This window comes from Arthrobacter sp. TJ-265 (assembly GCF_058269135.1).
Window position 1 is genome coordinate 1405463 of record NZ_JBZCND010000001.1, and the last position, 230686, is coordinate 1636148.

General features: G+C 69.3%; 202 protein-coding genes, 1 tRNA gene and 1 riboswitch (1 of these 204 only partly in view). Of the genes, 66 read left to right on the top strand and 137 right to left on the bottom strand.

Features of this window, described 5'->3' with window-relative positions; genetic code table 11:
* Nucleotides 1-210 precede the first annotated feature (210 nt).
* The 3 genes from AC4D2E_RS06765 to AC4D2E_RS06775 form a co-directional block, all read right to left on the bottom strand.
* Nucleotides 211-618 (bottom strand): RidA family protein, encoded by a 408-nt coding sequence (locus AC4D2E_RS06765; RefSeq protein ID WP_104164914.1) that lies wholly within the window; start codon nt 616-618, stop codon nt 211-213.
* A 434-nt stretch (nt 619-1052) separates the two neighbouring features.
* On the bottom strand, nt 1053-1805 hold the full coding sequence (locus tag AC4D2E_RS06770; protein WP_490952048.1) for a DUF72 domain-containing protein: 753 nt from the start codon (nt 1803-1805) through the stop codon (nt 1053-1055).
* Between the two features lie 694 nt (nt 1806-2499).
* The gene (locus AC4D2E_RS06775) at nt 2500-2700 is read right to left on the bottom strand and encodes a hypothetical protein (protein WP_490952049.1); all 201 of its coding nucleotides are present in this window, start codon (nt 2698-2700) and stop codon (nt 2500-2502) included.
* Between the two features lie 412 nt (nt 2701-3112).
* Between AC4D2E_RS06775 and AC4D2E_RS06780 the strand changes: the two genes are divergently transcribed.
* The 4 genes from AC4D2E_RS06780 (at nt 3113) to AC4D2E_RS06795 (ending at nt 6175) form a co-directional block, all read left to right on the top strand.
* Nucleotides 3113-3388: a hypothetical protein gene (locus tag AC4D2E_RS06780; protein WP_490952050.1), complete on the top strand. Its 276-nt coding sequence runs from the start codon at nt 3113-3115 to the stop codon at nt 3386-3388.
* Between the two features lie 155 nt (nt 3389-3543).
* The gene (locus AC4D2E_RS06785; protein WP_104164910.1) at nt 3544-3789 is read left to right on the top strand and encodes a hypothetical protein; all 246 of its coding nucleotides are present in this window, start codon (nt 3544-3546) and stop codon (nt 3787-3789) included.
* Complete coding sequence (locus tag AC4D2E_RS06790) at nt 3786-4832, top strand: SRPBCC family protein (RefSeq protein WP_490952051.1); 1047 nt, start codon at nt 3786-3788, stop codon at nt 4830-4832. The genes AC4D2E_RS06785 and AC4D2E_RS06790 overlap by 4 nt, the downstream gene beginning before the upstream one ends.
* 428 nt (nt 4833-5260) lie before the next feature.
* The gene (locus AC4D2E_RS06795) at nt 5261-6175 is read left to right on the top strand and encodes a DUF1963 domain-containing protein (RefSeq protein ID WP_490952052.1); all 915 of its coding nucleotides are present in this window, start codon (nt 5261-5263) and stop codon (nt 6173-6175) included.
* Between the two features lie 652 nt (nt 6176-6827).
* Here AC4D2E_RS06795 and AC4D2E_RS06800 read toward each other — a convergent pair.
* Nucleotides 6828-8144, bottom strand: coding sequence for an ATP-grasp domain-containing protein (locus tag AC4D2E_RS06800; RefSeq protein WP_490952053.1), 1317 nt, complete (start codon nt 8142-8144; stop codon nt 6828-6830).
* A gap of 372 nt (nt 8145-8516) precedes the next feature.
* Between AC4D2E_RS06800 and AC4D2E_RS06805 the strand changes: the two genes are divergently transcribed.
* A complete protein-coding gene (locus AC4D2E_RS06805; protein ID WP_490952054.1) occupies nt 8517-8783 on the top strand; it encodes a hypothetical protein in 267 nt (88 codons plus the stop codon).
* Between the two features lie 396 nt (nt 8784-9179).
* Here AC4D2E_RS06805 and AC4D2E_RS06810 read toward each other — a convergent pair whose 3' ends face one another.
* Together AC4D2E_RS06810 and AC4D2E_RS06815 are read right to left on the bottom strand one after the other, a co-directional pair.
* On the bottom strand, nt 9180-10568 hold the full coding sequence (locus AC4D2E_RS06810; protein WP_490952055.1) for a M20/M25/M40 family metallo-hydrolase: 1389 nt from the start codon (nt 10566-10568) through the stop codon (nt 9180-9182).
* Between the two features lie 16 nt (nt 10569-10584).
* Nucleotides 10585-11775: a carboxylate-amine ligase gene (locus tag AC4D2E_RS06815; protein WP_490952056.1), complete on the bottom strand. Its 1191-nt coding sequence runs from the start codon at nt 11773-11775 to the stop codon at nt 10585-10587.
* Between the two features lie 998 nt (nt 11776-12773).
* On the opposite strand from AC4D2E_RS06815, the gene AC4D2E_RS06820 reads away from it, so the two are divergent.
* The 4 genes from AC4D2E_RS06820 (at nt 12774) to AC4D2E_RS06835 (ending at nt 15259) form a co-directional block, all read left to right on the top strand.
* Nucleotides 12774-13604: a GAF and ANTAR domain-containing protein gene (locus AC4D2E_RS06820; protein ID WP_490952057.1), complete on the top strand. Its 831-nt coding sequence runs from the start codon at nt 12774-12776 to the stop codon at nt 13602-13604.
* Between the two features lie 73 nt (nt 13605-13677).
* On the top strand, nt 13678-13857 hold the full coding sequence (locus AC4D2E_RS06825; protein ID WP_490909299.1) for a hypothetical protein: 180 nt from the start codon (nt 13678-13680) through the stop codon (nt 13855-13857).
* Between the two features lie 519 nt (nt 13858-14376).
* Nucleotides 14377-14805 (top strand): hypothetical protein, encoded by a 429-nt coding sequence (locus AC4D2E_RS06830; RefSeq protein ID WP_490952058.1) that lies wholly within the window; start codon nt 14377-14379, stop codon nt 14803-14805.
* Nucleotides 14806-14983: 178 nt separating this feature from the next.
* Nucleotides 14984-15259 (top strand): hypothetical protein, encoded by a 276-nt coding sequence (locus tag AC4D2E_RS06835; protein ID WP_490909297.1) that lies wholly within the window; start codon nt 14984-14986, stop codon nt 15257-15259.
* 195 nt (nt 15260-15454) lie between these two features.
* On the opposite strand, the gene AC4D2E_RS06840 is transcribed toward AC4D2E_RS06835, so the two are convergent.
* A complete protein-coding gene (locus AC4D2E_RS06840) occupies nt 15455-15736 on the bottom strand; it encodes a hypothetical protein (protein WP_490952059.1) in 282 nt (93 codons plus the stop codon).
* Between the two features lie 555 nt (nt 15737-16291).
* On the opposite strand from AC4D2E_RS06840, the gene AC4D2E_RS06845 reads away from it, so the two are divergent.
* Entirely contained in the window at nt 16292-16903 is a 612-nt protein-coding gene (locus AC4D2E_RS06845) for a hypothetical protein (protein ID WP_490952060.1), read from the top strand.
* Between the two features lie 524 nt (nt 16904-17427).
* Here the strand turns inward: AC4D2E_RS06845 and glgA are convergent.
* Nucleotides 17428-18621, bottom strand: a complete 1194-nt coding sequence (gene glgA / locus AC4D2E_RS06850) for a glycogen synthase (RefSeq protein ID WP_490952061.1) — start codon at nt 18619-18621, stop codon at nt 17428-17430.
* Between the two features lie 134 nt (nt 18622-18755).
* Between glgA and glgC the strand changes: the two genes are divergently transcribed.
* Nucleotides 18756-20000: a glucose-1-phosphate adenylyltransferase gene (gene glgC, locus AC4D2E_RS06855; protein WP_104164889.1), complete on the top strand. Its 1245-nt coding sequence runs from the start codon at nt 18756-18758 to the stop codon at nt 19998-20000.
* 137 nt (nt 20001-20137) lie between these two features.
* The gene (pepN, locus tag AC4D2E_RS06860; RefSeq protein WP_490952062.1) at nt 20138-22750 is read left to right on the top strand and encodes an aminopeptidase N; all 2613 of its coding nucleotides are present in this window, start codon (nt 20138-20140) and stop codon (nt 22748-22750) included.
* Here pepN and lplAB read toward each other — a convergent pair.
* The 4 genes from lplAB to AC4D2E_RS06880 form a co-directional block, all read right to left on the bottom strand.
* The gene (gene lplAB, locus AC4D2E_RS06865; RefSeq protein ID WP_490952063.1) at nt 22735-23823 is read right to left on the bottom strand and encodes a lipoate-protein ligase LplAB; all 1089 of its coding nucleotides are present in this window, start codon (nt 23821-23823) and stop codon (nt 22735-22737) included. The two genes, pepN and lplAB, sit on opposite strands and share 16 nt — an antisense overlap.
* Nucleotides 23824-23918: 95 nt before the next feature.
* Entirely contained in the window at nt 23919-24176 is a 258-nt protein-coding gene (locus tag AC4D2E_RS06870; protein ID WP_104164883.1) for a type B 50S ribosomal protein L31, read from the bottom strand.
* Nucleotides 24177-24277: 101 nt separating this feature from the next.
* Complete coding sequence (locus AC4D2E_RS06875; RefSeq protein WP_490952064.1) at nt 24278-25108, bottom strand: TrmH family RNA methyltransferase; 831 nt, start codon at nt 25106-25108, stop codon at nt 24278-24280.
* Between the two features lie 37 nt (nt 25109-25145).
* Nucleotides 25146-25931 carry an ABC transporter ATP-binding protein gene (locus AC4D2E_RS06880; RefSeq protein ID WP_490909290.1) on the bottom strand — a complete coding sequence of 262 codons (786 nt, stop codon included), beginning with the start codon at nt 25929-25931 and terminating at the stop codon, nt 25146-25148.
* A 190-nt stretch (nt 25932-26121) separates the two neighbouring features.
* Here AC4D2E_RS06880 and serB point away from each other — a divergent pair, with 190 nt between their 5' ends.
* Nucleotides 26122-27006 carry a phosphoserine phosphatase SerB gene (serB, locus tag AC4D2E_RS06885; protein ID WP_490952065.1) on the top strand — a complete coding sequence of 295 codons (885 nt, stop codon included), beginning with the start codon at nt 26122-26124 and terminating at the stop codon, nt 27004-27006.
* 25 nt (nt 27007-27031) lie between these two features.
* On the opposite strand, the gene AC4D2E_RS06890 is transcribed toward serB, so the two are convergent.
* Nucleotides 27032-27781, bottom strand: coding sequence for an SDR family oxidoreductase (locus tag AC4D2E_RS06890; RefSeq protein ID WP_490952066.1), 750 nt, complete (start codon nt 27779-27781; stop codon nt 27032-27034).
* 42 nt (nt 27782-27823) lie between these two features.
* Nucleotides 27824-28561: a beta-ketoacyl-ACP reductase gene (locus tag AC4D2E_RS06895; protein WP_490952067.1), complete on the bottom strand. Its 738-nt coding sequence runs from the start codon at nt 28559-28561 to the stop codon at nt 27824-27826.
* Nucleotides 28562-28767: 206 nt separating this feature from the next.
* On the opposite strand from AC4D2E_RS06895, the gene AC4D2E_RS06900 reads away from it, so the two are divergent.
* The 4 genes from AC4D2E_RS06900 to AC4D2E_RS06915 all read left to right on the top strand — a co-directional run bounded on the left by AC4D2E_RS06900 (nt 28768) and on the right by AC4D2E_RS06915 (nt 31635).
* On the top strand, nt 28768-29193 hold the full coding sequence (locus AC4D2E_RS06900) for a DUF3099 domain-containing protein (protein ID WP_490952068.1): 426 nt from the start codon (nt 28768-28770) through the stop codon (nt 29191-29193).
* 52 nt (nt 29194-29245) lie between these two features.
* Nucleotides 29246-29485: a hypothetical protein gene (locus AC4D2E_RS06905; protein ID WP_490952335.1), complete on the top strand. Its 240-nt coding sequence runs from the start codon at nt 29246-29248 to the stop codon at nt 29483-29485.
* Nucleotides 29486-30313, top strand: coding sequence for an SURF1 family cytochrome oxidase biogenesis protein (locus tag AC4D2E_RS06910; RefSeq protein ID WP_490952069.1), 828 nt, complete (start codon nt 29486-29488; stop codon nt 30311-30313).
* A 308-nt stretch (nt 30314-30621) separates the two neighbouring features.
* Nucleotides 30622-31635, top strand: a complete 1014-nt coding sequence (locus tag AC4D2E_RS06915; RefSeq protein ID WP_490952070.1) for an NAD-dependent epimerase/dehydratase family protein — start codon at nt 30622-30624, stop codon at nt 31633-31635.
* Between the two features lie 78 nt (nt 31636-31713).
* Here AC4D2E_RS06915 and AC4D2E_RS06920 read toward each other — a convergent pair whose 3' ends face one another.
* From AC4D2E_RS06920 to AC4D2E_RS06945, 6 genes are all read right to left on the bottom strand, one after another.
* The gene (locus AC4D2E_RS06920) at nt 31714-33309 is read right to left on the bottom strand and encodes an endo-1,4-beta-xylanase (protein WP_490952071.1); all 1596 of its coding nucleotides are present in this window, start codon (nt 33307-33309) and stop codon (nt 31714-31716) included.
* Nucleotides 33310-33404: 95 nt separating this feature from the next.
* Nucleotides 33405-35198: a polysaccharide deacetylase family protein gene (locus tag AC4D2E_RS06925; protein WP_490952072.1), complete on the bottom strand. Its 1794-nt coding sequence runs from the start codon at nt 35196-35198 to the stop codon at nt 33405-33407.
* A gap of 53 nt (nt 35199-35251) precedes the next feature.
* Nucleotides 35252-37126: a polysaccharide deacetylase family protein gene (locus tag AC4D2E_RS06930; protein ID WP_490952073.1), complete on the bottom strand. Its 1875-nt coding sequence runs from the start codon at nt 37124-37126 to the stop codon at nt 35252-35254.
* Nucleotides 37116-38456, bottom strand: coding sequence for a glycosyltransferase family 2 protein (locus AC4D2E_RS06935; protein WP_104164859.1), 1341 nt, complete (start codon nt 38454-38456; stop codon nt 37116-37118). Before AC4D2E_RS06935 ends, AC4D2E_RS06930 begins: the two co-directional genes overlap by 11 nt.
* A gap of 2 nt (nt 38457-38458) precedes the next feature.
* The gene (locus tag AC4D2E_RS06940) at nt 38459-39001 is read right to left on the bottom strand and encodes a hypothetical protein (protein WP_490952074.1); all 543 of its coding nucleotides are present in this window, start codon (nt 38999-39001) and stop codon (nt 38459-38461) included.
* 766 nt (nt 39002-39767) lie between these two features.
* A complete protein-coding gene (locus AC4D2E_RS06945) occupies nt 39768-41366 on the bottom strand; it encodes an ABC-F family ATP-binding cassette domain-containing protein (protein ID WP_104164855.1) in 1599 nt (532 codons plus the stop codon).
* A 167-nt stretch (nt 41367-41533) separates the two neighbouring features.
* On the opposite strand from AC4D2E_RS06945, the gene AC4D2E_RS06950 reads away from it, so the two are divergent.
* The 3 genes from AC4D2E_RS06950 to AC4D2E_RS06960 are packed head-to-tail and all read left to right on the top strand — an operon-like array spanning nt 41534 to nt 43552.
* A complete protein-coding gene (locus AC4D2E_RS06950; protein WP_490909279.1) occupies nt 41534-42175 on the top strand; it encodes a biotin transporter BioY in 642 nt (213 codons plus the stop codon).
* A complete protein-coding gene (locus tag AC4D2E_RS06955; protein ID WP_490952075.1) occupies nt 42168-42860 on the top strand; it encodes an energy-coupling factor ABC transporter ATP-binding protein in 693 nt (230 codons plus the stop codon). The genes AC4D2E_RS06950 and AC4D2E_RS06955 overlap by 8 nt, the downstream gene beginning before the upstream one ends.
* The gene (locus AC4D2E_RS06960) at nt 42857-43552 is read left to right on the top strand and encodes an energy-coupling factor transporter transmembrane component T family protein (protein WP_490952076.1); all 696 of its coding nucleotides are present in this window, start codon (nt 42857-42859) and stop codon (nt 43550-43552) included. The genes AC4D2E_RS06955 and AC4D2E_RS06960 overlap by 4 nt, the downstream gene beginning before the upstream one ends.
* 160 nt (nt 43553-43712) lie before the next feature.
* On the opposite strand, the gene AC4D2E_RS06965 is transcribed toward AC4D2E_RS06960, so the two are convergent.
* The 6 genes from AC4D2E_RS06965 to AC4D2E_RS06990 all read right to left on the bottom strand — a co-directional run bounded on the left by AC4D2E_RS06965 (nt 43713) and on the right by AC4D2E_RS06990 (nt 49007).
* Nucleotides 43713-44042 carry a metal-sulfur cluster assembly factor gene (locus tag AC4D2E_RS06965; protein ID WP_104120512.1) on the bottom strand — a complete coding sequence of 110 codons (330 nt, stop codon included), beginning with the start codon at nt 44040-44042 and terminating at the stop codon, nt 43713-43715.
* A gap of 67 nt (nt 44043-44109) precedes the next feature.
* Nucleotides 44110-44871, bottom strand: a complete 762-nt coding sequence (gene sufC / locus AC4D2E_RS06970) for a Fe-S cluster assembly ATPase SufC (RefSeq protein WP_104164847.1) — start codon at nt 44869-44871, stop codon at nt 44110-44112.
* Between the two features lie 68 nt (nt 44872-44939).
* Nucleotides 44940-45299, bottom strand: a complete 360-nt coding sequence (locus tag AC4D2E_RS06975) for a non-heme iron oxygenase ferredoxin subunit (protein ID WP_104164845.1) — start codon at nt 45297-45299, stop codon at nt 44940-44942.
* The gene (gene sufD, locus AC4D2E_RS06980; protein WP_490952077.1) at nt 45299-46636 is read right to left on the bottom strand and encodes a Fe-S cluster assembly protein SufD; all 1338 of its coding nucleotides are present in this window, start codon (nt 46634-46636) and stop codon (nt 45299-45301) included. Before sufD ends, AC4D2E_RS06975 begins: the two co-directional genes overlap by 1 nt.
* 2 nt (nt 46637-46638) lie before the next feature.
* Complete coding sequence (gene sufB / locus AC4D2E_RS06985; RefSeq protein WP_104164841.1) at nt 46639-48111, bottom strand: Fe-S cluster assembly protein SufB; 1473 nt, start codon at nt 48109-48111, stop codon at nt 46639-46641.
* Nucleotides 48111-49007, bottom strand: a complete 897-nt coding sequence (locus tag AC4D2E_RS06990) for a helix-turn-helix transcriptional regulator (RefSeq protein WP_490952078.1) — start codon at nt 49005-49007, stop codon at nt 48111-48113. The genes sufB and AC4D2E_RS06990 overlap by 1 nt, the downstream gene beginning before the upstream one ends.
* A 128-nt stretch (nt 49008-49135) precedes the next feature.
* Between AC4D2E_RS06990 and AC4D2E_RS06995 the strand changes: the two genes are divergently transcribed.
* From AC4D2E_RS06995 to AC4D2E_RS07005, 3 genes are read left to right on the top strand one after another with little or no spacing between them, the layout of a single operon-like run.
* On the top strand, nt 49136-50080 hold the full coding sequence (locus tag AC4D2E_RS06995; protein WP_258069659.1) for an ABC transporter ATP-binding protein: 945 nt from the start codon (nt 49136-49138) through the stop codon (nt 50078-50080).
* Nucleotides 50077-50862: an ABC transporter permease gene (locus tag AC4D2E_RS07000; protein ID WP_490952079.1), complete on the top strand. Its 786-nt coding sequence runs from the start codon at nt 50077-50079 to the stop codon at nt 50860-50862. The genes AC4D2E_RS06995 and AC4D2E_RS07000 overlap by 4 nt, the downstream gene beginning before the upstream one ends.
* Nucleotides 50863-50866: 4 nt before the next feature.
* Entirely contained in the window at nt 50867-51838 is a 972-nt protein-coding gene (locus AC4D2E_RS07005) for a COX15/CtaA family protein (RefSeq protein WP_490952080.1), read from the top strand.
* 26 nt (nt 51839-51864) lie between these two features.
* Here AC4D2E_RS07005 and AC4D2E_RS07010 read toward each other — a convergent pair whose 3' ends face one another.
* Together AC4D2E_RS07010 and AC4D2E_RS07015 are read right to left on the bottom strand one after the other, a co-directional pair.
* The gene (locus AC4D2E_RS07010; RefSeq protein WP_490952081.1) at nt 51865-52764 is read right to left on the bottom strand and encodes a dihydrodipicolinate synthase family protein; all 900 of its coding nucleotides are present in this window, start codon (nt 52762-52764) and stop codon (nt 51865-51867) included.
* A gap of 92 nt (nt 52765-52856) precedes the next feature.
* Nucleotides 52857-53801, bottom strand: a complete 945-nt coding sequence (locus AC4D2E_RS07015; protein WP_104164833.1) for a heme o synthase — start codon at nt 53799-53801, stop codon at nt 52857-52859.
* 342 nt (nt 53802-54143) lie between these two features.
* On the opposite strand from AC4D2E_RS07015, the gene tkt reads away from it, so the two are divergent.
* The 6 genes from tkt to pgl all read left to right on the top strand — a co-directional run bounded on the left by tkt (nt 54144) and on the right by pgl (nt 62455).
* Nucleotides 54144-56330, top strand: coding sequence for a transketolase (gene tkt, locus AC4D2E_RS07020; protein ID WP_490952082.1), 2187 nt, complete (start codon nt 54144-54146; stop codon nt 56328-56330).
* A gap of 64 nt (nt 56331-56394) precedes the next feature.
* Nucleotides 56395-57504 carry a transaldolase gene (gene tal / locus AC4D2E_RS07025; protein ID WP_490952083.1) on the top strand — a complete coding sequence of 370 codons (1110 nt, stop codon included), beginning with the start codon at nt 56395-56397 and terminating at the stop codon, nt 57502-57504.
* Nucleotides 57505-57509: 5 nt separating this feature from the next.
* Entirely contained in the window at nt 57510-59159 is a 1650-nt protein-coding gene (locus AC4D2E_RS07030) for a phosphoglucose isomerase-related protein (RefSeq protein WP_490952084.1), read from the top strand.
* 2 nt (nt 59160-59161) lie between these two features.
* Nucleotides 59162-60706, top strand: a complete 1545-nt coding sequence (gene zwf / locus AC4D2E_RS07035) for a glucose-6-phosphate dehydrogenase (RefSeq protein WP_490909267.1) — start codon at nt 59162-59164, stop codon at nt 60704-60706.
* Entirely contained in the window at nt 60703-61647 is a 945-nt protein-coding gene (locus tag AC4D2E_RS07040; protein ID WP_104164822.1) for a glucose-6-phosphate dehydrogenase assembly protein OpcA, read from the top strand. Before zwf ends, AC4D2E_RS07040 begins: the two co-directional genes overlap by 4 nt.
* The gene (gene pgl, locus AC4D2E_RS07045) at nt 61637-62455 is read left to right on the top strand and encodes a 6-phosphogluconolactonase (RefSeq protein WP_490952085.1); all 819 of its coding nucleotides are present in this window, start codon (nt 61637-61639) and stop codon (nt 62453-62455) included. The genes AC4D2E_RS07040 and pgl overlap by 11 nt, the downstream gene beginning before the upstream one ends.
* A gap of 92 nt (nt 62456-62547) precedes the next feature.
* On the opposite strand, the gene secG is transcribed toward pgl, so the two are convergent.
* From secG to AC4D2E_RS07110, 13 genes are all read right to left on the bottom strand, one after another.
* Nucleotides 62548-62799, bottom strand: a complete 252-nt coding sequence (gene secG / locus AC4D2E_RS07050) for a preprotein translocase subunit SecG (protein ID WP_043445180.1) — start codon at nt 62797-62799, stop codon at nt 62548-62550.
* A gap of 53 nt (nt 62800-62852) precedes the next feature.
* The gene (gene tpiA / locus AC4D2E_RS07055) at nt 62853-63668 is read right to left on the bottom strand and encodes a triose-phosphate isomerase (protein ID WP_490952086.1); all 816 of its coding nucleotides are present in this window, start codon (nt 63666-63668) and stop codon (nt 62853-62855) included.
* A 132-nt stretch (nt 63669-63800) separates the two neighbouring features.
* Complete coding sequence (locus AC4D2E_RS07060; protein ID WP_490952087.1) at nt 63801-65051, bottom strand: phosphoglycerate kinase; 1251 nt, start codon at nt 65049-65051, stop codon at nt 63801-63803.
* Nucleotides 65052-65063: 12 nt separating this feature from the next.
* The gene (gap, locus tag AC4D2E_RS07065) at nt 65064-66074 is read right to left on the bottom strand and encodes a type I glyceraldehyde-3-phosphate dehydrogenase (protein ID WP_104164813.1); all 1011 of its coding nucleotides are present in this window, start codon (nt 66072-66074) and stop codon (nt 65064-65066) included.
* Nucleotides 66075-66347: 273 nt separating this feature from the next.
* Complete coding sequence (locus AC4D2E_RS07070; protein ID WP_490952088.1) at nt 66348-66977, bottom strand: superoxide dismutase; 630 nt, start codon at nt 66975-66977, stop codon at nt 66348-66350.
* Nucleotides 66978-67091: 114 nt separating this feature from the next.
* Nucleotides 67092-68072, bottom strand: coding sequence for a DNA-binding protein WhiA (gene whiA, locus AC4D2E_RS07075; protein WP_104164811.1), 981 nt, complete (start codon nt 68070-68072; stop codon nt 67092-67094).
* Between the two features lie 10 nt (nt 68073-68082).
* Entirely contained in the window at nt 68083-69108 is a 1026-nt protein-coding gene (locus AC4D2E_RS07080) for a gluconeogenesis factor YvcK family protein (protein WP_490952089.1), read from the bottom strand.
* Nucleotides 69108-70007, bottom strand: a complete 900-nt coding sequence (gene rapZ / locus AC4D2E_RS07085; protein ID WP_104164807.1) for an RNase adapter RapZ — start codon at nt 70005-70007, stop codon at nt 69108-69110. The genes AC4D2E_RS07080 and rapZ overlap by 1 nt, the downstream gene beginning before the upstream one ends.
* Before the next feature lie 108 nt (nt 70008-70115).
* The gene (gene uvrC / locus AC4D2E_RS07090) at nt 70116-72152 is read right to left on the bottom strand and encodes an excinuclease ABC subunit UvrC (protein ID WP_490952090.1); all 2037 of its coding nucleotides are present in this window, start codon (nt 72150-72152) and stop codon (nt 70116-70118) included.
* A gap of 93 nt (nt 72153-72245) precedes the next feature.
* Nucleotides 72246-72914: a lysophospholipid acyltransferase family protein gene (locus tag AC4D2E_RS07095; protein ID WP_490952091.1), complete on the bottom strand. Its 669-nt coding sequence runs from the start codon at nt 72912-72914 to the stop codon at nt 72246-72248.
* Complete coding sequence (locus tag AC4D2E_RS07100) at nt 72901-73575, bottom strand: HAD hydrolase-like protein (RefSeq protein WP_490952092.1); 675 nt, start codon at nt 73573-73575, stop codon at nt 72901-72903. Before AC4D2E_RS07100 ends, AC4D2E_RS07095 begins: the two co-directional genes overlap by 14 nt.
* Before the next feature lie 75 nt (nt 73576-73650).
* Entirely contained in the window at nt 73651-76563 is a 2913-nt protein-coding gene (gene uvrA, locus AC4D2E_RS07105) for an excinuclease ABC subunit UvrA (protein WP_104164803.1), read from the bottom strand.
* An 85-nt stretch (nt 76564-76648) separates the two neighbouring features.
* Complete coding sequence (locus AC4D2E_RS07110) at nt 76649-77026, bottom strand: GntR family transcriptional regulator (protein ID WP_490909260.1); 378 nt, start codon at nt 77024-77026, stop codon at nt 76649-76651.
* A 127-nt stretch (nt 77027-77153) separates the two neighbouring features.
* Between AC4D2E_RS07110 and AC4D2E_RS07115 the strand changes: the two genes are divergently transcribed.
* A complete protein-coding gene (locus tag AC4D2E_RS07115; protein ID WP_490952093.1) occupies nt 77154-77804 on the top strand; it encodes an MBL fold metallo-hydrolase in 651 nt (216 codons plus the stop codon).
* Between the two features lie 13 nt (nt 77805-77817).
* Here the strand turns inward: AC4D2E_RS07115 and AC4D2E_RS07120 are convergent, their stop codons facing one another.
* The gene (locus AC4D2E_RS07120; protein WP_490952094.1) at nt 77818-78591 is read right to left on the bottom strand and encodes a trans-aconitate 2-methyltransferase; all 774 of its coding nucleotides are present in this window, start codon (nt 78589-78591) and stop codon (nt 77818-77820) included.
* A 49-nt stretch (nt 78592-78640) separates the two neighbouring features.
* Between AC4D2E_RS07120 and AC4D2E_RS07125 the strand changes: the two genes are divergently transcribed.
* The 3 genes from AC4D2E_RS07125 to AC4D2E_RS07135 all read left to right on the top strand — a co-directional run bounded on the left by AC4D2E_RS07125 (nt 78641) and on the right by AC4D2E_RS07135 (nt 83067).
* Complete coding sequence (locus AC4D2E_RS07125; protein WP_490952095.1) at nt 78641-81184, top strand: DEAD/DEAH box helicase; 2544 nt, start codon at nt 78641-78643, stop codon at nt 81182-81184.
* Between the two features lie 57 nt (nt 81185-81241).
* Nucleotides 81242-81718, top strand: coding sequence for a GNAT family N-acetyltransferase (locus AC4D2E_RS07130; RefSeq protein WP_490952096.1), 477 nt, complete (start codon nt 81242-81244; stop codon nt 81716-81718).
* A gap of 83 nt (nt 81719-81801) precedes the next feature.
* Nucleotides 81802-83067 carry an alpha/beta fold hydrolase gene (locus AC4D2E_RS07135; RefSeq protein WP_490952097.1) on the top strand — a complete coding sequence of 422 codons (1266 nt, stop codon included), beginning with the start codon at nt 81802-81804 and terminating at the stop codon, nt 83065-83067.
* Nucleotides 83068-83146: 79 nt separating this feature from the next.
* Here AC4D2E_RS07135 and AC4D2E_RS07140 read toward each other — a convergent pair whose 3' ends face one another.
* From AC4D2E_RS07140 to coaE, 5 genes are all read right to left on the bottom strand, one after another.
* Nucleotides 83147-83701 carry a potassium channel family protein gene (locus AC4D2E_RS07140; protein ID WP_490952098.1) on the bottom strand — a complete coding sequence of 185 codons (555 nt, stop codon included), beginning with the start codon at nt 83699-83701 and terminating at the stop codon, nt 83147-83149.
* A 27-nt stretch (nt 83702-83728) separates the two neighbouring features.
* Nucleotides 83729-84622 carry a YhjD/YihY/BrkB family envelope integrity protein gene (locus tag AC4D2E_RS07145; RefSeq protein WP_490952099.1) on the bottom strand — a complete coding sequence of 298 codons (894 nt, stop codon included), beginning with the start codon at nt 84620-84622 and terminating at the stop codon, nt 83729-83731.
* Between the two features lie 372 nt (nt 84623-84994).
* Nucleotides 84995-86083, bottom strand: coding sequence for a TerC family protein (locus AC4D2E_RS07150; protein ID WP_490952100.1), 1089 nt, complete (start codon nt 86081-86083; stop codon nt 84995-84997).
* A gap of 257 nt (nt 86084-86340) precedes the next feature.
* A complete protein-coding gene (uvrB, locus tag AC4D2E_RS07155) occupies nt 86341-88416 on the bottom strand; it encodes an excinuclease ABC subunit UvrB (RefSeq protein WP_490952101.1) in 2076 nt (691 codons plus the stop codon).
* Nucleotides 88417-88498: 82 nt separating this feature from the next.
* A complete protein-coding gene (coaE, locus tag AC4D2E_RS07160; protein ID WP_490952102.1) occupies nt 88499-89485 on the bottom strand; it encodes a dephospho-CoA kinase in 987 nt (328 codons plus the stop codon).
* Between the two features lie 123 nt (nt 89486-89608).
* On the opposite strand from coaE, the gene AC4D2E_RS07165 reads away from it, so the two are divergent.
* Both AC4D2E_RS07165 and AC4D2E_RS07170 read left to right on the top strand, forming a co-directional pair.
* Nucleotides 89609-91276, top strand: coding sequence for a RecQ family ATP-dependent DNA helicase (locus tag AC4D2E_RS07165; RefSeq protein WP_490952103.1), 1668 nt, complete (start codon nt 89609-89611; stop codon nt 91274-91276).
* 73 nt (nt 91277-91349) lie between these two features.
* Nucleotides 91350-92495: a class I SAM-dependent methyltransferase gene (locus tag AC4D2E_RS07170; RefSeq protein WP_490952104.1), complete on the top strand. Its 1146-nt coding sequence runs from the start codon at nt 91350-91352 to the stop codon at nt 92493-92495.
* A gap of 178 nt (nt 92496-92673) precedes the next feature.
* Here the strand turns inward: AC4D2E_RS07170 and rpsA are convergent, their stop codons facing one another.
* The 3 genes from rpsA to polA all read right to left on the bottom strand — a co-directional run bounded on the left by rpsA (nt 92674) and on the right by polA (nt 98490).
* Nucleotides 92674-94152, bottom strand: a complete 1479-nt coding sequence (rpsA, locus tag AC4D2E_RS07175; RefSeq protein ID WP_104164781.1) for a 30S ribosomal protein S1 — start codon at nt 94150-94152, stop codon at nt 92674-92676.
* Between the two features lie 286 nt (nt 94153-94438).
* A complete protein-coding gene (locus AC4D2E_RS07180; protein ID WP_490952105.1) occupies nt 94439-95755 on the bottom strand; it encodes a GNAT family N-acetyltransferase in 1317 nt (438 codons plus the stop codon).
* 86 nt (nt 95756-95841) lie between these two features.
* Nucleotides 95842-98490 (bottom strand): DNA polymerase I, encoded by a 2649-nt coding sequence (polA, locus tag AC4D2E_RS07185; RefSeq protein ID WP_490952336.1) that lies wholly within the window; start codon nt 98488-98490, stop codon nt 95842-95844.
* 181 nt (nt 98491-98671) lie between these two features.
* On the opposite strand from polA, the gene AC4D2E_RS07190 reads away from it, so the two are divergent.
* Both AC4D2E_RS07190 and AC4D2E_RS07195 read left to right on the top strand, forming a co-directional pair.
* Nucleotides 98672-99160, top strand: coding sequence for a hotdog fold thioesterase (locus AC4D2E_RS07190; protein ID WP_490952106.1), 489 nt, complete (start codon nt 98672-98674; stop codon nt 99158-99160).
* 248 nt (nt 99161-99408) lie between these two features.
* Complete coding sequence (locus AC4D2E_RS07195) at nt 99409-99897, top strand: hypothetical protein (RefSeq protein WP_490952107.1); 489 nt, start codon at nt 99409-99411, stop codon at nt 99895-99897.
* Between the two features lie 16 nt (nt 99898-99913).
* On the opposite strand, the gene AC4D2E_RS07200 is transcribed toward AC4D2E_RS07195, so the two are convergent.
* The 4 genes from AC4D2E_RS07200 to AC4D2E_RS07215 form a co-directional block, all read right to left on the bottom strand.
* Nucleotides 99914-100297 carry a response regulator transcription factor gene (locus AC4D2E_RS07200; protein WP_104164774.1) on the bottom strand — a complete coding sequence of 128 codons (384 nt, stop codon included), beginning with the start codon at nt 100295-100297 and terminating at the stop codon, nt 99914-99916.
* Nucleotides 100298-100382: 85 nt separating this feature from the next.
* Entirely contained in the window at nt 100383-101405 is a 1023-nt protein-coding gene (gene ligD / locus AC4D2E_RS07205) for a non-homologous end-joining DNA ligase (protein WP_104164772.1), read from the bottom strand.
* Between the two features lie 1204 nt (nt 101406-102609).
* Complete coding sequence (locus AC4D2E_RS07210) at nt 102610-102744, bottom strand: hypothetical protein (RefSeq protein ID WP_490952108.1); 135 nt, start codon at nt 102742-102744, stop codon at nt 102610-102612.
* Nucleotides 102745-102753: 9 nt separating this feature from the next.
* Entirely contained in the window at nt 102754-102876 is a 123-nt protein-coding gene (locus tag AC4D2E_RS07215; protein ID WP_490952109.1) for a hypothetical protein, read from the bottom strand.
* 956 nt (nt 102877-103832) lie between these two features.
* On the opposite strand from AC4D2E_RS07215, the gene AC4D2E_RS07220 reads away from it, so the two are divergent.
* Nucleotides 103833-104600: an AfsR/SARP family transcriptional regulator gene (locus AC4D2E_RS07220; protein ID WP_490952110.1), complete on the top strand. Its 768-nt coding sequence runs from the start codon at nt 103833-103835 to the stop codon at nt 104598-104600.
* Nucleotides 104601-104853: 253 nt separating this feature from the next.
* Here the strand turns inward: AC4D2E_RS07220 and AC4D2E_RS07225 are convergent, their stop codons facing one another.
* The 20 genes from AC4D2E_RS07225 to AC4D2E_RS07320 all read right to left on the bottom strand — a co-directional run bounded on the left by AC4D2E_RS07225 (nt 104854) and on the right by AC4D2E_RS07320 (nt 134367).
* Nucleotides 104854-108501, bottom strand: coding sequence for an eCIS core domain-containing protein (locus AC4D2E_RS07225; protein WP_490952111.1), 3648 nt, complete (start codon nt 108499-108501; stop codon nt 104854-104856).
* Nucleotides 108502-108508: 7 nt separating this feature from the next.
* On the bottom strand, nt 108509-109543 hold the full coding sequence (locus tag AC4D2E_RS07230; protein WP_490952112.1) for a hypothetical protein: 1035 nt from the start codon (nt 109541-109543) through the stop codon (nt 108509-108511).
* 28 nt (nt 109544-109571) lie between these two features.
* On the bottom strand, nt 109572-113027 hold the full coding sequence (locus tag AC4D2E_RS07235) for a hypothetical protein (RefSeq protein ID WP_490952113.1): 3456 nt from the start codon (nt 113025-113027) through the stop codon (nt 109572-109574).
* 10 nt (nt 113028-113037) lie between these two features.
* Nucleotides 113038-115281, bottom strand: coding sequence for a hypothetical protein (locus tag AC4D2E_RS07240; RefSeq protein ID WP_490952114.1), 2244 nt, complete (start codon nt 115279-115281; stop codon nt 113038-113040).
* A gap of 1 nt (nt 115282) precedes the next feature.
* On the bottom strand, nt 115283-117607 hold the full coding sequence (locus tag AC4D2E_RS07245; RefSeq protein WP_490952115.1) for a baseplate J/gp47 family protein: 2325 nt from the start codon (nt 117605-117607) through the stop codon (nt 115283-115285).
* Between the two features lie 55 nt (nt 117608-117662).
* Nucleotides 117663-120224: a baseplate J/gp47 family protein gene (locus AC4D2E_RS07250; protein WP_490952116.1), complete on the bottom strand. Its 2562-nt coding sequence runs from the start codon at nt 120222-120224 to the stop codon at nt 117663-117665.
* Nucleotides 120224-120601 carry a GPW/gp25 family protein gene (locus AC4D2E_RS07255; RefSeq protein ID WP_490952117.1) on the bottom strand — a complete coding sequence of 126 codons (378 nt, stop codon included), beginning with the start codon at nt 120599-120601 and terminating at the stop codon, nt 120224-120226. Before AC4D2E_RS07255 ends, AC4D2E_RS07250 begins: the two co-directional genes overlap by 1 nt.
* A 2-nt stretch (nt 120602-120603) precedes the next feature.
* Nucleotides 120604-120900: a hypothetical protein gene (locus tag AC4D2E_RS07260; RefSeq protein ID WP_490952118.1), complete on the bottom strand. Its 297-nt coding sequence runs from the start codon at nt 120898-120900 to the stop codon at nt 120604-120606.
* Nucleotides 120901-120912: 12 nt separating this feature from the next.
* Nucleotides 120913-121443 (bottom strand): phage baseplate assembly protein V, encoded by a 531-nt coding sequence (locus AC4D2E_RS07265; protein ID WP_490952119.1) that lies wholly within the window; start codon nt 121441-121443, stop codon nt 120913-120915.
* Nucleotides 121440-122606 (bottom strand): hypothetical protein, encoded by a 1167-nt coding sequence (locus AC4D2E_RS07270; protein ID WP_490952120.1) that lies wholly within the window; start codon nt 122604-122606, stop codon nt 121440-121442. Before AC4D2E_RS07270 ends, AC4D2E_RS07265 begins: the two co-directional genes overlap by 4 nt.
* Nucleotides 122606-122890 (bottom strand): hypothetical protein, encoded by a 285-nt coding sequence (locus AC4D2E_RS07275; protein ID WP_490952121.1) that lies wholly within the window; start codon nt 122888-122890, stop codon nt 122606-122608. The genes AC4D2E_RS07270 and AC4D2E_RS07275 overlap by 1 nt, the downstream gene beginning before the upstream one ends.
* Before the next feature lie 25 nt (nt 122891-122915).
* On the bottom strand, nt 122916-123614 hold the full coding sequence (locus AC4D2E_RS07280; RefSeq protein ID WP_490952122.1) for a hypothetical protein: 699 nt from the start codon (nt 123612-123614) through the stop codon (nt 122916-122918).
* Complete coding sequence (locus tag AC4D2E_RS07285) at nt 123607-125520, bottom strand: ATP-binding protein (protein ID WP_490952123.1); 1914 nt, start codon at nt 125518-125520, stop codon at nt 123607-123609. Before AC4D2E_RS07285 ends, AC4D2E_RS07280 begins: the two co-directional genes overlap by 8 nt.
* Before the next feature lies 1 nt (nt 125521).
* Entirely contained in the window at nt 125522-126889 is a 1368-nt protein-coding gene (locus AC4D2E_RS07290) for a Pvc16 family protein (RefSeq protein ID WP_490952124.1), read from the bottom strand.
* A 4-nt stretch (nt 126890-126893) separates the two neighbouring features.
* The gene (locus AC4D2E_RS07295) at nt 126894-127838 is read right to left on the bottom strand and encodes a hypothetical protein (protein WP_490952125.1); all 945 of its coding nucleotides are present in this window, start codon (nt 127836-127838) and stop codon (nt 126894-126896) included.
* Nucleotides 127835-128599: a hypothetical protein gene (locus AC4D2E_RS07300; RefSeq protein ID WP_490952126.1), complete on the bottom strand. Its 765-nt coding sequence runs from the start codon at nt 128597-128599 to the stop codon at nt 127835-127837. The genes AC4D2E_RS07295 and AC4D2E_RS07300 overlap by 4 nt, the downstream gene beginning before the upstream one ends.
* 10 nt (nt 128600-128609) lie before the next feature.
* Nucleotides 128610-129110 (bottom strand): phage tail protein, encoded by a 501-nt coding sequence (locus tag AC4D2E_RS07305; protein ID WP_490952127.1) that lies wholly within the window; start codon nt 129108-129110, stop codon nt 128610-128612.
* 20 nt (nt 129111-129130) lie between these two features.
* Nucleotides 129131-131563: a phage tail sheath family protein gene (locus AC4D2E_RS07310; protein ID WP_490952128.1), complete on the bottom strand. Its 2433-nt coding sequence runs from the start codon at nt 131561-131563 to the stop codon at nt 129131-129133.
* Nucleotides 131564-131760: 197 nt separating this feature from the next.
* Entirely contained in the window at nt 131761-132006 is a 246-nt protein-coding gene (locus AC4D2E_RS07315) for a hypothetical protein (RefSeq protein ID WP_490952129.1), read from the bottom strand.
* A gap of 465 nt (nt 132007-132471) precedes the next feature.
* Nucleotides 132472-134367, bottom strand: a complete 1896-nt coding sequence (locus AC4D2E_RS07320; protein ID WP_490952130.1) for a hypothetical protein — start codon at nt 134365-134367, stop codon at nt 132472-132474.
* 448 nt (nt 134368-134815) lie between these two features.
* On the opposite strand from AC4D2E_RS07320, the gene AC4D2E_RS07325 reads away from it, so the two are divergent.
* A complete protein-coding gene (locus AC4D2E_RS07325; RefSeq protein WP_490952131.1) occupies nt 134816-135607 on the top strand; it encodes an AfsR/SARP family transcriptional regulator in 792 nt (263 codons plus the stop codon).
* 522 nt (nt 135608-136129) lie between these two features.
* Here AC4D2E_RS07325 and AC4D2E_RS07330 read toward each other — a convergent pair.
* From AC4D2E_RS07330 to AC4D2E_RS07340, 3 genes are all read right to left on the bottom strand, one after another.
* A complete protein-coding gene (locus AC4D2E_RS07330; RefSeq protein WP_490952132.1) occupies nt 136130-136252 on the bottom strand; it encodes a hypothetical protein in 123 nt (40 codons plus the stop codon).
* Nucleotides 136253-136474: 222 nt separating this feature from the next.
* Nucleotides 136475-136918 carry a hypothetical protein gene (locus AC4D2E_RS07335; RefSeq protein ID WP_490909245.1) on the bottom strand — a complete coding sequence of 148 codons (444 nt, stop codon included), beginning with the start codon at nt 136916-136918 and terminating at the stop codon, nt 136475-136477.
* A gap of 306 nt (nt 136919-137224) precedes the next feature.
* Nucleotides 137225-137306 (bottom strand) — tRNA-Leu (locus AC4D2E_RS07340).
* Between the two features lie 141 nt (nt 137307-137447).
* Here AC4D2E_RS07340 and AC4D2E_RS07345 point away from each other — a divergent pair.
* Nucleotides 137448-138050 carry an ANTAR domain-containing response regulator gene (locus tag AC4D2E_RS07345; RefSeq protein WP_043445123.1) on the top strand — a complete coding sequence of 201 codons (603 nt, stop codon included), beginning with the start codon at nt 137448-137450 and terminating at the stop codon, nt 138048-138050.
* Nucleotides 138051-138129: 79 nt separating this feature from the next.
* Here the strand turns inward: AC4D2E_RS07345 and pyk are convergent, their stop codons facing one another.
* The 11 genes from pyk to hisI all read right to left on the bottom strand — a co-directional run bounded on the left by pyk (nt 138130) and on the right by hisI (nt 153600).
* Nucleotides 138130-139620 carry a pyruvate kinase gene (gene pyk, locus AC4D2E_RS07350; RefSeq protein WP_104164636.1) on the bottom strand — a complete coding sequence of 497 codons (1491 nt, stop codon included), beginning with the start codon at nt 139618-139620 and terminating at the stop codon, nt 138130-138132.
* A 47-nt stretch (nt 139621-139667) separates the two neighbouring features.
* Nucleotides 139668-141125: a glutamate synthase subunit beta gene (locus AC4D2E_RS07355; RefSeq protein ID WP_490952133.1), complete on the bottom strand. Its 1458-nt coding sequence runs from the start codon at nt 141123-141125 to the stop codon at nt 139668-139670.
* Nucleotides 141118-145752 carry a glutamate synthase large subunit gene (gltB, locus tag AC4D2E_RS07360; protein WP_490952134.1) on the bottom strand — a complete coding sequence of 1545 codons (4635 nt, stop codon included), beginning with the start codon at nt 145750-145752 and terminating at the stop codon, nt 141118-141120. The genes AC4D2E_RS07355 and gltB overlap by 8 nt, the downstream gene beginning before the upstream one ends.
* Nucleotides 145753-146086: 334 nt before the next feature.
* A complete protein-coding gene (gene lgt, locus AC4D2E_RS07365) occupies nt 146087-147193 on the bottom strand; it encodes a prolipoprotein diacylglyceryl transferase (protein WP_490952135.1) in 1107 nt (368 codons plus the stop codon).
* Nucleotides 147190-148026 (bottom strand): tryptophan synthase subunit alpha, encoded by an 837-nt coding sequence (trpA, locus tag AC4D2E_RS07370; protein WP_490952136.1) that lies wholly within the window; start codon nt 148024-148026, stop codon nt 147190-147192. The genes lgt and trpA overlap by 4 nt, the downstream gene beginning before the upstream one ends.
* Nucleotides 148023-149378, bottom strand: a complete 1356-nt coding sequence (trpB, locus tag AC4D2E_RS07375; RefSeq protein ID WP_104166600.1) for a tryptophan synthase subunit beta — start codon at nt 149376-149378, stop codon at nt 148023-148025. Before trpB ends, trpA begins: the two co-directional genes overlap by 4 nt.
* Before the next feature lie 129 nt (nt 149379-149507).
* On the bottom strand, nt 149508-150335 hold the full coding sequence (gene trpC / locus AC4D2E_RS07380) for an indole-3-glycerol phosphate synthase TrpC (RefSeq protein WP_490909240.1): 828 nt from the start codon (nt 150333-150335) through the stop codon (nt 149508-149510).
* Complete coding sequence (locus AC4D2E_RS07385; protein WP_490910502.1) at nt 150336-150584, bottom strand: HGxxPAAW family protein; 249 nt, start codon at nt 150582-150584, stop codon at nt 150336-150338. It abuts the gene before it with no gap.
* Nucleotides 150585-150748: 164 nt separating this feature from the next.
* Nucleotides 150749-151606: a Trp biosynthesis-associated membrane protein gene (locus AC4D2E_RS07390; protein ID WP_490952137.1), complete on the bottom strand. Its 858-nt coding sequence runs from the start codon at nt 151604-151606 to the stop codon at nt 150749-150751.
* The gene (locus tag AC4D2E_RS07395; RefSeq protein ID WP_490952138.1) at nt 151603-153156 is read right to left on the bottom strand and encodes an anthranilate synthase component I; all 1554 of its coding nucleotides are present in this window, start codon (nt 153154-153156) and stop codon (nt 151603-151605) included. The genes AC4D2E_RS07390 and AC4D2E_RS07395 overlap by 4 nt, the downstream gene beginning before the upstream one ends.
* 3 nt (nt 153157-153159) lie before the next feature.
* Nucleotides 153160-153600, bottom strand: a complete 441-nt coding sequence (hisI, locus tag AC4D2E_RS07400) for a phosphoribosyl-AMP cyclohydrolase (RefSeq protein WP_490952139.1) — start codon at nt 153598-153600, stop codon at nt 153160-153162.
* Between the two features lie 83 nt (nt 153601-153683).
* On the opposite strand from hisI, the gene AC4D2E_RS07405 reads away from it, so the two are divergent.
* On the top strand, nt 153684-154325 hold the full coding sequence (locus tag AC4D2E_RS07405; protein ID WP_490909236.1) for a TIGR03085 family metal-binding protein: 642 nt from the start codon (nt 153684-153686) through the stop codon (nt 154323-154325).
* 46 nt (nt 154326-154371) lie between these two features.
* Here AC4D2E_RS07405 and hisF read toward each other — a convergent pair whose 3' ends face one another.
* The 9 genes from hisF to aspS all read right to left on the bottom strand — a co-directional run bounded on the left by hisF (nt 154372) and on the right by aspS (nt 162227).
* A complete protein-coding gene (gene hisF / locus AC4D2E_RS07410; protein WP_104164615.1) occupies nt 154372-155142 on the bottom strand; it encodes an imidazole glycerol phosphate synthase subunit HisF in 771 nt (256 codons plus the stop codon).
* Between the two features lie 13 nt (nt 155143-155155).
* Nucleotides 155156-156001 carry an ATP phosphoribosyltransferase gene (hisG, locus tag AC4D2E_RS07415; RefSeq protein ID WP_490909235.1) on the bottom strand — a complete coding sequence of 282 codons (846 nt, stop codon included), beginning with the start codon at nt 155999-156001 and terminating at the stop codon, nt 155156-155158.
* 75 nt (nt 156002-156076) lie between these two features.
* Nucleotides 156077-156340: a phosphoribosyl-ATP diphosphatase gene (locus AC4D2E_RS07420; RefSeq protein ID WP_104164611.1), complete on the bottom strand. Its 264-nt coding sequence runs from the start codon at nt 156338-156340 to the stop codon at nt 156077-156079.
* A gap of 71 nt (nt 156341-156411) precedes the next feature.
* Nucleotides 156412-156897: a 6,7-dimethyl-8-ribityllumazine synthase gene (gene ribH / locus AC4D2E_RS07425; protein WP_490952140.1), complete on the bottom strand. Its 486-nt coding sequence runs from the start codon at nt 156895-156897 to the stop codon at nt 156412-156414.
* 84 nt (nt 156898-156981) lie between these two features.
* A complete protein-coding gene (gene ribB / locus AC4D2E_RS07430; protein ID WP_490909233.1) occupies nt 156982-157629 on the bottom strand; it encodes a 3,4-dihydroxy-2-butanone-4-phosphate synthase in 648 nt (215 codons plus the stop codon).
* Entirely contained in the window at nt 157626-158279 is a 654-nt protein-coding gene (locus tag AC4D2E_RS07435; RefSeq protein ID WP_490952141.1) for a riboflavin synthase, read from the bottom strand. The genes ribB and AC4D2E_RS07435 overlap by 4 nt, the downstream gene beginning before the upstream one ends.
* A 34-nt stretch (nt 158280-158313) precedes the next feature.
* The gene (gene ribD / locus AC4D2E_RS07440; protein ID WP_490952142.1) at nt 158314-159399 is read right to left on the bottom strand and encodes a bifunctional diaminohydroxyphosphoribosylaminopyrimidine deaminase/5-amino-6-(5-phosphoribosylamino)uracil reductase RibD; all 1086 of its coding nucleotides are present in this window, start codon (nt 159397-159399) and stop codon (nt 158314-158316) included.
* On the bottom strand, nt 159396-160079 hold the full coding sequence (gene pnuC, locus AC4D2E_RS07445; protein WP_490952143.1) for a nicotinamide riboside transporter PnuC: 684 nt from the start codon (nt 160077-160079) through the stop codon (nt 159396-159398). The genes ribD and pnuC overlap by 4 nt, the downstream gene beginning before the upstream one ends.
* A 120-nt stretch (nt 160080-160199) precedes the next feature.
* Nucleotides 160200-160341: riboswitch (FMN riboswitch) on the bottom strand.
* Nucleotides 160342-160454: 113 nt separating this feature from the next.
* Nucleotides 160455-162227 carry an aspartate--tRNA ligase gene (gene aspS, locus AC4D2E_RS07450; RefSeq protein WP_490952144.1) on the bottom strand — a complete coding sequence of 591 codons (1773 nt, stop codon included), beginning with the start codon at nt 162225-162227 and terminating at the stop codon, nt 160455-160457.
* A 183-nt stretch (nt 162228-162410) separates the two neighbouring features.
* Here aspS and AC4D2E_RS07455 point away from each other — a divergent pair, with 183 nt between their 5' ends.
* On the top strand, nt 162411-163676 hold the full coding sequence (locus AC4D2E_RS07455; protein WP_490952145.1) for an APC family permease: 1266 nt from the start codon (nt 162411-162413) through the stop codon (nt 163674-163676).
* An 81-nt stretch (nt 163677-163757) separates the two neighbouring features.
* Here AC4D2E_RS07455 and hisS read toward each other — a convergent pair whose 3' ends face one another.
* Nucleotides 163758-165086 (bottom strand): histidine--tRNA ligase, encoded by a 1329-nt coding sequence (hisS, locus tag AC4D2E_RS07460; protein ID WP_490909228.1) that lies wholly within the window; start codon nt 165084-165086, stop codon nt 163758-163760.
* Nucleotides 165087-165441: 355 nt separating this feature from the next.
* Between hisS and AC4D2E_RS07465 the strand changes: the two genes are divergently transcribed.
* Together AC4D2E_RS07465 and AC4D2E_RS07470 are read left to right on the top strand one after the other, a co-directional pair.
* Complete coding sequence (locus AC4D2E_RS07465) at nt 165442-167178, top strand: DUF349 domain-containing protein (protein ID WP_490952146.1); 1737 nt, start codon at nt 165442-165444, stop codon at nt 167176-167178.
* Nucleotides 167179-167403: 225 nt separating this feature from the next.
* Nucleotides 167404-167922 (top strand): type IV toxin-antitoxin system AbiEi family antitoxin, encoded by a 519-nt coding sequence (locus AC4D2E_RS07470; protein ID WP_490952147.1) that lies wholly within the window; start codon nt 167404-167406, stop codon nt 167920-167922.
* Between the two features lie 77 nt (nt 167923-167999).
* On the opposite strand, the gene AC4D2E_RS07475 is transcribed toward AC4D2E_RS07470, so the two are convergent.
* The 7 genes from AC4D2E_RS07475 to AC4D2E_RS07505 all read right to left on the bottom strand — a co-directional run bounded on the left by AC4D2E_RS07475 (nt 168000) and on the right by AC4D2E_RS07505 (nt 177111).
* Nucleotides 168000-170417, bottom strand: coding sequence for a RelA/SpoT family protein (locus tag AC4D2E_RS07475; protein WP_490952148.1), 2418 nt, complete (start codon nt 170415-170417; stop codon nt 168000-168002).
* A 156-nt stretch (nt 170418-170573) separates the two neighbouring features.
* Entirely contained in the window at nt 170574-171572 is a 999-nt protein-coding gene (gene secF, locus AC4D2E_RS07480) for a protein translocase subunit SecF (protein WP_104164589.1), read from the bottom strand.
* On the bottom strand, nt 171569-173314 hold the full coding sequence (secD, locus tag AC4D2E_RS07485; protein WP_104164587.1) for a protein translocase subunit SecD: 1746 nt from the start codon (nt 173312-173314) through the stop codon (nt 171569-171571). Before secD ends, secF begins: the two co-directional genes overlap by 4 nt.
* A gap of 85 nt (nt 173315-173399) precedes the next feature.
* A complete protein-coding gene (yajC, locus tag AC4D2E_RS07490; protein ID WP_258069645.1) occupies nt 173400-173978 on the bottom strand; it encodes a preprotein translocase subunit YajC in 579 nt (192 codons plus the stop codon).
* Between the two features lie 99 nt (nt 173979-174077).
* The gene (ruvB, locus tag AC4D2E_RS07495; RefSeq protein WP_104164583.1) at nt 174078-175193 is read right to left on the bottom strand and encodes a Holliday junction branch migration DNA helicase RuvB; all 1116 of its coding nucleotides are present in this window, start codon (nt 175191-175193) and stop codon (nt 174078-174080) included.
* Nucleotides 175190-175819, bottom strand: a complete 630-nt coding sequence (gene ruvA, locus AC4D2E_RS07500) for a Holliday junction branch migration protein RuvA (protein ID WP_490909224.1) — start codon at nt 175817-175819, stop codon at nt 175190-175192. The genes ruvB and ruvA overlap by 4 nt, the downstream gene beginning before the upstream one ends.
* A gap of 302 nt (nt 175820-176121) precedes the next feature.
* Entirely contained in the window at nt 176122-177111 is a 990-nt protein-coding gene (locus AC4D2E_RS07505) for an SDR family NAD(P)-dependent oxidoreductase (RefSeq protein ID WP_490952149.1), read from the bottom strand.
* Nucleotides 177112-177162: 51 nt separating this feature from the next.
* Here AC4D2E_RS07505 and AC4D2E_RS07510 point away from each other — a divergent pair, with 51 nt between their 5' ends.
* On the top strand, nt 177163-177738 hold the full coding sequence (locus tag AC4D2E_RS07510) for a TetR/AcrR family transcriptional regulator (RefSeq protein WP_490952150.1): 576 nt from the start codon (nt 177163-177165) through the stop codon (nt 177736-177738).
* A gap of 91 nt (nt 177739-177829) precedes the next feature.
* Here AC4D2E_RS07510 and ruvC read toward each other — a convergent pair whose 3' ends face one another.
* From ruvC to pdxT, 3 genes are read right to left on the bottom strand one after another with little or no spacing between them, the layout of a single operon-like run.
* On the bottom strand, nt 177830-178399 hold the full coding sequence (gene ruvC / locus AC4D2E_RS07515) for a crossover junction endodeoxyribonuclease RuvC (RefSeq protein ID WP_104164576.1): 570 nt from the start codon (nt 178397-178399) through the stop codon (nt 177830-177832).
* 36 nt (nt 178400-178435) lie between these two features.
* A complete protein-coding gene (locus tag AC4D2E_RS07520) occupies nt 178436-179194 on the bottom strand; it encodes a YebC/PmpR family DNA-binding transcriptional regulator (protein WP_490909221.1) in 759 nt (252 codons plus the stop codon).
* Nucleotides 179195-179196: 2 nt separating this feature from the next.
* A complete protein-coding gene (gene pdxT, locus AC4D2E_RS07525) occupies nt 179197-179925 on the bottom strand; it encodes a pyridoxal 5'-phosphate synthase glutaminase subunit PdxT (protein WP_490952151.1) in 729 nt (242 codons plus the stop codon).
* Nucleotides 179926-180027: 102 nt separating this feature from the next.
* Between pdxT and AC4D2E_RS07530 the strand changes: the two genes are divergently transcribed.
* The 5 genes from AC4D2E_RS07530 (at nt 180028) to AC4D2E_RS07550 (ending at nt 185462) form a co-directional block, all read left to right on the top strand.
* Entirely contained in the window at nt 180028-181299 is a 1272-nt protein-coding gene (locus AC4D2E_RS07530) for a DUF1727 domain-containing protein (RefSeq protein ID WP_490952152.1), read from the top strand.
* Entirely contained in the window at nt 181299-182069 is a 771-nt protein-coding gene (locus AC4D2E_RS07535; RefSeq protein WP_104164568.1) for a type 1 glutamine amidotransferase, read from the top strand. The genes AC4D2E_RS07530 and AC4D2E_RS07535 overlap by 1 nt, the downstream gene beginning before the upstream one ends.
* Before the next feature lie 140 nt (nt 182070-182209).
* Nucleotides 182210-182572: a VOC family protein gene (locus AC4D2E_RS07540; protein ID WP_104164566.1), complete on the top strand. Its 363-nt coding sequence runs from the start codon at nt 182210-182212 to the stop codon at nt 182570-182572.
* Between the two features lie 138 nt (nt 182573-182710).
* On the top strand, nt 182711-184720 hold the full coding sequence (locus AC4D2E_RS07545) for a M3 family metallopeptidase (protein WP_490952153.1): 2010 nt from the start codon (nt 182711-182713) through the stop codon (nt 184718-184720).
* Nucleotides 184674-185462 carry a GNAT family N-acetyltransferase gene (locus AC4D2E_RS07550; RefSeq protein WP_490952154.1) on the top strand — a complete coding sequence of 263 codons (789 nt, stop codon included), beginning with the start codon at nt 184674-184676 and terminating at the stop codon, nt 185460-185462. Before AC4D2E_RS07545 ends, AC4D2E_RS07550 begins: the two co-directional genes overlap by 47 nt.
* A gap of 77 nt (nt 185463-185539) precedes the next feature.
* On the opposite strand, the gene pdxS is transcribed toward AC4D2E_RS07550, so the two are convergent.
* Together pdxS and AC4D2E_RS07560 are read right to left on the bottom strand one after the other, a co-directional pair.
* Nucleotides 185540-186454, bottom strand: a complete 915-nt coding sequence (gene pdxS / locus AC4D2E_RS07555) for a pyridoxal 5'-phosphate synthase lyase subunit PdxS (protein WP_104164562.1) — start codon at nt 186452-186454, stop codon at nt 185540-185542.
* A 35-nt stretch (nt 186455-186489) separates the two neighbouring features.
* Nucleotides 186490-186717, bottom strand: a complete 228-nt coding sequence (locus AC4D2E_RS07560; protein WP_104164560.1) for a hypothetical protein — start codon at nt 186715-186717, stop codon at nt 186490-186492.
* Between the two features lie 255 nt (nt 186718-186972).
* On the opposite strand from AC4D2E_RS07560, the gene AC4D2E_RS07565 reads away from it, so the two are divergent.
* A complete protein-coding gene (locus AC4D2E_RS07565; protein WP_490952155.1) occupies nt 186973-187797 on the top strand; it encodes a sigma-70 family RNA polymerase sigma factor in 825 nt (274 codons plus the stop codon).
* Nucleotides 187798-187928: 131 nt separating this feature from the next.
* Here the strand turns inward: AC4D2E_RS07565 and pgsA are convergent, their stop codons facing one another.
* The 4 genes from pgsA to AC4D2E_RS07585 all read right to left on the bottom strand — a co-directional run bounded on the left by pgsA (nt 187929) and on the right by AC4D2E_RS07585 (nt 191644).
* The gene (pgsA, locus tag AC4D2E_RS07570; RefSeq protein WP_490952156.1) at nt 187929-188549 is read right to left on the bottom strand and encodes a phosphatidylinositol phosphate synthase; all 621 of its coding nucleotides are present in this window, start codon (nt 188547-188549) and stop codon (nt 187929-187931) included.
* Nucleotides 188549-189175: an HIT family protein gene (locus AC4D2E_RS07575; RefSeq protein WP_490909215.1), complete on the bottom strand. Its 627-nt coding sequence runs from the start codon at nt 189173-189175 to the stop codon at nt 188549-188551. The genes pgsA and AC4D2E_RS07575 overlap by 1 nt, the downstream gene beginning before the upstream one ends.
* Entirely contained in the window at nt 189175-191169 is a 1995-nt protein-coding gene (gene thrS / locus AC4D2E_RS07580) for a threonine--tRNA ligase (RefSeq protein ID WP_490952337.1), read from the bottom strand. Before thrS ends, AC4D2E_RS07575 begins: the two co-directional genes overlap by 1 nt.
* A 172-nt stretch (nt 191170-191341) precedes the next feature.
* The gene (locus AC4D2E_RS07585) at nt 191342-191644 is read right to left on the bottom strand and encodes a chorismate mutase (RefSeq protein ID WP_104164552.1); all 303 of its coding nucleotides are present in this window, start codon (nt 191642-191644) and stop codon (nt 191342-191344) included.
* 176 nt (nt 191645-191820) lie between these two features.
* Between AC4D2E_RS07585 and AC4D2E_RS07590 the strand changes: the two genes are divergently transcribed.
* From AC4D2E_RS07590 to AC4D2E_RS07600, 3 genes are all read left to right on the top strand, one after another.
* On the top strand, nt 191821-192078 hold the full coding sequence (locus AC4D2E_RS07590; RefSeq protein ID WP_104164550.1) for a mycoredoxin: 258 nt from the start codon (nt 191821-191823) through the stop codon (nt 192076-192078).
* Between the two features lie 87 nt (nt 192079-192165).
* Nucleotides 192166-193251, top strand: a complete 1086-nt coding sequence (locus AC4D2E_RS07595) for an S-(hydroxymethyl)mycothiol dehydrogenase (protein ID WP_490952157.1) — start codon at nt 192166-192168, stop codon at nt 193249-193251.
* On the top strand, nt 193251-193880 hold the full coding sequence (locus AC4D2E_RS07600) for an MBL fold metallo-hydrolase (protein WP_490952158.1): 630 nt from the start codon (nt 193251-193253) through the stop codon (nt 193878-193880). The genes AC4D2E_RS07595 and AC4D2E_RS07600 overlap by 1 nt, the downstream gene beginning before the upstream one ends.
* An 18-nt stretch (nt 193881-193898) precedes the next feature.
* Here AC4D2E_RS07600 and AC4D2E_RS07605 read toward each other — a convergent pair whose 3' ends face one another.
* The 3 genes from AC4D2E_RS07605 to AC4D2E_RS07615 form a co-directional block, all read right to left on the bottom strand.
* Nucleotides 193899-194684, bottom strand: a complete 786-nt coding sequence (locus tag AC4D2E_RS07605) for a lipoate--protein ligase family protein (protein ID WP_490952159.1) — start codon at nt 194682-194684, stop codon at nt 193899-193901.
* 51 nt (nt 194685-194735) lie between these two features.
* Complete coding sequence (locus tag AC4D2E_RS07610) at nt 194736-195767, bottom strand: aldo/keto reductase (protein WP_490952160.1); 1032 nt, start codon at nt 195765-195767, stop codon at nt 194736-194738.
* 116 nt (nt 195768-195883) lie between these two features.
* Complete coding sequence (locus AC4D2E_RS07615; protein ID WP_490952161.1) at nt 195884-196666, bottom strand: thioesterase family protein; 783 nt, start codon at nt 196664-196666, stop codon at nt 195884-195886.
* Between the two features lie 103 nt (nt 196667-196769).
* Between AC4D2E_RS07615 and AC4D2E_RS07620 the strand changes: the two genes are divergently transcribed.
* The 4 genes from AC4D2E_RS07620 to AC4D2E_RS07635 all read left to right on the top strand — a co-directional run bounded on the left by AC4D2E_RS07620 (nt 196770) and on the right by AC4D2E_RS07635 (nt 200160).
* Nucleotides 196770-198305, top strand: a complete 1536-nt coding sequence (locus AC4D2E_RS07620) for an MDR family MFS transporter (protein WP_490952162.1) — start codon at nt 196770-196772, stop codon at nt 198303-198305.
* Between the two features lie 110 nt (nt 198306-198415).
* On the top strand, nt 198416-199216 hold the full coding sequence (locus AC4D2E_RS07625; protein ID WP_490952163.1) for an SGNH/GDSL hydrolase family protein: 801 nt from the start codon (nt 198416-198418) through the stop codon (nt 199214-199216).
* 51 nt (nt 199217-199267) lie between these two features.
* Entirely contained in the window at nt 199268-199402 is a 135-nt protein-coding gene (locus AC4D2E_RS07630) for a hypothetical protein (RefSeq protein WP_490952164.1), read from the top strand.
* Nucleotides 199399-200160 (top strand): glycosyltransferase family A protein, encoded by a 762-nt coding sequence (locus AC4D2E_RS07635; RefSeq protein ID WP_490952165.1) that lies wholly within the window; start codon nt 199399-199401, stop codon nt 200158-200160. The genes AC4D2E_RS07630 and AC4D2E_RS07635 overlap by 4 nt, the downstream gene beginning before the upstream one ends.
* Nucleotides 200161-200172: 12 nt before the next feature.
* On the opposite strand, the gene AC4D2E_RS07640 is transcribed toward AC4D2E_RS07635, so the two are convergent.
* The 7 genes from AC4D2E_RS07640 to AC4D2E_RS07670 all read right to left on the bottom strand — a co-directional run bounded on the left by AC4D2E_RS07640 (nt 200173) and on the right by AC4D2E_RS07670 (nt 207038).
* Nucleotides 200173-200793 carry a DNA alkylation repair protein gene (locus AC4D2E_RS07640; RefSeq protein ID WP_104164532.1) on the bottom strand — a complete coding sequence of 207 codons (621 nt, stop codon included), beginning with the start codon at nt 200791-200793 and terminating at the stop codon, nt 200173-200175.
* Entirely contained in the window at nt 200793-201533 is a 741-nt protein-coding gene (locus AC4D2E_RS07645) for a hypothetical protein (protein WP_490952166.1), read from the bottom strand. The genes AC4D2E_RS07640 and AC4D2E_RS07645 overlap by 1 nt, the downstream gene beginning before the upstream one ends.
* Nucleotides 201530-202450 carry an ABC transporter ATP-binding protein gene (locus AC4D2E_RS07650; protein ID WP_104164528.1) on the bottom strand — a complete coding sequence of 307 codons (921 nt, stop codon included), beginning with the start codon at nt 202448-202450 and terminating at the stop codon, nt 201530-201532. Before AC4D2E_RS07650 ends, AC4D2E_RS07645 begins: the two co-directional genes overlap by 4 nt.
* Nucleotides 202451-202473: 23 nt before the next feature.
* Nucleotides 202474-202842 (bottom strand): GntR family transcriptional regulator, encoded by a 369-nt coding sequence (locus tag AC4D2E_RS07655; RefSeq protein ID WP_104164526.1) that lies wholly within the window; start codon nt 202840-202842, stop codon nt 202474-202476.
* 189 nt (nt 202843-203031) lie between these two features.
* Complete coding sequence (gene fmdA / locus AC4D2E_RS07660; RefSeq protein WP_490952167.1) at nt 203032-204288, bottom strand: formamidase; 1257 nt, start codon at nt 204286-204288, stop codon at nt 203032-203034.
* Nucleotides 204289-204324: 36 nt separating this feature from the next.
* Nucleotides 204325-204615, bottom strand: a complete 291-nt coding sequence (locus AC4D2E_RS07665) for an FmdB family zinc ribbon protein (RefSeq protein ID WP_490952168.1) — start codon at nt 204613-204615, stop codon at nt 204325-204327.
* A 62-nt stretch (nt 204616-204677) separates the two neighbouring features.
* Complete coding sequence (locus AC4D2E_RS07670) at nt 204678-207038, bottom strand: sulfatase-like hydrolase/transferase (RefSeq protein ID WP_490909204.1); 2361 nt, start codon at nt 207036-207038, stop codon at nt 204678-204680.
* A gap of 228 nt (nt 207039-207266) precedes the next feature.
* On the opposite strand from AC4D2E_RS07670, the gene AC4D2E_RS07675 reads away from it, so the two are divergent.
* Entirely contained in the window at nt 207267-208226 is a 960-nt protein-coding gene (locus AC4D2E_RS07675; protein WP_490952169.1) for a formylglycine-generating enzyme family protein, read from the top strand.
* On the opposite strand, the gene AC4D2E_RS07680 is transcribed toward AC4D2E_RS07675, so the two are convergent.
* Nucleotides 208220-209047 (bottom strand): CPBP family intramembrane glutamic endopeptidase, encoded by an 828-nt coding sequence (locus tag AC4D2E_RS07680; protein ID WP_490952338.1) that lies wholly within the window; start codon nt 209045-209047, stop codon nt 208220-208222. The two genes, AC4D2E_RS07675 and AC4D2E_RS07680, sit on opposite strands and share 7 nt — an antisense overlap.
* Before the next feature lie 303 nt (nt 209048-209350).
* Between AC4D2E_RS07680 and AC4D2E_RS07685 the strand changes: the two genes are divergently transcribed.
* Genes AC4D2E_RS07685 through AC4D2E_RS07695 form a run of 3 tightly spaced genes read left to right on the top strand, consistent with a single transcriptional unit; the run spans nt 209351 to nt 212140 of the window.
* Nucleotides 209351-210511 carry an AI-2E family transporter gene (locus AC4D2E_RS07685; RefSeq protein WP_490952170.1) on the top strand — a complete coding sequence of 387 codons (1161 nt, stop codon included), beginning with the start codon at nt 209351-209353 and terminating at the stop codon, nt 210509-210511.
* Between the two features lie 39 nt (nt 210512-210550).
* Nucleotides 210551-211216: a GAP family protein gene (locus AC4D2E_RS07690; protein ID WP_490952171.1), complete on the top strand. Its 666-nt coding sequence runs from the start codon at nt 210551-210553 to the stop codon at nt 211214-211216.
* A gap of 42 nt (nt 211217-211258) precedes the next feature.
* Nucleotides 211259-212140: a ribonuclease Z gene (locus AC4D2E_RS07695; protein WP_490952172.1), complete on the top strand. Its 882-nt coding sequence runs from the start codon at nt 211259-211261 to the stop codon at nt 212138-212140.
* 12 nt (nt 212141-212152) lie between these two features.
* Here the strand turns inward: AC4D2E_RS07695 and AC4D2E_RS07700 are convergent, their stop codons facing one another.
* The 5 genes from AC4D2E_RS07700 to AC4D2E_RS07720 form a co-directional block, all read right to left on the bottom strand.
* Complete coding sequence (locus AC4D2E_RS07700; protein ID WP_490952173.1) at nt 212153-213886, bottom strand: ABC-F family ATP-binding cassette domain-containing protein; 1734 nt, start codon at nt 213884-213886, stop codon at nt 212153-212155.
* 200 nt (nt 213887-214086) lie between these two features.
* Nucleotides 214087-214860, bottom strand: a complete 774-nt coding sequence (locus tag AC4D2E_RS07705) for a hypothetical protein (protein WP_490952174.1) — start codon at nt 214858-214860, stop codon at nt 214087-214089.
* A 748-nt stretch (nt 214861-215608) separates the two neighbouring features.
* The gene (locus AC4D2E_RS07710) at nt 215609-216625 is read right to left on the bottom strand and encodes a DUF808 domain-containing protein (RefSeq protein ID WP_490952175.1); all 1017 of its coding nucleotides are present in this window, start codon (nt 216623-216625) and stop codon (nt 215609-215611) included.
* A gap of 115 nt (nt 216626-216740) precedes the next feature.
* Nucleotides 216741-217799: an ion channel gene (locus AC4D2E_RS07715; protein WP_490952176.1), complete on the bottom strand. Its 1059-nt coding sequence runs from the start codon at nt 217797-217799 to the stop codon at nt 216741-216743.
* Between the two features lie 151 nt (nt 217800-217950).
* On the bottom strand, nt 217951-218781 hold the full coding sequence (locus tag AC4D2E_RS07720; protein WP_490952177.1) for an SRPBCC family protein: 831 nt from the start codon (nt 218779-218781) through the stop codon (nt 217951-217953).
* A 250-nt stretch (nt 218782-219031) separates the two neighbouring features.
* On the opposite strand from AC4D2E_RS07720, the gene AC4D2E_RS07725 reads away from it, so the two are divergent.
* From AC4D2E_RS07725 to dacB, 3 genes are all read left to right on the top strand, one after another.
* Entirely contained in the window at nt 219032-220078 is a 1047-nt protein-coding gene (locus AC4D2E_RS07725; protein WP_490952178.1) for an AAA family ATPase, read from the top strand.
* 170 nt (nt 220079-220248) lie between these two features.
* Complete coding sequence (locus tag AC4D2E_RS07730) at nt 220249-221511, top strand: serine hydrolase domain-containing protein (protein WP_490952179.1); 1263 nt, start codon at nt 220249-220251, stop codon at nt 221509-221511.
* On the top strand, nt 221508-223088 hold the full coding sequence (gene dacB, locus AC4D2E_RS07735; RefSeq protein ID WP_490952180.1) for a D-alanyl-D-alanine carboxypeptidase/D-alanyl-D-alanine endopeptidase: 1581 nt from the start codon (nt 221508-221510) through the stop codon (nt 223086-223088). Before AC4D2E_RS07730 ends, dacB begins: the two co-directional genes overlap by 4 nt.
* Nucleotides 223089-223150: 62 nt before the next feature.
* On the opposite strand, the gene AC4D2E_RS07740 is transcribed toward dacB, so the two are convergent.
* The 7 genes from AC4D2E_RS07740 to AC4D2E_RS07770 form a co-directional block, all read right to left on the bottom strand.
* Nucleotides 223151-224215 carry an AfsR/SARP family transcriptional regulator gene (locus AC4D2E_RS07740; protein WP_490952181.1) on the bottom strand — a complete coding sequence of 355 codons (1065 nt, stop codon included), beginning with the start codon at nt 224213-224215 and terminating at the stop codon, nt 223151-223153.
* Between the two features lie 469 nt (nt 224216-224684).
* On the bottom strand, nt 224685-225167 hold the full coding sequence (locus tag AC4D2E_RS07745; protein WP_490952182.1) for a hypothetical protein: 483 nt from the start codon (nt 225165-225167) through the stop codon (nt 224685-224687).
* A 31-nt stretch (nt 225168-225198) separates the two neighbouring features.
* Nucleotides 225199-225423 (bottom strand): YegP family protein, encoded by a 225-nt coding sequence (locus AC4D2E_RS07750; protein ID WP_490952183.1) that lies wholly within the window; start codon nt 225421-225423, stop codon nt 225199-225201.
* A 468-nt stretch (nt 225424-225891) separates the two neighbouring features.
* Nucleotides 225892-226995 (bottom strand): zinc-binding dehydrogenase, encoded by a 1104-nt coding sequence (locus AC4D2E_RS07755; protein WP_490952184.1) that lies wholly within the window; start codon nt 226993-226995, stop codon nt 225892-225894.
* Entirely contained in the window at nt 226992-228011 is a 1020-nt protein-coding gene (locus AC4D2E_RS07760; RefSeq protein ID WP_490952185.1) for a Gfo/Idh/MocA family protein, read from the bottom strand. The genes AC4D2E_RS07755 and AC4D2E_RS07760 overlap by 4 nt, the downstream gene beginning before the upstream one ends.
* Nucleotides 228008-229123, bottom strand: a complete 1116-nt coding sequence (locus AC4D2E_RS07765) for a glycosyltransferase (RefSeq protein WP_258069635.1) — start codon at nt 229121-229123, stop codon at nt 228008-228010. The genes AC4D2E_RS07760 and AC4D2E_RS07765 overlap by 4 nt, the downstream gene beginning before the upstream one ends.
* 14 nt (nt 229124-229137) lie before the next feature.
* The gene (locus AC4D2E_RS07770; protein ID WP_490952186.1) at nt 229138-230109 is read right to left on the bottom strand and encodes a glucosyl-3-phosphoglycerate synthase; all 972 of its coding nucleotides are present in this window, start codon (nt 230107-230109) and stop codon (nt 229138-229140) included.
* A gap of 202 nt (nt 230110-230311) precedes the next feature.
* Between AC4D2E_RS07770 and AC4D2E_RS07775 the strand changes: the two genes are divergently transcribed.
* Nucleotides 230312-230686, top strand: the 5' portion of a protein-coding gene (locus AC4D2E_RS07775; protein ID WP_490952187.1) for a histidine phosphatase family protein. Its footprint extends 309 nt past the window's final position; only the first 375 of its 684 coding nucleotides appear in the window; the start codon lies at nt 230312-230314; its stop codon lies beyond the right edge, outside the window.

The following is a 230686-nucleotide window of genomic DNA, read 5'->3' on the forward strand; positions in this document are numbered from 1 at the left end:
AGCGTCATCGTAGCCGCAGTCCTCTCGCTGGCAGCGTGCACTGAGGGTGACAGCAGTCAACGGACTTCTTGCGGCGTCACTGATTCTCTCCACCGCCGAACCCGCGGACCCGGACATGACCGACCATGTTCTGCGCCTTGCTCAACAAGCCATCAGCTGACACCGACCGAGTGCCCATCGGCGGATCGCTTCAAGGGGCGCCGCTATGCATCAGTCACGGACGGCAGCTACGGCTTCAATTTCTACGAGCTGGTGCTCGTACCCAAGAACTGTCACGCCTAGTAGCGTGCTTGGCACGTCGTGTTCGTCGAACCTGTCGCGTACAACACCCCACGCGGTCATCAGGTCGGCGCGATCGGTGGTCGCCACGAGGACGCGTGTGCTGATCACATCCTCGAGAGTCGCGCCGGCCTCATCCAATGCCACCAGCAGGTTGTCGATGCACTTAGCCGCCTGCACCGCATAGTCACCCTCGCCTACCGTGACACCGGCTTCATCGAGAGGACACGATCCTGCGAGGAACACCAGCCGCACATCAGCTGGTGCAGTAGCCGCATAGGCGTACTGCACCCTGTCAGAAAGGGCGGTCGAGCGGATCAGGGTCACAGCGGAAGCCATCGAGCTTTACTTTTTGTCATGTGGATGACCCCTAGCCTCCCACTTCGTCGAGCTTGTTCTGAACCTGCAGCCAATATGGCCTCCGCTGACGGGGAGGAGCATCCCCATCGAACTCGCCGACATGTGCATTACCTTTCGCGCCAACGACTCTCCGGCCAGGCGGAAGCCGAAAAAAATCCACCGCGCCCGTCTGCACCCACCCCGATGTCGCCTAAGGTGCTGCCATCTCCCGCTCGACCGAGTGAGAAAGGTTTCCTATCCAGTGGTGAGAGACGAAGGGAAGCTGCAGGTGGCCCCCGATAGCGGTCGGATCAGCTTCTTCGACGCTCGTTAGCGGGATCTGTTCCAAGAAGCCACTACGAGGACGCCTGCGAGAGGATTCCTGAGGTCATCCTTGCGTCGGAGTGGCACGGGAAATCGACTGGATGAGCGGGTCACCTGCCGGTAGGCGGGTCTCCTGCTCGGACCAGTGCCCGTAGCGTCTCCGCGTTCCGCACCGCGTTGCCGCCGCCATCGTTATTGAAGTACACATACGCGTCCCGGCCGTCGCCGTGCCACTCCAGGATCCGGTCCGCCCACCAGCGCAGGTCCGCGTCCGAGTATGAACCCGCATAGAGATGCTCATGGTCCGGTCCGTGCAACCGTACGTACACGAAGGGCGCCGTCGCCTTCAGGATGCACGGCAGCCCGGCGCCGCTCATCACGCAGTAGGCGGCCTGGTGGCGCCCGAGCAGGCCGTAGACGGCGTCGTCGTCCCAGCTCGGATGGCGGAACTCCACCGCTACACGAATCCACCCCGGCACGCGGGACAGGAAGTAGTCGAGGCGGGCGTCATCGCGCTCCATCGCCGGCGGGAGTTGGACGAGCAGGACGGCCCGACGGTCGCCCAGCTCATGCCAACAGCGGGCGACCCGCTCGATCCAGACCTCCGGCGCGTACAATTTCTTCCCGTGCGTCAGCCCGCGGGGCGCCTTCACGGACAGCGCGAACCCGGGGGGAAGGCGACGCCGCCACCCGGCGAAGGTCGTATCGCGCGGCCAGCGATAGAAACTGGCGTTCAGCTCCACCGTGTCGAAGCGTGCCGCGTAATGGTCCAAGCGCTTCGCCGGCGGGGTTCCCTGCGGATAGCAGATGCCGTTCCAGTGGTCATAACTCCAGCCGGAGGTGCCAATGCGGATTTCGCTCACCTTCCCCACACTACTGATGCGCCCTTCGCTCCCACCATCGCGACGTAGCAGGTGCCGTCATCCACGCCCCGGACAACATCCCCAAAAGGAACGAGCCAGCGGCCCGACATTGCATCGTATGTAGACCCTCGAACGCTTCTGTTGCGAAAGCCGTAAGGGACCCTGGAGCAACATCGCCCGAGTCGATCTGCTCAGTTGCGTTCGGTGTACCCAGTGCAACTGATGCGTTGCCGTCCGCTGACAGTTTCGTCATGATTCTGCTCGAGGATGCGCGGGCGATGGCTGCCGGAAGCGTCCGTCATGGTCGTGCCTTTCGCGACTGACGGCCAAGAAGCACGACCTCGCGGAGCCCGAGGAAGCGGGGAAGGTGAAGGCGATCGCCACGGCGAACGAGAGCGGCATCAAAATGACAGCAGTAGGGATGCGAGACAATTCGACGGGACACCTGAGCGCTGTGGCACAGCACTCGTGGACCCTCAATGGGCTCATCGAACTGGTCTCCGAGGTACCCCTCGACGCAAAGGGGCAGGAGCGAACTGTCCCGTCGTGGGAACCACCGGTGCGGCGGAGACAGCCGAGAGCGAGGACCGGAATCCCTCACCGCACACACCGACACCCGGGGTGGGTCGTGGTTCCGCGAACGCCAGATTCTCGGTGACTCTGGCCCGAATACCCTCCCAGCCCCGGTCTCAAGTCAATGCGAGCCGCCTGTAAAACGGTCATCACCCGTCGGGCTGTCCGCCGAGCCCTCGAACCCGAGGTTCCCGGCCAGGGTCTCGGGCGACGGGTCGGCGTCGGCTGGTGGATCGTTCTGAACCTGGCCGGAATCGGCCGGGTCAGTCCTGTCGGTGCTGCCCAGGTCCTGCAGGTGATGATCTTTGGAGGGTGGTTCCATGTCCCGAGGGTAGGCCCTTCCGAACGCCGTCGGCAGTCTCGGCGGGCGCCGTCGTAAGGTCTTGCACCGGTCGTGACCGCGATGTAGCACGAATGGGCGCAGCACTCGCCGGTGGATGCCCTGTAAAAAGTCTTCTTCCGGTTGTTTGTGGTGATGACCGGTGTCTGTGACAGGTCTGAGTGGCACCGGCAGCACCCGTCGTGCCGGTCATCCATCTGAGGGCCGGTGGAGCCCGAAGGGTGGAGCTCGAAGCCGGTCACCTGTGGGTGAGCTGCCGCTTCCTTCCGGCATGCGAGAGGCGCCCCACCTGGGGATCGGTGTACCGAACATCTGCCGTAGGCCGCACGAACCGTGACCCTTCCGGGACGTGTCCGTCGGTCTCCTGGTGATCGTGTCACCGGAGACTTGGACCATGGCACTCATGGGGATTGAAAAGGCGCGGCCAACATACTGGCTCAGGGACAACCGGGGCGCTCTGCCGTCCATCATCGCGGTCGTCGCAGGCGCCATGTTCTGGGTGGCCGGAGCGATCGGCGGGATCGGATTCCTGGCCGACGCGCGTTCACCGATGGCGATGCTCACCGGGCTCTACATCGGCCTGGCCGCCGTCGCGGTATCGATCATCATCGCCACACTCGCCCTGAACGACATCGCCCGCCGGTACGCCCGGACACGGAACCGCCGCTAACGCTAAACCGGGCAACAGGGCATAGCGAGCAACAGAGACGGGCGCTTCGAGGACCGCAGCCGAACCGCCCCGTGAACGGTCCGCACCGCACTCATGATTGCCCAGGATCGCAACCTGCGTTGACAACGCTCGTTGAAGCAACTTAGGTTGACATCATGGAGTCATCACACGTTGCGGTCACCGCGGCGGATACTTCTGATCCTCGTGCTGGTCTGCGGGCGGTGGCGTCCCTGCGTGTTCTGGCGGACTCCCTGGAGCTTCGCCAGGTAGAGGCCGCACTGCGCGCCGGGATGAGTTGGCAGGTGATTGCGGATGCCCTCGGGGTTACCCGCCAGGCGGTCCATAAAAAGTACGCCAGGCGCGTTGATCCTTCGATCCTCGGCCCCAGGAGGCGAGCATGAGTAGATTCACCCGGTATGCGACGACCAGCCAGAGCCTCTCGTTGATCGCGATGGAGGAAGCCTCCCGGAGGGGCTTGCGTGAAGCGGACCTCGAGGACCTGTTCCTGGCCCTGGTACTCAACGACCAGCCCGCCGGCCAGCTCCTTCGCGAACTGGGCATCACCGTGCATACTGCTCGCGCCGCCGTGGAGGAACATCAGAAGGACCAGATCGCGTCCCTCGGAATCACCGCCGACCTGCCACCCTCGGGGGACATCGTCTTCCACGAGACGGGTGGGTATGCGTGGTCCAAACGCGCCTCGGACCTCATTGGTCGGGCCGGCAGGAAGGGCCGGACCGCGGATGCTTCCGCAGTTCTGCGCGAACTGATGAATGAACCCAGCGGGCTGATCGCGGACCTGCTGCGGCGGCTCAACACGACACCGGCCGCGGTCCTTACTGAACTCGCCCGCAACCCGGCGATGGTGACGACAGGTGAAGAGGACCGTGCACCTCACCGAGGCAAGCTCAGCGGAGTCAGCGAGTCCTTCATACCAGCACCAGTCGAGGACGTCTGGGCTCTCCTGTCCGACCCGGCTCGGATACCCGAATGGGAACCAGCCATCGATACCGTCGAAAGTCCCACCAACACCACCGACTCTGCTGCCGAACCGACCACCACCGCCGAACCAGGCGACCAGAGGGCGCAGGTAGGCGGGGTGTGGACGGCATACGCGCAGACAACCCACCCAAACGGCAAACCACTCAAGGTCAGCGACAAGTTCCGCCGTAGGACACTCGAGCTCATCCGAGCGGACCAGCACACACACATCAGCTGGCGCTTCACACACCCGGACTCCACGACGAGCCTGCCGATCATCACGTCCTTCGACCTCACGCCCACCACGGGCGGAACGCAACTGAGCACCGCAATGACCTGGGCCCGACGCCGGGGCTGGCGATCCCTCCTCAGCCCAGGGCTGCGACCCCTCCAACGCTTCCTGATCTGGGTCAGACTCTCCCAGATCAGCGGCTCCATCAGCCGCACCTTCCGCCGAACCTGATCACCCCGGCACGATCCCGACCCGAAACAATATTCAAGGTCCAACCACTCGATCAGGAATACCCGGGTAGCAGTGGCACCACAGCGCCGAGCAGATCACCCTCACCGGAGCCGAGAGGAGCGTCCGGAAGGCTGAGGCCATAGGATCTACCAGATCCATGTCCAGATCCCAGCTCGGATCCACCAGAAGTGCATCACCAGTCGGATGATCCGCGTGAGTCGCTGGGGCCAACGCCGCCAGCAACCGGACCACGCGCTAGTGGTCCACCGATAGTCCTTCAGCACCCAGCACCCAGCGCCACCTCGGCGTGAACCTCCTGCGCCGTTGTGGCGTGAACCTCTGATCCGACAGTGATCTAATGCGGAGCGGGGCCACTGCCCCCGCTTCACCTTTTCCACGGAAGGGCAACGATAGGAGCCATGAGCCGGATGACCAAGAAAGTCCCGACAGGGCCGATCCACGGACCCTATGGTCAGGTGGAGAAGTGGTTGAAGGCCGAGGGCGCCGGCGAGCTGCTGCAGGAGGCCGTCTTCTCTCCGGTCTTCAGCGAGCAGTCCTTCGAGCCCGGAGACCCGAGTGAGGCCGAGCTCCGCGAGCTGTGGCCCGACGGCGGGTGGCTGTCCTGGCTGGGCGGGCCTGCGGTCGGCCCCCTGGAGGAGTGGCCCCGTCGCACCGACGGCAAGGCACTGGCCCACGTGGCCACGATCCACCTCGGCGACCTGGGTGCGACCACCGACGCCGTGGGCAAGGCGGCGTGGCCCACGGGACAGCTGCGCGAGGGACTCCCCACCGACGGCGTACTCGAGGTCTTCCACGACCTCGAGTCCTTCGGCTACGACCCCGCCGACGGCGCGGCCCGCGGATGGCAGGTCTGCTGGGTGCAGACTCCCGACCGCTCGGTGCTGATCGACCCACCGGAGGACCTGGACACCCCCACCGATGTGTGCCAGCTGTGCCTGCCGATGCCGGGCTTCACGCTGCCCTCCGCCGCGGATGTCGCCGGCGGGCCTCAGGACCGATTCGAACTGATCGAAGCCCTGGAGCTCGACCTGCAGAAGGGGTGGCTCGCCCAGCGCACCGGGTCACCGAAGGGGATACCCATACCGTTCAGTCATGCCTACGGCCACAGCCACCGCGGCCGGATCACCGCCGTCGACGACATCCTCCCGGGCGTCCTGCCGCTGGAGCCCGGGGACGAGTACCGGCTGATCCTGGACATCGAGTCGTGGACGGCCCTCGCAGGATGGTTCGGCGATGCGGGCAACCTCGAAGTCTGGGTCCGTGAATCCGACCTCCAGGCACGGGCCTTCGAACGGGCCTGGTGCCTCATCCGCACCGACTGACGGCCAAGACCCGTGAGAACCCCCCTCCTCGGCCCGGGCCTGACAAATGACCATAGGAGCTTGAGTGAAGACCGCGTGGGGCCACTTGAACCTGTCATAGTCTGTGAAGGTAATGGTGGATAAGGGACAGAGAGAGGGCGGACACGAATGCGGCACAATGGACGACCATCCGCTTGTTGAGTACTGCCGCCCGCTTGACTGACGCGGACCATAGGCAACGTACTCGAGAAACTCGAGCTCAAGGGGCTTGGTTTTGAGAGCCCGGGACACCTCGGATGGACGTTCGATACGCGTCGGGATCACAGCCCGAGGCCAGAGCATAGTGCAGCACAGGGGACCGCAGCTGAATTCTCTGGTCGTGCTGGTGAGTCTACCGAGGTGCTCGGCGCACGCCGCCGGACCGCTTGCACGGGCCCGGCAGATCCCCGTACAGCACTGTGCAGCTCAGGAGACGATGAGTTCCGTGATGCCCGTATTGGACCTGAGTGTTGTCTATGCGCTGGCGGTCGACCTCAACTCACCAGAGGAAGCCCTGAAGTTCCTCGACCGATTCCGGGCAGGGTTGTCTCAGACCTACTCCGGGCAGGCAACGCGCCAGCCATCACCACTGACCGCAGCTTCTTACGGGACCTCACCGCGGAGGCATTTCTTTTCACGCACGCATGTCTCGCTCTGCGCTCGAACCCGACACTTCCCGCTCCCCCACGAACGAACCAGTAGTGGTGTCAGCGGAGTGTTGACGTCTTGATAGGCGGGCTTTGATCAGCTCGATGGTGGGGCCAAGGTCGGAGACCTCCCACACACTGTGCCGTGAGGTGGCGGCCCAGTGGAGGGTGTCGGCGACATCGCGGATGTACCCGCCGCGCCGCTCAACTATGGCGCGGCGAAGATCTCCTGCCGTCCAGGCGTAACGAAGTCCGGGCACTCCGTCCGGGAGCCCCCGGTGTTCGCTTCCTAGCGTGAGGTGACCCCACAGATCGATCAGCCCGGGTCTGGCGGCCTCCGCGAGTCGCATGGAACCGAAGAAGCGGCCGTTGAGGTCGATGAGGTGATAGGTGTTGGCACTGTCGATGAGGAATTGGAGTTCGACCAGGCCCCGCCAGCCCAGTCCTTGCAGAAGCTGTTCCGCGCGGGAGACAAGCGACTCATCGATCGGCACCGTGACTGCCCGCGTCGAGACCCCATTGGGTGTGGGCCACAACCTCGTACTTTCCTGCTGCACCCGCGCGGTGAGGCGTCCCCGGTCGAAAATCCCGATGAGAGCGCTCAACCGTCCCACGATCGGCGTTTGAAGCACGGGGTGGGCACCTGCCGCCTGCAGATCACGAATCCGGGGTTCGGCCGCGCTGATCGTGGAATAAGTTCTCGCTTCCATGCGGGTCTGCCGGATTTGTCCCGGGTTCCAGTGGGCACGGCTCTTGACGACGACCGGGCCGCGCCAGGACTGGACGCCCGCCTCGTCGGCATCACGAATCACGGGAGTGGATAAGCCCGCTGCGGCAGCATGCTCAGCGAGCCGGACCTTGTCCAAGGCATCCGAGACGACGCTCGCCGGAGGGTGGGGATTGAGCGCCGGAATTAGGCGCTGATAAGTGGAAACGGCGGCCATCCAGTCGTCTCCGGAACCGAAGACCACCGCGTAGCGCCCGGCCCGCACGGCAGCCCTGACCCCGAGCACGAACGCCTTACCGTCTCCGCGTGGACGGGGAACAGTGTGCCGCGCCATCACGGCTCGTGATGCTCCCGCCATGCCGCCGCCCTCCGGAGTCCCGAGCCCCACACGCCATCCGGCAGCAGCCAGTGACCGGGCGGCAGCCAAAGCACCCCGGTTCCGGCCCGTTCCCACGATCAAGGCACTCAGTGGGGCCTCAACCGGCGATCGACCCGAGGTCGAGAAAACCCGCGCCAGCGTCGGGTCGTTCCGCGTTTCCGCCGCGCGCACCATACCGGGATCTGATTCCTGTTCCACGGCGCTCATCCCTACCCCCCCCCCGTCATCGTCGCGTTCACCAGCTTCTCTACTGCTGAAGCTTACAAACGGCAGATGAGGAGAGCATGAGAGAGGTCGGACGCAGCCACTCGGATCAGCGACCGACAACCCCACGCCACGCACGAGTCCGGCTCTGCTGCGCGGGGAGCAGTGGCGCTGCTGGTGCCCCACTCACATCACGGAGCTGGTGGAAGTCTCATGTCCGTCTCATGGTCAGTGCATAGCGTGGCTCGAGGGGAACCTCCATCGCGATCCTGCCAGTCAGCAATCACGGTTCAGGAGCGCTGACGAGCAGTAGCGATACGACCTCACTGGCCAAAGACTTCACCACTACAACGAAGAGGAATCTCCATGAGAACCTGCCTGCCAAAGCTTTTTGCTGTTCTCGCCACACTGATCGCCCTTGCCCTCACGAGCTGTGACAACCCACCCCAGGATGAGGGCTTTACCAACAACCAGGAGCAACAAGACGATTCCCAGAACCAAGACAACCAACAAGACAACGGCGGCGACGACGGTGACAGCGATGACACGAGCGATGACGATGGCGACGGCGACGGCGACGGCGACGGCGACGACACGAGCGATGACGACGGCGACGACGGCGACGACGGCTGATCGGAACCAGGACGAATTCCGTGCACGAAGATTCTTCCCCGGTCCTGACGCCACCTCGTCGGCTCTCACGCCGGGTCGGTGAGTGCGTTGAGCGATGCCTCTGCGCAGCGCTCCTTGGAGCAATTGAGGGCCAGTCCCTGCAGTGTCGCGGCGATTGGCTGGATGGACTCAGGCGAAAGGATCGTCGTCGATCATCGCGTCTCGCCTCAGGGGCATCAGGGAGCTCGTGGAGGGCTTGGTCCCCGGCTGAATCGCGGCGCCTCGACTTCGATCTCCATAGCTAGAAGTGTTTGGGTCCTCGCGCATATTGCCTTGACCGTCCAGGCAGCAGCGTGTGAGTGAACCCGCCGACGGGTCCGGTGTCTGTATCGCTACGCGCCAGATCCGACACCACGTTCAGGTCCGTCGGCCGAGTTCCTCCCAGAGGAAGGCCAGCGTCGCGGCGCCGGCTTTCAGGATGTCGATGCTGACGCTCTCGTCGCTGTCGTGCCAGTTGTCTTCTACAAGTCCGGTACCGAAGAAGACCACGGCTACATCCAGTGCGCGGGAAAGTATCTCCGCGGGTCCGCCGCCGGCGTTTCCCATCCGCCCCACCTCCTCCGTCTGGAAACCGTGGGCCATTGCCGTGGAGAGAGTATCCAGCACCAGGCAGTCCGGAGTCCGGTACGGTTCCTGCGCATTCTCGAGGTCAAGAGACAGCTCGTACGCGTAGCCGGCACTGATGTTCTCCTCCACCCAGCGCCGCACCTGCCCTGCCACGTCCTGGATGTTCTGCCCGGCGACGGTGCGGATGCTCAGGTCTGCGGACGCCATGGACGGGATGGCCGCACGTTGCACACCGATGGGGTCCCCGGCCGCCAGTGCAATGACTTCCAACGACGGGCGCTCCCACAGCCGTTCGAGTACCGAGTATCCGTACTCCCCCGAAATACTGCGTGTGTGTGAGCGCTTCAGCCAGTCCTGCGGGTCGAAAGGCAGTGCGGCCAGTTCAGCCCGGCGGCGGGGGGTGATGTCCTCGAAGTCATCGTAGAATCCCGGGAAGGTGATCCTTCCCTTGTCGTCGTGCAACTGCCCGAGCAGTCTGCTGAGTTCAAGGGCCGGGTTGGGGGCCGGCCCGGACACGGCGCCGCTGTGAATGTCGGTGAGGGGCCCGTAGACCTCGATATGTGCGCCGAGCATGCCGCGGATGCTGGTGCAGATAGCGGGATGATCTGCGTGCCACAGCAGGGTGTCGGAGAAGACCACGGCGTCCGCATCAAGGCCGGCGCGGTGGTCCTGAAGAAGTTCTGCCAGGCCGGGAGAGCCGGCCTCTTCCTCCCCTTCGACGATCAGCTTGAGGTTCACTGCCGGAGTGGTGCGTCCCGTGGCACTGAGGTGGGCCCGGAGTCCCCAGCCGTGAGCCATGACCTGTCCTTTGGCGTCTGAAGTTCCTCGGCCGTAGAGCCTGCCGTCGCGAAGTACCGGATCGAACGGAGTGGTCTGGTCCCAGTTCTCCTCCTTGACCGCGCGCACGTCATGGTGGCCGTAGATCAGGATGGTCGGGGCCCCGGGGTTGCCGGACCATTCAGCGAAAACCGCGGGACCCTCTGCCCTCTTCCAGATCTCCGTGGTCGGGAAACCCACCCCCCGCAGCTCCCCCGCGAGCCAGTTGGCGGACCGGGTGAGGTGGTGTTTGCGCTCCGGGACGCCCGCCACGGACGGGATGCGGACCCACTCCGTGAGTCTGTCCACGAGCAGCGGCGTGTGGGCGTCGATGTAGTGTCGAACGTTTCCGTCAGCATTCATCGTTGATCCAATCGAATCAGTCAGGTGTCTTGCAGCGAGGGGACCGGGACTGCGTGGCGGTGGAGGTGCCCTGGGTGCGTTCGACGGCGTCCGCCACCACCGCGGCCAAGCTCTGGCTGTTCGCCATCGTTTCGAGTTGCCTGCATGAGCCCGTGCCTGCGGTGAGGATCTGCGAGATGCCCAGGGCCACTTGCTCGTCGTCGCCGCTTCCTGCCAGGACGGGGCGGACATGAGCCAGGAGGGCCTCGACCGCTTCGGCAGCCGGACACGGGGTGTTCAGTACCGGGTGGAGGAGGTTGCCTCCTACTCCGGATCTGCTGGCGTGCCACGCCGCGAGACGCAGGTGCGTGTCTGACCGATGCGGGGCAGGGGTTCCGGCCCGCCATTCCTGGACGGCTCGTTCCGTGAGTGCCCGCACGAGGGCGGCGATTGTCGTGGCGTGTTCGGGTTCCAGGCAGACGTCGGCGATGCGCACCTCGACCGTCGGATGATGGCGGGAGAGGCGGGCGTCGAAGTACACCATGCCCTCGTCAACAAGGACGCCGGCAGCCAGCAATGACTGGACATGGTTTCGGTACGCCCGTTCGGATCCGAACCGCCGGCAGGGTCCCGACGTCGGCCACCGGCCGTACGCCTGGTAGCGGAAGCTCGCGTAGCCGCTGTTGTCTCCCTGCCAGAACGGGGAGTTCGCGCTCAGGGCCAGCAGGACCGGCAGCCAGACACGGATCCGGTCCAGCACCGCTACGCCTTCCGCGCCGGAGTCAACGCCGACGTGGACATGGAAGCCGCACGTGAGCTGTTCCCGGAAAGTCAGCCCGAACCGGGCGGCCATCTCCAGGAAGCGGGGCTGCGGCACCGGTGTCGGAGTGACCGCGACCGGGCTGGTCGCCAGCGCCACCGCCCTGGTGCCCACCGACCGTGCGGCCTCATCGGCCAGACCGCGGCCCTCCCTGATTGCTCCAGCCATCTCCTGCAAGGTGGTACAGACAGGGCTGACAACTTCAAGTTGCTCCTGCTGGACCTCCGGAGTCAGGACCGGGCCGGCGACGAACCCTTGACGGTTGGACCTGCGCCGAAGTGCCTGCTCTGCCACTGGTGCCGGCTGGCCCGTCCCGGGGTCGACCAGCAGGAATTCCTCCTCGACGCCGAAGGTCCTTCGACCGCTGCCAACGGGACGGACACCCTGCCTACTCGTTGATGAATTCACGGCAATTCCTTTGAGGAAGGCCGCCGACCCGAAGATGCGCGGACCGGCCGCCATCGAAGCATGAACAAGCTTCCTACAAGAACCCACAACCACCAGCCCGCTGGAACCACGCCTTCGATGTCCTCAGAGTACGCACGGCAGTGGGCCGCCGAAAGGGCGATCCAGCTGTACCCGCTGTAACGCTGTTCCTTGACGGCAGGATCGTTCTTCTCCATGCACAAGAGTGAACGCGTCCGGCGGACCGTGCTTGCCGCCACCGTGCAGGCGTGAGGCGATGTCATCGCCTCCATGAAAGGCCTGGACAACAGCCGTTATCGGCACTCTGGATTCGGCTGCCAGCATCAGGACGAGGCTCACTACAGTCACCAGCAGCCCGCTAGGGCGGCGTAGGAACGATCATTCCGCTGGTCGAGATCGTCGGTGCAGCCCCCCGTTCGTTGTGGATCGAAATTCAGGAGCGTAGTGGACCGGGTGAACTGCGCTTACGAAGTGCTGGCTCATTATCGCGGCGAAGGTGCGGAAGCAGATCCTGACGCCGATGCCGGGCGTCGAAGTCCGATCCCGGCGAAGAGTAGGCCTTCACCGTGCCTGGACCTCGATGGCTTCGCACTGGTCCCGTAGGGACAGTAGCTACTCGTCCCGCCCGGTCCCGGCGGCGTTGGTGCCAACCAGTGTGCGGTTCACTACTGCTTCTGTCGTGTCGGTCGGGCTGGTGCGGGTTACTCCTCGTGGAACGGCCACTGGTTGGTACCCCGCTGCCACGACGTGCTGGCGGAAGTCAATGGATTGCTTCGTCCGGGCAGCCCCCGCTGATGACTGTGACCGGCGGTAGCGTAGGACAGTCGTTTAGCAGTAAGCGGTGCGCCATCGGTGGCCCGCCCGGACTTCCCTGGCGCGGGTACACCGTCAACGTCCTCCGAGGAAGCATCATCAACGACAACGAATTTCTCGTGCCTCCAGCCGAGAATCCCCTCCCGGCTCCCCCAGCGGCACTCTCCGTGACAGCGTCCGTAGCACCGTCCGCAGCACCGGCCGCAGTTGATCGTCCCGTACTCGCGGAGCACGAATTCGATGAGCTCTTCGAGGACGAATATGAGCAGTTCCTGCCGGGAACACCTGCCCACACGGCGATCTACCTGCAGGACCTCGTCCTGGACAGCACCGACGTCGAGGGCTTCCTCGACAGCCTCGCCCGGGCCGCCACCGAACACCTCGCCGGGCACGGGCACGACGTGTTCTGCGGGGTGACGCTCCTTCGACCACGGACCAATGTGACGATCGCCAGTAGCAGTCCCGAGGCCCGGCGGCTCGATGAGCTGCAGTACTCCTACGGCGATGGGCCGTGCCTGACCGCTGCCCGGACCGACCAGCCGGTCCATGTCCCTGACACGAGGACCGATCAGCGGTGGCCGGAGTACCTGGCCGAGGTGACCCGCCACGGCGCGTCGTCCATCCTCGGCGTGCCGATCCCTCTCGATGGTGAGGCGAAGTGCGGACTGAACCTGTACTTCACAGCGTCGAACACGTTCACCGCCGAGGCCAGGCACGCCGCGGGGTTCTTCGCGCGAGAAGCCTCCCGTTCCCTGCGTCTGGCCGTACGGATCGCCACGCTCGCGGAGAAGGCCGGGCATCTGAACGCCGCGCTCCAGTCCCGGACCGTCATCGACCTCGCCGCCGGCATCATCATGGCCCAGAACAAGTGCAGCCAGACCGCGGCGGTCGCCATCATGAAGTCAGCGTCCAGCCACCGTCAGGTCAAACTCCGCGACCTCGCCCATGAACTCGTCGTCACCATCAACCATCAGGGACCCGACACCCACTTCGACTGAAGAATCCGCACCAACAGTTCGAGGGCATCACACCACCATCAACCACTGCTTCACCACCGAATGGAGAAACTTCATGGCCACCAAGAAAAGCACGACGATCGCAGCATTCCTTGCGGCTTCCAGCCTCTTCCTCGGAGGATGCGACCTCGGCAGTAACGATAGCGACGACCCCGGTACGGACACCGGCAATTACGACGACAACAACGGCATCGATACCGACCAGGGCGACGACGCACGAGGAAACGACAACTAGCACCGCACGCCCGCCATCACCCCGTGAACGATGGTCCAGCGAGCGAGCACGCGCCGGCTATCTCGCCGATTGGGCTGCGTGTCCGGATGAAGTATGACGACCATAGGTGTAGTGAGGGCCGAGGACCTGCCGCTCAGCGAAGTTCTCACGTTGTACGGTGCGGTGGAGCGGTTGGCCTCCACGAAGGACCCGGACAACCTTCAACGAGCATTGGAGGGGTCCTCGACCCTCGTGGCCGCCCATCATGGCGAGGCGCTGGTTGACCTGGCTGAGGAGGACCCGCCAGAGCCCCCGTACGGTTCGATTGATCGAACGGGGTCCGCAAACCGGATCCTCCACTGGAGGGAATTTGGGCCATGATCTTATGGCTCCGCCCGCGAGCTGATCAGGGCCGTCGCGGATAAATGTAAGTCTCGACTCGAGGTTGTCGGTGAGCGCCCGGTGCCCGGCTTAGTGTGAAGCATGCACTTGACTCGGAATCGTGATCGGCCCGCTGCACAGCAATGGGCATCAGTAGCGTTGATCGCCGTTCTGTCGGCCGGGCTTTGGTTCGGCTGGTTCGCCTGGGATACCGAGTACCAGTACGACGCGGCCACCGGAAGAATGGGCGGCCCATACGCAGTGTGGCAGGGCGTCGGAGCTTTTCTCTGCAGCATCGTGGTGGTCTGGTTCGCCTACCGTCTCCTGCATGTCGCCGTCGCCCTCCTGGTCCTTCCAGCGTCCTTCACGTTCGCGTGGATCACGACGGCCGCCGCGACGGACGTGACCGGGCTGTGGATGGTGGGAGCTGTACTTCTCGCTTTCGGTACCACCATTGGCGTGGCAATGATGCTCGGTATCGCCGCCGCCGTAGAAGCTGCTGGCAGGAAACCCGCGTCTCCGCTGCTGCATCCGAGTAGCTGCTCCCGAACAGGCATAGAAACACCGTGGGCCATCCGACGCGACTGACGATCCTCCACCGCTCGGAGTTCATTCATCGGGTGGTCGATTCGCCGGTAGTACTGTCGGGGCGCGTCATGAAGTGGGGCCAGGTATATCCGTCACACCGGAGCCACTTCTAGCAGTAAGCATTACCATCCTCTCTTGAGCTCGAAGGAAACAACCTGCGCCGGGCTCGAACGAGGAGATGGTGAGCGAAGTCGCGAACCTTGGCGCCGGGGATGGGTCCACGCCAGAGGGATTCACTACGGAGGACCTGCGGCTGGGCAAGAAGGCCACCAAATTCCTTCGCGCCCTCAGCCCGATTGCTCTCGTAGCCTGTGTTTCAATCGCTGGCTTCGTTCTTCTCAATGTTCCATGGGATACCCGGATGCCCTACGACGGAGAATATGACCGCAGCGGCAGGGGTATTCCCATGCAGATCGCGATGCTTCCCTGCATGCTGCTCCTCATTGGCATCTGACGGGCTGGAACGACGCCGAACGCGCATCACATGCGCAAGGGCTCGCGCGTCGGGACCTACATTCTCGGAAGTGGACTCATAGCCGTATGCGTCGTCGGTCAGTGGGTCATCGTGGAATCGATTCTGGAAGCGGGTGGATACCTTGTCGGATAGCCCGGCGTCCACCATCGCGCATGTCCCTGAGCCGGTCGCTCATTACTCCCCCTGGCTCTCGTGGCTGCCACTGGAGCGCTGCTGGAGAAGGCTGCGCACGATCGGCTCCAACGTTGCCAATGCACGGAGAGGCGCGGTGACCCGAAGCTCCTCGACCAACTTGCCGGGCTCGTGGCGCAGCGCGTACGTGTCAGTCACTTCTTGGATGAGCGGGGCGACGAGCTTGACGGCACCATCCCGGTCCGGTGCGCGACGCCAGTGCACGGTGACTGCAAGGGACTTGTCTTCGACGAAGATGCCTTCGACATCGTCCAGCAGCCCCACTTTCCCGATGAAGGATCGTCCGCGGAATCAGGCGATCGACCATAAAGCGCTGGGATAATCCTGCCATTGAGCGCTCGGACTCACAGAGCTGGTGGTGTCTCGTCCTGGTGTGTTGCAACCCACGGGTTACGAGCCGTAGGCCACCGCCAGATTTCTCGGGCTCGTCGGACCAGGGCAGTGAGAAGCCGCCTCGAATTCGGCGTTTTCTCGACACTGCTTCAGGGCGCTCCTGTCATTTCGGCGGAGTGCATGAGTCGAGACTGATCTCCGTCCGACTCTTGTTGTCACGGGTTCTGTGCCGGAGGAGACTTGAGGCGACGGCATCCCATCTCGTGCCGCCCGCGGGGTCATCCGGCTGCGGGGCCTCACAGCACCCTGTAGCGGCCTGGTGGATCGATGAGCTCCCTGACACCCCTCGAGAAGGCCGCTCAGCGGTCGCGCCATCTCTTGCTCCTGGTGGCTATCGCGTTGATCGGAGGTCTGAGTGGGTGCGAGTATGCGCCCGACAACGCCTCCCTCCCGCCCACCAGTTCACCAACTACGGAGGCCGGCACGATGTCGCCAACGGAGGGCGGCACGGTTCCGCCGCTGCCGGACAGCGGCGACATCGACGCCGGCACATACCTCGTCACCAGCTACACGGAGCCTTTCGAGATCACCGTCCCGGACGGCTGGTTGAGCGACGGCGGTGACGTCCTGTCCAAGGACGACCCGGCCCACCCGGATGAAGGGGGCGTCGTCGTGGCTTGGTGGCCCGCGGATTATGTGCCGACGGATTCATGCGCGTGGGTGGGCGCGCTCGTCGAGGTAGGTCCGTCCGCTGAAGCCTTCGTCGACGCCATGACGGCGCAGACGTCGACGACCAGCACCCCTCCCGTCGAAGTCGTGGTGGGCGATTACTCCGGCTTCGAGTTCGACCACTCCATCGAGGGCGACGTGGACATCACCGCCTGTGACCGCGACAAGTTCTGCCTCCACTCAGGATTCTCGAACGAATGCTCACGCTGGTACTCGACTCAGGATGAACGCGAGACCTACCGGGTGGTCGACCTGGAGGGCCAGCGCGCAGTGATCTGGGTGACCCAATTCCACGAATCGATCAATCCGGAGCTGACGAGCGAGGCACGCGCCGTCTTCGACTCGATCGTGTTCCGGTCCGACATGTGACCAGCTGATGCGATAGGTGATCCCGCCCATGGGCTCCGGCTCCTTCTCCGAACCCACGTGGGCGTCTCATAGCCTCAGTGTCTCGATACGCAGGGGATGCGAGGCGGGTTGCCCCATCCGGCACGCCACGTAGCGGTGCGGAAAGCCGGCCGTTCAGCGCTGTGATCCACAGCCGATGTTGGTTCGCGAACCCGCCGTCGGACCTCGCCGCCCGCCCGGTCAAAGTATCCTTTCGCTGAGATGTCTCTCCAGGGACCACGACGCCGCCTGGGCCAGCCCCTCCTTGATGCGGGAGCGCGTCTCGTTCGGCCTCGCGGCGGGCTAGACCTGCAGACTCCACATCGGGTGCCCTGGCTCGTCGCCCGCGGATACCTGTGTTCACAGCTTCCGTCGCGGCTGGACTGGATGGACATGCGGACGATCCGGTTCGTGTCTGCCGACCCGTGGACCGGGGCGTGAACTTCGACGACGAGCAGGGGGCTGCCTCCTCCTCGGAACCGGGCAGCAACACCACGTCGACGGGATCAGAGGACGCTGCGGTACACCCCGAGGGTCGTCTCCGCGATCGATCCCCAGTCGAAGTGCCGTTCCGCCCGCTGCCGACCCGCGGCGCCCATCGCAGACGCCCGCGCGGGATCGCCCACGAGGGCATTCAGCGCGGCGGCGAAGTCCTGGACGAACCGCTCCGGATCCAAGGGCGTCCCGGTGCCGTCCTGTACCTGTTCCAGGGGCACGAGGGTGCCGGTCACGCCGTCGTCGATCACCTCCGGGATGCCGCCGGTCGCCGACGCGACGACGGCAGCGCCGCACGCCATGGCCTCGAGGTTGACGATCCCGAGGGGCTCGTAGATGGAGGGGCACGCGAAGACGGTGGCGTGGCTCAGGATCTGGACGACCTCCCGGCGCGGCAGCATCTTCTCGATGAGTACCACCGAACCCCGTTTCTCCCGCAGCTCGGAGATGAGCACCTCGGTCTCGGCGGCCAGCTCGGGCGTGTCCGCGGCTCCGAGGCAGAGGACAAGCTGGACGTCCGCCGGCAGGTGCGCCGCTGCACGCAGCAGATACGGGACACCCTTCTGCCGCGTATTGCGACCCACGAAGACCACGCTCGGGCGGTCGGGATCGATGCCGTGCGCACGCAGGGCGTCGTCGTCCTCGTCGCGGGACCACTGGGCGACGTCGATCCCGTTGTGGACCACGTGGACCTTGCCGGGGTCGACGTCGGGGTAGCTGCGCAGGATGTCCGCCCGCATGCCGGCGGACACGGCGATGACGGCGGCCGCCGCCTCGTAGGACGTCTTCTCCACCCAGGAGGACACCGCGTAGCCGCCCCCGAGCTGCTCGGCCTTCCAGGGGCGCAGCGGCTCGAGGCTGTGCGCGCTGAGGACGTGCGGGATGCCGTGCAGGAGGGAGGCGAGGTGCCCGGCCATGTTGGCGTACCAGGTGTGGGAATGCACGAGATCCGCACCCGCCATCGCGCCCAGCATCTGCAGGTCCGTGCCCAGGGTCTGGACGGCCGGATTGGCTCCGGCGAGGCCTTCCGGCACGCCGTAGGAGAGTACGGAGGCGCCGTGGTACTCCCCCGGCCGGGGCGCCCCGAACGCGTGGACCCGGAGATCGACCTGCGGGGCGAGGACCCTGCTGAGCTCGGCGACATGTACCCCCGCTCCACCGTAGATCTCGGGCGGGAACTCCTTGGTCACAATGTCTACTCGCACTCCCCCAACGTAGTGCAGTGCGTCCCCTGTCCTCTAGTGTGAAGAAACCGGAAGGGTTCCGGGCTGTGTGTACCAACGCTGATCGACCACCTATCGAGCAGGCAGAACACTCAACGAAGAGCGGGGGGTCTGAAGTGGCACCGAAGAAAGTACTTGCCGTGGTTCTGGCGGGCGGCGAAGGCAAACGCCTGATGCCGCTCACGGCGGACAGGGCGAAACCGGCCGTGCCGTTCGCCGGCAGCTACCGGCTCATCGACTTCGCGCTGTCGAACCTCGTCAATTCCGGCTACCTCCAGATCGTTGTACTGACGCAGTACAAGTCCCACAGCCTGGACCGGCACATCTCGGAGACGTGGCGGATGTCCACGCAGCTCCAGCAGTACATCGCCTCGGTTCCAGCGCAGCAGCGCCGGGGCAAGAGCTGGTTCCTCGGCAGTGCGAACGCGATCTACCAGTCGCTGAACCTGATCCACGACGCGCAGCCGGACATCGTCGTCGTGATCGGCGCGGACCACGTGTACCGGATGGACTTCGAGCAGATGGTCGACGCGCACGTGAAGAGCGGGGCGTCGGTCAGCGTCGCGGCCGTCCGCCAGCCGATGGACCTCGTGGACCAGTTCGGCGTGATCGAGGTGGACCAGGACGATCCAGGGCGCATCGCGGCGTTCGTCGAGAAGCCGAAGAGCACGCCCGGCCTCCCGGACGACCCCAACAGCTTCCTCGCCTCCATGGGCAACTACGTCTTCACCACCGACGCCCTGCTGAAGGCGCTCGAGGACGACGCCGCGCGCCTGGACACCAAGCACGACATGGGCGGGGACATCATCCCCTACTTCGTGGAACGCAACGACGCCGCCGTCTACGACTTCACGACCAACGAGATCCCCGGCTCCACCGACCGAGACCGCCAATACTGGCGCGACGTCGGCACCATGGACTCGTACTACGACGCCAACATGGACCTCATCTCGCCCCTGCCGCTGTTCAATCTGTACAACCTGCAGTGGCCCATCTACACACGCCAGAGCGTCTCGCCGCCGGCCAAGTTCGTGCGCAGCGCCTCCGGGCGATCCGGCGAGGCCCACGACTCGATCGTCTCCGCCGGCGTCGTCGTCTCCGGGGGCGCGGTGAACACCTCCATCCTCGCGACCGACGTGTTCATCGACGAAGCCGCCGAGGTGACGGGCAGCGTCCTGCTCGACAAGGTCAATGTCGGAGCCGGGGCGGTGGTGCGCCGGGCCATCATCGACAAGAACGTCCGGATCCCCGCCGGAGTGAGGATCGGCGTCGACGCGGACCTGGACCGGCGCCGCGGCTTCGCCGTCACGAACTCCGGCCTCACGATCGTCAGCAAGGGCCAGATCATCCCGTCGGACTGATCGGTAGCTGCCCCGAGACGTGACGAGGCCCCGGCACCGCCGGGGCCTCGTCACGTCTCGGGGCGGGCCCGATCTCCCGGGTTCCGGGGGGCGATCGTCCGCGGGGACCGGGCGCGGACGCGTGATTGAATGACCGGATGGAGAACGAGAACCTGACCCGGGACGAAGCCGCCGCCCGCTCGGCGCTGCTGGAGACCGAGAGCTACACCGTCCACCTGGATCTCTCGCGGGCCAGGGATGCCGCCCAGGGGACCTACCCCACGACGACGACCGTGGTGTTCTCCTGCCGCGAGCCGGGGGCGTCCACGTTCCTCGACTTCATCGGCGAGGTCACCGCTCTCGAGGTGAACGGTCGGGTACTCGACCCCGCCACCGCCGGCGACGGCGCCCGCGTGCTGCTCGACGACCTCGCCGAGCACAACACGGTGACCGTCACGGGCCAGGCCCGCTACAGCACCAGCGGCGAGGGACTCCACCGGTTCGTGGATCCCGCCGACGGCGAGACGTACCTGTACACGCAGTACGAGCCCGCCGACGCACGCCGCGTCTTCGCGAACTTCGAGCAACCGGATCTGAAGGCCACCTTCACGTTCAGCGTCGTCGCGCCCGCCGACTGGACGGTCGCCTCCAACGGCGCCGAGACCGGCGTCCAGCCACTCGACGACACATCCGACGCCGCGGCCGCCCGCTGGACCTTCGCGCCCACGCGGCGTATCTCCACCTACATCACCACCGTGCTGGCGGGCCCCTACCATCGGGAGACCGACTCCTGGACCGGTGCGGCGGGCACGGCCGGTGAGGGCCTCGAGGTGCCGCTGGCCCTGTACTGCCGCCGCTCCCTGGCCCCGTCCTTCGACGCCGCCGAGATCTTCGACACCACCCGACGCGGGCTGGATTTCTTCCACGACCTGTTCGACTACGCCTACCCCTTCGGCAAGTACGATCAGGCGTTCGTCCCGGAGTACAACCTCGGCGCCATGGAGAACCCTGGGCTCGTGACCTTCACCGAGAACTACGTGTTCCAGTCCGCGGCCACGGAGGCGCAGCGCGAGGCCCGGGCCAACACGATCATGCACGAGATGGCCCACATGTGGTTCGGTGACCTCGTGACGATGTCGTGGTGGGACGACCTCTGGCTCAAGGAGTCCTTCGCCGACTACATGGGCGCCCTCGCCGTAGCGGAGGCGACGCGCTGGAGCACCTCGTGGGTCAGCTTCGCGAACCGCCGGAAGGCGTGGGCCTACGTGCAGGATCAGCTCCCGACGACGCACCCGATCGTCGCGGACATCCCGGACCTCGAGGCCGCGAAGCAGAACTTCGACGGCATCACCTACGCGAAGGGCGCCTCCGTGCTCAAGCAGCTCGTGGCCTTCGTGGGCCGCGAGGACTTCACGACCGCCGCCCGGCAGTATTTCCGCAAGCACGAGTACGGCAACACCAACCTCACTGACCTCCTCGACGTCCTGGCCCTCGCGACGGGGCAGGACCTCGCCGCGTGGTCGCGGTCCTGGCTCCAGACCTCCGGTGTCCCCGCACTCGCCGCCGAGGTCACGGCCGACGACGGCATCCTCACCGGGGTCACGATCGTCCAGGATGCCGTGGACCCTGTGACCGGGCTGGACGAGCCCCGGCCGCACCGTGTCCGGGTAGGCCTGTACTCCTTCGACACCGAGGGATGGCTCGTGCGGACGCGAGCGGAGCCCGTGACGGTCGAGGCCGGCCGGACCGCCGTGCCGGCGCTCGCCGGGGCGGACCAGCCGGACCTCCTGCTGGTCAACGACGACGACCTGACCTACGCGAAGCTGTCCTTCGACGAGCGTTCCCTCGCCACCCTCCTGACCTCGATCCACCGCGTGCAGGACCCCCTGGCCCGGGCCACGTGCCTCACCGCCCTGTGGTCCACCACGAGGGACGCGCGCCTGCCGGTGAGCTCCTACCTGTCCGCCGTGATGCTCGCAGCGCCCGTGGAGGGCGGGGTGGGCATGCTGCAGGTCCTGCTGGCCAACGCCCGCACCGCGATCGAACGCTTCGCCCCCGCGGGAGAGCGCCCGGCGCTGCGGGACCGGCTGAGCGACTTCCTGGCGGAGGGCCTGCGCACCGCGGAGCCGGGTTCCGACCTCCAGCTCGCCTGGGCCAGGGCGCTCGCGGCCGCCGCCCGCAGCGCCGGGCGGGCCGTCGACGTCGTGCGCGCCGTGCTCGACGGCGACGAGCGGATCGACGGACTGGGCCTCGACGCCGAACTCCGCTGGTTCCTCCTCCAGGGACTCGCCGCGCAGCAGCGTGTCCGGCCCGGGGAACTGGAGGCCGAGCGGACGGCGGACCCGACGGCGTCGGGCCGCGTGGGCTTCACCCTCGCCTCCGCCGCGATCCCCGATGCGGCCATCAAGAAGGCAACGTGGGCGGAAGCGGTGCACGGCGACCGGCTGTCCAACGAGCTGCTCAGCGCGGCGATCGAGGGGTTCATGCTCGGCTCGCACGCACTCCTGGACCCGTACCGGGAGCCCTACTTCGAGGCGCTCCGCGGGGTCTGGGACACCCGCGGCATCGAGATGGCGAGCAGGATCGTCCGGGGCCTGTACCCGGGTCATCAGGACCTCGACGGCGAGCCCGGACGGCACCCCGTGGTCCTGCGGACCGACGCCTGGCTGGACGCGAACCCCGACGCACCCGCGGCCCTGCGGCGCATCGTCGTGGAGGAACGCGACCATCTCCTGCGGTCGCTGCGGGCGCAGGCTCAGGGCACGCGGTAGAGCCACTCCTCGGTCCCGAACTTGTGCTCCACCAGGTCCTCGGCGCGGCGGAGGTCGTCGTCGGAGAGTGATGCCTCCACCGCGCCGTAACGCTCGCGGAAGGTGTCCATCATGACGCCGATGATCTCCTCGCGGGTCAGCCCCGTCTGGCGGCGCAGGGGGTCCACACGCTTCTTCGCGCTCTTCGTCCCCTTGTCGGACATCTTCTCCCGACCGATGCGCAGCACCTCGAGCATCTTGTCCGCGTCGATGTCGTAGCTCATGGTCACGTGGTGCAGCATCCCGCCGTTGGCGAGCCGCTTCTGCGCCGCGCCGCCGATCTTACCGACCTCCGTGGCGATGTCGTTCAGGGGCTGGTACCAGGCCTGGATGCCGAGCCGCTGGAGGGCGTCCATCACCCAGGCGTCGAGGAACGGGTAGGAGTCGGCGAAGCTCAGGCCGTCCACGAGCGACTGCGGCACGTAGATGGAGTAGGTGATGGCGTTGCCGTGCTCCATGAACATGGCACCGCCGCCGCTGATCCTGCGCACCACGGTGACCCCGTGCCGGTCCGCACCCGCCGGATCCACCTCGTTGCGCATGGACTGGAAGCTGCCGATCACCACCGACGGCGCCTGCCACTCCCAGAAACGGAGGGTCGGGTTGCGGGAGCCCGCGCCGACGTCGCGCGTGAGGACCTCGTCCATCGCGACATGCATGGCCGTGGACAGCGGGGTGGGAGGGATGATCTCCCACTGGTGGTCCGCGAAGCTCGAGGCCCGTCCGAGGGCGCGGCGGACCGCGGTGGCGATGGCCTCGGGCGAGAAGCCGAACAGCACGGCCGACGGGTCGAGGCGCTGGGTGATCGCCGCGGCCAGCTCCCCCGGCGCGGTGTCTGCGGGGAGCCCCTCCAGCGCGGCGTTGATGTCGAGCAGCGCCTCGTCGGGCTCGAGGAAGAAGTCCCCGTTGACCGACACGCCCGTGAGGCGCCCGCCCTGCACGCTGAGGTCCACGGCCGTGAGCTTGCCGCCCGGGGTCTTGAATTCTCCGTGCAGGCGCTCCGCGCCGGGTGCCTGTTCCGGTGCCTGTTCCATGGGTGCCTTCCGTGGTGCGTTAACGGGAGGAAGCCACGCCGGATGGGCGTGGCTTCCTCGTGGGACCGTGGGTCCGGTGCTCGGGAGGAGCTGGACTACTTCTTGGCGCCGAAGCCCTTGAAGCGGGCGTTGAAGCGCTCCACGCGACCGGCGGAGTCCATGATGCGCTGCTTGCCCGTGTAGAACGGGTGGGACTCCGAGGAGATCTCGACCTCGATGAGGGGGTAGGTGTTGCCGTCTTCCCACTCGATGGTCTTGGGCGAGCCGACCGTCGACTTGGTCAGGAACGCCTTGTCGGAGGCCAGGTCGCGGAACACGACCGACTGGTACTTGGGGTGGATATCAGACTTCACGGGACTACCTTCTCTGGTTGCCTGGATTTTGCCAGGCACGGGAACTTGAAAGGGTGGCGACAGCGCCAGCTATCCATACTAGCGCAGGAGCATCCGCGAGGCTAAAGCGCGGGGCGCGCGCCGCCGCCATCGGACCGGCACTCCCAGAACGCCACGGCCGCCGCCGCGGCGACGTTCAGCGAATCCACGCCGCGGTGCATGGGGATGGTCAGGGCGACATCGGCCTCCGCCAGTGCGCCGTCGCTCAGGCCGTCCCCCTCGGTGCCCAGCAGGAGGGCGAGCCGCTCGTGGTCCCGTGCCGGGAACGCACCGAGCGGGACGGCCCCGGGACCCAGCGCGAGGGCACCGAGGGTGAAGCCGGCGGCGCGCACGGCGGCGAGATCCCCGGGCCACGAGGTCAGCCTGGCCCACGGGACCTGGAAGACGCTGCCCATGCTGACGCGCACGGCCCTCCGGTAGAGCGGATCGGCGCTGCGGGGGCTCAGCAGCACGGCATCGACGCCGAGCGCTGCGGCGGACCGGAACACGGCACCCAGGTTGGTGTGGTCCACCATGTCCTCGATGATCGCGACGCGCCGGGCCGGGGTCAGCAGTTCGCCGAGTGCCCGGGGTGCCGGCCGGTGCATCGCGGCGAGGGCGCCGCGATGCAGGTGGAAACCCGTGATGGCCTCGAGCGTGGCCTCGGGGGCCACGAACGCGGGCACGGACGGGAAGCGGGCGACGACGTCGGCCAGGTCGGGGAGCCACTTCGGCGCCAGGAGGAAGGACCGCGGGACGTGCCCGGCGTCGACGGCGCGCCGGAGCACCTTCGAGCTCTCGGCGATGTAGAGACCTTCCGCGGGTTCCCTGGCGAGGCGCAGCTGCACGTCGGTGAGGTCGCGGTAGTCCGAGAGCCGGGGGTCGTCGACCGCATCGAGCGTGATGACGGGCATCAGGGAGCGTGCCGGGGCGCGCGGCGGCCTGCGCTGCTCACGCCCGGGCGACGGCGCTGTAGCGGCCGTTCTCCTCGCTGACCTTCAGGGCGACGTCGAACGCGGCACTCAGGTTCTGCTCGGTCAGCACGTCCGCGATGGGGCCTGCCGCCACCACCACGCCGTCGCGCAGCAGCAGGGCATGCGTGAAGCCCGGCGGCACCTCCTCGAGGTGGTGCGTCACCAGCACCATGGCGGGTGCTTCGGGGTCGAGGGCGAGCTCGGTCAGCCGCTGCACGAGGTCCTCGCGTCCGGCGAGGTCCAGGCCCGCTGCCGGTTCGTCGAGGAGCAGGAGTTCGGGGTCCGCCATGAGCGCCCGGGCGATCTGCACGCGCTTGCGCTCCCCCTCGCTGAGGGAACCGAACGGGCGGTTCATGAAGCGGGACATGCCCCAGGTGTCGAGGAGACGGAAGGCGCGGCGCTCGTCGAGTCGCTCGTACTGCTCGCGCCACCGTCCGGTGACACCGTAGGAAGCCGTCACGACGACGTTCAGGACGGTCTCGTGATCCGGTACCTGCGAGGCGAGGGCCGCCGACGCGAGGCCGATGCGCGGCCGGAGGTCGAAGACGTCGACCGCACCCATGACCTCGTCGAGGATCCCGACGACGCCCCTGGTGGGGTGGAGCCGCGCGCCGGCGAGCTGCAGCAGGGTGGTCTTGCCCGCTCCGTTGGGGCCCATGACCACCCAGCGCTCGCCCTCGTTGACCTGCCAGTCGATCTCATCGAGCAGGGTCTTGCCACCCCTGACGAGGCTTACTCCCGCCAGTTCCAGAACGTCACTCATGGTCCTAGACACTAGGCTAAGGAGCGGCCCCGTGGCGAAACCGGCAGGCCGCCCACGACGCTTGTGTTCCACCGGTGGCCCGTGGGGCCCGCCTGCCGGCCCGGCTGCCGGCTCCGGCGGCGGGCAGGACGCCACGATCGGGACCCCACGAGACACGGACGCCGGCACCGGCGTGGACAGGAGCGGGAGCATGCGGGACACGGCACGGGTGGTCGCCTATGCGAGGCGGCTCGACGACGGACACCGGGAGGACCTGCTCGGCGCCCTGCGCGGCCTGGGCGCCGAGGTCACGGACACCGCGACCGCGGCGACCCCGACCTACACGGTGCTGTCCCTCGGCGTCGAGCTCACCGCGCGGGCCTCGGAGGTGCGTGCCGGGCTGGCACGGTGGACGGCCGCCTCCGGCGTCGGCGCCGCGCTCGTCCCGGCCCCCACGTACGCTCCCGGACCGAAGCTGCTGATCATGGACGTCGACTCGACGCTGATCCGCCAGGAGGTCATCGAGCTGCTCGCCGCGCATGCAGGCCGCGAGGCGGAGGTGGCGGCGGTGACCGAGGCTGCCATGCGGGGTGAGCTCGACTTCGCCCAGTCCCTCCACCACCGGGTCCGCGCGCTGCAGGGGCTTCCTGCCACCGTGATCGGCGAGGTCGTGGAGCGCATCGAGCTGAGCGACGGCGCGGAGGACCTCGTCGCCGCGTACCTCGGCGCGGGCCATCGCGTCGGCGTGGTCTCCGGCGGCTTCTCGCAGGTCCTCGCACCCCTCGCCGAGCGCCTCCGCCTGTCCTTCGCCAAGGCGAACGACCTCGAGATCCTCGACGGCGCCCTGACCGGCAGGGTGGCGGGCGCCGTCGTCGACCGCCGCGAGAAGGAGCGCACGCTCCGCGCCGAAGCCGAGCGCGCGGGCGTGCAGCCTGCGGCGGTGATCGCCGTCGGCGACGGGGCGAACGACCTCGACATGCTGGGCGCAGCGGGACTCGGCGTGGCGTTCAACGCGAAGCCTGCCGTCCGTGCAGCGGCGGACGTCGCCCTCGACCTTCCGGACCTGGACGTCGTCCGCCACTTCGCCGGGCTGTAGCCCGGGCCCTGGACGAGGCTGCGGGTCAGCTCTTGGCGAGGAAGTCCTCGGCGCCGCCCACATACTCCGTGTGGCCCGTGGGGACGTCCGCCGTGACCATCCGGACGATTTCGGTCGCGAACTCCGCGACGGAGTACAGGCGGCCCGCCTCCTGGCGGCGCGCCTCGATGGCTCCGGGGGTGGCGCGGTCCAGCAGCGTCGCCGTGACCGTGCCCTCGATCATGTCGCCGGACACGACGACGAGGGAGATCCCCTTCTCGTCGAGCTGCGGGATGCGGGCGCGCAGGGCGTCCTCGCCGGCCCGCTTGCTGCGCGCGACCGGCTCGTAGGCGTCCATCGTCTCGACCTTCTCGATGAAGTGCGCCTGGTGGCTCGTGATGAAGACGACGCGGGAGCCCGCGGGCATCACCTCCGTGGCGGCCTCGAGCATGGCGATCTGCGCGTCACGGTTGAGCTTCAGCGCATAATCCTCCCCCAGGCCCGTCTCCATGCCGCCGGACGCGTTGAGGACCAGCAGGTTCAGCCCACCGAAGGTCGAGACTGCAGTATCGACCAGCGCCGCAGGACCCTCCGGCGTCGTCAGGTCCGCACCGACCGCGACGGCCCGGCCGCCGGCCGTCTCGATCCCCGCCACCACCTTGTTGGCGCGCGGCGCCTTCTGACGGTAGTTCACGACGACGGCGGCGCCCTGCGCAGCGAGCTGCTGCGCGACGTCGGCGCCGATCCCGCGGGACGATCCGGTGACGATTGCTGTGGTTCCCTCGAGGGTGGCCATGGTTCTCCTTCTGGTGGGCTGGGTGGTGGGGGCGGGGGTGGCCTAGTGGCCCATGCCGAGTCCGCCGTCGACGGGGATGACGGCACCCGAGATGTAGCCGGCGGCATCGCCGGCCAGGAAGGACACGACGCCCGCCACTTCGTCGGGCGACGCGAAGCGGCCGGCGGGGATGGTGGCGAGGTAGCTCTTCCGCGTGTCCTCGGGCAGCTCCGCCGTCATGTCGGTGTCGATGAACCCCGGGGCGACGACGTTGGCCGTGATGCCCCGCGAGCCGAGCTCGCGCGTCAGGGAACGGGCGATGCCGATCAGCCCGGCCTTGGAAGCGGAGTAGTTGATCTGGCCCGGCGCCCCGTACAGGCCCGTGACGCTCGAGATCAGGATGACGCGGCCGCGTCGCAGGCGGATCATGCCGCGCGACGCCCGCCTGACCACGCGGAACGCGCCGGTCAGGTTGGTGTCGATGACGTCCGTGAAGTCACTCTCGGTCATGCGCATGAGCAGGGTGTCGCGTGTGATGCCGGCATTCGCGACGAGCACCTCCACCGGTCCGTGCTCGGCCTCGATCTGCGTGAACGCCGCGTCGATCTGTTCCTCGCTGGTGACATCGGCCCGCACGCCGAACATCCCTTCAGGAACCTCACCACTTCGGTAGGTGATGGCAACCTTGTCGCCGTTGGCTACGAATACCTTGGCGATGGCAAGGCCGATCCCGCGGTTGCCTCCGGTAATGAGGACGCTGCGGCCGGAGGCCGTCGTACTGCTGTCTGCATCAGGTGCCAAGGGGGTAACTCCTCTGTCTGCGGGCCGGAAGGGGTCCATGTTGTTCCTGCCGACCACCGCGCAAGCGCTCCGGACGGGCGTCCCAGCCCGCTCGGACCTCCCCCGTGGCCATCGGTCAGACTGTCCCGACGATCCTAACGGCGCATCCCTCGACTTCGGGAACGGGGTCCGGAATGAGACAATAGAGGGAGTCTTTTTGGAGTGTGATGAGTAAGCAAACGAAGCACAACACAGACGTCCACAGCATCTCCGACGCACGGGAATCACACAGCGACGAGATGCGTACGCGAATGATCCGCTACTCGGTGTCGATGGGCATCCGTCTCGTGTGTTTCATCCTGGTCTTCGTGGTCCCGTACGTGTGGCTGCAATGGGTGATGATCGCGGGAGCGGTGTTCCTGCCGTACTTCGCCGTGATCGTCGCGAACGTCGGCAGCGACACCAGCAACATCCGCCACAGCGACGCCCTGATCGACCGCGCCCCGGTGCGGGAGATCGAGGCGAAGGTCGTCGACGCCGGCCCTGACGACGGCGAGGACGTCCTCAGTGGCGAGATCATCGACGATCCCGCGGACCCGGCACGTCGCGGGCCCCAGGATGCAGGCCGCGGCGGGCCCGACGCCCGTGGCTGACCTGCCGTCCACGCCCCGGCCCGTTGCCGCCCGTCCGGCCGCGGGCCTCGGTCTGTTCGGGGTGCCGGGACCGGCCGAGGGAGGGCCTCCCGTCTGCTCCCGCAAGGGATGCCGGAATGACGCCGAGTGGCAGCTGCTGTGGAACAACCCGCGCATCCACACCCCCGAGCGCCGGAAGGCCTGGGCGTCGTGCCCCGACCACGTGGAGTGGTTCGAGGAGTACCTCCGGGATCGCGGGCTCTGGAAGGAGACCCTCCCCCTGACCGCCGACCGACCGATGGAGACCCGCTAGGTGTTCCGCTATTTCTTCTCCGTCCGCTGGCTCGGCTGGCTGGCCATGGTCATGGTGCTGGCCGCCGGCTGCGTGGGGCTCGGACGATGGCAGCTGGACAGGCGGGAGGCCGTCGTGGAGGACATCCAGCGCATCGAGGCGAACTACGATGCCCCGCCCCAGCGCTATGTACCGGGGGCGAACGGCTTCGACACCTTCGATCCCGCCCGCGAATGGACGCCGGTGACCTTCACCGGGACGTACGACGTCGAACATCAGGTCGTGGTGCGCAACAGGCCGCTCAACGGTCAGCCGGGGTATGAGGTGCTCACTCCCCTGCGGCTCGAGGACGGGACCGCCGTCATCATCGACCGCGGCTGGCTGCCCATCGGCAACGCCGAAGCAGGACGCCCGGACGTGGTGCCGGCCCCGCCCGCGGGGGAGGTCGAGGTCACCGCACGGATTCGGCCGGGCGAGCCGGAGGTGAACCGGGGCGCACCCGAGGGGCAGATCGCATCGGTCCATCTTCCGTCGCTCGCGGAGGGCGTGGAGTACCCCCTGCAGGACGCCGCCTACGGCCTGCTCGCGCTGGAGCGGCCGGCAGCGGCCCAGACCCCGATCGCCGCACCCAAGCCGTCCATCGACGAAGGGCCGCATCTCTCCTACTCCCTGCAGTGGTTCGCCTTCGGCGTCCTCGCCTTCGTGGGCCTCGGGTACGCGGCGCGGCAGCAGCGCAGGAGCGACGCCGAACGGGACGGCACCGCTCCGGATCGCCCGGCCCGCCGGCGTCGTCGCCCGTCCTCGGAGGAGGAGGAGGACGCCATCCTCGACGCCCGGGGAATCCGCTAGGGTCACGCCGGCGAAGGCCTCGACGCGGTGGTCGGGTCGCAGGAACCCCTGCTCCTGCACTGCGCTGACGAAGGTCGTCGACCGTCCTCGGAGCACGGCCGGGTAGTCGGCCCAGGACGGCGGGTGGTTCGTGCAGGAGTCCCCACCCGGAATCGAGTGGAACGCACTCGTGCCCCCGGGCACGACCGTTCATAGGATGCTGCCGAGAAGCAGTGCGGCACGGCGCTGTGTGGTCCGGGTCCTACGATTCGCGCCATCGTCCGCCGCTCCGTTGCTGGAATCGCCGAATCACCCAGGGGGAACGGGCCATGAGAACCGCCGTGATCGGTGGCGCTGGTTTCATCGGCAGCCACCTCGCCGAATACCTTCTGGACGCCGGGGACGCCGTCATCGTGCTCGATGATCTCTCCCGCGGCAGGCTCGAGAATCTGGCCGCGTGCCGGGCCCATGAGGCCTTCACGTTCCACGAGGGCAGCACCCTGGACACGGCTGCGGTCGGCAGGGCGATCCGCGGAGTGGACCGGGTGTTCCATCTGGCGACCGCCGGTGGGGCGCATGCGTACACGGATCGCCCGCTCGCAGGCCTTCGCTCCACCGTCCATGGCACCGGGACGGTCCCCGACGCCTGCCTCGATGCGGGTTCCGAGTTGATCGTGGTGTCCAGCGGCGACATCCATGGAAGGCACGTCTCCGGCCGGTTGTCCGAGGATGCGGAGTGCATCCTCGGTTCGCCGCTGACCCCCCGGTGGGCGGGTGTCGCCGCGGAGGCGACGGAAGAGGCCTTCGCCCAGGCCTACGGGCGGGAATACGGTCTGGCGGTGTCCGTGGTCCGGCTCTTCGATACGGCGGGTCCCCGCCAGGGAGGCCGATCCGGTGGCGTGGTGCCGACGCTCGTGAAGCAGGCGCTGCGGGGTGACCCGCTGACCGTCCACGGTGAGGGCCGGCAGACTCGCTGCTTCTCCTATGTGGGGGACGTCGTCCCGGCGATCGTGCGCATCGCCGAGCAGCCGGCCGCCCGTGGGCTCGCGATCGACCTTGGTAGCACCCAGGAGGTGTCGATCATCGAGCTGGCCGAGCGGACGATCAGGCTCCTGGGCAGCCGCAGCATGATCAGCTTCATTCCGTACGACGACGTCTACGGCCCCGGCCACGAGGACGTTCGACGCCGGTCCCCCGACATCGCCCTCGCGTCACGCCTCATCCGGTTCCGACCGACCGCGTCCATCGACACCATCATCCTCAAAGTGGCGAAGGACATCCTCTCCACCGCCTCCAACGGGATCCACGCCGAGGCCGTGCACCACGCCGAGGCCGTCCACTGAGACGGGCCCACCGACGACTGCCCAGGATCCCGTCGACGTCAGGGCGGCGGCGTTAAGGCGGCGGCGCCACCGCGACGCTCAGCCGCCCAGCACGCGCCTCATCGCGTCGTACGCGGGGGTCGTCTCCCCGTCCGTGAACAGGAAGTCCCGGCCCTGTTGCAGCTCACCGTCGTCGTCGACCCACCAGTTGTAGCGGTTGTCCACGCCCCACGTGGTGTAGGAGACGCAGGTAGGCGAGCGCATGCAGGTCTCCAGCACCGTGGCGTACTGCTCCGCCTGGGCGTCGACCCCCTCTCCGTCGGTGACGTCGTTCTCCGAGATCCGGACGCGCAGCCCGGCATCCCTGAAGTTCTCGAGCGTCTCCGTGAGATCCTCGGCTGAGATGGCGTCGGTCTCGAGCTCGTAGACGTGGGCCTGGAGGCCGACGCCGTAGATGTGCCCGCCCTGCGCGTTGGTGTCGAGGGCGAGCTTCAGCAGGGCGTCCTGGCGGTACCCCGGGACGTCGGCCCCGTTCTCGTTGATGAACTGCTTGACGTCCGGATCCGCCTCGTGGACGGCCTGGGAGACGACCGCCGGGTAGCCGGGCCCGAAGACCCGGTACCAGATGTTCTGCTGGTAGCTGGTGCCCTGGTCCACGTCGAACGGTTCGTTGACGACGTCGAGCGAGTCGATGCGGCCCTTGAAGTGGGTCACCACGGTCGTGATGTAGTCGAGCAGGGCCTCGGCGCTGGCTCGGCGCTCCCACTCCGTACCGGTGGGCAACTCCTGCATCCAGCGGGGCATCGCCTCGGTGAAGGCGATGGTGTGGCCGTGCACCGCCAGGCCCTTGCTCTCGGCGATCGCGATGATCGCATCGGCCTCCTCGAACGTGTACACGGCCTGCTGCGGCGAGAGGAACTGCGGCTTCATCGCGTTCTCCGGCGTGAGCGCGCCGAAGTTGCCGACGAACTCCCTGGCGTAGTCCGGGTCCGAGGCGAGCGGGCCGAGCGCCACCGCAGCGCCGATCGTGAAATCCGGCCTCTTCTGCGAGGCCAGGGCCTGCAGCCCGTCCGGCTCCTGCTCGGCCTGGACCACGGCCGGCTCCGCGGTCGTGAGGGTGCCGCCGTCCAGAGCGGTCGCGGTGAAGGAACCGACGCGGAAGGAGCCGCCCTCGCTCGAGAGTCCCAGCCAGAGCTCCCCTGATTCGAACACCGCTCCGAGGGGCAGGGAGGAGACGGTCTCTCCACCGCTCTCGATCTCGAGTGTGTCGCCGGACCGGCGTACCACCAGCGTGGCTTCGGGATCCCGGACCGTCACGTGCTCCTCGTGCGCCGGCCGGGGGCTGGTGACGTCCTCCTGGGGGGAACCGTCGAAGACGGCGATCTCGAGGTCGTCGTCGAGGAGGGTGAGCCGCAGGCCCGATGGCTCCAGCCGGAATTCGTCGGCGATCACCGGCGGACTGTCGAAGACGGTCCACGAGGCGTCGGCGATCACGTCGGTGAGCGACGCACTGAGGGAGAAGTCTCCGTCCGCCACCAGATGCGTCCCGGCCAGATTGAGCGGCGGGTTCGGCTGCCCTCCTCCACCGTCCTGATCGACGATGCTTCGCGCCGTGGCCGTGACCTGCAGCCCTCCGCTGTCCGACGCCACTCCCGGCGTGTGCTGCCAGTCCTCGTCGATCAGGTCAACGATCACGTCGGGCTCCGGTTCCGGGTCGTCGGGCGTGCAGCCCGCGAGCGCGAGCAGAAGACAGCCTGCCAGCACTGTCCGTGCTGGCAGGCGTCCGAGTGTCAGGGCCGCCACCAGCGCACGTCGTCGACGTACGCGAGCACCCCGGAGTTGCTGGTCACGTACACCTGCACGCTCGCCCGGGCGACGTTCGTCGTGCTCGGTGAGTAGGTCAGGGCGACGTTGGAGACGCCGATCGCGGTACTGGCGAGCTTCCACTGCCCGGAGATCCAGTTGCCGTTGGCGTCGTACTCGTCGATGTACCAGCCGACCTCACCGGCGGTGCGGGTCTTGATGTTGAGGTAGGCGGAGATGTTGTAGTTGCCCGGCGTCACGTTGACCTGCGGCGAGAACAGGTGCCTGTTGGTCGTGCCGCCCTGCAACTTCACGGAGTTCACCGGGTTGGCCGGGGCGCCGTTGCCCGCACTGTCGGCCACGACACCGGTCGCGGAGTCGGACCTCCACCCGCCGCCGAGGCCGGCGTCGAAGGTGCCGTTGGCCACGAGGTTGGTGACCGGCGGCGGTGTGGTGCCCCCGATGAGCTCCAGCAGCTCGACGTTGTCCAGGTAGGCCGTGATGCCGGTCCCTGCGACGATCACCTGGAGGCTGGCCTTCGCCACGTTCGTCGAACTCGGCGTATAGGTGAAGTTGAGCGACTCCACCCATCGGGAGTTCTCCCGTTTACGGTACTGCCCGGAAACCCAGGCTCCGGCCGCGTTGTATTCGTCGACGTAGAACGCCACCTCGCCCGAGGTCAGCGCGGAGACGTTCAGGAAGGTCTTGTACAGGTAGTTCGTCCCCGGGGTGACGGCGACCTGCGGGGAGAACAGGTGCGTCGGGCCCGTGCCCGACACCAGCTTCACCGACCGGGCGGGGTCGGGATAGCTGCCGTTGCCTCCGGCGTCAGCCGTGACGCGCGTCGGGGCGTCCGTCCGCCAGCCCTCGCCGATGCCGGCATTGAAGCTGGCATTCGGCATCTTGTTCGGAGAGCCGGTCACGATGCCCTGGGAGACGTTGACGTTCTTGATCTGTCCGGCCGCCACCTTGGTCTTCACATAGGCGGCGAGCTCGTCCAGTTCGGCGGTGCCGAACTCGTAGTCGCCCGGATTGGTGCTGGGGTTCGGGACGATGTCGTGGAACGTGAACACCACCCAGGTCTTGCCCGCGATGGCCTGATCGACCTTCGCCTTGAGCGATGCCACGGTGTCGAGGCCCTCCTCGACCGCGACGTTCTGGACGAGGTAATCGCTGAGCGGCCACAGGTTCACGCCCTCGTCGGCGAAACCGCGCATCGACGAGTAGTACTTGGCGACCTTCGCCAGGACCGTCTGGTCGTAGTCGCCGTACGGTGGGGCGAAGGCGGTCGCGGTGATGCCCTGGGCGGCAAGGGCCGCCCTGCTGTTCGCCATCTGCGCGTCGATCTGGGCCGGGGTCAGCTTGTTGGCCTGGCAGACGTCGCCGGTCGAGGCGAGGCACTGGTGGTCCTTGCCGTGCGATCCGATCTCCCAGCCGTACTGCGTCTGCAGCTGCTTGATCTGCGTCCAGGTCATGTACGGCACACTGCCGTCCGCGCGGCAGGTGTTCGGCACGGTCGTCATGCCCACGCAGTCGGTGACCACGTAGTTCGTGCCGGTGAGACCATGCTTCTGGAGCGTCGGCGCGGCCGCCGTGATGGAGCTGCGGAAACCGTCGTCGAAGGTGAACGACACCAGCGCCGAGGGCGCTGGGTTGTTCACCACCGCGTTCGCCACCCCGGGCGTCAGCAGCGTGGAAGCCATCGCCCCCAGGGCCACCATGATGGTCAGCAATCCGGCTCGCCCCCGCGCCAAGCAGGATCCAGATCTGGATCTAGTCATGAACTTCTCCGTTCTTCTCTTGGGCCGACGGCGGTGGATCCCACCAGCGGGAACTACTGGTCCTGTAACTGGTCGAACGCCTGAGTGACGGGCTGCACCTCGATGCCGCTGTCGTCGACGATCTGCAGTTGTGCAGCGAGGGCGTCGCTGGTGATGGTGCTCTGGTCCGCCACGATGGTGTCGTCGTCCTGCGTGCCGGTCGACTCGGGGGTGGATATCTGGTGATAGACGAGGACGAGCCAGCCGTTCACGCGGTCCGTCTCCGCGAGCGCTTCGCGCAGCAGTTCGGGCGTGGTCTCGTCGGTCACGTAGAAGACCTTCAGATCGGACGGATCGATGGTCTGCCGGGTGTTGATACCCACGTCCGTCCCCCGCACGGTCGTGAAGTACTGGCTCGCATACCAGTCGACCTGGGGGTCGGACCGTCCGAAGGGGGGAGCGAGGTTGTCGGTGCCGAGGCCGGCGTCGTTCAACGCCTCCTCGTTCCTTCGCATCTCCTCCTCCAGCCGCTCGGCATTGATCGAGGTGAGATCGACGTGGGAGTAGCTGTGTGCCGCGATCTCATGTCCGGCCTCGTGCAGTCCGCGCACCTCGGCGGCTGTCATGAAGTTCGGTGTCTCGAGGGACGTGGGGTTGACGTACTGGGTGGACCGGAAGCCGTGCTTGTCCAGGAGCGGGAGGGCACGGTCGTAGACCGACTCCCAGCCGTCGTCGAAGGTGATCGAGACCATCGGCTTGTCCCACCGGAGGGGTCCCGGTTTGGTGATATCGGTCAGCGAGTAGTCGCGCACTGCGGTGGTCCCGTCGCCGTGGGACACCAGGGTGACCATGACCGTCTTCGCCTTGTCGGGGACCTGGAACGATTCCCCGATGGTCGTCCACTCCCCCGCCGGCTGCACCGTCGCCAGGTTGCGGAACACGCGTCCGCCGTCCTCGAGCTCGAACTCGGCGAGCACGTCCACCTCACGCTCGGCCCGGTAGGTCGCGCCGAACTCGAACCGCCGGTCGGGTGCCACAGGAACCGGCTGGTACTGCCACTTCGCCTCACCGCTCTTGTAGTTCGTGATGCGGGTCCAGAGGAACGGGCCGTTCTCGTCGTCACCGCGCCCGGACTCCACGGTCGACGGCCCGGATGCGTAGGGTGACCATGACGCGGGTACCCCCGGTGTGGGACTGACGAGCTCGGGGTTGGGTATGAGGTTGGGGGTGGCCGCCGTGCTGGGCGGGAGAGCGACGTCCTCCGCCGCCTCGAGGTAGGCACCCTCGACCCGGACGCTGCCCTCGGATGCGAGGCGGAAGACGTACTCCACCGCCGTCACCGTGTCCCCGCTGTCGAACGCGTCGCTCACGGAGAACGGGGCGTTGCCCGGCCGCTCGAGGACGCTCGGCAATTGCCTGAGAGTCGTGCTCCCGTCGGTGTGATGCCGACGCGCCAGCAGGGTGAAATGCGTGTCGGTGGAGACGAACGCCTTGAACAGGTAGGTCTCCCCGGGATCGACCTCCACCCGCGGACTCGTCAGCGTGACGTCGCCCGAGGCGTACCGTCCGACGTCGAGCTTCAGTGCCTGGTCGCTCACCTGCCCGTCGACGAGGTTCAGGGTGGCGGCGGCGTCCGCGCTGTGGCCGACGCTCCAGCCTGCCACCGCGTCGACGGCCGACGGCGTGTCGGTGGCCGACGAGGTGTCGGGGGCGGTCAGCGTATTGGGTGACGGTGCGGAAGTGGCTGTCGGCGTCCCTGACGACCCGGGGGTGGCCTCGGCGGACGGGCTCAGGGGCGGGAGCAGGTTCGCCCCGGGACGCGCCTGGGCGATCATGCTCTGCCCGCCCGTGTACACCAGCCACCCCGCGGTCATCAGCGCCACGACCAATGAGACGACGACGAGGGGGTTGAGCAGTATGCGGACGAACCGCCGGCGCTTATGCGGCACGAGCGACCACCGCCGTGCTCCCGGCCCGCTGCGGGGACTTCCAGGTGTTGATCTCGGGACGCTTGACCAGGCCGCGCGAGCGCGCGATGCAGCGGACCGCTGCGGTCAGTTGCACGAGATCCATGATGTAGAACAGGAAATACGCCGTGGGCGCGTAGATGGACAAGCGGGCGCGCTCGCGCCTCGTCAGGTTCTCGTCCATCCAGACCGTCAGCAGCGTGTAGGCGGTGATGGTCAGGTAGGCGCCGATGATCAGGGCGGGCGTCTGGGTGACCAGCGACCAGTAGACCGCATACGTCCATGCCAGGGGCGAGACGAGCAGTGTGAACTCGCTGAGCATCGCCATCGGCATGCGGTAGTAGGTCAGCGTGCGGGTGTACCGGCGGTGCGGGTTGAGCATCATCCCCCGGTACTTGATCAGGTTCTGCAGGCTGCCGTACTTCCAGCGGAAACGTTGCTTCGCGAGGGCACGGAGCGTCAGTACTCCCTCGGTCTTCGCGACCACGTCGGCTCCGAAGATCATGCGGAAGCGCCGATTGCCCAGGCTGGTGATCTTCGTGCTCAGGCCGATGTCCTCGGTCAGGGTGTCGGTGTCGTAGAAGTCGACCTTGCGCAGGACACGCATCCGGTACGTCGAGGCGACCCCACCGACCACGAACTCGCAGTTCAGCAGGGAGTACAGCTTCTTCGAGCGGTAGCCGATCATGTGCTCGAACCGCTGCAGGATGCCGAGGGCGGTCGTCTCCTCCAGGATCTGGACATTGGCGGCCACGCCGGCGACGTAGGGGTCGTCGAAGTAGGAGAGGGCGTTCGTGATGGCGTCGGGCTGGATGATCGAATCGGCGTCGAGCGTCATGACGAACTGGCCGCGAGCGTACCGCCGGAGCGCCGCGTTGAGCGCGGCGCCCTTTCCGACGTTCTTGCGCATCCGCATCAGGCGCAGGTCCATCCCGGGATGCCGCACCTGGTAGTCGCGTACCAGGCGTCCGGTGAGGTCGGAGGATGCATCGTCGGCGACGATGACCTCGAGCGAGCGGTAGGTGCTGCGCCGGACGGAGTCGAGCGTCCGGACGATCACCGCCTCCTCGTTGTGTGCGGCGATGACGACGGAGACCAGGCCCGGCACCTCGGGTGCCGCACGCCGGTTCCAGATGGCGGTCGCCGCGCACTCGGGCTCGTACGCCACCGGTACCTGGACCCCGCTGAGGCCCTTCCGCCGCTGCTGCCAGATATCGTAGAAATTCGCGCCCACGAGATAGAGGCCGAAATGCACCACATAGAGGATGCTGACGCCGGCGAACAGCCAGAAGATGACGAGCGCGATGTCCATCCTCACGCCTCGACGGAGTGGGTCGCGAGCGCGGGGGAACGCGGTTCAGGGTGTCGGCTACGGGGCGGGTGGAGTGGCATCTGGACGGACGGGGTGACCCTGGACGGCACGCTGTCCGGCAGCAGGACCACCTCGACGGCATCCGTGAACGCCCCGGTCGAGGAGACGTCGACCAGCCCGCTCTCGACGGGCTCCGCCGGCACGAGCGCGGCGTCCTTCGCGGCGGTGGTAGCGGTGAGCGGGCCGTGGGCGACCGGTGCGGCCTGGGTCTGCTGCCCGGCGGTCGGCCGGATCGCGTCGATCTCGGCCGCGGGGTGCGACGCGGCGGGCTCCGCCGCGACGGAGTCCACCAGCGCGGCACCGGCCAGACGGTATCGACGACGGTAGATGCGGATCCCGACGAAACGGATGAGCACGGTGACGACCACGACGGTCCACAACACGAGGCTCAACTGCGCGACGAAGTCGAGCAGCCCCTCGAACATCGCACCGTCCCGGCCGAAAGTCCCGGGTGCGGCCACGCCTATGCTGGCGACACTTGTCATCGGTCTTCCTCCCCTGCTGCGAGCATGTGCATCCTTGCGGCGCTCGGGCCCGGCGCGCCGGTCCTGCCGGCGAAGGGGGCGACCGTTCCCGGCGGCTGGCGGGTGGGGAACGCGAACGGCACTCCGCTTTCCGAAACCGCAGGACGACGGCGCAGGGAGGCGGTGTCAGCGCCTCCCGCCGAGTTCGTCCCGGAGTTTTCATTGCGATCGAGGGGGATCATGAAGAGTCTCCTCAGAGTTGGACCTTGGAAAGCTGCTGCACAGCCCGGTGGTACGACCAAGTTACGTATCCCCTAAAGGCCAAACACGAGTAGCCGATACTCGAAAAGGTTTCTGAGAGTACCTATGGGAAACGCCGCGCGCAGGCCGTAGCTGTGACCCCCCGGACGGCGGTGGCAGCGACTCGGGGCGTCGCCGAATACGAGGGCGTGGCGTGGCGGAGGGGCGCGGCGACTGCCCCCGGCTGCACGGAGGAAGGGCGTTTCCGAGGCATGGGCCGACGCACCCGAGACGTGGCTCGCGGACGTCCGAAGGGACCCCCGCCCGAGGGTCGGGTGGGGCCCGCCCGAGCGTCGGGCGTGACACCGGCCGGGCCGGTCAGGACACATCCGACGGGGGTCGCCCGGGCGCGACGGCGGGCGGGAGGGGCGCCGCGGACCGTGCCGGGATACGGGCGCGGGACGTCCCCGCCCGGCCGGAGACCGCCGCTCGCGGGAGGCCGCCGCTCACGGGGTGCGCAGCGAGGACGTCGCTGGTCCCGGTACGGCTAGGCGAGGGTGACGAGCTCCAGGTAGTCGTCGTTCCAGAGGTCCTCGACGCCGTCCGGCAGCAGGACGACCCGCTCGGGGTCGAGCGCGTCGACGGCACCCTCGTCGTGGCTGACCATGACCACGGCACCGCTGTAGTTCTTGAGGGCCCCGAGGATCTCGGCGCGGCTTGCGGGGTCGAGGTTGTTCGTCGGCTCGTCCAGGAGGAGCACGTTCGCCGAGGACGCCACGATCGTCGCCAGGGCGAGGCGGGTCTTCTCGCCGCCCGAGAGCACGCCCGCGGGCTTGTCGACGTCGTCCCCGGAGAACAGGAAGGACCCGAGGATGCCGCGCACCTCGGCGTCCTGCATGTCCGGGGCCGAGGACTTCATGTTCTCGAGCACGGTGCGCTGCGTATCGAGCGTCTCGTGCTCCTGTGCGTAGTACCCGACCTTGAGCCCGTGGCCCGCGATGACCTTGCCCGTGTCCGGGGTGTCGACGCCGGCGAGCATCCGCAGGAGAGTCGTCTTGCCCGCACCGTTGAGTCCGAGGATCACCACCTTGGACCCGCGGTCGATCGCGAGGTCCACGTCCGTGAAGATCTCGAGCGAACCGTAGGACTTGCTCAGTCCCTCCGCTGTCATCGGCGTCTTGCCGCAGGGGGACGGGTCGGGGAAGCGCAGCGCGGCCACGCGGTCCGAGGTGCGGACCGCGTCGAGGTTGCCGAGCAGCCGTTCGGCGCGTTTGGCCATGTTCTGGGCGGCGACGGCCTTCGAGGCCTTCGCCCGCATCTTGTTGGCCTGGTCCATGAGGACGTGCGCCTTCTTCTCGGCGTTGGCGCGCTCGCGCTTCCGGGCGCGCTCGTCGGTCTCCCGCTGCAACTGGTAGCGCTTCCAGCCCATGTTGTAGATGTCGATGGTCGCCCGGTTGGCGTCCAGCTGGAACACCTTGTTCACGGTCGCCTCGAGCAGTTCGACATCGTGGCTGATGACGATCAGGCCGCCCTGGTGGTTCTTCAGGAACTCCCGGAGCCAGGCGATGGAGTCGGCGTCGAGGTGGTTGGTGGGCTCGTCGAGGAGCATGGTCTCGGCGCCGGAGAAAAGGATGCGGGCGAGCTCGACGCGCCGGCGCTGGCCGCCGGAGAGCGTCTTGAGGGGCTGGTTGAGGATCCGCTCGGGCAGTGACAGGTTCGACGAGATGGACGCCGCCTCGGCCTCCGCTGCGTACCCGCCACCGGCGAGGAAGGCGGACTCGATGCGGTCGTAGCGCGCCATCGCCTTGTTGCGCACCGACGTCTTGTCGCTGGCCATGTCCTCGTGCGCCTGGCGCAGCTCACCGACGACCTCGTCGAGGTTGCGGGCCGAGAGGATGCGGTCGCGCGCGAGCTGCTCCATGTTCGGCGTCCTCGGGTCCTGGGGCAGGTAACCGATCTCGCCGGAACGGGTCACCGTGCCGCCGGCGGGGAGTGCTTCGCCCGCCAGGACCTTCGTGAGGGTCGTCTTGCCGGCGCCGTTGCGCCCGACGAAGCCGATCTTGTCGCCCTTGTCCACGCGGAAGGAGACATCGTCCATGAGCAGGCGGGCACCCGCCCGCAGCTCCAGCTTGGATACGCTAATCACGGTGAGGCCTTTCAATGGTGCCGGAGACGGCGTTTGTTGTAGGAATCCCACAAGGGATCCCCTGATGACCGGCGCTAGTCTCGGTACAGAAGCAGTGACGGCTGGAGGAAGTCGACAAATCACCGGATCAGCCGGTGCGACTCCGGTCCGCTGAAGGAGCGTGTGCCATGCAGCCAGCCGAGAAGACCGCCGCCGAGCCGGTCCGGAGCAGTCCATCACCCGGACGACGGTCCGGGCGACGGTGGGATGCCACCGATCTCTCGCTGGTCGCGGTCTTCGCCGCCCTCATTGCCGCCCTCGCAATCCTACCCGGTATCCCGGTGGGGCCGCTCGGGGTTCCCATCACGCTCCAGACCCTCGGCGTCATGCTCGCAGGGATCGTCCTCGGGCCGGCACGTGGAACGGCCGCCGTCCTGCTCTACCTGGTGGCCGGGCTGATCGGCCTGCCGGTCTTCAGCGGGTTCAGCGGAGGCTTCGGCGTCCTGGCCGGCCCGTCCGCGGGGTACCTCGTGGCCTTCCCCCTCGCGGCTCTCGTCGCGGGTCTCCTCGCCGTCGTCGTCCTGCGCCGGCAGCGGTTCCGGGCACCCCTCCTCTTCCTGGCGTGCCTCGCCGCGAGCCTGGTGACCATCCACCCGCTCGGTATCGCGGGACTCGTGGTCAACGCGGGGCTGCCCCTGCGGGATGCCGTGATCGTCGACGCCGCCTACCTGCCGGGCGATGTGCTCAAGAACATCCTGGCCGCGGTCATCGCCGTGTCGGTGCACCGCGCCTTCCCCCGGCTCCTCGCCGGGCGCGCACCCCGTGATTGAGTTCGCGGGGGCGCAGGTGCGCGTGGACGGCGGACGGACCATTCTCGAGGCGAGCCTGACGCTGCGCGAGCGGCGGGTCTCGGTGATCGGCGCCAACGGATCCGGCAAGTCGACCCTGCTGCGGCTCATCAACGGCCTGCTCGTCCCGTCGAGCGGTTCGGTCGAGGTCCTCGGCCGGGACACCCGGACGGAGGGCCGCGCGGTCCGCCGGACCGTCGGCTTCGTCTTCACCGATCCCCTCTCGCAGCTCGTCATGCCCACGGGCCGCGAGGACGTGGACCTGTCCCTGCGTGCCCGGAAGCTCCCCTCGGCCGAGCGCCGCCGGCAGGCCGAGGACGTCCTGCGGCGCTTCGGCGTGGACCACCTCGCCGACCGCAGCATCTACGACCTCTCCGGCGGCGAACGGCAGATCCTGGCGCTCGCCGTCGTGCTCGCCGTGGAGCCGCGGATCCTCGTGGCCGACGAACCGACCACGCTCCTGGACCTGCGCAACGACGCCCTCGTCCGGGACATCATCGCCGGGCTGGAGCAGCAGGTCGTCTTCACCACCCACAACCTCGACTTCGCCCTGGAGGCCGAGAGGACCCTCGTCGTCGACGGCGGTGCCGTCGTCTTCGACGGCGTGCCCGCCGAGGCCGTGGCGTACTACCGCTCCCTGGTCGGACGGCCGGTGCGCGGCGCGTGAGGGGTTTCGGCAGCACGATCGGCCTCTACGAGCCCGGCCGTGGCTTCCTGTACCGCACGCCGCTCCCCGTCAAGGCCGCGGCGTCCCTCGGCTGTGCGGGCATCGTCCTGGCCTGGCGTTCGCCGTTCGTCACCGCCGTCGCGCTGGTCCTGACCGTCGGCGCCCTGGTGGTCGGGGCACGCCTGTCCCCCGTGCGGATCCTGAGGATGCTCCTGCCGGCGGCACCGGTCCTCGTCGTCCTCGCGCTCTACCAGGGGTGGCTGCAGGGGTGGACTGCCGCGTTCGGCGTGGTGGGCGGGATCGTCGCCTGCCTCCTCGCGGCGCGGGCCCTGACCCTCACGACGCCCACGCAGGACATCCTCGACGGCGCGGCCCGGCTGGCCCGCCCCTTCCGCGTCGTGGGCGCGCAGCCGGAGCGCTTCGCCCTCGCGCTGTCCGTCATGCTGCGTAGCATCCCCTACCTGGCCGGGCTGTTCGTCGATGTCCGCGAGGCGGCGAAGGCGCGCGGCCTCGAACGCAACCCGCGGGTCGCGGTGACTCCCCTCGTGATCGGCGCGGTCGCGTACGCGCACAGGACGGGCGAGGCGCTCGCGGCACGGGGCCTCGGGGACCACGATGCCGGAGACGACGACAATGGAGACGACGACGGCGACCCGGCCGCCGAGGATCCCGCGCCCGCGCCGGGAATGTAGTCTCCACCGGCCGGCGGCCGCTGCCTTGCCGGGGGGGGCGGGTCAGGACCTGCCTCCGCGGTGCACGACCCCGGGCACCAGGGCGAAGCACCCCGACGGACGACGGGAGGGCGGTCCCAGCCAGTGCTGGAACCGCCCTCCCGTGCTGCCGTCGAACCGCTCAGATATTGAAGCCGAGGGCCCGCATCTGGTCGCGGCCGTCCTCGGTGATCTTCTCGGGACCCCATGGCGGCATCCACACCCAGTTCAGGCGCCACTCGTCCACGACGCCGTCGAGCGCCTGGCCGACCTGCTCCTCGAGCACGTCGGTCAGCGGGCAGGCCGCCGTGGTGAGCGTCATGTCGATCAGGAGGGCGCCGTCCTCCGCGTACTTCAGGCCGTACAGGAGACCGAGGTCGACGATGTTCACGCCGAGCTCCGGGTCGATCACGTCCCGCAGCGCTTCCTCGATGTCATCCAGCGCGGTCTGCGCCTGCTGCACATCACTCATCGAACTCTTCCTCTCGGGCTGGTGTTCTGCGGTCGGCGCGCAGGACGCGCCGGGTCATGCTGTGGTCCTAGGCCTCGACCTGGGCCGTGAACCGATCGTAGCCCTCGTCCTCGAGGCGGTCCGCGAGTTCCGGCCCGCCCTGTTCGGCGATCCGGCCGGCGACGAACACGTGCACGAAGTCCGGCTTGATGTAGCGCAGGATCCGCGTGTAGTGGGTGATGAGCAGCGTACCCATCTCCCCCTTGGCGTGCTCGCGGTTGACGCCCTCGGAGACGACCTTGAGGGCGTCGACGTCGAGGCCGGAATCGGTCTCGTCGAGGATCGCGAACTTGGGGCGGAAGAGTTCGAGCTGGAGGATCTCCACGCGCTTCTTCTCGCCCCCGGAGAAGCCCTCGTTGACGTTGCGCTGGGCGAAGTCCGCGTCGATGCGCAGCTGCGCCATGGCGGTCTTGACGTCCTTGGTCCAGTGGCGCAGGCTGGGTGCTTCGCCGTCGAGGGCCGTCTTGGCGGTCCGCAGGAAGTTCGTCATCGTGACACCGGGCACCTCGACCGGGTACTGCATGGCGAGGAACAGCCCGGCCCGGGCCCGCTCGTCGACGCTCATCGACAGGACGTCCTCACCGTCGAGGGTGATCGTGCCGCTGTCGACCTTGTAGCGGGGGTGGCCGGCGATGGTCGACGCGAGGGTCGACTTGCCGGAGCCGTTGGGGCCCATGATCGCGTGGGTCTCACCGGTGTTGATGGTCAGCGTGACGCCGTTGAGGATCGGGACGTTGCCCTGCTCGGTGTCGATGCTGACGTGCAGGTCCTTGATTTCAAGTGTGGACATCGTGTTCTTTCTCCTTCGCCTGGCTGTCCAGGAGGTGTGCAGGAAGTAGGTGGGAGGTGCGGCGGCCGCTAGCCGAACTGGGGTGCGGCTGCTCCGTTGGTGACCGTCGTGACGTCGACGTAGACGTCGCCGTCATGGATCTCCAGCGCGAAGACCGGGACGGGCTCGTACGCCGGGAGTTGCAGCGGGGCACCGCTGCGGAGGTCGAACTGGGAGCCGTGGCCCCAGCACTCGATGGCGCACCCCTCGACGTCGCCCTCGGACAGCGAGATGTCCGCGTGCGAGCAGGTGTCGCCCAGGGCGTGGATCTCGCCGTCGGAGTCGCGGACGATGACGACGGGGTAGTCGTCGATGAGGACGCGCAGCGCCTGCTTGACCTGGATGTCGTCGACGCTGCAGATCAGTTCACCGCGGGGTGCCTCGGCCATCAGAGGTTGCCTGCAGCGAGTTCGCGTTCGACCGACTCGGAGAGTCGCTCCTCGAGCGCGGGGACCTTGATCTGCTGGATGACCTCGGTGAGGAAGCCGCGCACCACGAGGCGGCGGGCGGCCTTCTCGGGGATGCCGCGCGCCATCAGGTAGAAGAGGTGCTCGTCGTCGAACCGGCCCGTGGCACTGGCGTGGCCGGCACCCTCGATGAGGCCCGTCTCGATCTCGAGGTTGGGGACGGAGTCCGAGCGCGCGCCGTCCGTGAGGATCAGGTTGCGGTTGGTCTCGTAGGTGTCCGTGCCCTCGGCCGCCTTGCGGATGAGGACGTCCCCGACCCAGACGGTGTGCGCGTCCTGGCCCTGCAGGGCGCCCTTGTAGGTGACGCGGGACTTGCAGTTCGGGACGGCGTGGTCCACCAGGAGCCGCTGCTCGAGGTGCTGGCCGGCGTCGGCGAAGTACAGGCCGTACATCTCGACCTCGGCGCCGGGTGCGGTGAAGATCGACGACGGCGTGAGGCGCACGAGGTCGCCGCCGAGGCTGACGACGACGTGCTTGTAGCGTGCGTCGCGTCCCACCTTCGCCTGCTGCGAGGACACGTGCACGGCGTCGTCGTCCCATTCCTGGACGCTGACGACCGTGAGTTCCGCGCCGTCGCCCACCATGATCTCGACGTTCTGGGCGAGCGTCACCGACCCGGTGTGGTCCAGGACCACGACGGCCTTGGAGAAGGCCTCGGCACGGATGAGGACGTGCTGTGCGGCGGCGGCGGGCGAGGTCCCGGTCACGCCGACCATCACCTCGCCGTCGGCCACCGTCTCCCGGGGGATGGTGATGACCGTGGCCTCGGTGAAGGAGTTCCAGGCGGCGGCCGAGACGCGGTCCTCCGGCGTGGCGGTCGAGCCGAGGCGGGCGTCATCGCGGGACACCGTCTCCGCGGTGACGTTGCCGGCACCGGTGACGGCGACGGCCGGGGCCGCGCCGGTCAGGGCGTCCGTGTGGAGACCCCGCAGGCGCTTGAGCGGTGTGAACCGCCAGTCCTCCTCGAGGCCCGTCAGGGCGGGGAAGTCGGCGAGGTCGAAGGACCGGCGGCGCTCGCCGCGGGATGCCTCCGGGATCACGGGTGCGTTACCGTGGCTGTGCTTCTTGAAGCCGAGCTGCTCGACCCCGTCGTCGCCTCCGGGCAGGCTCTCGCCCTCCTCGGTGAAGCCGTCGATGACGGCGCGGGTGTCCACAGTGCCGGAGGGAGCACCTATGCGTGCCTTGTCGGCAGACCGTCCGAGTTCGGTCCGCTCTCCCTCGGACGTGGTGTCGGGTGAAATCTGGGTGGTGTCAGCCATTCCTAGCCCACGGCCCCTTCCATCTGCAGTTCGATCAGCCGGTTCAGTTCGAGCGCGTACTCCATGGGCAGTTCCCGGGCGATCGGCTCGATGAAGCCGCGCACGATCATGGCCATGGCCTCGTCCTCGGGGAGCCCGCGGGACATGAGGTAGAACAGCTGCTCCTCGCTGACGCGCGACACGGTGGCCTCGTGGCCCATGGTGACGTCGTCCTCGCGGATGTCCACGTACGGGTAGGTGTCCGAGCGCGAGATGGTGTCGACGAGCAGCGCGTCACAGCGGACCGTGTTGGCCGAGTGCTTGGCGCCCTCGCGGACCTGGACGAGCCCCCGGTAGGCGGCACGACCACCGCCGCGGGCCACGGACTTCGAGATGATCGAGGACTTGGTGTTGGGCGCGATGTGGACCATCTTCGACCCGGTGTCCTGGTGCTGTCCCTCGCCGGCGAAGGCGATGGACAGGGTCTCCCCCTTGGCGTGCTCTCCGACGAGGTACACGGCGGGGTACTTCATGGTGACCTTGGAACCGATGTTGCCGTCGATCCACTCCATGGTGGCGCCCTCGTGGGCGATGGCGCGCTTGGTCACCAGGTTGTACACGTTGTTCGACCAGTTCTGGATGGTGGTGTAGCGGACGCGGGCGCCCTTCTTGACCACGATCTCGACGACGGCCGAGTGCAGGGAGTCGGAGGTGTAGATCGGGGCGGTGCAGCCCTCGATGTAGTGCACGTAGGAGTCCTCGTCCGCGATGATCAGCGTCCGCTCGAACTGGCCCATGTTCTCCGTGTTGATGCGGAAGTAGGCCTGCAGGGGGATCTCCACGTGGACGCCCTTGGGCACGTACACGAACGAACCGCCCGACCAGACGGCCGTGTTCAGCGACGCGAACTTGTTGTCCCCCACGGGGATGATCGTGCCGAAGTACTCCCTGAAGATCTCGGGGTGCTCCCGCAGCGCGGTGTCGGTGTCGAGGAACAGGACGCCCTGGCGCTCGAGGTCCTCGCGCAGCTGGTGGTAGACCACCTCGGACTCGTACTGGGCGGCGACACCGGAGACCAGGCGCGCACGCTCGGCTTCGGGGATGCCGAGCTTCTCGTACGTGTTGCGGATGTCCTCGGGGAGGTCCTCCCACGTGTTCGCCTGCTTCTCGGTGGAACGCACGAAGTACTTGATGTTGTCGAAGTCGATGCCGGAGAGGTCCGCGCCCCAGGCGGGCATGGGCTTGCGGTCGAAGTACTTGAGGCCCTTGAGGCGGAGATCGAGCATCCATTGTGGCTCGTTCTTCTTCGCGGAGATGTCACGGACGACTTCCTCGCTGAGGCCGCGGCGCGCGTTGTCGCTCGCCTCGTTCTTGTCCGCCCAGCCGTACTGGTAGGTCCCGATGCCCTCGAGCTCCGGGTTCTTCTCGAGGATGTCGCTGATCACCGACTCCGGCACTGCCGATGCAGCTGGCTTGCGGTCTACTTGATCCGTCATCACGGCCTTCCTTGCTGATGGATGGATAACGTTGCTGGGTTGCTGGGCTGGGCGGTCCCCGGATCCGCCTCCGCGGGTCCGGGGGCGTCCGGGCCGACCGGCACGGCCGGGGCCGCCGTCGTGCGTCCCAGGGGAATGTGGGTGGTGCAGACGTGCCCGCCGCCGGCCAGGGTGGAGAGCCGCCGGACGTCGACGCCGAGCAGGCGGGCGAAGACGCCGGTCTCCTGGTCGCAGAACGCCGGGAAGGCCGAGGCCAGTCCCTGGATGGGGCAGTGCCCCTGGCAGAGCTGCACGCTGAGCATCGCGGGGCGGGTCGCCGCCGGGACGGCCCGCGGTGCGCCCGCCGGCGGGAGGCCCACCGTCTTAGTGGATCCGACGAAGCCGTCGGTGGTCAGGGCGCCGGCGAGGGCGTGGGCCCGCGCGGCGAGGTCGGGGCCCGCGGCCTCGACGATCGGCCGGTAGCGCTCCTCCATGCCGGCGAACCGCGTGCGGGCGAACTCCTCGATGGCTTCCGGGCCCGCCGCCTCCCCGAGCTGCGCCAGTGCAGCGACGGCGATGTCGAGGTAGTCGTTGCCCATCTTGGCCTGGCCGCGCCGGCTGAGGACATAGCGCCGGGCCGGGCGTCCCGCGCCCGTGGTCGATCCACGCACGCGCTTGACCTCGATGAGGCCGTCGGAGGAGAGGGCGTCGAGGTGGCGCCGCATGGCGGCGGGCGTGAAGCCGAGGCGGTCGCCGAGCTCGGCCGCGCTGACGGGGCCGCGTTCGAGGACGGCGGACAGGACCCGGTCGCGCGTCCGCTCGTCGGTGTCCGGCGAGACGATCTGGGCGGTGCGCGCCGACGTGGGGACGTCAGGAGGGACGGCCGCCGGAACGGCGGCGCGGGGCGATGCGGTCACGGTCCATTCCCTCCGTCGGCGACAAAATACACAACATAAGCATGACCTAATGTATTCCGCCCCACCACTTAGGCGAGGCTACCCATCGGGCCGGCCGTCCCGCCTACTACCTGCCGTAGAATAATCGGGTGCCGACATCTTCCCCCGCCCTCGAGATCGATGGTCTCGTCAAGGACTTCGGCCCGGTCGGGGCCCTCGACGGCCGGATGGTCCGCGTGCTCGACGGCGTGAGTCTGCGGGCCGAGCACGGCGCCGTGACCGTCCTGCTGGGAGCCAACGGCGCCGGCAAGACGACGACCCTCGAATGCGCGCAGGGCCTGCAGCGCGCCGACGGCGGCCGGGTCAGCCTCCTCGGCGCCGATCCCTCCCGGGCCACGCCGCACCTGCGGGCGCGCGTCGGGGTGATGCTGCAGGACGGCGGACTCCCGCCGTCGGTGCGCCCGCTGGCCCTCCTGCGCCACGTCGCGTCCATGTACGCCGATCCCCTGCCCGTCGACGCCCTGGCGGAGCGCCTGGGCCTCGACGAGTTCGGGGCCGTCTCCATCCGGCGCCTCTCCGGCGGGCAGAAGCAGCGCCTCGCCCTCGCCTGTGCCCTCGTGGGACGCCCCGAAGTGGTCTTCCTCGACGAACCGAGCGCCGGCCTCGACCCGCAGTCCCGCACCATCGTGTTCGAGCTCATCAGGGAACTCCGTGCCGACGGCCTGGCCGTCATCCTCACCACACACCTGCTCGACGACGCGCAGAGACTCGCCGACTACGTCTACATCCTCGAGGGCGGCCGCACCGTCGCCGAGGGCACGGTCGCCGAGCTCACGGCCGACGCCGACGGCGCGCGCGAGTTGCGCTTCGAGACCGTGCCCGGGCTGTCGTTCCCGCCCGATCTCCTCCCCCATCTGCTCCAGCGTGAGACGGAGCCGGGACAGTACGTCCTCCGCGGACCGCTCACGGCCGACGACGTCGCCCGCCTGGCGGGGTGGTGGGTCGCCTGCGGCGTGATGCCCACGGGCATCTCCATGGCACCGCGCTCGCTCGAGGACGTCTTCCTCGACATCTCCGGACGGAGCATCCGATGACCCTCTCCGCACCGGTCCCCGCCGGCACCCCGGCGGCCCGCGGGGCCGCGGCCCCGCTGCCCACCCGGGTCCTGCGCCATGGCGCGTACGAGGCCCTGGCGATGCTCCGCAACGGGGAGCAGCTGGTCCTCGCGATCGTGCTGCCGCTCCTGGCGCTCGCGGCGCTGGTCATCACGCCGCTGCTGGACGCCTACGGGGCGGACCGGATCGACGTCGCCGCTCCGGGCGTCCTCGCCCTCTGCACGATGTCCACGGCCTTCACGGGCCAGGGCATCGCCACGGGATTCGACCGCCGCTACGGCGTCCTGCGCTTCCTGTCCACGACGCCGCTCGGCCGGTCGGGGCTGATCCTCGGCAAGGCCGTCGCGGTCGCCGTCGTCCTCGCCGTGCAGCTCGTCGTGATCGGCGGTGCCGCAGCCCTGATGGGCTGGACGCCGGAGCCGGCGGGGATCCTGCCCGCGGCCCTGCTGCTGCTCCTCGGTTCGGCAGCCTTCACCGCGCTCGGGCTCCTCGTCGCCGGAACGCTCCGCCCCGAGGCGACGCTCGCGGTCACCAACCTCGTGTGGATCCTGCTCGCGGCGGCGGGCGGCGTGATCATCCCGGCGGCCAGCCTGCCCGACGCTGCCGAACCGTACATCTCGGTGCTCCCCTCCGCCGCCCTGGGCGACGGCCTCCGGAGCGCCCTGGTGGACGGCGTGTTCGATCCCATCGCGTGCCTCGTGCTCCTGGCCTGGGCCGCCCTCGCTAGCCTGGCGGCCATCCGCTGGTTCAAATGGAGCTGACAGCATGACTCTTCCCGCGCTCTCCCGCCTCACGGGCGCCCTCCCACGCACCACCACCCCTGTGGTGCGACGGCTGGCCGTCGCCTCCCTCGTCTCGCAGATCGCGATCGTCGTGACCGGCGGGGCCGTACGCCTCACCGCGTCCGGACTCGGCTGCCCGGAGTGGCCGCGCTGCACGGCCGACTCGATCGTCACCACACCGGAGATGGGCTTCCACGGCGTCATCGAGTTCGGCAACAGGCTCCTGACCTTCGTGCTCGTCGTCATCGCCGTGGCCATGATCGTCTCCGTGCTCGGCATGCGGCGGCAGCGCAAGGACCTGTTCCGCCTGTCGATCGGCCTCTTCCTCGGCATCCCCGCGCAGGCGGTCATCGGCGGCATCACGGTGTGGACGGACCTGAACCCCTGGGTGGTGGGCCTCCACTTCGTGGTCTCCATGATCCTCGTGGCCGTCGCGACGGTGCTCGTCAACCGTGCGCGGATCGACACCGAGCAGTATCGGACCGCCCGCCCGCCCGCCGCGCCGCCGCTGCTGCGCCAGCTGCTCCTGACCTCGACCGTGCTGACGTCGATCACGATCCTGCTCGGCGTCGTCGTGACGGGATCCGGCCCGCACGCCGGCGACCACGGTGCCGCCCGCAACGGCCTCGACTCAGACCTGATGACGCGCCTGCACACCCTCCCGGTGTACCTGCTGGTCGCCACGGTGGCCCTCGCCGTCGTCGTCGCCTACCGGGCCGGCGTCCACGCGAAGCTGCGCAGGGCCGTGGTGCTGCTCGCCGCGGTGGTGCTGGTGCAGGGCGCCATCGGGTACGTCCAGCACTTCCTGCACCTGCCCATCGCCCTCGTGGCGTTGCATATGCTCGGCGCGTCGCTGCTCATGTCCGCGGCCGTCCACGCGCAGTACACCGGGACCACGACCCGGACCCTGCCGGGCACGGCGGCCGCGACCAGGGTGCCGCAGGCCGTCTCCTAGCGGAAGCGCCGCACCCCACGTCCGGGTCAGTCGTCGTCGAACTCCGCCTCGAGGACGTCGAGGAGCCGTCCCAGTTCGCGCAGCTCGGAGCCCGGGCTCGGCAGCAGGGGCGGGCGGGGATCCCCCGCGGCGATGCCGCAGGCGCGGGCCAGGAGGTGCAGGCCGCTGATCCTGCGCAGTCCCGCGACGTGGTCCACGAGGGGCGCGAGGACTCGCCGGACACGCTCGGTCTCCGCCCGGTCACCGGCGACGACGGCCGCCCGGAGCCGGGCGTAGTAGTTCGGCAGCAGCGCCGCCGGCCCGCTGTGCCAGGCATCGGCCGACACCTCGCCGGTCATCATCAGGAGGTCCCCGCTCACGCCGTGGCTGAACGGTGCCGTGACGAGCCGGGACAGTGCGGAGTGCCGGGCATTGAAGGTCCCGGCGTCCGCGGCGGTGTCCTTGAACGCGACGACGTCCGGCAGCGACGACAGCTCGGCGACCACCTGCAGCGAGTAGTCGAACTGCGTGGTGCCCGGGTTGTTGTAGAGGCAGATCGGCAGATCCGTCGCGTCGTCCACCGCGCGGACCTGCGCCAGGACCTCGTCGTCGGTGAGCGGTACGTAGGAGACCGGTGAGAGTACCAGGCCGGCCGCTCCGGCGGCCTGCGCGTCCGTCGCGGCCTCGAGCACCTCGCGCGTGCCGACCGAGCTGATGCCCACGGCCACGGGGAGCCTGCCGTCCACGGCCTCGATGGCGGTGCGCGCCACCCGGGCCCGTTCGCCGCGGTCGAGGTAGGCGAAGCTCCCGGAGGAGCCGAGCACCGCGAGGGCGTCGACGCCGGAGGAGGAGAGTCCGTCGACGAGGATGCGGAGGTCCGTGTAGGAGACGGAGCCGTCCGGCAGGAACGGGGTGAGGGGGTAGGCGATCAGGCCTGTGAAGTCCATGGGTGCAAGCCTAGGGCCGGCAGTGCCGATCCGTGCCGGCACTGCCGGGATCCGGTCCCCGTGACCGGCACCCGGGAGTCGGCGGTGCCGCCTCAGGCGAGGACTGCCGGGCCGACGAAGGGGTCGATGGCGAGGGCGAGGAAGAGGACCGTGAGGTAGCTGATCGAGCCGTGGAAGACCTTCATCGCGGCCTTCGGGTGCAGCTCTCCGCGGTGGGCGAGCGAGTGCAGCCGGTGGGCTTCCCGGATGAACCAGGCGCCGCCCGCCACCGCGGCGACCGTGTAGACCCAGCCTGCGCCGGCCGGGACCAGCAGGAGCGAACAGGCCGCCATGGCCCAGGCGTACAGGACCACCTGGACGGAGACCGCGCGGGCCCCGGCGATCGCCCCGAGCATCGGCACGTTGGCGGCGTTGTAGTCGTCGCTGTACTTCATGGACAGGGGCCAGTAGTGCGGGGGCGTCCACAGGAAGATGATGAGGAACAGCACGACGGCGGGCCACTCGACGGCGTTGGTGACCGCGGCCCAGGCGATGAGGACGGGCATGCAGCCCGCTGCTCCGCCCCAGACGATGTTCTGCGACGTGCGCCGCTTGAGGACGAGCGTGTAGACCACCACGTAGAGGAAGATCGCCGCGACGCCCAGCATGCCGGCGAGCGGGTTGGCCCCGAACCAGAGCACGGCGATCGCGACGACGCCGAGGATCCAGGAGAAGACGAGCGCCTCCCGCGGCGTGACCTCACCGGTGACCAGGGGTCGGTTCTCCGTGCGGTGCATCAGCTTGTCGATGTCGCGGTCGATGTAGCAGTTGAACGCCCCGGCGCTCCCTGCCGCGAGGGCGCCGCCGATCATGGTCGCCAGGATCAGGCCGACCGGCGGGAACCCGCCCTGCGCGAAGATCATGGTGGGAAGGGTGGTCACCAGGAGAAGTTCGATCACGCGAGGCTTCGTCAGCGCCAGATAGGCCTTCGCTTTGCGACCGAAACCCTGACGGGCCTGCGGGGAACGTGCCGGAGCAGGAGCCTGCTGGGTGTTCACAAGGCAACACTTTCGTTTTTTCCGGGGTAAAAGACAAGGTCCATCATACCCTTTTACGCCCTGTAGAAATCGGCGGCGGGATCCCGTCCATCAGGCCCTCCGCGCCACCACGGATCGTGCTGGACGACTTTGTTCGACACCCACGTCCCGTGACGGGCCGGACGGGATAGTGTGGGTTGGAAAGCCCGCTGCGGAAGTGTGCCCGGAACAAGCGGTCCCGGCGCAGTGCTGTCCCGACGGGCTCGACAACCGCAGCATTCAATGGTGAACGGCCAGCCCGACGGCGTGCCTGAAGGCACGTCCCCGTCGCCGGCCGTTCCGGACTGAGAGGGGCCCGGAAACGTGCCGCAGACGCAAGAGCAGGAACTGACCTGGACCGAACTCGACCAGAAGGCGGTCGACACGGTCCGCATCCTGGCGGCGGACGCCGTCGAGAAGGTGGGCAACGGACACCCGGGAACGGCCATGAGCCTCGCGCCGGCGGCCTACCTCCTGTTCCAGAAGCTCATGCGGCACGATCCCTCGGACCCCGAGTGGACGGGACGCGACCGTTTCGTCCTCTCCCCCGGCCACACCTCGCTCACCCTCTACATCCAGCTCTTCCTGTCGGGCTACGGCCTCGAGCTCGATGACCTGAAGGCCCTGCGCACGTGGGGCTCCCTCACCCCGGGCCACCCCGAGTACCGCCACACCAAGGGCGTGGAGATCACCACCGGTCCGCTCGGCCAGGGTCTCGCGACGTCCGTCGGCTTCGCCTACGGCCAGCGCCGCCAGCGCGGCATGTTCGACGCCGACGCCCCCGCGGGCACCAGCCCCTTCGACCACACCATCTGGGTCATCGCCTCCGACGGCGACCTGCAGGAGGGCGTGACGTCCGAGGCGTCCTCGCTCGCCGGCCACCAGCAGCTCGGCAACCTCGTGGTGCTCTACGACGAGAACCACATCTCCATCGAGGACGACACCGACATCTCCTTCACGGAGGACGTCCTGAAGCGCTACGAGGCCTACGGCTGGCACACGCAGCGCGTGGACTGGACGAAGACCGGCGCCTACGTGGAGGACGTCGCGGAGCTGTACTCCGCGCTCGTCGCGGCGAAGAACGAGACCTCCCGGCCGAGCATCGTGTCGCTGCGGACCATCATCGGGTACCCGGCGCCGAACAAGCAGAACACCGGCAAGATCCACGGCTCGGCCCTCGGCTCGGACGAGGTCGCAGCCCTCAAGGAGGCCCTCGGCTTCGACCCGGAGAAGCACTTCGACGTCGACCCCGAGGTCCTCGAGCACGCCCGCGGCGTCGTCCGTCGCGGCTCCGAGGCGCACAGCGCCTGGCAGGAGGGCTTCGACGCCTGGACGGCCGCGCACCCCGAGGAGACGGCTCTGCTCGAGCGCATCCAGGCCCGCACGCTCCCCGAGGGCTGGGAGGCGTCCCTGCCGACGTTCGAGGCGGGCAAGGACATGTCCACCCGTGCCGCGTCCGGCAAGGTCCTCACCGCGATCGGCCCCGCGCTCCCCGAACTGTGGGGCGGCAGCGCCGACCTCGCGGAGTCGAACAACACCACGATCGAGGGGTCGCCGTCGTTCATCCCCGAGAGCCGCCAGACCAAGTCCTGGTCCGGCAACCAGTACGGCCGCGTGCTGCACTTCGGCATCCGCGAGCACGCCGCCGCGGCGATCGTCAACGGCATCGTGATGCACAGCAGCACCCGCGCCTTCTCCGGCACCTTCCTCATCTTCAGCGACTACCAGCGTCCCGCCGTACGCCTCGGCGCCCTCATGGGCGTCCCGGCGATCTACGTCTGGACCCACGACTCCATCGGCCTGGGCGAGGACGGCCCCACGCACCAGCCCGTCGAGCAGCTCTCCTCGCTGCGCGCCATCCCCGGGCTCGACGTCGTCCGGCCGGGCGACGCGAACGAGGTCGCCGTCGCCTGGCGCACCATCCTGGAGAACACGGAGAACCCGGCAGGGCTCGTCCTGACGCGCCAGAACATCCCCACCTACGAGCGGGGCGAGGGCGCCGCCGAGGGCGGGACGTTCGGCTCGGCCGAGGGTGTCGCGAAGGGCGGCTACGTGCTCGCCGAAGCGACGAACGGCTCCCCCGACGTCATCCTCATCGGTACGGGCTCCGAGGTCCAGCTCGCCGTGGAGGCCCGCACGGCCCTCGAGGCGCAGGGCATCGCGGCACGCGTCGTCTCCATGCCGTGCCTCGAATGGTTCAACGCGCAGGACGCCGGCTACCGCGAGAGCGTCCTGCCCCGCACCGTCCGGGCCCGCGTGTCCGTCGAGGCGGGCGTCGCGCAGAGCTGGCACGGGATCGTCGGCGACGCCGGCCGCATCGTGTCCCTCGAGCACTACGGTGCCTCGGCCGACTACAAGACCCTCTACCGCGAGTTCGGCATCACCGCCGACGCCGTCGTGGCGGCGGCGAAGGACTCCCTGGAGGCTGTCGCCGCCGATCCCCTGGCGCCCAACGGCTCCCCGGCCCTGCCGTCGGGCCACCGCGCCACCGAGACCGGCGACCAGCAGTAACCACCCCACCCGTTCCAACCGTCCAGCACACATCTTCCGCGGCAGCGGACAAGGAGCACACACCATGACTACCCCCACAGCTGATCTCTCGGCCGCCGGCGTCTCCATCTGGCTCGACGACCTCTCACGGGAGCGCATCAACTCGGGCGCCTTCAAGCACCTCATCGAGGACCGCAACGTCGTCGGCGTCACCACCAACCCGAGCATCTTCGCGGCGGCCCTCAAGAAGGGCGAGTCCTACGCCTCCCAGGTGGGCGCCCTCGCCGAAGCCGGAGCCGACGTCGACCAGGCCGTCTTCGACATCACCACCCACGACGTCGCCCAGGCCTGCGACATCTTCGCCGCGGAGGCCAAGCGCACCAACGGTGCCGACGGTCGCGTGTCCATCGAGGTGGACCCGCGGCTCTCCCGCGACACCGCGGGCACCGTGGCCGAGGCGAAGCGGCTCCACGCCAAGGTGCAGCGCACCAACGTCCTGATCAAGATCCCGGCGACCGTCGAGGGTCTGGAGGCGATCTCCTCGACCCTGGCCGCCGGCATCAGCGTCAACGTCACCCTGATCTTCTCCCTCGAGCGCTACCGCGCCGTCATCAACGCCTTCATGGTCGGCCTCGAGCAGGCCCGGGAGAACGGCCACGATCTCTCGAAGATCACCTCGGTCGCGTCCTTCTTCGTCTCGCGGGTGGACGCCGAGATCGACGCCCGCCTCGATGCGATCGGCACGGACGAGGCGACGGCGCTCAAGGGCAAGGCCGGCCTCGCCAACGCCCGGCTCGCCTACCAGATCTTCCAGGAGCAGTTCTCCTCGGAGCGCTGGCAGGTCCTGGAGGCCGCAGGGGCGAACGCGCAGCGCCCCCTCTGGGCCTCGACGGGGGTCAAGGACCCGAACCTCCCGGACACGCTCTACGTCACCGGCCTCGTCGCACCTCACGTGGTCAACACGATGCCCGAGAAGACCCTCGAGGCCACGGCGGACCACGGTGTCATCGAGGGCGACACGGTCACCGGCACCTACGACGAGTCCAACGAGACCCTGAACCGGCTCGACGCGATCGGCATCTCCTACGACGAGGTCGTCGAGCAGCTCGAGACCGAGGGCCTCGACAAGTTCGTGGCCAGCTGGACCGAGCTCCTCGAGACCGTGCAGGCCGCCCTCGACGCAGCGGAGGGCTGATCCCCATGGGCTCCTTCGCTCTCACCGCCACCGGTGCCGCACTCGCAGCCGTGGAGACCGCCGTCCCGGCCCTCGTGAAGGACCGCTTCGCCTCCCGCCTGATGGCGAAGGACGCGACGCTGTGGGGCACCGACGCCGAGTCCGAGGCGTCGGTCCGCCTCGGGTGGATCGACCTATTCGAAGGCTCGCGCGCCCTCCTGCCGGAGATCACGGCGCTCCGCGCCGACCTCGCGGCCGAGGGCGTCGACCGGATCGTGCTGTGCGGCATGGGCGGATCCTCGCTCGCGCCGGAGGTCATCACGAAGGAAGCGGGCGTCCCGCTCGTGGTTTTGGACGCCACCGACCCCGATCAGGTGCGTGCAGCCCTCGAGGAGGACCTGCAGCGCACGGCGATCGTCGTGTCCTCGAAGTCCGGCTCCACGGTCGAGACCGACTCGCAGCGCCGGGTGTTCGAGCAGGCGTTCACGGACGCCGGCATCGACGCGGCCTCGCGGATCGTCATCGTCACCGATCCGGGGTCGCCCCTGGACGAGGCCTCGAGGAAGGCCGGCTACCGGAAGGTCTTCACCGCCGACCCCGAGGTCGGCGGCCGCTACTCGGCCCTCACCGCGTTCGGCCTGGTGCCGTCCGGCCTGGCGGGTGCCGACATCGAGACGCTGCTCACCGACGCGGAGGACAGTGCGGAGTTCCTGGGCGACGACGTCGAGGACAACGTGGGTCTGCAGCTCGGCGCCGTCCTGGGCGGGACCCTCCCCCTGCGGGACAAGATCGTCTTCGCGGATGCCGGCTCGGGGCTGCCAGGTTTCGCCGACTGGGCCGAACAGCTCATCGCCGAATCGACCGGGAAGCTCGGCACCGGCCTGCTCCCCGTCGTCGCCGCCGGCGACGCCCCGGAACTGGCGGACGTCGCGGACGACGTCCTCCCCGTGGTCCTCGCCCCCATCGACGAGGCCCCCGGCGACGAGCTCGCCGAGGGCACGCGCGTCACCGTCAGCGGCGCCCTCGGAAGCCAGATGTTCGTCTGGGAGTACGCGGTCGCCGTCGCCGGCCGTCTGCTGGGCATCAACCCGTTCGACCAGCCCGACGTCGAGGCCGCCAAGACGGCCGCGCGCGGCCTGCTGGACGCCCAGCCGGAGCCGGCCCCGGCCGCCTTCGTCGACGGGGCGGTCGAGGTCCGGGGGGACGCCGAGCTCCTCGGCTCCTCGACAACGGTCGCCGAGGCGCTCCGGGCGCTGCTCGCCACCCTGCCCGAGAACGGCTACCTCTCCGTGCAGGCCTACCTGGACCGTCACGGCCAGGCGGACCTCGAAGGCGTCCGCGCCCCGCTGGCCGCCGTCACGGGCAGGCCGGTCACCTTCGGCTGGGGCCCGCGCTTCCTGCACTCGACGGGCCAGTACCACAAGGGCGGTTCGCCGATCGGCGTGTACCTGCAGCTGACCGGCGTGGCCGGCGCCGACCTCGCGATCCCCGAGCGCCCCTTCACGTTCGGGGAGCTCATCACGGCGCAGGCCGCCGGGGACGCCCAGGTGCTCGCGGACCACGGCCGCCCCGTGCTCCGCCTCCATCTGACGGACCGCACGGCGGGTGTCGCACAGCTCCGGGACGCCATTTCCACCCTCACCGGATCCGGCGAGGGTCACCACGAGAACGGGTGAGCATGCCTGACAGCACCACGGCGAGAGCCGCCAACCCCCTGCGGGATCCGCGCGACCGGCGGCTGAGCCGGATCGCCGGTCCCTCGTCCCTCGTCCTGTTCGGGGTGACGGGGGACCTCGCCCGCAAGAAGCTGATGCCCGCCATCTACGACCTCGCCAACCGGGGGCTCCTGCCGCCGAGCTTCGGCCTGGTGGGCTTCGGCCGCCGCGAATGGTCCAACGACGAGTTCGTGGAGCAGGTGCGGGAGTCCGTCACGCAGTACGCCCGGACACCGTTCAACGAGACGGTGTGGGAGCAGCTCTCCGCGGGCATCCGCTTCGTCCAGGGCAACTTCGACGACGACGAGGCGTTCAAGAACCTCCGGGAGACCATCGAGGAGCTGGAACAGAGCCGGGGGACGCGCGGCAACCACGCCTTCTACCTGTCCATCCCCCCGAACGCGTTCGAGACGGTGTGCCAGAAGCTCTCGGAGCACGGTCTGGCGCAGCCCGACGACGGACAGTGGCGCCGCGTGGTCATCGAGAAGCCCTTCGGCCACGACCTCGAGTCCGCCCGCGAGCTGAACGCCATCGTCGAGGAGGTGTTCCCCCCGGACTCCGTGTTCAGGATCGACCACTACCTCGGCAAGGAGACGGTCCAGAACATCCTCGCGCTGCGCTTCGCGAACCAGCTCTTCGAGCCGCTCTGGAACGCGAACTACGTCGACCACGTGCAGATCACCATGGCCGAGGACATCGGGATCGGCAGCCGGGCCGGGTACTACGACGGCGTCGGGGCGGCCCGCGACGTCATCCAGAACCACCTGCTCCAGCTCCTCGCGCTCACGGCGATGGAGGAGCCGATCTCCTTCGACGCGGACCACCTGCGCGCCGAGAAGGAGAAGGTCCTCGCCGCCGTCGTCCTGCCCTCGGATCTCACCGGACGGTCGGCCCGCGGCCAGTACGAGGCCGGCTGGCAGGGCGGGGAGCGTGTGAACGGGTTCCTCGAGGAGGACGGCATCCCCGCCGACTCGACCACCGAGAGCTTCGCCGCGCTGCGTTTGGACATCCACACACGCCGCTGGGCCGGGGTGCCGTTCTACCTGCGGGCCGGCAAGCGGCTCGGCCGCAGGGTCACGGAGATCGCCGTCGTGTTCAAGCGGGCACCGAACCTGCTGTTCCAGGACCACCACGACGAGGACTTCGGGCAGAACGCCGTCGTCATCCGCGTACAGCCGGACGAGGGTGTCACCATCCGCTTCGGTTCGAAGGTCCCGGGCACGCAGACCGAGGTCCGCGACGTCACCATGGACTTCGGCTACGGCCACTCGTTCACGGAGTCGAGCCCCGAGGCCTACGAGCGCCTCATCCTCGACGTCCTGCTCGGCGAGCCTCCGCTCTTCCCGCGCCAGCAGGAGGTGGAGCTGTCCTGGAAGATCCTCGACCCGTTCGAGCAGTACTGGGCCTCGCTCGACGCGCAGCCCGAGGCCTACGTGCCGGGCAGCTGGGGACCCGCATCCGCCGACGAGCTGCTCGCAGCCGATGGACGAACCTGGAGAAGGCCATGATCGTGGAACTGCCCGACACCACCACCTCGAAGGTGTCGAAGGAACTGATGGCCCTGCGGGACAGCGGGGGCGTCGTCGCGCTCGGGCGCGTGCTGACGCTGGTGGTCATCACCCGCTCCGGCTACGAGGAGGAGGCGATCGACGCCGCCAACCAGGCGAGCCGGGAGCATCCCTGCCGCATCATCGTCCTCGCCGGGGAGTCCCCCGACGAGCCGACGCGCCTCGACGCCCAGATCAGGGTCGGCGGCGACGCCGGGGCGTCGGAGGTCGTCGTCCTGCGCGGCTACGGCGAGCTCTCCGAGGAGAACGAGTCGCTCGTCTCAGCCCTCCTCCTGCCCGACGCGCCGATCGTCGCCTGGTGGCCCCACGGGGTGCCCGACGCCGCGTCGCAGACCTCGATCGGCAGCATCGCGCACCGCCGGATCACCGACTCGGCCAACGAGAAGGACCCGACGGCGGCGCTGTTCAACATCAGCAGCACCTATGCGGCGGGCGACACGGACCTCGCCTGGACCCGCCTGACCAACTGGCGCATCCAGCTCGCTGCCGTCCTGGACCAGCTGCAGGGCGACCAGCCCGTCACCGCGGTCACCGTCGAGGGAGCGTGCGACTCCCCCAGCACCGTGCTGCTGGCGGCCTGGCTCACGAAGGCCCTCGACGCCCCCGTCACCATCGTCGCCGGACCCACGGGCACCGGCCTCCAGCGCGTGCGCCTGACACGGAGCGGCGGCGACATCGAACTGCACCGCCCCGGCCACGACGTCGCGGAGCTGTACCAGCCGCATCAGCCCGTCCAGCGCATCTCCCTGCCGCGCCGCGGACTGCGGGACTGCCTGGCCGAGGAGCTGCGGCGCCTCGACCCCGACGAGGTGTTCGGCGAAGTCATCACCGAGGGCCTTGCCCGGACCAACCTGAGGAGTGTACGAACGAGTGAGCGCTGAACCGAAAGTCAGTATCCATCCCACCCAGGGCTCCCTGGCTGCGGCCGTCGCCGCGCGGCTGATCACGCGCCTCGTGGACGTGCAGAGCGAGCGGGGCACGGCGACGGTGGTGCTCACCGGCGGCTCGATCGGCACCGCTGCCCTCGAGGCCGTCGCGCAGTCGCCGGCGCACTCCGCGGTGGACTGGGCCAATGTGCACTTCTGGTGGGGGGATGAGCGCTTCCTCCGGGCCGAGGACCCCGAGCGCAACGCCGTCCAGGCGCGCACGGCCCTGCTGGACCGCATCGCCGTCGACCCCGTGAAGATCCACGAGTTCGGCACGAAGGACGAGTTCCCCGACGAGGACGGCGCCGCCGTCGACTACGCCGAGCAGCTGGCAGCCGCTGCCCAGGCGGAACGCGCCGCGGACGAGGACCTCGTGCAGCCCGATCCCCGCCTGCCCCGCTTCGACGTGCTCCTGCTGGGCGTCGGTCCGGATGCGCACGTGGCGTCCCTCTTCCCCGAGCTCGCCGGGATCCGCACGCGCGGCGCGACGACGGTGGGTGTCGCCGATGCGCCGAAGCCGCCGCCGCAGCGCGTCTCGCTGACCCTCGAGGCGATCAACACGGCGCAGGAGGTGTGGCTGTCGGTCAGCGGCAGCGACAAGGCCGGCGCGGTGGGCCTGGCATTGGCCGGGGCCGGACACGTGCAGGTTCCCGCCGCCGGAGCGCGGGGCCTGAAGAAGACCCTGTGGCTGATCGACCAGGACGCCGCCCAGAAACTGCCCGGTCGCCTCATCGACCACGACGACGACGAGACGTCCGACTGAGACGACTGGACCGATGGGTCGCCCCGACGACGAAGCCCCCGCTTCCAGCTGGAAGCGGGGGCTTCGTCGTCGAACGGGGAGTGCGGGAGTCCCTAGGACTCGCCGGCGAACCGCTGGATGAGGCCGAGGGCGACGATGACGACGCCCCATGCCAGCCCGAGCGCCACGGTGAAGCGGTTGAGGTTCCGCTCGGCCACTCCGGAGGATCCCATGCTCGAGGTCATACCGCCGCCGAACATGTCCGACATGCCACCGCCGCGCCCCTTGTGGAGCAGGATCAGCAGGGTCAGCAGGAGGCTGGTGATCCCGAGCAGGACGAGCAGGATGATACGAAGGATTTCCACGGGGCCCTTTCAAGGCTCGGTAGCCGCTCGATGGAGCGGCCGGCGCACGGAACTTAGTCTGTCACCAGATGCTGTTCGAACCTGACAATACTAGCAAACTCGGATACGTCGAGGCTCGCACCGCCCACGAGGACGCCGTCCACGTCGCGCTCCCGCAGGATGCTCGCCACGTTGGCCGACTTCACGGATCCGCCGTACAGGAGGCGGGTCTTCGCGGCGGTCTCGGGGTCGAACAGCGAGCCGAGTTCGGCGCGGAGGGCCGCGCACATCTCCTGCGCGTCCTCGGGACCGGCCACCTCTCCCGTGCCGATCGCCCAGACGGGCTCGTACGCGACGACGAGGCTTGCCGCCTGCTCGGCGGACAGTCCCGCGACGCCCTGGCGGAACTGCTCGAGGGTGTGCTCCACGTGCGTCCCGGCCTGGCGGACCTCGAGTCCCTCGCCGACGCACAGCACCGGGACCAGCCCGTGGCGGTAGGCCGCATGCACCTTGCGGTTGAGCAGCTCGTCCGACTCGGAGTGGATGGTCCGGCGCTCGGAGTGGCCGACGAGCACGTAGGTGCAGTCGAGCTTGCCGAGGAACTGCCCCGAGATGTCACCGGTGTAGGCACCGGAGTCCTCCGGCGAGAGGTCCTGCCCGCCGTACACGACGTCGAGGGTGTCACCCTTCACCAGGGTCTGGACGCCACGCAGGTCGGTGAACGGCGGGAAGACCGACACCTCGACGCGCGAGAAGTCGTGGCCGGCGTCCGTCAGGGTCCAGGCCAGCTTCTGCAGGAAGGTGATGCCCTGCATGTGGTCGAGGTTCATCTTCCAGTTGCCCGCGATGAGCGGGCGGCGGTCGAAGACGCCGTTGGTCGAGGTGGTCATCGTGGTACTCCATCTGTTCGTTCCATGGCAGCGGGATCCGCGCAGCAAACGCCGTGCGGATCCCGCCATTCCTGTACGCCCGCGGACGGGCGGCTGGTCACGGCCGTTGCCGGCCCGACCCGGACCGTCCCGCTAGTCGCGGGCGAGGGCGGTCAGTCCGGGGAGCTCCTTGCCCTCGAGGTACTCGAGGCTGGCGCCGCCGCCGGTGGAGATGTGCCCGAACTGCTCGTCGGCGAACCCGAGGCCGCGCACGGCTGCGGCGGAATCGCCACCGCCGACCACGGTCAGGGCGCCGCTCGCCTGGGCGTCGACGAGAGCCTGCGCGACGGCGCGCGTGCCGCCTGCGAAGGCGTCGAACTCGAACACCCCCATGGGTCCGTTCCAGAACACCGTCCTCGCTTCGGCGATGTTCGCGGCGAAGTCCTCACCCGTCGCGGGCCCGATGTCGAGCCCGATCCCGGAGGCCCCGAAGGTGCCTGCCTCGATGGCGTCCGCGGCGGCCACGCCGGACCGCGCGTCGGCCGCGAACTTCTCGGCCACGACGATGTCCGTGGGCAGCACGAACTGCGTGCCGTCCCGGGCTCCGCGCTCGAGGTAGCCCCGCACGACGTCGATCTGGTCCTCCTCCAGGAGGCTCGCCCCGACCTTGTGGCCCTGGGCGGCGAGGAACGTGAACACCATGCCGCCGCCCACGAGGATGCGGTCGGCGGTACCGATCAGGTTCTCGATCACGGCGAGCTTGTCGGACACCTTGGACCCGCCGAGCACGACGACGAAGGGCCGCTGGGGATCCTTCGTCAGCTTCTCGAGGACCACGAGTTCGGCCTTCACGAGGTCGCCCTGGTAGGAGGGCAGCAGGGCCGCGATGTCGTACACGCTCGCGTGCCGGCGGTGCACGGCACCGAAGGCGTCGTCCACGTAGGCTCCGTCAGGTCCCGCCAGGTCGGCGAGCTCCCGGGCGAAGGCTGCGCGCTCGGCGTCGTCCTTGCTGGTCTCGCGGGCGTCGAAGCGCACGTTCTCCAGCAGGAGCACCTCCCCCTCGGACAGGGCGGCGGCCGCACTGCGGGCGCCCTCCCCCGTGGTGTCGGGCGCGAGGGTGACCGGGAAGTCCGCCAGGTCCCGGAGGACGTCGGCGGCCGGCGCGAGCGAGTACTTCTGCTCGGGGGCACCCTTGGGCCGGCCGAGGTGGGCCATGACGATGACGGCGGCCCCGGCCTCGCTCAGCTTGCGCAGAACGGGCAGGGACGCGCGCACGCGGCCGTCGTCGGTGACCGACAGATCCGGCACCCCGCCCTCCAGGGGGACGTTGAGGTCGGAGCGGACGAGGACGCGGCGGCCCCGGACCCCTTCGGCGAGGAGGTCGTCCAGTGATGCGTATGCCATGGGCGGAACCGCCTAGGAGAGCTTGGCGGCGACGATTTCGGTCAGGTCGACCAGGCGGTTCGAGTAACCCCACTCGTTGTCGTACCAGCCGACGACCTTCACCTGGTTGCCGAGGACCTTGGTCAGACCGGAGTCGAAGATGCAGGACGCCGGGTCGGTCACGATGTCCGAGGACACGATGGGGTCCTCGGTGTAGGAGAGGTAGCCCTTGAGCGAACCGTCGGCGGCGGCAGCCTTGTAGGCGGCGTTGACCTCCTCGGCCGTGACCTCGCGGCCCAGCGTGACCGTGAGGTCGGTCGCGGAGCCGGTGGGCACGGGGACCCGGATGGCGTAGCCGTCGAGCTTGCCCTTCAGCTCGGGGAGCACGAGGCCGATGGCCTTGGCGGCACCCGTGGAGGTGGGGACCATGTTGATCGCGGCGGCACGGGCGCGGCGGAGGTCCTTGTGGGGGCCGTCCTGCAGGTTCTGGTCGGCCGTGTAGGCGTGGATCGTCGTCATGAGGCCGCGCTCGATCCCGAAGGAGTCGTTCAGGACCTTGGCGAGGGGGCCGAGGCAGTTGGTGGTGCACGACGCGTTCGAGATGATGTGGTGGTTCTCGGGGTCGTAGTCGCCGTCGTTGACGCCGAGCACCACGGTGAGGTCCTCGTCGGAGGCGGGAGCGGAGATCAGGACCTTCTTCGCCCCGGCGTCGATGTGCTTCTGCGCGTCGGAGGCCTTGGTGAAGAACCCGGTGGACTCGACGACGATGTCGACGCCGAGGTCCTTCCAGGGCAGGTTCGCAGGATCGCGCTCGGCCAGGACCTTCACGCGCTTGCCGCCGACGACGAGGTCGCCGCCGTCGACCTCGACGGATGCCTTCAGGCGTCCGGTGACGGAGTCGTACTTCAGCAGGTGCGCGAGGGCCTCGGGGCTGGTGAGGTCGTTGACCGCGACGATCTCGAGGTCCGCTCCCTGCTCGAGGGCCGCACGGAAGTAGTTGCGGCCGATGCGGCCGAAGCCATTGATTCCAACGCGAGTAGTCACTGGTTTCCATCTCCTTCATAGGTGGTGCCGCCTTGCTGACCCCTCTCGGGCGATGCCGGCGACGGATAAATCTGTACCGGGCACACCTTCGTGCCGAAATTCTCGGGTCCTGCTGGTCCTGCGGGTCCTGCACAGGCGGCGTGCGCCGGAGCGGTGCCGGGACCGAAGCCCTGCACCGCTCCAACTCTACTCAGCGCGGCCCCCGGCACGCACTCGTGACGCCGGCGGCCCGACCGGAGGGCGCGGTGCCCACCGACCGGGACGCCGGGGCGGTCACGCCCCCGGCGTGATGAGGGTGGATGCCCCGGTGCGTGCTGCCTGGAAGCGCGTCTGGACGTCGGCCCAGTTCACGAGGTTCCACCAGGCCTTCACGTAGTCGGGCTTCACGTTGACGTAGTCCAGGTAGAAGGCGTGCTCCCACATGTCGAGCATCAGCAGCGGGATGGTGCCCACGGGCACGTTGCCCTGCTGGTCGTAGAGCTGCTCGATGACGATGTTCCTGCCCAGCGGTTCGTAGGCCAGGACGGCCCAGCCGGAGCCCTGCAGCGAGGTGGCCGCGGCGGTGAAGTGCGCGCGGAACGCGTCGAAGGAGCCGAACGCGTCGTCCAGGGCCGCGGCGAGCTCGCCCTCGGGCTTGTCGCCTCCCTCGGGGGACATGTTCTTCCAGAAGATGCTGTGGTTGATGACACCGCCGACGTGGAACGCCAGGTCCTTGGAGAGCTTCGGGATGGTGCCGTACGCTCCCGTCTCGCGGGCCTCGGCGAGCTGCGCGAGGGCGTCGTTGGCGCCCTTGACGTAGGTGGCCTGGTGCTTGGAGTGGTGCAGTTCCATGATCCGGCCGGAGATGTGCGGTTCCAGGGCGGCGTAGTCGTAGTCAAGATCCGGCAGTACGTATTCGCTCACGTAGTCCTCCATGTAGTGATCTCGGTACCCGCGCGGTCGGTGGACCCATGGGTCCGGACGGCAGGCGTCCCGCTGATCAGAAGCGGGCTTGCTGTTCCATCCTATGCATTCGCGTCACTCGTCGAGCATGTCGGCGGTCACATTCGCATCGGTCCCCGGGATCCCGACGTCCGTGGCCTTCTTGTCCGCCATCGCGAGCAGCCGACGGATCCGCCCGGCGATCGCGTCCTTCGTCATCGGGGGGTCCGCGAGCCGGCCGAGTTCGTCGAGGCTCGCCTGCTTGTGGGCGACGCGCAACTCGCCCGCGTAGCGCAGGTGCTCGGGGACGCCCTCCCCGAGGATCTCGAGGGCGCGCTCCACGCGGGCGCCGGCGGCGACGGCGGCCTGGGCCGAGCGGCGCAGGTTGGCGTCGTCGAAGTTCGCGAGGCGATTGGCGGTGGCGCGGACCTCCTTGCGCATGCGGCGCTCCTCCCACACCATGAGGGCGTCGTGCGCGCCCATGCGGGTCAGGAGGGCTGCGATGGTGTCGCCGTCGCGGATGACCACGCGGTCGACGCCCCGCACCTCGCGGGCCTTCGCGGCGATGTCGAGCCGGCGGGCCGCCCCGACGAGGGCGAGGGCCGACTCCGGGCCCGGGCACGTGACCTCCAGGGACGAGGACCGTCCGGGCTCGGTGAGCGAGCCGTGCGCCAGGAACGCTCCACGCCACACAGCCTCGGCATCCGCCGTCGACCCGTTGACGACGGCGGACGGCAGGCCGCGGACGGGCCGGCCCCTGCTGTCGAGCAGCCCGGTCTGGCGTGCGAGGGATTCCCCGTCGCGGACCACGCGCACCACGTACCGGTTGCCGCGCTTGAGGCCGCCGCCGGTCACCACGATGATCTCGCTGTTGTGGCCGTACACCTCGGCGATGGCGGCCCGCAGTCGGCGGGCCGTGGACGCGAGGTCCACCTCGGCCTCGATGACGATCCTGCCGGAGATGATGTGGAGGCCGCCGGCGAATCTCAGCAGTGCGGACACCTCGGCCTTGCGCACCGAGGACTTCTTGACGTCGAGGTGTGACAGCTCCTCTTTGACGTCGGCGGTCAGGGCCACAGATACACTCCTAGATCTCCCCGAACATGTCGTTGTAGGACGTCGCCAGCCGCAGCGGATCATGCACGGGTTTGCCGGTCGAAACTCCCACTCTACCGAAGACCGCGCGCCCGCCCATCCCGGCGACGGCTCTCTCGAACTCCCTCCGGTCCGACACCACCGAGGGGTCCACGAGAACGACGTCGACCGTCAGCTCCGGCGCGTACCGCGAGATCACGCTGAGGTGGTCGATGGCGCTCATGCCCAGGGTCTCCCGGGTGTCGTTGCTGAGGTTCATGGTGAGGCACCGCCGGGCGGAGGTGCGGCACAGCGCATCACGGAGGTCCGGCAGGAGCAGGTGCGGCAGCACGGAGGTGTACCAGGAGCCGGGGCCGAGGATCACCCAGTCGGCCAGTTCCACGGCTTCCAGGGCGTCCTGGCACGCCGGGGCGTCGTCGGGGACCAGCCGCACGTTGCTCACGTTGCCGGTGTCCGCGGCGACCGCGAGTTTCGCCTGCCCCGAGACGGTCGTGACGTGCAGTGACCCGCCGGACTCGCTGAGGACGTCCCCCTCGATCGTCAGGGGAACGCTCGCCATGGGCAGGACCCGGCCGCGGGCACCCAGGAGGGCGCCGGCCCACTGCAGGCCGGCGACGGGGTCGCCGAGCAGCTCCCACAGCGTGACGATGAGGAGGTTCCCCATGGCGTGGTCGTGGAGGGATCCCTCCACGCCGTTCCGGGAGGAGAAGCGGTGCTGCATGACATCGCGCCAGGTGCGGCCCCAGTCGGTGTCGTCGCACAGGGCCGCCAGCGCCATCCGGAGGTCTCCCGGGGGCAGCACCCCGAGTTCGCGCCGGAGCCGCCCGGAGGATCCGCCGTCGTCGGCCACCGTCACGATCGCGGTCAGCTCCTGCGTCAGCAGACGCAGCGCGGACAGGGACGCGGACAGCCCGTGGCCGCCCCCGAGGGCGACGACGGACGGGCCGGCGCCCTGGCCCTCACCCGAGCGGCGGGAGGCCGGCGGGACGAGCGGCAGCGCTCCGGAGACCACCCCCACTACTCACGCCCGAGGTCGCGGTGGTGGGCCGAGACCTGCACACCGGGCAGCTGCGCGAGCCGCTTCGCCATCTCCTCCGTGACGGCCACCGAGCGGTGCTTCCCGCCCGTGCAGCCGACGGCGATGGTGGCGTAGTGCTTGTTCTCGCGGCGGTACCCGTCCAGGACGGGGACGAGGGCGTTCACGTAGCGGTCGATGAAATCCTCCGCGCCCTGCGCCCCGAGCACGTACTCGCTGACCGGGGCGTCGAGCCCCGTCTGCGGGCGCAGTGCGGGCACCCAGTGCGGATTCGGGATGAAGCGCACATCGGCCACGTAGTTGGCGTCCACGGGGAGTCCGTACTTGAATCCGAAACTCATGACGTTGAGGCGCAGGACGATGGGCCCGGCATCGGAGAACAGCTCCGTCACCGCGGTGGCGAGGGCGTGCACGTTCAGCTGGCTCGTGTCGATCACGACGTCGGACGAGTGCTTGAGCTCCTTCAGGACCTCGCGCTCGGCGGCGATGCCGTCCAGGATCCGGCCGTCGCCCTGCAGGGGGTGCGGCCGCCGGCCCTGCTCGAAGCGCCGCACCAGGACGTTGTCGTCGGCGTCCAGGAAGAGGACGCGGTGGTGCACGCCGGCGGCCCGGAGGGCGTCCAGGGACGCCTTGATGTCGCTGAAGAGCTCCTTGCCGCGCACGTCGACGACGACGGCCAGCTTCGGGATCGACTGCGGGGTGCGCGCCACGAGCTCCGTCAGCGTGGTGAGCATCTGGGGCGGGAGGTTCTCGACGACGTACCAGCCGTGGTCCTCGAGCGCGTTGGCGGCCGTGCTGCGCCCGGCGCCCGACATGCCGGTCACCACCAGCAACTCGGATTCGGTGGGTTTGACCGGCGTCAGGCTCATGGCCTCAGTCATCGTGATGGATCCGTTCCGGTTCGACGGGGCTCCCGGTGGTCCGGCGTTCCCTGGGGTGTATGTCCGCGTGCGTTCCCGGCGGCACCTGGCCGCCGTTCCTCAGCCTAGCTAATCTTCGATGATCTCGCCCGTGGTCATGTTCACGGCCGGAGCGGCCGCCGCGTCCGTGGTGAGCGACGCGCGGATGCTCCGGGCGAGGGCGGGCCCCACCCCCGGCACGCCCACGAGCTCCTCGACGGTGGCGGCGCGGATCTTCTTGACCGACCCGAAGTGCTTCAGCAGGGCCTTGCGCTTGGCCGGTCCCAGCCCCGCGACGTCGTCGAGCGCCGACGCCGTCATGGACTTCCCGCGCTTCTGGCGGTGGAACGTGATCGCGAAGCGGTGTGCCTCGTCGCGGATGCGCTGCAGCAGGAACAGGCCCTCCGACGCGCGCGGGAGGATGACCGGGAACTCGCTGTCCGGGACCCAGACCTCCTCGAGGCGCTTCGCGAGACCCACCACGAAGACGTCGTCGATCCCGAGGTCCTGCAGGGCGCGGGACGCGGCGGCCACCTGGGGCGGCCCGCCGTCGACGACGACGAGGTTCGGCGGGTAGGCGAACCGGTTGCGCGTGATCGCCGTCGTCGTGTCCCTGAGGGGCACACCCTGCTCGTCGACGTCGGGGTGCTCGAGGACCGACGCGTCGTCGTCGACCGGGTCGACGTCCGGGTCGGGAGCGGCGGCGTCACGCGGCCCGCCGTCCTTGCCCGCGAGGTAGTTCCGGAAGCGGCGGTGGACGACGTCGTACATGGACGCGGTGTCGTCCCGTGCGGCGTCCCCGGTGATGGAGAACTTGCGGTACTCGGACTTCCGCGGCAGGCCGTCCTCGACGACCACCATGGACGCCACCACGTTGGTGCCCTGCACGTGCGAGATGTCGAAGCACTCGATGCGCATGAGCGGCTGCGGCAGGTCGAGCGCCTCCTGGAGCTCCTGCAGCGCGGCGGAGCGCGTGGTGATGTCGCCGGCCCGCCGGCTCTTGTGCAGGCGCAGGGCGTCCGCGGCGTTCTGCTCGACGGTGCCCATGAGGGTGGCCTTGTCACCGCGCTGCGGCACCCTCACCTCCACCCGGGCTCCCCGCAGGCCGCGCAGCCACTCGAGCATCTGGTCCTCGTTGCTGGGCAGGACCGGGACGAGGACCTCGCGGGGGATCTGTTCGTTGCTGCTGCTTCCCTCGCCGTACACCTGCTGCAGCAGGTGCTCCACGAGGTCCGCGGTGTCCATGTCCTCGACCTTCTCCACGACCCAGCCGCGCTGGCCCCTGATGCGGCCGCCCCGGACGTGGAAGACCTGCGCCGCGGCCTCGAGGTCGTCCTCCTTGAGGGCGAAGATGTCGGCGTCGGTGTCCTCGCTGAGCACGACCGTGTTGCGCTCGAACACCCGGCGGAGGGCGGCGATGTCGTCGCGCAGGCGGGCGGCGGACTCGTAGTCCAGTTCGGCGACCGCCTCGGCCATCTTCCGCTCGAGGCCGGCGATGAACTTCTTCGCCTCCCCGGACATGAAATCGCAGAACTCGCCGGCGAGGGCCTTGTGGTCCTCCGGGCTGATGCGTCCCACGCACGGCGCCGAGCACTTGTCGATGTACCCGAGGAGGCAGGGCCGGCCGGTGCGTTCCGCGCGCTTGAACACGCCGGTGCTGCAGGTGCGGACCGGGAAGACGCGGAGCATCGTGTCCACGGTCTCGCGGATGGCCTTCGCGGGGTAGAACGGCCCGAAGTACCGCGTGTCCTTCTTCTTGTCACCGCGCATGACCTGCACGCGGGGGTACTTCTCCCCCATGGTCACGGCGAGGTAGGGGTAGGACTTGTCGTCGCGGAACATCACGTTGAACTGCGGATTGAACTCCTTGATCCACGTGTACTCGAGCTGCAGCGCCTCGAGCTCGCTCCCGACGACGGTCCACTCGACGCTCGCCGCGGTGAACACCATGCGGCGCGTCTTCGCCAGCAGTCCCTGCGGGCTGGCGAAGTAGGAGTTCAGGCGCGAGCGGAGGTTCTTGGCCTTGCCCACGTAGATGACCCGGCCGTGCTCGTCCCGGAAGCGGTAGACGCCCGGGTCGAGGGGGATCTCGCCTGTCTTCGGCCGGTAGGTTACTGGGTTCGCCACGTCCTTCATCCTATGGCCGCGGGGTGACACGGCCCCACTCGGTGCTCCGCTCACCGCTGCTCGGGCGGTCTGCAGCGGTTGGAGAATGCCGAGCTACTCGGCGGGGGGACTCTGGTTGTAGGAGGCCACGCGCTCCTGGCCCGTGAGTGCGGCGATGCCGTCCATGATGGCGTCGGTCGCGCTCCGGCGCGCGGGCAGCGGATGCCCCGGCCCGGTCTTCGCGAAGACGAGCGGCTCCCCGATCCGCAGGGTGAAGTGCTGGGGCCGGACGCCCTTCCCGCCCGCCGGCTGCAGCGCGTCGGTGCCGATCAGGCCGACGGGCAGCACGGGTGCTCCGGTGGTCAGCGCGAGCCAGCCGACGCCGGTCCGCCCCCGGTAGAGCCGCCCGTCCCGCGAGCGGGTCCCCTCCGGGTAGATGCCGACGCCGTCGCCCTGTTCCAGGAGGTCGAGCAGCGTCCTGAGGGCCTGGACACTGGCGGCCTGCTGGCCGCGTTCCACGGGGATGGACCCCACACCCTCAAAGAACCCCTTCATGAGGGCGCCCTTCACCCCGGTCCCGGTGAAGTACTCGGCCTTCGCGAAGAACGCGACCGGCCGGGGCGTGAGGGCCTGCACCAGCACGCTGTCCAGAAAGGAGAGGTGGTTCGGGGCGACGATGAACGGGCCGTCCTCCGGCACGTTGTGGAGCCCCTCGACGGTGGGCCGGCACAGGCCGGCGATGAGACCGCGCGTGGTGCTGCGCGTCAGGTCATAGATGCCCACGGAGCACCTCCAGCAGGGCGTCGGCGGAGTCCACGACGGCGGCCGCGCCGGCGGCCTGCAGCTCGCCGGGCGCGGCGAAGCCCCAGGTCACCCCGATGCAGGCCAGGCCGTTCGCGGCGGCGCCCTCCACGTCGTGGCGGCGGTCGCCCACCATCACGGCGCGGCGCGCCTGCCCGGCGTCGTACCCGTGGTGCTCGAGGGCGGCCCGGATGATGGGCGTCTTGCCGCCGGCCGTCGTGGCCTCGTCCCGCGGCGAGCCGTGGACGGAGGAGAAGAGGTGTCGGAGCCCCTGGACGGCGAGGAGTTCCTCGGCGAGCCACTCGGGCTTCTGGGTGGCGACGGCGACGGTCGCGCCGCCGTCGAGCAGTGCTTCCACGCACCGCGCGATCCCCGGGTAGGGGCGGCTCCGGGCCATCCCGGTGGCCAGGTAGCCCGCGCGGTAGGTGGCGACGACGTCGGGGACGCGCGCTGCGGGCACCCCGGCGGTCGCGGTCAGCGAGTGGACGAGGGACGGCCCGACCATCGCCTGGAGGGCGTCGTCGGGCGGGACGGGGAATCCGTGGTGCTCGAGGGCGGAACTGATCCCTCCGGTGATGGCTCCTGCGGGGTCGACGAGCGTTCCGTCGAGGTCGAAGAGGATCAGGGAACGCGTAATTGCCACCGGCCAAGCTTGCCATAGCAGCGGGAGGGCAGGCGTCACCCATGCCCTCCCGCGGAGAGCGGGCGCCGGGCGACGCTACCCGGCGGCCTTGGCGAAGACCTCCTTGAGGAAGGTGCCCGTGTAGCTGCGCTCGTTCTTCGAGACCTGCTCCGGGGTGCCGGTCGCGATGATCTGCCCGCCCCCGGAGCCGCCGTCCGGCCCGAGGTCGATGACCCAGTCCGCGCTCTTGATGACGTCGAGGTTGTGCTCGATCGTGATGACGGTGTTGCCCTTGTCCACGAGGCCCTGCAGCACCAGGAGGAGTTTGCGGATGTCCTCGAAGTGCAGGCCCGTGGTCGGCTCGTCGAGGACGTAGATGCTCCGCCCGTTGGAGCGCTTCTGCAGCTCGCTCGCGAGCTTCACGCGCTGCGCCTCGCCGCCGGAGAGCGTGGTGGCGGGCTGACCGAGCCTCACATAGCCGAGGCCCACCTCCACGAGGGTGTTGAGGTGCCGGGCGATGGGGCTGAACGCCGCGAAGAACTCGGCCCCCTCCTCGATCGGCATGTCCAGGACGTCGGCGATGGTCTTGCCCTTGTAGTGCACCTCGAGCGTCTCGCGGTTGTACCGCGCCCCGTGGCACACCTCGCAGGGGACGTAGACGTCGGGCAGGAAGTTCATCTCGATCTTCAGCGTGCCGTCACCGGAGCACGCCTCGCAGCGGCCGCCCTTGACGTTGAAGGAGAAGCGCCCGGGCAGGTAGCCGCGGACCTTCGCCTCGGTGGTCTCGGCGAAGAGCTTCCGGATGTTGTCGAAGACGCCCGTGTAGGTGGCGGGGTTGGAGCGCGGGGTGCGGCCGATGGGGCTCTGGTCCACGTGGATGACCTTGTCGAGGTGCTCCAGCCCGTCGATCCGCTTGTGCCGTCCGGCCACCTGCTTCGCGCCGTTGAGCTTGTTGGCGAGCACCTTGTAAAGGATGTCGTTGACGAGGGTGGACTTGCCCGAGCCGCTGACGCCGGTGACGGCGGTGAGCACCCCGAGCGGGATCGTGGCGTCGACGTTCACGAGGTTGTGCTCGCGCGCGCCGACCACCTTCAGCTGGCGCGAGCGGTCGATCTTCCGACGCTTCGCCGGGATCTCGATCTTCCGGCGCCCCGAGAGGTAGTCGCCGGTCAGTGACCTCTCGTTGGTGAGCAGGTCCTCGAGGAGGCCGGAGTGCACCACCTCGCCGCCGTGCTCGCCTGCGCCGGGGCCGATGTCCACGATCCAGTCGGCCTCGGCGATGGTGTCCTCGTCGTGCTCGACGACGATGAGCGTGTTGCCGAGGTTCCGCAGACGCGTCAGGGTCTCGATCAGCCGGCGGTTGTCCCGCTGGTGCAGGCCGATGGACGGCTCGTCGAGGACGTAGAGCACGCCGACGAGGCCGGAGCCGATCTGCGTGGCGAGCCGGATGCGCTGGGCCTCGCCGCCGGACAGGGTGCCCGAGGCGCGCTCGAGGTTGAGGTATTCGAGGCCGACGTCGAGGAGGAACGTCAGGCGCGCCTGGATCTCCTTGAGCACCTGGTTGGCGATCTGCGCCTCACGGCCGGTCAGGACGAGGTTGTCGAGGAAGTCGGCGCAGTCGCGCATCGGCATCGCGGAGACCTCGGCGATGTTCCGGCCGTTGATCAGGACCGAGAGCGAGGCCGGGTTCAGCCGGGCACCGCCGCAGGTGGGGCACGGGATCTCCCGCATGTACTCCTCGTACCGGTCCCGCGAGGCCTCGGACTCCGTCTCCGTGTGCTTGCGCTGGATGTACTGGATGGCGCCCTCGAAGCCCGTGCTGTACTTCCGCTCCCGGCCGAACCGGTTCCTGTACTGCACGACGACTTTGTGGTCCTTGCCGTACAGCGCGGCTTCGCGGGCGCGGTCCGGCAGCTTGCGCCAGGGCGTCCTGACGTCGAAGTTCAGCTCGGACGCGAGGCCCTCGAGCAGCCGCGTCCAGTACTCGAGGGTCGCCGTTCCGAGCGACCACGGCGCGATCGCGCCCTCGGCGAGGCTGAGGTCGGGGTTGGGGACCACGAGTTCCTCGTCGACCTCGAGCTTGGTCCCGATGCCCGTGCAGGCGGGGCAGGCGCCGAAGGGGTTGTTGAACGAGAAGGAGCGCGGCTCGACCTCGTCGATGGCCAGCGGGTGCTCGTTGGGGCAGGCCAGGTGCTCGGAGAAGGCGTGCAGGCGCTTGGCGTCGTCCTCGGGGAGGTCCACGAATTCGGCGAGGACGCGGCCGTCGGCGAGCTTGAGGGCCGTCTCCACGGAGTCCGTGAGGCGCTGCCGGATACCGCTCTTCACCACGAGCCGGTCGATGATGACCTCGATGGTGTGCTTGTACTGCTTGCCCAGCTTGGGCGGGTCGCTGAGCTGGATGAGCTTGCCGTCCACCCGGGCCCGCGAGTAGCCCTTGGCCGTGAGCTCCTGGAAGAGGTCGACGAACTCGCCCTTGCGTGCCCGGACCACCGGCGCGAGGACCTGGAAGCGCGTCCCCTCCTCGAGTTCGAGGAGCTGGTCCACGATCTGCTGGGGGGTCTGCTTCGCCACCGGCTCGCCGCAGACGGGGCAGTGCGGGCGTCCCACGCGCGCCCACAGCAGGCGCATGTAGTCGTAGATCTCGGTGATCGTGCCCACGGTGGAGCGCGGGTTCTTGCTGGTGGACTTCTGATCGATCGAGACCGCGGGCGAGAGGCCCTCGATGAAGTCGACGTCGGGCTTGTCCACCTGCCCGAGGAACTGCCGTGCGTAGGCGGACAGCGATTCGACGTAGCGCCGCTGCCCTTCCGCGAAGATGGTGTCGAAGGCGAGCGAGGACTTGCCCGATCCGGACAGGCCGGTGAAGACGATCATGGCGTCACGCGGGAGGTCGAGGTCGACGTTCCGCAGGTTGTGTTCGCGTGCACCCTTGACGATTAGCCGGGACAGGTCCTGGGGAGCGGGCTCCGGGTTGTGGGCGTGCTGCTCAAGAGAATTTGCTATAGACACCAGATAACTGTAGGAGAAAAACCGTTCGAAAGCATATTCGAATAGTCCCGGATCCGCGCTGGTACGGCGCCCCTGCGCGTGCCGTTCACCCTCGGCGCAATGCCGCCCTCACCATGGCGACGGCCTCGGCCTCCGGCACCCCGGCGGAGCGGACGACGTCGGCGAACGAGTCGGCGGCGTCGGCCACGCGCCGGCGGGCGGTATCGCCTCCTGCGGCGATGACGGTGCCGGCCCGGCCCCGGGTCTCGACGACGCCGGCCTGCTCCAGCTCGCGGTAGGCCCGGGCGACGGTGTTCGCGGCGATTCCGAGGTGGGTGGCGAGTCCGCGCACGGGCGGCAGGCGCGTGCCGACGGGAGCCTCGCCGGAATTGGCAGCGTCCAGTATCGCCTGCTTGATCTGCTCGAACGGCGGGGTCTTGCTGGCAGCATCTATGCGCAACCACCACTTGATGTCCTGCTCCATGCCCTGTCCCTTCCATCGCGGGTCCGAGGGCCCTGGGCGGCCCGACCTCCTGAGACCCTACCGCCGCCGCGGCCCGACCCCGGGGTCGTTCCCCCGGTGCCCGAGGTGCCCTGCCTACACTGTGCTCATGACCGAGCCCCTGCACGACCTCAGCGACGTGACGATCCGCAGCATCTCCGTGTCGGAGATGGACAACAACGTGTACCTGCTCACCTCGAAGTCGAGTGGCGCCCAGGTGCTGATCGACGCCGCGGACGACGCCCCCGCCATCCTCGGGCTCCTCGCCGACGCGCAGGAGGACACCGACGCCGAGGCCCGCGTGGCGCTGATCGTCACCACGCATTCGCACTGGGACCATGTCAGGGCGCTGGCGGAGGTCCGGGAGGCGACGATGGCCCGCACCGCGGCCGGCGAGGACGACGTCGCGGACATCGCCGTGCCGACGGACGTCCCGCTGAAGCACCACGACGTCGGCTCCTTCGAGGGCTTCGAGCTGGAGGCGATCCATCTCCGCGGCCACACCCCCGGGTCCGTCGCGCTCCTGTATCGCGACCCCCACGGGCCTGCGCACCTCTTCACGGGCGATTCGCTGTTCCCCGGCGGCCTCGGCAACACCCAGGGCGACGCCGACCGCTTCGCGTCCCTGTACGAGGACGTGGTGACGCGGATCTTCGACGACCTGCCCGACGACACCGTGGTGCACCCGGGGCACGGCCGGGGCACCACGCTCGGCGCGGAGCGCGGATCGCTCATGGAGTGGAGGCAGCGCGGCTGGTGACCGCGGCGACCCGTCAGGGGGACCGGTGCCCGACGGCGAAGATGCGGCGGAACCCGAACACCGTGCCGTGCTGCCCGGCGGGGTATGCCCGGCGCAGCAGTTCCCCGTAGCCTGCCTCGAACTCCTCGGCCTCGTCCGCGGACAGCGCGTCCAGGATCGGCCGCAGGCCGGTGCCGCGTACCCAGCCGAGGACGGCGTCCTCCCCCGGCAGCACCTGCTCGTACGTCGTCTCCCAGACATCCGCCTGCAGTCCCGCGGAGAGCAGGAGCCCGAGGTAGTCGGAGGGCTCGCCCACGGCATCGTCGTGGCGCAGGACGCCCTCGAGCCGGGCGGCCCACCGCGGGCTCGCCGCGTGGTCGCGCATCAGCGCGTGCGATGGTGCCGAGAAGTTGCCGGGAACCTGGACCGCGAGCCAGCCGTCCTCGGGGAGCGCCCGAGCCCATCGACCGAGCAGGCCGGCGTGACCGGGCACCCACTGGAGCGCGGCATTCGTGACGATCACGTCGTCGCCTCCCGGCGTGTAGTCGCGCAGGTCGCGGACCTCGAACCGCAGGTTCGGCAGCGCCGGCCGCTGCCGCGCGGCGTCGATCATCTCCACACTGGCGTCGAGACCGGTCACCTGCGCGTCCGGCCAGCGGTGGGCGAGCGTCTCCGTCAGATCGCCGGGGCCGCACCCCAGATCCACGACGGTCCGTGGAGCATCATGTCCCACCCGCGCGACGAGGTCGAAGAACGGCCGCCCACGATGTCCCGCGTGGCGGGCGTACAGTCCAGGATCCCAGCGCATGGCCCACCCTAACCTCCGCCGAACCGTGCACCGGTAGGCTGAACGGATCATGACGATCCAAGAGCACCTCCCCCGGCACGACGACGGCCGACTCACCGCGGACGCGGTCTACGAGGCCTTCACCGGCTGGGCGACGGGCCGCGGCCTGACCCTGTACCCGGCGCAGGACGAGGCCGCGATGGAACTGGTCTCCGGCAACAACGTCATCCTCGCGACGCCCACCGGCTCGGGGAAGTCCCTCGTCGCGATCGCCGCCCACCTGAAGTCCTTCGCCGAGGGCCGCACCAGCTACTACACGGCACCGATCAAGGCCCTCGTGTCCGAGAAGTTCTTCGCACTGTGCGACATCTTCGGACCGGAGAACGTCGGCATGATCACGGGCGACTCCGGCGTGAACCAGGACGCCCCGATCATCTGCTGCACCGCGGAGATCCTCGCCAACATCGCGCTGCGGGAGGGCGCCCAGGCGGACGTCGACACCGTGGTCATGGACGAGTTCCACTTCTACTCGGACCCTCAGCGCGGCTGGGCGTGGCAGGTGCCGCTCCTCGAACTCCCGCAGGCCCAGTTCCTCCTCATGTCGGCGACCCTCGGCGACGTCACGCGCTTCGAGAAGGACCTCACCGAGCGCACCGGCCGGGCGACGGCGACCGTCACCTCGGTGGAGCGCCCCATCCCGCTCCACTACTACTACGTCGAGACGCCCATCCAGGAGTCCCTCGAGGAACTGCTGTCCACGCGGCAGGCTCCCGTCTACGTGGTGCACTTTAGCCAGGCCGAGGCGATCGAACGCGCGCAGAACCTCATGAGCGTCAACGTCTGCACCCGCGAGGAGAAGGACCGCATCGCGGAGCTGATCGCGACCTTCCGGTTCTCCGCCGGCTTCGGGAAGACCCTCAACCGGCTGGTGCGCCACGGCATCGGCGTGCACCACGCCGGGATGCTGCCCAAGTACCGGCGGCTCGTCGAGCAGCTCGCCCAGGCCGGCCTGCTCAAGGTCATCTGCGGGACCGACACCCTCGGCGTGGGCATCAACGTGCCGATCCGCACCGTGCTACTCACCGCCCTCAGCAAGTACGACGGCGTCCGCACGCGCCTGCTCAACGCGCGGGAGTTCCACCAGATCTCGGGCCGCGCCGGCCGCGCGGGCTACGACACCGCGGGCACCGTCGTCGTCCAGGCACCCGAGCACGTCGTGGAGAACGCCAAGGCCATGGCGAAGGCGGTGTCGAAGTTCGGCGACGACCAGAAGAAGCTGCGTCAGGTGGTGCGGAAGAAGCCCCAGCAGGGCTTCGTCTCCTGGGGCAAGCCCACCTACGAGCGGCTCGTGGAGAGCATTCCGGATCCCCTGGCGTCGTCGTTCTCCGTCAGCCATTCCATGCTGCTGAACCTCCTCGAGCGGCCGGGCGACCCCTTCACGGCCACCAAGCGGCTTCTGACCGAGAACCACGAGACACGGGCGTCCCAGCTCACGCTCATGCGCCGGGCCATCGGTATCTACCGCGAACTCGTCACCGCCGGCATCGTCGAGAAGCTCCCCGAGCCCGAACCGGGCGGCCGCCGCGTACGGCTCAAGGTGCACCTGCAGGCCAACTTCGCCCTCAACCAGCCGCTCTCCCCCTTCGCGATGGCGAGCCTGGAACTGCTCGACCCGGAGGCGCCGGGCTACGCGCTCGACGTGGTCTCGGTCATCGAGGCCACGCTCGAGAAGCCCCGCCAGGTCCTCAACGCGCAGGAGAAGAAGGCCCGCGGCGAGGCGGTGGCCGCGATGAAGGCCGAGGGCATCGACTACGACGCCCGGATGGCGCGCCTCGAGGAGGTCAGCTACCCCAAGCCCCTCGAGGAACTGCTGCAGCAGGCGTTCGACGTCTACCGGGCGTCCGCGCCGTGGCTCGGCGACTTCGAGCTGGCCCCGAAGTCCGTGGTGCGGGACATGTACGAGCGGGCCATGAGCTTTGGCGAGTACGTGGCGTTCTACTCCCTCACCCGGTCCGAGGGGATCCTCCTGCGCTACCTCGCCGACTGCTACAAGGCGCTGCGCCACACCGTGCCCGTCGAGGCGTTGCGCGAGGACCTCAGCGACATCCTCGAGTGGCTCGGGGAACTGGTCCGCCAGGTCGACAGCAGCCTGCTCGACGAGTGGACGCAGCTGGCGGCCGGCCTCACCCCGTCCGCCGCGGTGGACGCCGTCGACCTGCCGGACGAGCCGCCGTCCGTCACGTCCAACGAACGGGCCTTCCGCGTGATGGTGCGCAACGAGATGTTCCAGCGGGTCAAGCTCTTCGCCGACGAGCAGGACGCCGCGCTCGGCGCGCTCGACGCCGACTCCGGCTGGACCGCCGATCGTTGGGCCGAGGCCCTGGACGGCTACTTCGGCGACTACGAGGACATCGACGACGGCCCCGACGCCCGCGGGCCGAACCTCCTGCTCATCACCAGGACCCCCACCGCGTGGAAGGTGCGGCAGATCCTGAAGGACCCGGAGGGCAACAACGACTGGGGAATCAACGCCGAGATCGACCTCGCAGCATCCGACGACGCCGGCAGCCCGGTCGTCAGGATCCTCGGTGTCGGGGGGCCGGCGGCCGGCTGACCCGGCCCCGCACCGGCCGCGCCGCCTCCGGCCCTGCACCTTGGCTAGGCTGGAGGAATGACTACCATTCGGGAAGCACGGCCGGCGGACGTTCCGGTCATCCTCCAGCTCATCCATGACCTGGCCCTCTACGAGCGGGAGCCGGACGCCGTCCGGAACACCGTTGCGTCGCTCGAAGCGGCCCTGTTCGGTGAGCGGCCCACGATCTACGCCCACGTGGCGGAGGTCCGCGGGGAGGTCCAGGGCTTCGCGCTCTGGTTCCTCAACTACTCCACCTGGGAGGGCGTCAACGGCATCTACCTCGAGGACCTCTACGTGCGGCCCGAGGCACGCGGAGCGGGGTACGGGAAGGCGCTCCTGGCGAACCTCGCCCGGATCGCCACCGAACGCGGTTACGCCCGCGTGGAATGGTCGGTGCTCAACTGGAACGAGCCGTCCATCCGCTTCTACGAGAGCCTCGGCGCGGCGGCGCAGTCCGAGTGGAGCACGTTCCGGCTGACGGGCGATGCGCTCGCCGACGTCGCCGCCCTGTGACCGGGCCGGCCGCCGGACGGGACGCCCCGGATGGGACCGCTCCCGATCACACCGCGGAGCACACCGTCGGCAGGACCGCCGTCATGCGGGGCCTGCGCGCCACCGGCCACGTGTTCCGGGTCCCGCTCGACCACGCGGACCCGGCGTCCCCCCGCATCGAGGTGTTCGCCCGCGAGTACTCCTCCACCGAACACGCCGACGACGACGTGGCCGGGCTCCCCTGGCTCCTGTTCCTGCAGGGCGGCCCGGGCGGCCGGGGCGTGCGCACCACGCAGCTCTCGGGCTGGATGAAGGCCGCGGCCCGGGACTTCCGGATCCTCATGCTCGACCAGCGCGGCACCGGGCTCTCGACGCCGGCCGACGCCGCGACCCTCGGCGTCCTGCGAAGCCCGCAGGCCCAGGCCGACTACCTCGCCCACTTCCGCGCCGACTCGATCGTCGCCGATGCCGAACTCATCCGTGATCGGCTGGGCAGCGGACCCTGGACGGTCTTCGGGCAGAGCTACGGAGGCTTCTGCACCCTCACGTACCTCTCGAAGGCGCCGGAGGGCGTCGAACGGGCGCTGATCACCGGCGGGCTGGCACCCCTGGCGGGTTCGCCCGACCAGGTGTACCGGGCGACGTTCGCGCGCGTCGAGGAACGCAACGCCGAGTACTTCGGGTGGTACCCGGAGGATCGGGGCCGCGTCACGCGCATCGCCCGCCACCTCGACCGCGTGGAGGAGTTCCTCCCGAGCGGTGAGCGGCTCACGGTGCGGCGGTTCCAGATGGTCGGCTCCTTCCTCGGCGGCAACACGCGCGTCCACGGCCTCCACTACCTGCTGGAGGACGCATTCACGACGACGGCGGACGGGCCGCGCCTGTCGGCGTCGTTCCTCGAGCAGGTCCACGCCGTCGTGAGCCGGGCGGCGCAGCCGCTCTACGCGCTGCTGCACGAGTCGATCTACTGCCAGGGGCCGGCCTCGTCGTGGTCCGCCGCGCGGGTCCTCGAGGAGTACCCCGGGTTCAGGGACGATGCCGGGGAGGTCCTCCTCACGGGAGAGATGGTCTACCCGTGGTACTTCGAGGAGGACCCGGCGCTCCGTCCGCTGCGGGCGGTCGCCGACGTCCTCGCGGGGAAGACCGACTGGGGCCCCCTGTACGACGAGGACGTCTTGGCGACCAACACCGTCCCGGTCGCGGCGGCCGTGTACCGCCACGACATCTACGTCGACAGGGACCTGTCATTGGCGACGGCGGCGTCGGTACGGAACCTGGAAGTCTGGGAGACGGACGAGTTCCACCACGACGGCATTGCCGACGACGGCGAGGCGATCTTCGAGCGGCTGCTCGGTATGGCGCGCAGCTAGCGGAGAACCTCGTCGCCCGCGCCCGGGCCGCTGTCCGAGCGCGCCCGGATCCGTTCCCGCGGACGTCCGGCAGGGAGGCCTAGGAGCCAGGGCTTGAACCAGATGCCCGTCCCTCCTGTCCTCGCTGCACTGCTCCGAGGAGGACCTGGATCCCGGCGCCGAGCACGAGCAGGTTGAGGAGCATCTGGACCGTGACGACGAGGCGCGCCGGCGGGCTCGTCGGCGAGATGTCCCCGAAGCCGACGGTGGCGAAGATCGTGACGGTGAAGTAGAGGGTGTCAAGGCGGGTCAGGCCCTGAGCGCCGAAGGTGTCCGGCTCGGTGCCGGCCATCACGAAGTACGTGACGGCGAACACGAGCAGGTACAGGGATCCTGTGACGGCGAAGGCCTGAGTGGCTCGGACTCGTGGGTGGGCCGCCCGGGTGATCGCGCGCACCTCCCACGTGGTGACGCCGACCAGGAGCAGCAACGCGATGACGAGCGTGACCACTGGCGCATCGGTGACGAGGTCGAGGGGCACGAGGAAGTAGAGCGCGACGAACACCACCGCCGATCCAAGAGCGCGGAGCAGTCCCCGTGCGATGAGGCCACGTCGCTTCGCCGGCGACAATGCCCGCGGATCGGGCTCAGTCACGGCGGAGACGCCGTTTCACGATTCCAGCTACCGCAAGCCATGTCGGTGGCGGCTGTTCGATGCCGTGGGAGGTGCAGCCCTCTCACCCGAGTGGCTCCACAGTCGCCCGATCATGGCGAGGTGGACGACGCGCCCGACGGTCAGCGAGGCGAGAAGCACGGCCATGAGCACGAACAGCCATCCGATGTACGAGAAGGCCAGGCCGAGGACACCGAACTCGTCGGCCGAGGCCGCGAAGACCCGGGGAAGGTAGACGCGGCCGACTGCCGTGGCCCCGGCGATTCCCAGTCCGGCAAGGATCGATCCCGGCAGGAGTGCCTGCAGGCTGACGGTGCGGTTGACCACGAGCCATGAGGCGATCCACCACAGCAGGCACCAGATCGCCGCCTCCAGGGTGAATCCGAGCACCGAGATCGCGCCCGTGCCACGCACGACGCTGCGGGTGGTGATGATCAGCAGGAGCCCGATGACGATGGCGATGATCGCAGCGACCCAGCGCCAGGCGAAACGGAGGCCCACCTTCGGTGTTTTCCAGATCTTGCGGAAGCAGCGCTCGAGTGCCCGGGTGAAGGCGGTCGCGGCGATGAGCAGCAGCAACACACTGGCGACCTGCGTGAAGGTGACTCCCTCGGCAGGGTCCGGCATCGACTGCTGCACGAGTTCTGCCGTGTCCTGGTCGAGGCTGAGGCTCTCGGCGAAGAGCGAATCCGCCTCCGGGTTCACGCTTCCCCGCAACGAACCGGTCACGATGAGGATCGGCAGGATGGACGTGAACGCCTGGGCCGCGAGCGTCATCGCCCGATCGAAGAGCTCGAGGTCGCGGAGGTCGCGGAGGTCGCGGAGGGAGCGCACCACGACGCGCCCCACCGTCGAGCGCACGCCGGCCCGCATGAGCCTGTTCGCCTGCAACTGGATCGGCACTGCCCCGCCTCACTCCACGATGTCTTCGACGTCGGACCCGAGGGCCGGGTCATGCTCGCCGAAGGGCGGGGCGGATGGGCCTCCCGCCATGAGTGCTGCGATCTGCTTCCTGTGGTTCGAGGCCACATCGTCCTCCGCGTCGTCCGTGGGGCGGGTGGTTCCGGTCCTGCCATCGAGCGGCGGAACGGGAACGACTCCGTGATCATCACCATTGGACGACTCCACGGTGGGCGCCGCATCACGTGGACAGGGTGAGAAGCCCGTCCCGCTGTCGAGGCCACCGCCGTTTCTCCCCGGGACGGCGGGCACACAGAAGGGACCCCGCACGCGGTGTGCGGGGTCCCTTCGTCTCGCGTGGGTTGCGGGTGGAGCCTAGCGGCGGGGCCCCTGCACCTCGGCCTCGTCGGCAGCCTCGGCGAGCCCGACGTCGACCGCGGGGGCGTCCGACGTACCGTGCGTGGCCTCGTTCGTGGTTTCCTCGGTGGCCGTCCCGGTGACCCTGGAGCGGATGAGGCTGGCGATCACGGCGACCACGATGGTGGCGACGATCACGGCCAGTGACACGAAGGTGGGGATCTCGGGGGCCCACTCGATGTGCTCGCCACCGTTGATGAAGGGCAGTTCATTGACGTGCATGGCGTGCAGGATGAGCTTGATGCCGATGAACGCGAGGATCACGGAGAGCGCGTGCTTGAGGTAGATGAGGCGCGTCATCAGGCCGCCGAGCAGGAAGTACAGCTGGCGAAGGCCCATGAGCGCGAAGATGTTCGCCGTGAACACGATGAAGGCGCTCTGCGTGAGGCCGAAGATCGCGGGGATGGAGTCGACGGCGAACAGGAGATCGGTGAGGCCGATCGTCACGAAGACGATCAGCATCGGCGTGAAGACCTTCTTGCCGTCGACCACGGTACGGATCTTGTTGCCGTCGTAGGAGTCGGACATCGGCAGGACCGAGCGGAGCTTCGCGATGAGCTTGTTGTCACCGGCGTCCGCCTCGTCCTCGCCCCCGTCGGTGGCCTGCTTGTAGGCGGTGTAGAGGAGGAAAGCGCCGAAGATGAAGAAAATCCAGCTGAAGTTCTCGATCACGGCGGCACCGAGGGCGATGAAGATTCCGCGCAGTACCAGGGCGATGATGATGCCCACCATGAGCACCTCCTGCTGGTACTTCCGGGGCACCGAGAAGCGCGCCATGATGATGATGAACACGAAGAGGTTGTCGATGCTGAGGCTGTACTCGGTGATCCAGCCGGCCACGAACTGGCCGCCGTACTCCGGCCCGGTGAAGACGAACATCAGGGCGGCGAACACCAGGGCGAGGCCCACGTAGAACGCGACCCAGAGTCCCGCTTCCTTCATCGAGGGCTCATGCGGGCGCTTGACCACGAGCAGCAGATCGAACAGCAGGATCAGGCCGAGCACGATGAACGTGCCGACCTCGAACGCTACGGGCAATGCGGGCATGAAGTACCTTCCGGGGGTGCTGTGGATCGCCGTGAGTCTCTCCGCCGCCGGGTCGAACCGGCCGGCCGCTACGCCCGGCGGGGCAGTTGTGCCCCGCGTGCTGACGTCCGTAGCGCTTAGGGATACTCCCTCACGTCGGCACAATGCTACCCGGCGAGCGGGAAGGCCGACGAACCAGCCCCCTGGGTGCTCCTCCGCCGGCCTTCTTGACACGGTGCTGGAGGTCCTGCAGGCCGCGACCAGCGGCCCGCCTGGACTCAGGCGTGCCCGGCGGACTGCATCTGCCGCAGCTCCTTCTTCAGGTCCCCCACCTCGTCGCGCAGGCGCCCGGCCAGCTCGAACTGCAGCTCGGCGGCGGCCGCGTGCATCTGGTCCGTGAGCTGCTGGATCAGGTCCGTGAGGTCCTCGGCGGGAACCGATGCCAGGCCCTCGTGGCGCCCGGCGCCCTTCTTCGGTTTGCGGGACTTGCCGGCTTCCTCGAGCAGGGCGCGGGTGTCGGCGTCCTCGCGGTTGATCGTGTCGGTGATGTCGGCGATCCGCTTCCTGAGCGGCGTGGGGTCGATGCCGTGCTTCAGGTTGTGGGCCACCTGGATCTCCCGGCGCCGGTTGGTCTCGTCGATCGCGCGCTCCATCGAGTCCGTGATGCGGTCCGCGTACATGTGGACCTCCCCGGACACGTTGCGTGCTGCACGTCCGATCGTCTGGATGAGGGACGTCGCGCTGCGGAGGAAGCCCTCCTTGTCCGCGTCGAGGATGCTGACGAGCGACACCTCGGGCAGGTCGAGCCCCTCGCGCAGCAGGTTGATGCCCACCAGGACGTCGAAAGTCCCCATACGCAGTTCGCGCAGCAGCTCCACCCGGCGCAGCGTGTCGACGTCGGAGTGGAGGTACTCGACCTTCACCCCGTGCTCGAGCAGGTACCCGGTGAGGTCCTCGGCCATGCGCTTGGTGAGCGTGGTGACCAGGACGCGCTCGTTGATCGCCACGCGCTTCCGGATCTCGTCCAGCAGGTCGTCGATCTGGCCCTTGGTGGGCTTGACGACCACCTCGGGATCGACGAGGCCGGTCGGGCGGATGATCTGCTGCACGAAGCCGTCGGCCTTGCCCAGCTCGTACTTGCCCGGGGTGGCAGACAGGTAGACCGTCTGCCCGATGCGGTCCTGGAACTCGTCCCACTTCAGCGGGCGGTTGTCCATCGCGGACGGCAGGCGGAACCCGTGGTCCACGAGGGTCCGCTTCCGCGAGGAGTCACCCTCGAACATGGCACCGATCTGCGGGATGGTCACGTGCGATTCGTCGACGACCAGCAGGAAGTCGTCGGGGAAGTAGTCGAGCAGGCAGTGGGGCGCCGAGGCGGGATCGCGGCCGTCGATGTGCCGTGAGTAGTTCTCGATGCCGTTGCAGAAGCCCATCTGCTGCATCATCTCGAGGTCGTACGTCACCCGCATGCGGAGGCGCTGCGCCTCGACCAGCTTGTTCTGCGCTTCGAGTTCCGCCAGGCGCTGCTGCAGTTCGTCCTCGATGTCCTTGATCGCCCGCGTCATGCGGTCCTCGCCCGCGACGTAGTGGGAGGCGGGGAAGACGTACATCTCCTCCTCCTCGCGGATCACGTTCCCGGTCAGCGGGTCGAGGGTGTAGATGTTCTCCACCTCGTCCCCGAAGAACTCGATCCGCAGCGCGTGCTCCTCGTACATCGGGATGATCTCCACCGTGTCACCGCGCACCCGGAACGTGCCGCGGTGGAAGTCCATGTCGTTCCGCGTGTACTGCATGCCCACGAACTGCCGCAGCAGTGCATCCCGGTTCATCTGGTCGCCGCGGCGCAGCGTCACCATCTTGTTGATGTACTCCTCGGGCGTGCCGAGGCCGTAGATGCAGGAGACGGTGGCGACGACGATGACGTCGCGGCGCGTAAGCAGCGCGTTGGTCGCGGAGTGCCGGAGGCGCTCGACCTCCTCGTTGATGGAGGAGTCCTTCTCGATGAAAGTGTCCGTCTGCGGGACGTAGGCCTCGGGCTGGTAGTAGTCGTAGTACGAGACGAAGTACTCGACGGCGTTGTTGGGCAGCAGCTCCCGGAACTCGTTGGCGAGCTGCGCGGCGAGCGTCTTGTTCTGCACCATGACCAGGGTGGGGCGCTGCACCTGCTCGATCAGCCAGGCGGTCGTGGCGCTCTTGCCGGTGCCGGTGGCGCCGAGGAGGACGACGTCCTTCTCCCCCGCGTTGATGCGCTCCGCCAGTTCCGTGATCGCCGTGGGCTGGTCGCCCGCCGGCGTGTACTCGCTGATGACCTCGAACGGGGCGACCACACGCTTGATTTCCTGCGCAAGACTCATGTCTCAACGGTAGTCCCTGCCACCGACACTTCCCCCGCCGATCTGCTCGCGGCTGAAAGCCCCCGGGCACCTCGCACGGACCTCAGGCGGGGTTCGTCTCCGGGCCGACCGTCACGGTCACGTCGATCGCCGGATCGGCCGCCCGATGGAGCGCCGTCGACGGTCCTCCTCCGTGGCCGGCGGCGCGCTCGTCCCTCGGGAATCCCGCCCCGGCCACCGCGTCCGACGCCGCGCCGACGTCCCCGGCGCGCGGGACGGTGACGCGAAGGGACGCCTGCGCGTCGACGGCGCCCGCTTCGTCCGGCGCTTCGTCCGGGACGTCGACCGGGACCTCGTCCGGGTCGACTGAACAACCCGGCGGGAGGACGGCGTCCAGCTTCCCGCGGACGCGGTCGGTGAGTCCGCTGGTCCCCGCGAGGCCCGTCGTCGGGCGCGTCGCGCGTCCGTCCGCGGGCCTCCGCTCCGCCAGGTTGTCGCGGAACGGCACGATGCGCGTCCGCCACAGGCCGTCCGTCGCCGCGAGGAGCTGGTCGACGCCGCGATCGTTGGCGATCACGGCGTCCGCCGCGCGGAGCCGGTCCTCACGGGACGCCTGCGCCGCGATGCGCCGCTCGGCATCGCCCCGATCCATCCCGCGCAGTTCCACCATCCGTTCGATCCGCAGGGCGTCGGGGGCGTCGACGACGACGACGAGGTGGAAGCGTGCGGCCTGCCCGGTCTCGACCAGGAGCGGGATGTCCTCGACGACCACGGCGTCCTCCGGCGCTCCGTCGATGAGGGCCGCGGCCGCGGCCCGCACGCGCGGGTGGACGATGGCGTTGAGGCGCTCGCGGGCGGCCGCGTCGGCGAAGACGAGGCGCCCCAGCGCGGGCCGGTCGAGCGCACCGTCGGTGCCGAGGATCTCCGGCCCGAACGCGGCCACGACGGCGCGGAGCCCCTCCGACCCCGGCTCGACCGCCGCACGGGCCAGGACGTCCGCGTCCACCAGGACGGCTCCCAGCTCGGCGAACCGGCGGGCCACCACCGACTTCCCCGCGGCGATGCCCCCTGTGAGTCCGATACGCAGCATGAGCCAACCCTAGTCCGCGCCACGCCGCGTGCTGTCAAGGCATCCCCCGTCGACCTTGCCCGCCGCGATAAATGTCGGAGCATCCCCCTACGCTAAGCCTACTTACATTGTTCGAGGAGGATCGTGACCATCACCCTGCAGGATCTTCAGGAGACCGCCGCGTCCACCTTCGGCTGGGACCGGCTGCGCCCCGGCCAGGAGCAGGCCATGAGCGCGGTCCTCACAGGCCGGAGCGTCCTCTGCGTCATGCCGACCGGCTCCGGCAAGTCGGCCATCTACCAGGTGCCCGCCATGGCGCTCCCCGGGGTCACCCTCGTCGTCTCCCCGCTGATCGCGCTCCAGCACGACCAGGCGGCGTCGATCAACGAACGCACCGGCACCACCCGCGCCCGGGTCGTCAACTCGAGCCTGACGAAGCGCGAGGTGGAGGACGCCTGGTCCGCCGCGGCCGACGGCGAGGCGACGCGCGCGAAGTTCCTGTTCCTCGCCCCGGAGCAGATCGCGCGGGACGACGTCGCCGCGCGGCTCCGGGCCCTCGACATCTCCCTCGTGGTGGTCGACGAAGCGCACTGCGTCTCGTCGTGGGGGCATGATTTCCGCCCCGACTACCTGCAGCTCGGGCACCTCCTCCGCGACCTGGGCGCCCCCGTCATCGCCCTGACGGCCACGGCGTCCCACCCCGTGCAGAACGAGATCGTCGATCGGTTGCGCCTGGTGGACCCGGTGGTCCTCGTGGAGGGCTTCGACCGCCCAAACCTCTTCCTCGACGCCGTGCACCACGTGGAGGAGGAGGACAAGCTCCGCGCCGTGCGCGACCAGGTCCTCGGGCTCGCGGGGCCGGGCCTGGTCTACGTCGCGACGAAGAAGGCCGCCGACAGGCTCTCGTCCGAGCTGCAGGAGAAGGGGCTGCGCGCGGACTCGTACCACGCCGGGAAGCTCAGGAAGGAGCGCGAGGCGGTGCACGAGGCGTTCCTCGACGGCACGGTCGACGTCGTGGTGGCCACCACGGCGTTCGGCATGGGCATCGACAAACCGGACGTGCGCTTCGTCGTCCACGCGGACATCTCGGACTCACTGGACAGCTACTACCAGGAGATCGGCCGGGGAGGGCGCGACGGAGGCGAGGCCCGGGCCATCCTGCACTACCGCCCGGAGGACCTGTCCCTGCGGCGCTTCTTCGCCGCGAGGTCCGTCAACCGGACGCAGCTGCGTGAGCTGTACCTGCTCATCGCCGCCCAGGCCAGGCCGGTCAGGATCAAGAAACTGAAGGAGCTGTCGGGCCTGTCACCCCGGAAGCTGACCGGCCTCCTCAACCTGCTCGAGGCGTCCGAATGCATCGCGGAGGGTGCGAAGGGGTACCGCGCGAGGAAGATGACCGCTGAGGACGCCGTGAGGCGCGGGGTGGAGCAGGCCGAGATCCGCGAGCGGATCGACCAGTCACGCGTCGAGATGGCCCGACGCTACGCCGAGACGCGAGGCTGCCGCCGCCAGTTCCTGCTCGGCTACTTCGGGGAGGACCTCGCCGAGGCCTGTGGGAACTGCGGGAACTGCGCCCGGCGCGAGGACGCCGTCGGGCTTCCGGAGCCGTCAGCGGCGCCGGCTCCCGACGACGAGGACGTCCCCTTCGACATCGACAGCCCGGTGGACCATCCCGACTGGGGAACCGGCACCGTCATGGGCTACGAGGACGGCGTCATCACCGTCCTGTTCGACTCGGAGGGCTACAAGACGCTGTCGGTCGACCTCGTCCTGGACAAGGAACTCCTCACCGCGGTGGCCCCCACGGCATAGGGCGGAGGCACGGAACCGTGGCCGGCCCGTCCCGGCGTGGGCCCGGGCCGGGACGGCACCTAGGATTGATCCGGTGACCCCGTTCAGCCTCGACCGCCTGCGCCGCCGACCCGACCTGGACACCCCCGAGCTGGTGGCCGTGGATGCCGCGGACCGCCTGCTCCTCGACACGTCCGCGGAACGGCTCCGCCTCCCCGGAGGCATCGCGACCATCAACGACGCCTACGGGGCGCTCACGCTCGGCGCCGCGCACCTCTCCGGCCGGAGCGGGATCCGCGCCTTCCAGGACGGCGTGGTCCACGAGCGGGCACTGGCGCTGAATGCAGCCGACCAGGGGCTCCAGGGCACCTACCGGTCCCTCGCCCTCGACGCGGGACTGCTCGACGGCGTGTCGACCGTCCTCCTGCGCCTGCCGCGCTCCCTCGACGAGCTCGACGAGATCGCCTGGACCATCGCCGCCCACGCCCGGCCGGACGTCGTGGTCCTGGCCGCAGGGCGCATCAAGCACATGTCCGTCTCGATGAACGCGATCCTCGGCCGCCATTTCGGCGACGTCACGGCGGGCCTCGCCCGGCAGAAGGCGCGGGTCCTCACAGCGTCGGCCCCCCGTCCGGTGGGCGCGTCCTCCTTCCCACGCCGCGCATCGCACGACGTCGGGCTCGCCCGTCCGCTCGAGCTCCTCGCCTACGGGGCCACGTTCGGCGGGCCGGCGCTCGATCCCGGCACACGCCTGCTGCTCCCCCACCTGCGCCGGCTCCCGCCGTTCCCGACGCACGCGGCGGGAACGGCCGACGTCGTCGACCTGGGCTGCGGCAACGGGGCCATCGCGGCCTTCCTGGCGCTGACCCATCCGGACCTCCGGGTCCTCGCCACGGACCAGTCCGCGTCGGCGACGGCGTCCGCTGCTGCGACGGCGGCCGCCAACGGTGTGGCCGACCGCGTCACCGTGAGCAGGGACGACGCCCTCTCCGCGCTGCCGGACGCCTCGGCGCGACTGATCGTCCTCAACCCGCCCTTCCACCTCGGCAGCACCGTGCACGCCGGCGTCGCCCACCGGCTCTTCGATGCCTGCGCGCGCGTCCTGGCACCCGGAGGGGAGCTCATCACGGTGTGGAACAGCCATCTCCGCTACCGGCCGGTCCTCGAGCGGGTCATCGGCACCACGCGGCAGCTCGACCGCTCGTCCCGCTTCACCGTCACGGCGTCGACCCGCCGCTAGGGTCGCCGGCGACGTCTGCATGCGTCCGGGCCCGCCTCGAGTGCGCACCTCCGGTGGGTCGTGGCGCCCCGGACCCACCACACCTGCACACCCGGCACCGTGGAGCGCACCCCGCACACGGAGAAGGCCCCCATCCAGAGGACGGGGGCCTTCGACGGTACTGCGTCGACGCGGGAGCTTACGCCCCGGTCAGCTTCTCGCGGAGAGCGGCAAGCGCCTCGTCGGAAGCGAGCGTCCCGGAACCGGACCCGGCATCGGCGACGACGGGCTCGGACGAGTAGCTCGTCGAGTTCGACTCGACGGGCTCGTTCGCCGCAGCGGCGTCGTCGGACGCGTGCTGGACGACCTGCTTCTTGTGCGACTCCCAGCGGGACTGTGCCTCGGCGTACTGGGCTTCCCAGGCAGCGCGCTGGTTCTCGTAGCCCTCGAGCCATTCGTTCGACTCGGGGTCGAAGCCCTCGGGGTACTTGTAGTTGCCCTCTTCGTCGTACTCGGCGGCCATGCCGTAGAGCGCGGGATCGAACTCGGTGCTGTCGGCGTCGACGCCCTCGTTGGCCTGCTTGAGGCTGAGCGAGATGCGGCGGCGTTCCAGGTCGATGTCGATGACCTTGACGAAGAGCTCGTCACCCACGGAGACGACCTGCTCGGCCAGCTCGACGTGGCGGACGGCGAGCTCCGAGATGTGCACGAGGCCCTCGATGCCGTCCTCGACGCGGACGAACGCGCCGAAGGGGACGAGCTTCGTGACCTTGCCGGGGACGACCTGGCCCAGGGCGTGCGTGCGGGCGAAGGTCTGCCAGGGATCTTCCTGCGTGGCCTTCAGCGACAGGGAGACGCGCTCGCGATCGAGATCGACCTCGAGGACCTCCACGGTGACTTCCTGGCCCACCTCGACGACCTCGGAGGGGTGGTCGATGTGCTTCCAGGACAGCTCCGAGACGTGCACGAGACCGTCGACGCCGCCGAGGTCCACGAACGCACCGAAGTTGACGATCGAGGAGACGACGCCCGGACGGACCTGGCCCTTCTCCAGCTTGTTGAGGAACGTGGAACGCACCTCGGACTGGGTCTGCTCGAGCCACGCACGACGCGACAGCACGACGTTGTTGCGGTTCTTGTCGAGCTCGATGATCTTCGCTTCGATCTGCTGGCCGATGTACGGAGCCAGGTCGCGGACGCGACGCATCTCGACGAGGGACGCGGGCAGGAAGCCGCGCAGGCCGATGTCGAGGATGAGGCCACCCTTGACGACCTCGATGACGGTGCCGGTGACGACGCCGTCCTCTTCCTTGACCTTCTCGATGTCGCCCCAGGCGCGCTCGTACTGAGCACGCTTCTTGGAGAGGATCAGGCGGCCTTCTTTGTCTTCCTTGGTGAGAACCAGAGCCTCGACCTGATCGCCCACGGAGACGACGTCCCCGGGATCGACGTCGTGCTTGATGGAAAGCTCGCGGGAAGGAATGACACCCTCGGTCTTGTAACCGATGTCGAGCAGGACCTCGTCGCGGTCGACCTTGACGACGGTACCCTCGACGAGATCTCCGTCGTTGAAGTACTTGATGGTCGCGTCGATCGCTGCGAGGAAGTCCTCAGCGGTGCCGATGTCGTTGATCGCGACTACGGGGGCACCTTGCTTCTCGGTGGTGGTGATGGTCATGTAGTTGGGGCTCCGTTGTGGATGATTACTTGCTCCGGTCACGCCGGCCCCCGCGGTGCCGGCAACGCCGGCAGCGGGTTCCTGTGTCCGGATGTGGACGAATGGGAAAGGACCTCGGTGAGGTCCAGGAATGGTGGTGCGTTCTCATGGCCCGCCGGTTCAGCACCGGCAAATATCAGAGCGCACCACGCGCCTGTCCAGTCTAGCCTCGGGGTCCAACACCGTCAAAGCAGCGCAGAGCCCGGGAGGTGGCGGGTCGGCACGGTGCACAGGCGCGTGGCGGGCCCTAGAAGTGCGTGATGCAGTAGGGCTCCTGCGCGCGTCCGAACAGGGTGTCGAGCACGTCGACGGCGTCGTCCGTGTGGGCCGTCAGTCCTCCGGCCGCCGCGAGCGTGGAGACCGGCACCCCGCCGAGGTACAGGGACCCCAGCGCGTTGACGGTCACGGTGACGTCCGGGGCGGCCTCGACCCGCTCGACGTCCCCGGCTCCGTCGACGACGGTCAGCGCGTAGGAGCCGTCGGCGATGCCGTGGTCGTCCAGCACCTCGAGGACGATCCTGCCGCTGCCCCGGTACGACCGCTTCCCGAGGGCCGCCGGTACGTCGAGCAGCCGGACCCACAGCACGTCGTCGGTGCCCTTGACCTGGTAGCAGCGCCGGTCGCGCAGCGCCCAGGGCAGGGCGTCGTCGCGGCGCGCGCCGTCCCAGGTGATCCGCTCCACGAGGTCGAGCGATCCGAGGTAGCGCCACAGTTCGAGGTAGGCGGACGGCGTGGAGGCCACGAGGTCCACGACCTTCATCGTGTACGGCGTGGTCTCCCAGCCCGCGAAGCGGTAGCTCACGAATCCGGCGGGTTCGCCTGCGGCGTCGTAGTGCACGGCCATCCGCACGGCGCGGTCCTCGACGGGCCGCTCACGGCCCCAGGCACCCGAGATGCGCCGGGCGACGGCGTACTGCCGGCCGACGGAGCCGAAGGTGACGGCCTGGAAGCGCTCGAAGATCGTCTCGGCGAGGTTCACGGCGTGTTCCCGGGCGACGAGCGCCGTCGTGCCGGTCCTCGGCGCCGTGACCTCGAAACGCTCGCGCACGTCGACCTCGATGCTCTGCGTGAACGTGGCGCAGCCGAAGCCGAAGCGCCCGTAGATGGTTGCTTCGGAGGCGGTCAGGATCGCCAGCGGGAGTCCGCGCTCCTTCGCCTCGCGCAGGTCGCGGGTCATCATGGACCGCAGGATCCCGTTGCGCCGGTGGCTGGGACGGACCGTGACCGCGGTGATCTGGTGGACGTCGAGCTGCGCGGCACCGACGTTGAGCGCATGCACCATGGTGCCGTAGGTGGCGACCGGGTGGCCCGCGCCGAGGGCCTCGGCCGGCTGGGCGTTGTCATGCACTCCCCAGAGCACGCGCTGGTCCGCCTGGTACGCCGCGAGGTAGTGCGGGACGTCCTCGGGATCGAGCGTCCCCTCGTGGAAGCCGATGCTCTCGCCGTCGAGCCACTTCGCGAAGCGGCCGTCCGTCGAGGCGTCCTCGTCGGCGCCGACGGTGAAGATCTCTGTCCGGAGGTCCGGCTGGTGGGTGGTCTGGGCAGGGGCTGTGTACTGGCTCACAGTCCACCAGCCTAGACGGACGCCGCAGGCCTGCACCAGCACGACGCCGGGCGGACCGGAGGGGGGACCTGTCGCGGGTCCGGTGATCAGTGCGCGGCGTCGTGCCAGCTCGCCCCGGTCCCCACCGAGACGTCCAAGGGGACCGAGAGGTCCGCGGCGGCGGCCATCTCCTCGCGGACCAGCGCCTCGACCTCGTCCCGTTCCCCTTCGGCGATCTCCAGGACGAGTTCGTCGTGCACCTGCAGCAGCATGCGGGACGCCAGTCCGCGCTGCGTCAGCGCGTCGTCGACCCCGAGCATCGCCTTCTTGATGATGTCCGCGGCGGATCCCTGGATGGGTGCGTTGAGCGCGGCGCGTTCGGCCATCTCCCGCAGCTGGCGGTTGTCGCTGGAGAGGTCCGGCAGGTAGCGGCGCCGCCCCTCGATGGTGGAGGTGAAGCCGTCCTTGCGGGCCTGCTCGACGATCCCCCGCAGGTAGTCGCGCACCGCGCCGAACCGCTCGAAGTAGTCGCGCATGAGCGTGCGCGCCTCGTCCACGGAGATGTTGAGCTGCTTCGAGAGCCCGAACGAGCTCAGCCCGTACACCAGCCCGTAGGACATGGCCTTGACCTTCGAGCGCATGGCGTTGGTGACCTCCTCGGGCGCGACGCCGAAGATGTGGGAGCCGACGAAGCGGTGCAGGTCCTCGCCCTCCTGGAAGGCGGAGATGAGCCCCTCGTCGCCGGAGAGGTGCGCCATGATCCGCATCTCGATCTGCGAGTAGTCGGCCGTCATGAGGCTCTCGTACTTCTCGCCGTTCCGGCCCTGCCCGACGACGAACACCTCACGGATGCGACGCCCCTCGTCGGAGCGCACCGGGATGTTCTGGAGGTTCGGGTTCGTCGAGGACAGCCGGCCGGTCGCCGCGATGGTCTGCAGGTAGGTGGTGTGGATGCGGCCGTCGTCCCCCACCGCCTTCCGCAGGCCCTCCACGGTCTGACGCAGCTTCAGGGCGTCGCGGTACGCGAGGAGCTGCTCGAGGAACGGGTGGCCCGTCTTGGTGATGAGATCGGTCAGGGCGTCGGCGTCGGTGGAGAACCCGGTCTTGATCTTCTTGGTCCTCGGCAGCCCGAGCTCGTCGAACAGGACGGCCTGCAGCTGCTTCGGCGAGCCGAGGTTGATCTCCTTGCCGATGATCCGGTAGGCCTCCGCCCCCGCCGCGCTGATCGTCGTCGAGAAGTCGTCGTACAGCCGGTCCAGCCCCTCGACCGAGACGGCGACACCCGTGAGTTCCATGCGGGCCAGCACTTCGGCGAGGGGCAGTTCCAGCCCGCCGAGGAGCTGGTTCGCGCCGCGCTCGACGAGCTGCCCGGCGAAGTGCTCGCTGAGCTGCAGGGCGGCGTAGGCGGCCACCACGGCCGGCGATGCGACGTCATTGCCTCCGAGATCGAGGGCCTGCTGCCCCGAGGAGTCGGTGGCGGCCGCCGTGATGGACAGGCGCAGGTGGTACTGGGCGAGATCCGCGAGGTCGTAGCTGCGGCGGTCCGGCTGGATGAGGTACCCGGAGATCGCGGTGTCGTCGACCTCCCCCGCGAGCAGGAACCCGCGGGCGGAGAGCAGCTTGAACACGGTCTTGAAGTCGTGGACGATCTTGGGCGCATTCCGGTCCGAGAGCCAGGCCCCGAGCACCGTCTCGGCGTCGGCGTCGAGCTGTTCGAGCGGGATGAACGCGGCGTGGAGGCTCGTGACGACGGCGATCCCGACGACGTCGGTGGCGCCCGCCGTCGTCTCCGTCGCCAGCGCGAGGGACGCCTGCGCCTGGTTGGTGGCGTTGAACCAGTGCGTCAGGCCGGCGGCGTCCTGGAGCATCTCGTGGGCGGGGGCATGCTGCTCGTCCGCCTCGTCCTCGCTCTCCTCCTCACCGAAGAGGTCGAACAGGCGCTTGCGCAGCGTGTTGAACTGCAGCGAGTCGAAGAGGTCCTCCACGGCGGAGCGGTCCGGGTGCTGCGAGACCATGGCCGCCAGGTCCACCGGCAGGTCGAGGTCCGTGAGGAGGCGGTTCAGGCGCCGGTTCCTCTTCACGTCCTCGATGTTCGCCCGCAGCGAGTCCCCGACCTTGCCGCCGATCTTGTCCAGGTTCTCGAGGATGCCCTCGAGGCCGCCGTACAGCTTGATCCACTTGGCCGCCGTCTTCGGACCCACCCCCGGCACGCCGGGCAGGTTGTCGGCGCTCTCCCCCACCAGCGCGGCGAGGTCCGAGTACTGGTGCGGCGGGACGAAGTACTTCTCCTCGATGGCCTGCGCGTCCATCTGCGGGATGTTGGTGACGCCCTGCTTGGGGTAGAGCACGGTGACTCGGTCGTTGACGAGCTGGAAGGCGTCGCGGTCACCGCTGACCACCTGGACGTCCCAGTCGGCGGCCGCCGCCTGGCTGGCCAGCGTGGCGAGGATGTCGTCCGCCTCGTAGCCGTCCATCGAGATGGTGGGGATGCGCATGGCCTCCATGACCTTGATGATGAGGTCCACCTGCCCGTGGAACTCCTCGGGCGTCTTGGAACGGCCGCCCTTGTACTCCGTGTACTCCTCCGACCGGAAGGTGGGGGTGTCGAGGTCGAAGGCCACCGCGACGTGGCTGGGCTGCTGGTCCTTGATGAGGTTGATGAGCATCGCCGTGAAGCCGTACACCGCGTTGGTGTGCTGGCCGGTATCGGTGGAGAAGTTCTCCGGCGGCAGGGCGTAGAAGGCACGGAAGGCCATGGAGTGGCCGTCGATGACGAGGAGCCTGTTGCGTGAGCCGTCGCTGCGGCGCTCCGTAGCCTGCGCGCCCTCCGTCGTGGGTGCCGCCGTGGATGTCCCGGCGGCGTGTTCCACGGGAGGTGCGATGGTCAGGGTGACAGCAGGTTTGGTCGTTTCACTCACAGGTGCCAGCCTAGTTCCCATGACAGACAACCGCACCCGGCCCGACGCCGTCCAGCCACCGTCCGAGGAGCGCCTGGCCGAACTGGTCGCCGCCGGGATCCCCGCCGGGATGCACGGGTGGCTGGGCCGTTACGGGGTCGGTGCCCTCACCGTGAAGATGGGGATCGTCTTCTCGGAGATGAGCGCCGAGCGCGTGGTCGCGGCGATGCCGGTCGAGGGCAACCAGCAGGTGGCCGGCATCCTGCACGGTGGCGCCCACGTGGTGCTCGCGGAGACCCTGGGCTCCTTCGCGGCCGGGATCCATGCCGGCCCGGGCCGGCACGCCGTCGGGATCGAGGTCGGCGCGACCCACCATCGCAGCATCACCTCGGGTCTCGTCACGGGCACCGCCACGGCCATCCACCTCGGGAGGACCCTGACGACGCACGAGGTGGTGATGACGGACGAGCAGGGCCGGAGGCTCTCCACGGCCCGCATCACGAACATGATCCGCGACGACCGCGGCTGACCGGACCGCGCCGGTCCTCCGCGGACAGGGCCTGCCCGACGGGCGCAACCCCCGCGCCGGCCCGACCCGTTCATTGCCGTGGCGCGGAGCCCTCCCTACCGTGGTGCGTAGGCGACCGAACGGGCCGCCCGATGATCGGACCGATCCGACGGAGGCCCCATGGCCGACAAGACGCTGAAGACTCCCGCCGCCCTCCTCGCCGTCGGCAGCCTCTTCCTCGGCGACGATGCCCGAGGGGGCGACGACTAGTGGGCCGCCGACCCGCCCTCGCCCGTGCCGCCCTCCGCGGCGCGGCCGCCGGCCTCCTGGGCACAGCAGCCATGACCGTCGGCGAACTCGTGGAGCAGCGCGTCACGGGCCGGCCCGACTCCCACATCCCCGCCCGCACGCTGCGGATCCTCTGCGGCCGCCCGACGAGCAACACCGCCCACTACCCGGTCTGGAACCACGCCATGCACTGGTTGACCGGCGCCACGCTGGGCGCGCTGCGCGGCGTCTGGTCCGTCACGGGCATCCGGGGTGCTCCGGCGACGGCAGCCCACACGGTGGTCCGCCTCGCCTTCGACCAGACGCTCGAGAACGCGACGGGCGCGGGGGCCGCGCCGTCCCTGTGGCCCTTCGGCGAGAAGGTCGTGGACAATCTGCACAAGGCCGTCTTCGCCACCGTGACAGGCCTCGCCTCCGATGCCCTGAACCGGCCCGACCTGATGAGTACGGCGGGGGCGCGGAGCCACTGAGCCACGGCGTGCGGGCTCAAGCCCCCTGCGCCGCGAGCCCCTCCTGGATGTGCCGGCGCAGCTCGGCCGGGCGGAAGGGTTTGCGCAGGTAGCGGTCGGCGCCCGCCTCGTAGCCACGCTTCTCGTCGGACGGATCGGCGCGCGCGGTCAGCATGACGATGAACGTCGCCGAGAAGCGCCGGATCCGTCCCGCTACCTCGAACCCGTCGATGTCCGGTAGTCCGACGTCGAGGGTGACGACGTCGGGCCTGAGCCGACGGACCATCTCCACGCCGGCCAGTCCCGCAGGTGCGGTGTGCACGCGGAAACCTGATCCCGTCAGGACGGTGTGCAGCAGATCCCGGACGTCGTCATCGTCCTCGATGACCACGGCGGTGCGGGGGGAATCTGTGGTGGTCATCCCCCGAGTTTACTCCGGTGCGGGCCGCCAGGGCCGCCCCTCGGCACCCCGTGAGCTGCTCCTCGACGCGGCCGACGACGGGTGCTCAGTCGCGGGTGCGCGCCCGGCTCGGCTGCACCCTCATGGGCTCGCCGGGCATCTTCGGGAAGTCGGGCGGGAACGGCAACTCGCCGAGGCCGTTCTCGACGTCGCGGTCCCACCAGCCGCGGAGTGCGTCGATGCTGCCCGGCTGGGCGTGCAGGTCCTCCCACGGGTCGCCGAGCGTCCTCAGGCGGTCCGGCACGGTCGCGATCGTGAAGGACGCGGGGTCGACGCCGTCCAGTTCGTCCCACGTCACAGGGCAGGACACCGGGGCGTGGGGCAGGGCCCGCGGGCTGTAGGCGCCGGCCATGGTGCGGTCGCGGTTCGCCTGGTTGTAGTCCACGAAGATGCGGGCCCCGCGCTCCTCCTTCCACCAGGCCGTCGTCACCTTCTCCGGCATGCGGCGCTCGAGTTCGCGTCCGGCGGCGATGACGGCCTGGCGGACCTCGAGGAATTCGTGCACCGGTTCGATCGGGGCGAAGACGTGCAGGCCGCGGTTGCCCGAGGTCTTCACGAAACAGTCCAGGCCCGCCTCGCCGAGGACGGCCCGCAGCGCATGGGCGGCGGCGATGACGTCGGCGAAGGTGGTGCCCGGCTGCGGGTCGAGGTCGATGCGCAGTTCGTCGGGCAGGTCCGGCGTGTCCGCCCGCGAGGCCCAGGGGTGGAAGACGACGGTGTTCATCTGGGCCGCCCAGACCGCGGACGCAGGCTCGTCGAGGACGAGCTGCGGGTGCGAGCGTCCACTGGGATAGGTGACCACCACGCTGCGCACGTAGTCGGGGGCGCCCTTGGGCGGGTTCTTGCTGAAGAAGAAGTCGCCGTCCACGTCGCCGCCGAAGCGCTGCAGCGACACCGGCCGCCCGCCGTTCGCGCGGAGGAACGCGGGCGCGACGTCCACGAGGTACCGCGCGAGGTCGAGCTTGGTGAGCCCCGCCTGGGGCCACAGGACACGGGAGGGGCTGGACACCCGGACGGCCCGCACGCCGTCCGGCCCGTCGACGTCGAGGATCATCGCTTCGCTGGCCATGGCCTCAATGTACCCCCGCCGTGCAGCGCGGCAACGGGTAGGCGGTTGCCCACCTGCAGCCGGGAAAGGGCGCGTGGACCCGCCCATACGGCAGTCTTCCGCGGAGTCCGAAGCCGATGACTCGAAGCATGGACGGCTTATGATGCGTCGCTGTCGAGGAAATGTCCTGTGGTGCACGCATCGCCGACATCGCCCACCGAATCCTGCCGGTCGGACGCACGTATCAGTCCAGACCTTCCTCGCGGTACCGGAGGACTGCGCGGTGGGCGGCTGTGCCCATGAATAGGGACACATTGCCGCGCGCTGGGCGGATTACTGCGACGTTGGCCGGCTAGAGGCAACCCGATCCAACGGCCTCGACGACTATTGCCCGATGGCGTCTGAATCATGGCGCGACGGCGGTCCGACACCGAGTTTTCCCAACGGCGAATTGCGGATGTTCCACGGATGGATCGCACCTGAACGGGTTACCAGAACCACTCAGAACAAGTGCTAGAGGCTGCGGACGAAGGCGGCGGCATGCTGTTCATTCAGAACGGCAGCAAAGTGGACGAACACAGTACATCGCCGTCGAGTACAGGCGCCTTCCGGCCCAGGACGCGTTCCTGTCAGACGAAGGACTCGCCATCTATGTCGTTGATGAAACGATCGACAATGTGAATGAGGAGGAATGCCTTGCCTTCGAACTCCTGCAGGCCAACAACCAGCGCTATCTGGCAGGGATCTTCGGGCGAGGCAACTGCGGGACGCTAACGATCTCTACCCCTTCGAGGCAAACGACACCGCCAGCTGCAGGACCCAATCCCCTCTCAACCGGCCGAATGGCAAGTGGTCAGGGGTCACACTCAGCGTTCCCGGAAATCCGTGTGCCGCCCAAATGATGGTTGACGTCACGGGCCACTGACACGAGGTGGCGCTTCAAGTCGCAGCTGATCAAAGCCTGGCGCCTTGGCAACGGCGAGCACAAAGAATGTCAGTCCAAGCACCACGGCCACGACGTGTGGAAGGAAAACATTGGCCATCAACGGAGCACGAGAAAGCATCTTTCGAACATTCTCAGGATCGCGTCTGATCGAAACATCTGACTTTAAGTCTCCCCCTTGGCCAGTGAAGCCCCACCACCAGTCCACCTTGAAGTAAAGACAAGCTGGCCGTCAATGACCAAAGGATTAAAATGGAACGCTGCTACCTCGATGTCCCGCATTCAGAAGTGATACCGCATTTGATGCCGCTTCATCAGCACGTCGATGAACCAGAAGCCAAAAGCCGTGACTACCGCTAGCAGGAACAGGGCGGAGTGGCGCTTCTCAAAGCCGAAGCCCAACGCGGGCAGAGACACCCTGACAGATTAACCCTTCACGATCATCAACCTGCCGTAAAACTCCGAAACGACCTTCATGATGGCGTCATACTCCCGGCCCAGATCCTCTCTCAGGGCATCGGGAGACGTCGGGCGCTCTTCTTTGCCCATGCTCTTGTCCTAATGTTGCGGGAGTACACGGCCGCCTCATCTCACCGCTTTTGTGACCTCAGCTCCTCGTATACGGGAAAGCGAGCAGTGGGCATCTCAACGGTCGGGCGGATGGTGACGATGAGCTGAAACGGACCTCTATCAGGTTGGGTTATAGCTTATGGGTGCTGCATGTATGTAGGCCGTTCATTTTTCGTCCAAGGCTCTGACGCAATCCTGACGGGAGTCTCAAGGAGAGGCTTGCTGCTCGTCATCGTAGTCACAAATTAACCCCAGTGTGTTACACGCCCGTTACGCCTAGACCAGTTGGCCGCGTGTCGTCCTCTTCCGCTCGGCATCCTTCAGAAGGTGGGGATTTCTGCACAGGTTGCCCACACCCGGGCCGCCGGCAATCAACCATTCTGACCGACGACTCTTGTCTTTCCGCAGACCACGAAATGATCGTCAAACTTCAGGTCGCCTCTGACACCGCCGTGAAGGACCGCTCCACGGCCATGGTCAGGTTCGAAGCAATGCCGCTTCCTGCCCCGTGAACAGATGCTCGTGGAAACTCCAGAGAAAGCTCGAATCATGGTCTCCCGCTATTTGGGAGCTCTTCGCCCTGGGCTTCGGACATGCCCGAGCATTCCACCGGCCGCGCATAGCGCTCGATCACCCGGCGTCGGCAGGACTTGGACGCATCTCCCAATGTGGCTCCGCCTGCCGGGCAAATGCGGTCGACTATCCACGCCGTTAGAACGAGGTTCTAGCACCGGTGCCACAGGGCCTGGCTCATTTAAACGAAGCCTGTCAGCGCTCAGGCAGGGCCCAGAGCGCACACTTTGCCCACCACCTCATGACGTCTAACGGAGGGCACGATCCGGGCTCCCCCGGCGACAATCATCCTGCAATAACATCCCGGTAACGCTAGCTATCTAGGATCATGCCAACATACGACACGACGCTACGGAGGCCAGATGTCACTTGCAACAGAGATTCGCCAAAAGACCGAGGTGGGCGCATTTGAGCCCGATTCTATTTGTTTAATCGGCGGACCTTACGTGCTTCAGGCAGGCATCCGCTCCTCAGTTCCCGAGGGCAGCAAGAAATTGCTGGCCTTCGTGGCACTGCACGGCGGTCCGGCGGACCGGCGCCAGACCGCCGGACTTCTATGGCCTGACGGCACGGACGAAAGGGCCGCAGGGAATCTTCGTTCGGCTCTTTGGCGGCTTCGAGAGGCAGGCGTCCAGGTGATCGAAGCCGATAAGTCCTGTGTAGCGATGCGCCACGGGGCGATCACTGACATACAAACGCTTCACGGCTGGGCCAACAGGGTAATTCATAGGGCACCCAATGGTCGCGACATGCATGTTCCAAAGCTACTACCTCAGGCTGTGAATTTACTTCCTGGATGGTATGACGATTGGGTTGTCTCAGAGCGTGAACTTTTGCGACAGCGTTTATTGCATGCAATCGAACGCCTCTGCCAGTCTTTGGCTTCATTGGGGCAGTTTGCCGAAGCCGTAGAAGCCGCCATGAGCGCAATCCAAATTGAACCCTTGCGGGAAAGTGCGAATCGTGCGTTGGTAAACGTTCATCTTGCCGAGGGGAACGCTGTGGAAGCACTACGGTGCTATCAAGCGTATAGGAGTCTCGTCTACCGGGAATTAGGCGTTCTGCCGAGTCCGGATTTCACCCGCCTCATCGACCAACATGTTCCCGGAGGAAACCGCGTGCGACGTTGAATAAGCAGAGCGCGAATCTGGAGTCACGGTTTTTGCATTTGACTCATGTTCGACTATCGCCTGCAAGACGTGGAGACTGTCAAATCCCTCTTTTTGGCAGCATTCGCAGACCTACACAGGTAGCGCGTCGTGATTTGGGCAACCGGCGCATCGTGGCATGCAAGCATGAAGTCCTAAAGACTCGCATCAATCACTAGAAACGGCCGACTACGTGAACCGTCGGCACCGGGGAATTTTATAGCCAAAACGCGGTTCAGCCAGCTAGCTGGCCGAAGACACTGCTCATCAGGCTGCCAGCATCGAGTGTGGGTTGGTGGACGACGATGTTGTCCAGGCTGAGGTCGAGGCCCGTGGCCTCGGACCAGCGGACGGGGAACTCGACGCCGAGCTCCACGTCGGGGCCGAACTCGCCGAGGGTGCGCTGCCAGGGGCCGAACGTGTGGGAGACGTCGGTGACGAGGAGGTCGACGCCGATGGTCACCGAGGCGCTAGCGGCGAGCCGGAACTTGGGGCGGACGTTGGCCGCGACCCGGGTCTCGATGGCGAGGCCGGCGGTCGGGCTCCAGTCGACCTCGAGGCCGGCGGAGGTGTCGGCCTGGATGCCGAGGGTGCCCTGGAGGCCGACGCGGCCTTGGGCATAGGCGACCGCGGCGCGGGCGCGGAGGCCGCCGCCGACGTCGAGGGTGAGGCCGGCGTACGCCGGCACGAAGAACTCGCCCGCCCCATGCACGGTGGCGAGCTCGGGGTGGTCGAGGTCCAGCTCGGCGGTGATGGCGGCCCCGCGGATGAGGCCGGCGCCGACGTACGCTTCGAAGGCGATGCGCGCGTCGACGAACGCGAACACGCCGACGCCGACACCCGCGACCGAGACGCCCCAGATGGGGAACTCGGGGGGCTCGAGGTGGAGCAGGTCCTTGCTGTAGTCCCGGCGGGGGAACGCCTCGAACTCGGGCGGCAGGGCGATGGTGCCGCTGAGGATAACCCGGTTGTCCGGCGTGAGCTCGACGCCTGCTGTGCCCTGCAGGATGTCGCCGAATCGGATGGTCACGCTTCCCTGGCCCGAGGCCCGGATCGTGCGGGTCGGCGGGCCGTCGACCGGGTTGCCGTGCTCGTCGACAGGAGCGTTGGTGGCGGTGAAGTTGATGGTGCCACTCGCGGGACCCTTGGCGACCTGGCCCGCGGCGGTCATGGTGACCCGGCCGTCGAGGTAGCGCAAGTCGATAGTGCCGGTGGCGCCGGGGACTGCGAGCATCGCCTGGCCGGTGCCACTGAAGCTCCAGCCGCCCTCGGGACTCCTGCTCGCGGCGAGCGACATGGTCGCGTTCTGGACTGCCGGGAGGTTCGCGAACGGCAACGGGATGTTGTCGGCGCCGATGCGCAGCCCCTGGTCGGGCGTGTAGCCGACGGTAAGCACCGTGCCGGCCAGGGGTGCGGCCAGGTTGATGGTGCCGTTGAAGTCGAGCCGGTCCCGCGAGAGGAACACGGTCACGGTGCCCGAGTCGACTCCAGGGAACTTGTCCTTGTCGACCCGGAGCGTCCCGCCGGCTGTCAGGGTGTCGGTGGCCAGGTCGTACGTCGCGGTGACCTGGGCGGGGGTGAAGAAGTCGGTGTCGAAGCTGAACGCGCCAGCGAGCCGCGGACCGGCGCGGCCCATCTCGGCCGTCACCGACCCCGAGCCGAGGCCGTTGACTAGGAACCCGGCGTACCCCTCGATGAACAGCCCCTGGGCGCCGACGCCCAGGGAAAGCGCGGCCTCGCTGACCGTGAGCGGCCCGAGGCTGAGGTTCTCGGCCGGCACCGGGAAGCTGATCATGACGCGGTCGCCGTACAGCACGAGCGGGACGTTCAGTCCCGGGAGCAACGCCTTGGACGACAGGATGCTGCCCGTACCGACCAGCACCCCCTCGGCGTTCACGCCCAGGTCCGCGAACGTCAGCGGGCTCAGCGGGGCGAAGTCCATGCTGGCGAACTGGTTGAGCAGTGACTGGCGCGAGAGGTACCCCGCGATGCCGAGCCCCGGGTCACGCAGCACGTCGACGGGCCCGCGCTTCTCGCCGATCGGGTTCGACGAGCCACGGGCGACCTTATTGATAACGACGTCCAGGGAGAGCAGCCGCGTCTCGGCCTGGTCGGTCGAGCCGCCGTAGTACGTGCCGCCGACGACCCAGATGTTCGGGTACAGGAACGACATGCCCTCCACCTGACCGGCCGCGTTGAGCCGGACGGCCTTCATCGCCCCACCGCCAGGGCCAGGGAAGATCCGGACACGTGCCGGCTGGACCCCGTTGCTCTCGAGCCGCAGCCCGGCCGCGACCAGGTCCGCCTCCGTCATGAACTTCAGATGATCGAGGTGGGCGCCCGCGGCGACCTGGGCCGGGGCCCAGAAGTCGCGGGGCGCCGTCGGGAAGCCGTTCCCGGCCGCCACAGTGGCGAAGCGGATCGTCCAGTTCCGCTTGATCTCCGTGACGTCGGTCGGCTTCTCGGTGGCCGGGATCGAGCGTGCGCCCTTGACCTCGTCGAGGATCACCTTCAGGTCCCGGTCGATGTTCGTCTTCAGCGCGCTGCCGACGGCGCTGTTGTAGCTGCCCTTGAGCAGAAACATGTTGTCCGCGGCGTCGTTGCCGCCGATCTGGAGCTCGAGGAAATGGTCGGCGTCGAGGGTCTCGCCCCTGCCCTGGAGCGGGCTGCCGGTCGTGCTCCACTGGGGCCGGAGCAGGGCGTCCTGGTCGGACAGCTCGTCGAGGGTCCCGATGAAGACGTGCCCGCTGCTGTTCTTGAACGTTAGGTAGTAGACCGGCGTCGCGCCGCCGGTCCCCGTCAGCTGCGGCACGTTCGGGGTCGCGGTCCGCATCTGGTCCATCTTGGCGCGAACCCCCGCCTTGAAGTTCGTGCGCGCGTACGCCGTCCACACCTCGTAGGCCTTGCTGTCGTCGCGGGCCGGGACGGGACCGAGCGTGAACGGCGCACCCGGCGCGGGTACGGCGCGTCCCGGCCCCGCGACCGGCGTCACCAGCCCGCCCGCGGCCCCCTTCAGGGCGCCCGCGACAGTCGGCAGGCCCAGGGCCGGCAGGGTGATCGTGCCACGCGTGTTGCCCACGTTCGTGGTGTCGAGGCCCCCACCCGCCAGCCTGCTGGAGGTGAAGGTGGTGGAGGTCGCGGCCTGCTCCTGCTCCTCCTGCTGGGGCGGCGTCGTTCCCGTGCCCGGGGTGGTCGTCCGCTGCACCTTCGCCCGTGCCGCGCCACCAGTACCGCCCTGCTGCACCGTATGGGTCAGCTCGTGGGCGATCAGCTCGCGGCCCGAGGGGGTGTGCGGGCGGTACTCCCCCGCATTGAAGAACACGTCCCGCCCGACGGTGAACGCCCGCGAATGCAGGGCCCGGGCCGCGCTGGCCGCGCCGCTGTCGTGATGGACCCGCACGCCGGAGAAGTCATGGCCGAGGCTGCTCTCCATCAGGCTCCTCGCACCGCCGTCGAGAGCCTGGCCGCCGCCCGCCTGCATCCGACCGATCGAGCTCTCCACCCCCGCCGGCGCGACGCCGCCGCCGCTGTCAGTTGCGTCGCGTTGGGCGCGCTTGCCCGGCCGCCTGTCGTCGTCGACTCTCGGCAGCGAGGGCGTCGGCTTGCGTTGGACGGATCCCGCCCGCTTTGACGCCGCGTCGTCGGGCTTCTCTTTCGTCGCCGGCGGGAGGGGCGCGTGCTGCGCCCCCAGCGCGGTGATCGTGGGGGGGATGTACGCCGCCTCCACTCCGCGGCTGATCGCCTGGCGGGCCACGTGGTCGGCCTCGCGCTCGAAGCGGTCCCCGGAAGCGCCGACCGCGAGCTTTTTTTGGATCGGCTTCTTCCCGGCCGGCTTCTTCTCCGGCGCGTCCCTGGCCTGGCTGGCCGGCTTGGCTGCGGGCACGGGCGAGCTACACCTCCTCGACGATCTCGATCGTCGCCATTGTGGTGGCTAGAGCCGAGGAGAGGGCGGCAGCCTGGGCGCGGTTGAGACCGAATCGCTCCGCCATGTCCGCCGGCTTCAGCCGGGACACGCGCTCTGCATCGTCCCACGTCGTGATCTGGCCGGCCTTCAACAGCGCGGCGGCCGCAGAGGAGCTCCTCACACCAGCTTTCTCCGATTCGGGCTGGTGGGCGAGAACGGAGGCGACCACCGACAGCCGGCCGGCGTCCGTCAGCCGCCCCCGCACCTTCAGGCCGACGCCGCCGTCGACCTCTTGGATTTCCGTGACCTTCGGCGTCTCGTCGCCGGAGGCCGACAGCCGGACCTTGGCGACTGGCACGCCGCTCGCCGTGAGTTCCTTGAGTACCTGGGTCAGTGAGCCTCCCGGCTTCGGCAGGGGTCTCGAGGTCTCCGGCTGGTTGTCACTACCGCGCCCGTGCTGCGTCGGCGGCTGGGGCGTCGAATCGGCTAGCTCGACGAGGCGGTAGGTCGCCAGCGGTCCCGGCGCGATCGTCGCCTCGTCGTCGCGGTGCACGACCTTCTTGCCGATGCTGACCATCAGGCCGAGCGCCCGCTCGGAGTCGACGGACAGTGCGAAGCTGCCCGCCTTGTCGGTGTCTATGCCGGCGAGTGTCTCGTCGCCGGTGACCAGGGCCACCAAAGCCCCGACGACCGGGTCGCCGTCGTCGAGCACATGCCCATAGACTCCGACCGTGCCGGCGCCCGCCCGGGGTTCGGTGACGCGCAGCCGACGTACCTCGGCCTGCGCGACGCGCACGGCGGCGTCACTCGCCGCGGCCTCTGCCCGGCGGGTCTCCACCGACGCCCCGCCGCGGGCCTCAGCCCGGGCGAGCTCCAGCCTCGCCTGCCGGGACCGCATGACGACCAAGGCCTCCCCCAGCCCGTTGCCGATCAGCATCACGAGGCCGTGGGCCTCCTGAGGCTCCGGCACCAGGCTGTTCAGCTTCCGCAAGGCACCCAGGGTATCCTCGTTGTCCCGCATCGGCGTGCTCCCTCCTCTCGTCACTACGCTACGCGCTCAGGTTGAGCTGTACCACGGAGCCGACCAGGCCGACGGCAGAGATGGGCCGGGTCGTCTGGTTCAGGGCTGCGGAGTTCCACACCAGTGCGAGGCTGGCCACCGACAGGAACGCAGGCACGGCGTCCTGCCCGCGGTTCCCCGTGATCCGCACTGTGACACCCATGATGAGGGCATCGACGACGGCGAAGCGGCTGTCGGGCTCGATGCCGAACTGGTTGTCGGCGAAGCCGACGTCGTCGAACGACGCGATGAAGATCGCCGACAGCGTCATGGGCGGGCCGTCGGGAAGCGGCCGGTGCAGGCTCACCTGGTTGTCGTGGAACATCGTGGGCCCGCAGCATCGGAACCGGGCCGCCGCCCTCGTTGCCGGGAGGTGGGTGCCGGGTGTGGAGGGGCTCATCACCTGCGCGAAGGTGCCCGCCAGCCCTTTGTGGTCACCCCTCACCTCCTGCTGCATCATCGCAAGGTCGGTGGCGACCGCCAAGTTCACCAAGTTGACCGCGTCGCCACCGAGAAGGTCGAGGATCAGTTCGACCCGGTCCAGGTCGAACCTGGACCCCGACGTGCGAATTCGTTGGGCGTACGACAGATGTGTTGCTGCGTCCTGCAGCGCCGCGAACAGCCGGCTTCGGTTGCCTCCGACCAGGCGGTTGTCGTTCACTATGACCGGTCCCAGGGCTAACCCCCGGAGGGCCCGACCCGCAGGCTGGCTGACGATGTTGCCGTGCATCGTCAGCGCTGGGGTGTCGCGGCCGGACATCGCGCCGGCGCCCTTGGCACCGATCCCGGCCCTTACGGCTGACAGGTGGACCCCGGCATTGGGTCCGGCTGCAATACGCTCTGCGTCGAACCGGCCGTTGTCCTCGATCCGGTTGTCGACGACCCGGACGTCCTCCCCGTACACCATGCCGATCCCGCACGCCCCGCCGCCGAACTCGCTGCCGTTGCGCAGGATCTCGTTGCCGCGGAATACGCAGTCGAGCGCGAAGGCGAGCGCGATCCCGCCGACCGGGAAGAAGGCCCGCAGGAGCTTGTCGTCGACGTTGATCTCGAACTGCAGGTTGTCGGCGACCAGGTTGTCGGCGATGAGCAGGCGGCTGACAGCGACCGCGTCGCCGATCGAGCCATCGGGCGACAGTCCGAGCGGGTATGTCGCGATGCCGCTGCTGCCCATCCCGAGGACGCGGTTGTGCAGGATCTCGACGTCCTCGACCAGCCCCTCCGAGACGGGCACGTCCACCTCGTCGCCGCCGCTGGGGTTCGGGTCCACCGGCTCGACGCCGATGCACCCGGCGTCGCCGGTGACGTGGCGGAAGCCCTGCAGCATGTCCTGCCAGCCACGCTTCACCGAGCCGGCGTCGCTCGAGGCGTGCGCCCCGACCGCCGCCATCAGGACGAAGTCACCATCCCTCTCGAGCTCGACGCGGCCGACTTTCACGAACGTGATGGACCCGAGTGTAATCCCGATGCCGGCGCCGTCCTCGATGAGGCAGTCGCGGATGGTTACACCCAGCGAACCCCCGCCGATCTGGACGCCGCCCAGGACCAACCGCCCGGGGACCAGTCGCTGCTCGCGCCGGGCACGAACCTCGCAGCGTTCGACGACGAGGCCCTCTCCCTGCAGGAAGACCGCCGGCAGGCTCTCGAAGTCCTGGAGCCGGATCGCCTGTGGGAACGGGCCCGCCAGCACCCGGCACCGCAGGAGGGTCGCACCCTCCATGGACCGCGCCAGCACGGCGCACCCCGCAGGCGCGACGAAGACGCAGTCCTGCACGAGCAGCGCGCCATGCTCGACCGCGTCGTCGGACGGGTCCCAGCGACCGGCCACAATGGCTGGCGCCGCACCGGATTCGAAGACGATGTCGGAGAAGCCGATGCGCATCGCGTCGATCACGTAGATTAACGGCTCGTCGGGATCCTCCGGCACCCAGGTGGTCTTGCCCGGACAACCGGTGAACCGGAGATCGCGTCGGCCGCCGACCACCACGTTGGCTGGGTGCTCACCCGCTAGCAGGCACACCGTCCCGCCCTCGGACGGCACGAGCGCCAGCGCGTCGGCGATCGAATCCACATCACCGATGTGGCTCCCGGGAGGGCCGACGGTGACGGTGCAGCACGTTCGGATCTTGTGTAGCGGTCGAAACCGCTCCCGGCAGTCGTGCACATCGCCGGTCTTCAGGTCGACGATGGCCAGGGCGGCCACGTGCCTGCGCGGCCCGTGCGCCCGCATCCCGTCCCTCAGGGCCCACGGCAAGACCCGCGTCGGCGCGTCAGGACGTGCGGAGACGGTCCAGCCGTCGCCCGGCAGGGTGGCGCCGTCGAAGGTGACGGTGAGCCCGGTGCCGACCAGGGTCCGCCCGGCGCCGACGGTGAAGGGTACGTCGGGACCGGCGGCGTCCCCGCCCCCGGTCCAGACCCTCATGTAGAGGTGCCGCTTCGTGCCCGCCGGCGCCGCCGGGTCGAGGGGCGAAGTGGCCAGCCAGGCGAGCCAGGCGGGATCGACGTCGGACCCGACCTGGATCGACCTGTCCCGGTAGCCGCCCGTCACCCGGAAGTAGTCGCCGTCGAGCTCGGCGACCCGTTCATAATTGGGCAACAGGACGTCGCCGCGCAGCAGCTCGACGGTCTGGCCGGGGCGGGGGCGGAGATACTCGTCGCGGGGCTCGGTGAGGAACCGGATAGTGCGCTGGTCCGCGTCGACGGTAACCCGGTAGAGCTGGGCCGCGTTGTCCTCGCCCCACACGAAGAAGCCGGGGCGGGTGCGCTTGATCCGGTAACAGTTGTTGCGGTTACCGAGGTACCCCGGCTCGACCGCGGGCTTGCAGAGATCGAGGTCGACATCGGTGTCGTCGAAGCCTACCGTCAGTGTTCCCGAGGGCGCGATCGCGCCGGTCAGCGGGTCGAGCGCGTCGGCGACCTCGGGCGCTAGCACCTCGGCCAAGGCCTCGCCGCAGTCGTCCGCCGTGGTCGGCGCCTGCCGAACCCGCCAGCACCGACGGGTACGACCGGACCCGTCCGCCCCCCGCAGCGCTGGCTCCAACAGTTCGGCGTCCTGGACCCCGGTGACGACGCGCTCCTCGACCTCCAGCCAGACCAGCACCCGGGTTCCGCCACCCACCGGCTCGTCCTGGGTGAGCCAGTTGCCGTCGACCTGGTCGGCGTACGCGAGCAGCCCGGAGTTCTCCACCCGTGCTCCGCCCACGTAGTAGCTGCCGGCCAGGATGGCGAAGCCATCGTCGACCCCGGCGGGCACGACGATCCCGAAGCCGTCGTCGGGCGTGCCCAGCGGCGTGATCGTATCGACAAACTCGGAGTCGTGCGTCCAGTCACCGAGCTCGGCGGCGTGGTTCTCCTCCGCGTCGGTGGGCAGCCGCCCCTGCTGGCGGACGACGGTATGGAACAGCTTGTCGCGGTCGGCGAAGCTGCGGGAGACATCAGCGGTCATGACTTTTCCTTCACGTCTGGACGATCAGCTGGACAACGGCTTGGACGGGTGCGAACTCGGCGACCTTGGCGGACAGGTCGGCGAGCTTGATCGATGCGAGCGCCCGGTTGAAGACGCCCATTTCGGTGCCGCCCTCCGCGCCCCCCCGCACTTCTTCGGGGCAGGTTGCGGTGAGGACGCCCAGGCCGGCGTCCCCGAAGCGGACCGACTCGAAGCTCCCCGGTGGCAGCCCGTCGGGGAGCACGAAGCACTCGTACGGCGAGGGCGTGCGGCCGCCGCTGCGCACCATCGAGAAGCGCAGGCAGCTGTTTTGGGCGTCCTGCACCTCGAGGACACCGTCGATGATGGAGTCGTTGATCTCGGCACGGCCGAGACGGCAGTCGCCGAGCACTGTGGACCGGTCGATCCGCACCTCCGCGCTGGCGAGCGAGAGCACGGGATCGGCGCCGAGCGGCAGCAGGATGGAGTCGGTCACCGCCACCCGGGCCGCGGTGCACGCGACGGACGAGCCCGTGCTGCCCGCCGCCTCGTGGATCGACCCGAGGATGCACCGGCCGATGACGAGGTCCTCGACCCGGCCGGCGACGACGAGGCGCAGGTGCGGTATGGCCTGGGGCACCTGGCCGGCCAGGGCCGCCTGCGTGCCCCCGGGGTCGATCGTCAGGTCGGCCAACTCGACGCGGTCGAAGGAGCCGGTGAGCCGGAGCTCGCACAACGGCCCGCCCTTGGCAGTCCCGCGCAGGAGCGAGCCGAGCCAGAGGCCGTTCAGCAGCAGGGAAGCTCCGGCGCCCTGCGCCCGGACCTCGATCGATGTCCCGTTCGGGGCGGGGCGCAGCAGCACGAAGGGCCGCTCGCGGTCAGCGGCCCAGAGCTGAGCGGTCCCGGTCACGTCCATCCCGGAGCCTGCCGTGGTTGGAGTATAAGTCCGGCTGTCCCCGAAGACCCGGTCCCCGGTGACGGCGGACAGCACCGGTGAGGTGGCAGCGATGGGCGCGGGCCCGGCGTCCGGGATCCGGTTGCTGCGGTCGTGAGTGCCGGCCCCAACGGGGAAGAGGATGCCGTAGTGGGCCCGGCGTACCTCTAGGACCGGTCCCGTGGCGTGGGTGAGCTCGACGAGGCCGAGCGCCGGGTCAACGAGGACCTCGACGCCTGCGGCAACGGTGGCGCCGTCGGCCCAGACGTCGAGGCCCGCACCGACCACGGCGTGCGGTGGCAGCGGAGCCGCGCCGTCGAGCGCGAGGCTGATCGACGGGCCGGCGGCGCCGACGTCGGCGAGCAGCCGCGCCTTGGGGGTGTCGACGACCAGTGCCGCGGCGAGAAGGGCCGGCAGGTTCCCGGAACCCGCGGCGGTCGCCGCCGCAAGCAGTGCCTCGGCGGATTCGAAGGTCCGGCCGGCCAGGCCGCCCCAGCCCGGTCCTCCTGTCGCCTGGGACGTGGGCAGCCGGTAGAGCACCGCGTTGAGGCGGTGACAGGTGATCGGCATGCGGACGTCCCACTCGGCCGGCCTCTCGCAGTCGCGCCGGGTGACGTCTCCGGACTGGAACAGCGGGACGTGGCCGCGGCCCGACGGGTCGATCGCGTAGTGGGTCGCATCGAGCCGGAAGGGCGTGACGTCCGCGAGCGGGAAGGCGTACTTGCGGTAGAGGGCCAGGTTGACCTTGGGGATGTTGTAGCGGCCGCGCGTCCCCCGCCTGGGCCGGAACTCCGGGCGGTAGGCGAGATCCTCGAACGGCCCGCCGACGACGTCGCCGATCCGGGCCCGCCGCAGGTCCGGGAAGCCCCCCTGCGGCGTGTGGGTGACCGGACCGACCGGGAACGTGCGGTCCAGGGCGTGCGGGTAGCGGAGCAAGTGGACGAACGCCTCCTGGGCCACGGCGTCCCAGTCAGCCACCTCCTTCGCCAGGGTCTCGAGCAGCCGCGGGGTACCGGCGCGGCGGCGGTAGGCGAGGGTGTGCCCCACATCCGTCCGGCGGCCCGCCGAGTTCAGGGGGTGAAGGAGGCGCGTCCCGAGCAGCTGCCCGAGGTACGCCACGGCCCAGTCGTCGGCCTCGTCGATGCGGCTGTCGGCCAGGACCCGGTCGATGCTGCGGCGTTCCACCGCCGCCTGCCCGGCGAGGATCCCGACGAGCGCCCGCAGCTGGCCGGGGTGCCCTGCCAGGCCGTCCTCGTGCCGGTAGATCTCGGGGATCAGGGCCCAGATCTTCTCGGCGTAGTGCCGCTCGTAGTCGTCGTGGGCCGGACGCGCCTGGGCCATGTCACACCACCGTCCCGTGGGTCATGAAGTCGAAGTACGCCCCGGCACCGGGCACCATGGCGGCCGGCATCGGGCCGGACACCAGGCTGATGCCGTCGACCCCGGCGACGCCGTTGACCGCGTGCGCCGCCGCCACGACCTGGCTGTGGAAGACGGGCCTGCCAATCTGCGCCCGGGCGGGAGCGAGGAACCCGTGCCCGGGGTCGAGGAGCGCGCTGGTCACCTGCGCCAGCACTGACGCTGCGGCGTAGCCGTCTGCGACGGAGATCGCCACGTCGAAGCGGGGTACGTCGACCGCCGATGCCGGGCTGACGGTGACCGGGACCCCGGGCGCGGACCGCTGCCGCAGGTACTCGGCCAGCCCGGGCGACGGGTCCCCGGAGCCGGCGATGATCGCGACGCCGATCGTGACGCATAGCCGCTCGGGGTCCCAGAGCTCGGCGACGGCGGCGTTGACGACGCCGCTGTACCCACGCGCCAGGGCCAGGTAGTCGGCGGCCGAGACCGCCCGCCCGAGGCTGAGCATGGCCGCCGGCGCGGTCTCCCGGATGGCGTCGGCCGGCTCGGCGTCGGCGCCGCCGTACGGCGCCAGCGGGGACCACACCCGGGTCAGGCCGCGGACCGCGGCGGCCGCCTGCTTGATGGCGCCTCGCGGTGGCTTCGCGGCCCCCGCGCCAAAGCGGTAGCCGACGACCACGTTCGCGACGCCGCTCGGCAGCCGGCTGCCCGTCGCTCCATCGCCGAACTGGATCGCCGCGGTCCCGTCGGCGCTCATCCGCACTACGAAGACACGGTCGTCGGGACCGGCCCCGTACAACGTCTCGACCCACGTCCAGTCCCGGCCGTCGACCACGACGTCGAGCTGCGGACGCCGGCCGAGGCCGGACGAGGCATCGCTCACCCAGGTCAACGGCTTCTTCTTCAGCGTAAACGCCTGGAAGGCCTGGGCGGCGTCGCCCGAGCCCAGGACCTCGCGGGCAACGGTCTCGCCGCGGACGGCCGTCACGACGTTGCCGAGCAGGCGGACCGGGGTGTCCAGCGGTGCCGCGAAGGCCGGGCTGTCCTCCGACGGGACGAACCGGCCTGCGCCGTCAGCCTCCGCGGTGGCGGTGCCCTGGAGAAGGGCTCCGCCGCTGGCCTGCCCCACCGCGAGGGCGGCGCCGGAGGGCGGCGCCTCCCCCAAGGCGGCCACGGGGGGCACCAGATCGGGCTGGACCTTGATGTCGGCGAGGTCGCGCCGGGGCTCGGCCGGCCGGACCAGCCCCCCGAGGGGCCGGGGCAGCGCGTGGAGGACCAGGTCGCGTCCGCTGAGGGTCCCGCTGAAGCCGAAGACCACGAGCGACGTTGGGAACGACTGCTTCACCGCCGCGCTGCCTGAACCGACCGTGATCTCGTGATCGAACCGTGCCGCGCTCGTGATCTTCACCGGTCTGAGCGTCCCGGCCTGCTCGATCGCGGCGACGCTGCCGCCTGTGAGCTGGGGGTAGAACGCGTCGAGGACGACCCATCCCTGTCCGGCGGCGGTGACGCCGGAGACAGTCGCGACGGAGGTCAGGGTGCTGCCGACCGGTGTGCCGGTGACGGCGTTCCCGTTCTTGACCATGCCGGTGAGTGGGGCCCGCAGGCCCAGCACCGAGGGTCGCATCTTCGACAGCTGCAGGCCCGCCTCAAGGGCGAAGAAGTCGGCGCCGGAAGCGAACGTGACTCGCAGGTACCGGCCGCCGTCCGGGTGGTTCCCGGCCTCCACGGTCGCGACCTCACCGGCGAACACCGGCGCGTCGTCGACGGTGACGGCGACGACCGAGCCGCGGTTCGGGCCCTCGCCCGGGCCGAACCGTATCGTGCCGTCGTAGCGGTCCAGCCGGTAGGGCGCGAGGGTCCACGCGCTCCGTTGGGGCCAGAGAACGGTGGGGTCGAGCACCTCGAAGACCTGCGGCGGCTCGTCGCCGAAGGCCTCGCTGCGGAAGCCGGTCCGCCCGGCAAGGGGCACGGGGCCGGCACCCCGCACCTCCAGGGCGAGCTGGACGGCGGCCGCGAGTGCGGGCCGTGGCTCGTAGCCGAGCAGGGACACGATCTCGGCGACGGTGTCGGCCTCGTGGGCGGTGGGCAGGTAGGCCCGTTCGGCCAGGCGGGCGTCATAGAACGACGTGACGTCGAGGACGTAGGCCCACAGCTCGAGCAGCATCACGCCGAGGTCGCCCTCACGGTCGGCGGTCCAGCCGGCGAGCTCCCTGTGCTCTCCGATGGCGGCCAGCATGGCCGCGCGCCACTGGGGGAAGATCGCGGTCTGCCGGGCGGCGAGCGTGCGCTGGCCGGGCTGGATCACCGTGCGCGGGGGGTGAGGGTCCGGCGGGCAGCATGTCGGCGGGTCGTACTTCATCTCACATCACACCCGCAGTCCGGACCCGCAGCAGACCGAGTGTGGAGCGGTCGGGGTCGTCCTGAAGGCGGATGATCTCGTCGGGGCCGGTGAGGATCGCGGCCTCCTCGAAGGGCCGCCAGTTGCCGACGCCGTGCACCCGCACGTTGATGGCGTCGACGTGGGCCACCCCGGGCACGTCCTGGACGACCGCCTCGACTGCGGAACGGCGCAGCGGATCGCCGAAGCTGAAGCGCGCCGGGCCGAAGAACTGCGGAGGCGCCAGCGCATCGCGGACGCGCTCGAGGACGTCGCCCGCGTAGAAGCCCGCGGCGACGCACACGAGGACCTCCACGTCAATGTCGCGGTACGCCGGGTCGACGGGTTGTGCGTCCCTCGCGGCCAGCCTGATGCAGTCGATTTCCGTGGCGAGCCCGGCCCGCTGGTCGTCGGTGATCGCCACCGAGTCGACGGGGTCGACCGCCACGAAGTCGGTGGACCAGCTGCCCGTCCAGCGGGTGGTGGAGTGCGCGCGGTCGACCCACGGGAGGAGCCCGATGATGGAGCTGTAGTCCTCGGGTCGGACCGCGCGCCGCGGCCGGGCGCGGTAGTGGTGCGGAGCGTTAAGCCTGACCGACCCGGCCGTCTCCTCGGCGAGCGCGTTGGCGAACGGCAGCGGGTTGGTGACCGCGGAGACGAAGCCGGTCAGCTGCGGATCGGGATCGGGGCCCAACGGCCACGACAGTGCGACGGCGAACCCGGCGACGTTCCCGTCGAGCCCCGGGTCGGTGTAGTAGCGCAGCCGAAGGAGCGTCCCGTCGGTCGGTGGGCGGCCGAGGTCCCCGAACCCGAATTTCACCGTCCAACCGGCATTCGTCGCGTAGTCGCGGAAGGGGAAGTCCGCGGTCGGCAGCCGGTGGGTCTCCACGGTGCGCCACATGCCGGGCTCGACCGTGAACCCGAGGGAATCGAGGTCCAGCCGAAGCAGGTCGGGGACCCACTGCCATTCCACGTCGTCCGCGAAGAGGGCAAGCAACTCGTCAGGGCCGGCCGGCAACGGGTTGGGGAACCCGACCGGCGCCGCAACCTCGTGGATGGTGATTCGCGGCTCCCCGTGGGCGTCGAAGCGCAGCGACGTCGCCTCGGTCGCGGCCAGTCCCGCGCGCGCGACGACCGTCCGCTCGGTGCCCTGGGGGCCGGTGTACGGACCCTCGCGCTCGACGAGGCGCGGGACCCGCAGCACCTTCTCCTGGACCAGCGGCGGCAGCACACCGAGGACGGCAGCGACGTCGCCGTCGTCGCCCGCGCGGGCGTACGCCGTCACGGGTTCGCCCGCGGTCACGGATGCGAGGTTGACGGAAACCGTCAGGCCGTCGAGCGGCAGGTCGAACGGCGTCGCCCGGGCAGCAGCCCAGCCCAGTCGGAGCACGGGCGTCGGAGCTCCGCTCGTGAGGATGAGGGGGTCGGAGAGCTCGTCCACTGACGTGATCGTCACCGGCCAGGCGCGGCGCGGACGGGACGCGTCCGCCGGGACCGAGAGCACCATCGCGCGGCGCCCGAGCAGGAAGTCCGCCAGGAAGAGGCCGTTGCGGGCGCCGGCCGCGAGCGGCCCCGTGGCGAGCAGGATCTGGGTCTGCCCGGCCGGGAGGCAGTCCTGCTCGGGGTCCGGGCTGTGCACCGGCAGGCTGTTCCAGAACGGATGCACCCACACGGTCGTGTCGACGCTGAACGGGACGACGGCGAGCGAGCGCCCGGCCGCGTGCACGACCGCATCCGCCGGCACGGTGCCGGCCGCGGACGCCGTGACCACGACCTCGCCACCGGCCGGGTGGCCGACCTCGGGTGGGTACTCCACCAGCCGGGCGTGGGCGAACAGGCTCCCGCGCTGGGTGGCGCTGCCGAACCGGGTCTCCGCGTCGCAGCGGTCCTGGGCATAGGCGAACTCGTCGCCGAGGGCCGCCATGATCTCCAGCATCATCACGCCGAGGTCCGCGGCGATCGGCTCGCGCCAGTCCGGGTAGCGCTGGGCGGCGAAGTCGAGCAGGGCGCGGCGCAGGCTGCCGAAGTCGCGGGCGAGGTAGTCCACGGGGAAGTCGACCCCGGGGTCGTGCGGGCAGCCGCGCTCGTGTTCGCAGTCGAACCCTGTCTCGCACGCCTGCTTGAAGTCGAAGACGACGCTGGAGGAGAACGGGTCGAGCTGGCCGGGCTCGTTGGCCGGCGGTACATGGGTCAGTGCCAGGCGGTACGGCTCGAAGCCGCCGGGCTCCTCGACCACGATCTCCAGGCAGACCCGGGTGAGGCTGTCGAGCGTGACGCGGCGCCAGTTCTTGCTCGTCACCGTGACAGTGCCGGAGCCAGCGCGGAGCGGGGTGATCAGCACCGTGACGTTAGCGGCGCCGTTCGTGGCGTTGGCGAGGTCCGCAGGGGTCGCCAGCACCGGCGTCACGTCGTCGGGCTCGATGAGGAAGAAGACGCGCAGCCTGGTCTGCACCGCGGGGTTGACGACCTGCACGAAGTCGATGCCGGTGAGTACGCGCGGCGCCTGCCGGCACAGCACCCCCAGCCTGCTCTCGCGGCCCGCCATCAGAGCACCACGTCCTCGTCGAGCAGGCGCCGCTCGCCGCGCGCGATGACCAAGTACTCGACGCTGACGCGCAGGGTCTCGGCCTCGGCGCGCACCGTCACCTGCTCCACCCGGATGAGCGTGCCGAGCCACGTGACAAGCGCCTCGTACACCAGGGTGCGGGTGAGGGCGGCGGACGTGTCGTTGAGCGGGGCGAACACCTGACGCCGCAGCCCCGCCCCGAAGTCCGGGCGGCAGACCCGCTCCCCCCGCGCCGTGAACAGGACCTGCCGGATGAGCTGCCGCGCGTACGCGTCCTCGTCCGGCTCCTCGGCCACCGTGCCGCCGGTGAGCGCGGTCCCGAATGGGAAGCGCAGGTGTCGAACCGGAGCCACCATCGTCAACTCCCTCCCACCCGCGTGTCGCCCATGGTCACCGAGATCGGTGCGGACGAGGGCGCCGGGCTGACCGCCGTACCCGTCGAGCTCCGGAGCACGACCGGGACCTGGTTCACGAACACATGGCTGCCTGCTATGGTCCACATCCCGGTGACCATCGGGCCGCCGAACTGGACGACGTCGGGCTGGAGGCCGAGGTACCCGCCCGGGCTCTTCACCCGCGTGTTGGCGGTGACGAACGCAGTGGCGGGCCCTCCGGCCATGACGCCGGACGGGAGGGTGACGGTTTGGGTGGCCATGGGTCGTCCTCCTCAGATCACCGTGAGTGCGCCGCTCATGGCGTCGAAGCCGCTGGCTGAGAGCTTAACGGCGGCACCGTTGGCGCTCAGGCTGACCTCGGACGCCTCGAGCGTGATGCCGTTGGAATCGAGCGTGATCTTCGCTCCCCCGGCGGCCTCGATCTCGACGGTGCCTTGGTCGTTATCCACCCGAATGGTGACGCCCGGGGTCTTCAGCAACATCACGCCCTCCTTGGCGTCGCCGGACGGGATCTCTCCGTCCTTCCAGAAGCAGCCGGCCCAGATCGGCTGGTTGATTTCTCCTCCCTCGAACTCGACCCACACCGCGGAGCCCGTTGCCGGCAGGGCGAAGAAACCGATGTCGGCGCCGGCGTACGGCACGGACGGCATCGCCCAGACCTCCTGCTCCCCCAGGACGGCCGGGCACTTTACCTTCAGCCGGGCCCGGTTGGTCGAGTCGGCGGTGTCGGTCACCTCGCCGCGGTACTTGCCGAAGAATCGCTGGCTCAGCGCCTGGACGACGCGGTCGACGTCCTCGCTCACAACAGACCTCCCGCCGTCGGCGTGCGCAGGCCGTTGGCGCGGAGCTTGAAGTCGACGAAGGCGTCCGCGGGGTTGATGATGTGGGTCGCCTTCATCACCTGGTAGGGCCCGGAGAGCCGGTCGCCGGCATACTGGACGTCGACCACCTGGTGCGGCTGCGGCGGGAAGCCGAGGAGCTCAAGAGTCGCCGAGCAGTCGACCTGGACGAACCACGCCGCCTCCGTGAGCAGTGCCTCCTGGGCCAGGTAGTGCTCGTCCGGGTCGGTCACCGGAGGGGCAAGGGCGGTCCGCTCGACGCCGTCGACCGCCACGATGCCGCTGCGCCCCTCCCCCAGCGGCGGGTCCGCCGGATTGGTGGTCTGCTCGGCGGTCTCGCCGTTGTCGGCTGCCTGGGCGAAGCCGCGCGCCGCCCCGGGACGCTCGAAGTCCACGTGCGTGTCGAAGCGGGTGACCGACGCGCACTCGCCCGGCGGCGGCTGCACGCGCAGCACAGTGTCCCCGGGAGCCTGGAGGACCGGCGGCAGCGACGGCAGCGACGGGCCCGGCGCCGACGTACGCGTGGGCGAGCTGCGGACGTTGACGGTCGTGGTGACCGAGAATGACTCGGGCGAGCCGGACGTGGCGTAGCTCAGCCAGAGCTCCAGGTTGTTCCTGCGGGCGATGTCCTCCAGGAAGGCGAGGTCAGTGCCGCGCTGGTTGAGGGCGTTCTGGCCGTCCGAGTAATCCTTGCGGGTCTCCTCGCAGTTGGTGTCGTGGCCGTACGCGGAGATGATGCGCTCGGCGGCCGCGGTGGCCTTTCCCGTGTAAGTCGCCTGCACGCCGATCCGGTCCATCTCCACGCGGCGGTCCTGCCCGCGGACCTCGACCCACGAACCGGTCCCGCCGACCATCGACGCCGTGCGCAGCCGGGTGATGGGCCCGTGGACCAGGCATGAGTACCCGTCGCCGGACTTGACGAAGATGCCCAAGACATGGCCGGCCTGGAGCTCCTCGCGGCCGGCCACGACCGGGTTCCCCTCGCACAGGTCATCCTCGAAACGGACGGCGTAGATCGTCGGCTTGCTCAGCTCCTGCTCGACGCGCACCTCGATGATCCAGCGCATCACCTCCTCGTTGAGCGGGGAGAAGCGGTCGCCGGTGGTGAGGATCGCTCCGAAGCCCATCAGCCCTCCCTGACGGGGATCCGGACGCGCGGCAGATCGGCGATCGTCTCCACGGTCAGCGCGTCGTTGATCGCGGCGATCCGCCAGAAGCCGGTCGGATCGTCGAGGTAGTGCGCCGAGATCCGGTCGAGCCGGTGCCCGTCCCTGCAGCGGTGCTCGCCTAGCAGCCGCTGCGGTGGGATGCGCGCCGGAGTCACCCAGCCGACAGCGCGGCCGCGTGCGTCAACGGCCTCGAGCGCATGCGCGTACTTCAGATAGCGGCTCTTCTCCTCGAAGACCGACACGGCTTCTCCTCTCGTCCGTGGGTGGCTAGATGGGCAGAATCGAGACGATCGCGGCGGCTCCGCCCGCGGCGGCGGCCAGTGCGAGTGCGTCCTCCTGGAGCTGGGTTAACCGGTACGCCGCCACGGCCACGCTGACGGCCGTGCCCTGCTTGCACTTGAAGACATCGGGGGTGAGCACCTGCAGGGCGAGCGTCACGTTAGCCATGTGCGGGTGCAGGGACGGCAGGAACCCAGTCACCTCGACCGACAGGGACGTGATCCGGACCGGGACGATCGTCCCCGGTCCGAGCACGAACAGCGTGATGGGCACCGCCGGCCGGTCCGCCTGCCGCGCGGCACCGCCGCCCAGTGCCGTGACGGAGGCGACCAGGTCGCCGACGACGCCCTCCGTGGGCTCGATCAGCTTGCGCAGGGCGGCGATCTTCGACGCGACGCCGAACGTGACGGCCAGCGGGTTGCCGGCGGCAATGTCGTCGGTCGCGTCCAGCTCGAGCTCGAAGCCATAGGTCTCGTGAGGGTGGAAGGGCTGGACGAGCGGGGTCTGCGCGGCCTGGTTCTGCGGATCCGTCGCGAAGGGGTTCCACGGTTCGAAGCCGCGCGTCACCTTGGCCGGGTTGTACTGGAAGGTGATGACCAGGGGCACGATAATGCCGAGGTCCTCGGCGAGCTGGACCAGTGCGCCGTGCAGGAGCGCCGGCGAGCGGGGATAGCCGGTGTCAACCATGGGCCACCGCCCTCGTGGCCGGCACGGCCGTGTCCGGGACGGCGCTGACCAGCCGGCCCTCCTTCTGGAGCTCCAGCCGGGCCGCCCGCTCGACGTCGTCGCCGGTGATGCCCTGCTCCGGGTCCGCGCGGTACGCCGCGGTCAGGGCGGCGCCCTTGATCTGGGCCGGGGTGAGCTCATGCGCGGCCGCGACCTTCGGCACCAGCTCTTCGCGCACAGCGTCCGGCACCGCGAGCATCGCGAGCGTCCGGTCCCACAGGCGCTCCCGCTCCGCCTGGCCCGGCTTGCGGAACTCGATGATGAACCGGAGCCGGCGGGTGAACGCGGGATCCATGTTGGTGCGGCGGTTGCTCGACAGCATGACCACACCGTCGTGGTCCTCCATCAACTGGAGCAGGTGCCCGATGTCTGCGTTGCTGTGCCGGTCGTTGGCCGTCTCCACCTTCACCCGCGTGGTGAAGAAGCTGTCGGCCTCCTCGAACATCAGCGCACACTGGGCGTCGCGCGCAACCTCGAAGGCCAGCGACAGGTTCTTGGCTGTCTCGCCGATGAACTTGCTCGTGATCGCCGCGGAGTCCACGATCAACAGGTCCAGCCCGAGGGCGTTGGCGATCACCTTCGCCGACATCGACTTGCCGAGGCCCGGCGGCCCCGTGAACAGTGCGCTGAGCTGGGCGGTGTCGCCGAATAGTCGACGCCGGTCGTCGTCGGCCAGCAGCACCGCGCGGCGCCGGGCCTCGTCGGCGAACGCCCGGAGGGTCCCCTCGGTCTGTCCGGCGAGGACGAGGTCGTCCCAAGAGTACGTTGCCCGCTCGACGCGCCCGATCTGCGCGGTGCGGGCGCCGTTGCGCTGCCGCAGGAAGCCGCGGAGCTGCTCCGGTGACGAGATGCGCTGGGCGGCGGCGTCGGCGAGATCACCGACGCGCGGCTGTCCCACCACCACACCGATCTGGCCGGCCACATCGGGGAGGTAGCTGCGGTAGAGCGCCCCGAGCGTGTCCTCGCCCAGCAGCGGCATCGGGATGTCGATGTCGACGATTCCGTCGACGGGGGCGAGCGCCTCCCCGGGCTCCAGCGTCACAGCCTGGAGCATGGCCACCGGGAGTGCGGCCAGCCACGAGGCGGGCGCTCCGCGCCACACGAGGACGAAGTCACCCAGCAGCGCCAGCCGTTGCAGGCGCAGGAACGTGCTGTACCCGGCGTCCTGGGCGAGCGACTCCGGGTCGACGCAGATCGCTCTGCGGCCGAGTGCCCGGGCGATGGCCGCCGCCAGGCTGGCACGGCCGGTCCCGCGCCGTCCGACGAGCGCGATCCGGACTGGTTTCTCGGCTGCGAGGATGCCGTGGATCCGCCGGGCGTGGTCGGCCACCCGCCACTCCTCCAGCGGTTCCACCTCGGGCGCCAGCCGGAGGGGGATCGAGGCGGCGGACAGGGTTCCGAAGTACCAGTCGACGACGGCAGGGTCGGCGCGGAACAGCGGCGGCTCGTCGGCCGCGAACTGCACGACGTCGACGAGCCCCCACGCGAGCAGCGGCGAACCGCCCCGGACCACGGGCATCGGTCCGTGACCGAGCAGCAGCCGCAGCGCGATCTCCCCCGGCAGGTGCCGGGAGGGCATGCCCTGCGCCCGGCCGATCTCGGGACCGAGGGACGGCTCGACGGCAACGGCGACCGCGCAGTCCAGGGCGTCGAGCTCGGCGGCCGAGAGGCCGAAAAGGTCCCCGAGCCGCCGGCGGTAGGCGCCCTCCGGTCCGGCGAGCCGCTCATCGACCGCGGTCAGCGCCGCCTTCACCTCGTCGCCCCCGCCGTCGTCCTCGTGCGCGGCGAGCAACAGCCGGAGCCGCTCCACGACGAGCTCCGCGGCGGACACGTGGCGGGACGTGGTCCTCCGCTTGGCCGGGGCCATCTCAGGCCACCTCCAGCCAGAACGGCTGGGAGTCGGCGCCGTTGACACTAACCCGGATGGGATAGCTGCGACCGGCCAGCGTGGGGTCGAACAGCGGCACCGCCTCGTACGTGTGGTCGTTGACCACCCTGAACGAGCCGCCGTCGGCCGGCGTCCCCGCGAAGGCGGCCACGAGCCAGTAGACGTCTCCCCCGATCGACAGCTGCGCCACCGCGGCGTCCGCCTGGGCGTCGTACGCCGCGTCCACCGTCACGACGACGTGGTTGTTGGCGTCCACCACGACCGCCACCACGTACGGTGCTACCGCGAACGGCTGCCTGTTGCTCTCGACGTCCACCGTGCCGGTCTGTCCGCTCCCGCTGCGTGTCTGCACGGATCGGCGCACCGCGAGCGAGTACGAGCCGGGCAGGATATCCACCGCCACCACTCCGGTGGCCGTGGCTGCCTGGCCGGCGGGACGGACCACGAAGCGCACCTCGGTGTCGGTCACCACGATGCCCCAGCCCGGATTGTCCGCGGGGCGGAGCACCGCAGCGTCAGCGGGCAGCCCCAGCCCGGAGGTCGACTCTCCCCGCAACACCACGGCGGCGTCACGGCCGTCGCCGAGCCCCTCGCCGCCCGCGGTGACCGCGGTGTCGGTGTCGGCGTCGGCCGCAGCCTTCAGCGCCGCCACCGCCGGGGACCTGCCCGGCGCCAGGGTCGCGCCCCCGAGCGTGGCGGGCAGGACGAACCGGACCACCGACCCGGTGGTGCGCAGCGTGGGTCGTCCGGCGGGGAGCACGGACAGCATCACCTGGCTGGTCACCCCCGGCGTCGTGCTGGGCGCCTCCGGCGGGAGCAGGAGGGTGTGCACCTCGTAGTGCGCCGAGAGCCGGGCGGTGCGGACCTGGTCGGTCGACCAGAAGCTGATCGCTTCCTCGGGCGTCACCGGGCGGAGCATGACCTGGAGGCGCTGGTCGCCGATCGTCGGAAAGATCTTCACCGTGCCGACCGTCAGCGCGCTGTCGATGACGGGGTTGTCGTGCAGCGCCTTCATCGCCCAGCCCATCAGCGTCTGCTGGCCTGACACGTCCTCGTCGGTGCCGGTCATCGCGTGCGCGGTGAGGACGTAGAACAGCTTGAGGGCGAGCGGCCGGGTCGCCACGGGAACGGCGCCGCCGGGGCCGCCGCGCACCAGGTCGTTGCCGCCATCCATGTCCTGCGCCACGTGGTAGAGGTAAACGTTGAGCCGGGTGTCCCCCGCCTCCTCCGCCTTCTCGGGAGGCAGGCTGGAGACGTTGACGTTGATGCCGCCCAGCAGCCGTCGCACGATCGACCCGACCAGTCGCGCGATCGCTTCGGTGACCTCGTTAAGGTTCGGTGAGGGCACGTCGTCACCTCACCCGCAGGCCGTAGAGCGTGGTCGTGCGCGCCGGCCGGTCGAGCGGCCCGATCACAGAGATCGCCTCGGCCGTGGTCGGGCGCTGCGCGGGTGCGCTGCTGTCCGCGGTGCCGCTCTCCCGTTCGCGGGCAGGTCCGGGGCGCCTGGCCTCCCTCGACATCGCCTTGCGGACGAGACGGCGGACCTGCTCGGCGAGCTCGACGGGCTCGGCGGCACGGGGTGCCGCCGGTGGCGGCAGCGGCTCGGGGGCGGCGGCGGGGACGGGGTGGAGCAAAGGCGCACGGCCGACGGACCCGGCGAGCGGGCCTGATGGCGCGGGCGGCGTGGCCACCCCGGCGACCGGCCCCGGGACCTCGGGGGCGGTGACGGCCGGCCCGGTGGGTCCGGGACGTGGAGCGGGCGGGACCGCCGGGTCCACTCGCCGCGGCAGCGGCTGGACCGCCGGCGGTGGAGACTGCGCCTCTTCGCGCCACCGGGTCGCGTCTGCCACCGGTGGCCGCCCCGCCCGCGCCGCGGCCGCCGTGTTGGGGAACACGGTGCCCGGCTTCCGCGGCGGCGCCGGCATCCTCGGCGAGCCGATGCCGCCGGCGGTGCGGGAACGAAGGGCGGACCGCTCCTGGACGTCCGGCACCGGGATCCCCGCGGCCGCCGGCCGGAGTCCCTCGGCGCGGACCGGGGTCTGGGGGCGGCTGACGACGGCGTCCCGTCGCAGTGGATCGGGAAGGGTGAAGTCCCCGGTCTCGGGCTCGGGCGCTGGATCCTGCCCGGCGCCGGCTTCACCGGGCAGACCCAGCAGGAACGACGCGGCGTACCTTGCCGAAGCGAGCCGCTGGTCGACGGCGAGCAAGGGGGACGACGACCGCTGCGCGGGCCTCGCGTCGGCCGCGGCGGCCGCCCCGGCTGCGGCGTCGTACAGGCGCTGCAGGTAGGCGCTCATCCGGCACTCCGCAGCCCGGTCGCGCTGCGCTCGCCCAGAATCAGGCCGGCATACACCCGGCGGTCGGGGCGGGTGAGCGACATGATCGTGTCGCGTCCCCAGCCGTAGCGGGAGGCGATCAGGTGGGTTTCGCGGATGAGCAGCGGGCGCTCTGCAGCCAGGCTCTCCAGGGTGTAGCTGACGATGTCGAACCTGAGGACCTGCGGTTCCTCGCACCGCGCGCACCGCGTCTCCAAGTCCAGGGCCAGCAACGGAGCCGCCTCGTCCAGGACCGTCTCGACGCGGTCGCGCCGCAGCGTGCCGCCGCACAGCGTGTCGGCGAGGGCATCCGGATCGGCGTGCTCGGCGACGTCGCCGATCGTCGGCGGCCGGACCCAGGCACCGTCGTCGACGGCGAGCCGGCTGCCGTCGCCGAGCGACAGGCCCGTCGCCGCGGCCGCGGCGTCCTGCGCCCGCAGCACCGCCGCCAGCTCGAACCCGAAAGCGTACTCCTCACCACATGCCCGACACGCAGCCTGGGAGTCGACCCGCCCCCCGAACTCCCGCTCGAAGATCGCCGCGAACACACGGTCCCGCCACGCGCACAGCAGCCCGGCCACGTCCACATCGGCGCCCGAAGCCTCCGCGAGCACCCGGCCCAGCAACTGCGGCACGCCCTGCGGGTCGCCGGGGTCCACGAGCAGCTCGGCGTGACCGTCGAGCTCCTTGAGCAGGAGCCGCCGCTCGCCGAGCGTCGGGAGTGAGAGCAATAGGCGTCGCATGCTGCGTCCGTCAGGTCTCGGCGAGCTCGACCACGGCGGGATCGCGTGCGAATCCCTCCGTCTGCAGGACGATGCTCTCGAAGGCGATCGCGTTGGCGTTCGCGTCCAGCTCAGGCACCGCAGTGAACTCGCTGACCCAGCACCGGAAGGCGTTCCAGGCACGGACCTTGACTCCCTGCAGGTTGTAGAGCTCGATCGTGATGTCACGGCGGAAATTCTTCAGTGACACCAGCCCCGGACCCTCCGGCGAATAGGCGAGGTTCGCCCACTCCTCGAACGCGGGGTCGTGGCTGATCCCGCGCTCGATCGTGATCGGCTCGAACGTGGTGAGCCCCGGGGACTTCCGTTTCGTGGAGAAGTCGCCGCCGTCGTGGTGCTCGATGACCTCGATCGTCTGCTTGAGGCCGCTCACCTTGCTTGCGCCCGCCACCACGTCGCTCCCGAAGACCACAAGGAAGCGGAAGTTGGCGTAGGGATCGATCCGGGTCGAATTGACCGAGAACATGGCCATCGCCTGTCTCCTCCTGGTCTTCAGGCCTGGACTTGGCCGGCGAGCTGGGTCACGATCAGGTGCACGAACTCGGCCGGCTTGTTGGGGGCGAACCCCACGAGCACGTTGACGATGCCGAGGTTGATGTCGTCGGGGGTCGTCGTGGTGCTGTCGCAGAGCACGTAGTAGGCCTCGCTCTTGGTTGTGCTGGCGAAGGCGCCTTGCAGCATCAGGCCGTTCATGAACGAGCCGGCGGCTAGGCGGATGCTGGCCCACAAGGGTTCGGCGTTGCTGCGGAAGACCGCGAAGCGCAGGCCCCGGTAGAGGCTGTTCTCGATGAAGAGCATGGTCCGGCGGACGTTGACGTACTTGTCGTCGACGTTACCCGTGTCGTCCGCGCCGACCATGGTGCGGGCACCCCAGGACGTGATGCCCGACGGGAAGACCCGGATCGCGTTCAACGCCTTCGGGTTGATGCGGCCGTTCTCGGCGTCACTCATCGGCACCTCGACGCCGAGGACGCCAGTCAGCGTCGCCTCGAGCCCGGCCGGTGCCTTCCAGGTGCCGAAACGGGTGTCGGTACGCGCGTACAGCCCGGCCATCGTGCCCGAGGGGTCGACGGCCACGCCCGCGGAGGTGAGGGGGCTCTGGACTCTGAGGCGAGGCCAGAAGGCGACCGCGTTACGGGTGTCCACGCCCGTCTTGATGGCGCTCACGCCCGAGTCGGCGAGGTCGATAGTCACCCAGGTCGACGGGGGGTCCACGAACAGGATCGCCCGCTGTGCGGCACAGAAAGCGCTCGCGGCGCCCCAGATCGGCTTGCGGTCGGCGTCGGACTGGTCGACCGCACGCGGGAGGACCATCAGGTTGAAGATCTCGACGTTGCTCTCAATCGCGGAGAACGCCGCCCGGTAGTCGGCCAGCAACGGCTTCGTCCCGTCCAGCCCGGCGAGGTTGCCAGACTGCTGCCCGCCGGCCATCGCGGTGCCGAGGGTGTAAGCCGCCAGGTTGTCCGACGTGCCCCGGGTCAGGTAGCTGCTCACGGCCCCGATGTCGACCGGAGCCGTGATGACCTCCACGTCGAGGGAAGCGGCCGGACCGAGGTTGCTAGCCGGACGGAGGACGAGGCGCAGGCCCTGGCGCTGCGCGGTCCACCGTCCCGGCTCCGTGGCGCTAACCTTCGTCTCGATCGCCGCGCCGATGGCGTCCAGGCCGGCCCGGAGCGTCTCCATCGAGCCGATGGCGGCGGTCAGGAAGGGAGCGGCGACCGGCGCGTGCGCGATCGGGTCCGCGGGTGTGCCGGCAATCGCGACGGCCGCATTGAGGAACGGCGAGGACGACGAGCCCGGGTCGACCAGGGATGCCACACTGGTGAGCTGGTTGCGCGGCAGGACCGCCAAGGCGAAGAGGCGATCCAGTCGGGCCGACGTCGGTCGCGCGGACACCGACACCACGCCGAGGCGCGCGAAGACCCCGGACGGTGCGGGGCGCAGCGGTGAGTACTCGTCGAGCTCGAGCCCGCCGTTGGCGCTGCCCAGCATCAGCACCGACGCGAGGTCGTTGATGGCCGCCGACGTGACGAGCACGGCGCCCTCGGTGGAGCGGATCTCCAGCACGTTGCCCAGCACCGCCGTCACGGCCAGGACCACGGTCAGGGACCCGGCTGGGAGTGGACTAACGCCCTGGTAGGCGGCGACGACCGCCACGGCCAGCCGAGCGTCCGCGTTGGCGTTGGTGAGCCCGGTCTGGTTGACCACCGCGGTCACCGGCGGCCGCCCATTGACGCTGACCCGGAAGCTGTTGTGCGTGGCGTCGATGGCCGAGCGGATGTCGGCCAGGGCGGTGGCCGGGGTCGTGTTCAGGAAGAGCCCGCCGATGGAGACGCCGCCGGTGTTCGCGGCCGCTTGTGCCGGCGCCACGTTCTCGACCCGAATCAGCGTGCTCGCGTTGTTGACGATCGTCTCGACGTACCTCGGGTGGTCGGGGTCCATCGAGACGCTCAGATAGGCCTCGGCACCGGTCTGACCGAAGGTGCCGTCGGCGTTCAACACGCTGCGGTACGCCGTGACGTTGAAGGTCAGTTCCGGGGTCGACGTGGCGTAGTCCACCTCGACGCGGATCAGGTCGCCCGCGACGCCGGCGTCTCGGGCGAACACGCGGAGCACGTCGGTCCCCGCCTCGTTCTGCAGGCGGATCTCGGACTGTCGCTCCCCCGCGGCGATCCGCATGACGTAGCAGTCGCCGCCGCCGTTGACGAAGAACTGCTTGACCTGGTCGGCCATCTCTCCGGCCGAGGTCTCGCCAAACGTGCGGAAGTAGCTAGCGAGGCTCTGGATCCTCGTGGGTGCGTCGAAGGGACCGATGTCGGCCATGCCGACGAACACGGCGATTGACGTGGCGGCTGCAGGTACTGCCTGGGCGCCCGAGGGCCGCTCAGTGACGTAGACGCCGGGATACGTGAAGGTCGAAGGCACGATAGCTGCTCCTCAGCCGATAAAGCGTTGTGCCGCTCCGTCCTATGAAGCAGCCACTTCCTAGATTGACCACCCGGCGTCACCCGCTCGTCACGGACGGCCCAACAAGCCGAAATTTTGGATGATCGCCACTCGGGGGATGCCTAGCACCGCCGCAATGCGGTGCCACCCTCCGGCAGGTGCCGGAGGGTTCGAGGTCACCGCGTGGACTTCGCTGTGTCCTCCACATCATCGACGAACGCCACTTGAGCCGTGTACTGCTGGTACAGCTGAATAGCATCCTCAACGGGCAGTCGTCCGAGGTCCAATGCCGTTTGCAGTCCCTCGAGTTGGACATAGCACGCCTCTGCTGCGCTGATCTTGTCAGCCACTGAGTGCGAATTGGCCAGATTGGTCGATACCGCAGCTACGATCGAGGCCAGCATCGCGCCCAGACAGAGCACCTGCCAGACTATGGAGCCAAGGCTCCTTGAACGCCTGTAGCGAACTCGGTCCCGCCGAGGGCTGGGCCCGCTGTAAGGGTCGCAGCCAGTGCGCTACCGACGATGCTTGCCATGGTCAGCCTGTTCCGACGAGGTCGTTCCTGTCGGAGGAACAGCTTGATGCATGAACGTCGGTGCTCGATGTTCTCAATCAGTTTTTGACGAGCTTGTTCTTCGTTCACCATCTTCTCCCCGATCCGGTGTCTATCGTGCGATCACCCTGCTGCAGGAGGGCGACCGCTAAATACTCGTGAGTAGCACCGACATGTCGGAAGCGAGTGGCGACATCTGTCGAGCACCATCGGCATCGGCGTCTGAGACCGAGATCATCAGAGCACCGGTGGCGTTACTGGCGCGTTACCAGCGAGAAATTCATAGGCATTCCTACCGCCTCGGGCGGATTGACGGAGTCCAATGACAGTCGAATCATTCACGTCTCATGACGCTTCGCTGTCGAGGGAATGTCCTATGGTGGCACGCATCGCCGACATCGCCCACCGAATCCTGCCCGTCGGACGCACGCGCCGGAGCCACCCACGGTGACTTCGGCGCCAGGTCCTCGAGCGCCTTAACCACCGCGTCTTGTTTGTCATCGGTCCATTCATACCGCTCATGCCACCCCTCCGCGGAGAGAATCCCGATGGCAGACTTATCGAATTCGTACTTCTCGAGTGCAGCCGCGAAGGTCTTCGGCTTGGTCTCTTCCTCTTTGTCGTCGTCCGTCATGTCCCACGGTGATGCCGCTTTGTGGCCCCGGCGCTCGCATCTCAGACTCAAGACGAGGGCCGCGGCGATCAAACCGAAGACAACGAGTGCCGCACAGGTGGCCATCCACAGAACAGCGCGCGTGCCGCCGTCAAGCCGGACCGTCGATGTACCATCGACTTCTTCCGCGAACGCCAGTGCCCCTGCCGCCACGATGGGTTGGGCTACTGCAACGGCGGCCAGGCCGCGGAGGCGGGCCACCATCCGAGCCGCGACGCCCGTGAAGGTCGAATGGGCGATCATCGCACCGACCGCCGCAGACGTCGTGATGAGCAGTGCGATGATGTTCGTGACCTGGCCGGTGGACCACGACGCCCCGCCGTATGTCACCTTCAGCACGAGGGAGGCCAACACCACCGCAACCAACCCACACGAGAAGACGGCATTGGTGAGCCAACCTCGCGACGTGACTCTGAAATCCACCTGCGCCTGGCAGAGTGAACCGTTGGGAACCTCGACCCCGTGGAGGCCCACGGTGGCCGTGTGCCCCACGACGTGGTCGGAGGTGTAGCGCACCTGACCATCATTCTGTTGTCCCCTATTCGGTCGTCCCGCCAGCAGGCGCGCCTCAACGACCTCCACTCCTTCAGGAGCGGTCAGCTCGAGGTGATAGCTCGCCGCGTTCTCAGCGCCCGGTACCTGGACACGGATTCTTGTGGGCAGTAGCCCCAGGGCCGCAGGAAGTCCCGTCGACAGTTTCCGCCCCGCTTGCCGGAACCGCCATCTGCGCATGGACTTTGTGCCTGCGGCCGGTCGGTCGTCGTGAACATACAGCGTCACGTCCCCGCCTTCGGTGCTTAGCCGCGGCGTCATCCGGGTCCATCCGGTCGGCTCGCTGAACTCGAGGTTTATCAACCGATGCCGTTGGCCTGCGGGAAGGAAGACGTACAGGGAGAAGTTCCGCCGGATGAGGTGAACGACAGCTCGGACGATCGGACTTTCCACGAGTGGCACCAGGTGTAAGGGGACTTCACCCTCCGAGCCCTCCTTCGTGCCCTCGAAAAGCTCCATTGCCTCCTTCGTCTGCCGACGTGAGCCTGCGACGAGCTCACGGGTGAAGGCGCGGACCTTGTCCGGCTCGGCGGGTTCGGGCGCAACGGTGGCGGTCGCTGCGACGAGGATCGACTCGTCGAGTTGCTGCGCGAGACGAATCCCCGGCGTCGGCAGGACATGATCGTTCTCGTCCGTGATCCGCATGTTCACCAGCGTTCGCCGTCGCATGAGCGACAGGGGTACGAGCCAGAACCGGTTACCCACCTTGTCGACGAAGAGCGGCGCGTAGTCCGGCACGTTGAAGTCGATCGTGAGCCGCCGCGTGACATTACGGTCCTGATCGAAACTGACCTTCTCCACGCGGCGAACCATCCAGCGACTGAACTGCAGTTCGGCGAGGAGGAGTCGTCGACCGACCTCGCCGCAGAGAGCATCGGGCAACCACTCCTGGTCGTTGGCGCGTCTTCGACTGACGACGAGTGCCTGATCCGTAGGATCAAGGGCCCACCCGAAGCTGTCGGCGTTCCGCCGCCGCCTTAAGCTCGGCTTTCGTACGTCCAGCATGAGGACCTCCATGGCCAGGTGCAGTGATACCCACTCTTGACGCCCCAACTCTCCGCAGGCTAGCGACTGGCCGTTACAGCCGCGTTATCGATCAATCGGACGACGCCCGGCAGACTGTCGCGCCTCCACCACCGCTCGGTGCGATCGAGTTCGATGAGCAATTTGATGTCGCTCATGGCCGACGTCACGGACGACGCGAATGATACCCAAGGAGGCTGTCCTGAAGAATACCCTGAGACAAGATCCCCTGAACATTCACGGCCGCTGTTGACACGCCTGAATCGGGTCGTATCATCCATTTTTGCAAAGTGATTCTCGAGGAACAGTGGTAGAAGTGTGATGACAAGAGCTGGGTGAAATAGAACCGCTTCTATTGACATGAACCGTCAGGTTGAGGATGGTTATCACCGCACGGTCCTTCGTTCTTATGAACCGAAATCAGGTTCCCATGAACTACACCAATTGTAAGGTCCTGAGGCTCGAACTGCTGCGGGCGTGGCGGCTTCACCGCCACGGCGTCCTTGTTCATGTTGCAACACGGCAACAGCGCCTTATTGCAGCTCTTGCCATCAAGGGCCCATGCCTGCGAAGTTACCTTGCGGGACTGCTATGGCCGGAATATCCGGACGCTAGGGCCTTGGAAAGCCTACGGGTCAGCGTGCACGTCGTCACCCGACAGATTCCGGGACTGCTCGTGAATGACGGTCCCATGCTGTCCCTGAGTGATCAAGTCGAAGTCGACCTGCATAGGGTTCAAGCCCAGATCGCGGACCTGGAGCAGCCGAGACCAGAGGTGAAGGCGGCGGCCCTCCTGCGCGATCTACGTGACGCACGGCTACTACCAGGCTGGTACGACGACTGGGTAATGCTTGAACAGAACCGACTTCAACAGGATTGCCTCCGCGCTTGCACCATCATCGCGAAGATGCATCTAGACCAGCGCAGTTGCGAAACCGCAGGCGCGGCGGCAGAAGCTGCCTTGGAGATTGAACCGCTCTATGAGGAAGCCGTGCGACTTCTCATCACAGCCGAGCTGCAGCATGGCAACCCCGCCGCCGCTGTTCGCGCCTATCAGAGATATCAGACGCAACTTGATGAGGATATGGGCCTTCGCCCCTCCGAATCACTGACTCTGCTCGTATCCCGAGCGCTTGACGGACAATCGACCACACGGAAAGCGCCCTCAGTCACGATAAGTGGCGCCCGGCAGCGCGGAAAGCCACTGACGCACCGTCTGTAGCACTATAGATGGATCAGAGGTAGCCATGGTACCGACGCCGCGTCCAGATGCTTGGTGAAAGCTTATCCTTGCCCGGAAGCCGTGCGGATGACGGGGCTCCTGCCATTTGCGGATGACCGAAGTGTTCACGATCGGAATTGCTGGAGATGCTCCGGGGCCATCAGCTGATCCTAACCAATGATGTGAGGTGATAGGAGTAATCACCTGTTTCCACTTCCATACCGAAACTATCGAATAGAAGCATTCTCGGGCTCCGCAAAGATCATTTCGTATGCTTCATTGTGCGGGGCAGCGTTCGCCAAGGCGAGTGGCGCTGTACCCTCCTCGTGATCGGAAAATAGTTCTCGCAACCAATTTCTAATCCTCCGCGAGGCGACGGACAAACCTTCGACGGCCCACTTACCTGCTTTTTCAACGGCCGCCATAAGGAATAAAGCCGCCAACGCGCCGACGCTCAGCGAGGCTGGATCGACCTATAGAAATGAACTGCCGTGGGACGGACCAGTACTGATTGATCACCAATTATCGGCGTTGCTTCGCGCCTTCGTGCAGAGCAGTCTTCACAAGCCCGGGAGGGCTCGACACCCGGACGGCCCGCACGCCGTCCGGCCCGTCGACGTCGAGGATCATCGCTTCGCTGGCCATGGCCTCAATGTACCCCGGAGGCGCTGGGCTGCAACGGTGGCCGGGATCCGCAATTCGGCCGCTGAACGAGGTGACCCGGCAGGGAACGGCCTGCACTGTCTACGGCCAGTTCCCTGCCGGGTCGAGTATGCCCATCAGGGCAGGTGGGCCCCTCCTTCCGGGCCCGTCTTCGCGGATCCATCAAGCGGATCCATCAAGCGGATCCATCAAATTGGGCGCGCATTACTTGTAGCTGTAGTGGCCATGCCTGTCGCACTTGATCCAGATTCTCTCGCTGCTGTTCCAGCCGTCCTTCTTGCTGTAGCTGTGAGCCTGGTAGGACTTACCGCACTCGACGTACTTGACCTCGTACTTGAAGTCGTCGCCGCGATCCGTCCACACTGTGCGGTGGTCGACGACCCGATGCCTGCCGTGGTGACTCACCTGGACGACCTTTACGTCGACCTTCTTGGAATCGTAATTGTCGCCGACAACTTTCAGACTGACGTGCCTGCCGTCGCCGTTCGCCCTGAGGGTCAAATCCCCACCACGGTCGTGGTAATTTCCAGTGGTTGCGACTTGGACCGGTGCCGCAACGGCTGGTGCGGCGAGGCCCAAGCCTGCCAACAGACCGAACAGCGTTCCTGCGACGAGAACGAACAGACGCCAACTAAGAGACTTCTTCATGATGGATTTCCTCCACGCATGCCGGGCCCGGTTATGGGAGGGGTGTGTGTCGTGTTCGGCACGCCTCGGACGGTCGTCCGGCGAGGCCGCCCGTTTGTACCCCCAGCAGATGCGCGCGAACCAGAACCGATTCGGGCGTCCTTTCGAGCATTCTCGCCCGAACAGTCTTGTCCCCGCTGCACCCAGGTGCGATCTTCACTTTCGGACTGTGCTTCCCAGCAGGGTCACCCCGACACCGTCTCGCGGTGCCCGACCATACTAGGCCCCCGTCGGCGATGAGAGAAGAGGCGGCCCACCCGAATCAGGTGCCCGAAGTGGGACTCGAACCCACACACCTCTCGATACTGCATTTTGAGTGCAGCGCGTCTGCCAATTCCGCCATTCGGGCCGTACCTGCCCGGCTCCTGGGAGGGATGACTTCCTCGAGGGCCGGTGCGCGAATCCACTCTACATGCCGATAGGCTGGATCCGGGAACGGACGCACACAACCCCCGAACCCCTCGCACGCCGTCATCATCAAGGAGCAACAGTGTCTGAACCCACCGAATCCACGCCCGCCGGACCCGCACGCCGGGTCATCGTGGCCGAGGACGAGACGCTCATCCGGCTCGACATCATCGAGATCCTGCGCGGGGAAGGCTACGAGGTCGTGGCCGAGGCCGACAACGGCGAGAAGGCCGTCGCGCTCGCCCAGGAGCACAAGCCGGACCTCGTGCTCATGGACGTGAAGATGCCCGTAATGGACGGCATCACCGCCGCGGAGCAGATCGTCAAGGCGCGCATCGCGCCCGTGGTCCTGCTCACCGCGTTCAGCCAGAAGGAGCTCATCGAGCGGGCACGCGACGCCGGCGCCATGGCCTACGTGGTCAAGCCGTTCACCCCGGCCGACCTCATCCCGGCCATCGAGATCGCCATGTCACGCCACGAGGAGATCAAGGCCCTCGAGGCGGAGGTGACCGACCTGCAGGAGCAGTTCGCCACCCGCAAGCTCGTCGAGCGCGCCAAGAGTCTCCTGACCACGAAGATGGGCCTCACCGAGCCCGAGGCCTTCCGCTGGATCCAGAAGACGTCCATGGACCGCCGCCTGAGCATGCGCGAGGTCGCCGAGACGATCATCAACCAGGTCAACTGACCGCGGCATCCGGGCTCACGGACGAAAGGACCCCCTCCCGGATCGGGAGGGGGTCCTTTCGTCCGTCCTGCGGATCAGGCTACTTCTTCTTGACGGGCCACGGGCCCACGCCTTCCTTGATGTAGGACGTGTGGTCGCCGGGGAGCTGACCGGCGTCGGTGATGTCACCGACGCGGTGCACCTTGAGGGAGTTGGTGGAGCCGGCCTGTCCGGGAGGGGACCCGGCGGCGATCACGACGAGGTCGTCCACCTCGACGAGGCCCTGCTCGAAGAGGATGCGGTCCACCTGGGCGGTCATCTGGTCCGTGTGTTCCACGAACGGGACGAGCCGGGGCTGGACGCCCCAGATCAGCGACATGGCGTTCAGCGTCGACTGCACCGGGGTGAAGGCGAAGACCGGCTTCTTGGGGCGCAGGCGGGAGAGGCGGCGGGCCGAGTCCCCGGACTGGGTGAACGTGCAGATGTACTTGGCGTCGAGCTGGTCGGAGATCTCGACGGCGGCGCGGGTGATGGCGCCGCCGCGGGTCTTCGGCTTGCTGCCGAGCGGCGGGACCCGCTCGAGGCCGTGGCGCTCGGTGGACTCGATGATGTCGGCCATGGTGCGGACCGTCTCCATCGGGTACTTGCCCACGCTCGTCTCGCCGGAGAGCATGACGGCGTCCGCGCCGTCGAGCACGGCGTTGGCGCAGTCGGAGGCCTCGGCGCGCGTGGGGCGCGGGTTGTCGATCATGGATTCGAGGACCTGCGTGGCGACGATGACGGGCTTGGCCCAGCGACGGGCGAGTTCGACGGCGCGCTTCTGCACGATCGGCACGTCCTGCAGGGGCAGTTCGACGCCGAGGTCTCCGCGGGCCACCATGATGGCGTCGAAGGCGTCGATGATCTCCTCGAGGGCATCGACGGCCTGGGGCTTCTCGATCTTCGCGATGACGGGGACGCGGCGGCCCTCCTCGTCCATGATCTCGTGCACGCGCTTGACGTCACCGGCATCGCGGACAAAGGACAGCGCGACCATGTCGACGCCGGTCTGGATGGCCCAGCGAAGATCGTCCTCGTCCTTCTCGCTGAGGGCGGGCACGTTGACGGCCACACCGGGCAGGTTGATGCCCTTGTTGTTCGAGACCATGCCGCCGACGACGACCTCGGTGGTCACCTTGACGTCGTCGACCGCGGTGGCGCGGAGGGTGACCTTGCCGTCGTCGATGAGCAGCAGGTCGCCGACGTTGACGTCGTGGGGCAGGCCCTTGAACGTCGTGGAGCAGATCTCCTGGGTACCCTCGACGTCCTCGACGGTGATGGTGAAGACGTCCCCTGGGGTCAGCGCGTGGGGGCCGTCGACGAACCGACCGAGGCGGATCTTCGGGCCCTGCAGGTCGGCGAAGATGCCGACGGGCTTGCCGAGTTCCGCCGAGGCACGGCGGACGTTCTCGTAGGTGCTGAGGTGCACGGCGTAGTCGCCGTGGCTCATGTTCATCCGGGCGACGTCGACGCCCGCCTCGAGCACGGCGAGCGTGTTCTCGTAGCTGGCGATTGCGGGGCCGAATGTTGCAACGATTTTTGCGCGTCTCATGGAACCTAGCCTAGTCGTGTTGGTCGGGAGAAAAGTGGTGGAGCCGGTCAGAGGACGGCGATGGAACGGTCGCTCGGAGCGACGGGCGCGGGCAGCCGGGTGGAGCCCATGAGCCACTGGTCCACCGCGGCGGCGCAGGCGCGACCCTCGGCGATGGCCCAGACGATCAGGGACTGGCCGCGACCGGCGTCACCCGCCGAGAAGACGCCGGGGGTGTTGGTCATGTAGTAGCCGTCGCGCGCCACGTTCCCGCGCTCGTCGAACTCCGCCTCGACCTGCTCGGTGATGCCGGCCGGTTCGGCGCCCGTGAAGCCGAGCGAGAGGAACACGAGGTCCGCGGGGATCTCGCGCTCCGAGCCGGCCTTCGGGACGCGGCGGCCGTCCACGAACTCGGTCTCCGCGACCTTGATGCCGCGCAGCACGCCGTTCTCGCCGACGAACTCCACGGTGGACGCCAGGAAGCGGCGCTCACCGCCCTCCTCGTGGGCGCTGGCGATGTCGAAGAGCGTGGGGAACGTGGGCCACGGCTGGTCCGGACGCCGCTCGGTGGACGGCTGCTGGCCGATGGCGAGCGTCGTGACGGACGCGGCCTTCTGGCGGTGCGCGGTGCCGAGGCAGTCCGCCCCGGTGTCACCGCCACCGAGGATGACGACATGCTTGCCCTCGGCGTGGATCTGCTCCTCGACCCGCTCGCCGGCGACCACGCGATTGGCCTGCACGAGGTAGTCCATCGCGAAGTGCACGCCGGCCAGCTCCCGCCCGGGAATGGGCAGGTCGCGCGGCACGGTGGCGCCGGTGGCGACGATCACGGCGTCGTAGCGCCGCTTGAGCTGACCCCAGCTGATGTCCTTGCCGACGGCGACGCCGGTGCGGAAGCGGGTCCCCTCGGCCTTCATCTGGTCCAGGCGCCGCTCGAGGTGGATCTTCTCCATCTTGAAGTCGGGGATGCCGTAGCGCAGCAGGCCGCCGATGCGGTCGTCGCGCTCGTACACCGCCACGGTGTGCCCGGCGCGGGTGAGCTGCTGCGCGGCGGCGAGGCCGGCGGGTCCGGACCCGACGACGGCGATGGTGCGCCCCGTGAGGCGCTCCGGCGGGTGAGGTTCCACCCAGCCCTCCTCGAACGCCTGGTCGGCGATGGACACCTCGACCTGCTTGATCGTGACCGGCTCCTGGTTGATGCCCAGCACGCACGACGACTCGCACGGCGCGGGGCAGAGCCTGCCCGTGAACTCGGGGAAGTTGTTCGTCGCATGCAGGCGGTCGCTCGCCTCGCGGCCCTTGTCGCGGAACGTGAGGTCGTTCCACTCGGGGATGAGGTTGCCGAGCGGGCAGCCCTGGTGGCAGAACGGGATGCCGCAGTCCATGCAGCGGCCCGCCTGCGCCTTCAGGACGCCCTTCTCCTGCGCTTCGTACACTTCCTTCCAGTCCATGATGCGGACGGGGACCGGCCGGCGTGGCTGGGTCTGGCGCTCGCGCACCTTCAGAAATCCGCGTGGGTCAGCCACCGGTTACCTCCAGGATCTTGGTCCACGCCTCTTCGCCGTCAGGGTCGAGACCCTGCTCGACGGCGGTGGCGCGGGCGTCCAGCACCGCGGCGTAGTCGCGGGGCAGGACCTTGGTGAATCGTGCAATGGTGTCCTCGAAGGAGTCGAGGAGGCTCTCGGCGAGGGTCGACTCGGTCTCCTCGACGTGCCGGATCAGCAGCTGCCGGACGATCTCGACGTCCTCGGCGTCGAGATCGACGAGCAGCAGCTCACCGTTCTCGAGGCTCTGCCGGTTGACCCGGGCACGCTCGAGGTCCAGCACGAAAGCCGTCCCTCCGGACATGCCGGCACCGAAGTTCCGGCCCGTCCGGCCGAGGATCAGCGCCTGGCCGCCGGTCATGTACTCGCAGCCGTGGTCGCCGATGCCCTCGGCGACGGCGGTGGCTCCGGAGTTCCGGACGAGGAAGCGCTCCCCCACCTGCCCGCGCAGGAACATCTCGCCGCTGGTGGCACCGTAGCCGATCACGTTGCCGGCGATCACGTTGTGGTCCGCGCGGAACACGTTGGCGCGGTCCGGCCGGACGATGATGCGCCCGCCGGACAGCCCCTTGCCCACGTAGTCGTTGGAGTCGCCGAGGAGCCGCAGGGTGATGCCGGCGGGCAGGAACGCGCCGAGCGACTGCCCGGCCTGGCCCGTGAGGGTGACGTCGATGGTGTTGGTGGGAAGGGTGTCGAGGCCGAACGTGCGGGTGACCTCGTGGCCGAGCATCGTGCCCACCGAACGGTCGGTGTTGACGACGTCCACCAAGATGCGCACGGGCGCCCGGTGCTGCAGCGCGTCGGCGCTCATCTCGATGAGCTTGTTGTCGAAGTGCTGGTCCAGGTCGTGGTTCTGCTTGAGCATGTTCCGCATCGGCTCCCCCGGGCCGAACTCGTTGCCGCGGAGGATCGGGTCGAGGTCCAGGCCGTCGGCCTTCCAGTGCTCGATCGCCTCCCGGGCGTCGAGCAGCTCGCTGTGGCCGATGGCGTCCTCGAGGGTCCGGAAGCCGAGTTCGGCGAGGAGTTCGCGGACCTCCTCGGCGATGAACTCGAAGAAGTTGACCACGAACTCCGGCTTGCCCGTGAAGCGGCTGCGGAGCTCGGGGTTCTGCGTCGCGACACCCACCGGGCAGGTGTCCAGGTGGCACACGCGCATCATGATGCAGCCGGAGACCACGAGCGGCGCCGTGGCGAACCCGAACTCCTCGCCGCCCAGCAGGGCCGCGATGACGACGTCGCGCCCCGTCTTCAGCTGCCCGTCCACCTGGACCACCACGCGGTCGCGGAGGCCGTTGAGCATGAGCGTCTGCTGCGTCTCGGCGAGGCCGAGCTCCCAGGGGATGCCGGCGTGCTTGAGGGAGTTGAGCGGGCTGGCGCCGGTGCCGCCGTCGTGCCCGGACACCAGGACGACGTCGGCCTTGGCCTTCGTGACGCCGGCCGCGACCGTGCCGATGCCGACCTCGGAGACGAGCTTCACGTGGACGCGGGCGCTCGGGTTGGACCGCTTGAGGTCGTAGATGAGCTGGGCGAGGTCCTCGATCGAGTAGATGTCGTGGTGCGGCGGCGGGGAGATCAGCGCCACGCCGGGCGTCGAGTGCCGTGTGCGGGCGATCCACGGGTAGACCTTCTGGCTCATGAGCTGCCCGCCCTCACCGGGCTTGGCCCCCTGCGCCATCTTGATCTGGATGTCGTCCGCGTTGGTCAGGTAGAGACTCGTGACACCGAACCGGCCGGAGGCCACCTGCTTGATGGCGGAGCGGCGCTCCGGGTCCAGCAGGCGTTCGACGTCCTCACCGCCCTCGCCCGTGTTGGACTTGGCGCCCAGGCGGTTCATCGCGATGGCGAGCGTCTCGTGCGCCTCCTGCGAGATGGAGCCGTAGCTCATGGCGCCGGTGGAGAACCGCTTGACGATGGACGAGACGGGCTCCACCTCGTCGATGCTGATCGGCGCGCGGGCGTCGCCGCGGAGCCGCAGCAGCCCACGCAGCGTCATGAGGTCCCGGGACTGGTCGTCCACACCCCGGGTGTAGGCCTTGAAGATGTCGTAGCGGCGCTCCCGGGTGGCGTGCTGCAGCCGGAAGACGGTCTCCGGGTTGAACAGGTGGGGCGGGCCCTCGCGGCGCCACTGGTACTCGCCGCCGTTGTCGAGGCCGCGGTGCGGGTCCTCGATGCCGTCCTCGGGATAGGCGCTGTCGTGCCGGGCCGCGGTCTCGGCCGCGACCACGTCGAGGCCGATGCCGCCGAGCTGGGTCTGGGTTCCGTGGAAGTACTCGTCCACGAGCTCCTGCGAGAGCCCGAGCGCCTCGAAGGTCTGGGCGCCGCAGTAGGAGCTGACGGTGGAGATGCCCATCTTGGACATGATCTTGAGGACGCCCTTGCCGAGGCCCTTGATGAGGTGCGCGACGGCGGTCTCGGCGGTGACGCCGGTGATGTCGCCGTTGCGGACCAGTTCCTCGCAGCTCTCCATCGCCAGGTACGGGTTGACCGCGGAGGCGCCGTACCCGATCAGCACCGCGACGTGGTGGACCTCACGGACGTCACCGGCCTCGACCACGAGGGACGTCTTGGTGCGCGTGGCGCTCCGGAGGAGGTGGTGGTGGACGGCGCTGGTCAGGAGCAGGGACGGGATGGGGGCCCACTGCGCGTTCGAGTCGCGGTCGGAGAGGACCACGTACTCGACGCCGCGGTTCAGCGCGCTCGAGACCTGCTCGCAGATCTCCGCGAGCCGGGCGCGCAGCGCGGACTCGCCGCCGTCGTGCCGGTACAGTCCGCGGACGCGGACGGTCAGCCGGTCGCCGTCGTCGGTCTCGAGGTTGGCGATCTTCGCCAGCTCGTCATTGGTGATGACGGGGAACTTCAGGGCGATCTGCTTGGAGCGGACGCGACCCGTGGACAGCAGGTTGCCGTCGGGGCCGATCGTGACGCCCATGGAGGTCACGAGTTCCTCGCGGATGGAGTCGAGGGGCGGGTTCGTGACCTGCGCGAAGGACTGCACGAAGTAGTCGAAGAGCAGGCGCGGGCGCTTGGAGAGCACCGCGATGGGCGTGTCCGAGCCCATGGCGCCGAGGGGCTCCGCGCCGGTCTTCGCCATCGGGCCGAGCAGGATGCGCAGTTCCTCCTGCGTGTAGCCGAAGGTGCGCTGGCGCCGGTTGATGGACGCCTTGGTGTGGATGATGTGCTCGCGCTCGGGGAGGTCCTCGAGCTGGATCAGGTTCTCCTTGACCCACTCCCCCCACGGGTTCGCGGCGGCGATCTCCGCCTTGATCTCCTGGTCCTCGATGAGCCGGCCCGCCTCGGTGTCGACGAGGAACATCTTGCCCGGCGAGACGCGGCCCTTGCGGACCACGCGGGAGGGTTCGACGTCGAGCACGCCCACCTCGGAGGCCAGGATGACGAGGCCGTCCTCGGTCACCCAGTAGCGCGCGGGGCGCAGGCCGTTGCGGTCGAGGACGGCGCCGACGAGACGGCCGTCCGTGAAGGACACCGCGGCGGGACCGTCCCAGGGCTCCATGAGCATGGAGTGGTACTGGTAGAAGGCCCGGCGCGCAGGATCCATGGTGGCGTGGTTCTCCCACGCCTCCGGGATCATCATCATGATGGAGTGCGTGATCGGGCGTCCCGAGAGGGTCAGGAGTTCGGCGACCTCGTCGAAGGTCGCGGAGTCAGAGGCGCCCGGGGTGCAGATGGGGTAGAGCTCTTCGGGCGCGTCTCCCAGCAGCGGGTTGGACAGCTGCGACTGCCGTGCACGCATCCAGTTGCGGTTGCCCTTCACCGTGTTGATCTCGCCGTTGTGGGCGATGGTGCGGAACGGCTGGGCGAGCGGCCACGACGGGAAGGTGTTGGTGGAGAACCGCGAGTGGACGATCCCGAGGCAGGTCTTGAAGCGCTCGTCGGAGAGGTCGGGGTAGAACGGCTCGAGCTGCGCGGTGGTCAGCATGCCCTTGTAGACGATGGTCTTCGAGGACAGCGACGGGAAGTACACGCCGTACTTGTTCTGCGCCCGCTTGCGCACCCGGAACGCCTTCGCGTCGAGGTCGGAGGGGTCGCCGTCCAGGGGCGCGAGGAACAGCTGGACGAATTGCGGCATGCAGGCACGCGCCATGGCGCCGACGAGATCCGCGACCACGGGTACGACGCGCCAGCCGAGCACCTCGAGCCCCTCGGCCTCCGCCAGCGATTCGAGGCCCGCGCGCGCGGTGGCCTGCTCCTTCCCCTCGGTCGGGAGGAAGGCGGTGCCGACCACGTAGGAGCCGGCGGGCGGCAGCCGGAAGTCGACGACCGCGCGGAAGAACTCGTCGGGGATCTGCGTCAGCAGGCCCGCGCCGTCGCCGGTGCCCTCGTCCGCTCCGACGGCACCGCGGTGCTCGAGGTTGCGCAGTGCGGTGAGGGCCGCGTCGACGATGTCGTGTCCGGGCTCGCCGCGCAGGGTCGCGATGACCGCGAGGCCGCACGCGTCCTTCTCGTTCTCGGGGTTGTAGAGGCCCGAGGCCTCCGGCACGGAGGCGAACCGGGTGAAGGGCGAGGTCACGGCCTCGGCGTCGTCGCCCGTGGGGGGCGTCGTGGCCGCTGGTGCGGCCTCGGTGGGCGTTCCTGGCGTCAAAGCAGTCATCAGATAAGGATCCTTCCCCCATGATGGAGCGTCGGGAGGGGACAGCCTTTGGCCCCGCGGGCGCCGCTGTCTGGGAGCGGTCGCCGTCGTGTGTATCTCGAGTGCCGGCACCTCTGCCGGTGGTGCCCGGCGCTGTAGGCGGGCAGGTGCTGCGGGCATCAGGCACCCGTGGCGGCGATGTCGGTGCGGGGTCGGAGGGTGATCCGGCCGTCGCACCTGGAGTCCACAACGATGTGGTGTTGCGTCCTTGAGGGGCGGTGGCCCGGGGACTGCTGTCGGGGACCGAATCCCGCGGCTCCGCTTGCGCGGGGGCCCGAGTACGCGGATCGCCTACTCAGGAACCGTCTGTTTCGGACAGGTTACCACGGTCATTCCGCCCGCTTTGCCCCGCGTCCGAGGCGTGGCCACCTGTGGCTGAAGCGTTACGGGAGGCGCCTTTCTCCGACGTCGTCCCCGCACCGTCGCCCGTTCCCGAGGCACTGCCCACGGCTGTCGCGGCGCTGTCGTCGGACCCGCTGTCCACGCTGCCGCCCGCTGCGCCGTCGTCACCGACGGCGTCGGCCGGCTTCGGTTCGCGGCCCGGCAGGTAGACCACCAGCTCCTCGACGCGGTCCCGCTTGACCGAGAGGTAGACGAGGACGGCGACGGACACGAGGAAGACGGCGATGCTGGTCCACACGTTGAGGCGCTGGGTGACGCCGAAGAACGTGATCATCTCGGCGTCGTCGATACGGAGCGCCTCGATCCAGACGCGTCCGAGCGTGTAGTAGGCCGCGTAGAGCCAGAACATGCGGCCGCCGCGCAGGGTGATCTTCCGCGAGAGCAGCAGCAGGAGGGCGACGCCGGCGAGGTTCCAGAGCAGCTCGTAGAGGAACGTGGGGTGGAACAGCGTGCCGGGGGCGGCGCCGGGCGGGAAGTTCGCGTTGTCGGCGTCGATCTCGAGGCCCCACGGCAGCGTGGTGGGTGCGCCGAAGAGCTCCTGGTTGAACCAGTTGCCGAGCCGTCCGACGGCCTGGGCGAGCAGCACACCGGGCGCGGCGGCGTCGGCGAAGGCGGAGAGCTTGACGCCCGCGCGCCGGGCGCCGATCCAGGCTCCGACGGCGCCGAGGGCGATCGCGCCCCAGATCCCGAGGCCGCCCTGCCAGATCTGCGGGATGCGCGCGAGGTCACCGTCCGGGCCGAAGTAGGCGTCCGGGGAGGAGAACACGTGGTAGAGCCGACCGCCGACGATGCCGAACGGGATGGCCCAGATGGCGATGTCCCACACCGCGTCCGCGTGGCCGCCGAAGGAGACGAACCGCTTCTGCGTGAGGAGGAGCGCGAGGAGGATGCCGGCGAGGATGCACAGGGCGTACGCGTGGAGGGTGACGGGGCCGAGGCTGAAGCTCGCCCATTCCGCGGGCGGGCTGGGGATCGACGCGGCGAGGCGTGCGCCGATCACGCGGACGCCTTGCCCGTGCCGGTGCTCAGTTCGCGCGTGAGCTCGGCGACGGCGTCCACTCCGCCGTCGCGCAGGGCGGCGACGAGGGCGGTGCCCACGATCACGCCGTCGGCGTACGCGCCGATCTCGCGCACCTGGGCGGAGGACGAGACCCCGAGCCCCACGCAGACCCGCTCGGCTCCGGCGGCGTGCGCCGCGTCGACGACGGCCCGGGCGGCGGCACCGACCGAGGTCCTCGCACCGGTCACGCCCATGACGGACACGGCGTAGACGAATCCCCTGCTGGCGTCGACGGTGGCCTGCATGCGCTGCGGGGAGGTGGACGGTGCCACGAGGAACACGCGGTCGAGGCCGAATGCGTCGGAGGCCTCGAGCCATTCGGAAGCCTCGTCGGGGATGAGGTCCGGGGTGATGAGCCCGGCGCCGCCCGCGGCGGCGAGGCGCTCGGCGAACGCGCGGACGCCCATGCGCATGACCGGGTTCCAGTAGGTCATGACGAGGACGGCGGCGTCGGTGGCGCTCGTGATGCCGGCGACGACGTCGAAGATCCGGGGGACGGTGAAGCCGTTGGCCAGCGCATCGACCGTCGCTTCCTGGATGACGTGCCCGTCCATGACCGGGTCCGAGTACGGGATGCCGATCTCGATGAGGTCCACGCCGTTCTCCGCCATGGCGATGCCGGCGTCGATGGTGGCCTGGACGTCGGGGAAGCCGGCGGGCAGGTAGCCGATGAGGGCGGCGCGGCCTTCGCTGCGTGCCTTCTCGATGGCGGCGGCGGCCTTGGAGCCGGTGTCGGGACCGGTCGAGGGAGCAGTGGCGGGATGCGTGGTCACAGCTGTTCACCCTCCTGGGCGATTTCCTGCTCGGCACTGTCGTCCGGGAGGAGGTCGAAGTATTCCGCGGCGGTCGCCACGTCCTTGTCGCCGCGGCCCGAGAGGTTGACGACGACGATCCTGTCCGACGCCTTCTCCCCCGGTCCGAGGTCCGCCGCGAGGCGCCGGCCCACCTTCATGGCACCGGCGAGGGCGTGCGCGGTCTCGATGGCCGGGATGATCCCCTCGGCCTGGCTGAGGATCTTGAAGGCCTCCATCGCCTCGGCGTCGGTGATGGGCTCGTAGTGCGCCCGTCCGATGTCGGCGAGGTAGGCGTGTTCCGGGCCGACGCCCGGGTAGTCGAGTCCCGCGGAGATGGAGTGGGACTCCATGGTCTGACCGTCCTCGTCCTGCATGAGGTAGGACCGCGCGCCGTGCAGCACGCCGGGGCGCCCCAGGGTGATGGTGGCCGCGTGGCGGCCGGTCTCGACGCCGTCACCACCGGCTTCGAAGCCGTACAGGGCCACGTCGCGGTCGTCGAGGAAGCCGTGGAACATGCCGATGGCGTTCGATCCGCCGCCGACGCATGCGCAGACGGCGTCGGGGAGCTTGCCCGTCTGCTCGAGGATCTGCTCCCGCGCTTCGTCGCCGATGACCTCGTGGAAGTACCGGACCATGGACGGGAAGGGGTGGGCGCCCGCCGCGGTGCCGAGCAGGTAGTGCGTGGTCTCGACATTGGCGACCCAGTCGCGCAGCGCCTCGTTGATGGCGTCCTTCAACGTCTGGGAGCCGTTGGTCACGGGGACGACCGTCGCGCCGAGCAGCTGCATGCGCGCGACGTTGAGCGCCTGGCGGCGCGTGTCCTCGGCGCCCATGTAGACGACGCACTCGAGGCCGAGGAGGGCTGCCGCCGTCGCACTGGCGACGCCGTGCTGGCCGGCCCCGGTCTCGGCGATGACGCGGGTCTTGCCCATGCGCTTGGCGATCAGGGCCTGGCCCAGGACGTTGTTGATCTTGTGCGACCCGGTGTGGTTCAGGTCCTCGCGCTTGAGGAAGATGCGCACGCCGCCGCAGTGTTCGGCGAAGCGCTGCGCCTCGGTCAGGAGGGACGGACGGCCGGCGTAGTTCCTGTTGAGCTCGGCGACCTGCGCCGTGAACTCGGGATCGGCCTTGGCCTTGTCGAAGGTGTCCTGCAGCTCGTCGAGCGCGGCGATGAGCGACTCGGGCATCCATCGCCCGCCGTAGGAGCCGAAGTAGGGACCGGGTGCGTGGCGGAGGCTCTCGTCGTGGCTGAGGAATGCCTCGGCCGTCCCGGCGTCGATGGCGTCCTCTGCGCGGTCGCCCGTGCCGTCGTGGCCCGTGTCCTGGTGCATGTCGGTCATGGCTTCAGCGTTCCTGTCCTGTTGGTCCTGACTCGGCGGTGGGTGTCGCCCGGGTCGCCGGTGGACCGGGGTGGCCGGTCCGTGTACTGCTCGCTGTCCCGCCGGGGGCGGCGGGATCCGTCAGCCGTGCGCGGGCGTGTCCAGGCTCTGCCGGGCGTCCGAGCCGGCGCGCCTGAACTCGTCGATGGTCGCCGCCGGATCGCTGTGGCGGACCAGCGCCTCCCCCACCAGGACGGCGTGCGCGCCGCCGGCCGCGTAGTCGGCGACGTCGGAGGCGTCGCGGACGCCGGATTCGGCGATGACGACCGTCCCCGACGGGATGAGGTGCGCCAGTTCCGCGAAGACCCCGCGGTGGATGTCCAGGGTCTTCAGGTTGCGCACGTTGACGCCGATGATCGCGGCGCCGGCCGCCACGGCCCGGCGCACCTCGTCGGCCGTGTGCGTCTCGACGATCGCGTGCATCCCGAGGTCGGTGGTGAGGGTGAGGAACGCGCCCAGCTCCTCGTCGGTGAGGGCGGCGACGATGAGCAGGACGACGTCGGCACCGTGTGCGCGTGCTTCCCAGATCTGGTACGCGTCGACCGTGAAGTCCTTGCGGAGCACGGGGAGGGCCACCGCCGCACGGACGGCGTCGAGATCCGCGAGCGATCCGCCGAAACGTCGCTGCTCGGTGAGCACGGAGATGACGGCAGCGCCACCCTGCTCGTACCGGGCTGCCAGGGCGGCCGGGTCGGCGATGTCCGCGAGGGCGCCCTTGGACGGGCTGCTGCGCTTCACCTCGGCGATGACCGCCATGGCTCCGCCCTGTCCGGCACCGAGGGCCTCGAATGCATCGAGCGGCGCAGGGGCTGCGAGGGCGGCCGCTCGCACGGCGTCGAGGGGCAGTGTGCGCCGGCGTTCCGCGAGGTCCTCGCGGACGCCGTCGATGATGTCGTCGAGGACCGTCATCTAGTGGCCGTTGTTCTTGAGCTTCGATCCACCCACGCCGTAGCCGATCTTGCGCATGATGAAGCCGACGATCAGGCCGACGAACATGATGCCGATCCCGACCCAGAACAGGAGGGTCCCGAAGTCGTGGTTGCCCTCGGTGCTCGCGAGGATGTAGGCGAAGGAGGCGATGGCGGCGCCGGCCAGCATGATCAGCACGCAGGTCCACGCGGCGGGGCTGTTGCCGTGGCCGATCGTCTCGTCACCCATCTGGGCGTGGCTGGCCGGGGTGTTGCGGGTGGCGCTGGCGCGGGTCTCGGATGCCATGGGTAATCTCCTTCGAACGGGTCTTGTTCCATTCTGCCATTGATGGGACGGCGCGGCGGCACGGGGCGGCCTCCAGCAGGGCCGGCGGGGTGGGCGTGCGGTCGTGGTCAGCGCGTCGGGTCGTTGCCGCGCGAGAGTTCGTCCCAGCTGTCGATCTCGTCGGCGTGGGCACTCCCCCGCTGCGGGGGCGTCGGTGGCTCCCCGCCCTGGCCCGGGCCCGGCTCGTCGGGCGAGGGGCCGGTCAGGGACTCGGGCGAGCGGTCGGGTGAGCGCTCCGTCGAGGACCCCGGAGCGGCGTCGGGTGCGGCGTCGGGTGCGGGGCCCGGGTCGGCGACGGCGTCCTGGGCGGCATCCTCGCCGCCGGGCACGACGCCGGGCGGCACGTCGCCCGTCGAAGGTGCGGGCGCTCCGGGCTGCGGACTTCCCGGGGCGGCGTGGACCGTGCGGGACGCCCCGGCGTCGTACCGCCGGTTGATGCCCCAGGTCCGTCCGGCGAGCACCACCCAGGCCGCCGCGAGCACCAGGAGGACCCCGGCCGCGGCGGCGACCCAGGGCATGGCCGTGGCGGCTGCCTCGGCTCCGGCGAGGCCGCTGACGCCGATCGCCGCCCCGGTGGCCGGTTCGGCCGCGGAGGAGGGATCGAGAGCGACACCGGCGCTGGACGTCGTGATCCCGACCCCGGAGAGCACGAGGATGACGGCGATGATCCACCGGGCGACGCGTCCCGCGATCGAGACGGCGAGGGCCGCGGCCAGTGCCACGAGGGCGAATGCCGTCACGGGCGTCGCCGCGTCGCTGCCGGCGATGGCCAGGTCCGGGGTCTGGACGGCGTCCTGGGGCAGGCGCACCGTGAGCCAGGTCTGCGTCGTCGTGCCGAAGGCGAGCAGCGCGAGCACCACGATGCCCAGCACCACGACGCCGCGGCGCGTGAAGCGACCCGCGCCGGGGCGTGCGGCGGCGCTCACGGGAGGTCCGCCGTCGCCGGGCGCAGGGCGGCCGCGGTCAGCGCCGCCCGGAGCGGGGCCGCCGCCTTGTTGACCGTCTCGAGTGCTTCCGCCTCGAGCACGGAGTCGGCGACGATGCCGCCGCCGGCCTGCACGTACGCCCTGCCGTCGCGGAGCAGCGCCGACCGGATGGCGATGGCCATGTCCATGTCGCCCGCGAAGTCCAGGTAGCCGACCACCCCGCCGTAGATCCCGCGCCGGTGCGGCTCCACCTCGTCGATGAGGCGCAGGGCCCGCGGCTTCGGCGCTCCCGAGAGCGTGCCGGCCGGGAAGGTCGCCGCCAGGACGTCGTAGGCGCTCTTCGACGGCGCGAGCCGACCCACCACGGTGGACACGAGGTGCATGATGTGGCTGAATTTCTCCACCTCCATGAACTGCGTGACGTCGACGCTGCCCGGGGTGCACACCTTGGAGAGGTCGTTGCGGGCGAGGTCGACGAGCATGAGGTGCTCGGCCATCTCCTTGGTGTCGGCGCGGAGTTCGACGGCGAGGTCGCGGTCCTCCTCCGTGGTCCTGCCCCGGGGCCGCGATCCGGCGATGGGGTGGGTGATGACCTCGTCCCCGGTCACCGTGACGAGGGCCTCGGGCGAGCTGCCCACGATCGAGTAGCCCCGCCCGTCGGCGTCCTCGAGGCTGAACAGGTACATGTAGGGACTGGGGTTCGTGGTGCGCAGGATCCGGTAGACGTCCAGGGCGGAGGCGTCGCACTCGATCTCGAAGCGTCGGCTGATGACCACCTGGAAGACGTCGCCGTCGACGATCGCCCGCTTGCCGCGCTCGATCGCCGCCAGGTAGTCGGGTTCGAACCACGATTCGCGGACGCGGTCCATCGACGCCGCGGCGCCCGGTGCGTCGGCCGCCATCACGGAGACGGCGAGCTCCGCGGGCGCGACGAGCTTCGCGAGCATGCCCTGGACACGCGCGACGGCGTCGTGCCAGGCCTCGTCGACGCGCTCGTCGGTGTTGTCGAAGTTGATCGCGTTGGCGACGAGGGTGAGGGAACCCGCGGAGTTGTCGTGGATGGCGAGGTCGGACACCAGGCACATCGCCAGCTCGGGCAGGAGGAGATCGTCCTCCGGGGGGCTGGTGAGACGCTCCCAGTGCCGGACCGCCTCCCACCCCACGAAACCGACCATCCCGGACGTGAACGGGGGCAGGTCCTCGAACCGCTCGGTGCGCAGGGCCTCGACCGTGAGGCGCAGCGCCTCGACGGGGTTCCCGTCCACGGGGACGCCGGCCGGGGGTTCGCCCAGCCAGTGCGCCTGCCCGTCCCGGGAGGTCAGCGTGGCGCGCGAGTGCGAGCCAATGAAGGAGTACCGCGACCAGACACCGCCGACGGCGGCGGATTCCATGAGGAACGTGCCGGGCTGCCCGGCGGCGAGTTTGCGGTAGACGCCGATCGGCGTGTGCGCGTCCGCGAGGACCGTCAGGTGGACGGGGACCACGCGGCGGGCCCGGGCCAGGGTGCGGAACTCCTCGAGGGTGGGGCTGATCGTGCCCAGGTGCTGCATGGGTCAGAGTCCTTCGGGGTCGGGCCGGGAGGCGGTCTCGGCGGGCAGTGCCCGGCCGTCGAAGCACGTGCGGGTGCCGGTGTGGCAGGCCGCGCCCTCCTGGTCCACCGTCACGAGCAGGGCGTCGCCGTCGCAGTCGAGGGCCACGCCCTTGACCCACTGCCGGTGCCCCGAGGTATCGCCCTTGCGCCAGTACTCCGCGCGGGACCGCGAGTAGAACGTCACGCGCCCCGTGCTCAGGGTCCGCCGCAGCGCCTCCTCGTCCATCCAGCCGAGCATCAGGACCTCGAGCGTGTCGTACTGCTGGACGACGGCGGCGACGAGCCCGGCGTCGTCCTTCTTGAGGGCGGCGGCGATCGCGGGATCGAGGACGGGGCCGTCCCCCTCGGAGCGGGGCTCGGAGGAAAGGGCGGTGCGGTTCGGGGAGGGGGTGGAGGAGAGCATCAGTCCTGATTCTAGTGCGGGCTATGCGGGAGCGTGGGCGGGGCCTGCCCCCGACCCGGCCCGCCATGCTAGTTTCAGCAGTGATGCGCTACGTAACCCCGTCCCGCGAGGTCCTGGCCGAGACGCTTCTTGCCGCCGGCCCCGACGCCCCCACCCTGTGTGAGGGGTGGCAGACCCGCGACCTCGCCGCACACCTCTACCTCCGGGAGCACAGGCCCGCCCTGGGGTTGGGCATGGTGATCCCGAAGCTCTCCCCCACGACCGAGCGTGCCATGCGGGAGACGGCGGGACGGGCGGCGTCGCCCGCGGCCTACGAGGCCCTCGTGAACCGGTTCCTGGCGGGTCCGCCCGCCCTCTCGCCGATGCGCATCGGCGTGATCGACAGGAGCGCCAACCTCATCGAGTACTTCGTGCACACCGAGGACGTCCGCCGGGCGACGACGCGCTGGGCGCCGCGGGCCCTCGACGTGGAGTACGCGAACGCCCTCTGGGAGGAACTCGTCAAGCGGGCGGCGTTCCTCTACCGGGGCGTGGACCTGGGGATCGTCCTGGTGTGCCCCGACGGGCCCCGGCACGTGGCCAGACGCGCGCCGGTGTCCGTGGCGATCGTCGGCGATCCCGGCGAACTACTCCTGCACGCGCACGGGCGCGCGCAGGCACTGGTCACCTTCGAGGGCCAGCCCGACGCCGTCGCCCTGCTGCAGAGCGCCGACGTCGGCATCTGATCCGTTCTGCGGGCCGCGCCGGCTGCGCCTCGGCCGGGACGGAGAACTAGCGGACCGGGAACCCTGCCTCGCGGATGGCCGCTTTGACCTGGGCGATCGCGTCCACCGGACCGAAGTGGAAGACCGAGGCCGCGAGCACCGCGTCGGCGCCGGCCGCCACCGCCGGCGGGAAGTGCTCGGGCTTGCCCGCCCCGCCCGAGGCGATCAGGGGCACCCCGACGGCGGCCCGCACGGCGCGGATGAGCTCGAGGTCGAAGCCCTCCTTGGTGCCGTCGGCGTCGATCGAGTTGAGCAGGATCTCCCCGACCCCGCGGTCCGCGGCCTCCTTCGCCCAGGCCACGGCGTCGATCCCGGTGCCCTTGCGGCCGCCGTAGGTGGTGACCTCGAAGCCGGACGGCGTGCGCGCGTCCCGCGTCCGCCGGGCGTCGAGGGAGAGCACGAGGACCTGCGCGCCGAAGTGCCCGGTGATCTCGTCGATCACGGCGGGCCGGGCGACGGCGGCGGTGTTGATCGACGCCTTGTCCGCGCCGAAGCGCAGGAGGCGGTCGACGTCGGAGATCTCGCGGACGCCTCCTCCCACGGTGAGCGGGATGAAGACCTCCTCCGCGGTGCGGGCGACGACGTCGAACGTGGTCTCACGGTTGCCCGAGGAGGCGGTGACGTCGAGGAAGGTGAGTTCGTCGGCGCCGGCGCGGTCGTAGCGGTGCGCGAGCTCCACGGGATCCCCGGCGTCCCGCAGGTCCTCGAAGTTGATGCCCTTCACAACGCGTCCGGCGTCGACGTCGAGACAGGGGATGACGCGGACTGCGACGGTCACGGTTGCCCCTCCCCTAGATCCGGCAGGCGTGGATGGTGCTGACGAGGATGGCGCGCGCGCCGAGCTCGTACAGCTCGTCCATGACCCGGTTGGTCTGGTGGCGCTTGACCATGGAGCGGACGGCGACCCACTCGGTGTCGCGCAGCGGCGAGACGGTCGGGGATTCCAGCCCGGGCGTGAGGGCCGCGGCCTCGTCCACGAGGTGCTTCCGGATGTCGTAGTCCATCATCACGTACTGGCGTGCGACGAGGACGCCCTGCAGGCGCCGCAGCAGTACGTCGAGGCCCGCGGGCGCCTCGGCACCGGCCCGGCCGATCAGCACGGCTTCGCTCTGCAGGATGGGCTCGCCGAAGATCTCCATGCCGGCGGCCCGGAGCGTGCTGCCGGTCTCGACGACGTCGGCGATGGCGTCGGCCACCCCGAGGCGCACCGAGGACTCGACGGCGCCGTCGAGCCGGACCACCGACGCGGTGATGCCGCGCGCGGCGAGGTAGTCGTTCAGGAGGCCCTCGTAGCTGGTCGCCAGGCGCCGGCCCTCGAGCTGCTCCAGCGAGGTGAAGTCGCCGACGGGTCCGGCGAACCGGAAGGTGGAGGCGCCGAAGCCGAGCTGCATGAGCTCCTCGGCCTCCACCTGGGCGTCGAGGAAGAGGTCGCGGCCGGTGATGCCGACGTCGAGCGTCCCCGAACCCACGTACACGGCGATGTCCCGTGGTCGCAGGAAGAAGAACTCGATCTCGTTCTCGGGGTCGACGAGCACCAGCTCGCGGGAGTCGCGGCGCTGGCGGTAGCCGGCCTCGGCGAGCATGGACGAGGCGGCCTCGGAGAGGGCGCCCTTGTTGGGGACTGCGACACGGAGCATGGGGATCTTTCGCTGGTGGAGACGGGGGACGAGACCGGCAGGAGCCGCGGTGGGGTGCGTGGGCGCCCTGTGCGGCTACAGATGCTTGTAGACGTCCTCCAGCGTGAGTCCCTTGGCGATCATGAGGACCTGCAGGTGGTAGAGCAACTGGGAGATCTCCTCCGCGGCGTCCTCGGTGGACTCGTACTCGGCCGCCATCCACACTTCGGCGGCCTCTTCGACGACCTTCTTGCCGATGCCGTGCACGCCCGAGTCGAGCTCGGCCACGGTCCGTGAGCCCGTGGGGCGCTCGACCGCCTTCGCGCTGAGTTCCTCGAACAGGGAATCAAAGGTTTTCACACCCCCTAGGTTATCGGCTCGCACAGCCGCCGCGGCACGTGGGCCGGGTCCTGTGACGGACGCCTCCGCGCTCATCGCTCCGAGGCTCGGAGGACGGCGGCAGTCGCGAGGGCGGCCGTGACGGCCTCGTGCCCCTTGTCCTCGGAGGAGCCCGGCAGTCCGGCGCGGTCCAGTCCCTGCTGCTCGGTGTCACAGGTCAGGACCCCGAAACCCACCGGCACGCCGGTGCGGACGCTGACGTCGGTGAGGCCCGACGTCGCCGCCTGGCACACGTACTCGAAGTGCGGCGTGCCGCCGCGGATGACGACGCCGAGGGCTGCGACGGCGTCGAACCGGGGCGCGAGGCGCGCGGCGGCGACGGGCAGTTCGAAGCTGCCGGGCACCCGGACCTCGGTGACCTCGGCGCCGGCCTCGGCCGCGGCCCGGCGGGCGCCGTCGAGCAGCCCGTCCATGATCTGCGTGTGCCAGCTCGCCGCGATGATCGCGAGGCGCAGGGGCGCGCCGTCCTGGGTGGTCAGCGCGCTGACGTCGATGCTGGGTGCTCCGTGGCCGCTCATGGTTCTCCTTCGGTTCGTCTACTGCAGGGATGCGGGGGTGCTGCGGGGTGTACCGCGGGGTGTCCTCCGGGGTGTACTGCGGGGTCAGGCGCTGTCGCCGCGCTCCTCGCCGGCCCGGACGTGGGCCACGAGGTCCTCGATCGAGACCAGCGGGAGCCGGTGCTCGTCGGCGAAGCGGCGCAGCGCGGGCAGGCGCATCATGTCGCCGTCGTCGTGGACGAGCTCGGCGATGACGGCCGCCGGGCGCTTGCCGGCCAGGACGCTGAGTTCCACACCGGCCTCGGTGTGCCCGGGCCGTTCGCGGACGCCCCCGGAGGCCGCCCGCAGGGGGAAGACGTGGCCCGGCCGGGTGAGGTCCAGGGGACCGCTGGCCGGATCGGCCAGCACGCGCGCCGTACGGGCGCGGTCAGCGGCGCTGATGCCGGTGCTCACGCCCGTGGCGGCGTCGCACGAGACCGTGTAGGCCGTGCCCTTCGAGTCCTCGTTGACCGCCGTCATGGGCGGCAGGAGCAGCCGGTCGGCGTCGTCGGCGCGCAGCGGCACGCAGAGCACACCCGACGTCCAGCGCACCGTCCAGCCGACGAGGGCCGGCGTGGCGTCCTCCGCGGCGAAGACGATGTCGCCTTCGTTCTCGCGGTCCTCGTCGTCCACCACGACGACGGCGCGGCCCGCGGCGATGGCGGCGATGGCGTCCTCGATGGGATCGAGGCGCACCGGCTCGGTTCCCGTCACGGTGTGCCCCCGGTGGTCCGGCCCCGACGGGCGTCCGCGGCGGCGAAGCCGAGGAGGCGTTCGGCGTATTTCGCGAGCACGTCCATCTCGAGGTTCACCGGGTCGCCGATGGCCTTCGCGCCGAGGCCGGTCTCCCGGAGGGTGGTCGGGATGAGGCCCACTTCGAACCACTGCCCGGTGTCCTCGGGAGGACTCACCGCGGTGACGGTCAGGGAGACGCCGTCGATCGCGACGGACCCCTTCTCCGCGGCGTAGCGTCCCAGGTCGGTGGGCAACCCGAAGCGGAGCCGGTGCCAGGCACCGAGGTCCTCGCGCTCCAGCAGCACGCCGATACCGTCGACGTGGCCCTGCACGACGTGGCCGTCGAGGCGGCCGCCCGCGGGGACGCAGCGCTCGAGGTTGACCGGCGCGCCGGGCTGCAGGCCGCCCGTGGTGGTGCGGCGCAGGGTCTCCCCCATGACGTCGACGCCCACGCGGCCGCCGTCGAGCGTGACGGCGGTCAGGCAGACCCCGTTGACGGCGATCGAGGCGCCGGGCGCGAGGTCCCGGCCTGTTCCGGGCGCCTCGAAGACGAGGAGTGCGCTCTCGCCGTCGGGCGTGAGCTCCAGGGAGACCACGCTGCCCTGCTCGGAGACGATTCCTGTGAACACTGGTACTTCCTTCGCGATGGGTGGGCGGGGCGGGTCAGGGGGGCGGTGGGGGTCCGAGATGCAGGCGCACGTCGGGGCCGAACTGCAGGACGGCGGGGCCGCCGGCGTCGTCCAGCGCCCAGCGGACGGCGTCGGTGAGGGTGCCCACGCCGAGGTCCGGGAAGGCGGGCGCCCCGTCGCCGAGGATCAGGGGCGCGACGTAGCTGAACAGCTCGTCCACCACCCCTGCCCGGAGGAACGCCGAGGCGATCCGCGGGCCTCCCTCGACGAGGACGTGCCGGACCCCCCGGGCATGGAGCTCGCCGAGGGCCGCGTCGACGTCCCGGGTGGCCAGGTGGAGGAAGCCCTCGCCGCGCACCGCGGCGTCGTCCGGCACCGGGGTGCGTCCGAGGACCACCCGCAGGCCGGCGTCCCGCACCGGTGGTGCGTCCCCGGCGTCGTCCTGCGTGCCCTGGGCGGCACCGGCGCGGGCCGTGAGACGCGGATCGTCCGCGAGGACGGTCCCGGTGCCGACGAGGACGGCGTCGGCGAGGGCACGGATCCGGTGGCCGTCGGCGCGTGCGTCCGCGCCCGTGATCCACTGGCTGGAGCCGTCGCGGGCCGCCACGCGCCCGTCGAGGGACTGCGCGGACTTCAGGGTGACGAAGGGGCGCCGCGCGAGGACGGAGGCCGTCCAGCGCTGGTTGAGGTGCCGTGAGCGGGTGGCCTCGAGGCCGCTGACGCAGTCGACGCCGGCGTCGCGCAGCCGCCGGGCCCCACCGGCGGCGGCACCGTTGACGTCGTCGGCCGCGTACACGACGCGGGCGACGCCGGCGTCGATGAGTGCCTCGCTGCACGGGCCGGTCCGGCCGGTGTGGTTGCACGGCTCGAGGGTCACGACCATGGTGGCGCCGCGCGGGTCGTTGCCGCGCCGGCGGGCGTCGGCGAGGGCGGAGGGCTCCGCGTGCGGCGTGCCCGCCCCGCGGTGATGGCCCTCCCCGAGGACGGTGCCGTCGGCGGAGAGCAGGACGGCGCCCACCAGGGGGTTGGCGCCGCGCACCCCGCGGCCGGCGAGGTCCAGGGCACGCAGCATCGCGGCCGTCTCCGCGGCGGTGGTCCGGGGGCCGGGCGTCGTGCTCATCGCAGCATCGGATCCGGGAGGAGTGTCTCGACGCTCGGCTTCCCGGTGCGCTGGGCGCGGGCCCACACGACGAACCCGACGAGGGTGAAGGCCCCGTAGAACACGTACATGAAGGCGCTGGCGTAGTAGCCCGCGCTGAAGAGCAGGGGAATCCCCACGATGTCGACCGCGACCCACACGAGCCAGAACTCCACCCAGCCCTTGGCCATCCCGTAGGTGGCGAGCAGGGACCCGACGAAGGTCCAGGCGTCGGCCCAGACCGGCTCGTACGAACCGAGCACGCGGAACAGGGGGGTCAGCGCGAAGGTGCCGACGATCATGAACGAGACCATGCCGATGCGCGCCCTGGTCCCGGCCCAGCGGGGCTCCACGGCCTGGCCGCCGTGGTCGCGGCTGGCCCGCCACCGGCGCCACCCGTAGATCGAGACGGCGATGAACATGGCCTGCCGGCCGGCCTGCCCCAGCAGGTTGGCGGCGCTCGCGGCGCCGAAGAGGGACCCGAGGAAGACGGTGAGGAGCAGCACGTTCCCGATGATCCCGACCGGCCAGGCCCAGACGCGCCGGCGCATGCCGCCGAAGGCGCTGAGGAGACCGAAGGCGTTGCCCACCACTTCGCGCAGCAGGAGGGAACCGTTGCCTACGGGGATGCGGGCTTCGAAGAGCCACTGCAGAAAGTCCATGCCGATCCTTCACCGAGTCCACGGCTCCGGGCAACGGCGGCACGACAAGGGGCGTCCTGCCACGGCTGGTGCCACGACAGGCACCGCGACCCGGCGACGGGCAGCGGTGAGTCCCTGCTGTTCGTGCTTCTCCCATCCAGACTTTGACTGTCGGTCCCGGAATTCCACCGGCTCAACCGCCGCCACCCCGCGGGTGCGGGACGTTGAGCGGGTCGCGGACTATCACCGCCGGTTCGGACTTACACCGACCCCGGAGCACGTACTCCCCCGATTATTTCACAGCCCGTCGGCGCGCACCGCCCGACCGTCACAATTCGTCCGACAGCGGAGGACCGCGGGTGCCTGCCCCAGGGGCTTCCGGAGCAGCTCCGCGGATCAGCCCTCGACGGCGGCCTTCGGCCGGGCGTCCACGCCGGCCTCCTTGCGCTGCTGCGCCGTGATCGGTGCGGGCGCCGCGGTCAGCGGATCGAACCCGCCGCCGGACTTCGGGAACGCGATGACGTCGCGGATGGAGTCGGTCCCCGCGAGGAGCGAGACCACGCGGTCCCAGCCCAGGGCGATGCCGCCGTGCGGGGGCGCGCCGTACTTGAAGCCCTCGAGGAGGAAGCCGAACTTCTCCTGCGCTTCCTCCTTGCCGAGGCCCATGACCGCGAACACGCGCTCCTGCACATCGCGCTGGTGGATGCGGATGGATCCGCCGCCGAGCTCGTTGCCGTTGCAGACGATGTCGTAGGCGTAGGCGACGGCGTTCTCCGGATCGGTGTCGAACGTGTCGAGGAACTCGGGCTTCGGGGACGTGAAGGCGTGGTGGACGGCCGTCCACGCACCGCCTCCGACGGCGACGTCCCCCGCGGCGACGGCGGCGGAGGCGGGCTCGAACATGGGGGCGTCGACGACCCACACGAAGGCCCAGTCGCCCTCCCTGATGAGCCCCGTGCGGCGGCCGATCTCGACGCGGGCGGCACCGAGGATGGCGCGCGACGACGACCGGTCGCCGGCCGCGAAGAAGATACAGTCGCCCGGGCTCGCCCCGGTCGCGCCGGCCAGGCCCTCGCGCTCGGCGTCGGTGAGGTTCTTCGCGACGGGCCCGCGGAGGCTGCCGTCGTCGTCGATCAGGACGTAGGCGAGGCCCTTGGCGCCGCGCTGCTTGGCCCATTCCTGCCAGGCGTCGAGCTGCCGCCGCGGCTGGGACGCGCCGCCGGGCATGACGACGGCGCCCACGTAGGGTGCCTTGAAGACGCCGAAGCCGGTGTCCTTGAAGAACTCGGTCAGCTCGGTCAGCTCGAGCCCGAAGCGGAGGTCCGGCTTGTCCGAGCCGTATTTCGCCATCGCCTCGGCGTAGGTCATGCGGCGGATCGGGAGGGGGATCTCGACGTCGATCAGCTTCCAGAGCGCGGCGACGAGCTGCTCGCCGAGGGCGATGATGTCGTCCTCCTCCACGAAGCTCGCCTCGATGTCGAGCTGGGTGAACTCGGGCTGGCGGTCCGCGCGGAAGTCCTCGTCGCGGTAGCAGCGCGCGAGCTGGTAGTACTTCTCGAACCCGCCGACCTGCAGGAGCTGCTTGAACAGCTGCGGGGACTGCGGGAGCGCGTACCAGGAGCCGGGCGCCAGGCGCGCGGGCACCAGGAAGTCGCGGGCGCCCTCCGGGGTGGAGCGCGTGAGCGTGGGGGTCTCGATCTCCACGAACCCGTCCGCGTGCAGCAGCTCGCGGGCGATCCGGCTGGCCTCGGACCGGAGGCGCAGGTTGGCCTGGGGGCCGGGACGCCGGAGGTCGAGGTAGCGGTGGCGCAGGCGCGCCTCCTCGCCCACCTCGACGTGCTCGTCGATCTGGAACGGCAGGGGGTCCGAGGTGTTGAGGATGGTCACGGTGTCCGCGATGACCTCGATCGCGCCGGTGGGGAGGGCGGGGTTCTCGTTGCCCTCGGGGCGCTGCTGCACCTCGCCGACGATCTGCAGGACGTACTCGTTGCGGAGCGACGAGAACACGTCCTCCTCGCGGACGACGACCTGCGCGACGCCGGAGGCGTCCCGGAGATCGAGGAACGCGACGCCGCCGTGATCCCGGCGACGGGCGACCCATCCCGCCAGGGTGACCGTTTGTCCTACGTGCTCGGGCCGAAGCGAGCCGAGTTCATGCGTGCGGAGCACAGCATTCCTTCCCACAGATACGTTCGATGAGTCGCAGGCGAGCCTCGCCTGCCTAGAGTTGGTTCAAACCGGTCCAACTTTACCGGTCCGGTCCGGACCGGCGGACAGCCCGTTCCGGAACCACCGCCTTCCGCAACCACCGCGCTCCGCAACCACTGCATTCCGCAACCACCGAGGAGGACCGTGACCCAGCCACCGGGACTGCGCCGTGCCATGGGCGGCTTCGACGCGACGACGGTCGGCGTCGGTGCGATGATCGGCGCCGGCGCGTTCGTCGTCTTCTCCCCCGCCGGCGCCGCGGCGGGGACGCAGCTGCCCCTCGCCGTCGTCATCGCCGGCTTCGTCGCGTACTGCAACGCGGCGGCGACGGCCTCGCTCGCCGTCCGTTATCCCTCCAGCGGAGGGACCTACGTGTACGGCAGGGAGCAGCTGGGGCCCTGGCCCGGGTTCCTGGCCGGGTGGGGCTTCGTCACCGGGAAGCTGGCCTCCTGCGCGGCCATGGCCCTCACCTTCGGCCTGTACGCGGCGCCGGGAGCGGAGAAGGCCGCCGCCGTGGCCGCCGTCGTCGGCCTGACGGCGGTGAACCTCCTCGGGGTCACGCGCACGGCCCTCGCGACGCGCGTCATCGTCTCCCTCGTGGTGCCCGTGCTGGCCTTCGTCGTCGTCGTGGCGTTCACCGCCCCTGCGGCCGGCTCCGCTGCCGGCTCCGGGGGGACGGGCGGCGTGGGCGGCGTACTGCAGGCCGCGGCCCTGCTGTTCTTCGCGTTCGCAGGCTATGCGCGCATCGCGACCATGGGTGAGGAGGTGCGGAAACCGCGCCGGAACATCCCGAGGGCGATCTTCGGCGCGCTCGGCTTCACCCTCGTGCTGTACCTGCTCCTGGCGCTCTCGCTGCTGCATGCCCTCGGCCCGGAGGCCCTCGCCGGCTCGACGGCGCCGCTGCGCGACGTCGTCGACGCGGGGTCGCCGCCCGGAGATTCTGCCGGCGTGCTCGACACGGTGGTCGTCCTGGCGGCAGCACTCGCGAGCCTCGGTGCGCTGCTCGCCCTGATCGCCGGCGTCGGCCGCACCAGCCTCGCCATGGCCCGCAACGGGGACCTGCCGTCGGTACTCTCCCGCATCTCGACGCGCTTCGCGGTGCCCTGGGCGGCCGATGTCGCGACCGCCGTCGTCGTCGTGGTCCTGCTGCTCGCCACGGACGTACTGACCGTCGTCGGGTTCTCCAGCTTCGGGGTGCTCGTGTACTACGCGATCGCGAACATCGCCGCCTTCACGCTGCCCGACCGGCAGTGGTACGCCCCGCGCTGGCTCAACGTCGTCGGGGCGGCGGCCTGCCTCGTGCTCGCGTTCACGCTGCCGGCGACGTCGGTGCTGACCATGCTCGCGGTGCTCGCCGTCGGAATCGCCGTGCGCGCCGCGGTCCTGGCACGGCGTCGCCGCCGGCCCTGACGGGCGCGACGGGCCCCCCGCCGCCGCCGTGCACCCGGCACGGCGGCCCCGCCGGGCGGTCACCCGGCCGGGCCGGGCGCCTCAGGCCCGCGCGACGACGGGAAGCAGGTCCGCCGCAGGTGGCGTCCACGAGGACGGGTCCGCCGCCACCTGGTCGCCGGACCGGATGTCCTTCACCTCGTGGGAGCCGTCCGGGGAGGTGAACCACACGAACGGGATGCCGCGGCGGTCGGCGAACTTGATCTGCTTCCCGAACTTCTCGGCGGTCGCGGCCACCTCGGCGGAGATCCCGCGGCTCCGGAGCGCTGTTGCGACATCCTGGGCCTGCGACCAGGCGTCGTCGTCCGCGAGGGTCACCAGGACCGCCGTGGGGACCGCCCGGGAGACCGTGGCGAAGCCCTGGCTGAGGATGCGCGACACGATCCGGGTGACGCCGATGGACAGCCCGACGCCGGGGAAGGTGCGGTTGCCCTTGCGGGCGAGCGCGTCGTAGCGGCCGCCCGAACAGATGGACCCGAGACCCTCGTGCCCGTCGAGCACCGTCTCGTAGACGGTCCCGGTGTAGTAGTCGAGTCCGCGGGCGATGCTGAGGTCCGCGACCACCCGGCCCGGCGCGCGGCGCGACGCCTCGCCCACGACCTGCCGGAGCTCCTCGAGTCCTTCCTCGAGGAGCTCGTTCGTGACGCCGAGCTCACGGACGCGCGCCACGAAGGACGTGTCCGCGGTGCGGATGCCCGCGAGCTCCAGCGCCAGGCGCACCTGCTCGTCGTCCGCTCCGATCTCGTCGCGCAGCAGCGCGCCCACTTTGTCGGGGCCGATCTTCTCGAGCTTGTCGATGCTGCGCAGGACCGCCGCCGTGTCCTCGAGCCCGATCGCCCGGTAGAACCCCTCGGCCAGCTTCCGGTTGTTGACCCGGAGGGTGAAGTCGGGGATCGGGAGGGCGCCGAGCGCCTCGACGACGGCGAGAGCGAGCTCGACGTCGTACCGGAACGGCAGGACGCCGTCGCCGACGACGTCGATGTCCGCCTGCGTGAACTCGCGGGCGCGGCCCTCCTGCGGCCGCTCGCCGCGCCAGCACTTCTGGATCTGGAACCTGCGGAACGGGAAGGCGAGGTGGCCGGCGTTCTCGACGACGTAGCGCGCGAACGGCACGGTGAGGTCGTAGTGGAGCGCCAGTCCGCTCTCCGAGGCGGACGCCTCCTCGGCCTGCAGGCGGGAGACCGCGTAGACCTCCTTGTCGATCTCGCCCTTGCGGAGGAGGTGGTCCACGGTCTCGACGGCGCGGGTCTCGATGCTGGAGAACCCGTGCAGCTCGAACGTGCGCTGCAGCACCTCCAGCACGTGGAGCTCGATCAGGCGCTCCTCGGGGAGCCACTCGGGAAAGCCTGACAGTGATGCCTTGCGGGCCATTGGGGGATCTCCTCCTGCACGGGGTTTCCGGTCCTCGCCCGACGACGGGACGATCCGGTTCTGCGGCCTCAATCCTAGGTGCCGGGCACCCTCCGCGGGAAAAGCCCGGGCCGCGTCGGGGCGGCTCGTCCAGCCGGGGCGGCCTCCTCCCGCCATGCCGCGGAATGGGGGCCAGTGGGTAAAGTAGCCTCAGGGCAGGTTCCCGGAGGTCAGGTCAGGGCGGGGTGCGCAGCGAGGTCGGCCGGAAGGCCCTTGCCGCCGGACCCCGGCCACCATGACCGACGGACTCCTGGACCCTGCATGCAATGGCCCTGGCGCGGTTCACGGCCATCCGACGAGCGAAAGACTTCTAGCGGTGACAGACAGTCAGCAATCCGACGACACGACCATCGGCCAGGACCCGCAGCAGGACGCTGCGGCAGGCGACGGTACCAGTGCAGCATCCGTAGCGGCAGAGCCGGGTGCGGCAGCAGAGGAACCAGCAGCGGCATCGGTGGCACAGGAGCCGGCCGAACCCGCAGTCCCCTCGGACGCCGCGGTGTCCGGGACGACCGCGGAGGAAGCAGCCGCGCCCGCCGAGGAGGCACCCGCCGGGGAGCCCGCCGCTCCGGAGGCCGTGGCGGACGAGGCACCCGCCGAGGAAACACCCACCCCGGCGGACGAGGCAGCCGCCGAGGACGTGCCCGCCGCCGCTGCGCCCTCCGCCGCCGAGGCAGCCCCACTGAGCACCCCGTCACCGCAGCCGTCCGGTCCCCGCCCACCGCTTCCCACGAAGATGGCGCCGAGGCCGCTCAAGAAGGCCGCGACGCCGGTGGCGGCGCCCGTCGCCCACAGCACGCCGCTTGCCGAGGCCGCCAGGTTCGCGCGCGTCGAGGAGGACGGCCACGTCTTCCTGCTCGTCGACGGCGAGGAGTACCCGGTCGGCCAGTACCCGGATGCGACCCGCGAGGAAGCCCTCGCCTATTTCGTGCGCAAGTACGACGACATCGTGAGCCAGGTGGCACTCCTCGAGCAGCGGGTGCAGGCCAAGGCGCCGGCGTCGGACATGGCCAAGACGGCCAAGCATCTGCGCGCGCAGGTCGGCGAACGCAAGGTGGTCGGTGATGTCCTCGCACTCGAGGCGCGCATCGACGCCCTGCTCGAGGCGATCGCGGGTCTGGAGAAGGCCGAGCGCGCCATCCAGGACGAGCTGAAGGCCAAGGAACTCGCGGCTCGCGAGGCGATCGTGGCGGAGGCGGAGGACCTCGCCGGCCGCGACCCCTCCACCGTGCAGTGGAAGGCCAGCAGCACCCGGATGAACGAACTGTTCGAGCTCTGGAAGGCCGCCCAGAAGAACGGGCCGAGGCTCGGACGCGGCACGGAGGATTCGCTGTGGAAGCGCTTCCGGTCCGCCCGCACCGTCTTCGACCGTCACCGTCGCGCCTACTTCTCGCAGCTGGACAGCGACAACGCCGAGGCCAAGCAGGCCAAGGAGGCGCTCATCAAGCGCGCCGAACAGCTGTCCGGGTCGACGGACTGGGGCCAGACCGCGGCCGAGTACCGCCATCTGATGGACGAGTGGAAGGCGTCCAAGCGCGCGAGCCGCAAGGACGACGACGCCCTGTGGGCCCGCTTCCGTGCTGCCCAGGACCGCTTCTTCGAGGCCCGGAAGGCCGCGAACGAAGCCGTCGACGAGGAGTACGCGGGGAACCTCGAGGCGAAGGAGGCCCTGCTGCGGGAAGCCCAGCAGATCCTGCCGATCAGGGACCTCGCCGCCGCGAAGAAGGCGCTGCAGTCGGTCCGCGACCGATGGGACGAGGCAGGCAAGGTCCCGCGCGCCGACATGGGGCGCATCGACGCGGGCCTCCGCAAGGTGGAGGACGCCGTCAAGGCCGCCGACGACGAGCACTGGACGAAGACGAACCCCGAGACGAAGGCGCGCACCAACAGCGCCCTGAGCCAGCTCGAGGCGACCATCGCCCAGCTGAAGGACGATCTGGCCGGCGCGGAACGCGCCGGGGATGCCAAGAAGATCGCCTCGGCCCGGGAGGCGCTGGCCGCACGGGAGCAGTGGCTCGACATGCTGCAGAGGTCGGCGCAGGACTTCTCCTAGCCGGGCCCCCGCGAAGGCCCTCCCGCACCCTTGTCCACATCGGTGCGGGAGGGCTTTCGCGTGGGCGGGGCAGTCCCCATGCTGAGGTGATGGCTCCCCTGCACGGCCCCTCCGCCGCGGTACCTCCCGAACGCTACCCGGGAGCGGCGCACCCTCCGGTCACCTCGACGGGGGGGCGCGCTCTTCCACGCGGGAGAGATCTTCACCGCGGCGGAGTTGCAGGCCATGCGCCTGGAGGGCCTGGTGCGCCTCGTGATCGGCGGGTCCTACCTTCGCAGCGACTTCCGGGAGGATCCCACCGTCAGGTCGCAGGCCGCCGCGCGGTGCATTCCGCGGCCGGTGCGGGCCCGTGTGGCGCTGGGACGCTCCTGCGCGGCCTGGATCTACGGGTGCGCCCCTCCTCCGGCCGTGATCAGCCTCGTGACGGATCACCGGCGTCGCACCACGGCGTTGCCGCCCTTCAGCTCCGCCGTGATGCATCAGGTGGCGCTCGGACCGTTCGACGTGAACACGGTGGGCGGGGTGCCTGTGACCACCCCGCTACGCACCGCCCTGGACATCGCGGTGCACGGCGAGGACCGCGACGCGGTGGACATCCTGCGGGCGATCGGTCGGGACCGGACCCTGGACTGCCCGCTCCGCCTCGTGGAGGCCGCGCTCCTGAGCGTATCCAGGGTGCCCGGGAAGACGCGCGCCCTGTCGAGGGTGCGGGGAGCCCGGCGACCGGCGGACGCCACGGGATGAGCGGGCACGGAGCGAACCCGTGCGGGCCCGGCCGTTCGCCCGCACCGGACGAATGGCAACCGCGCGCCCTGCCGCCGTCAGGGCCTGCGCTGGGAGCCTGTGGTCCGGTAGACGTCGAACACACCGTCGATGCGCCGGACGGCGCTGAGGATGTGGCTGAGGTACTTGGGGTCGCCCATCTCGAACGCGAAGCGGGACATCGCCACGCGGTCCGAGGACGTGTTCACGTTGGCCGCGAGGATGTTCACGTGGTTCTCGGCGAGCACGCTCGTGACGTCGGAGAGCAGGCTCTTGCGGTCGAGGGCCTCGACCTGGATCTCGACCAGGAACACGCTCGACTGCGTGGGAGCCCAGTCCACGGGCACGATCCGGTCGGGTTGATCGCGCAGCTCCTGCACGTTGCGGCAATCGGTCCGGTGCACCGAGACGCCCGAGCCGCGGGTGACGAACCCGATGATGGGATCCGGCGGGACGGGGGTGCAGCAGCGGGCGAGCTTCACCCAGACGTCGCCGACGCCGCGGACGGTCACGCCCGAGTCGGAGAACTTCGGCCGGCGGGGCTGCGCCGGGACCACGGTCTCGGCGATGGTCTCCTCGGCCCCCTCGTGCCCGCCCATGAGCGCCACGAGGTGCTCGATGACGTTCTGGGCGGAGGTGTGCCCGTCGCCGACAGCGGCGTACAGCGCCGAGATGTCCTGGTGGTGGAGCTCCTCGGCCACGGTCATCAGGGCGGTGTGCGTCATCATGCGCTGCAGGGGCAGGTTCTGCTTGCGCATGGCGCGCGTCAGCAGGTCCTTGCCCTTGTCCACGGCCTCCTCGCGCCGCTCCTTGGTGAACCACTGCCGGATCTTGTTCCGGGCGCGCGGACTCTTGACGAAACCCTGCCAGTCCTGGCTCGGCCCCGCCCCCTCGGCCTTCGAGGTGAAGATCTCCACGGAGTCGCCGTGGTTGAGCTCGCTGTTGAGCGGGACGAGCTTCCCGTTCACCCTCGCCCCGATGGTCCGGTGGCCCACCTCGGTGTGCACCGCGTAGGCGAAGTCCACGGGCGTCGATCCGGCCGGCAGCGCCATGACCTCGCCCTTCGGGGTGAAGACGAAGACCTCCCGGGCGTTGATCTCGAACCGCAGGGAATCGAGGAACTCGTTCGGGTCCGAGGTCTCCTGCTGCCAGTCGACGAGGCTGCGCAGCCACCCCATGTCCCCGCCGTCCTGCGCCTCGAGCTGCCGGCCGCCGCTCTTGTACTTCCAGTGCGCGGCGACGCCGTACTCGGCACGGCGGTGCATGTCGTGGGTCCGGATCTGGATCTCGACGGGCTTGCCGCCCGGACCGATCACGGTGGTGTGCAGCGACTGGTACATATTGAACTTCGGCATCGCGATGTAGTCCTTGAACCGCCCGGGCAGCGGGTTCCAGCGGGAATGCAGCGAGCCGAGGGTCGCATAGCAGTCGCGCACGCTGTCCACCAGGACGCGCACGCCCATCAGGTCGTGGATGTCGTCGAAGTCCTTACCGCGGACGATCATCTTCTGGTAGATGGAGTAGTAGTGCTTGGGCCGCCCCGTGATCGTCGCCTTGATCTTGACGGTGCGCAGGTCCTCCTCGATCTGGTTCCGGACGAGGCTGAGGTGCTTCTCCCGCTCGGGGGTCCTGTCCCCCACCATGCGGACGATCTCCTCGTACACCTTCGGGTGCAGGGCCGCGAAGGAGAGGTCCTCGAGCTCCCACTTGATGGTGTTCATGCCCAGCCGGTGCGCGAGCGGCGCGAAGATCTCGAGGGTCTCCCGGGCCTTCTTGGCGGAGGAGGCGGGCGAGACGAAGCGCCACGTGCGGGCGTTGTGCAGCCGGTCGGCGAGCTTGATGACGAGAACCCGGATGTCCTTCGCCATGGCGACGACCATCTTGCGCACCGTCTCGGCCTGCGCGGCGTCCCCGAAGGACACCTTGTCGAGCTTGGTCACGCCGTCCACGAGCATGGCCACCTCGGGCCCGAAATCGCGCTTGAGCTCCTCGAGGGTGTACGAGGTGTCCTCGACGGTGTCGTGCAGCAGGGCCGCGGCCAGCGTGGTGCCGGTCATGCCCAGCTCGGCCAGGATCGTGGCGACCGCGACGGGGTGGGTGATGTACGGGTCGCCGCTCTTGCGCGTCTGACCCTCGTGGCTGCGCTCGGCGACGAGGTAGGCCCGCTGGATGAGGTCGAGGTCTTCCTTGGGATTGTTGGCCCGGACGGTGCGCAGGAGCGGCTCGAGGACGGGCGAATAGCCGGAGGAGCCGCGGCCGGTGAGCCGCGCGATGCGCGCGCGGGTCCGTCCACGCCTGCCGGGGGCCACCTGGTCGGCGCTCGCGGCGGACGGCGCGGAGGTCGGCGATTCGGGCTGCACGAGGCCCCGGGGCGCTCCCGGGCGCGCGACGTCCGTGGCGATCGGGCCCTGTCCCCCCGCTGTGGGGGTGCCCGCGCCGCCGTCGGACCCTCCCGTAGGGTTCACCGCTTCAGCCATGTGCCATCCCTCAATCTCGATCCCGGGCCCGGGGAGGACCCGCGATGCCACCGGTCATGCGACGGTCCAATTCTAGCCGGGCCCGGAACGTCGTCGGCCGCAGGCGGCCCGGACGGGTCTCCTGCGGCCGACGACGGTGCCGGCGCGGTCGGCGGCTCAGGTCGAGGCTGCCGCCAGGGAACGCCGGGCGAGGACCTTCTCCTCCTGCTTCTTCAGCTCCGGTTCGTTGAGCCGGAGCGCGGCGTAGAGCGGCGCGGCGATGAAGATGGTGCCGAGCGTACCGAGGATGATGCCGATGAACAGGGCCAGCGACAGGTCCTGGAGGGTACCGGCGCCGAGCAGGAAGGCCCCGATGAAGAGGATCGAGGCGACCGGGAGGATCGCGACGACGGACGTGTTGATGGACCGGACGAGCGTCTGGTTCACCGCGAGGTTGACCTGTTCGGCGAAGGTGCGCTCGGTGGACGTCTTCATGTCCGCGGTATTCTCCCGGATCTTGTCGAACACCACCACCGTGTCGTACAGGGCATAGCTCAGGATCGTCAGGAAGCCGATGATCGCCGAGGGCGTGACCTCGAAGTCGCTCAGCGAGTAGAGCCCGGCGGTGAGGACCATGACGACGACCAGGGCGGCCATCGCGGCGAGTGCCATCTTCCAGGTGCGGAAATAGAGCGCCATGAGGATCGCGGCCAGGAGGACGAACACCCCGAACCCGATCAGGGCCTGCCGGCTGACGTCCTCACCCCAGGTGGGCCCCACGTAGCTGGAGGTGACCTGGTCCTCGCCCACACCGTACCCGTCGGCGAGGTTGCCCCGGACGCTCAGCGTCTCGTCGTCCGAGAGGCGCTCCGTCTGGACGCGCATGGTGTCGCCGGCGATGTTGGTGACGCGCGGCACGGCCTCGGGGACGACGTCCGTCACGGCCTGTTCGCCGATCGCGGGGTCCGTGTCCTGGGTGGAGGACACCGTGAACTCCGAGCCTCCCCGGAAGTCGATGCCCAGGTTGAAGCCGCCCTTGACCACCGGGATGATGATCGAGATCAGGAGGGCGATCCCGGCGATCAGGAACCAGAGGTTCCGCTTCGCGACGAAGGGGTAGGAGCGCTTCCCCGAGTACAGCTCGTTGCCGAAGGTGGCGAAGTTCGTGCGGCTCATTCGTTGGTCTCTTTCTGGGAAGAACCGGTGCGGCCCGCGAGGGCCTTCTGCTGTTCCGCACGCCGACGCTCGGCGATCGTCAGGCGCCGCTCGGCCTCGGCCGATGCGCCCTTGTTCTTGGTCCGGGCGACGACGACCGGCTTCACGGTGCCCTCTCCCGGCTGGCGGAGGCGGCCGGCACCGCGGTACAGGGGGATCCCTCCGAGGCGGCTCGGATCCAGGCCGGACCACGGGTGGCCCTCGCCGAAGAACTTCGTCCTCGCGAGGAGCCGGAGGACCGGGTGGGTGAAGAGGAAGACCACGATGAGGTCGGCGATCGCGGTGAGGCCGAGGGTGAACGCGAAGCCACGGACGTTGCCGACGGCGACGAAGAAGAGAACGAGCGCGGCCAGCAGGTTCACCGCCTTTGAGGCGAGGACGGTGCGCTTCGCGCGCCGCCACCCGTTCTCGACGGCGGAGACGAGTCCGCGTCCCTCCCGCAGCTCGTCGCGGATGCGCTCGAAGTAGACGATGAACGAGTCGGCGGTCTGGCCGATGGCGACGATGAGGCCGGCGACGCCGGCGAGCGAGAGACGGTAGTTCTCCGTCCAGCCGAGGATGCAGATGGCCAGGTAGGTCAGGACGCCCGCGACGACCAGTGAGGCGATGGTGACCAGGCCGAGGAGCCGGTACTGGAACATCGAGTAGGCGGCGACGAGCAGGAGGCCGATCAGGCCCGCGATGAGCCCGAGGCGCAGCTGGTCGGCGCCCAGGGTGGCCGAGATCTGCTGCTCGCTCTGGATCTCGAAGCTGATGGGCAGCGCACCGTACTTGAGCTGCTCCGCCAGGGCCGCCGCGGATTCCTCGGTGAAGTTGCCGCTGATCGAGGGGTTGCCGTCGGGGATGACGGCGTTGGTGGTGGGCGCGGACACGATCCGGCCGTCGAGGACGATCGCGAACTGGTTGCGGGGGTCGCCCTGCCCGATCGCGTAGAGGCGCTCGGTGACCTCGCGGAAGGTCTCGGTGCCCTCGTCGTTGAAGTCGATGTTCACGGCCCAGCTGTTGAGCGTCTGGCCTCCCTGGCTGCGCTCCAGTCCGTAGCTCGCCGTCGTGATGTCGGTTCCCGGCACTTCGACGGGGCCGAGGATGTACTTGCCCTGGGTATCGGGCTCGCACGCCACCATGGGCTCGTCGGCGGGCGCGGGCTCTTCCGCCGGCTCCAGTGCTGCCGGGTCGAGGCAGTTGAGGGCCTCGAACTCCTGGTACAGCTCGGGGGTGATCCAGTTGGGATCGCTCGCGTTCTGCGGCTCGGCGGCCGGCGTCGGGAGCTGGTCCTCCGGGGTGGGTGTCTCGGCGGCCGGGGCCTGGCCGGGACCACCGGCGAGGACCGGCCGGAATTCCATCTGGGCGGAGGCCTGGATGAGGTCGCGCGTCTGTGCGTCGGGGGTGCCCGGCAGCGAGACGATCACGTTCTGGCCGGACTGCGTGCTGATCTCGGCTTCCGCGACACCGGACCCGTCGACGCGCTGGCGGATGATCTCCACCGCCTGGTCGAGCTGTTCGGGCGTGATCTCGCTGCCGTCCTGGACCCGGGGGGCCAGGATCATCTGGGTTCCGCCCTCGAGGTCGAGGGCCAGGCGCGGGCTCCAGCTCGCGGTGCTCCAGTGGGCGCCCGCTCCCAGCAGGGTTGCGAGCAGTGCTGTCAGTACGCCCAGCCAGACTAGTGTCCGCTTGGCTGCCGTCCCGGTACCGGTACGAGGCATGGTGGGATGTCCTTATGCAGTGGCGCGTCGGCTGCGCCGGGTGATCGTGACGGCCTCGGTACGGGTACCGGGGCCCTACGAAATGCTAGTTGTCAGGATTCGCTTTGGGGTCGCGGGCGTCGCGCGCGTCGCGGTTTTCCCGCTGCGGGTCCCGGTTCAGGCGCTCCAGCGTCTCCTCGGGGCTCTCGACGCCGGACGTGGACCCCGGGGTCCCCGCAGCGGTGGAACCGCCGGCCGGGGTGCGGTCGACGCCGTCGATCGAGGACACGTCGTCGGGCACCGCGGTGGCGTCGTACCCGCTGCGATCGGCCGGATCCGCGACCGTCGCGTCCGCGTCCTGGGCGGCGACCGCCGGTTCCTGCTGGACCACCTTGGAGAGCGCCTGCGTGTGGACCGTGGCGAAGGTGCCCGGGGACAGCTCGAGGACGGCCTTGTTGTTCTCCTGGTCGATCGAGGCGATGGTCCCGAAGAGACCGAACTGGGTCATGACCTCGGTGCCGGGTTCCATCTGGGTGCGCATGTCCTTGACCTGCTGCTGCGCCTTCCGCTGCCTGCGGAACATGGTGAAGATGAGGAAGGCCAGGGCCAGCGGGAGCAGCAGACTGAAGATGTCGAATCCGCCGGTCTGTCCGGTCGTGGGTTGGGCGACTACATGTGCAAGCACTGGAGATCCGTTCCTGGGGCTGGGGTGTGAGTGGCAGGACTGTGCCACGGCACACATCGTGAGACACCAGTGTAGAGCCGTTTGCTGGGCGTCCCCGCGTCAGGAGTCCGGCTGGGCCCAGCTGTCGACGGTCGCCTCGGTGGCCATCAGGTCCTCGGGCGTGACGGAGAACAGGTCCTCGGGCATCGCGGCGGCGACGTTCGCGGGCATCTCGATCCCCAGGTGGCGCCACGCGGCGGCCGTCGCGATCCGGCCGCGCGGCGTGCGCCCGAGCATGCCCTCGCGGACCAGGTAGGGTTCGGCGACGGTCTCGACCGTCTCCGGTTCCTCGCCCACGGCGATCGCGAGCGTCGACAGGCCCACGGGTCCCCCGTTGAACTTGGTGATGAGCGCCGTGAGTACCGAGCGGTCCAGCCGGTCGAGTCCTCGGGCGTCCACCTCGTACATGTCCAGTGCCGCACTGGCGGACCGGGCGTCGATGAGGTCGACGCCGTGGACCAGCGCCCAGTCCCGGACACGCCGGAGGAGGCGGTTGGAGATACGCGGCGTGCCACGGGACCGGCCGGCGATCTCCGCGAACGCGGCCGAGTTGACCTTCATGTCCATGAGCATGGCGGAGCGGCGGAGTACGAGCTCGAGTTCATCGGTGGAGTAGAACTCGAGGTGCCCGGTGAAACCGAAGCGGTCGCGGAGCGGTCCGGGCAGGAGCCCCGCGCGCGTCGTGGCGCCGACGAGGGTGAAGGGCGGCAGCTCCAGCGGGATCGCGGTGGCGCCGGGCCCCTTGCCGACGATGATGTCGACGCGGAAGTCCTCCATGGCCATGTAGAGCATCTCCTCGGCGGGCCGGGACATGCGGTGGATCTCGTCGAGGAAGAGGACCTCGCCCTCCGTGAGGGAGGAGAGGATCGCGGCGAGGTCGCCGGCATGCTGGATCGCCGGCCCGGACGTGATGCGCAGCGGCGCGTTCATCTCGGCCGCGATGATCATCGCGAGCGTCGTCTTGCCGAGGCCGGGCGGGCCGGAGAGGAGCACGTGGTCCGCGCTGCGCCCGCGCAGGCGGGACGCCTCCAGGACGAGCGAGAGCTGCCGGCGCACGCGCTTCTGGCCCACGAAGTCGTCGAGGTTCTTCGGCCGGAGTGCCGCCTCGACGGCGCGGTCCTCGGGGTCGGCGGCGGGCGCGACGAGCGGCGCCTCCTCCTGCTGCTTGTCCGTCATGTGCCCACCTTCGTCCGGGCCGAGCTGCGGGCGCCGTCCTGGCCGAGCCGACGCAGCGTGAGTTTCAGGATCTGGCCCACGTCACCGGTCGCGGCGACCTCGGGCGCCTCGTCGACGGCGGCGTCGATCGCCGCGCCGGCGTCCTTCTCCGACCAGCCGAGGCCCATCATGGCGGTGAGGACCTGGCCCTGCCAGGTCTGCTTGGGCACCCCGGGCTTGGTGTCGAGCGGGACCAGCTTGCCGGCGAGCTCGAGGACGATCCGGCGGGCGCCCTTGGGTCCGATCCCGGACACCTTGCTGAACGCCTTGTCGTCGCCCGAGGCCGCGGCGATACGGATGGCCTCGGGCGTGTGGACGGCGAGGACGGCGAGTGCCAGGCGGGGCCCGACGCCGCTGACGGCCAGGAGTGTCTCGAAGACCTCGCGCTGGTCGGCGTCCTCGAAGCCGAACAGCGTCATCGAGTCCTCGCGGACGATCATGGCCGTGGCGACGCTTGCCTGCTCCCCCACGCGGAGCCCGGCGAGGGTCTGGGGGGTCGCCTGGACCTGCATGCCGAAGCCGTTGACGTCGAGGACGGCGGAGTGCAGGCCCACGTGGGTCACTGTTCCGCGCAGGGAACTGATCATGAAGGGCTCCAGGGGCACTTGCGGGCGGGACCGCCGGGCGTCCACCCGACGTCGAACATACGTTCTAATGCACTACGGTACCGGCGAAACGGCCCGCGATCGAGCCGCCACACCGGGTCCGCCGCCGGGCGGGGCCCGCCCAGCCCCGGCCTGCCCCTACCCCACGCCTCGATCCGGGCGGTGACTGCCCGCGCACCGGCGATCACAGGAGGGCCGGCGAGATCCCCACGACGGTGGGCGCCGGCAGGACGGCGGGTGCCGGGTCGGCGAGGACGGACACGTTCGGCCCGGCCCGACGAGGATCACGGGGACCCGCCGGCAGCGGCATAGGTCGGCAGGTACTCCTCGACCGCGTCCTCGAGCCAGGTCCACAGCCGCTCACGCCGATCCGTCGCGAACGTGACCGGTTCCGCTCGGGTGACCCGACCGATCTCCACATAGCCGCCGTTCAGCGACCCGTGCGCGTCCCCGAGAGCGAGCCGGACCGCGTGACGGGCGGTGGCCCGCGGGGTCGAGGCTCCCGGGAGGACGCTCATCGCCGGCATCAGGTACTTCCAGACCCAGTACATGGAGGCCGGCATGTCCCGGCCCAGCCCCGTCCCGGCGACCAGCCCGGGGTCGTACGTGTTCAGCCGACGCCCGGACGCGGCGAGGCGCTCCGCCCATTCGTGGGCCAGGGTCACCAGCGCGAGCTTGCTCGAGGCGTAGGCGACGCCCCCTTGCTCGCGTTCGTCGGCGAACCGCGTCGGGCCCTCCGACGGAGGGTCCGCCCGGGCGAGGTCTTCGGGATCCCGCCACTGCGGGTCCGGGACGAGGTTGAAGCTCGCCTGCTTGCCCCGATGGGTGGAGGAGCCCAGGAGGACCGCATGGGCGCGCGGGGCGAGGAGCGGTTCCAGCCCTCGCAGGAGCAGGTGCTGCGCGATCACGTTGACGGTGAAGGTCAGCTCGTGGCCCTGCGCTCCGGCACGCCGCCTGCTCGTGAACTGTGCGCCGGCGTTGAGGAGCACGACGTCGATGGGGTGCACCGCGCCCCGTCCCTGCGCCGTGTGGACCTGTTCGACCGCCGCGCGAACGGAGCCGAGGTCACCGAGATCGGCGCGTGCACCCGTGGCGACGACCCCGGCTGCACGCACGCGCTCGAGGGTGTTCTCGAGGCCCGCAGCATCCCGGGCAAGGAGGACGAGGCTCGGCCGTGAGGGATGCCCGAGAAGCTCTTCGAGCATCCGTGCCCCGATGCCGCTTGTGAAGCCGGTGAGCAGGATCGTGGGTGACGTGACGACAGTTTGTGTCATGGCGAAGACTATAGTTGATGTCACAAAGTGACACAAGGGTAGGATCGGGGAATGCCCCGTTGGCCCGAAGACTCCCGCCGTCGCCTCGTGGACGCGGCGATCAGCCAGTTCGTCGACCGCGGCTACGCGGAGTCGACCGTCGAGAGCATCGCGCTCGCGGCCGGGGTCACCCCGAGGACGTTCTTCCGCTATTTCGCCGACAAGGAGGAAGTGCTCTTCGCCGACGACGACGACCTCCTGCCGCTGCTGATCGGTGTCATCGCCGAGGACACCGGCCCCGTCCGCGCCGACGTGCAGATGAGGAAGGCGCTCGGGACGCTCGCGGCGGCGGTCGAGTCCCGGCGTGATCTGCTGAAGCGGCGCCAGCGCGTCATCGACTCGCACATCGCGCTGTCGGGACGGGAACTCGCCAAGCAGGCCCGGTGGCAGAAGGACGTGACGACGGCCCTGATCGGCCGCGGGTTCCCACCCGAGCAGTCCGAGATCCTGGCAGCCATCGGGTTCGCGCTGTTCCGGCAGTGCCTGCACGCCTGGCTCGCGGACGACGGGGGGCCGGGCCTGGAGGCGCGGGTGGGCGACGCACTGTCCGGGGTGCGGTCCGTTCTGGACGTCCGCAGCTCGCGCTGAGCGGGCGACGACACGGGCGTCGTCGATCAGTAGCTGCCGAGCCCTCCGCCGGGCAGCCGCAGAGGCCCGGGGTCGGACCGCACGGCCGCACTCAGCGGCGTCGGGCCCGGGCCTCCGCCTCGGCCCACATGCGCTGCGCGGGCGTGACCAGTCCGCCGGCGGCGGCTGCGCCCTGCGTCCCCACTCCCCTGCGCCATGCGTGCGTGATGGCGAGGGCCAGGGCATCGGCGGCGTCCGCGGGCCGGGGCGGCGTGTCGAGCCGGAGGATCTTCGTCACCATCTTCGTGACGGCCACCTTGTCCGCCTGCCCGTTGCCGGTGACCGCGGCCTTCACCTCGGTGGGCGTGTGGAGGGCCACCGGGATGCCGCGGCGCGCCGCGGACACGATGACGACGCCGGACGCCTGCGCGGTGCCCATGACGGTGCTGATGTTGGTGCCGCTGAAAACGCGCTCGACGGCGAGTGCCTGCGGCTGGTGCAGGTCCAGCCAGGTGTCGACGGCCTCCGCGATGACCAGGAGCCGTTGGTCGAGGCTCTGCCCGGCGTCGGTGCCGACCACGCCGACGGCCACGAGGGTGGAGCGCCGGTTGGGTTCGATGTCGACGACGGCGAGCCCGCAGCGGGTCAGCCCGGGATCGACGCCCATCACGCGGAAGGTCACGGGGCTGTCCGCCGTCCGGGGCCGGGAGGGACGATGTCAGTCGTCGTTCTCGAGCTCGGCCAGGACCTCGTGCGGGAGGTGGGCGTTCGAGTAGACGTTCTGGACGTCGTCGAGCTCCTCCAGGGCGTCCACGAGCTTGAGGAACTTCCGGGCGCCGTCGGCGTCCAGGTCCACCTGCATGGACGGGACGAACTCGACGTCGTCGGTCTCGTACTCGATGCTGCTCTCGTCGAGCGCGGCGACCACCGCCCGGAGGTCCTGGGGCTCGGAGACGATCTCGAACGTCTCGGCGGACTCCTTGACCTCGTCCGCGCCGGCGTCGAGGACGGACAGGAGCAGTTCGTCCTCGGTGAGGTCCTTCTTCGGCAGGGTGACGACGCCCTTGCGCGCGAACAGGTAGGCCACGGAGCCCGGATCGGCGATCGTGCCGCCGTTGCGGGAGATGCCGAGGCGCACCTCGGAGGCCGCGCGGTTCTTGTTGTCCGTGAGGCACTCGATCAGCAGGGCCGAGCCCTGGGGTCCGCGGGCCTCGTACATGATGGTCTGGTAGTCGACGGCCTCGCCGAGCAGCCCTGCCCCGCGCTTGACCGCCCGGTTGATGTTGTCGATGGGGACGGAGGTCTTCTTGGCCTTGGAGACGGCCAGTTCGAGCCCCGGGTTACCCGCGACGTCGGCGCCGCCGGCCCGCGCCGCGACCTCGATGTTCTTGATCAGCTTGGCGAAGGACTTCGCGCGCTTGGCGTCGATCGCGGCCTTCTTGTGCTTCGTTGTTGCCCACTTGGAGTGCCCCGACATGCCTACGCTTCTCCTCTGATCATCCGAATAAACAGTTCGTGGACCCGCCGCTCCCCGGTGACCTCCGGATGGAAGCTCGTGGCCAGCAGGTTCCCTGAACGCACTGCGACAATTCTAGCGACCGGTTCCAAGTCCGTACCGGCACCGACCCCGTCCGGGGCGGGCCCGGGCTGCGGCGTCTCCGACGCGGGCACCTGCGCCAGCACCTCGACGCCCTCGCCCACCTTCTCCACCCACGGCGCACGGATGAACACGGCACGCACCGGATCGGTGCCGCCGGTACTCCCGGTCGTGGCGAGTCCCCCGAAGGCGAGATCGGTCTCGAAGGACTCCCGCTGCCGCCCGAACGCGTTGCGCCGCACCACCATGTCGAGGCCGCCGAGCGTCTGCTGGGGGTTGCCGAGGCGGTCGGTGGACGGATCCGCGAGGACGTCGGAGAGCATGATCATCCCGGCGCAGGACCCGTAGACGGGCATCCCGTCGGCGATCCTCTCGCGCAGCGGTCCGGCGAGCCCGAAGGTGCGCGTGAGCTTGTCCATCGTGGTCGACTCCCCGCCGGGGATGATCAGGCCGTCGACACCGGCCAGTTCCGCGGCCCGCCGGACGGGCACCGCGCGCCCGCCCAGGGACTCGATGGTCGCGATGTGCTCGCGGACATCGCCCTGGACGGCGAGGACGCCGACCACGACGCCGGACGGGGGCATGGGAGCCGGAAGGGACGGGGAGGTCATCCCCCAATTCTAGGTTCTCCGGCCCCCGCTCCCGCCGGGGCGTGAGGAGCGCCTCCCCGCCGCGTCCCGGGAGGGCGGGCGGGCCTGCGATAATTTGGAGGTATGAATCCCCTTCCAGTCCTCGTGGGTAAGGCTGCGCGCTTCGCCTCCCGCCTGCGCGGCGGCGGCTCCGCCTTCCCCGGCCTCGTGGTCGAGCGCCTCGATCCCGGCTTCATGGGCCGCGCCCTGTCCACCCTCCCCCGCGGCGTCGTCGTCGTCAGCGGCACGAACGGCAAGACGACCACCACCAAGATGGTGGTGGAACTGCTCGAGGGCCAGGGCCTGAAGGTGTTCACCAACCGCACGGGCAGCAACTTCACGCGCGGCGTCGCGGCGGCCCTGCTCGGCGAGGTCGACTGGCGCGGACGCCTCAGGGCCGACGTTGCCGTCCTGGAGCTGGACGAGGCCCACGCCGTCCACTTCGTGAAGCTCGTCCCGCCCCGGTACTCCCTGCTGCTGAACGTCCTCCGCGACCAGCTCGACCGGTTCGGGGAGATCGATGCGACCACGCGCCTGCTCGAGCGGATCGCAGTCGCCACCACGGAGACGGTCGTGCTGAACCGCGAGGATCCGCGCGTCGCCGGCCTGGCGTCGTCGATCACGGCGGCCGACGTCGTCTACTTCGGCCTCGACGCCTCGCTCAGGAGCACCTTCCCGAACGACGACGAACTGCGCGGCGCCGCGGGGACCGCGCCGGCCGCGGCCCTGCCCGCCGACGTCGTCCTCGCGTCCGTGGACGGCAACGCGGCGGGCTTCGAGGTGGAGGGCACGACGACGCACACCGACCTGCGGCTCCGCGGCGTCTACAACATCTTCAACGCCGCGGCGGCCCTCGCGGCGGCCCGCGCGGTCCTCGGCGGCAGTGCGGACGGCGACCGGCTGTTCTCCTCCCTCGCCGCCGTCGAACCGGCGTTCGGCCGGGGAGAGAGCCTCGTCGTCGACGGCCAGGCCCTCGAACTGGTGCTGGTCAAGAACCCGAGCGGGTTCCGCCTGGGCCTGAAGTCCTTCGACCCCGCCGGCTGCGCGACGATGATCGCCATCAACGACAACTACGCCGACGGACGCGACATGTCCTGGCTGTGGGACGTCGACTTCGACTCGCTGGGCCTCGGCGGGGTGGACGTCGTCAGCGGCGTCCGCGCCTACGACATGGCGCTGCGCCTGAAGTACGATGACGTCCGCGTCGGCGCCGTCGAGCCCGACACCACCGAGGCGCTCCGGCAGTTCATCCGGGGCTCCGCGGGGCGTCCGAAGCGCATCTTCTGCACCTATACCGCCATGCTCGCGGTGCGCCGCGAGCTGTCCAAGATCACGAAGGTCGAGGTGGTCTCCTGATGAGTGACGCCCCATCCGCTGCCGCCCTCACCGGGGCGCCCACCGATCCGCAGAAGGGATCGCTGCGCGTCCTGCAGCTGTACCCGCGCGAGATGAACATCTACGGCGACTACGGCAACGTCCTCGTCCTGAAGCAGCGCCTGGCCTGGCGCGGCTACGGCGCCGAGATCCTCGAGCACAACGCGGGCGACCCGTTCCCGGACGACGTCGACATCATCGTCGGCGGCGGCGGCCAGGACAGCGGCCAGGTGGTCATCCAGGAGGACCTCCAGGCCATCGCTCCCCGGCTGCGGGAGCTCGCCGAGGACGGCACACCGATGCTCCTCATCTGCGGGCTCTACCAGCTCTTCGGCAACAGCTTCCGGACTTACGAGGGCACCGTCATCCCCGGCATCGGGGTGCTCGACCTCGAGACCCGCGGCGGCTCCGAGCGGCTGATCGGGAACGTCGTGGCCACGAGCGAGGAGTTCGGGGAGATCCACGGCTACGAGAACCACAGCGGGCAGACGTTCCTCGGCAGCGGGTTGAGGCCCCTGGCGACCGTGGTCAAGGGCTCCGGCAACAACGCCGAGGAGAAGCACGAGGGCGCCCGCTACCGGAACATCGTCGCGAGCTACCTGCACGGGTCACTGCTGCCCAAGAACCCGATGATCGCCGACTTCCTCCTGCGGACCGCAGCCGAGCGGAAGTTCGGTGCGTTCGACGACGCCGGGCTCGACGACTCCCTCGCGGACCTCGCCCGGCAGCACGCCGGCGCCCGGCCCCGGTAGGACAGCACACCGGCCGGTGCGTCAAGAGGCGCCGGCATCCCGGCCGGCCGGGGAGTCCTGCCGGTAGCGTTCTCAGGGACGGGTCCCGGCCGGGGCCCGCCACCCCACCGGATCCCGCACGGGTCCGCGGAAGGAGCGTCATGGCCAAGGGAGTAGCAACCGTCTGGGTGCCCGTCGAGGACATGGGGAGGGCCCTCGCCTTCTACCGGGACACCCTGGGACTGAGCGTCACCATGGAGCAGGCGGACTGGTCGACGGTGGACGCCGGCGGGCTGACGATCGGCCTCAACGCCCGCGAGAACACCCACGGCGGGCGCGGCGGCGGCGCCGTCATCAGCTTCGAGCCCGAGGGCTCCATCGAGGACGAGCTGGAGCGCATCTCGTCGCAGGGTGGCGCGTCCATCGAGGGTGAGATCAGCGAGTACCCCTGGGGGCGGATCCTGCCGTTCAAGGACAGCGAGGGCAACGACCTCCAGCTCTACTCTCCCCCGGTCGGAGGCTGAGCGCAGCGCCGGACCAGTACCGGCGCGGATGCGGCGATCGAGGCGAGGGGCCCCGCACCGGCGGGATCGCGGTCAGGCACGTGCCACGGGGTCGGGGGTGGTGCGCGCACGTGCAACAACGTGCCAAAGTTGGTTCCCATGAGCAACCCTTTCCTTGAGCCCAGCACCCTCGACTACCAGCTGCCACCGTTCGCGGCCATCCGGGACGAGCACTACCTGCCGGCCTTCGACGCCGGTTTCGCCGAGCACCTCGCCGAGATCGATCGCATCACGGGCTCCGGGGAGCCGGCCTCCTTCGAGAACACGCTCATCGCCCTCGAGCGCGCGGGCAGCACCCTGGACCGCGTCTCGCGGGTCTTCTTCAGCAACTCCGTCAGCCACGCCACCAAGGCCGTCCAGGAACTCGAGCAGCAGATCGCCCCCCGACTCGCGGAGCACGAGGACAACATCAAGCTCAACCGCGCCCTGTTCGAGCGCATCCGGCAGGTGCCCGTCGACGGCCTCGACCCCGAGTCGGCGCGCCTCGTGGAGGAGTACCTCCGCGGTTTCGTGCGTGCGGGCGCGGAGCTCGACGACGACGCGCAGGCCACGCTGCGCCGGCTGAACGCGGAGCTGTCGGCGCTGAGCACCGAGTTCTCGCAGAAGCTGCTCAAGGACACGAACGACTCCGCGCTGCTGCTCGATACCGCCGAGGAACTCGACGGGCTCTCCCCCGACGCGATCTCCGCTGCGGCGACCGCGGCGGCGGACGCCGGCCACGAGGGGAAATACCTCCTGACCCTCATCCTGCCCACCGCGCAGCCCGCGCTGGAGCAGCTCACGAACCGCGAGGTACGCCGTCGCCTGCACGAGGCCTCCGTGACCCGGGGAGCCCGCGGCAACGAGGCGGACACCCTCGACGTCGCCACGCGCATGGCCGCGCTCCGCGCCGAGCGCGCCGCCCTCCTCGGCTTCGACACGCACGCCGCCGCGGCGACCGACAGCCAGACGGCGCCGTCGCTGGAGGCGATCCTCGACCGCATGCGGGAACTCGCGGCGCCGGCGGTCCGCAACGCCCGCGCCGAGGCCGCGGAACTCGAGGCGGAGGCCGGCCACGGCATCGAGCCGTGGGACTGGGCCTACTACGCCGCGAAGGTGCGGAAGGCGAAGTTCGACGTCGACCTGGACGCCCTGCGCCCCTACTTCGAACTCGAGCGCGTGCTGCACGACGGCGTCTTCTACGCGGCGAACCGCCTCTACGGCTTGACGTTCACGGAGCGCCCCGACCTCCTGGGCTACCACCCCGACGTGCGCGTATGGGAGGTCTTCAACGAGGACGGGTCCGGGCTCGGACTGTTCCTCGGCGACTTCTACACGCGCGACACCAAGAGCGGCGGCGCCTGGATGAACTCCTTCATGGACCAGTCACGGCTCGAGGGCACGCAGGCGGTGGTCATCAACAACCTGAACATCTCGACGCCGGGCGCCGGTGAGCCCACGCTGCTCTCCTACGACCAGGTGGTCACCACCTTCCACGAGTTCGGCCACGCCCTGCACGGCCTGTTCTCGGACGTCACCTACCCGCTCTTCGCCGGGACGTCCGTGCCGCGCGACTTCGTCGAGTACCCGTCCCAGGTCAACGAGATGTGGATCCTGTGGCCCGAGATCGTCGCGCACTACGCGCGTCACCACGAGACGGGCGAGGCACTTCCCCAGGACGTCATCGACCGCATCCACGCGGCCGGCGCCTGGGGCGAGGGCTTCGAGACCACCGCGTACCTCGGCGCGACGCTGCTGGACCTCGCGTGGCACTCCCTCCCGTCCGGCACGGTGATCGAGGATCCGCTGGCCTTCGAGGCGTCGGCGCTCGCGGACGCCGGTGTCGACTTCGCCCCGGTCCCGCCCCGGTACCGCACCTCCTACTTCAAGCACATCTTCGCCGGCGGGTATGCGGCGTCCTACTACGCGTACATCTGGAGCGAGATGCTCGACGCCGACACCGTGGAGTGGTTCAAGTCCTCGGGCGGCCTCACCCGGGAGAACGGCGACCACTTCCGGCGTGAACTCCTCGCGCGGGGCAACAGCATCGACCCGCTGGAGGCGTTCCGCAGGTTCCGGGGGCGTGACGCGGACCTCCAGCCCCTGCTCGTCCGCCGCGGCCTCGCATGAGGCGACCTCCCGCCGGTGGTCGGGCGTGGTGAGCATCGCCGCGTGCCAGCGGCTGCAGTCCGCCTGGTACGCGGCGCTCGCGACGGCGACGGGCGGCAGGACGTTCTCCACGCACGGTGCCACCTGGGTGTGGCTGCCGGCGCGGCGGGAGCTCATGATGATGTTCCCCGGGACGGTCCGCGCCCACGCCGTCCGGCCCGCCCTGGCCGAGGGCACCCGGCTCGGCGCGTCCTCCGTGCGGGTCTGGCTCAACGGCGCGGTGGACGGCGCCGAGCTCGGCGGCCTCGGATTCAGCCCGAGCTGGCAGCCGTGGTGGATGACGGCGCCCGTCGCCGCCGTCGTCGCCCCCGGGGACGGCGCCGCGGCCCTCACGACCGAGGTGCCCGACTACTCGGGGCCGCTGCAGCAGGAACTGCGGGTGGTCGGCGCCCAGCCCCGCCAGGCCTGGCACGCCGTGACGCGCGATCGTGAGCACGGGAACATCTCGGGGGCCGCGTACGCGTGCTACCCGGCCGGGGTCGCCGGGCTGAACGGTCTCGGTGGCATCCACCAGCTCGAGGTCCTCCCCGCCTACCAGCGGCGGGGGCTTGCCACGGCGTTGCTCAGCGCCGTGGCCCGCGCCGCGGGCGAGGCCGGGGCGGTGGACCTCGCCGTCAACGCGACGCCGCCGGGCTACGGGTTCTTCTCGCGGCGGGGATTCACGCTGCTCGGTCGGGGGAAGACCTACGTCCTGGGGCTCTGACCCGGCGCGGCCGGATCGCCCGGGAACGCGGAAGGGCCGCAGCCGTGGCTGCGACCCTCCCTGTCACCCGGCTGGGACTACCAGCCGCGTTCCGCCAGGCGGTGCGGCTGGGGGATCTCGTCGACGTTGATACCCACCATGGCTTCGCCGAGGCCACGGGAGACCTTGGCGATCATGTCGGGGTCGTCGTGGAACGTCGTCGCCTGGACGATGGCGTTGGCGCGCTCGGCGGGGTTGCCCGACTTGAAGATGCCGGAGCCCACGAAAACGCCGTCCGCGCCGAGCTGCATCATCATGGCAGCGTCCGCGGGGGTCGCGATGCCGCCCGCGGTGAAGAGCACGACCGGCAGGCGGCCTGCGGCGGCGACGTCCTTCACGAGCTCGTACGGGGCCTGCAGCTCCTTCGCGGCCACGTACAGCTCGTCCTCGGCCATCGAGGACAGGCGGTTGATCTCGGAGCGGATCTTGCGCATGTGCATCGTGGCGTTCGAGACGTCGCCGGTGCCGGCCTCGCCCTTCGACCGGATCATGGCAGCGCCCTCGTTGATGCGCCGCAGCGCCTCGCCGAGGTTGGTGGCACCGCACACGAAGGGGATCGTGAACTTCCACTTGTCGATGTGGTTGGTGAAGTCGGCGGGCGTCAGGACTTCGGACTCGTCGATGTAGTCGACGCCGAGGGACTGCAGGACCTGCGCCTCGACGAAGTGGCCGATCCTCGCCTTGGCCATGACCGGGATGGAGACGGCCGCGATGATGCTGTCGATCATGTCGGGGTCGCTCATGCGGGAGACGCCGCCCTGGGCGCGGATGTCCGCGGGCACCCGCTCGAGCGCCATGACCGCGACGGCACCGGCATCCTCGGCGATGCGGGCCTGCTCGGCGGTGACGACATCCATGATGACGCCGCCCTTGAGCATTTCGGCCATGCCGCGCTTCACCCGGTTTCCACCGGTCTGTGCTGCGGGTGCCGAGTTTCCTTCAACGGTGGACACAACTTGCCCCTAAAAGGTAGATAAAAGCTGACACTTCATGATACGCGTCCCGCACCTGCCACTCGGCCGCCCGCCACCAGGTCGCGACGCTCGAGTTCGTCCAGCAGACGGTCGAGGGGCTCCTCCGGCCACGGCGAGGACGGCCCGGCGCCCCCGCCGGGCGACCGTCCTTCCCGGGCCGTGGCTCCCCGCTCGAGGAGGAGCAGCTCCGCCTGCGAGACGATGTGCAGATCGGGCGGCAGGAATGCCGGGATGTGCGGCATCGGGTGTCCTTCCCTCATGGTGCGCCGTGGTGCTCTCGGTTGCTCCTTAGACGGGTCCGACGTCGCCGAATCATCGCGGCCGGCGGCCGGGACGCACGACCGCGGCCCGCAGTTTTGCCGATGTAAGCAGGCAAAGCTCAGCCTTTGAGCAGGATTGGCCTAAGGGCCCCATGCGCCCGGGAGGCCGCTGATAGCTTCATCACGACACCTGCCGCTACGGGCAGCAATGCGACTAAGCAGCTGGGGAGCTTGCTCATGCATTCACGGGACCGTGAAAAACTCATCGTCGACAACCTGCCTCTGGTCGGGTATCTCGTCTCTTCCTTGTGCGCCCGCGCCACGCATCTCTCGCGGGAGGACCTGGCGTCCGTCGGCGCGATCGCGCTCATCACCTCGGCGGACTCCTTCGATCCCACGCTCGGCGTGCCGTTCGGGGCCTACGCCCGGCGCCGCATCACCGGTGCCTTCGCGGACGAGATGCGGTCCAACGACTGGGCGCCACGGTCCGTCCGACGGCGGATCGGCGACACCCTGGGCGCGCAGGACGCCCTCGCGGCCTCCCTCGGGCGCAGGCCGACGACCGACGAGCTCGCCATGACGCTCGGCGTCAGCCGCCAGGAGGTCCTCTCGGCGCTCGACGACGCCGCCCGCTCCGTGCACGTGCTCGACGAGACGGTGCTCGACCTCGTCCCGTCGCTCGACCAGCTTCCCGAGGCCTCGCTCCTCGCCGACGAGCAGATCCGCCACCTGCGTGCCGCCGTGGTCCACCTTCCCGTGCGCATGCGGCACATCATCGAGCAGGTCTTCTTCGAGGGCCGTTCGGTGACCGACGTCGCAGCCGAACTCGGCACCACGCACTCGGCCGTGTCGCAGCAGAAGTCCGAGGCGCTCCGGCTGCTGCACGACGGGCTCGCGACGCACTACTCCGACACCCCGGGCGCGGCCCCCGTCCCGACCTCCAGGGTGGCCCCGAAGCGGCGCGCCGAATACCTCTCGGCCCTGGGCACGGCGTTGACGCCCCTGCGCGACCACGCGGTCGCGTTCACCGGGGCGCGGCCGGCCCTCGCCTCCGCGTCCTGAGGCGGGAGCGGCGCCGACCCGGCCCGCTCGGGTGGCCCGATGGTGCAGGTGTGGCGGGTCCTGGCGACCGGGACCCGCCGCACGTGGACGAAGGACGCCGCCGGACCCGCCTCACCGGGGAGCGACCACGCTCAGGAGGCCGGCCGGGCCTCGCGGGACTGCCGCCGGACGGTGCTGACCCGCTGGTAGATCGTGACGAGGCTCGCTGCGGCGAGGATCACGAGCACCGCGAGCAGGAAACCCTTGGGCAGTCCGAGCCCCGTGAGCCCGGTGACCACGAGGACGGAGACGAGGCGCTCGGCGCGCTCGGCCAGTCCGACGTTCGCGGTGAACCCGAGCGATTCCGCCTTGGCCCGCGCGTAGGAGACGATCATGCCGAGCACGAGGCAGGCGAGGGCCGCGATCGCGATGGCCGTGTTCTGTCCGCCGGTGAAGAACCAGATGGCGACGCCGGCGAAGAGTGCGCCGTCGGCGATGCGGTCGAGGGTGGAGTCGAGGAAGTTGCCCCAGAGGCCGCCATGGCCCTTGATCCTGGCCATGATGCCGTCGATCACGTCGGAGAACACGAACAGCGTGATGAAGACCGTGCCCCAGAACAGCTGTCCGAGCGGGTAGAACACCAGCGCGCCGCCGGCCACGCCGATGGTCCCCGCGATGGTCACGGCGTCGGGCGTCACTCCCCACTTCAGGAGCAGCCGCGCCGGGGGCGTGAAGAGCCGGGTGAAAAACCCCCGCGCGTACTTATTGAGCATCAGGAGGCCGATCCGGCGGGGTCGCCTGCGGCCCACGCCGCGGCGACCTGCTCGCGCACATCGCCGAGCGTCTGCGTGATGGCCTTGGTCTGCGCGATGATCGGCAGGAAGTTGCCGTCCCCGCCCCAGCGCGGCACCACATGCTGGTGCAGGTGGGCGGCGATCCCGGCACCGCCCGTGACGCCCTGGTTCATGCCGAGGTTGAAGCCGGAGGGGTTGGAGACCCGGCGCAGCACGCGCATGGCCGTCTGGGTGAGGGCGGCGATCTCCGCGGTCTCGGCGTCGTCGATGTCCGTGTAGTCGGGCACGTGCCGGTACGGGCAGACCAGGAGGTGCCCGGCGTTGTAGGGGAAGAGGTTCAGCAGCACGAAGGCGTGCGTGCCGCGATGGACGATCAGGGCGTCCTCGTCGCCCAGGTGCGGCGCACGGCAGAACGGACACGACTCCTCCGTCGTCACCTGCTCCTGCCCGCCCTTGATGTAGGCGAGGCGGTGCGGGGTCCACAGCCGCTGGAAGGCGTCGGGCACGCCGGCGAGTTCGAACCCGTCGGTGACCTCCCGGTCACCCGGGTAGCCAGCCGCCGGCTGTCCGAGGGAGGACGTGTCCGGACTGTCGGCGTCGGCCATCAGACCGTCGCCTCCCTGCTGCGAACCGCCTCCACGATCCGGCGGACGGCCTCGTCGACCGGCACCTGGTTGTCCTGGCTCCCGTCGCGGAAGCGGAAGGAGACCGCGTTCGCCTCCTGGTCCTCGCCTCCCGCGATGAGGACGAACGGCACCTTCTCCTTGCTCGCCGTCCGGATCTTCTTCGGGAAGCGGTCGGAGCCGGCGTCCACCTGCGCGCGGATCCCCTCGGCTCTGAGCTTGTCGACGACGTCGAACAGGTAGTCGTTGAACGCTTCCGCCACGGGGACGGCGAGTACCTGCACCGGTGCCAGCCAGGCGGGGAACGCTCCGGCGTAGTGCTCGGTGAGCACGCCCATGAAACGCTCGATCGAGCCGAACAGGGCCCGGTGGATCATGACGGGGCGCTGCCGGGAGCCGTCGGCCGCCTGGTACTCGAGCTCGAAGCGCTCGGGCAGGTTGAAGTCCAGCTGGATGGTGGACATCTGCCAGGTCCGGCCGATGGCGTCGCGCGCCTGGACGGAGATCTTCGGGCCGTAGAACGCCGCTCCCCCGGGATCGGGGACGAGCTCCAGGCCCGATGCCTCGGCGACCTCGGCGAGGGTGCGGGTGGCCTCGTCCCAGATCTCCTCCGAGCCGACCGACTTCTCGGGGTTGCGCGTGGAGAGCTCCAGGTAGAAGTCGTCCAGGCCGTAGTCCTTGAGCAGGCCCAGCACGAAGTTCAGCGTCCCGGTGAGCTCGTCCTTCATCTGCTCGCGCGTGCAGTAGATGTGCGCGTCGTCCTGGGTCATGCCCCGCACGCGCGTCAGGCCGTGCACCACGCCGGACTTCTCGTAGCGGTACACCGAGCCGAATTCGAACAGCCGCAGCGGCAGTTCGCGGTAGGACCGCCCGCGGGACCGGAAGACCAGGTTGTGCATGGGGCAGTTCATCGGCTTGAGGTAGTAGTCCTGGCCGGGCTTGCGCACCGTGCCGTCCTCGTTCAGCTCCTCGTCGACGTGCATGGCCGGGAACATGCCGTCCCGGTACCAGTCGAGGTGCCCGGAGACCTCGTAGAGGTGGCCCTTCGTGATGTGGGGCGTGTAGACGAACTCGTATCCGGCGTCGGTGTGGCGCTGGCGGGAGTAGTCCTCCATCGCCTTGCGGATGATGCCGCCCTTGGGGTGGAACACGGGCAGGCCGGACCCGAGCTCGTCCGGGAAGGAGAACAGGTCGAGCTCCGTGCCGAGACGCCGGTGGTCGCGCCGCTCGGCTTCGGCCAGCCGTTCCTGGTAGGCCTTGAGGGCGTCCTTGGTGGGCCACGCGGTGCCGTAGATCCGCTGCAGCTGCTTGTTCTTCTCGCTGCCGCGCCAGTAGGCGGCCGCCGACCGGGTGAGCGAGTACGCGTTGGAGATGAGTTTCGTGTTGGGCAGGTGCGGACCGCGGCACAGGTCCTTCCACACCACGTCGCCGGACTTGCGGTCCACGTTGTCGTAGACGGTCAGCTCGCCGGCGCCGACCTCCACGGAGGCGCCGTCCTCGTCCGTGGCGCCGCCCTTCAGCCCGATCAGCTCGAGCTTGTACGGCTCGTCCTTCATCGCCTCACGGGCCTCGTCCTCGGACACGACCCGCCGGACGAAGCGCTGGTTGGCGTTGACGATCTTCAGCATCATCTTCTCGAGCTGCTTGAGCTCGTCGGGCGTGAACGGCTCCTCGACGTCGAAGTCGAAGTAGAAGCCGTCCGTGATGTACGGGCCGATGCCCAGTGTGGCCCCGGGGCGAAGCTGCTGCACCGCCTGCGCCATGACGTGTGCGGCGGAATGGCGGAGTACCTCGAGCCCCGCGGGGTCCTCGAGCGTCACGCCTTCCACGGCGGCGCCGTCGGGCAGTTCCTGGTCGAGGTCCATCAGGGCGCCGTCGACCCGCATGACGACGACGTCGCGCCGCTCGGAGAACAGCTCCGTGCCGGTGGTGCCCGTCGTCGCCTGCTTCTCTTCGCCGTCGACGACGAGTTTCATGGGCTGGGGCGCTGACACGGAGGGTCTCCTTGGTGCAGGGAACGGGGGCGCCCGACAGGGCGTGACGGCACCCGGTGAGCCCCGGGACCGCCGTGCTGATCGTATCGGGTGGGCGGAGGGCCAACCAACCAGCCCGCACGGGACGACGGCGGGAGCGTCACCCGGACGTGCGCTACTGCTCCCGCCGCACCCGCAGCTCGTAGTCGATGAACGCCTCGATCATGGCGCGGTACGTCTGTTCGACGACGGCCGGGTCGACGCCCTGCTTCGACGCGTAGCCGCGCACGTTCGTGATGACCTGTTCCACCCGGGCCGGCGCGCGGACGGAGGCGTCGTCCCGCTTGAGGGCACCGGCCCGACGGACGAGCCGCTCGCGGCGGGAGATGAGGGACACGATCTGCTCGTCCACCTCGTTGATGGCCACGCGGACGGCGGCCAGTTGTTTCACGCTCGGTTCTTCCTCTGTTTCAGCCATGCCGGAAGCCTACCCGCGCGGGCTCCGGCGGCAATGGGCCGGGAGCCCTGCCGGGAGGAACGAGCAGCAGGAATGGGCAGGCACGATCACGCGTTGACGACGGTGCGGGAGCAACCGGGCCCGCACCCACCCACCACCTGCGCGCGGGAGATCCGCGCGCACAGACGAGGAGCACCGTGGACTACACGCCCGAAGCAGGATCCATCACCATGTTCTCCACCACGTGGTGCGGGTACTGCCGTCGCCTGAAGTCGCAGCTCGCCGCGCAGGGCATCGGCTACACCGAGATCAACATCGAGGAGGTCGAGGGGACCGCCGACCTCGTGGCGTCCCTGAACGGCGGCAACCAGACCGTACCGACGGTGATCTTCCCCGACGGCAGCACCGCCACCAACCCGTCGGTCGCCGAGGTCAGGGCAAGGATCTCCGCCTAGGTCTGCGGCCCCCGCGCCGTCCGCCATATGCTGGGAGCGGCAGGTCGGTCACCCGGCCGCCGCCCACCAGCGGAAGGACAGCAACACATGGTGCACACAGTTCAGGGGGTCGTGGTGCGGGCGAAGGACGCCCCCGCCACCATCGAGACCATCCTCGTCCCCGATCCCGGGCCCGGCGAGGCCCTCGTCGACATCATCACCTGCGGCGTCTGCCACACGGACCTGCACTACAAGCAGGGTGCCATCAACGACGAGTTCCCGTTCCTCCTCGGACACGAGGCCACGGGTGTCGTGAGCGCGGTCGGCGACGACGTCACGACCGTCGCCCCGGGCGACCGCGTGATCCTGAACTGGCGTGCCGTCTGCGGCGAGTGCCGGGCGTGCCGCCGGGGTGAGCCGCAGTACTGCTTCGACACGCACAACGCGACCCAGAAGATGACCCTGGAGGACGGGACCGTGCTCTCCGCGGCCCTCGGCATCGGCGCGTTCGCCGAGAAGACCCTCGTCGCCGCCGGCCAGTGCACCAAGGTGGACCCGGACGCCGACGCCGCCGCCGTGGGCCTGCTGGGCTGCGGCGTCATGGCCGGGATCGGTGCGGCCATCAACACGGGCAGCGTCTCCCGCGGCGACTCCGTCGCCGTCATCGGCTGCGGCGGTGTGGGCATCGCCGCCGTCGCCGGAGCGAAGCTCGCCGGGGCCACCACGATCATCGCCGTCGACATCGACGATCGGAAGCTCGAGCTCGCGAAGGGCCTCGGCGCCACGCACGTCCTGAACTCGAAGGACGAGGACCCCGTGGAGGCCATCCGTACTCTGACCGGCGGCAACGGCGCGGACGTCGTGATCGACGCCGTCGGACGCCCCGAGACGTACAAGCAGGCGTTCTACGCCCGCGACCTCGCCGGGACCGTGGTGCTCGTCGGGGTCCCCACCCCCGAGATGACCGTCGAACTGCCGCTCCTCGACGTCTTCGGCCGCGGCGGCGCCCTCAAGTCCTCCTGGTACGGGGACTGCCTGCCGAGCCGGGACTTCCCCATGCTCGTCAGCCACTACCTGCAGGGCAACCTCGACCTGGACGCCTTCGTCACGGAGCGCATCCGGCTCGACCAGGTGGAAGAGGCCTTCGACAAGATGCACGGCGGCACCGTGCTCCGCTCGGTGGTGGAGCTCTGATGGCCGCGCGGGTAGAACACCTCGTCATCTCGGGCACCTTCTCGCTCGACGGCGGCACCTGGGACGTCGACAACAACGTCTGGATCGTCGGGGACGACGACGAGTGCGTGGTCATCGACGCACCGCACGACGCCTCGGCGATCGTGGAGCAGATCAGCGGCCGCACGGTCCGGGCCATCCTCCTCACCCACGCGCACGACGACCACATCCGCGCGGTCGGCGACCTGTTCGACGCCGTGCACGCGCCGATCCACCTGCACGACGGCGATCGCGTGCTGTGGGACATGGTGTTCCCCGAGCTCAGCCCCGACCAGTCGATCGGCGACGGCGACACGATCGAGGTGGCCGGGGTGACCCTGAGGGCGCTGCACACGCCGGGCCATTCCCCGGGCTCGGTGTGCTACTACCTGGAGGAGGCGGGCACCGTCTTCACCGGCGACACGCTGTTCCAGGGCGGGCCCGGCGCCACGGGCCGCTCCTACAGCGACTTCCCGACGATCATCGAGTCCATCCGGACGAGGCTGCTCACCCTGCCGCCGGAGACCATCGCCCGGACCGGGCACGGCGACAGCACCACGATCGGCGACGAGGCCCCGCACCTCGAGGAGTGGATCCGGCGCGGCTCCTGACGCCCGCGGCGTCCGGCCTCAGGACGGGCCGGACGCGGAGGGGGTATTGAGCGCGGGGGTGTCGAGCGCGGGAGTGTCGAGCGCGGGGGTGTCGAGGCTGACGACGCCGGCGTACGCGGCGAGCAGCGAACCCTCGACGGCGTCGACGGTCACCCCGGGGGCGAGGTCCTCGGCCGCGCCCGCGGTGGACGGCAGCCACGGGAGCCCCAGGGCGGCGTAGGCGTCGGTCAGGACCGCCCGCAGGGGTGCCGCATCCTGGACGACGATCACCGACGAGAAGAGCCAGGCTCCCGCGACCACCCGCTGGGCGGTCCCGGCGAGCTTGATCGCCGGGACGCCGTTCCGCCGTCCGTGCACGCTGAACTCGCCCGGGCAGTACTCCCCCGGCACTTCGCCCACGCGCGCGTCGAGCCCGACGTCGGCGAGCACCTCCGCGAAGAAGTCGCCGAACGCGGCGAAACGCGCCCGGGTGCCGGCCACGGCGTCGGGCGCCGGTTCGAGGTGGTCGACCACGAGGCACCCCCGGTGGTAGGCGGCGGCGCGCCCGCCGGCACGCCGGACCAGCGGCGCGAAGCCCTGCCGGGCGACGGCGGTCGCGGCCTCCCCGAACCCCGGAAGTCGGGCGTCCCGCTGCCCGAAGGCGACGGTGGGGCTCGGACGGTAGAGGCGCAGGGTGGGCGGCCGGTCCCCGGCGGCGACCTCGCGGAGGAGCCCGATCCCCCGGTCGAGTTCGGCGGCGGCGTCGTCGGACACGGGATCGAGGACCAGTGCGAGCCCGGCTGCGCCGTGCCACGGATTGCTCATCCGTCCATCGTAGGCAGTCGGCGCCCCGACCCGCGCCGTCGCCCGCCGGGTCTAGCGGCCGCCGCCGATCGCCCGGCTGCGCTGCTCGACGCCGGGTGCGCCGTACGGGTAGTCGGAGAAGGTGGGTGCGCTGACCTCGTCCAGGCGGCCGAGGTCCTCCGCCGTCAGGGCGAGGTCGGCGGAGGCGAGGTTGTCGGCCAGCTGCTCCTGTGTCCGGGCGCCGAGGATCACGGACGTCACGGCGGGCTTCGCGGCGACCCAGGCGAGCGCCACGTGCGAGGCGTTGACGCCGCGCTCGGTGGCGATGCCGGTCACGGTGTCGATGATCCGCCAGGTGCGCTCCTGGGCGTTGCGCTGCTCCCAGGCCTCCATGCCGCGCTGCGGGTTCTCGCCCAGCCGCGTGGCGCCCGTCGGCTCGGTGTCGCGCGTGTACTTGCCCGTCAGCCAGCCGCCGCCGAGCGGTGACCACGGCAGCATCCCCATGCCGGCGTCGAGCACGGCCGGCACGATCTCCGCTTCGATCTCACGCACGAGCAGCGAGTACTGGGGCTGCAGGGTGACGGGGAGGGAGTAGCCGCGCTGCCGGGCGATCATCACGGCCTTCGTCAGCTGCCACCCGGTGTAGTTGGAGAACCCGTAGTAGCTGATCCTGCCCTGGACCACGGCTTCGTCGAGGAAACCGAGGGTCTCCTCGAGCGGTGTCAGCGGATCCCACGAGTGGACCTGGTAGAGGTCGATGTGGTCGACGCCGAGGCGGGTCAGCGATGCGTCCAGGGCCTTGCGGAGGTGGCGCCGGGACAGGCCGAGGTCGTTGACGTCCTCACCCATCGGGAACCGTCCCTTGGACGCGAGGACCATGCGGTCCCGCTCCGCGGGGTTCTTCGCGAGCCACCGCCCGATGATCTCCTCCGACGCCCCGGCGGTGTAGACGTCCGCGGTGTCGATGAGATTGCCGCCTGCGGCGGCGTAGTCCGACAGGATGGCGTGGGAGGTCGCCTCGTCCGCTTCCGCGCCGAAGGTCATCGTGCCGAGGGCGAGGTGCGACACCGAGGTGCCGCTGTTGCCGAGTGTCCGATACTGCATGGGTGCTCCTTCGTCAGGGCGCCGGTCGGCGCCGTCGTCGGTGGGGGGGGTACTCGCGGATGGTCTCCGCAGCTCCGGGCCGGGCCGGGGCGTTCCGGCGGGCCGGATCCGGCGCGTCAGAGCCGGCGGACCGTGAGGATCTGTTCGAGGCGGCCGAAGGGTCCCTCGAGGTCGTGCACCACGCTGGAGGTCAGGCCCACGCCGTGCCCGCCGAAGGTCACGCGCGTGTCCAGTCCCAGCCACTCGCCCCGCGGCATGCGGTGGAGGTGGATCTGCAGATCGACATTGGGGAAGATCCAGCTGTCCCCTCCCGGCGCCACGCGGGAGGCGATCCCGTTCGCGGCGTCCATCATCCCGACGAGCCGGACGACGTCGGAGCTCTGGCGGCCCTCCACCATGGCGTGGGGATTGCGCATCGAGACCTGTCCCCTCCCGGGCCGGTGCCCGGGGACCACACGGACCTCGAGCGACCTGATGAAGCCGCCCGGCCACGCGGTCATGCCCTCGTGGGGTCCGGCGTCGTCGGGGCCGGGTATCCGGGGGTCCTCCGTGCCCGCGACGTCGGCCGTGTCCTGGGTGCCGAGCCGCCAGGCCCGGGCGACGATCGCCGTCCGGCCCGCCGCCTCCATGCGGGCCTCGACCAGTTCGATGGTCCGCCCGGGACGGACGACGGCGGTGGTCACGTAGAACTCGCCGCCCGGGATCATCCCGAGGATGTCGAAGCTCACCCGGCTGAGCTGCATCCCCTCGCGCGGTTCGCACTCGAGCAGGCACTGCGTGAGCAGGCCCGAGATCGGAGCCATGTGCTGCTCCTGCGGGTTCCAGGCGCCCTGGGCGTGGACGGTCGACTCGAATTTTCCGCTGCCGAGATCGCGGTAGAAAGCATTCACCCGCTCCATGCTAGGCGACGACGGGTCCGCTCCCCCGAGCGGGCACACGCCGGAATAGAGTCCGATCGGTCGTGGTTCAGATGATTGACCGGATCAACCATCAAGGATTTCCATGCCCCAGAGCCCCCCGTCCCGCGTCACCGACGCCGATCCCGGCCAGGACGCATCGCGCACCGATGCCGTCAGCCCGACCTCCCGACCGGACGGACCGGCGGTCGTCGCAGGCGCCCTCCCCGCCCGCGACAAGCTGGTCATCACGCTCCTGCTCATCTCGGCGTTCGTGGTGATCCTCAACGAGACGATCATGGGCGTCGCGATCCCCCGCCTCGTCACCGACCTCGGCATCACGGTGGGTGCGGGCCAGTGGCTGACCACGGCGTTCATGCTCACCATGGCCGTGGTCATCCCGATCACCGGCTTCCTCCTGCAGCGCTTCAACACCCGACCCGTCTTCATGGCGGCGATGAGCCTGTTCAGCCTCGGCACGTTCATCGCGGCCATGGCCCCGGGCTTCGAGATCCTCGTGGTGGGACGGGTGGTGCAGGCCAGCGGCACCGCGATCATGATGCCGCTGCTCATGACCACGGTCATGACGCTCGTCCCGCCGGCCTCCCGGGGCAAGGTGATGGGCAACATCTCGATCGTCATCTCCGTCGCGCCCGCGCTCGGCCCCACCATCTCCGGCGCCATCCTCAGCGCGCTCGAGTGGCGCTGGCTGTTCTGGCTGGTCCTGCCGATCTCGCTCGCGGCACTGGCCGTCGGCTCGGCCAAGATGCAGAACGTGACCACGCCCCGGCGGTCCTCCATCGACGTCCCCTCGGTCGTCCTCTCCGCCGTCGCCTTCGGCGGCATCATCTACGGGCTGAGCCAGCTCGGTGAGGCGTCCACGGGCAGCGCGATCCCCGCCTGGGTCCCCCTCGTCGTCGGTTTGGCCGGCCTCGCGGTGTTCGTCACCCGCCAGCTCGTCCTGCAACGGCGTGAGTCCGCCCTGCTGGACCTGCGGGTGTTCACCTCGAAGAACTTCTCCATCTCCATCGTCGCCATCGCGGTCAGCATGATGGCCCTGTTCGGCACCATCATCCTGATCCCCATCTACGCGCAGTCCGTCCTCGGCCTGACCCCCTTCCAGTCCGGGCTGCTCCTGCTCCCGGGTGGGCTGGCCATGGGGCTGCTCGGACCGGTCGTCGGGCGCGTCTACGACCGCCGCGGACCCCGTATCCTCCTGGTCCCGGGTGCGTTCCTGGTGAGCGCCGTCTTCTGGGCCATGACCCAGGTGACGGAGACGACGCCCGTGCCCCTCGTCCTCGTCGCGCACGTCCTGCTCAGCATCGGCCTGGCGCTCATGTTCACGCCGCTCCTGACCTCGGCCCTCGGCTCGGTGCGGCCACGGCTCTACTCCCACGGCAGCGCGGTCTTCGGCACGGTCCAGCAACTGGCGGGTGCCGCCGGCACCGCCCTGTTCATCTCGGTCATGACGCTCCGGAGCACGTTGCTGGCGGAGAGCGGTGCCGCCACCGACGTCGCTCTCGCCGGGGGGATCCGGGCGGCCTTCCTGTACGGTGCGACCATCTTCCTGCTCGCCGTCGTCGCCTCGTTCTTCGTCCGCAAGCCCGAGACCGCCGACGACGCCCCGGCTCCGCTGCACTAGATCGCGGCATCGCCCACGGTTCGCCGGGGACCGTGTACCACGACGGTCCCCGGCGATAGGCTGGGCCGCGGACACCGCAGGTGCGGTGAGGACGAGGATCGGGGGGCTCGATGGGCGGAACCACCTTTCCTTCCCGCGCGGCCGTCGTGTCGCTCGTCGTGGCACTCGGGTTCCTCCTCGGACCGGTTCCTCCGGCCGTCATGAGCACGCCCGACACACCGTTCGCGGTTGGCAGCATCGCGAAGAATCCCTTCACCGGTCGACGCGAGATCGTTGTACCGGATATCGGGCGCACCGCCGTCCTCATCGGAGATTCCCAGTCCTCAGGGCGCGGGAGCTGGCCGCAGGTCGCCCTGCGCAGCCTCGGCTACTCTGTGAGGTTCGCCGGGGCGAACGGCACGGGCTTCATCGCCTCGACCCGGTACACCCGCGTCCCCAACTACCACGACTCCCTCACGAGCAACCGGTGGGTGCTGCCGCACGGTGATCCCGCGCTCGTCGTCGTCGGCGGTGGAGGCAACGATGCCACGCAGGGGGTGTCCGACGGCGACATCCTCCGAAGCGCGAACGCCCTGATCATCGATCTCCAGCGCACGTATCCGGAGTCGCGGCTGGTCATGGTGGGCACCCTCAGCCGCAGCGCCGAGTACGGCGGCGGGAGGCGCACCGAGGTCGACGCCCTTCTGGGTGACGTCGCGAGGACGCGCGGCGTCCCGTTCGTCTCGGCGGGCGACTGGCTGACGACCCACGGTCTCGAGGCCTACCTCGCCGACGAGGTGCATCTGGCCGCTGACGGCCATCGGCGCGCCGCTGTGATCCTCGAGGATGAGCTTCGAGCCCTCCGGTTGGGTGCCGCAGACGTACTCGGCGCACGGACGCCGCCGCCCGGGGTGTCCGCGCCGGCCGCCTAGGACCCGGCGGGCCGCGACCCGGCCAACGCTAAGTCGGCTTATGGTTGGACCATGAGCTTCAACGACTACGTCCGACTCGACCCCTCGCGTGTCAGCGACCGGCGGGGACGAGGGCGCGGTGCGGCCGTGGCCGGCGGCGATGGACTCATCCTCGACACCCTGCTTCCCCGAAGGACCCATTCGTGACCGACCGCCTCGCCGTCGTCGTCCCCGTGTTCAACGAACCCGGCATCGCCCGCACGCTCGACGCCCTCCGCGCGCAGCGCGACGCCGCGGACCTGCGGGTCTACGTCGTGGACAACGGCTCCACCGACGACACCGTGCAGCGCGTCGAACGCTTCGCGGCCGCCGAACCCGGCCTCGACGTCCGGATCCTGGTGGAGCGCCAAAAGGGCACGGGCGCCGCGTGCGACACCGGGTTCCGTGCCGCGATCGCGGACGGATTCACGCTCGTGGCGCGCACGGACGGCGACAGCGAGCCCGAGGCGGACTGGACGAGCCACATCCGCGCCCTGTTCGCGCACCACCCGGAGGTGCAGCTGGTCGGCGGCACGAGCGTCCCGCTGCGGGACAGGCACTTCCGGTGGGGCGACGACCTCCTCATGCCGGGTGCGCTGGCGACGCTGCGGGTCATGATGGCCGTGCAGCACCTGGACCCCGCCTACCTGCGCTTCGTCGCCGGCCACAACATGGCGGTGCGTTCCTCGGCCTATCTGGCGACCGGCGGGATCGGGCGGACCTCCATCGACGAACGCGATGAGGACATCGACTTCTCCGTCAGGATCTCGCGCCGGCTCGGCCTCGGCGCGGTGCGGATCGACCCGCGGCTGCGGGTGGCGACGTCGATGCGACGCGTCCGCCGGTACGGTCTCGGCCTGATGGGCCTCCATCACCTCCTGCCGGCGCTCCGCGGCAAGATCGTCCGGACCATCGACATCCGCTGACGCCCGCAGCCCTCAGACCGCGCCGCTGCCCCGCACCAGATCGATGGCGTCCTCCACTGCGGGCACGCGGCCCTGCCCGGCGCCGGAGACGAGGCGGACCGTCCGGCGGAACGAGGCGTCGTCGCCCTGGCCCGCCCGGAACGCCGGCAGATGGGCGAGGACCGCGGCCCGGCGCAGGGCGGCATCCTGCCCGGCCGCCCACCGGTCCAAGACGGACGCGGCCCGGACGGCGTCCGGTCCGCTCAGGCGCACGAGCATCGGTCCGACGACGTCCACCGCGAGCGGGTCCGCGAGATCGGGCAGCGACGCCGAGCGGAGGAAGCCCTCGATCCGCGTGAGGTCGGAGTGGCGCAGCAGCCGGACCGCCGATTGCAGCAGGACCACGGCTGCCAGGCGGCGCTCGAACACGGGGCGGGACCAGAGGTCGGAGGCGAGGGCGGTGAGGCCGTCGTGCCCGAGATCCGGATACCGGCGTTCCGCGCTGCGGACGGTACCGCGGACTGCGCCGATGGAGGCCCCGTAGTACTCCAGGCCCGCCCCGAAGCGCCGCTCGTAGTCCTCGGCGCGCTCCCATGCACTCTCGTACTGGAGGGCGTCGTCGATGAAGGCGGCGGCGTCGGAGGGCGTACTCATCAGGCGGGCATCCTGCGCAGCGTGAGGTAGGACCCGGCGGCGAGCAGCACGCACACGGCGATCGCCCACAGGGTCAGTCCGAGCGATCCGGTGTCGAGGACCCACTGCCCCACCGCCGGCCAGGCCTGCTGCCACGTCACGAGGGCCACCACACCCACGAGCGCGAGGCCGATACCGATCAGGACGGTCGTGAGCACTGCTGTGCCGTACCGCTTGTAGATGGTGGCGGACCAGAAGCCGACGATGAAGAACAGCATGGTCAGCACGAAGTACGTCAGGCCCGCCGCGAGCGGTCCCCCCTCCCACAGCCAGTCCAGGTAGGCGAAGTAGCCGTTCATGCCGTAGCCCTCCGTGGACCGTTCGACCAGGCCGAGCAGCACGAACACCAGCGACATCCCCAGTCCGCTGACCGCAGCCGCCGCGAGGGAGCCGACGTAGAACTCCCGGCGCGTCAGGCTCATCGCCTGCGAGAAGGGGAAGGTCATGGTCATGGCCTGGATGCCGACCACGAGGAAATACCACAGCGGGGCCTGAGAACCCCCGCCGGTCTTGACCCCGGTGACCCCCGCGTTCTGGAGGATCCAGTAGATGAGCATCGTCAGGACCCAGGCACCGCCCAGAACGAGGGCCGGCACCCAGAGGAACGTCTGCGTGTTGACGAACTGCAGGCGCACCACGTTGCGCGTGCGGTTGCGCAGGACGGCAGGGCGGGTCGCGCTGCCGGACTCGAGGGTGGTCATCGGAGGCTTCCTTCCTGCGCAGCCGCGGCGAACGCGTCGCGGCCAGGGGTTCTCTGCTGGGTGAGGCGGACGATGAGCTGCTGGAGGGAGACGGGCGCGAGGTCGATGCCCGCGGAGGCGAGCGCGTCGCGCTCGGCGGCGTCGAGCCGTCCGAGGAACGTCACGGAGGCCACGCGGCCGAGACTCTCGCGGTGGATGACCTCGCGGCCGTGGAGAGCCCTCTCGACGGTGGCGGCATCGCCGACGACGTTCGTGGCCAGCGCGCGGGCATCTTCCGTGGACTCGTCCATGATGATGCGCCCGCCATCGATCACGAGCACGCGTTCGATGAGGTTCGAGACCTCGTCGATGAGGTGGCTGGACAGGACCACGGTCCGCGGATGCTCGGCGTAGTCCGTGAGCAGGCGGTCGTAGAAGATCTGGCGGGCGACGGCGTCGAGACCGAGGTACGGCTCGTCGAAGAAGGTGATCTCCGCGCGGGACGCCAGGCCGATGATGACGCCGACGGCCGAGAGCTGCCCGCGCGAGAGCTTCTTGATGGTGCGCTTGAGCGGCAGCTGGAACTCCTCCACCAGGTCGTCGGCGAGCTCCTGGTCCCACCGCGGGAAGAACAGGCGGGCGGAGGCGAGGGCGTGCCGGGATGTGGCGTCGTCCGGGTACTTCTGGCTCTCACGCACGAAGCACATGCGGCTGAGCACCCGTGCGTTCTCGTAGGGATCCTCACCGAAGACGCGGACCTGTCCGCTCGACGGGAGGTTCTGCGCCGTCAGGATCGACATCGCGGTGGTCTTGCCGGCGCCGTTGCGGCCCAGGAAGCCGTAGATGGTGTCCTTCCGGATGTCGAAGCCGACGTCGTCGAGGGCGAGGACGTCCTTGTAGCGTTTCGTGAGGTTCCGGACCTCGATGACAGAGTCCATGATGTCCTTCGATTCGATTGCCCTTACGGGGTCGCCGGCTCTGCGCCGGCTCGGATGAGGCTCACGACGTCGTCGGGTTCGAGCCCGATCCTGCGGGCCTCGGCAAGGAGGGGTTGGACGTACCGCAGGGCGAAGTCGTTGCGGCGCTCCCTGAGCAGCAGGTCGCGGGCACCGGCGGCGACAAACATGCCGATCCCCCGGCGCTTGTAGAGCACTCCCTTGTCCACGAGCATGTTCACCCCCTTCGCCGCGGTCGCCGGATTGATGCGGTAGAAGGCGGCGAGCTCGTTCGTCGACGGGGCCTGCGCCTCCTCGGCGATGCTCCCGTCCACGATCGAATCCCCGACCTGCTCGGCGATCTGCACGAACAGCGGTTTGCCTTCCTCGATCACCGCGGCCTCCGGGTCAGCTGGTTAGTTACTCAACTAGTTAACCGTGCCGGCCGTCCGACGTCAAGGGTCGATGGTGCTGGATCCCTGCGCAGCAGGTCGGATCGATGCAGGGAAGGACGCGAGGGCGCGCGCCTGCGCCGGTGAGGCCGACCCGGACGGCCCCACCGGCGCAGGCGGGAGATGACGGGCCTAGGTGTTGGTCGATCTCGGCGCGCCCATGCCGGCATCGATCCTGTGCGGGCCGGCGGCGGAGGGTCGGACGTCGAAGTCGAAGATCGCCGTGGGGATGTAGACGGTGGAGCAGGAGTTGGGAATGTCCACCACGCCCGAGAGCCTGCCTTCGATCGGCGCCGATCCCAGCAGCAGGTAGGCCTGCTCGGGGCTGTAGCCGAACTTCGTCAGGTAGTCGATCGCGTGCAGGCAGGCCCGCTGGTAGGACAGGTGCGAATCGAGGTAGTGCTGCCTGCCGTCGAGGGTCACGGAGGTGCCCGAGAAGGCGATCCATTCGCTGTACCGGGGGTCGACGATGCCGGGCATGAAGATGGCGTTCTCGCTCACGCCGTAGGTGTCCATGCCGCCTCTGATGATGTCGACGCGGAGGTCGATGAAGCCGCCCATCTCGATCGCACCGCAGAAGGTGATCTCACCATCGCCCTGCGAGAAGTGGAGATCGCCCAGGGACAGGTTCGCGCCGTCCACGAACACGGGGTAGAAGATCCGCGAGCCCTTCGACAGGTTCTTGATGTCCTGGTTGCCGCCGTTCTCCCGGGGCGGTGCCGTGCGGGCCGCCTCCCCGGCGACCCGGTCGAAGTCCGACGCCGGCAGGCTCCCGAGCAGGGCCTCCCGTGGCTCAGGTGGCAATGCCAGCGGGGGAACCCGAGTGGGGTCCGTGGCGATCAGGTCCCCTTCGCGCTTGTTCCATTTGGCCAGCAGCTCGGCGGAGGGGGCCGTGCCCATCAGGCCCGGGTGGATGAGCCCGACGTAGGACACCTCCGGCACATGGCGCGAGGTCGCCACCTGCCCGCTGAAGTCCCAGATGGCCTTGTAGGCGTCCGGGAACTGCTCGGTCAGGAACCCGCCGCCGTTGTTCCGCGAGAAGATGCCGGTATACCCCCACCCCTGCCCTGCCAGTGGCCCCGAATCCTCCTGCGGGATCGGCCCGACATCCAGGATGTCGACGACGAGGAGGTCCCCGGGCTTCGCCCCTTCCACGGCGAAGGGGCCGCTGAGTTTGTGGACGGTGAGCAGCGGCGCGTTCAGGATGTCATCGGCGGAATCGTCGTTGACGATGGCGCCGTCGAACCATTCCCGGCAATGGACCCTGAAGGAGTCTCCCGGCTTCACCGTGGCCACCGGGGGAATCTCGGGGTGCCACCGGTTGTGTCCGATCTTCTCCTGGTCCTCGAACTTCCTGCTCGAATCGAGGGGGAATATCACGTCAGGCATTTCATCTCCTTTGATGAGTCGCGCCGCGCTCCATGACTAGGGGCGCGGCAATTTCTGGTGCAGCGGATTCGACGAGTAGGCGGGGCCGGCTCCTTTGCCCGTGGACGGGAGCGCCCCGGAGACCACCCGGGGATCCGACGCACTGCGCTCGGTCGACTCGATCAGTTGGAAGGCCGGAGTGCCCGTCCTAGACACATGGGGCGTGCTGACCTTCCGCCGGGATGGTTGCCCGCAGGTCGGGCAGGCATCCTCCGCAGGAGCCTCCCCCATGCGGCGGATGACCTCGTACACCTCACATCGAGGGCAGCGGTACTCGTAGATCGGCATTCAGTGCACCTTCCCGGGTTCGCAGGACGTGCTCTCGCCGGGCGCGAGCCTGCACTCCTGTCTCATTGCTGCGCCATCAGCCGGGCTATGTCGGCGTCGTTGTCACGGATCAGCTCGCCGGAGACCTCGATCGTGACCGAGTGGATCGCGCCCGTGAAGCTGAACGGTGGCGAATAGTGCTTGGCTGCCGGGGCGCCGAAGTCGTACCCGCAACTGAGGCCTTCGAGTTCGAAGAGGAGCGGCGTGGTGTAGGGGAAGTCCGCGTTCCCGACCAGGGTGCCGTCGATGTAGAGCTGGGCGCGTCCGGGTGTTCCCTTGCCCACCGTGAAGTCGGGCCGGCCCGTGGGCTCGAACTCGTAGCGGAGGACATGCCGTCCCGGGGACAGCGGCTCGGAGGAGGACACCTCGAACCGTTCGCGGCCGACGTAGTTGTACACGTACCGCAGGCGTCCGTCGTCCATGAAGAAGGTGTACCCACCGGCATCCCCACCCTGGGCGATGAGGACGCCGCTGGTGCCATCGGTGGGGATGTCGACGTCGGCCTCGATGGAATGGGGTCGGTTGAGGACCGGCGGGGCTGCGAAAGCAGGGACCAGCGAGGTGTGCGGGTGATAGGTGAAGCGGCTGCGGGGCCTCGATGTCTGCGGACGTTCGGTCGTCAGGCGTTCCTGGAGCGAGCCGTCCAGAGGCAGGACTTTGTACTTCTCGGCTTCCTCCCACCACAGGGCAATCAGGTGTCGCAGTCGGTCCGGGTGCTCGGCAGCGATGTTGGACGACTCGGTGGGATCCTCCGTGATGTCGTAGAGCTCCCATCCGCTCGCGTCGAGCTGCTCGAGGACCTCCGGGGTGATCAGCCCGCCCATCCGGCGTCCCGCGGCTGCGGCCTCCGTGTAATTCGGTCCCGGCCAGGGACACACGGCCCGCCACCCGTCGTGATAGATCGCCCGGTGGCCGAACATCTCGAAGTACTGCGTGGTGTGGCCGGTCGGCGCATCCGCCGTGTCGAAGGAACGGGCGAAGCTGACCCCCTCGATCGGGGCCTGGGGAACTCCGCGCACGGCGGCCGGCGGCTCGAAACGCAGGGCGTCGAGGACCGTGGGGACCAGATCGATCGCGTGGGCGTACTGGCTGCGGACTTCGCCGCGTGCCGCGATCCTCGCCGGCCAGGCGACGACGAACGGGTCGGTCGCCCCACCACGGTACGTCTCCCGCTTCCAGCGGCGGAACGGCGTGTTGCCCGCCCATGTCCATCCCCACGGATAGTGGTTGTAGGCCCGGGTGCCGCCCAGTTCGTCGATCATCGCAAGGTTGTCCTCGAAGTTCTCGGGGACCTGGTTGAAGAACAGCATCTCGTTGAAGGAGCCCGTCACGCCGCCTTCGGCCGAGGCGCCATTGTCCGAGATGACCATGACCAGCGTGTTCTCGAGCTCGCCGATCTGCTGGAGAGTGTCCAGCACGCGTCCGAAGTGGTGGTCCGCATGCGAGACGAAACCGGCGTAGACCTCCATCATCCGGGCGTACAACCGACGCTCGTCGTCGTTCAGCGAGTTCCACTCCGGGACATCAGGGTCACGGGGGGACAGTTCGGCGTCGGCCGGGAACAGGCCGATCTCCTTCTGGCGGGCGAACACCGTTTCCCGGTACGCGTCCCACCCCTCGTCGAACCGGCCGCGGTACCGGTCCGCCCAGTCCTTCGGCACGTGGTGCGGGGCGTGGCCCGCACCGGGGGCGTAATACATGAAGAACGGCTTGTCCGGCGCGTTGGCCTCGCTGTCCAGGATCATCCTGATCGCCTGGTCCGCCAGGTCCTCGCTCAAGTGGTAACCGTCCTCGGGCAGCCGCGGCTGCTGGACCGACGCGTTGTCCTGCGTGAGATCCGGATACCACTGGTTGGTCTCACCGCCGAGGAACCCGTAATAGCGCTCGAATCCCCGCCCGAGAGGCCGGCGGTGGAACGGCCCGGCCGGGGAATTGTCCTCCGACGGCGACAGATGCCACTTGCCCACGCAGAACGTGTTGTAGCCGTGGTCGATCAACATCTCCGGCAGCATCCCGTTCTCGAACGGCATCCGGCCGTCGTAGCCGGGGAAGCCGGTGGCCAGCTCCATGATGCTGGCAACTCCATTGGAATGATGGTTGCGGCCGGTCAGGATGCACGACCGACTCGGTGAACACAGTGCCGTGGTGTGCATATTCGCGTACCGCAGACCGTTCGCCGCCACGCGGTCGATGTTCGGTGTCTCCACCAGCCCGCCGAAGCAGGAGATCTGCCCATAGCCGACGTCGTCGAGGACGACGAGCAACACATTCGGCGCTCCTTCGGGAGCCCGTTGAGGAGCGGGCCAGGCCTGCTTCGACTCCTCGATGGTCCGCCCGATCACGCCCGGGAAGCGGTCGCCTGGGTTGTACTCCGTGATGGACATGGGACTCCTCGGGGTGGTGGTCTGCGGGCTCGCTCACTCACCCTGCCCCGACCGGCCGGCCTCCGCCTCACCCCAAAGGAATGAACCCTCGACCGTGGGCGTCGGACGGCCTCTGGAGGGATGGTGCGACAGCGGGTAGCATCGGTCCCGCCATGGCCAGTGACGAGCATCCGGTCCCCACCTGACGGAGCGGCCGGCCCCTGCGGAACGGGAAGGATGACGCCCGGTATGCCTGTGACTCCAACGATGCTGCACATTCCGGCCGGCGAGTTCCGCATGGGATCGGAGGAGTTCTACGCCGACGAGAGCCCCGCACACCGGGTCCGCGTGCCACCCTTCGAGCTGGATGAACGTCCCGTGACCACCGCGGAGTTCGCCGAGTTCGTTGCGGCAACGGGGTACGTGACCGTGGCCGAGCGGCCGCTGGACCCGGTCGAGTTCCCCGGCCTCTCCCCCCGTGACCTGGCCCCGGGCGGGTTGGTCTTCACCCCCTCACCCGGCCCGGTGGACCTGGGCGACTGGAGACAGTGGTGGCGCTGGGTCCCGGGTGCGTGCTGGCAGCGGCCGCTGGGGCCCGGATCCTCCATCGACGGCAAGGAGGACCACCCGGTCGTGCAGGTGTCCTTCACCGACGCGGGCGCCTATGCGGCCTGGGCCGGCAAACGGCTCCCGGACGAAGCGGAATGGGAGTTCGCCGCCCGGGGCGGACTGTCCGACGCGTTCACCTATGCGTGGGGGAACGAGGTCAGGCCGGACGGTGTGCTGATGGCCAACACGTGGCAGGGACGGTTCCCGTACCTTCGGACGGGAGCGAACGGGTGGAGGGGGACCTCCCCCGTCGGGACGTTCCTTGCGAACGGGTACGGGCTCCTCGACATGATCGGGAACGTCTGGGAATGGACCAGCACCTACTACTCGGCCCGCCACGACACGGTGGAGGCGGCAGCGACCCACCAGGTCAGCGGCTGCGCGTGTACTCCGCACCGGGACCGGGCCGCCGAAAGCGCGGAGCCCGGGTCCGGCATCCCACGCCGCGTCCTCAAGGGAGGCTCACACCTCTGCGCTCCGGAGTACTGCCTGCGCTACCGTCCGGCCGCCCGCTCCCCCCAGACCGAGGACACGGCGACCTCGCACATCGGCTTCCGGTGCGCACGGTCGCTCGGAGACTCCGCGACCCACCCTCAGTAGACGAAGATGTCGAACCACGCCCGGTTGTGCGCGTGGAGGAGGACGAGGAACAGCACGAAGTCGAACAGGAGGTGCACACAGATGATGTAGGACAGCGAGCGCGTCCGGGTGAAGATGAAGGCCTGCAGGAGCGCGAACGGGACGATGAACAGCGGCGCCCACGCCCTGAAGCCCAGCTCCCACAGGAACGAGGTGAAGAGGACCGCCTGCAGCACGTTGGCCTGCACCATGGGCAGGTGCCGGCGCAGGAGCGCGAAGACCGTGCAGATGAAGAACAGCTCGTCCCAGATCCCGAGCCCGTTGGTGCCGACGAACAGGCGGGCGATCTCCGCCGGTTCCGACGCCGCCGGCCAGTTCGTGTAGACGCCGGTGCTGATCATGTAGAAGGGCAGCAGGGCATAGCCCATCACGACGACGACGGGCAGGTACCACTTCTCCGTGCGGGTCCAGGGCTCGCCGGTCCGCAGGGGGAAGGTGACCGCATGATCGCGGTACACGAAGCGCGAGACGGTATAGGGCACGCCGACGGCGAGGATCATCGCCGAACCCATGACCGCCATGTGCCCCATGCTGATGTCCGTGGTGATGGGCACGAAGGTCATCACGGTGATACCGAAGGCGATGAGCGCCAGGTCCCGGAACAGTGCGCGGTCGACGGCGGCGGCCACCGCGAGCGCCGCGACCAGCAGCCCGTACCCGGCCAGTGGCTGGTGGAGCACGAGCAGGACGAAGCCGGCGAGGGACACCAGGGCGGCCGGGAGCAGGGCCCGGGACGGGGTGTGCCACGAGCCCTGCTTCCACGAGCGGGTCGCCGTGAGCATGGCGCCGGGCGGAGGCGCGTCCGGTGCTGCTGTGTACTCCACGATGGGCACTCCTTCGACGTCGTGCCCGGTCGGTGAGCCCGCCGACGTCCTGCCGGCGCGTGTGCGGACACGATCCCCATTCTTTCCCGGGTCCGCCGGTCGGTCCAGAGCCGGGCCCGCCGGAGGCACAGCCCCGCCGAGCCGGGCGCCATGTCAATGGCCGATTCCCTGTCTCATCCATGGGAGGTGAGACCCCCCGCCTTCTCCCGCGCCCACAATGAAGGCCAGACCCACCGCATCCCTTCAGGAGAAAGAGATCCCATGGTGCCGGACCCGCCCGCTGCCGATCCACGATCAGGCCTCCCGCGCAGCACCACCGTCCTGCTCGCCCTCGGTGGAGCGACCGCGGCCGCGTTCGGGATCGCCGCCATGAGGGATGTCTTCGTCCCGGCGTTCCTGGCGTTCGTCCTCACGCTGTGCGTCCACCCGCTCCGTAGCAGGATGAGCCGGCGGGGATACCCGCGGGGAATCGCCACTGCCGCGTCGATCGCTGCCGTCCTTGCCCTCGTCCTCGCCTTCGCGGTGGTCCTGGTCCTGGCCCTCGTACAGTTCTCCGCCCTCCTGCCCCGGTACGCGGCGCAACTCGAGCAGGTGGGAGTCGCCGTCTCCGAGCTGCTGGCGTCGGCGGGATTCGGTGCGGACCAGGCGGACGCAGGCGAGGAGGGGTTCACGCCGGAGCGCATCATCGGGTTCGTCAGCGGCCTGCTGGGCGGCATCACGAGCGTCGTGAGCGGTCTCGTGGTGCTCCTGACCCTGCTGATCCTCATGGCATTCGACGGGTCCCGGGTGCCGGCGCTCCTCACCTACCTGACCCCCCACCGCCCGGCGCTGGTCTCCGCGCTCGTGGGATTCGCGGCCGGCGCGCGCCGATACATGGTCGCGACGACGGTGCTCGGGGTGGCCCAGGGTGCATTCAACTGGCTGGCGCTCGTCCTCCTCCAGGTCCCGGGCGCCGTCCTGTGGGGCCTGCTCTCCTTCATCTGCAGCTTCATCCCCAACGTCGGCTACTTCATCGCCATCATCCCTCCACTGTTCTTCGGATTCCTCAGTGGGGGCTGGCCGACCGTCATCGGCGTCATCATCGTCTACGGCGTCATCAACGGCACCATCCAGTCCATCATCCAGCCCAAGTACATCGGTGATGTGGTGTCCCTCAGCGAGACCCTGACCTTCGTCTCCGTCCTCTTCTGGGCCGTGGTCCTGGGCCCGATGGGTGCCATTCTGGCCGTACCGCTGACCCTGCTGGTCCGGGCGGTCCTCATCGACGCGGACCCGTCGATGGCATGGCGAAGGGCTCTGACCGGAGACAGATCCGATCTGAAGGAGATCCTCGAGAACGAAGACAGCGAGACGCGCACCCGGCGGGCCCAGCGGACCCAGCGGAGGACGAGGCCCTCCGCCCCACGCGAGGAGCAGGCATGACATCCCCCGGCTCCGGCCCGGATGCCCCGTGAGCCCCGGATGCTGAGCCTCCTGATCAGCCTGCTGCCCGTCGCCTTCGCGGGGACGATGAGCACAGTGCCAGCCAGTGTCACCATCATCATCCTCCTCTCGTCCAACGCCCTTCGCGGTGCGTGGTCCTTCCTCATCGGGAGCTTCGCCGGAGCCCTCCTGCTGGTAGGCGGTGCTGCGGTCGGCCTGCGATTCCTGCCGGTCCGGGAGGGCCCTGACCAGAATGTGAAGGTGGCACTGGTCGGCCTGGTCGTGGCGGCCGCCTTGATCGGCTACGGCATCTATCTCCTCTCACACACCCGCAGAACCGACAGCGCGGCCCGGGGCAGGATGCGGACCCGGGTCGGTTCGGCCCGTCCCTGGGAGTTCCTCGTCCTGGGGTTGGCCCTGAATCTGCGCCCCAAGGCGATACTCCTGTCCCTGACCGCAGGCACACTCATCGGCCTCCAGGGCCTCGGGCCGCTCGCCGGCACGTTGGTCGTCCTCGCGTACGTCCTGATCGCCCAGTCGGAGATCGTCGTCCCGATCGTCCTGCGGATGCGACGGCCCGAGCGTGCGGACGCGTTACTGACCCGCCTGGACCTGTGGCTGCAGCACCACAGCCAGACGATCACGGGCATCACGCTCCTGGTCGCCGGGGTGTTCATCGCAGGCCTGGGGATCGCGCGGCTCTGACGCTCTTGCCCCCGTCCACCGTCCCGGTGCGAGACTGAGGGCATGCGAGAGCTCGTCGTCCTCGGTACGTCCTCCCAGGCGCCCACCCGGACCCGCAACCACAACGGCTACTTCCTGCAGTGGGAGCAGGAGGGGATCCTCTTCGATCCCGGTGAGGGCACGCAGCGGCAACTGATCCATGCCGGCCTGGCGGCGTCGAGGATCGACCGCATCTGCATCACCCATGTCCACGGGGACCACTGCTTCGGGCTGCCCGGTGTCCTCTCGCGCATGGTGCTGGACGGCGTCGACCACCCGGTGCACCTCCACTACCCGGCGTCCGGTGAGGACGTGGTGCGCGCCCTGGTCCTCCTCGCCACGCCGGGCATCGACCTGCGCCTGCACCCTCACGGTGCGGCCGGGGAGATCGCCCCCGGGCTGGCGGTCGAGACGCTGCGTCACCGCGTCGAGGCGTACGGCTACCGCGCCACCGAGCCGGACGGGCGGACGTTCCTGCCGGACCGGCTCGCGGCCGCCGGCATCGCCGGGCCCGACGTCGGGCGCCTGCAGCGCGAGGGACGCCTCGGCGCCGTGAGGCTGGACGACGTCAGCGTGCACCGGCCCGGGCGCCGCTTCGCCTTCGTCATGGACACCGCGCTGTGCGACGGCGCGTCCGCGCTCGCCGACGGCGCCGATCTCCTGGTCACCGAGAGCACCTTCAGCGACGACGACGCCCCGCTCGCCGCGCGGTACCTGCACCTCACCGCAGGGCAGGCGGGTTCCCTCGCCGGTTCCGGCGGCGCGGCCACGCTGGTGCTGACGCACTTCTCCTCCCGGTACGACGACGTCGGGCTGCTGGCCGCTCAGGCGCGGGCCGCGGCCGGCACGGCGACGGTGATCGCGGCGTCGGACCTCGACCGCGTCCCGTTCCCGGTGCGCCACTGACGGGGGTCGTGGTCAGCGCACTGCTTCGGGGGCGGTGAGCTGAAGGCGCCTGCCCCGCCAGGTGCGCCGGAGCCACCGGTCGTGCGAGGCGACGACGACCGTGCCCGGATAGCCGGGGATCAGGGCCTCGAACTTGGTGGCCAGCAGCAGGGAGAAGTGGTTGGTGGGCTCGTCGAGGAGCAGGATGTCAGGAGGGCCGGCCAGGATGATCGCGAGGGCAAGCCGGCGCTGCTGGCCGACGCTCAGCACGGCGACAGGCCGGTCCTCGTCCCGCGGGTGGACGAGCCCGAAGGTCCGCAGCGGGATCTGCTCGCCGACCGGCCCGACGGCGTCGTCGTAGGCCTGCAGCGCAGTGCGCCCGGGTCCGCGGTCGTGGGGGTCGGGGAGGTCGACGTCCTGGGCGAGCAGGCCGATGCGCAGCGCCGGCGCCGTACTCACCGTCCCGGAGGTCGGGGGGAGGTCGCGGGCCAGGAGGCGGAGGAGGGTGGACTTCCCGGACCCGTTGGGTCCCGTGACGAGCCACTTCTCCCCCGCGCCGAGTACCAGGGACGTGGCGGCGAGGCGACCGTGCACGGCGGCCTCCGTCGTGGTGAGGACGGGCGGCGCTCCTTCCGGTGTCGCGGGTGCACCGGCCGCGGTGAGCCCCTGGAACCGCAACTCCTCGGGCGGCCTGCGAATCTGCCGACCCTCGAGGGACACGAGCCGGGACGTGGCGTCGTCGACCCCGCGGGACACGGCCTTCGCATTGCGGTCGGAATAGAACTTGGCGCTGGCGCGTCCTTCGGAGCGCGGCTTCCAGTCCTCATGGCCCACCAGGTGGCTGTCCGACACGGTGGCACGGAGCCGTTTCAGTTCCGCCTGCTCGTCCCGGTAGCGACGTTCCCACCGCTCCCGGGCGTCGAGCCGGGCGTGCACGTAGTCGGTGTAGGTGCCGGTGAACCGGACGACGCCGATACCGGTGCCGTCGCCGTCGGCCACGAGGGGTCCGGCGACCGCCTGCGGCAGCGGGGCGGGGTCGAGGTCGATGAGGGTCGTCACCACGTCGTCCAGGAACGCCCGATCGTGGCTCGCGATGAGCACCGGACCCCGCCAGTCCTCGAGGAGGGTCGTCAGATAGGACGCGGCGTCATCGTCGAGATGGTTGGTCGGCTCGTCCAGAAGCAGCACATCGGGCGTACTGAGGAGCAGCCAGGCCAGGGACAGGCGAGAGCGCTCCCCGCCCGAGAGCTCACCCGTCGGCCGCTGCGGCGCCAGGGCGGACAGTCCGAGGCCGGCGACGACGGCGGCGATCCGCGCGTCGATGTCCCACGCGCCGACACGTTCCGCCGCCTCGAGGGCCGCTGCGTACGCGGTGGCGGCCGCCCGATCCTCGGGCGCGCCGGCCAGGGCGAGGCCTGCGGTCGAGACGGCGTGCGCCACGGCGCGCACGGGGGCGACGGCGGACTCGAGCGCCTCCGCGACCGTGGCGGACGGAGGGAACGGCGGTTCCTGGTGCAGCAGGCCGATGCGTGGCCGCACTTCACCGGGGAGTACCGCGGTCACGGTACCGCCGTCGGGCGTGAGGAGGCCGGCGATGATGCGCAGCAGGGTCGTCTTGCCGGACCCGTTCTCGCCGATGAGGCCGGTACGGCCCCCGGCGACGGTGAAGGACACGCCGGTCAGGACACGGCGCGCCGCGAAGCTCTTGGAGACGCCGTCCACGCGGAGGTGGGCCGTCGTCTGCGGGGACGGGGAGGAAGTGGTCATGGAGATCCTCGGGGTCGGCCGGTGTCCTGCCGGGCATCAGCCGCGGGCGCAGGAGGGAGCGAGGATCTAGGAGAGCACGGCACCACTATAGGCACGCAGGGCTCGACGGCCGCAAGGGTGCGTGCCTTGGAGGGGGCACGGGCCCGTTGACCGCCGCGAGCCCCGGGGCCGCGGCGGTCAACCGGTTCAGGCGCGGACGATCAGGCCTTTGCCGTGCTGCGGCGTACGGCGTAGGCTCCGCCCACGGCTCCCGCGAGGAGGACGCCGCCACCGAGGGCGATCAGCCCGGCGGAGGTGGACGTGGACTCCACGGCGGCACCCGTGTCGGCCCCGCCCGAGGGCATGGAGCCCATCTGGGCCGGTACGAGTGTCCCGCACAGCGCGGGCGCGGTCGCGCCGGCCGGGAGGGCCGGGTCCAGATCGCTGGGAGCGCTGAACGCCTCCGGGGTCGACGGCGTCGTGGCCGGGTCCAGGCCGTGGACGTTGAAGACCGCCGTGCCGTTCTCGAGTGCCGCCATGGTCGCGGCGTCGATCGTGAAGGTGCGCTGGACGGTGTAGGTACCGCCCTGTCCGGCAAGTTGCAGGTTCAGGGCTTCGGCAGGAGTCGTGGGCCCTGACGTCGTCACCGTCGCCAGGATGCCACCGTAGCCAGGCGCGCTTTCGGTGACGCTGATGATGCCGTCACCGTTGGTGTCGTTCGCCGGTGTGGGGCAGACGCCGGCGGCGCCGCCGTGAATGTGCTGCACGTGGGGGTAGGGCGCACCCTGGAAGGTCTCGGCGAGGCCGGACACCTGCAGGTCGATGGTGGCTTGGTCACCGACGACGTCCAGGGTGACTGTGCCGGTGCCGGTGGTGCCGTTGACCTGGCCGAGGGTCGACGAGTAGCTTCCATCGGCCGCCATTGCGGGTGCCCCTGCCATAGCGACGGCGCTGAGGGCGAGGGCGGGGACTGCAAGCAAGCGCATCTTGTTCATGGGATTCGTATCCTTCACGGTGCGATTGGAACGGACCCGGATCCGGATCCGCATCGATCTGGCTGCGAGCACCCCGTAGCGTCGAATAACCGCAGTCTGCGAATCCTGAGCCTGCTGCGCGGAGCGCCCACGTGGCTCATCCTCCACCCGCCCCCGCACCCACGGAAGAACCCACCGCAATCTCGATTCGACCTTTACAAACGCGCTTTGTGCAGGTTCCGTGGAGGGCGGCCGCCCAATTGGTGCGAGGGCGCCGGGGACGGCCTCGCACCCCCTGCTCGAGCGTGTACCTGAGGATCCCGGGCACGAGCTGCGCGATCAGCGCGCTCTGTCGGCGCGTGTCCTCGGCCGGCTCGTCAGTCGGCGCGGCGCATTCTGAGGTACAGAACCTCCGCGTGGACGCCCGGGAGCCCCATCTCCTTCTGCACCAGGGCGGGCTCTCGCTGTTGATGCGCATATGCGATGCCACCAGTTCCCCGGTGTCCGCGTTCAGCGGCACGAGGGTGTCCAGCAGGCCGAGGAGCTCCCCCAGGACGTCTGGCGCATCCGAGAGGAGGAACTCGCGGACGCGCCTGACGTCCAGCGTGCCGGGTGCGACGCCGAGGATCGCCGTGTCATTCGTCCTGTAGCTGCGCTTCATCATGCACGATCCGCAGGATCTACGGCAGGCTTCTTGGACGTTCTGGAGCCGGTTAACGACAGCGGCCCTCCGAACGCGGTCGCGTTCGGAGGGCCGGAGGGTGCCGGGCTAGGAGGTGTGGGTGGCGTTCTTCTTCTCCGACCGGTAGCCGGCGACGGCGGCGCGGATGTCGCCCTCCTCGTGCTCGCCCTTCTTGCCGAACGGCAGTGCCTTCAGCAGCGGGTGCACCACGGCCATGACGATCAGCCCCCAGGCGAGTCCGAGGATGGCCGAGCACAGGGTGTTTACGAGCCAGGCGAGGAAGCCACCCACGACGGGAATGCCGACGAACGGGGACTCGAGGACGTGGACGAGGTCGTACGGCATGTGCCATCCGAGGTCGTAGGCTCCCTGCAGCATGATGTGGCCGCCGACCCACAGCATGGCGATCGTTCCGATGAAGGTGATGCCGGCCAGGACGGCGGGCATCCCCTTGACGAGCGCCTCGCCGAAGCGCTTGGCGCCTGCGGAGTCCTTGGTGGTCAGGTGCAGGCCGATGTCGTCCATCTTCACGATGAGCGCGACGGCGCCGTACACGAGGACGGTGATCGCGAGGGCGACGACGACCAGGATCGTCGCGCGCGCCCAGATGGACTCGCTGGACACCTCGTTCATGGAGATGACCATGATCTCGCAGGACAGGATGAAGTCGGTGGTGATGGCACCCTTGGTGACCTTCGCCTCCGCCTCGGGACCGCGTGCGGTGGCCGGCGACTTCTCGGCCGCGTGACCGCGGAGTTTGTGCCAGACCTTCTCGGCACCTTCGTAGCACAGGTAGGTGCCACCCAGCATGAGGATGAAGGGGATCACCGCCGGGATGAAGGCACTGATGAGCAGCAGCGCCGGCAGGATGATCAGCAGCTTGTTCCGGAGTGAACCCCAGAAGATCCGCTTGATCATCGGCAGCTCACGGGACGGTTCGGACCCGGAGACGTACTGCGGGGTGACGGCGGCGTCGTCGATGACCACACCGGCAGCCTTGGCTCCCGCCTTCGCGGCTCCGGCGGCGACGTCGTCGACCGAGGCTGCTGCGATGCGGGCGATCGCTGCGACGTCGTCGAGCAGGGCGACGAGACCGCCGCTCACAGGGCAGCCCCGAACCGCTCGACGGCGGACGGTTGGACATGGAGGCCCCGGGCGAGATGTGTCATCGGCATCCTCAGAGTATATGGGGGCCGGCGCCCTCGACGGGCAGCGGAATTCAGTCGACGGCGGTGGCGCGTTGCCTGGAGGACTGTGAAACAGCGTCGACAATCTCCTCGGAGGTGAGCCTGCGCTCTCCCACGTAGTACACGACAGCATCTCCGGGTAGTTGCGTGTCCCAGCCGGGGTTGATGACGGCCCCTTCGTGCTGCACTGAGAGCACCGTGGTGGTGAAGTGTCGTCCCAGGACTTCCTGGACCTGCCCGAAGTTCATCTGTTGGAGCGCTTCGGGCAGGCGTGTGCTGTAGGTGTTCCGGCCCCCGTGGCTCATGAGGTCGGCGTAGACAATTGCGATGCCCGGATCCTGCAGTTCTTCGATGGCGAGGCGCGGCGAGTGCCACTGGACACAGCGGACGTCGGCGGCGATGTAGGAGAAGTTGTGGGCCCGGCTCATGTCGCGCAGCGCGACGACCGTGTGCGCTTCGGGATTCACATGCGTGACAGCCACTGCGACCGCGAGTGCCTCGTTGTCGTCGCGGGCGTCGATGAGGAGCCGCGCGGCCTGGTGTACACCGGCACGCCGCAGCACGCTCTCCTCCGCGAGATCTCCGCGGACGAACCCGAGATGGGGTTGCTCGGGCATCGGATTCTCGGGAGTCTCCTCCCAGGCGCAGAGGGTGATCGGGTGATCGTCGTCAGCGATGATCTCGCGAATCAGCCGTTCCGTGCGTCCCGGCGTGTAGCCCACGATCACGAGGTGATTCGACATATTCGAACTGAGATGGCCTCTCATGCGATGCCCCTTTGCATTCTCGATCGCCGAAGCGGCCCGTGTGAACAGGGTGGTCAAGGTGACGATGCCGCCGACGATGACGTAGGCCCCGACGAGGCGACCGCCGGCCGAGGTCGGGAAGAAGTCGCCGTATCCGACAGTGGCCGCAGTGACCAGGAACCACCACCAGTAGTTCGCCACGGACGTGATGGGGTTGCTGGATGGCTCCGCCCAGGCCATGAGGGGCCAACTGGTGAGGAACACCACGAGAATGATGCTTGCCGGCAGGACCCACACACGTGAACTCCCGAGGCCCCGGATCAGACGGACCAATACGAATGGCACTCGGTGTCCCCCTTCATCCTGACGAGTCGGTATCGGTCGAAGTCCTCCTGGCATTCGACCACAGAAAAGCCGTCAGCCACCCACTCCTGGTGGAGTGGGTGGCTGCCGCGACCTGGGTCCCACCCCCTGCAGGGTGAGTGTCACTCAGTGATCAGAGCGCTCCACCGGTGGTGCGGTTCTTGTTCAGCAGCGGATCGGCCAGCGGATCCTTTGCAGTACCGGTCTGCGTCCTGGTCGATGCCGGATCGACGTCCTCGACGGGCAGGAGGAGGTCCTCGGTGCTGCGCGAGAGCACGGCATCGTCGGTCGTATACACCTCGGGGGCAGCGTCGGTCACGGGCGTGAGAGTGACGTCTTCCTCCACGACGGTGTCGTCGTCGTCCTTCTTCTTGCTGGCGGCGACGCCGACAGCTGCAGCGGCAGCGGCGAGGCCGATACCGGCGGCTACCTTGCCGGAGACTCCTGCCTTTCCGCTGTCACCGCGGGACTCGGCGGCATCCTCGACGCCGGGCTCGCCGGTACGGGCGCCGGTTCCGACCGTTCCACGCCACGCTCCGGTGGCATAGCCCTCGTCTTCGATGAATGCCTTGAAGCGCTTGAGGTCTCCCTCAGCCTGGTTCTCGACGACGTTGAGCTTGTCGCCGATCTTCTCGACGAGGCCCTCGGCCTCGTACTCGAGGACGAGGTGGACCTGGGTCTGTCCGCCTCCGACGTCGTCGAAGGAGACCGAGCCGGCGTTCGTGGCACCTTCGGTCGCGGCCCAGGACACCTTCTTGTCCGGCACCTGCTCCAGGATGGTCGCGTCCCACTGACGACGGATCCCACCGATTTCGACGACCCAGTTGAGGCGCTGGTTGTCGAGCTGGGTGACCTTCTTGACGCCACCCATGAAGTGGGGGAATTCTTCGAACTGGGTCCACTGGTTGTAGACGGTGCTCACCGGGACGTTGACGAGAATGCTCTTTTCAACCTTCGTGCTCATGGCGTCTCCTTCGGGTTGGGACAAGGTACGAACTAGCGGTGCACGACCAACTGAAGCAATTGATCAGCTAGCTTAGTATAACGCAGGTCGGGTCTCTGTGGCAGGTCGTCCTGCTGAATCACGGGTTTTTCTGCAGGACTACAGTTGAGTGGCACTTCCAGGACACCGTGCCGATCAGCCTCACGACCAGCCCCATGGTCCGACCCCCGTGGTTCCCGTCCCGCAGTCCACATAGCACCAGGAGACACTCATGGCAGTCAGCCGCAATCCGCTCGACGAGTTGCGCGAGACGATCAGCAACCTGGCCGATCAGATCAAGCTTCCGGGTTCGGAGCGCGGCGATGACCGGGTCGGTGAACTCTTCAGTGCACGGCCCGGACCCGCCCGGCCACTCGCCGAGGTGCAGGCCGAGCTCGACGCCTTGGTCGGGCTGGAAAGCGTCAAGGAACAGGTGCGGGCGCTCGTCGCGCTGCTCCAGGTCCAGGCCCGCCGGAAGGCGCACGGCCTGCCGGAGGTCGCCACGTCGCAGCACCTGGTGTTCCTCGGGAATCCCGGCACAGGCAAGACCACCGTCGCGCGCCTCCTGGCCGAGATGTACCGAGCGGTGGGCTTGCTGCAGAAGGGCCACCTGGTGGAGGTCGACCGGTCGGCCCTGGTGGGGCAGTACGTCGGCGCGACGGCGATGAAGACGGACCGGGTCATCCGCCGGGCGCTGGACGGCGTCCTGTTCATCGACGAGGCCTACGCCCTGACCCCGGAGGACGGCCGGATGGACTTCGGCCCCGAGGCCATCGAGGTGCTGCTCAAGCGGATGGAGGACCACCGTCACCGCATGGTGGTGATCGTGGCCGGCTACCCGCGGCTGATGGAGTCGTTCCTGCTCTCCAACCCCGGCCTGCGCTCCCGGTTCGCGCGGGAGATCACCTTCCCCGACTACTCCGTCGATGCTCTCGAGACGATCTTCAAGCAGATGCTGACCCAGCACGAGTACACCCTGGAGCCCGGGGCCGACGAGATGCTGCGCCGCATCCTCGCCAACATCCACGCCGGTGAGGACTCCGGCAATGCCCGGTTCGCCCGCACCCTCTTCGAGCAGGCCCTCAATCGCCAGGCGCTGAGGCTGTCGCTCGACGCCGGCCGGAGTCTCGATACCCTCGACCGCGACGACGTCATGACGCTCACGACCGCAGACCTCGTCGAGGCCGCGGAGGCGCTGGGTGAGGAACCCGAGCCGGAGGCGCAGCCCCAGATGGAGCCCGAACCATCGCACTGGTGGAACTGGCGGACCTGGCCGTAGGGGCGGGATCGCGGCAGCGAGGTGCCACGAAACATGGACTTAGGTCACTGGTGGCCCCCGCCGGGAGAGGACTAGGTTGCGGGGATTGCATGTGAACCGATCACACCGTGTCGCGATCCTTCTCGCGCTTCTGGACAGTTCCGCGGTGCTGACGAGGTAGGGAGCTGCTCGTGACGAGAAGCATCGCACTGTCCGGTCGTCACGCACGGGCGTTCGGCGCCGGTGTGGCCACCAGCCTCACCGCGGCGATCCTGGTCTCCGGATGCGTCGGGGCATCGCCCGCCGCCACGCCCGATCCTTCCTCCACGTCCTCTTCCACCGGGTCCTCTGCAGCGTCCTCCACAGCGTCCTCCGCAGCGTCCTCCACGGCTGCGGAACGCCCGGTCGCGTCGGAAGGAGAACTACCGGGGGGACTGCGCTCCGACCTCCAGGAGACCGTCGAACGGACGATGGCCGAGTACGGGGTGCCCGGCGCTGCCGTGGGCGTCTGGATCCCCGGCCAGGGCACGTGGACCTCGGTCTCCGGTAGTGCCGACCTCGAGAAGGGCGTAGCCGTCGATCCCGGGATGCAGTGGCCGTTGCGCAGCATCACCAAGTCCTACTCCGTGACGCTCGTCCTGCAGCTCGCCGACGAGGGCGTGATCTCGCTCGATGACACGATCGACGAGTACGTCGAGGGTGTGACCGACGGTGACCGGATCACCCTGCGCGAGCTCGCCGGTATGACCAGCGGCAACGCCGACTACACCAACGAGGACTTCGTCGCCGCGTTCTCCGAGGATCCGGAGCGCATTTTCACCCTCGAGGACCTCAACGGATTCATGCTGGGCAAGCCCGCCCGGTTCGCACCGGGTACCGAGAAGGTCTACACCAACGCGAACACCAACCTGCTGGGCGCCGTCGTCGAGCAGGCGACAGGACAGCCGTTCGGTGCCGTGCTGGAGGGCCTCATCCTCGAGCCGCTCGACCAGGCCGGCACGGAGTACATCGTCGACGCATCGACGTGGGACACCGCCCACCCGGTGGGCTATGCGCCCACCGCCGACGGGCCCGAGCCGCAGGCACCCAACCTGTCCGTCTTCGGTCCGGCAGGATCGATGGTCTCCACCCTCGACGACGGGCGCGCTTGGGCGGAGACGCTCGCGACCGGCGCGTTGCTCGAGGCATCGACCCAGGCGGAACGCCTCGTAGGAGCGCCCCTGGACGCCGGCCCTCCCTACGACCTCTATGCGCTCGGCATCGGGAAGACCGGGGGCTGGTGGGGTCACAACGGTGAGGGCTTCGGCTTCACCGCTGCCCTCTTCCATCAGCCGGACACCGGCGCATCCGTCGTGGTCTTCATGAACCTGTCCAACGAGGAATCCGGCGCCCATCCCGCCGACCAGCTCTTCCGTCGCCTCGCGGCGGTCATCGAGAGTGGAGCAACGCCATGATCCGACGCCTTCGGAGAACAACAGCAGCGGCGGCTGCGCTGATGCTTGCCGCTGCAGGGGCGACGGCGTGCACCGCCGGATCCGCCCCCGCCGGCGACACGAGACCCGTGTCGCAGGTACCGGATGCCGCGCTGGAGGTCATGAACCAGCAGGAGTACGCGAACGGTCGCTGGCAGATCACGGCCACCGACATCGAGACGGGTGAGGTGCTGGTCGACCTCGACGGGACCAAGATGGCCGAGCCGGGCTCGTTCGTGAAGACCTACAGTGTGGGCGCGGCATGGCTGACCTGGGGGCCGGATCACACGCTCACCACCCCGGTGAAACGGGTCGGCGAGGTCGTCGACGGGGCACTCCGGGGTGACCTCGTCCTCGTCGGCAAGGGAGACCTCACGATGGGCGGGCGGACGAAGCCCGACGGCACCGTCGACTTCACGGATCTCGATCACAACGATGCCAATCCGCTTCCCGGGGCCACGCTCACGCCGGAGGACCCGCTGACGGGATTGAACGAGCTCGCTACGCAGGTCAAGGCCTCCGGAATCGACTCGGTCAGAGGGGAGGTCGTCGTCGACGATCGACTCTTCGCGGGTGAGCTGGCTGGAGAACCGATCACCCCGATCATCATCAACCAGAACATCCTCGATCTCCAGATCACGCCGGGAGAGGTCGGAGAACCGGCGACGGTGGAGCTGACTCCTGCCGTCGAACCGTGGCGCGTGGTGAGCGACATCCGGACAGTTGCTGCCGGCGAACAGGCGGAGGTGACGAATCCGGAATCGGCAGGGGGCGGTGAGATCGTGATCAGCGGCACGATCGCCGCCGACAGCGACCCACAGTTGAAGGTGCTCGTGCTGGAGGACCCCGCGACCTTCGCCCGCACGGCGTTCATCGAGGCACTCGGGCGGGCCGGCGTGTCGGTGGACGGCGACCCGACCGCTGGGAACTCGACCGCGACTCTCGCACCGCAGGCCGACATCGACGCGCTTCCGTCCGTTGCGGAGCTCGAGTCGCTGCCGCTCGCAGAGGAAGCGACGTATGTCATGAAGATCAGCTACAACCGCGGTGCCCAGACCTTCGTCTGCCTCCTGGCCGTGGAGACAGGCAAGGACGACTGCAGCACCGGCATGAGCGAGGCCGGCCGGATCTGGAAGGACGCCGACCTCGACATCACCGGTGCCTCCCTGATCGACGGCTCAGGGCTCGACGGCAACTACATCACGGCCGAGAATGCCGTCCAGATCCAGACGATCATGGCGGACCGTCCGGATGCCGAGCGCTGGCGGGATACCCTCCCGATCCTGGGCGTGGACGGCTCACTCTCGACCGTGCAGGCCGACAGTCCCGCCGCGGGAAAGGTCTTTGCCAAGACGGGCACCCTGGCCGGTGGCGACTCCTTCAACGGACGCCTCCGGCTCGGTACCAAGACGCTCGGGGGCGTGATGGAGACCGAGAGTGGCCGGACCGTCGCCTTCACGATCATCATGAACCAGGGGTTCGCGGACGACATCGACGGGGTGTTCAAAGCGAACGACGACGTCGGGGCGGTGGCGGCGGCCATCCAGCAGGGATTCTGATCGGGCGCGCGCCGAGCTCAGTGCCCGGGTCGGCCAGCGACTTATCGGTGTTGCAGGCATGGTCACAGGGCGACCTCGGCATCGACGCGGGGATGGCCGTAGCGGCCGATGAGGAGGACGCAGCCGAGCATCGTGAAGGAGAGCATTGTCTGTCCGTTGGGGACGGGCGCTGTCGCGCCGATGACGAGCGCTGCGAGGAGCATCAGGACCTGGGTGATTTTCAAAGCCGTTATCAGGCCGTTTGTCGGGTGCGGCGGAGGAAGAAGCCGAGAACCCATTGGGGTGCCTTCGACATTGAGGCCCGCGCCTGCCGTCCATACGGGAGAAACGGTTCCCCGGAGTGGGCGGCTCCGACAGATCAGCATCTCGGAAGCCTCGGGCAGGTCACCATCCGCTGCCGCAGTGTGGCGGAAGAGCCGGACATGGAGGGCCCGCGGGGCCGAACCAAGGCTGCGCGCGGACTCCCGGTGGAAGGTTCGCCGACATCGGTCGTCCGCCGTCAACGCTTCGGCGCAGAGCCCGACCCGTTCGTCCGCGCCAGGAGCTGCCTGCGCCCACCCGATGGCCTCTGACGGAAGATTGAGGGCACTGGCGATTTCGGCCACCCGGGTCTGCAGCTCACCACGCTGCGCGGCGATCTGTCGCCGTGCCTCGATCGCCCAATTCGTACCCGTCTCGTCGCCGAGCAGCGGGGCCGCCGACAGGTCCAGTGCGCGGCGCAGGAGCGGATAGGCGACCGCCGGGGGTGCAGAACCGGCTTCGCGGACCAGGTGGTGGAACAGGTCGAGATCGGAATCGATGAGCGCAGGATCAAGGACATAGCCACCGTTCATGGTCCGCAGCGGCCCGGTTCTGGTCCGGTCGGGCTGGACGAGCCGTCGCAGCTGAAAGACGTAGCGTTCGAGCGTTTGCAGAGCACCGTCCGGCGCCTGGTCGCCCCAGAGGAATCCGATCAGCCGGTCGTTCGACATCTCGACGCCGATGTTCAGCAGCAGTATTTCCAGGATGTGCCGTGGCGTGCACCCACCCATATCGGTCGACGTGAGGACAATATCGTCGCGCCGCAACTCGAAATTGCCGAATAGTCGAACAGATACGATCGGTGTGACCCCAGCGGTCGGTTCCATGCCATACTCCGGTATCGACTATCGCGTCGCACGCAAACGCTCAAGAATGGAGAATTCACCGTCCGAAGACGCTCCCCCTGCTGCCACGCCCACTGTGGCATCCGCTAATTGCCCCGAACAATAAAGCCACTACTCGACTTTTACCGGACCATCGATTTGCGGGTCCCGCGGCTTGCATTGGAGTAATAGCGAGTGGTCGGTAGGTAGCAATCCGGTGCCCAGGCGAGTAGCCGCTCGATGCCCGAAGCGATAACACTCGCGGGAGCCCCGGCCGAACTCGCCAGGCCTACGGGCCTGGTGGACCTGATGTGATCGCCCTGCTCAACACCGAGGCCGCGTTCGCCCCCCTCCCCCGCCCGGGCACGGGACACGGAGACGAAACTCGAAGAGGCCGGTGGATGCACGCCGTTCCCGGAATTTCCCGGGATCGTCGCATCGCGTCATGTCCTTCCCGCCAACCCGACGGGGCTCAGGCGTTGGAGAGCTCGCAGTGATCGAGCCCTTGGTGCGCCGTAGGGTTTTCGAGTGCTGCCCGAGTGGTGCGCGCCCGGGACAGTAGTCGGTCGAGTCTGTCCAGGTCCAGTACGGCGGCCGAGAGCATCCGTCGAGCATCGTCCTGATTGTAGGACTCCGTTTCAAGGTTCCGGAGCGCGTATTGAACCGTTTGGGCCAGCGTGATCCGTTCGTACTCCAATGACACCACGTGTCGCCGGGACGCCGGGAGGTCGGCAGGAATGTCCTCGCCCACATCGTCCTCGATATGGGCCGAGAAAAGTTCGACCTCACGGAAATGGAATTGTCCTGATGTTTTCATGATCTCTTTTTTCGCTATCAGTGGTTCGCCTGGACCCGGTATCCGCTGCTGACCCTGCTCGTGATCACCGCAACTCTTCAGATGCTCAGGTGCGGCAGCAGTGAAGGTCCGAGCCTCGATGGTTGACGGATCATCCACAGGTGGGCCGATGGTGCCCGAAGGACAGATTTCAGGCGGCGCCGGGCTTCTCCACCACCGCATCATGAGGAGTCGAGGGGCAAAGGTCCGTGATCAAACCCGTTCCGGCGCACTCACGGATGGCACGGATCCCCTCGACGGCGGACGCCTTGTCGGAGAACTGCGCGGATACGGCTACGACTTCCCCGTCGGGAGCCTTCAACCTGAACACGAAGGAAGTGCCTTCGTCCTGAAAGAGCTCGAACGTTCCGGCCATGGCTGCCTCCTGTGGTCGCCCGGGCAGAAGGACCGCTCGGGCTCGTCATTTGATTCGGAGTGTTCCGGTGCATACCAGTCGGTACGGCAACGGGACAAGCCCCCAAATGTGACCCCAGCCACACGCTCTATATGGTAAAGGTCTCCTCCGGTACTCGCGAGTAACCACTGCCGAGGGTCTAGACGCCATGCCACAGGACGAGACACCACCAATACCCCGTCATCACTGTTCGTGGAACGTCCTGCTACCCCGTCTCGCAAGTAAGGGTGGTGGTTCGTGAGAGTGAGGTCGGTTGCAAGACGCTTCTCATTGCATGGTGATTCGCGTGGAGGAGTGGCATGGGCAATCTGATCGGAGTGTGCGAGGTGTCCAGGGGCACCCGGGACACCGATCGCCAGGTCCGCCGATCTCATCGCGGCCGGTGTTCGCCACGACGACGTCCATTTCGATCAGGTTCCGTTCTCGTGTTCACAGGTATGCGGGGGCTACAGCAAAAACGGCAGTTAGAACATGCCTCTGGTGCTGGGAGACTTCGTGAATCAGCAGCGGTGCGTCGTCGTAGGGTACGACATCGGTGATCAGGTGCTTGCGGATAACGTCGCCGTGAGAGCGGAGTAGTTTGATGGTTTCGGCGGAGAGCCTGGCACGGTCCCATTGCCCCGCCAAGCCACGGGGAACCCGACCGATCTGTGCACACCGCAGGGTCAGCCCGTTGTGATGGAACTCCTCTCCCAGGCGGACCTCGTCCGCTCCGCCGGTGTAGAAGGCGAGGTCGATGACGCTGCCCTGGGGGCGGGTGGCCCGGAGGGCGGCATGGAGCGCTTGGGCGCGTCCGCGGCATTGGAAGACGACGTCCGCGCCCCGGTCGGCCGGGCCGTGGCGCCACCGTGTCTTCAACAGCCTCCCGGGATCATCCCCCAAGTCAAGGGCGGGGAAGCCCAGCTCTTCCGCGAGCCGCCGGCGGCGCGGGTCCGAGTCCGCGACGGCTATTTCACGTGCACCCAGGGACTGGGCGAAGAGGGCGGTCAGAAGCCCGATGGGGCCGGCACCGGTGACCAGCACCTGACGGCCCTCCACGCCGTCCGCAAGACTGCGAACCGGGCCACCTGTGGCCTCCGCTGCCGCGTGCAGCAGACCGTTGGCACAGATCGGGCCGAGGTGGGCCGCATAGACGCCGAGCAGCGGGTCAAGGTCCTCCCCCAGCGGCACCAAATGTTCGTTCAGCGGATCCGACACATGCGCGGTTGCATGCCCATAGGCGCCGGCGACGATATCTCCTTCCGAGAAGGCGTCGGTCCTCGATTCCACCACCCGGGCGACCTCCATGTAGCCAAGCCGTCGGACCGGGTATGCTGTGTCGGCCGAATCCGGCAGGAACAGTCCCAGTTCGGAATCCAGACGTGACCGCAGCCCCGGGTGGTCCCCTTTCACAAAGGCCAGTTCCGTGCCCGCGGACAGCCCGGTGACGAGGGTTTCGAGCAGCAATCCACCCTCAGGGAGTTCCGGCAGCTGCTCCTCGACGATTATCAGGGCACCGGCTGCCGGGATGACGAGGTTGCGGCGGCCGCTCATGGCATCGCTCCCTGAACAGCGGACCGCTCTCCGGACAACCTGACCGGCAGGCCGGTCCGGGCCGACTCGGCGATGGCGCAGCCGAGCCGGTGGGTGCGCAGGGCCTCGGCGTAGGGAACACGGGTGGCCTCCCGCTCACCACGGACGGCTTCGATGAATTCCCGGTCCACCGCCACGCGGGGGTCCTCCCCGCATGCCAGGTCCGTCCGGGACATGCCGTCGAAGCTGCTGAGGCCGGCTTCGGACACTTCAAGGTACAGGCCGCGGCTCACCGTATGTAGAGCGGCCCGGTGCTTGGCGGCCAGCACGGATGTCGCAGCCAGCGTGGCCACCGCTCCCGAGGCGAAGCGCAGCGTGGCCGCCGTGGCGTCGTCGACGTCGTCCGGTCCCAGGAAGGCCCCGTCTACCGCGCGCAGGTCGGCTTCCGGCGCACTCCGGATGCCGGCGGCGTAGACCTCGACGACTTCGCCGAGGAGGAAACGGGCAGTGTCCAGAACGTGGGTCAGCTGTTCCACCACCTGGCCTCCGGAGCGGTCGGACCGGCCCCACCACGGGACCGGGGGCCGCTTGTCCAGCCAATAGCCGCTGGCCAGCAGGGCCGGCGCCTCCGCCAGCAGGTCCCGGGCGTGCTCCATGACGTCCATACAGCGCCAGTGGTAACCGGTACCGGTGACCACACCGGCGGCCTCCACGAGCGCTGCGATTTCCTCCGCGGTTTCCCGGCCCAGGCCGACCGGCTTCTCCACGAACAGGGGCAAGTTCCGGGACAGCGCGGCACGCTCGCCCGAACCGTGGGCGAAGGGAGGAACGCACACGTAGACGGCGTCCGCATCCGTCAGGTCCAGGGCTGTATCGGGGTTCGTGAAGGCCTGTGCGCCCAGTTCTTGGGCCAGCCTCTCGGCCGTCGCCGGATGGGCATCGGTGACACTCGTGATCCGCGCGCCAAGCTGCCGCAGGTTGGAGACATGGCGCTGCCCTACCGACCCCGCGCCGACGAGAGCCACTCTTACGGTCATGACGCCTCCTCAAGAATCGTGTCGTACAGACGCAGGTATCCGGCGGCCATCGCCTCCGGCGTCCAGACGGACGCCGCCTCGATGCAGTCCTCGGCGCGGATACTGTCCAGTTCCTGCAGGAACCCTGCCAGCTCCGGTTCACCGGCGGCAAGGAACCCGGTACGGCCGTGCTGCACCAACGAGGGCAACACCCCCATCGGCGTGCCGACGACGGGAACGCCCCGTGATAGGGCCTCCACCACCCCTGTCGCCCCGGGCTCGGCCCATCGGTTGGGTGCCAGGAGTACCCGGGCGGAACGCAGAACGCGTTCTTTCACTTCACCACCGATACCCCCGATCCACCGGTACCTGTGTCCGTCGAGCAGAGGACGAACCTCGTCCTGGAAGTAGATGACGTCGGGGTGGGATGTCAGCTGGGCGTCGCCGGACGCGAGACGACGGTCCAGCTCAGCAGGATCATCGATGCCGGCAACCGGCCCGGCGAGTACCAGCGGCAAGCCCGCCTGCCGACAGATCCGCACGGCTGCATCCTGCCCCTTGTCCCGGGTGATGCGGGCCAGCACCAGGGCATGGTCTGCTTTGTCCGCCCGAACCTCAAGTGCCGGTGGGGCCGCAAGCGGCACGACACCGATGGTCTGGCGACGCAGTGCCTCCGGTGCGCGGTCCAGCTGGGACTGCGAGACAGCGGCGAACCGGACACGACCACGACCGTTGAAGGATTCGTAGAACGCGCCATGCTTCGCCAGGTCCCAATGCAGGGTCTGCAGCACTGGGGGGGCCGCCGTGCCCATGGCGGCAAAGACCGCAGGTCCCACGACTTCGAGGTGATCATGGACAAGATCCCAGCTGCCGCCGTCGTGAATGGCCTGGACGATTCCCTGCATCTGGGCGTGCGCGATACCTGACACCTGGTTGTAGGGCCGGGCGATCGAGGCGAACTGCGGCCCGGCCAACGGGTGCAGATAGCTGTCGGCTTCGATCGTGCTGGTCCCGACGGCGGCCAAGGTGACATGCACACCGGACCGGCGCAGTTCGGGAATCAAGGTGGCGATGACCGTTTCGATGCCGCCGTAGCCGGAGGGTGGGACGGGCAGCCACGGGCCGGCGTTCACGAGAATCCGCATCCTCAAGCCCGCCCGCCGGTCATGGACCAGTGCTGTCCGACGTCCAGCATGGGCGGTCGTTCGGACACCCCGACGACGGCGGTGTCACCGATGTAGTTGTCGCCGTCCCGGAGGAACTGGGTCAGCTCGGCGGTCCGGGGAGCCGCCGGCGCAAGCCCTCGCCGGTGCAGCCGCGACTGCACGGTGAGCTGAATCTGCATCGCCATCTTGGCTAGTTCGCCATCGGTCGAGTTGCGGTGGCGGCGTTCTCCAAGATCCACCTGCGCCATACCGTCCAGACCCACCGTTTCCAGCACATCGATCAGCATGCCGATCTCGACTCCGTAACCTGAGACGAAGGGTATGCATTCGAGCAGGCTGCGACGGCCTGCGTACTCTCCGGCCAGCGGTTGGACGACCCCGGCCAGCTCAGGCCAGAACAGATTCAGCAGGGGACGCGCCACGAGCTCGGTCACCCGGCCACCCCCGGCCGGCATGACCTTGACCCCATCATCGAGGGGTCGGTCGTAGCAGCTCTTGACGAAGTGAACCTGCGGATCGGTCAACAAAGGGCCGAGCAGACCAACCGCGAACTGCGCGTTGAAGCCCTCCAGGTCTGCATCGATGAACACGATGATGTCCCCCGAAGCGATCGCCAGGGACTTCCACAGCGCTTCGCCCTTGCCGGGGATGCATCCGGCGTCCGGCAGGATCCGGTTCTGATGGGCGACCGTGGCTCCAGCGGCCGCCGCTACCGCAGAGGTATCGTCCGTGGAATTCGAATCGATCACGATGATCTCATCCAGCAGCGGCAACTCCCCCATCAATTCGGTGCGCAACGGGGTGATGATCGCCCCGATTGTTGCTGCCTCGTTCTTCGCCGGAAGCACCACGCTGACCCGTTGACCTTGCTTGCGCGCCGCTAGTTCCTGCCGGTCGAACGCACTCCCTTGGAAGCTTCGGGTGGAATACCAATCCTGAACCTCTGCACGCATGTCGGCTTCCCTCTCGCCAAGCGTGCCGGTCGATGCCGGCCCAGCTATCGATAGGATCAGGTCGAAGCCTACGGTTCCGCCCGGTCCTTGGGAATAGATCAAAGCCGTATCGGTCCGGGACCGCAGACTTCCTCGACAGGGAAAACACGGACCCGGACCAGGGTCAAAAGCTCTTAGGAAACCAGCGGCAGGGGGAGAACTGATGCACCAGATACGGGCCGGCGGGACACGTCCACGCCTGGTGTTGTGGAGGCACGGCCAGACTGAATGGAACGTGCTGGAAAAAGCACAGGGCCACGCAGACATCCCACTCGATGCAACCGGGCGCCGCCAGGCACAGCGGGCCGCAGAGCTGCTGGCTACCTTCAAGCCCCGATTCATCTGGTCCAGCGATCTGGAACGCGCCCGGCATACCGCCGCCGAACTGGCCCGACTGACTGGTCTGGAACCTGTGCTCGACGAGCGGCTGCGCGAATACCACGTGGGCATCCGGCAAGGTACCACCTTCAGCGAGTTCCGGCAGCAGCACCCGGACGTTCATCGAAGGTTCTTCACCGAGGAAAACTACCGGGTACCT

Bases quoted from the DNA above. Each gene is read 5' to 3' on its own strand.
- AC4D2E_RS07650 (WP_104164528.1), bottom strand. From the start codon at position 202,450: ATGGACTCTGTCATCGAGGTCCGGAACCTCACGAAACGCTACAAGGAC.
- AC4D2E_RS07385 (WP_490910502.1), bottom strand. From the start codon at position 150,584: ATGGGTGACGAGACGATCGGCCACGGCAACAGCCCCGCCGCGTGGACC.
- AC4D2E_RS07280 (WP_490952122.1), bottom strand. From the start codon at position 123,614: ATGGTTGACACCGGCTATCCCCGCTCGCCGGCGCTCCTGCACGGCGCA.
- AC4D2E_RS06790 (WP_490952051.1), top strand. From the start codon at position 3,786: ATGAGTAGATTCACCCGGTATGCGACGACCAGCCAGAGCCTCTCGTTG.
- AC4D2E_RS07705 (WP_490952174.1), bottom strand. From the start codon at position 214,860: ATGAACAAGATGCGCTTGCTTGCAGTCCCCGCCCTCGCCCTCAGCGCC.
- AC4D2E_RS06890 (WP_490952066.1), bottom strand. From the start codon at position 27,781: ATGGCCACCCTCGAGGGAACCACAGCAATCGTCACCGGATCGTCCCGC.
- AC4D2E_RS07405 (WP_490909236.1), top strand. From the start codon at position 153,684: ATGCGCTACGTAACCCCGTCCCGCGAGGTCCTGGCCGAGACGCTTCTT.
- polA (WP_490952336.1), bottom strand. From the start codon at position 98,490: ATGGCCTTCCGTGCCTTCTACGCCCTGCCGCCGGAGAACTTCTCCACC.
- pgsA (WP_490952156.1), bottom strand. From the start codon at position 188,549: ATGCTCAATAAGTACGCGCGGGGGTTTTTCACCCGGCTCTTCACGCCC.
- AC4D2E_RS07250 (WP_490952116.1), bottom strand. From the start codon at position 120,224: ATGGCGGGCCGCGAGAGCAGGCTGGGGGTGCTGTGCCGGCAGGCGCCG.
- AC4D2E_RS07475 (WP_490952148.1), bottom strand. From the start codon at position 170,417: ATGGCTGAAGCGGTGAACCCTACGGGAGGGTCCGACGGCGGCGCGGGC.
- AC4D2E_RS07620 (WP_490952162.1), top strand. From the start codon at position 196,770: ATGCCCCAGAGCCCCCCGTCCCGCGTCACCGACGCCGATCCCGGCCAG.
- hisI (WP_490952139.1), bottom strand. From the start codon at position 153,600: ATGCTCTCCTCCACCCCCTCCCCGAACCGCACCGCCCTTTCCTCCGAG.
- AC4D2E_RS07545 (WP_490952153.1), top strand. From the start codon at position 182,711: ATGAGCAACCCTTTCCTTGAGCCCAGCACCCTCGACTACCAGCTGCCA.
- AC4D2E_RS07680 (WP_490952338.1), bottom strand. From the start codon at position 209,047: ATGCTCACGGCGACCCGCTCGTGGAAGCAGGGCTCGTGGCACACCCCG.
- AC4D2E_RS07625 (WP_490952163.1), top strand. From the start codon at position 198,416: ATGGGCGGAACCACCTTTCCTTCCCGCGCGGCCGTCGTGTCGCTCGTC.
- AC4D2E_RS07115 (WP_490952093.1), top strand. From the start codon at position 77,154: ATGACCGAGCCCCTGCACGACCTCAGCGACGTGACGATCCGCAGCATC.
- AC4D2E_RS06845 (WP_490952060.1), top strand. From the start codon at position 16,292: ATGTCGCCAACGGAGGGCGGCACGGTTCCGCCGCTGCCGGACAGCGGC.
- coaE (WP_490952102.1), bottom strand. From the start codon at position 89,485: ATGCTGCGTATCGGACTCACAGGGGGCATCGCCGCGGGGAAGTCGGTG.
- AC4D2E_RS07640 (WP_104164532.1), bottom strand. From the start codon at position 200,793: ATGAGTACGCCCTCCGACGCCGCCGCCTTCATCGACGACGCCCTCCAG.
- AC4D2E_RS07060 (WP_490952087.1), bottom strand. From the start codon at position 65,051: ATGGCATACGCATCACTGGACGACCTCCTCGCCGAAGGGGTCCGGGGC.
- AC4D2E_RS07285 (WP_490952123.1), bottom strand. From the start codon at position 125,520: ATGGCCCCGGCCAAGCGGAGGACCACGTCCCGCCACGTGTCCGCCGCG.
- AC4D2E_RS07300 (WP_490952126.1), bottom strand. From the start codon at position 128,599: ATGCGACGCCTATTGCTCTCACTCCCGACGCTCGGCGAGCGGCGGCTC.
- AC4D2E_RS06940 (WP_490952074.1), bottom strand. From the start codon at position 39,001: ATGACAAGTGTCGCCAGCATAGGCGTGGCCGCACCCGGGACTTTCGGC.
- AC4D2E_RS07510 (WP_490952150.1), top strand. From the start codon at position 177,163: ATGCCCCGTTGGCCCGAAGACTCCCGCCGTCGCCTCGTGGACGCGGCG.
- rpsA (WP_104164781.1), bottom strand. From the start codon at position 94,152: ATGACCATCACCACCACCGAGAAGCAAGGTGCCCCCGTAGTCGCGATC.
- AC4D2E_RS07040 (WP_104164822.1), top strand. From the start codon at position 60,703: ATGATCGTGGAACTGCCCGACACCACCACCTCGAAGGTGTCGAAGGAA.
- AC4D2E_RS07645 (WP_490952166.1), bottom strand. From the start codon at position 201,533: ATGACCACCCTCGAGTCCGGCAGCGCGACCCGCCCTGCCGTCCTGCGC.
- AC4D2E_RS07530 (WP_490952152.1), top strand. From the start codon at position 180,028: ATGAATCCCCTTCCAGTCCTCGTGGGTAAGGCTGCGCGCTTCGCCTCC.
- AC4D2E_RS07255 (WP_490952117.1), bottom strand. From the start codon at position 120,601: ATGGTGGCTCCGGTTCGACACCTGCGCTTCCCATTCGGGACCGCGCTC.
- AC4D2E_RS06965 (WP_104120512.1), bottom strand. From the start codon at position 44,042: ATGAGTGATGTGCAGCAGGCGCAGACCGCGCTGGATGACATCGAGGAA.
- AC4D2E_RS07135 (WP_490952097.1), top strand. From the start codon at position 81,802: ATGCGGGGCCTGCGCGCCACCGGCCACGTGTTCCGGGTCCCGCTCGAC.
- pepN (WP_490952062.1), top strand. From the start codon at position 20,138: ATGGAGAACGAGAACCTGACCCGGGACGAAGCCGCCGCCCGCTCGGCG.
- zwf (WP_490909267.1), top strand. From the start codon at position 59,162: ATGCCTGACAGCACCACGGCGAGAGCCGCCAACCCCCTGCGGGATCCG.
- AC4D2E_RS06825 (WP_490909299.1), top strand. From the start codon at position 13,678: ATGGCCACCAAGAAAAGCACGACGATCGCAGCATTCCTTGCGGCTTCC.
- AC4D2E_RS07595 (WP_490952157.1), top strand. From the start codon at position 192,166: ATGGTGCACACAGTTCAGGGGGTCGTGGTGCGGGCGAAGGACGCCCCC.
- AC4D2E_RS07585 (WP_104164552.1), bottom strand. From the start codon at position 191,644: ATGGCTGAAACAGAGGAAGAACCGAGCGTGAAACAACTGGCCGCCGTC.
- AC4D2E_RS06810 (WP_490952055.1), bottom strand. From the start codon at position 10,568: ATGAATGCTGACGGAAACGTTCGACACTACATCGACGCCCACACGCCG.
- AC4D2E_RS07615 (WP_490952161.1), bottom strand. From the start codon at position 196,666: ATGGAGCGGGTGAATGCTTTCTACCGCGATCTCGGCAGCGGAAAATTC.
- AC4D2E_RS07335 (WP_490909245.1), bottom strand. From the start codon at position 136,918: ATGAAGAAGTCTCTTAGTTGGCGTCTGTTCGTTCTCGTCGCAGGAACG.
- dacB (WP_490952180.1), top strand. From the start codon at position 221,508: ATGATCCGACGCCTTCGGAGAACAACAGCAGCGGCGGCTGCGCTGATG.
- AC4D2E_RS07005 (WP_490952080.1), top strand. From the start codon at position 50,867: ATGACTCTTCCCGCGCTCTCCCGCCTCACGGGCGCCCTCCCACGCACC.
- ruvA (WP_490909224.1), bottom strand. From the start codon at position 175,819: ATGATCAGTTCCCTGCGCGGAACAGTGACCCACGTGGGCCTGCACTCC.
- AC4D2E_RS07320 (WP_490952130.1), bottom strand. From the start codon at position 134,367: ATGCTGGACGTACGAAAGCCGAGCTTAAGGCGGCGGCGGAACGCCGAC.
- sufC (WP_104164847.1), bottom strand. From the start codon at position 44,871: ATGTCCACACTTGAAATCAAGGACCTGCACGTCAGCATCGACACCGAG.
- AC4D2E_RS07575 (WP_490909215.1), bottom strand. From the start codon at position 189,175: ATGGCCGACGCCGACAGTCCGGACACGTCCTCCCTCGGACAGCCGGCG.
- AC4D2E_RS06935 (WP_104164859.1), bottom strand. From the start codon at position 38,456: ATGGACATCGCGCTCGTCATCTTCTGGCTGTTCGCCGGCGTCAGCATC.
- AC4D2E_RS07700 (WP_490952173.1), bottom strand. From the start codon at position 213,886: ATGACCACTTCCTCCCCGTCCCCGCAGACGACGGCCCACCTCCGCGTG.
- AC4D2E_RS07150 (WP_490952100.1), bottom strand. From the start codon at position 86,083: ATGCCCGCATTGCCCGTAGCGTTCGAGGTCGGCACGTTCATCGTGCTC.
- AC4D2E_RS06975 (WP_104164845.1), bottom strand. From the start codon at position 45,299: ATGGCCGAGGCACCCCGCGGTGAACTGATCTGCAGCGTCGACGACATC.
- AC4D2E_RS07325 (WP_490952131.1), top strand. From the start codon at position 134,816: ATGAACTACACCAATTGTAAGGTCCTGAGGCTCGAACTGCTGCGGGCG.
- hisS (WP_490909228.1), bottom strand. From the start codon at position 165,086: ATGGCCCGCAAGGCATCACTGTCAGGCTTTCCCGAGTGGCTCCCCGAG.
- AC4D2E_RS07130 (WP_490952096.1), top strand. From the start codon at position 81,242: ATGACTACCATTCGGGAAGCACGGCCGGCGGACGTTCCGGTCATCCTC.
- AC4D2E_RS07190 (WP_490952106.1), top strand. From the start codon at position 98,672: ATGACAGACAACCGCACCCGGCCCGACGCCGTCCAGCCACCGTCCGAG.
- AC4D2E_RS07240 (WP_490952114.1), bottom strand. From the start codon at position 115,281: ATGGCCCAGGCGCGTCCGGCCCACGACGACTACGAGCGGCACTACGCC.
- pyk (WP_104164636.1), bottom strand. From the start codon at position 139,620: ATGAGACGCGCAAAAATCGTTGCAACATTCGGCCCCGCAATCGCCAGC.
- AC4D2E_RS07260 (WP_490952118.1), bottom strand. From the start codon at position 120,900: ATGGCCACCCAAACCGTCACCCTCCCGTCCGGCGTCATGGCCGGAGGG.
- AC4D2E_RS07770 (WP_490952186.1), bottom strand. From the start codon at position 230,109: ATGCGTGCAGAGGTTCAGGATTGGTATTCCACCCGAAGCTTCCAAGGG.
- AC4D2E_RS07200 (WP_104164774.1), bottom strand. From the start codon at position 100,297: ATGACCACCACAGATTCCCCCCGCACCGCCGTGGTCATCGAGGACGAT.
- AC4D2E_RS06835 (WP_490909297.1), top strand. From the start codon at position 14,984: ATGGTGAGCGAAGTCGCGAACCTTGGCGCCGGGGATGGGTCCACGCCA.
- pdxT (WP_490952151.1), bottom strand. From the start codon at position 179,925: ATGACCTCCCCGTCCCTTCCGGCTCCCATGCCCCCGTCCGGCGTCGTG.
- gltB (WP_490952134.1), bottom strand. From the start codon at position 145,752: ATGACTGCTTTGACGCCAGGAACGCCCACCGAGGCCGCACCAGCGGCC.
- AC4D2E_RS06795 (WP_490952052.1), top strand. From the start codon at position 5,261: ATGACCAAGAAAGTCCCGACAGGGCCGATCCACGGACCCTATGGTCAG.
- AC4D2E_RS07605 (WP_490952159.1), bottom strand. From the start codon at position 194,684: ATGAGCAATCCGTGGCACGGCGCAGCCGGGCTCGCACTGGTCCTCGAT.
- hisG (WP_490909235.1), bottom strand. From the start codon at position 156,001: ATGCTCCGTGTCGCAGTCCCCAACAAGGGCGCCCTCTCCGAGGCCGCC.
- AC4D2E_RS07665 (WP_490952168.1), bottom strand. From the start codon at position 204,615: ATGCCGATCTACGAGTACCGCTGCCCTCGATGTGAGGTGTACGAGGTC.
- secF (WP_104164589.1), bottom strand. From the start codon at position 171,572: ATGAGCCGCACGAACTTCGCCACCTTCGGCAACGAGCTGTACTCGGGG.
- trpC (WP_490909240.1), bottom strand. From the start codon at position 150,335: ATGACGGTCCTCGACGACATCATCGACGGCGTCCGCGAGGACCTCGCG.
- AC4D2E_RS06775 (WP_490952049.1), bottom strand. From the start codon at position 2,700: ATGGAACCACCCTCCAAAGATCATCACCTGCAGGACCTGGGCAGCACC.
- lplAB (WP_490952063.1), bottom strand. From the start codon at position 23,823: ATGGAACAGGCACCGGAACAGGCACCCGGCGCGGAGCGCCTGCACGGA.
- fmdA (WP_490952167.1), bottom strand. From the start codon at position 204,288: ATGCCTGACGTGATATTCCCCCTCGATTCGAGCAGGAAGTTCGAGGAC.
- secD (WP_104164587.1), bottom strand. From the start codon at position 173,314: ATGCCTCGTACCGGTACCGGGACGGCAGCCAAGCGGACACTAGTCTGG.
- AC4D2E_RS07720 (WP_490952177.1), bottom strand. From the start codon at position 218,781: ATGAGCACGAAGGTTGAAAAGAGCATTCTCGTCAACGTCCCGGTGAGC.
- AC4D2E_RS07520 (WP_490909221.1), bottom strand. From the start codon at position 179,194: ATGTCGGGGCACTCCAAGTGGGCAACAACGAAGCACAAGAAGGCCGCG.
- AC4D2E_RS07750 (WP_490952183.1), bottom strand. From the start codon at position 225,423: ATGGCCGGAACGTTCGAGCTCTTTCAGGACGAAGGCACTTCCTTCGTG.
- AC4D2E_RS07505 (WP_490952149.1), bottom strand. From the start codon at position 177,111: ATGACACAAACTGTCGTCACGTCACCCACGATCCTGCTCACCGGCTTC.
- AC4D2E_RS07560 (WP_104164560.1), bottom strand. From the start codon at position 186,717: ATGCCGCACATCCCGGCATTCCTGCCGCCCGATCTGCACATCGTCTCG.
- AC4D2E_RS07230 (WP_490952112.1), bottom strand. From the start codon at position 109,543: ATGCGGGACAACGAGGATACCCTGGGTGCCTTGCGGAAGCTGAACAGC.
- sufB (WP_104164841.1), bottom strand. From the start codon at position 48,111: ATGACGGATCAAGTAGACCGCAAGCCAGCTGCATCGGCAGTGCCGGAG.
- AC4D2E_RS07725 (WP_490952178.1), top strand. From the start codon at position 219,032: ATGGCAGTCAGCCGCAATCCGCTCGACGAGTTGCGCGAGACGATCAGC.
- AC4D2E_RS07470 (WP_490952147.1), top strand. From the start codon at position 167,404: ATGCGCCTGGAGGGCCTGGTGCGCCTCGTGATCGGCGGGTCCTACCTT.
- uvrB (WP_490952101.1), bottom strand. From the start codon at position 88,416: ATGAGTCTTGCGCAGGAAATCAAGCGTGTGGTCGCCCCGTTCGAGGTC.
- AC4D2E_RS06780 (WP_490952050.1), top strand. From the start codon at position 3,113: ATGGCACTCATGGGGATTGAAAAGGCGCGGCCAACATACTGGCTCAGG.
- AC4D2E_RS07535 (WP_104164568.1), top strand. From the start codon at position 181,299: ATGAGTGACGCCCCATCCGCTGCCGCCCTCACCGGGGCGCCCACCGAT.
- AC4D2E_RS07220 (WP_490952110.1), top strand. From the start codon at position 103,833: ATGTCACTTGCAACAGAGATTCGCCAAAAGACCGAGGTGGGCGCATTT.
- AC4D2E_RS07610 (WP_490952160.1), bottom strand. From the start codon at position 195,767: ATGCAGTATCGGACACTCGGCAACAGCGGCACCTCGGTGTCGCACCTC.
- AC4D2E_RS07600 (WP_490952158.1), top strand. From the start codon at position 193,251: ATGGCCGCGCGGGTAGAACACCTCGTCATCTCGGGCACCTTCTCGCTC.
- tal (WP_490952083.1), top strand. From the start codon at position 56,395: ATGACTACCCCCACAGCTGATCTCTCGGCCGCCGGCGTCTCCATCTGG.
- AC4D2E_RS07330 (WP_490952132.1), bottom strand. From the start codon at position 136,252: ATGGCCAGCGAAGCGATGATCCTCGACGTCGACGGGCCGGACGGCGTG.
- AC4D2E_RS07215 (WP_490952109.1), bottom strand. From the start codon at position 102,876: ATGGGCAAAGAAGAGCGCCCGACGTCTCCCGATGCCCTGAGAGAGGAT.
- AC4D2E_RS07010 (WP_490952081.1), bottom strand. From the start codon at position 52,764: ATGGACTTCACAGGCCTGATCGCCTACCCCCTCACCCCGTTCCTGCCG.
- AC4D2E_RS07565 (WP_490952155.1), top strand. From the start codon at position 186,973: ATGCATTCACGGGACCGTGAAAAACTCATCGTCGACAACCTGCCTCTG.
- thrS (WP_490952337.1), bottom strand. From the start codon at position 191,169: ATGAAACTCGTCGTCGACGGCGAAGAGAAGCAGGCGACGACGGGCACC.
- AC4D2E_RS07295 (WP_490952125.1), bottom strand. From the start codon at position 127,838: ATGAGCGCCTACCTGCAGCGCCTGTACGACGCCGCAGCCGGGGCGGCC.
- serB (WP_490952065.1), top strand. From the start codon at position 26,122: ATGCGGGACACGGCACGGGTGGTCGCCTATGCGAGGCGGCTCGACGAC.
- AC4D2E_RS07000 (WP_490952079.1), top strand. From the start codon at position 50,077: ATGACCCTCTCCGCACCGGTCCCCGCCGGCACCCCGGCGGCCCGCGGG.
- ligD (WP_104164772.1), bottom strand. From the start codon at position 101,405: ATGGCCAGCGAAGCGATGATCCTCGACGTCGACGGGCCGGACGGCGTG.
- AC4D2E_RS07305 (WP_490952127.1), bottom strand. From the start codon at position 129,110: ATGGCCATGTTCTCGGTCAATTCGACCCGGATCGATCCCTACGCCAAC.
- AC4D2E_RS06875 (WP_490952064.1), bottom strand. From the start codon at position 25,108: ATGCCCGTCATCACGCTCGATGCGGTCGACGACCCCCGGCTCTCGGAC.
- AC4D2E_RS06915 (WP_490952070.1), top strand. From the start codon at position 30,622: ATGAGAACCGCCGTGATCGGTGGCGCTGGTTTCATCGGCAGCCACCTC.
- sufD (WP_490952077.1), bottom strand. From the start codon at position 46,636: ATGGCTGACACCACCCAGATTTCACCCGACACCACGTCCGAGGGAGAG.
- AC4D2E_RS07540 (WP_104164566.1), top strand. From the start codon at position 182,210: ATGGCCAAGGGAGTAGCAACCGTCTGGGTGCCCGTCGAGGACATGGGG.
- AC4D2E_RS07270 (WP_490952120.1), bottom strand. From the start codon at position 122,606: ATGGGCTTCGGAGCGATCCTCACCACCGGCGACCGCTTCTCCCCGCTC.
- ribH (WP_490952140.1), bottom strand. From the start codon at position 156,897: ATGAGCGGCCACGGAGCACCCAGCATCGACGTCAGCGCGCTGACCACC.
- AC4D2E_RS07395 (WP_490952138.1), bottom strand. From the start codon at position 153,156: ATGCAGCACCTGGGCACGATCAGCCCCACCCTCGAGGAGTTCCGCACC.
- AC4D2E_RS06805 (WP_490952054.1), top strand. From the start codon at position 8,517: ATGAGAACCTGCCTGCCAAAGCTTTTTGCTGTTCTCGCCACACTGATC.
- AC4D2E_RS07760 (WP_490952185.1), bottom strand. From the start codon at position 228,011: ATGACCGTAAGAGTGGCTCTCGTCGGCGCGGGGTCGGTAGGGCAGCGC.
- AC4D2E_RS07030 (WP_490952084.1), top strand. From the start codon at position 57,510: ATGGGCTCCTTCGCTCTCACCGCCACCGGTGCCGCACTCGCAGCCGTG.
- AC4D2E_RS07120 (WP_490952094.1), bottom strand. From the start codon at position 78,591: ATGCGCTGGGATCCTGGACTGTACGCCCGCCACGCGGGACATCGTGGG.
- AC4D2E_RS06785 (WP_104164910.1), top strand. From the start codon at position 3,544: ATGGAGTCATCACACGTTGCGGTCACCGCGGCGGATACTTCTGATCCT.
- pnuC (WP_490952143.1), bottom strand. From the start codon at position 160,079: ATGGACTTTCTGCAGTGGCTCTTCGAAGCCCGCATCCCCGTAGGCAAC.
- AC4D2E_RS07670 (WP_490909204.1), bottom strand. From the start codon at position 207,038: ATGTCCATCACGGAGTACAACCCAGGCGACCGCTTCCCGGGCGTGATC.
- AC4D2E_RS06950 (WP_490909279.1), top strand. From the start codon at position 41,534: ATGCAGCCAGCCGAGAAGACCGCCGCCGAGCCGGTCCGGAGCAGTCCA.
- AC4D2E_RS07740 (WP_490952181.1), bottom strand. From the start codon at position 224,215: ATGGAACCGACCGCTGGGGTCACACCGATCGTATCTGTTCGACTATTC.
- AC4D2E_RS07685 (WP_490952170.1), top strand. From the start codon at position 209,351: ATGGTGCCGGACCCGCCCGCTGCCGATCCACGATCAGGCCTCCCGCGC.
- AC4D2E_RS06765 (WP_104164914.1), bottom strand. From the start codon at position 618: ATGGCTTCCGCTGTGACCCTGATCCGCTCGACCGCCCTTTCTGACAGG.
- ribD (WP_490952142.1), bottom strand. From the start codon at position 159,399: ATGAGCACGACGCCCGGCCCCCGGACCACCGCCGCGGAGACGGCCGCG.
- AC4D2E_RS07755 (WP_490952184.1), bottom strand. From the start codon at position 226,995: ATGAGCGGCCGCCGCAACCTCGTCATCCCGGCAGCCGGTGCCCTGATA.
- AC4D2E_RS07675 (WP_490952169.1), top strand. From the start codon at position 207,267: ATGCCTGTGACTCCAACGATGCTGCACATTCCGGCCGGCGAGTTCCGC.
- rapZ (WP_104164807.1), bottom strand. From the start codon at position 70,007: ATGACTGAGGCCATGAGCCTGACGCCGGTCAAACCCACCGAATCCGAG.
- AC4D2E_RS06900 (WP_490952068.1), top strand. From the start codon at position 28,768: ATGAGTAAGCAAACGAAGCACAACACAGACGTCCACAGCATCTCCGAC.
- AC4D2E_RS06925 (WP_490952072.1), bottom strand. From the start codon at position 35,198: ATGACTAGATCCAGATCTGGATCCTGCTTGGCGCGGGGGCGAGCCGGA.
- AC4D2E_RS07695 (WP_490952172.1), top strand. From the start codon at position 211,259: ATGCGAGAGCTCGTCGTCCTCGGTACGTCCTCCCAGGCGCCCACCCGG.
- trpB (WP_104166600.1), bottom strand. From the start codon at position 149,378: ATGCACCAGGACACGGGCCACGACGGCACGGGCGACCGCGCAGAGGAC.
- AC4D2E_RS06880 (WP_490909290.1), bottom strand. From the start codon at position 25,931: ATGAGTGACGTTCTGGAACTGGCGGGAGTAAGCCTCGTCAGGGGTGGC.
- AC4D2E_RS07690 (WP_490952171.1), top strand. From the start codon at position 210,551: ATGCTGAGCCTCCTGATCAGCCTGCTGCCCGTCGCCTTCGCGGGGACG.
- AC4D2E_RS07235 (WP_490952113.1), bottom strand. From the start codon at position 113,027: ATGACCGCTGATGTCTCCCGCAGCTTCGCCGACCGCGACAAGCTGTTC.
- AC4D2E_RS07630 (WP_490952164.1), top strand. From the start codon at position 199,268: ATGAGCTTCAACGACTACGTCCGACTCGACCCCTCGCGTGTCAGCGAC.
- AC4D2E_RS07110 (WP_490909260.1), bottom strand. From the start codon at position 77,026: ATGGAGCAGGACATCAAGTGGTGGTTGCGCATAGATGCTGCCAGCAAG.
- AC4D2E_RS07125 (WP_490952095.1), top strand. From the start codon at position 78,641: ATGACGATCCAAGAGCACCTCCCCCGGCACGACGACGGCCGACTCACC.
- ruvB (WP_104164583.1), bottom strand. From the start codon at position 175,193: ATGACGGACAAGCAGCAGGAGGAGGCGCCGCTCGTCGCGCCCGCCGCC.
- tpiA (WP_490952086.1), bottom strand. From the start codon at position 63,668: ATGACCACCTCGACCAACGGCGTCTTCGACCGCCGCCCGCTCATCGCG.